The organism is Streptomyces sp. NPDC041968 (genome assembly GCF_055589025.1).
The window spans coordinates 285,620-511,592 of sequence record NZ_JBVJCB010000002.1 but is presented as its reverse complement, the minus strand read 5'-3'; the positions used below and the strand labels follow the sequence as shown (position 1 = coordinate 511,592).

Annotated in this window: 194 protein-coding genes and 21 pseudogenes (1 of these 215 only partly in view); 98 read left to right on the top strand and 117 right to left on the bottom strand. The window is 71.0% G+C overall.

The features are described 5' to 3' along the window. Positions 1–266, bottom strand: the beginning of a protein-coding gene (locus tag ACZ6EG_RS07385; RefSeq protein ID WP_469602664.1) for a tellurite resistance TerB family protein. It extends 319 nt beyond the left edge of the window; 266 of the gene's 585 nt are visible here — the first part of the coding sequence; it begins with the start codon at positions 264–266; its stop codon lies off the left edge, out of view. A 199-nt stretch (positions 267–465) separates the two neighbouring features. Here ACZ6EG_RS07385 and ACZ6EG_RS07380 point away from each other — a divergent pair, with 199 nt between their 5' ends. Continuing rightward, entirely contained in the window at positions 466–933 is a 468-nt protein-coding gene (locus ACZ6EG_RS07380) for a GtrA family protein (protein ID WP_391968991.1), read from the top strand. Between the two features lie 81 nt (positions 934–1,014). On the opposite strand, the gene ACZ6EG_RS07375 is transcribed toward ACZ6EG_RS07380, so the two are convergent. The 5 genes from ACZ6EG_RS07375 to ACZ6EG_RS07355 are packed head-to-tail and all read right to left on the bottom strand — an operon-like array spanning position 1,015 to position 6,526. Beyond that, on the bottom strand, positions 1,015–1,932 hold the full coding sequence (locus ACZ6EG_RS07375; RefSeq protein WP_469602445.1) for a Gfo/Idh/MocA family protein: 918 nt from the start codon (positions 1,930–1,932) through the stop codon (positions 1,015–1,017). A 41-nt stretch (positions 1,933–1,973) separates the two neighbouring features. Continuing rightward, positions 1,974–3,173, bottom strand: a complete 1,200-nt coding sequence (locus tag ACZ6EG_RS07370; protein WP_391969114.1) for an ROK family transcriptional regulator — start codon at positions 3,171–3,173, stop codon at positions 1,974–1,976. An 18-nt stretch (positions 3,174–3,191) separates the two neighbouring features. Then, positions 3,192–4,076, bottom strand: coding sequence for a carbohydrate ABC transporter permease (locus tag ACZ6EG_RS07365; RefSeq protein ID WP_361015285.1), 885 nt, complete (start codon positions 4,074–4,076; stop codon positions 3,192–3,194). Continuing rightward, entirely contained in the window at positions 4,073–5,092 is a 1,020-nt protein-coding gene (locus ACZ6EG_RS07360; RefSeq protein ID WP_391968989.1) for a carbohydrate ABC transporter permease, read from the bottom strand. The genes ACZ6EG_RS07365 and ACZ6EG_RS07360 overlap by 4 nt, the downstream gene beginning before the upstream one ends. A gap of 30 nt (positions 5,093–5,122) precedes the next feature. Beyond that, positions 5,123–6,526 (bottom strand): ABC transporter substrate-binding protein, encoded by a 1,404-nt coding sequence (locus tag ACZ6EG_RS07355; protein WP_469602441.1) that lies wholly within the window; start codon positions 6,524–6,526, stop codon positions 5,123–5,125. Positions 6,527–6,652: 126 nt separating this feature from the next. Between ACZ6EG_RS07355 and ACZ6EG_RS07350 the strand changes: the two genes are divergently transcribed. The 5 genes from ACZ6EG_RS07350 (at position 6,653) to ACZ6EG_RS07330 (ending at position 13,827) form a co-directional block, all read left to right on the top strand. Further along, positions 6,653–7,726 (top strand): zinc-dependent alcohol dehydrogenase, encoded by a 1,074-nt coding sequence (locus ACZ6EG_RS07350; RefSeq protein WP_391968987.1) that lies wholly within the window; start codon positions 6,653–6,655, stop codon positions 7,724–7,726. A 62-nt stretch (positions 7,727–7,788) separates the two neighbouring features. Continuing rightward, positions 7,789–8,589 (top strand): sugar phosphate isomerase/epimerase family protein, encoded by an 801-nt coding sequence (locus tag ACZ6EG_RS07345; protein ID WP_391968986.1) that lies wholly within the window; start codon positions 7,789–7,791, stop codon positions 8,587–8,589. Then, a complete protein-coding gene (locus tag ACZ6EG_RS07340; protein WP_469602437.1) occupies positions 8,586–9,941 on the top strand; it encodes an MGH1-like glycoside hydrolase domain-containing protein in 1,356 nt (451 codons plus the stop codon). Before ACZ6EG_RS07345 ends, ACZ6EG_RS07340 begins: the two co-directional genes overlap by 4 nt. After that, positions 9,938–11,908 carry an amylo-alpha-1,6-glucosidase gene (locus ACZ6EG_RS07335; protein ID WP_469602434.1) on the top strand — a complete coding sequence of 657 codons (1,971 nt, stop codon included), beginning with the start codon at positions 9,938–9,940 and terminating at the stop codon, positions 11,906–11,908. Before ACZ6EG_RS07340 ends, ACZ6EG_RS07335 begins: the two co-directional genes overlap by 4 nt. 95 nt (positions 11,909–12,003) lie before the next feature. Continuing rightward, complete coding sequence (locus tag ACZ6EG_RS07330; protein WP_469602432.1) at positions 12,004–13,827, top strand: beta-galactosidase; 1,824 nt, start codon at positions 12,004–12,006, stop codon at positions 13,825–13,827. A 21-nt stretch (positions 13,828–13,848) separates the two neighbouring features. Here the strand turns inward: ACZ6EG_RS07330 and ACZ6EG_RS07325 are convergent, their stop codons facing one another. The 4 genes from ACZ6EG_RS07325 to ACZ6EG_RS07310 all read right to left on the bottom strand — a co-directional run bounded on the left by ACZ6EG_RS07325 (position 13,849) and on the right by ACZ6EG_RS07310 (position 17,518). Next, entirely contained in the window at positions 13,849–14,289 is a 441-nt protein-coding gene (locus ACZ6EG_RS07325) for a hypothetical protein (RefSeq protein WP_391968982.1), read from the bottom strand. Positions 14,290–14,354: 65 nt separating this feature from the next. After that, positions 14,355–15,071 carry a GntR family transcriptional regulator gene (locus ACZ6EG_RS07320; protein WP_391968981.1) on the bottom strand — a complete coding sequence of 239 codons (717 nt, stop codon included), beginning with the start codon at positions 15,069–15,071 and terminating at the stop codon, positions 14,355–14,357. A 190-nt stretch (positions 15,072–15,261) separates the two neighbouring features. Further along, positions 15,262–15,987: an aspartate/glutamate racemase family protein gene (locus tag ACZ6EG_RS07315; protein WP_391968980.1), complete on the bottom strand. Its 726-nt coding sequence runs from the start codon at positions 15,985–15,987 to the stop codon at positions 15,262–15,264. Between the two features lie 43 nt (positions 15,988–16,030). After that, the gene (locus ACZ6EG_RS07310) at positions 16,031–17,518 is read right to left on the bottom strand and encodes an NCS1 family nucleobase:cation symporter-1 (RefSeq protein ID WP_469602429.1); all 1,488 of its coding nucleotides are present in this window, start codon (positions 17,516–17,518) and stop codon (positions 16,031–16,033) included. Positions 17,519–17,751: 233 nt separating this feature from the next. Here ACZ6EG_RS07310 and ACZ6EG_RS07305 point away from each other — a divergent pair, with 233 nt between their 5' ends. Then, a complete protein-coding gene (locus tag ACZ6EG_RS07305) occupies positions 17,752–19,269 on the top strand; it encodes a family 43 glycosylhydrolase (protein ID WP_391968978.1) in 1,518 nt (505 codons plus the stop codon). Between the two features lie 15 nt (positions 19,270–19,284). Here the strand turns inward: ACZ6EG_RS07305 and ACZ6EG_RS07300 are convergent, their stop codons facing one another. Beyond that, positions 19,285–20,337: a LacI family DNA-binding transcriptional regulator gene (locus ACZ6EG_RS07300; protein WP_391968977.1), complete on the bottom strand. Its 1,053-nt coding sequence runs from the start codon at positions 20,335–20,337 to the stop codon at positions 19,285–19,287. A gap of 189 nt (positions 20,338–20,526) precedes the next feature. Between ACZ6EG_RS07300 and ACZ6EG_RS07295 the strand changes: the two genes are divergently transcribed. The 4 genes from ACZ6EG_RS07295 (at position 20,527) to ACZ6EG_RS07280 (ending at position 25,660) form a co-directional block, all read left to right on the top strand. Next, positions 20,527–21,891 (top strand): extracellular solute-binding protein, encoded by a 1,365-nt coding sequence (locus ACZ6EG_RS07295; protein ID WP_469602427.1) that lies wholly within the window; start codon positions 20,527–20,529, stop codon positions 21,889–21,891. A 22-nt stretch (positions 21,892–21,913) separates the two neighbouring features. Continuing rightward, positions 21,914–22,864, top strand: a complete 951-nt coding sequence (locus ACZ6EG_RS07290) for a carbohydrate ABC transporter permease (protein ID WP_469602424.1) — start codon at positions 21,914–21,916, stop codon at positions 22,862–22,864. Positions 22,865–22,866: 2 nt separating this feature from the next. Then, entirely contained in the window at positions 22,867–23,766 is a 900-nt protein-coding gene (locus tag ACZ6EG_RS07285) for a carbohydrate ABC transporter permease (RefSeq protein ID WP_391968974.1), read from the top strand. A 70-nt stretch (positions 23,767–23,836) separates the two neighbouring features. After that, positions 23,837–25,660: a glycoside hydrolase family 2 protein gene (locus ACZ6EG_RS07280; RefSeq protein WP_469602420.1), complete on the top strand. Its 1,824-nt coding sequence runs from the start codon at positions 23,837–23,839 to the stop codon at positions 25,658–25,660. A gap of 62 nt (positions 25,661–25,722) precedes the next feature. Here ACZ6EG_RS07280 and ACZ6EG_RS07275 read toward each other — a convergent pair whose 3' ends face one another. The 7 genes from ACZ6EG_RS07275 to ACZ6EG_RS07245 all read right to left on the bottom strand — a co-directional run bounded on the left by ACZ6EG_RS07275 (position 25,723) and on the right by ACZ6EG_RS07245 (position 32,984). Further along, on the bottom strand, positions 25,723–26,661 hold the full coding sequence (locus ACZ6EG_RS07275) for a TauD/TfdA dioxygenase family protein (RefSeq protein ID WP_391968972.1): 939 nt from the start codon (positions 26,659–26,661) through the stop codon (positions 25,723–25,725). Positions 26,662–26,950: 289 nt separating this feature from the next. Then, a complete protein-coding gene (locus tag ACZ6EG_RS07270; protein ID WP_356609783.1) occupies positions 26,951–27,784 on the bottom strand; it encodes a class II glutamine amidotransferase in 834 nt (277 codons plus the stop codon). A 48-nt stretch (positions 27,785–27,832) separates the two neighbouring features. Then, on the bottom strand, positions 27,833–29,311 hold the full coding sequence (locus tag ACZ6EG_RS07265; RefSeq protein ID WP_391968971.1) for a glutamate-cysteine ligase family protein: 1,479 nt from the start codon (positions 29,309–29,311) through the stop codon (positions 27,833–27,835). A gap of 145 nt (positions 29,312–29,456) precedes the next feature. Continuing rightward, on the bottom strand, positions 29,457–29,954 hold the full coding sequence (locus ACZ6EG_RS07260) for a peptidylprolyl isomerase (protein ID WP_366769056.1): 498 nt from the start codon (positions 29,952–29,954) through the stop codon (positions 29,457–29,459). A 49-nt stretch (positions 29,955–30,003) separates the two neighbouring features. Next, complete coding sequence (gap, locus tag ACZ6EG_RS07255) at positions 30,004–31,002, bottom strand: type I glyceraldehyde-3-phosphate dehydrogenase (RefSeq protein WP_469602415.1); 999 nt, start codon at positions 31,000–31,002, stop codon at positions 30,004–30,006. A 119-nt stretch (positions 31,003–31,121) separates the two neighbouring features. Then, the gene (locus tag ACZ6EG_RS07250) at positions 31,122–32,078 is read right to left on the bottom strand and encodes a GlxA family transcriptional regulator (RefSeq protein WP_391968969.1); all 957 of its coding nucleotides are present in this window, start codon (positions 32,076–32,078) and stop codon (positions 31,122–31,124) included. Between the two features lie 27 nt (positions 32,079–32,105). After that, positions 32,106–32,984: an SGNH/GDSL hydrolase family protein gene (locus ACZ6EG_RS07245; RefSeq protein WP_391968968.1), complete on the bottom strand. Its 879-nt coding sequence runs from the start codon at positions 32,982–32,984 to the stop codon at positions 32,106–32,108. Between the two features lie 272 nt (positions 32,985–33,256). Between ACZ6EG_RS07245 and htpG the strand changes: the two genes are divergently transcribed. Together htpG and ACZ6EG_RS07235 are read left to right on the top strand one after the other, a co-directional pair. Then, positions 33,257–35,158, top strand: coding sequence for a molecular chaperone HtpG (gene htpG / locus ACZ6EG_RS07240; RefSeq protein WP_391968967.1), 1,902 nt, complete (start codon positions 33,257–33,259; stop codon positions 35,156–35,158). Between the two features lie 359 nt (positions 35,159–35,517). Then, on the top strand, positions 35,518–36,816 hold the full coding sequence (locus ACZ6EG_RS07235; RefSeq protein WP_469602410.1) for a YeeE/YedE family protein: 1,299 nt from the start codon (positions 35,518–35,520) through the stop codon (positions 36,814–36,816). A gap of 49 nt (positions 36,817–36,865) precedes the next feature. Here ACZ6EG_RS07235 and ACZ6EG_RS07230 read toward each other — a convergent pair whose 3' ends face one another. The 3 genes from ACZ6EG_RS07230 to ligA form a co-directional block, all read right to left on the bottom strand. After that, the gene (locus tag ACZ6EG_RS07230; protein WP_356609798.1) at positions 36,866–37,423 is read right to left on the bottom strand and encodes a TetR/AcrR family transcriptional regulator; all 558 of its coding nucleotides are present in this window, start codon (positions 37,421–37,423) and stop codon (positions 36,866–36,868) included. A 10-nt stretch (positions 37,424–37,433) separates the two neighbouring features. Continuing rightward, the gene (locus ACZ6EG_RS07225) at positions 37,434–38,015 is read right to left on the bottom strand and encodes a sugar O-acetyltransferase (protein ID WP_356609800.1); all 582 of its coding nucleotides are present in this window, start codon (positions 38,013–38,015) and stop codon (positions 37,434–37,436) included. A 117-nt stretch (positions 38,016–38,132) separates the two neighbouring features. Continuing rightward, positions 38,133–40,229, bottom strand: coding sequence for an NAD-dependent DNA ligase LigA (ligA, locus tag ACZ6EG_RS07220; protein WP_391968965.1), 2,097 nt, complete (start codon positions 40,227–40,229; stop codon positions 38,133–38,135). Between the two features lie 224 nt (positions 40,230–40,453). On the opposite strand from ligA, the gene ACZ6EG_RS07215 reads away from it, so the two are divergent. Beyond that, the gene (locus tag ACZ6EG_RS07215) at positions 40,454–41,662 is read left to right on the top strand and encodes a Cmx/CmrA family chloramphenicol efflux MFS transporter (protein WP_469602661.1); all 1,209 of its coding nucleotides are present in this window, start codon (positions 40,454–40,456) and stop codon (positions 41,660–41,662) included. 165 nt (positions 41,663–41,827) lie between these two features. Here the strand turns inward: ACZ6EG_RS07215 and ACZ6EG_RS07210 are convergent, their stop codons facing one another. Then, positions 41,828–42,862 carry a helix-turn-helix transcriptional regulator gene (locus ACZ6EG_RS07210; RefSeq protein ID WP_469602404.1) on the bottom strand — a complete coding sequence of 345 codons (1,035 nt, stop codon included), beginning with the start codon at positions 42,860–42,862 and terminating at the stop codon, positions 41,828–41,830. Between the two features lie 139 nt (positions 42,863–43,001). Between ACZ6EG_RS07210 and ACZ6EG_RS07205 the strand changes: the two genes are divergently transcribed. From ACZ6EG_RS07205 to ACZ6EG_RS07190, 4 genes are all read left to right on the top strand, one after another. Next, the gene (locus ACZ6EG_RS07205) at positions 43,002–43,427 is read left to right on the top strand and encodes a VOC family protein (protein WP_469602402.1); all 426 of its coding nucleotides are present in this window, start codon (positions 43,002–43,004) and stop codon (positions 43,425–43,427) included. A gap of 152 nt (positions 43,428–43,579) precedes the next feature. Then, on the top strand, positions 43,580–44,683 hold the full coding sequence (locus tag ACZ6EG_RS07200) for a winged helix DNA-binding domain-containing protein (protein ID WP_469602400.1): 1,104 nt from the start codon (positions 43,580–43,582) through the stop codon (positions 44,681–44,683). Positions 44,684–44,939: 256 nt separating this feature from the next. Then, positions 44,940–47,159: an MMPL family transporter gene (locus ACZ6EG_RS07195; protein ID WP_469602398.1), complete on the top strand. Its 2,220-nt coding sequence runs from the start codon at positions 44,940–44,942 to the stop codon at positions 47,157–47,159. Between the two features lie 111 nt (positions 47,160–47,270). Further along, positions 47,271–48,134, top strand: coding sequence for an SDR family oxidoreductase (locus ACZ6EG_RS07190; RefSeq protein WP_469602395.1), 864 nt, complete (start codon positions 47,271–47,273; stop codon positions 48,132–48,134). A gap of 109 nt (positions 48,135–48,243) precedes the next feature. Here the strand turns inward: ACZ6EG_RS07190 and ACZ6EG_RS07185 are convergent, their stop codons facing one another. The 5 genes from ACZ6EG_RS07185 to ACZ6EG_RS07165 all read right to left on the bottom strand — a co-directional run bounded on the left by ACZ6EG_RS07185 (position 48,244) and on the right by ACZ6EG_RS07165 (position 52,840). Continuing rightward, entirely contained in the window at positions 48,244–48,915 is a 672-nt protein-coding gene (locus ACZ6EG_RS07185; protein ID WP_391968959.1) for a CBS domain-containing protein, read from the bottom strand. 94 nt (positions 48,916–49,009) lie between these two features. After that, the gene (locus tag ACZ6EG_RS07180) at positions 49,010–51,109 is read right to left on the bottom strand and encodes a SpoIIE family protein phosphatase (RefSeq protein ID WP_391968958.1); all 2,100 of its coding nucleotides are present in this window, start codon (positions 51,107–51,109) and stop codon (positions 49,010–49,012) included. A gap of 141 nt (positions 51,110–51,250) precedes the next feature. Continuing rightward, positions 51,251–51,463: a hypothetical protein gene (locus ACZ6EG_RS07175; protein ID WP_361015240.1), complete on the bottom strand. Its 213-nt coding sequence runs from the start codon at positions 51,461–51,463 to the stop codon at positions 51,251–51,253. A gap of 58 nt (positions 51,464–51,521) precedes the next feature. After that, the gene (locus tag ACZ6EG_RS07170) at positions 51,522–52,409 is read right to left on the bottom strand and encodes a glycerophosphodiester phosphodiesterase (protein ID WP_469602390.1); all 888 of its coding nucleotides are present in this window, start codon (positions 52,407–52,409) and stop codon (positions 51,522–51,524) included. 227 nt (positions 52,410–52,636) lie between these two features. Continuing rightward, positions 52,637–52,840 carry a hypothetical protein gene (locus ACZ6EG_RS07165; protein ID WP_391968956.1) on the bottom strand — a complete coding sequence of 68 codons (204 nt, stop codon included), beginning with the start codon at positions 52,838–52,840 and terminating at the stop codon, positions 52,637–52,639. 300 nt (positions 52,841–53,140) lie between these two features. Between ACZ6EG_RS07165 and ACZ6EG_RS07160 the strand changes: the two genes are divergently transcribed. From ACZ6EG_RS07160 to ACZ6EG_RS07145, 4 genes are all read left to right on the top strand, one after another. Next, a complete protein-coding gene (locus tag ACZ6EG_RS07160) occupies positions 53,141–54,667 on the top strand; it encodes a Y4yA family PLP-dependent enzyme (RefSeq protein ID WP_469602387.1) in 1,527 nt (508 codons plus the stop codon). Then, positions 54,664–56,001 carry a pyridoxal-phosphate dependent enzyme gene (locus tag ACZ6EG_RS07155; protein ID WP_469602384.1) on the top strand — a complete coding sequence of 446 codons (1,338 nt, stop codon included), beginning with the start codon at positions 54,664–54,666 and terminating at the stop codon, positions 55,999–56,001. The genes ACZ6EG_RS07160 and ACZ6EG_RS07155 overlap by 4 nt, the downstream gene beginning before the upstream one ends. Then, a complete protein-coding gene (locus ACZ6EG_RS07150; protein WP_469602381.1) occupies positions 55,998–57,263 on the top strand; it encodes an aminotransferase class V-fold PLP-dependent enzyme in 1,266 nt (421 codons plus the stop codon). The genes ACZ6EG_RS07155 and ACZ6EG_RS07150 overlap by 4 nt, the downstream gene beginning before the upstream one ends. A gap of 92 nt (positions 57,264–57,355) precedes the next feature. After that, complete coding sequence (locus tag ACZ6EG_RS07145; protein ID WP_391968952.1) at positions 57,356–58,126, top strand: class I SAM-dependent methyltransferase; 771 nt, start codon at positions 57,356–57,358, stop codon at positions 58,124–58,126. Positions 58,127–58,150: 24 nt separating this feature from the next. On the opposite strand, the gene ACZ6EG_RS07140 is transcribed toward ACZ6EG_RS07145, so the two are convergent. Continuing rightward, a complete protein-coding gene (locus ACZ6EG_RS07140; protein WP_469602378.1) occupies positions 58,151–58,711 on the bottom strand; it encodes a GNAT family N-acetyltransferase in 561 nt (186 codons plus the stop codon). 316 nt (positions 58,712–59,027) lie between these two features. Continuing rightward, on the bottom strand, positions 59,028–60,041 hold the full coding sequence (locus tag ACZ6EG_RS07135) for a LacI family DNA-binding transcriptional regulator (protein ID WP_391968950.1): 1,014 nt from the start codon (positions 60,039–60,041) through the stop codon (positions 59,028–59,030). Between the two features lie 311 nt (positions 60,042–60,352). On the opposite strand from ACZ6EG_RS07135, the gene ACZ6EG_RS07130 reads away from it, so the two are divergent. The 4 genes from ACZ6EG_RS07130 to ACZ6EG_RS07115 all read left to right on the top strand — a co-directional run bounded on the left by ACZ6EG_RS07130 (position 60,353) and on the right by ACZ6EG_RS07115 (position 65,231). Next, entirely contained in the window at positions 60,353–61,663 is a 1,311-nt protein-coding gene (locus tag ACZ6EG_RS07130) for an ABC transporter substrate-binding protein (protein WP_391968949.1), read from the top strand. A gap of 95 nt (positions 61,664–61,758) precedes the next feature. Then, positions 61,759–62,754, top strand: a complete 996-nt coding sequence (locus ACZ6EG_RS07125) for a carbohydrate ABC transporter permease (RefSeq protein WP_391968948.1) — start codon at positions 61,759–61,761, stop codon at positions 62,752–62,754. 12 nt (positions 62,755–62,766) lie between these two features. Further along, positions 62,767–63,690: a carbohydrate ABC transporter permease gene (locus ACZ6EG_RS07120; protein ID WP_391968947.1), complete on the top strand. Its 924-nt coding sequence runs from the start codon at positions 62,767–62,769 to the stop codon at positions 63,688–63,690. Between the two features lie 101 nt (positions 63,691–63,791). Continuing rightward, a complete protein-coding gene (locus ACZ6EG_RS07115; RefSeq protein WP_469602372.1) occupies positions 63,792–65,231 on the top strand; it encodes a GH1 family beta-glucosidase in 1,440 nt (479 codons plus the stop codon). Positions 65,232–65,336: 105 nt separating this feature from the next. Here the strand turns inward: ACZ6EG_RS07115 and ACZ6EG_RS07110 are convergent, their stop codons facing one another. The 6 genes from ACZ6EG_RS07110 to ACZ6EG_RS07085 form a co-directional block, all read right to left on the bottom strand. Continuing rightward, on the bottom strand, positions 65,337–66,533 hold the full coding sequence (locus ACZ6EG_RS07110) for a glycoside hydrolase family 64 protein (RefSeq protein ID WP_469602369.1): 1,197 nt from the start codon (positions 66,531–66,533) through the stop codon (positions 65,337–65,339). A gap of 174 nt (positions 66,534–66,707) precedes the next feature. Then, entirely contained in the window at positions 66,708–67,214 is a 507-nt protein-coding gene (locus ACZ6EG_RS07105; RefSeq protein ID WP_391968944.1) for a nucleotide triphosphate diphosphatase NUDT15, read from the bottom strand. Between the two features lie 42 nt (positions 67,215–67,256). Further along, positions 67,257–69,302, bottom strand: coding sequence for a CocE/NonD family hydrolase (locus ACZ6EG_RS07100; RefSeq protein WP_391968943.1), 2,046 nt, complete (start codon positions 69,300–69,302; stop codon positions 67,257–67,259). Positions 69,303–69,321: 19 nt separating this feature from the next. Beyond that, positions 69,322–70,620, bottom strand: coding sequence for an ATP-grasp domain-containing protein (locus ACZ6EG_RS07095; RefSeq protein ID WP_391968942.1), 1,299 nt, complete (start codon positions 70,618–70,620; stop codon positions 69,322–69,324). 122 nt (positions 70,621–70,742) lie between these two features. Then, on the bottom strand, positions 70,743–71,621 hold the full coding sequence (locus ACZ6EG_RS07090; RefSeq protein WP_469602364.1) for a glycerophosphodiester phosphodiesterase: 879 nt from the start codon (positions 71,619–71,621) through the stop codon (positions 70,743–70,745). Positions 71,622–71,732: 111 nt separating this feature from the next. Continuing rightward, positions 71,733–73,952: an alpha-N-acetylglucosaminidase gene (locus ACZ6EG_RS07085; RefSeq protein WP_469602361.1), complete on the bottom strand. Its 2,220-nt coding sequence runs from the start codon at positions 73,950–73,952 to the stop codon at positions 71,733–71,735. 263 nt (positions 73,953–74,215) lie between these two features. Between ACZ6EG_RS07085 and ACZ6EG_RS07080 the strand changes: the two genes are divergently transcribed. After that, positions 74,216–75,286 carry a glycoside hydrolase family 43 protein gene (locus ACZ6EG_RS07080; RefSeq protein ID WP_469602358.1) on the top strand — a complete coding sequence of 357 codons (1,071 nt, stop codon included), beginning with the start codon at positions 74,216–74,218 and terminating at the stop codon, positions 75,284–75,286. A 190-nt stretch (positions 75,287–75,476) separates the two neighbouring features. Here ACZ6EG_RS07080 and ACZ6EG_RS07075 read toward each other — a convergent pair. Both ACZ6EG_RS07075 and ACZ6EG_RS07070 read right to left on the bottom strand, forming a co-directional pair. Then, positions 75,477–76,135: pseudogene (locus tag ACZ6EG_RS07075) on the bottom strand (chitinase). 147 nt (positions 76,136–76,282) lie between these two features. Continuing rightward, the gene (locus tag ACZ6EG_RS07070; protein ID WP_469602356.1) at positions 76,283–76,801 is read right to left on the bottom strand and encodes a lytic polysaccharide monooxygenase auxiliary activity family 9 protein; all 519 of its coding nucleotides are present in this window, start codon (positions 76,799–76,801) and stop codon (positions 76,283–76,285) included. Between the two features lie 366 nt (positions 76,802–77,167). On the opposite strand from ACZ6EG_RS07070, the gene ACZ6EG_RS07065 reads away from it, so the two are divergent. After that, positions 77,168–77,464, top strand: coding sequence for an ArsR/SmtB family transcription factor (locus tag ACZ6EG_RS07065; protein WP_391968936.1), 297 nt, complete (start codon positions 77,168–77,170; stop codon positions 77,462–77,464). Beyond that, positions 77,461–77,853 (top strand): VOC family protein, encoded by a 393-nt coding sequence (locus tag ACZ6EG_RS07060; protein ID WP_391968935.1) that lies wholly within the window; start codon positions 77,461–77,463, stop codon positions 77,851–77,853. Before ACZ6EG_RS07065 ends, ACZ6EG_RS07060 begins: the two co-directional genes overlap by 4 nt. Positions 77,854–77,980: 127 nt before the next feature. Here ACZ6EG_RS07060 and ACZ6EG_RS07055 read toward each other — a convergent pair whose 3' ends face one another. Continuing rightward, positions 77,981–78,799, bottom strand: coding sequence for a siderophore-interacting protein (locus ACZ6EG_RS07055; RefSeq protein WP_469602354.1), 819 nt, complete (start codon positions 78,797–78,799; stop codon positions 77,981–77,983). A 141-nt stretch (positions 78,800–78,940) separates the two neighbouring features. Between ACZ6EG_RS07055 and ACZ6EG_RS07050 the strand changes: the two genes are divergently transcribed. The 3 genes from ACZ6EG_RS07050 (at position 78,941) to ACZ6EG_RS07040 (ending at position 81,631) form a co-directional block, all read left to right on the top strand. Next, positions 78,941–79,486 (top strand): pyridoxamine 5'-phosphate oxidase family protein, encoded by a 546-nt coding sequence (locus ACZ6EG_RS07050; RefSeq protein WP_469602351.1) that lies wholly within the window; start codon positions 78,941–78,943, stop codon positions 79,484–79,486. 274 nt (positions 79,487–79,760) lie between these two features. Then, complete coding sequence (locus ACZ6EG_RS07045; RefSeq protein ID WP_356611674.1) at positions 79,761–80,591, top strand: PP2C family protein-serine/threonine phosphatase; 831 nt, start codon at positions 79,761–79,763, stop codon at positions 80,589–80,591. A 50-nt stretch (positions 80,592–80,641) separates the two neighbouring features. Next, positions 80,642–81,631: an MASE1 domain-containing protein gene (locus ACZ6EG_RS07040; protein WP_469602348.1), complete on the top strand. Its 990-nt coding sequence runs from the start codon at positions 80,642–80,644 to the stop codon at positions 81,629–81,631. A gap of 141 nt (positions 81,632–81,772) precedes the next feature. Here ACZ6EG_RS07040 and ACZ6EG_RS07035 read toward each other — a convergent pair whose 3' ends face one another. Continuing rightward, positions 81,773–81,988 (bottom strand): hypothetical protein, encoded by a 216-nt coding sequence (locus ACZ6EG_RS07035; RefSeq protein WP_469602345.1) that lies wholly within the window; start codon positions 81,986–81,988, stop codon positions 81,773–81,775. A 209-nt stretch (positions 81,989–82,197) separates the two neighbouring features. Between ACZ6EG_RS07035 and ACZ6EG_RS07030 the strand changes: the two genes are divergently transcribed. Next, the gene (locus ACZ6EG_RS07030) at positions 82,198–82,701 is read left to right on the top strand and encodes a ribosomal maturation YjgA family protein (RefSeq protein WP_391968930.1); all 504 of its coding nucleotides are present in this window, start codon (positions 82,198–82,200) and stop codon (positions 82,699–82,701) included. Here ACZ6EG_RS07030 and ACZ6EG_RS07025 read toward each other — a convergent pair. The 3 genes from ACZ6EG_RS07025 to ACZ6EG_RS07015 all read right to left on the bottom strand — a co-directional run bounded on the left by ACZ6EG_RS07025 (position 82,655) and on the right by ACZ6EG_RS07015 (position 86,559). After that, on the bottom strand, positions 82,655–83,098 hold the full coding sequence (locus tag ACZ6EG_RS07025; protein WP_391968929.1) for an ATP-binding protein: 444 nt from the start codon (positions 83,096–83,098) through the stop codon (positions 82,655–82,657). The genes ACZ6EG_RS07030 and ACZ6EG_RS07025 overlap by 47 nt on opposite strands. A 441-nt stretch (positions 83,099–83,539) precedes the next feature. Beyond that, positions 83,540–84,403 carry an alpha/beta hydrolase gene (locus ACZ6EG_RS07020; RefSeq protein WP_469602341.1) on the bottom strand — a complete coding sequence of 288 codons (864 nt, stop codon included), beginning with the start codon at positions 84,401–84,403 and terminating at the stop codon, positions 83,540–83,542. A 233-nt stretch (positions 84,404–84,636) separates the two neighbouring features. Next, positions 84,637–86,559, bottom strand: a complete 1,923-nt coding sequence (locus tag ACZ6EG_RS07015; protein WP_469602338.1) for an RICIN domain-containing protein — start codon at positions 86,557–86,559, stop codon at positions 84,637–84,639. Between the two features lie 285 nt (positions 86,560–86,844). Between ACZ6EG_RS07015 and ACZ6EG_RS07010 the strand changes: the two genes are divergently transcribed. Next, positions 86,845–87,498 (top strand): TetR/AcrR family transcriptional regulator, encoded by a 654-nt coding sequence (locus ACZ6EG_RS07010; protein WP_391968926.1) that lies wholly within the window; start codon positions 86,845–86,847, stop codon positions 87,496–87,498. 170 nt (positions 87,499–87,668) lie between these two features. Here ACZ6EG_RS07010 and meaB read toward each other — a convergent pair whose 3' ends face one another. The 3 genes from meaB to ACZ6EG_RS06995 are packed head-to-tail and all read right to left on the bottom strand — an operon-like array spanning position 87,669 to position 92,674. Further along, positions 87,669–88,673 (bottom strand): methylmalonyl Co-A mutase-associated GTPase MeaB, encoded by a 1,005-nt coding sequence (gene meaB / locus ACZ6EG_RS07005; RefSeq protein ID WP_391968925.1) that lies wholly within the window; start codon positions 88,671–88,673, stop codon positions 87,669–87,671. A 12-nt stretch (positions 88,674–88,685) separates the two neighbouring features. Next, entirely contained in the window at positions 88,686–90,863 is a 2,178-nt protein-coding gene (gene scpA, locus ACZ6EG_RS07000) for a methylmalonyl-CoA mutase (RefSeq protein WP_469602333.1), read from the bottom strand. Next, positions 90,863–92,674, bottom strand: a complete 1,812-nt coding sequence (locus ACZ6EG_RS06995) for a methylmalonyl-CoA mutase family protein (protein ID WP_469602330.1) — start codon at positions 92,672–92,674, stop codon at positions 90,863–90,865. The genes scpA and ACZ6EG_RS06995 overlap by 1 nt, the downstream gene beginning before the upstream one ends. Positions 92,675–92,952: 278 nt before the next feature. Between ACZ6EG_RS06995 and ACZ6EG_RS06990 the strand changes: the two genes are divergently transcribed. Further along, positions 92,953–93,528: a dihydrofolate reductase family protein gene (locus tag ACZ6EG_RS06990; protein WP_391968922.1), complete on the top strand. Its 576-nt coding sequence runs from the start codon at positions 92,953–92,955 to the stop codon at positions 93,526–93,528. A 159-nt stretch (positions 93,529–93,687) separates the two neighbouring features. Here the strand turns inward: ACZ6EG_RS06990 and ACZ6EG_RS06985 are convergent, their stop codons facing one another. Then, positions 93,688–93,852, bottom strand: a complete 165-nt coding sequence (locus ACZ6EG_RS06985; protein ID WP_361015193.1) for a hypothetical protein — start codon at positions 93,850–93,852, stop codon at positions 93,688–93,690. 255 nt (positions 93,853–94,107) lie between these two features. Between ACZ6EG_RS06985 and ACZ6EG_RS06980 the strand changes: the two genes are divergently transcribed. The 4 genes from ACZ6EG_RS06980 to ACZ6EG_RS06965 all read left to right on the top strand — a co-directional run bounded on the left by ACZ6EG_RS06980 (position 94,108) and on the right by ACZ6EG_RS06965 (position 97,777). Next, positions 94,108–95,076 carry a DUF3500 domain-containing protein gene (locus ACZ6EG_RS06980; protein ID WP_469602326.1) on the top strand — a complete coding sequence of 323 codons (969 nt, stop codon included), beginning with the start codon at positions 94,108–94,110 and terminating at the stop codon, positions 95,074–95,076. A gap of 159 nt (positions 95,077–95,235) precedes the next feature. Continuing rightward, positions 95,236–95,712: a spore-associated protein A gene (locus tag ACZ6EG_RS06975; protein ID WP_469602324.1), complete on the top strand. Its 477-nt coding sequence runs from the start codon at positions 95,236–95,238 to the stop codon at positions 95,710–95,712. A gap of 266 nt (positions 95,713–95,978) precedes the next feature. After that, a complete protein-coding gene (locus ACZ6EG_RS06970; RefSeq protein ID WP_391968918.1) occupies positions 95,979–97,043 on the top strand; it encodes an NAD(+)/NADH kinase in 1,065 nt (354 codons plus the stop codon). Beyond that, complete coding sequence (locus ACZ6EG_RS06965) at positions 97,040–97,777, top strand: DUF1275 family protein (protein ID WP_469602321.1); 738 nt, start codon at positions 97,040–97,042, stop codon at positions 97,775–97,777. The genes ACZ6EG_RS06970 and ACZ6EG_RS06965 overlap by 4 nt, the downstream gene beginning before the upstream one ends. An 18-nt stretch (positions 97,778–97,795) precedes the next feature. On the opposite strand, the gene ACZ6EG_RS06960 is transcribed toward ACZ6EG_RS06965, so the two are convergent. The 3 genes from ACZ6EG_RS06960 to ACZ6EG_RS06950 all read right to left on the bottom strand — a co-directional run bounded on the left by ACZ6EG_RS06960 (position 97,796) and on the right by ACZ6EG_RS06950 (position 102,035). Further along, complete coding sequence (locus ACZ6EG_RS06960) at positions 97,796–100,552, bottom strand: SpoIIE family protein phosphatase (RefSeq protein ID WP_469602318.1); 2,757 nt, start codon at positions 100,550–100,552, stop codon at positions 97,796–97,798. Positions 100,553–100,946: 394 nt separating this feature from the next. Beyond that, complete coding sequence (locus ACZ6EG_RS06955) at positions 100,947–101,600, bottom strand: YceI family protein (protein WP_391968915.1); 654 nt, start codon at positions 101,598–101,600, stop codon at positions 100,947–100,949. A 198-nt stretch (positions 101,601–101,798) separates the two neighbouring features. Continuing rightward, a complete protein-coding gene (locus ACZ6EG_RS06950) occupies positions 101,799–102,035 on the bottom strand; it encodes a hypothetical protein (protein WP_391968914.1) in 237 nt (78 codons plus the stop codon). Between the two features lie 227 nt (positions 102,036–102,262). On the opposite strand from ACZ6EG_RS06950, the gene ACZ6EG_RS06945 reads away from it, so the two are divergent. Further along, a complete protein-coding gene (locus ACZ6EG_RS06945) occupies positions 102,263–102,715 on the top strand; it encodes a VOC family protein (protein ID WP_391968913.1) in 453 nt (150 codons plus the stop codon). Positions 102,716–102,957: 242 nt separating this feature from the next. Here ACZ6EG_RS06945 and ACZ6EG_RS06940 read toward each other — a convergent pair whose 3' ends face one another. After that, positions 102,958–103,314: a helix-turn-helix transcriptional regulator gene (locus ACZ6EG_RS06940; RefSeq protein WP_391968912.1), complete on the bottom strand. Its 357-nt coding sequence runs from the start codon at positions 103,312–103,314 to the stop codon at positions 102,958–102,960. Between the two features lie 178 nt (positions 103,315–103,492). Here ACZ6EG_RS06940 and ACZ6EG_RS06935 point away from each other — a divergent pair, with 178 nt between their 5' ends. Continuing rightward, a complete protein-coding gene (locus ACZ6EG_RS06935) occupies positions 103,493–103,843 on the top strand; it encodes an STAS domain-containing protein (protein WP_469602313.1) in 351 nt (116 codons plus the stop codon). Between the two features lie 75 nt (positions 103,844–103,918). Beyond that, complete coding sequence (locus tag ACZ6EG_RS06930) at positions 103,919–104,263, top strand: hypothetical protein (protein WP_469602310.1); 345 nt, start codon at positions 103,919–103,921, stop codon at positions 104,261–104,263. 114 nt (positions 104,264–104,377) lie between these two features. On the opposite strand, the gene ACZ6EG_RS06925 is transcribed toward ACZ6EG_RS06930, so the two are convergent. The 5 genes from ACZ6EG_RS06925 to ACZ6EG_RS06905 form a co-directional block, all read right to left on the bottom strand. Further along, on the bottom strand, positions 104,378–105,679 hold the full coding sequence (locus ACZ6EG_RS06925; protein WP_391968909.1) for an amidohydrolase: 1,302 nt from the start codon (positions 105,677–105,679) through the stop codon (positions 104,378–104,380). Between the two features lie 73 nt (positions 105,680–105,752). Next, positions 105,753–107,024 carry an amidohydrolase family protein gene (locus tag ACZ6EG_RS06920; protein ID WP_469602307.1) on the bottom strand — a complete coding sequence of 424 codons (1,272 nt, stop codon included), beginning with the start codon at positions 107,022–107,024 and terminating at the stop codon, positions 105,753–105,755. Between the two features lie 199 nt (positions 107,025–107,223). Continuing rightward, a complete protein-coding gene (locus tag ACZ6EG_RS06915) occupies positions 107,224–107,916 on the bottom strand; it encodes a GntR family transcriptional regulator (protein ID WP_391968907.1) in 693 nt (230 codons plus the stop codon). 190 nt (positions 107,917–108,106) lie between these two features. Beyond that, on the bottom strand, positions 108,107–108,676 hold the full coding sequence (locus tag ACZ6EG_RS06910) for a snapalysin family zinc-dependent metalloprotease (RefSeq protein ID WP_391968906.1): 570 nt from the start codon (positions 108,674–108,676) through the stop codon (positions 108,107–108,109). 176 nt (positions 108,677–108,852) lie between these two features. Further along, positions 108,853–109,794, bottom strand: a complete 942-nt coding sequence (locus ACZ6EG_RS06905) for an SDR family oxidoreductase (protein ID WP_469602302.1) — start codon at positions 109,792–109,794, stop codon at positions 108,853–108,855. 242 nt (positions 109,795–110,036) lie between these two features. On the opposite strand from ACZ6EG_RS06905, the gene ACZ6EG_RS06900 reads away from it, so the two are divergent. The 6 genes from ACZ6EG_RS06900 to ACZ6EG_RS06875 all read left to right on the top strand — a co-directional run bounded on the left by ACZ6EG_RS06900 (position 110,037) and on the right by ACZ6EG_RS06875 (position 115,266). Next, positions 110,037–110,885 carry a helix-turn-helix transcriptional regulator gene (locus tag ACZ6EG_RS06900; RefSeq protein WP_391968904.1) on the top strand — a complete coding sequence of 283 codons (849 nt, stop codon included), beginning with the start codon at positions 110,037–110,039 and terminating at the stop codon, positions 110,883–110,885. 225 nt (positions 110,886–111,110) lie between these two features. Continuing rightward, entirely contained in the window at positions 111,111–111,749 is a 639-nt protein-coding gene (locus tag ACZ6EG_RS06895; protein WP_469602299.1) for a hypothetical protein, read from the top strand. Next, a complete protein-coding gene (locus tag ACZ6EG_RS06890) occupies positions 111,746–112,363 on the top strand; it encodes a toxin (protein WP_391968902.1) in 618 nt (205 codons plus the stop codon). The genes ACZ6EG_RS06895 and ACZ6EG_RS06890 overlap by 4 nt, the downstream gene beginning before the upstream one ends. Beyond that, complete coding sequence (locus ACZ6EG_RS06885) at positions 112,360–113,550, top strand: MAB_1171c family putative transporter (protein WP_469602297.1); 1,191 nt, start codon at positions 112,360–112,362, stop codon at positions 113,548–113,550. The genes ACZ6EG_RS06890 and ACZ6EG_RS06885 overlap by 4 nt, the downstream gene beginning before the upstream one ends. Further along, the gene (locus ACZ6EG_RS06880) at positions 113,540–114,934 is read left to right on the top strand and encodes an NAD(P)/FAD-dependent oxidoreductase (protein WP_469602295.1); all 1,395 of its coding nucleotides are present in this window, start codon (positions 113,540–113,542) and stop codon (positions 114,932–114,934) included. Before ACZ6EG_RS06885 ends, ACZ6EG_RS06880 begins: the two co-directional genes overlap by 11 nt. A gap of 125 nt (positions 114,935–115,059) precedes the next feature. Beyond that, positions 115,060–115,266: a hypothetical protein gene (locus tag ACZ6EG_RS06875; protein WP_391968899.1), complete on the top strand. Its 207-nt coding sequence runs from the start codon at positions 115,060–115,062 to the stop codon at positions 115,264–115,266. A gap of 46 nt (positions 115,267–115,312) precedes the next feature. Here ACZ6EG_RS06875 and ACZ6EG_RS06870 read toward each other — a convergent pair whose 3' ends face one another. The 4 genes and pseudogenes from ACZ6EG_RS06870 to ACZ6EG_RS06855 all read right to left on the bottom strand — a co-directional run. Continuing rightward, entirely contained in the window at positions 115,313–115,498 is a 186-nt protein-coding gene (locus tag ACZ6EG_RS06870) for a hypothetical protein (RefSeq protein WP_469602679.1), read from the bottom strand. A gap of 119 nt (positions 115,499–115,617) precedes the next feature. Then, positions 115,618–116,235, bottom strand: coding sequence for a hypothetical protein (locus ACZ6EG_RS06865; RefSeq protein ID WP_469602292.1), 618 nt, complete (start codon positions 116,233–116,235; stop codon positions 115,618–115,620). Between the two features lie 78 nt (positions 116,236–116,313). Then, the gene (locus tag ACZ6EG_RS06860) at positions 116,314–116,922 is read right to left on the bottom strand and encodes a 2-phosphosulfolactate phosphatase (protein WP_469602658.1); all 609 of its coding nucleotides are present in this window, start codon (positions 116,920–116,922) and stop codon (positions 116,314–116,316) included. Positions 116,923–116,945: 23 nt separating this feature from the next. Further along, a pseudogene (locus ACZ6EG_RS06855) lies at positions 116,946–117,446 on the bottom strand (amidase family protein); the annotation flags it as partial. A gap of 137 nt (positions 117,447–117,583) precedes the next feature. On the opposite strand from ACZ6EG_RS06855, the gene ACZ6EG_RS06850 reads away from it, so the two are divergent. Next, positions 117,584–118,555, top strand: coding sequence for a phage baseplate protein (locus ACZ6EG_RS06850; protein ID WP_469602289.1), 972 nt, complete (start codon positions 117,584–117,586; stop codon positions 118,553–118,555). 303 nt (positions 118,556–118,858) lie between these two features. On the opposite strand, the gene ACZ6EG_RS06845 is transcribed toward ACZ6EG_RS06850, so the two are convergent. Beyond that, positions 118,859–118,993, bottom strand: a complete 135-nt coding sequence (locus ACZ6EG_RS06845) for a hypothetical protein (protein WP_469602286.1) — start codon at positions 118,991–118,993, stop codon at positions 118,859–118,861. Positions 118,994–119,327: 334 nt separating this feature from the next. Between ACZ6EG_RS06845 and ACZ6EG_RS06840 the strand changes: the two genes are divergently transcribed. Beyond that, entirely contained in the window at positions 119,328–120,389 is a 1,062-nt protein-coding gene (locus ACZ6EG_RS06840) for a serine hydrolase (protein ID WP_469602283.1), read from the top strand. 831 nt (positions 120,390–121,220) lie between these two features. Here the strand turns inward: ACZ6EG_RS06840 and ACZ6EG_RS06835 are convergent. Continuing rightward, positions 121,221–121,682, bottom strand: a complete 462-nt coding sequence (locus tag ACZ6EG_RS06835; protein WP_469602279.1) for an ATP-binding protein — start codon at positions 121,680–121,682, stop codon at positions 121,221–121,223. A gap of 1,480 nt (positions 121,683–123,162) precedes the next feature. On the opposite strand from ACZ6EG_RS06835, the gene ACZ6EG_RS06830 reads away from it, so the two are divergent. From ACZ6EG_RS06830 to ACZ6EG_RS06820, 3 genes are all read left to right on the top strand, one after another. Then, the gene (locus tag ACZ6EG_RS06830) at positions 123,163–123,495 is read left to right on the top strand and encodes a helix-turn-helix domain-containing protein (protein ID WP_391972011.1); all 333 of its coding nucleotides are present in this window, start codon (positions 123,163–123,165) and stop codon (positions 123,493–123,495) included. A gap of 60 nt (positions 123,496–123,555) precedes the next feature. Then, the gene (gene trhA / locus ACZ6EG_RS06825) at positions 123,556–124,344 is read left to right on the top strand and encodes a PAQR family membrane homeostasis protein TrhA (RefSeq protein WP_469602275.1); all 789 of its coding nucleotides are present in this window, start codon (positions 123,556–123,558) and stop codon (positions 124,342–124,344) included. Between the two features lie 197 nt (positions 124,345–124,541). Continuing rightward, positions 124,542–125,780 (top strand): PP2C family protein-serine/threonine phosphatase, encoded by a 1,239-nt coding sequence (locus ACZ6EG_RS06820; protein ID WP_469602655.1) that lies wholly within the window; start codon positions 124,542–124,544, stop codon positions 125,778–125,780. 328 nt (positions 125,781–126,108) lie between these two features. Here the strand turns inward: ACZ6EG_RS06820 and ACZ6EG_RS06815 are convergent. Next, positions 126,109–126,336, bottom strand: a pseudogene (locus tag ACZ6EG_RS06815) (transposase family protein); the annotation flags it as partial. A gap of 2 nt (positions 126,337–126,338) precedes the next feature. On the opposite strand from ACZ6EG_RS06815, the pseudogene ACZ6EG_RS06810 reads away from it, so the two are divergent. Then, a pseudogene (locus ACZ6EG_RS06810) lies at positions 126,339–126,473 on the top strand (ATP-binding protein); the annotation flags it as partial. Positions 126,474–126,666: 193 nt separating this feature from the next. On the opposite strand, the gene ACZ6EG_RS06805 reads toward ACZ6EG_RS06810, so the two are convergent. After that, positions 126,667–126,918, bottom strand: coding sequence for a hypothetical protein (locus ACZ6EG_RS06805; protein ID WP_469602272.1), 252 nt, complete (start codon positions 126,916–126,918; stop codon positions 126,667–126,669). A 512-nt stretch (positions 126,919–127,430) separates the two neighbouring features. On the opposite strand from ACZ6EG_RS06805, the gene trhA (ACZ6EG_RS06800) reads away from it, so the two are divergent. Further along, positions 127,431–128,078, top strand: a complete 648-nt coding sequence (gene trhA / locus ACZ6EG_RS06800) for a PAQR family membrane homeostasis protein TrhA (RefSeq protein ID WP_469602652.1) — start codon at positions 127,431–127,433, stop codon at positions 128,076–128,078. 149 nt (positions 128,079–128,227) lie between these two features. Here trhA (ACZ6EG_RS06800) and ACZ6EG_RS06795 read toward each other — a convergent pair whose 3' ends face one another. The 4 genes from ACZ6EG_RS06795 to ACZ6EG_RS06780 form a co-directional block, all read right to left on the bottom strand. Continuing rightward, complete coding sequence (locus ACZ6EG_RS06795) at positions 128,228–128,536, bottom strand: SCO5918 family protein (protein ID WP_391972007.1); 309 nt, start codon at positions 128,534–128,536, stop codon at positions 128,228–128,230. Positions 128,537–128,582: 46 nt separating this feature from the next. Beyond that, positions 128,583–128,987: a CBS domain-containing protein gene (locus ACZ6EG_RS06790; protein ID WP_469602268.1), complete on the bottom strand. Its 405-nt coding sequence runs from the start codon at positions 128,985–128,987 to the stop codon at positions 128,583–128,585. A 47-nt stretch (positions 128,988–129,034) separates the two neighbouring features. Next, positions 129,035–130,531 (bottom strand): DEAD/DEAH box helicase, encoded by a 1,497-nt coding sequence (locus ACZ6EG_RS06785; protein WP_469602265.1) that lies wholly within the window; start codon positions 130,529–130,531, stop codon positions 129,035–129,037. A 348-nt stretch (positions 130,532–130,879) separates the two neighbouring features. Continuing rightward, positions 130,880–131,083, bottom strand: a complete 204-nt coding sequence (locus ACZ6EG_RS06780) for a cold-shock protein (RefSeq protein ID WP_023586105.1) — start codon at positions 131,081–131,083, stop codon at positions 130,880–130,882. Positions 131,084–131,572: 489 nt separating this feature from the next. On the opposite strand from ACZ6EG_RS06780, the gene ACZ6EG_RS06775 reads away from it, so the two are divergent. Then, the gene (locus ACZ6EG_RS06775) at positions 131,573–131,809 is read left to right on the top strand and encodes a hypothetical protein (RefSeq protein ID WP_469602261.1); all 237 of its coding nucleotides are present in this window, start codon (positions 131,573–131,575) and stop codon (positions 131,807–131,809) included. A gap of 83 nt (positions 131,810–131,892) precedes the next feature. Here the strand turns inward: ACZ6EG_RS06775 and ACZ6EG_RS06770 are convergent, their stop codons facing one another. Beyond that, on the bottom strand, positions 131,893–132,309 hold the full coding sequence (locus ACZ6EG_RS06770; RefSeq protein ID WP_469602258.1) for a hypothetical protein: 417 nt from the start codon (positions 132,307–132,309) through the stop codon (positions 131,893–131,895). A gap of 186 nt (positions 132,310–132,495) precedes the next feature. On the opposite strand from ACZ6EG_RS06770, the gene ACZ6EG_RS06765 reads away from it, so the two are divergent. Further along, the gene (locus ACZ6EG_RS06765) at positions 132,496–132,708 is read left to right on the top strand and encodes a cold-shock protein (RefSeq protein ID WP_469602255.1); all 213 of its coding nucleotides are present in this window, start codon (positions 132,496–132,498) and stop codon (positions 132,706–132,708) included. 924 nt (positions 132,709–133,632) lie between these two features. On the opposite strand, the gene ACZ6EG_RS06760 is transcribed toward ACZ6EG_RS06765, so the two are convergent. The 10 genes and pseudogenes from ACZ6EG_RS06760 to ACZ6EG_RS06715 form a co-directional block, all read right to left on the bottom strand. Next, positions 133,633–134,343, bottom strand: coding sequence for a hypothetical protein (locus ACZ6EG_RS06760; RefSeq protein ID WP_469602252.1), 711 nt, complete (start codon positions 134,341–134,343; stop codon positions 133,633–133,635). A 53-nt stretch (positions 134,344–134,396) separates the two neighbouring features. Then, positions 134,397–134,690 (bottom strand): lasso peptide biosynthesis B2 protein, encoded by a 294-nt coding sequence (locus ACZ6EG_RS06755; protein ID WP_469602249.1) that lies wholly within the window; start codon positions 134,688–134,690, stop codon positions 134,397–134,399. Between the two features lie 113 nt (positions 134,691–134,803). Further along, the gene (locus ACZ6EG_RS06750) at positions 134,804–134,989 is read right to left on the bottom strand and encodes a lasso peptide biosynthesis PqqD family chaperone (RefSeq protein ID WP_469602246.1); all 186 of its coding nucleotides are present in this window, start codon (positions 134,987–134,989) and stop codon (positions 134,804–134,806) included. Further along, on the bottom strand, positions 134,967–135,392 hold the full coding sequence (locus ACZ6EG_RS06745) for an asparagine synthase-related protein (protein ID WP_469602243.1): 426 nt from the start codon (positions 135,390–135,392) through the stop codon (positions 134,967–134,969). Before ACZ6EG_RS06745 ends, ACZ6EG_RS06750 begins: the two co-directional genes overlap by 23 nt. Before the next feature lie 48 nt (positions 135,393–135,440). Further along, the gene (locus ACZ6EG_RS06740; protein ID WP_469602240.1) at positions 135,441–135,749 is read right to left on the bottom strand and encodes a hypothetical protein; all 309 of its coding nucleotides are present in this window, start codon (positions 135,747–135,749) and stop codon (positions 135,441–135,443) included. 295 nt (positions 135,750–136,044) lie between these two features. Next, the gene (locus ACZ6EG_RS06735) at positions 136,045–136,188 is read right to left on the bottom strand and encodes an asparagine synthase-related protein (RefSeq protein ID WP_469602237.1); all 144 of its coding nucleotides are present in this window, start codon (positions 136,186–136,188) and stop codon (positions 136,045–136,047) included. A gap of 72 nt (positions 136,189–136,260) precedes the next feature. After that, positions 136,261–136,799, bottom strand: a pseudogene (locus ACZ6EG_RS06730) (HNH endonuclease family protein). A gap of 328 nt (positions 136,800–137,127) precedes the next feature. After that, positions 137,128–138,624: an alpha/beta hydrolase gene (locus ACZ6EG_RS06725; RefSeq protein WP_469602234.1), complete on the bottom strand. Its 1,497-nt coding sequence runs from the start codon at positions 138,622–138,624 to the stop codon at positions 137,128–137,130. Positions 138,625–138,953: 329 nt separating this feature from the next. Further along, a pseudogene (locus ACZ6EG_RS06720) lies at positions 138,954–139,135 on the bottom strand (helix-turn-helix domain-containing protein); the annotation flags it as partial. 15 nt (positions 139,136–139,150) lie between these two features. Further along, positions 139,151–139,712: pseudogene (locus tag ACZ6EG_RS06715) on the bottom strand (IS5 family transposase); the annotation flags it as partial. Positions 139,713–139,756: 44 nt separating this feature from the next. On the opposite strand from ACZ6EG_RS06715, the gene ACZ6EG_RS06710 reads away from it, so the two are divergent. Both ACZ6EG_RS06710 and ACZ6EG_RS06705 read left to right on the top strand, forming a co-directional pair. After that, the gene (locus ACZ6EG_RS06710; RefSeq protein WP_469602231.1) at positions 139,757–139,939 is read left to right on the top strand and encodes an ATP-binding protein; all 183 of its coding nucleotides are present in this window, start codon (positions 139,757–139,759) and stop codon (positions 139,937–139,939) included. A gap of 24 nt (positions 139,940–139,963) precedes the next feature. Continuing rightward, positions 139,964–140,077: pseudogene (locus tag ACZ6EG_RS06705) on the top strand (IS5/IS1182 family transposase); the annotation flags it as partial. A 181-nt stretch (positions 140,078–140,258) separates the two neighbouring features. Here the strand turns inward: ACZ6EG_RS06705 and ACZ6EG_RS06700 are convergent. Continuing rightward, on the bottom strand, positions 140,259–141,224 hold the full coding sequence (locus ACZ6EG_RS06700) for a helix-turn-helix transcriptional regulator (protein WP_469602228.1): 966 nt from the start codon (positions 141,222–141,224) through the stop codon (positions 140,259–140,261). A gap of 76 nt (positions 141,225–141,300) precedes the next feature. Between ACZ6EG_RS06700 and ACZ6EG_RS06695 the strand changes: the two genes are divergently transcribed. Then, on the top strand, positions 141,301–143,406 hold the full coding sequence (locus ACZ6EG_RS06695) for an FAD-binding oxidoreductase (protein WP_469602226.1): 2,106 nt from the start codon (positions 141,301–141,303) through the stop codon (positions 143,404–143,406). 145 nt (positions 143,407–143,551) lie between these two features. Next, positions 143,552–143,674: pseudogene (locus tag ACZ6EG_RS06690) on the top strand (RHS repeat-associated core domain-containing protein); the annotation flags it as partial. 590 nt (positions 143,675–144,264) lie between these two features. Here the strand turns inward: ACZ6EG_RS06690 and ACZ6EG_RS06685 are convergent. Both ACZ6EG_RS06685 and ACZ6EG_RS06680 read right to left on the bottom strand, forming a co-directional pair. Continuing rightward, on the bottom strand, positions 144,265–144,741 hold the full coding sequence (locus ACZ6EG_RS06685; protein ID WP_469602223.1) for a hypothetical protein: 477 nt from the start codon (positions 144,739–144,741) through the stop codon (positions 144,265–144,267). Between the two features lie 954 nt (positions 144,742–145,695). Next, on the bottom strand, positions 145,696–147,015 hold the full coding sequence (locus tag ACZ6EG_RS06680; protein WP_469602649.1) for an MFS transporter: 1,320 nt from the start codon (positions 147,013–147,015) through the stop codon (positions 145,696–145,698). Between the two features lie 165 nt (positions 147,016–147,180). On the opposite strand from ACZ6EG_RS06680, the gene ACZ6EG_RS06675 reads away from it, so the two are divergent. The 3 genes from ACZ6EG_RS06675 (at position 147,181) to ACZ6EG_RS06665 (ending at position 149,125) form a co-directional block, all read left to right on the top strand. Beyond that, a complete protein-coding gene (locus ACZ6EG_RS06675) occupies positions 147,181–147,795 on the top strand; it encodes a TetR/AcrR family transcriptional regulator (protein WP_469602220.1) in 615 nt (204 codons plus the stop codon). A gap of 175 nt (positions 147,796–147,970) precedes the next feature. Further along, complete coding sequence (locus ACZ6EG_RS06670) at positions 147,971–148,372, top strand: DUF6153 family protein (protein WP_469602217.1); 402 nt, start codon at positions 147,971–147,973, stop codon at positions 148,370–148,372. A 123-nt stretch (positions 148,373–148,495) separates the two neighbouring features. After that, positions 148,496–149,125, top strand: a complete 630-nt coding sequence (locus ACZ6EG_RS06665) for a DUF305 domain-containing protein (RefSeq protein WP_469602214.1) — start codon at positions 148,496–148,498, stop codon at positions 149,123–149,125. Between the two features lie 462 nt (positions 149,126–149,587). Here ACZ6EG_RS06665 and ACZ6EG_RS06660 read toward each other — a convergent pair whose 3' ends face one another. After that, a complete protein-coding gene (locus ACZ6EG_RS06660) occupies positions 149,588–150,049 on the bottom strand; it encodes a helicase associated domain-containing protein (RefSeq protein ID WP_469602211.1) in 462 nt (153 codons plus the stop codon). Positions 150,050–150,422: 373 nt separating this feature from the next. On the opposite strand from ACZ6EG_RS06660, the gene ACZ6EG_RS06655 reads away from it, so the two are divergent. The 3 genes and pseudogenes from ACZ6EG_RS06655 (at position 150,423) to ACZ6EG_RS06645 (ending at position 151,519) form a co-directional block, all read left to right on the top strand. Continuing rightward, on the top strand, positions 150,423–150,695 hold the full coding sequence (locus ACZ6EG_RS06655; protein ID WP_469602208.1) for a helix-turn-helix domain-containing protein: 273 nt from the start codon (positions 150,423–150,425) through the stop codon (positions 150,693–150,695). Continuing rightward, positions 150,613–150,792: pseudogene (locus ACZ6EG_RS06650) on the top strand (hypothetical protein); the annotation flags it as partial. The gene ACZ6EG_RS06655 and the pseudogene ACZ6EG_RS06650, both read left to right, overlap by 83 nt. Before the next feature lie 214 nt (positions 150,793–151,006). After that, positions 151,007–151,519, top strand: a complete 513-nt coding sequence (locus ACZ6EG_RS06645; RefSeq protein WP_469602205.1) for a transposase — start codon at positions 151,007–151,009, stop codon at positions 151,517–151,519. 11 nt (positions 151,520–151,530) lie between these two features. Here the strand turns inward: ACZ6EG_RS06645 and ACZ6EG_RS06640 are convergent, their stop codons facing one another. Together ACZ6EG_RS06640 and ACZ6EG_RS06635 are read right to left on the bottom strand one after the other, a co-directional pair. Further along, on the bottom strand, positions 151,531–152,139 hold the full coding sequence (locus tag ACZ6EG_RS06640; protein ID WP_469602202.1) for a GNAT family N-acetyltransferase: 609 nt from the start codon (positions 152,137–152,139) through the stop codon (positions 151,531–151,533). A 113-nt stretch (positions 152,140–152,252) separates the two neighbouring features. Continuing rightward, entirely contained in the window at positions 152,253–152,414 is a 162-nt protein-coding gene (locus ACZ6EG_RS06635) for a hypothetical protein (RefSeq protein WP_469602199.1), read from the bottom strand. Between the two features lie 153 nt (positions 152,415–152,567). Between ACZ6EG_RS06635 and ACZ6EG_RS06630 the strand changes: the two genes are divergently transcribed. Together ACZ6EG_RS06630 and ACZ6EG_RS06625 are read left to right on the top strand one after the other, a co-directional pair. Beyond that, a protein-coding gene (locus ACZ6EG_RS06630; RefSeq protein ID WP_469602197.1) for an IS5 family transposase occupies positions 152,568–153,385 on the top strand; the annotation gives its coding sequence in 2 pieces (ribosomal slippage) (positions 152,568–152,931 and positions 152,931–153,385; 819 coding nt in all). Between the two features lie 102 nt (positions 153,386–153,487). Continuing rightward, complete coding sequence (locus ACZ6EG_RS06625) at positions 153,488–155,245, top strand: hypothetical protein (RefSeq protein ID WP_469602194.1); 1,758 nt, start codon at positions 153,488–153,490, stop codon at positions 155,243–155,245. Between the two features lie 16 nt (positions 155,246–155,261). Here the strand turns inward: ACZ6EG_RS06625 and ACZ6EG_RS06620 are convergent, their stop codons facing one another. The 3 genes and pseudogenes from ACZ6EG_RS06620 to ACZ6EG_RS06610 form a co-directional block, all read right to left on the bottom strand. Next, entirely contained in the window at positions 155,262–155,615 is a 354-nt protein-coding gene (locus ACZ6EG_RS06620; RefSeq protein ID WP_469602191.1) for a DUF6300 family protein, read from the bottom strand. Then, a pseudogene (dnaE, locus tag ACZ6EG_RS06615) lies at positions 155,612–159,164 on the bottom strand (DNA polymerase III subunit alpha). Before dnaE ends, ACZ6EG_RS06620 begins: the two are co-directional and overlap by 4 nt. Before the next feature lie 516 nt (positions 159,165–159,680). After that, positions 159,681–159,818 carry a hypothetical protein gene (locus ACZ6EG_RS06610; protein WP_366769097.1) on the bottom strand — a complete coding sequence of 46 codons (138 nt, stop codon included), beginning with the start codon at positions 159,816–159,818 and terminating at the stop codon, positions 159,681–159,683. A gap of 769 nt (positions 159,819–160,587) precedes the next feature. Here ACZ6EG_RS06610 and ACZ6EG_RS06605 point away from each other — a divergent pair. After that, positions 160,588–161,341: pseudogene (locus tag ACZ6EG_RS06605) on the top strand (transposase family protein). Positions 161,342–161,543: 202 nt separating this feature from the next. Here the strand turns inward: ACZ6EG_RS06605 and ACZ6EG_RS06600 are convergent. Then, a complete protein-coding gene (locus ACZ6EG_RS06600; RefSeq protein ID WP_391971464.1) occupies positions 161,544–162,380 on the bottom strand; it encodes an alpha/beta fold hydrolase in 837 nt (278 codons plus the stop codon). 192 nt (positions 162,381–162,572) lie between these two features. On the opposite strand from ACZ6EG_RS06600, the pseudogene ACZ6EG_RS06595 reads away from it, so the two are divergent. Then, positions 162,573–162,937, top strand: a pseudogene (locus tag ACZ6EG_RS06595) (transposase family protein); the annotation flags it as partial. A gap of 57 nt (positions 162,938–162,994) precedes the next feature. Continuing rightward, complete coding sequence (locus ACZ6EG_RS06590; RefSeq protein WP_469602646.1) at positions 162,995–164,680, top strand: ribonuclease J; 1,686 nt, start codon at positions 162,995–162,997, stop codon at positions 164,678–164,680. Positions 164,681–164,965: 285 nt separating this feature from the next. On the opposite strand, the gene ACZ6EG_RS06585 is transcribed toward ACZ6EG_RS06590, so the two are convergent. Both ACZ6EG_RS06585 and ACZ6EG_RS06580 read right to left on the bottom strand, forming a co-directional pair. Next, positions 164,966–166,084 carry a fatty acid desaturase family protein gene (locus tag ACZ6EG_RS06585; protein ID WP_469602186.1) on the bottom strand — a complete coding sequence of 373 codons (1,119 nt, stop codon included), beginning with the start codon at positions 166,082–166,084 and terminating at the stop codon, positions 164,966–164,968. A gap of 7 nt (positions 166,085–166,091) precedes the next feature. After that, positions 166,092–167,147 (bottom strand): ferredoxin reductase, encoded by a 1,056-nt coding sequence (locus ACZ6EG_RS06580; RefSeq protein WP_469602183.1) that lies wholly within the window; start codon positions 167,145–167,147, stop codon positions 166,092–166,094. Between the two features lie 87 nt (positions 167,148–167,234). Here ACZ6EG_RS06580 and ACZ6EG_RS06575 point away from each other — a divergent pair, with 87 nt between their 5' ends. Continuing rightward, positions 167,235–168,374, top strand: coding sequence for a PucR family transcriptional regulator (locus tag ACZ6EG_RS06575; protein WP_469602180.1), 1,140 nt, complete (start codon positions 167,235–167,237; stop codon positions 168,372–168,374). A 642-nt stretch (positions 168,375–169,016) separates the two neighbouring features. Here ACZ6EG_RS06575 and ACZ6EG_RS06570 read toward each other — a convergent pair. Beyond that, a complete protein-coding gene (locus ACZ6EG_RS06570; RefSeq protein WP_469602177.1) occupies positions 169,017–169,340 on the bottom strand; it encodes a hypothetical protein in 324 nt (107 codons plus the stop codon). Positions 169,341–169,760: 420 nt separating this feature from the next. Between ACZ6EG_RS06570 and ACZ6EG_RS06565 the strand changes: the two genes are divergently transcribed. The 4 genes from ACZ6EG_RS06565 to ACZ6EG_RS06550 all read left to right on the top strand — a co-directional run bounded on the left by ACZ6EG_RS06565 (position 169,761) and on the right by ACZ6EG_RS06550 (position 174,613). Beyond that, complete coding sequence (locus ACZ6EG_RS06565; protein WP_469602174.1) at positions 169,761–170,090, top strand: transposase family protein; 330 nt, start codon at positions 169,761–169,763, stop codon at positions 170,088–170,090. A 237-nt stretch (positions 170,091–170,327) separates the two neighbouring features. Further along, positions 170,328–170,498: a hypothetical protein gene (locus ACZ6EG_RS06560; RefSeq protein ID WP_469602172.1), complete on the top strand. Its 171-nt coding sequence runs from the start codon at positions 170,328–170,330 to the stop codon at positions 170,496–170,498. A 966-nt stretch (positions 170,499–171,464) separates the two neighbouring features. Next, a complete protein-coding gene (locus ACZ6EG_RS06555; protein ID WP_469602171.1) occupies positions 171,465–172,901 on the top strand; it encodes a hypothetical protein in 1,437 nt (478 codons plus the stop codon). 332 nt (positions 172,902–173,233) lie between these two features. Continuing rightward, entirely contained in the window at positions 173,234–174,613 is a 1,380-nt protein-coding gene (locus tag ACZ6EG_RS06550) for a hypothetical protein (RefSeq protein ID WP_469602168.1), read from the top strand. A 477-nt stretch (positions 174,614–175,090) separates the two neighbouring features. Here ACZ6EG_RS06550 and ACZ6EG_RS06545 read toward each other — a convergent pair whose 3' ends face one another. The 3 genes from ACZ6EG_RS06545 to ACZ6EG_RS06535 all read right to left on the bottom strand — a co-directional run bounded on the left by ACZ6EG_RS06545 (position 175,091) and on the right by ACZ6EG_RS06535 (position 176,309). Beyond that, a complete protein-coding gene (locus ACZ6EG_RS06545; RefSeq protein ID WP_469602165.1) occupies positions 175,091–175,264 on the bottom strand; it encodes a hypothetical protein in 174 nt (57 codons plus the stop codon). A 415-nt stretch (positions 175,265–175,679) separates the two neighbouring features. After that, on the bottom strand, positions 175,680–176,066 hold the full coding sequence (locus ACZ6EG_RS06540; protein WP_469602162.1) for a toxin Doc: 387 nt from the start codon (positions 176,064–176,066) through the stop codon (positions 175,680–175,682). A gap of 3 nt (positions 176,067–176,069) precedes the next feature. Beyond that, positions 176,070–176,309 carry an antitoxin MazE7 gene (locus ACZ6EG_RS06535; protein WP_469602159.1) on the bottom strand — a complete coding sequence of 80 codons (240 nt, stop codon included), beginning with the start codon at positions 176,307–176,309 and terminating at the stop codon, positions 176,070–176,072. Positions 176,310–176,527: 218 nt separating this feature from the next. Between ACZ6EG_RS06535 and ACZ6EG_RS06530 the strand changes: the two are divergent. Together ACZ6EG_RS06530 and ACZ6EG_RS06525 are read left to right on the top strand one after the other, a co-directional pair. Further along, positions 176,528–176,803: pseudogene (locus ACZ6EG_RS06530) on the top strand (MOSC domain-containing protein); the annotation flags it as partial. 102 nt (positions 176,804–176,905) lie between these two features. Further along, complete coding sequence (locus ACZ6EG_RS06525) at positions 176,906–177,823, top strand: recombinase family protein (protein ID WP_469602156.1); 918 nt, start codon at positions 176,906–176,908, stop codon at positions 177,821–177,823. A 57-nt stretch (positions 177,824–177,880) separates the two neighbouring features. On the opposite strand, the gene ACZ6EG_RS06520 is transcribed toward ACZ6EG_RS06525, so the two are convergent. The 3 genes and pseudogenes from ACZ6EG_RS06520 to ACZ6EG_RS06510 all read right to left on the bottom strand — a co-directional run. Continuing rightward, a complete protein-coding gene (locus ACZ6EG_RS06520) occupies positions 177,881–178,798 on the bottom strand; it encodes an AraC family transcriptional regulator (protein ID WP_469602153.1) in 918 nt (305 codons plus the stop codon). 70 nt (positions 178,799–178,868) lie between these two features. Further along, positions 178,869–179,777, bottom strand: a complete 909-nt coding sequence (locus ACZ6EG_RS06515; RefSeq protein WP_469602150.1) for a zinc-binding dehydrogenase — start codon at positions 179,775–179,777, stop codon at positions 178,869–178,871. 590 nt (positions 179,778–180,367) lie between these two features. Then, positions 180,368–181,498: pseudogene (locus ACZ6EG_RS06510) on the bottom strand (IS110 family RNA-guided transposase); the annotation flags it as partial. 419 nt (positions 181,499–181,917) lie between these two features. Here ACZ6EG_RS06510 and ACZ6EG_RS06505 point away from each other — a divergent pair. Further along, positions 181,918–182,322: pseudogene (locus ACZ6EG_RS06505) on the top strand (IS5 family transposase); the annotation flags it as partial. A 36-nt stretch (positions 182,323–182,358) separates the two neighbouring features. On the opposite strand, the gene ACZ6EG_RS06500 reads toward ACZ6EG_RS06505, so the two are convergent. The 6 genes and pseudogenes from ACZ6EG_RS06500 to ACZ6EG_RS06475 form a co-directional block, all read right to left on the bottom strand. Beyond that, positions 182,359–182,928 carry a DUF3885 domain-containing protein gene (locus ACZ6EG_RS06500; protein ID WP_469602147.1) on the bottom strand — a complete coding sequence of 190 codons (570 nt, stop codon included), beginning with the start codon at positions 182,926–182,928 and terminating at the stop codon, positions 182,359–182,361. A gap of 120 nt (positions 182,929–183,048) precedes the next feature. Continuing rightward, positions 183,049–184,014, bottom strand: coding sequence for a hypothetical protein (locus tag ACZ6EG_RS06495; protein WP_469602144.1), 966 nt, complete (start codon positions 184,012–184,014; stop codon positions 183,049–183,051). Positions 184,015–184,381: 367 nt separating this feature from the next. Beyond that, entirely contained in the window at positions 184,382–186,688 is a 2,307-nt protein-coding gene (locus ACZ6EG_RS06490; protein WP_469602142.1) for a UvrD-helicase domain-containing protein, read from the bottom strand. Positions 186,689–186,808: 120 nt separating this feature from the next. Continuing rightward, the gene (locus ACZ6EG_RS06485) at positions 186,809–187,273 is read right to left on the bottom strand and encodes a hypothetical protein (RefSeq protein WP_469602139.1); all 465 of its coding nucleotides are present in this window, start codon (positions 187,271–187,273) and stop codon (positions 186,809–186,811) included. Between the two features lie 2,597 nt (positions 187,274–189,870). Further along, on the bottom strand, positions 189,871–190,683 hold the full coding sequence (locus tag ACZ6EG_RS06480; RefSeq protein WP_469602136.1) for a transposase family protein: 813 nt from the start codon (positions 190,681–190,683) through the stop codon (positions 189,871–189,873). Beyond that, positions 190,668–191,203, bottom strand: a pseudogene (locus ACZ6EG_RS06475) (IS5 family transposase); the annotation flags it as partial. The gene ACZ6EG_RS06480 and the pseudogene ACZ6EG_RS06475, both read right to left, overlap by 16 nt. 361 nt (positions 191,204–191,564) lie before the next feature. Here ACZ6EG_RS06475 and ACZ6EG_RS06470 point away from each other — a divergent pair. Continuing rightward, positions 191,565–191,895: pseudogene (locus ACZ6EG_RS06470) on the top strand (DUF6415 family natural product biosynthesis protein); the annotation flags it as partial. Positions 191,896–192,732: 837 nt separating this feature from the next. On the opposite strand, the pseudogene ACZ6EG_RS06465 reads toward ACZ6EG_RS06470, so the two are convergent. Both ACZ6EG_RS06465 and ACZ6EG_RS06460 read right to left on the bottom strand, forming a co-directional pair. Then, a pseudogene (locus ACZ6EG_RS06465) lies at positions 192,733–193,722 on the bottom strand (transposase); the annotation flags it as partial. 169 nt (positions 193,723–193,891) lie between these two features. Beyond that, positions 193,892–194,038, bottom strand: coding sequence for a hypothetical protein (locus ACZ6EG_RS06460; RefSeq protein ID WP_469602133.1), 147 nt, complete (start codon positions 194,036–194,038; stop codon positions 193,892–193,894). Positions 194,039–194,075: 37 nt separating this feature from the next. Between ACZ6EG_RS06460 and ACZ6EG_RS06455 the strand changes: the two genes are divergently transcribed. Beyond that, positions 194,076–194,822, top strand: a complete 747-nt coding sequence (locus ACZ6EG_RS06455) for a S1 RNA-binding domain-containing protein (RefSeq protein WP_469602131.1) — start codon at positions 194,076–194,078, stop codon at positions 194,820–194,822. Positions 194,823–194,913: 91 nt separating this feature from the next. On the opposite strand, the gene ACZ6EG_RS06450 is transcribed toward ACZ6EG_RS06455, so the two are convergent. Together ACZ6EG_RS06450 and ACZ6EG_RS06445 are read right to left on the bottom strand one after the other, a co-directional pair. Beyond that, positions 194,914–195,714 (bottom strand): GNAT family N-acetyltransferase, encoded by an 801-nt coding sequence (locus ACZ6EG_RS06450; RefSeq protein ID WP_469602128.1) that lies wholly within the window; start codon positions 195,712–195,714, stop codon positions 194,914–194,916. A 153-nt stretch (positions 195,715–195,867) separates the two neighbouring features. After that, positions 195,868–196,010, bottom strand: a pseudogene (locus ACZ6EG_RS06445) (IS5/IS1182 family transposase); the annotation flags it as partial. Between the two features lie 65 nt (positions 196,011–196,075). Between ACZ6EG_RS06445 and ACZ6EG_RS06440 the strand changes: the two are divergent. From ACZ6EG_RS06440 to ACZ6EG_RS06425, 4 genes and pseudogenes are all read left to right on the top strand, one after another. Then, the gene (locus ACZ6EG_RS06440) at positions 196,076–196,282 is read left to right on the top strand and encodes a hypothetical protein (protein ID WP_469602125.1); all 207 of its coding nucleotides are present in this window, start codon (positions 196,076–196,078) and stop codon (positions 196,280–196,282) included. Between the two features lie 9 nt (positions 196,283–196,291). Then, positions 196,292–196,720, top strand: a pseudogene (locus tag ACZ6EG_RS06435) (GNAT family N-acetyltransferase); the annotation flags it as partial. A gap of 160 nt (positions 196,721–196,880) precedes the next feature. Beyond that, positions 196,881–197,600, top strand: a complete 720-nt coding sequence (locus ACZ6EG_RS06430; RefSeq protein ID WP_469602122.1) for a hypothetical protein — start codon at positions 196,881–196,883, stop codon at positions 197,598–197,600. Positions 197,601–197,790: 190 nt separating this feature from the next. Next, on the top strand, positions 197,791–198,432 hold the full coding sequence (locus ACZ6EG_RS06425; protein WP_391968894.1) for a sigma-70 family RNA polymerase sigma factor: 642 nt from the start codon (positions 197,791–197,793) through the stop codon (positions 198,430–198,432). Between the two features lie 40 nt (positions 198,433–198,472). Here ACZ6EG_RS06425 and ACZ6EG_RS06420 read toward each other — a convergent pair whose 3' ends face one another. The 4 genes from ACZ6EG_RS06420 to ACZ6EG_RS06405 form a co-directional block, all read right to left on the bottom strand. Then, positions 198,473–200,857, bottom strand: coding sequence for a SpoIIE family protein phosphatase (locus ACZ6EG_RS06420; protein WP_391968893.1), 2,385 nt, complete (start codon positions 200,855–200,857; stop codon positions 198,473–198,475). Positions 200,858–201,040: 183 nt separating this feature from the next. Continuing rightward, complete coding sequence (gene betT, locus ACZ6EG_RS06415; RefSeq protein WP_391968892.1) at positions 201,041–203,131, bottom strand: choline BCCT transporter BetT; 2,091 nt, start codon at positions 203,129–203,131, stop codon at positions 201,041–201,043. Further along, positions 203,128–204,699, bottom strand: a complete 1,572-nt coding sequence (locus ACZ6EG_RS06410; RefSeq protein WP_391968891.1) for a GMC family oxidoreductase — start codon at positions 204,697–204,699, stop codon at positions 203,128–203,130. Before ACZ6EG_RS06410 ends, betT begins: the two co-directional genes overlap by 4 nt. A 104-nt stretch (positions 204,700–204,803) precedes the next feature. Then, a complete protein-coding gene (locus ACZ6EG_RS06405; protein WP_391968890.1) occupies positions 204,804–206,270 on the bottom strand; it encodes an aldehyde dehydrogenase family protein in 1,467 nt (488 codons plus the stop codon). 405 nt (positions 206,271–206,675) lie between these two features. On the opposite strand from ACZ6EG_RS06405, the gene ACZ6EG_RS06400 reads away from it, so the two are divergent. Further along, positions 206,676–208,460 carry an FAD-binding dehydrogenase gene (locus ACZ6EG_RS06400; RefSeq protein ID WP_469602116.1) on the top strand — a complete coding sequence of 595 codons (1,785 nt, stop codon included), beginning with the start codon at positions 206,676–206,678 and terminating at the stop codon, positions 208,458–208,460. Between the two features lie 12 nt (positions 208,461–208,472). Here ACZ6EG_RS06400 and ACZ6EG_RS06395 read toward each other — a convergent pair whose 3' ends face one another. Further along, positions 208,473–209,525, bottom strand: a complete 1,053-nt coding sequence (locus ACZ6EG_RS06395) for an ArsR/SmtB family transcription factor (RefSeq protein WP_469602113.1) — start codon at positions 209,523–209,525, stop codon at positions 208,473–208,475. A 148-nt stretch (positions 209,526–209,673) separates the two neighbouring features. Here ACZ6EG_RS06395 and ACZ6EG_RS06390 point away from each other — a divergent pair, with 148 nt between their 5' ends. Together ACZ6EG_RS06390 and ACZ6EG_RS06385 are read left to right on the top strand one after the other, a co-directional pair. After that, positions 209,674–210,081, top strand: coding sequence for a VOC family protein (locus ACZ6EG_RS06390; RefSeq protein ID WP_469602110.1), 408 nt, complete (start codon positions 209,674–209,676; stop codon positions 210,079–210,081). A 536-nt stretch (positions 210,082–210,617) separates the two neighbouring features. After that, complete coding sequence (locus ACZ6EG_RS06385; RefSeq protein WP_469602107.1) at positions 210,618–211,289, top strand: DUF4232 domain-containing protein; 672 nt, start codon at positions 210,618–210,620, stop codon at positions 211,287–211,289. Positions 211,290–211,351: 62 nt separating this feature from the next. Here the strand turns inward: ACZ6EG_RS06385 and ACZ6EG_RS06380 are convergent, their stop codons facing one another. The 3 genes from ACZ6EG_RS06380 to ACZ6EG_RS06370 all read right to left on the bottom strand — a co-directional run bounded on the left by ACZ6EG_RS06380 (position 211,352) and on the right by ACZ6EG_RS06370 (position 215,503). Beyond that, on the bottom strand, positions 211,352–212,824 hold the full coding sequence (locus tag ACZ6EG_RS06380; RefSeq protein WP_469602104.1) for an oxygenase MpaB family protein: 1,473 nt from the start codon (positions 212,822–212,824) through the stop codon (positions 211,352–211,354). Next, the gene (gene uppS, locus ACZ6EG_RS06375; RefSeq protein WP_391969112.1) at positions 212,821–213,543 is read right to left on the bottom strand and encodes a polyprenyl diphosphate synthase; all 723 of its coding nucleotides are present in this window, start codon (positions 213,541–213,543) and stop codon (positions 212,821–212,823) included. The genes ACZ6EG_RS06380 and uppS overlap by 4 nt, the downstream gene beginning before the upstream one ends. A 436-nt stretch (positions 213,544–213,979) precedes the next feature. Next, positions 213,980–215,503 carry a helix-turn-helix domain-containing protein gene (locus ACZ6EG_RS06370; RefSeq protein ID WP_469602101.1) on the bottom strand — a complete coding sequence of 508 codons (1,524 nt, stop codon included), beginning with the start codon at positions 215,501–215,503 and terminating at the stop codon, positions 213,980–213,982. Positions 215,504–215,739: 236 nt separating this feature from the next. Here ACZ6EG_RS06370 and ACZ6EG_RS06365 point away from each other — a divergent pair, with 236 nt between their 5' ends. The 4 genes from ACZ6EG_RS06365 (at position 215,740) to ACZ6EG_RS06350 (ending at position 217,707) form a co-directional block, all read left to right on the top strand. Continuing rightward, positions 215,740–216,378, top strand: a complete 639-nt coding sequence (locus ACZ6EG_RS06365) for a hypothetical protein (RefSeq protein WP_469602098.1) — start codon at positions 215,740–215,742, stop codon at positions 216,376–216,378. Positions 216,379–216,699: 321 nt separating this feature from the next. Next, positions 216,700–217,026, top strand: coding sequence for a PadR family transcriptional regulator (locus ACZ6EG_RS06360; RefSeq protein ID WP_356611814.1), 327 nt, complete (start codon positions 216,700–216,702; stop codon positions 217,024–217,026). Next, positions 217,023–217,379, top strand: a complete 357-nt coding sequence (locus ACZ6EG_RS06355; RefSeq protein ID WP_391968882.1) for a DUF1048 domain-containing protein — start codon at positions 217,023–217,025, stop codon at positions 217,377–217,379. Before ACZ6EG_RS06360 ends, ACZ6EG_RS06355 begins: the two co-directional genes overlap by 4 nt. A 1-nt stretch (position 217,380) precedes the next feature. Then, on the top strand, positions 217,381–217,707 hold the full coding sequence (locus ACZ6EG_RS06350) for a DUF1048 domain-containing protein (RefSeq protein ID WP_391968881.1): 327 nt from the start codon (positions 217,381–217,383) through the stop codon (positions 217,705–217,707). Positions 217,708–217,936: 229 nt separating this feature from the next. Here the strand turns inward: ACZ6EG_RS06350 and ACZ6EG_RS06345 are convergent, their stop codons facing one another. Next, the gene (locus ACZ6EG_RS06345; RefSeq protein ID WP_391968880.1) at positions 217,937–218,806 is read right to left on the bottom strand and encodes a GNAT family N-acetyltransferase; all 870 of its coding nucleotides are present in this window, start codon (positions 218,804–218,806) and stop codon (positions 217,937–217,939) included. Between the two features lie 568 nt (positions 218,807–219,374). Here ACZ6EG_RS06345 and ACZ6EG_RS06340 point away from each other — a divergent pair. The 4 genes from ACZ6EG_RS06340 (at position 219,375) to ACZ6EG_RS06325 (ending at position 223,471) form a co-directional block, all read left to right on the top strand. Then, positions 219,375–219,518, top strand: coding sequence for a hypothetical protein (locus ACZ6EG_RS06340; protein WP_391968879.1), 144 nt, complete (start codon positions 219,375–219,377; stop codon positions 219,516–219,518). Positions 219,519–219,616: 98 nt separating this feature from the next. Further along, positions 219,617–220,354: a dienelactone hydrolase family protein gene (locus ACZ6EG_RS06335; protein WP_391968878.1), complete on the top strand. Its 738-nt coding sequence runs from the start codon at positions 219,617–219,619 to the stop codon at positions 220,352–220,354. Between the two features lie 476 nt (positions 220,355–220,830). Then, positions 220,831–222,663, top strand: coding sequence for a cholesterol oxidase substrate-binding domain-containing protein (locus ACZ6EG_RS06330; RefSeq protein WP_469602091.1), 1,833 nt, complete (start codon positions 220,831–220,833; stop codon positions 222,661–222,663). Positions 222,664–222,976: 313 nt separating this feature from the next. After that, positions 222,977–223,471, top strand: coding sequence for a hypothetical protein (locus tag ACZ6EG_RS06325; protein ID WP_391968876.1), 495 nt, complete (start codon positions 222,977–222,979; stop codon positions 223,469–223,471). 191 nt (positions 223,472–223,662) lie between these two features. Here ACZ6EG_RS06325 and kdgD read toward each other — a convergent pair whose 3' ends face one another. Continuing rightward, positions 223,663–224,589, bottom strand: coding sequence for a 5-dehydro-4-deoxyglucarate dehydratase (gene kdgD, locus ACZ6EG_RS06320; RefSeq protein WP_391968875.1), 927 nt, complete (start codon positions 224,587–224,589; stop codon positions 223,663–223,665). A 484-nt stretch (positions 224,590–225,073) separates the two neighbouring features. Here kdgD and ACZ6EG_RS06315 point away from each other — a divergent pair, with 484 nt between their 5' ends. After that, positions 225,074–225,949 (top strand): LysR substrate-binding domain-containing protein, encoded by an 876-nt coding sequence (locus ACZ6EG_RS06315; RefSeq protein ID WP_391968874.1) that lies wholly within the window; start codon positions 225,074–225,076, stop codon positions 225,947–225,949. Positions 225,950–225,973: the final 24 nt, after the last annotated feature.

The following is a 225,973-nucleotide window of genomic DNA, read 5'->3' as shown; positions in this document are numbered from 1 at the left end:
CCGTCGGCCGCGGCGACCAGCGCGCACATGGCCATGCTGGCGTCCCGGTAGGCGCCGCTCTTGAGCTCGGTCTTGACCGAGGCCAGCTGGGTCTTGAACAGCCCGATCAACTGGGCCTTGGAGCCGCCGGAGGACGAGCCCGACCGGCCGGGCACCTGCTGCCCCTGGTGCCCCTGCGGTCCGTGCCCGGGCCCGCTCGCTCCCCGAGTGCCCTGGGACTGCTGGAAGGTCTTGGCCTGGTCCTTGATCTTGTCCCACATCGCCACTCGTGCCACCTCGGCTTCTGTTGCTGCTGCGTATCCGACTTGATCCCGGCCGCCGTGCTCTCGCGGCCACCAGTTTGAACGCCTCCGGAAGCCACAGGGTTCCCGGAAGGCAAAGGCGGGGCAAAGTGTCTCACGGTGGCGGCGTAGTAGGCTGCGGGACCAGGATGGACGGTCGGTGAGCTGGGCGGGGGCGGGACGTGTGGCTCGGCTGAAGGAGTCGTCGCCCGCCGAGTCGAACGGTGCTCCGGGCGTCCGGCGCGCCGGGGTGTGGTCCCGGGAGGTCGGTTGGTTCGTCGCGATCGGTGTCGCGTCGACGGCCGGGCAGGCGCTTCTGTACTGGGTGCTGCGTCTGTGGTGGCCCCCGGTCGCCGCCAACCTGGTCTCCCTGCTGGTCCTCACGGTGCTCAACACCGAGGCCAACCGGCGCCTGACGTTCCGGCACGCCGCCGCCGGCCCGGTCCGCGCCCACCTGGGAGCCGGCGGGCTGTTCCTGCTCGGCTGCATCGCCACGTCCGGCGCCGTCCTGTGGTTCACGCACGCCGAACCCGGTGCCTCACCCGCCGCCGAGACCGCGGTCCTCACGGCCGCCTCGGTCGCCGTCACGGTGGTGCGCTTCGTCGTCCTGCGGCTCGCCGTCTTCCGGACCCCGGCCCGAACGGAGCGCTGAGTCCCGGGGCGTGCCGGTGCACCGCCCGGCGACCTCGCCGCCGGGCGGACCCGCGCCGGCCCGACCACGCCCGGCCGTCCCTCAGCCGCGGGTCGCCCGGTCGATCAGGCCCTGCAGGTACAGGCCGCGCCGTGCGTCGACCGCCGTGGGCGTGCCGGTGCGGACGGCCATCGCGAAGTCGTGGCGCAGGACGGGCCAGCACTCCTCGTGGTCGATGCCGGCCGTGTCGTAGACCAGCGGGTGCTCCGGGCCGAAGAGTTCGACCCGGGTGAGCGCGCGCGGGACGGCCACGGAGCCCGACAGGGAGGCCTGGCTGACGGCTCCGTTCTCGTGCTCGCAGGTCAGCTCCACCCAACGGCGCGGGTCGCCGGTGGCGCGGATGCCGGTGATGGGGCCCACCGAGGCGTCCAGCAGGTCGAGCAGGTGTGGTCCGAGGTCCAGCAGGGCTCCGTGTTCGAGGCGCCAGCCGGTGGCGAAGTCCCCGCCCAGGAAGGCGCCGTGGAGGTAGCAGGAGCGGGCGCCGGCCGCATCGAAGGTGCGCGCCGCCGCCAGGAAGGCCCGGGTGGAGGGGTGGAAGCGCTTGGTCAGCACGAGTTGGGAGACCACACCGGCCTCGGTGACCGCGTCGGCCACCCGGCGGGCCGCGGACAGGTCGGGGCCGAGCGGCTTCTCCAGCAGCAGCGCCTTGCCCCGCTTCGCCGCCAGCGGCGCCAGCTCGGCCTGGACGGCGGGCGGCACGGCGAAGGCCACGGCCTCGCAGTGGTCCAGCAGTTCCTCGAACCCGGCGGCGACATGGGCGGCGTAGGGGGCGGCCGTCTCGCGGGCGGCCTCCGTGCGGCGGGCCCAGACCGCGGTGAGCCGGGTCTCGGGTCCGGCGGCCAGCACCCGGGCGTGCATGGCCCGGGCCCAGGGGCCGGCCCCCACGAGCCCGACCTCGACGGGCCGGTCGGTCCAAGGGGCGGGGGCAGCGGTCACGGTGTTCCTGTCCTGGTGCGTCATCGGGTGGGACTCGGTGCGTACTCGCGGGGACGTCGGCGTCGTCACGGCGCGAGGCGTTCGAGCCGGGCGTCGGCGCCCGCGGGGGAGTAGAGGTGTTCCACGACCATGGCGGCGGCCCCGATGAGCCCGGCGTGGTCGCCGAGTCGCGAGGTGACCACCTGGAGGTTGGCCGTGGCCCGGGGCATCGCGCGCTGGTAGACCAACTCGCGGACCCCGGTGAGGAAGGGCACGCCGGACAGCTCACCGGCGATCATGAGCACACCGGGGTTCAGCAGGGTCACGACGGTGACCAGGACCTCGCCCACCCGCCGTCCGGCCTCCCGGGCCAGTCGGACGGCGTCGGGGTGGCCCTCGTTGAGCAGGCGCCGGACGTCCCGTCCCGAGGCGGTGTCCAGGCCCAGCGCGGACAGCTCCTTGGCGATCGCCCGTCCACTGGCCACGGCCGCGAGGCAGCCGTGGGAACCGCACATGCACAGCGCGTCGGACCGGTCGTGCAGCCGGATGTGCCCGATGTCGCCGGCGCCGCCGTCGATGCCCCGGTAGAGGCTGTCGCCGATGACGACGCCCGCCCCGATGCCGGTGGAGACCTTCAGCAGGACGAAGGACGAGCAGTCGCGGTGGTTGGCCTGGTGCTCCGCCAGCGCCATGAGGTTCGCGTCGTTGTCCACGAGCACCGGGACGGCGTCGGTCTGCGGCCCCAGCCCCATCCGTGCCGCGTACGCCTTCTGGAGCCGCTCCCGGATGGGGTAGCGGTCCCAGCCCGGCATGATGGGCGGCTCGATCACCCGCCCCGACTCCCAGTCGACGGGGCCGGGCACGGACAGTCCGATGCCCGCCACGTGGGACGCCGGGACCCCGGCCGCCGCGATCAGGTCCGGGAACCACTCGGCCAGCCCGTCCAGTACGTGCTCGGGTCCCGCGCTGACGTCCATCGGGCCGGTGTGCTCGGCCAGGATGGCGCCCGACAGGTCGACGACGGCGGCGCGGGCGTGCCGGGTCTCCAGGTCGAAGGCGACGACCGAGGCGTGGGTCGGGTCGAAGGCGATCCGGTGGGACGGGCGCCCACCGGTGGACTCACCCGTGCTGTGCCGCAGCCACCCGGCGCGGTTGAGCAGGTCGAGACGCTGCCCGACCGTCGACCTGGAGAGTCCGGTGGCGTGCTGGAGGTCGGCGCGGGTGTTGGCGCGCCCGCTGCGGATCAGTTGCAGCAGCGCGCCCGCGCTGGCCTGACCTGACGTCATCATGGAGTCCCCCACGGCTCAACTCTTGTCGGCACCGCTGGTCAGACCCTCGGTGAGGAGCCGTTCGGCGGCGAAGAACAGAAGTACCACGGGGATCGTCAGCACCACGGAACCGGCCATCAGGACGGTCTTCGGCACCTCGATGCCATTGGAGAGCTGCGCGAGGCCCAGGGAGACCGTCCACTTGTCGGGGTCGGCGGCCAGGAAGAGCAGAGCGAAGAGGAACTCGTTCCAGGCGATCATGAACACGTACAGGCCGGTCGCCATCAGGGAGGGCAGCGCCAGCGGCAGGATCACCTTGCGCACGGTCTGCAGCCGGGAGGCTCCGTCGAGCGCCGCCGCCTCCTCGATGGAGGCCGGGATGGTGACCAGGTAGTTCTTCAGCATGTAGATCGACACCGGCACCGTCTGGGCCACGTAGACGATGGCCAGACCGACCAGGCTGGAGGAGAGACCGATCTTCGCGAAGATGACGAAGAGGGGCACGGCCAGCAGCGTCGCCGGGAACATGTACACGGCCAGGAAGAGCGCGCTGACCTGCCGGTGGCCGAAGAACTTCAGCCGGCTGACGGCGTACGCGCCGGGTACGGCGGCCACCAGGGTCAGCACCACCGTGCCGAGGGAGACCAGCGCGGAGTTGAGCAGGAACTTCAGGAAGCCCTGGCCGCCCGCGTCGGTCGAGCGGAGCACGTCCTGGTAGGTGGAGAAGGTGAAGTCCTTGGCCGAGATCCACAGGGAGCCCGGGTCGAGCAGGAGCGCGTCGATGGGCTTCAGCGACAGCAGCACCATGTAGTAGAAGGGGATCACGGTGATCACTGCGAGGAACGCGATGACGAACCAGCGCAGCACGCCGAAGAACCGCTCCTCGAACTGGGCCCGGCTCAGGGCCGCCTTGCGCGTCACGCTTCCTCCTGGACCTTGTTGCCGAAGAACTTGAAGTAGAGGCCGAGTAGGATCATCAGCACGACGGCCAGGGTGAGTGCCTGGGCGGCCGCGGCTCCCACGTCGTAGCGCGCGGTCAGGAAGTCGTAGACGCGCACGGCGGCGACGTCGGTGCCCGCGCCGCCCCCGGTGAGCAGGTACACGTCGTCGAACTTGTTGAAGGTCATGATGAACCGCAGCACGCACAGCAGCGCGATCACCGGCATCAACTGGGGCAGCAGGACGTGCCGGAACCGCTGGGTCAGGGTCGCGCCGTCGACCAGCGCGGCCTCCTCCAGGGTGTCCGGGACCGCCTGGAGCCGCGCCAGGATGAAGAGGAAGGCGAAGGGGAAGTACCGCCAGCACTCGAAGACGATGACCGTCAGCAGGGCCAGCGGGATGTCGAAGTGCAGGCCCAGCAGGTGGACCTCGTACTCACGCGTCGACAGGAAGGCGACGGGGTCGTCCCAGCCGAACAGGCGCCGGCCCCAGTCGTTGACCACGCCGTACTGCGGACTGAGCGCGACCTCCCACACGAAGGCCACGGCCACGACGGGCGCGACGTACGGCAGCAGCATCGCCGCGCGCAGCAGGCCGCGCCCCTTGAAGGGCCTGCGCAGCGCCAGCGCCGCGACCAGGCCGAGGGCGACGGAGCCGAGCGTGGAGCCCGCCGTGTACAGCAGCGTGGTCCACAGGCTGGACCAGAAGCCGGCCGAGTCGAAGACCTGCGCGAAGTTGTCCAGGGACCAGTTGCCGAACAGGCCCATGTCCTGGATGTCGACGAGCTTGGCCTTCTGGAAGGCGAGCAGCACGGTCCACGCGATGGGCAGGACGACCACCACGAGGACCACGACGAAGGTGGGGGAGACGAACGCGAGGCCCGCGCGGTTGGCGCGCCGGCTGGCGGTCAGCGGACGGCGGCCCGGGGAGGCGGACCGGTCCGTGGACCGGGGGTCGGTGTCCCGGCGCTGCGGCGCGCCGGCTGGGGCTGTTGTCATGAGGGACCTTAGTGACGTGCAGGCGGGCGGCTACTGCAGGGACTTCTTCAGGGCGGCGACCTCTTCGTCGGCCTCGCGTGCCGCCTCGGACGGCGAGCTCTGGCCGCTGGTCATGGCGCCGACGGCCTTCGGCACGGGCAGCTCGCCGTTGGTGGCGCCGACCAGGGCGCCCTCGCCCTGGGTGATGCCCCAGCGGCGCATGTTGCTGACGCCGTCGGCGAGCTGGTCGAGGAGGCTCTCGGGGAAGACCTCGTCGAGGGGCTTGCGGGTGTCGACCCCGATGTCGCTGGAGCGCCAGGCGTCGAGGTAGCGGTCGGGATCGGCGGCGGTGCCCTTGCGGACCGGGATCTTGCCCTCGGGTGCCATGCCGAACCAGGACTCGTAGCCGGTGCCCATCATGTACTCGATGAACTCGCGGGAGGCGGCGGTCTCGGCCGTCTTGGTGGTGACCCAGGACGTGATCTCGCCGAACTGCGCCGCGTCCTTCGCGTCGGGGCCCCGCATCGCGGTGACGATGCCGCTGTGGTCCGACAGGTACTGCGGGTCCTTCGCGCACTGGGGGCAGCTGGGCAGGGCGTCCTTGCGCAGGCCGGCGAGTTCGTCCAGCAGGAAGGAGGACCAGATGACCATGGAGGACTGCCCGGCGAAGTAGGTGGCGCGGGTGGAGTCCACGGTCTGGGTGCCCGGCGCGCCGTACTCCCGGGCCAGGCGGTCGTACGTGCGGAAGGCGGTCTCGCACCGCGGTGAGTCGAGGGCCACCTCGTGCCCCTCGTCCACGAGTTGGCAGTCGTTGGCGAGGGCGACGCTCTCGAAGCTCTGCGAGGTGAAGACGTCGCTCGGGTCGGTGGCCGCCGAGATGCCGTCGTGGCCCTTGGTGGTCAGCGCCTCGGCGGCGGCCAGCGTCTTCGCGTACGTGTCGGGAGCGGCCAGCGCCTTCTTCCCGAACTCGTCCTTGCGGTAGACCAGCAGCTGGAGCCACGCGTCGGAGGGCACCCCCAGGCTGGTGGAGCCGTCGGAGGTCAGCTCCAGCGCGTTGGCGTTGAAGGTGTCCCGGCCCAGCTCGCCGACGATCTGCCGGGGAATGTCGGTGTTCAGCAGCCCGTTGCTGTACATCTGCCACACCTGGCCCATGGGGGCCGCGCCGATGACGTCGGGCAGCGTGCCCGAGGCCGCGGCCGACATGATCAGCTGGGGCATCTGCCCCTCGTCGACCCCGACGAGATGGACCTCGATCCCGGTCTTCTTCTCGAACGCGTCCACGACCTTCTGCGTCGCGGCGACGCGGTCGGGGAGGTTCTCCTGGGTCCAGACCGTGATCTCACGGTCCGGCTTGCCGGGCCCGGTGCTGCCCGCGCAGCCCGAGAGCAGCCCGACCCCCAGGGCTGCCGTGACGCCGACCGCGGTCGTCCTCGACCGCAGGGTCCTGATGCGCATTGAGTGTCCTCGTTCCGGCTTACGTCTGCTCGTCACGCATCACAGCATCACTTTTGCTTGTTGACAAGACATAAGTTGCGGATATTGTCGACGCAACCGCACTCAGCAACCCTTCCGGAGCCACCCGTGTCATCCGTGTCGCCCGCGTCCTCCCCGGAGCGCGTCGTCCAGTTCACCGGCCCCCGACAGGTGGAGGTGGCCGAGCACGTCCGGGCCGACCTGCCGCCCGGCCACCTGCGGGTGCGCACCCGCTACTCGGGCATCTCGGCCGGAACCGAACTCACCGCCTACCGCGGCACCAACCCGTACCTGACCCGTACCTGGGACCCCGAGGCACGGCTCTTCCGCGACGGCGCGCCCGGCATCGAGTACCCGGTGGCCGGCTGGGGCTACTCCGAGGTCGGCGAGGTCGTCGAGGTCTCCCCGGAGCTGGTCGGCACCGCGGGGATGCCGGTCGCCGGCGACCTGGTCTGGGGCATCTGGGGGCACCGCAGCGAGGGCATCGTCCCCGCCGAGCGGATGATCGGCCACACCCTGCCGTCCGGGCTGGAGCCGCTGGCCGGGGCCTTCGCCCGGGTCGGCGCCATCGCGTACAACGCCGTGCTGGCCGGGGACATCCACCTCGGCGAGGACGTCGCCGTCTTCGGCCAGGGCGTCATCGGCCTGCTCACGACCCGGCTGGCACAGCTCAGCGGCGCCCGCGTCACCGCGGTGGACGCCCTCGACGGCCGGCTGGAGACCGCACGGCACTTCGGCGCCCACGACACGCTCAACGCCCGCACCGACGCGGTCGCCGAACGCGTCCGCGAGGCCACCGGCGGGCTCGGCGCCGACCTCGCCATCGAGATCAGCGGCGCCTACCCGGCCCTGCACGAGGCGCTGCGCTCGGTCGCCGCCGGCGGGCGGGTGGTGGCCTCCGGCTTCTACCAGGGCGACGGCATCGGCCTGCGCCTCGGCGACGAGTTCCACCACAACCGGGTCCAGCTGATCTGCTCCCAGATCGGCGGCGTACCCCCGCAGCTGTCGAACCGCTGGACGGTCGAGCGGCTCCAGCGGACCTTCCTGCGCCTGGTCGCCGAGGGCCAGGTGGACGTCGACGCGCTGGTGAGCCACGTGGTCCCCGTCGCCGACGCCGCCGACGCCTACGTACTGCTGGACGAGCGGCCCGCCGAGGCGCTTCAGGTCGTCCTGGAGTTCTGAGCCCGACCCCGGGGACCGGGTCCCCGGGACCGGCCGTCACCGACACTTCCGAAAGGCCCCTCATGCTCAAGACCGCCGTCCAGGAACAGCTCCTGCCCGGAGACACCCTGCAGGCCAAATGGGACTTCGCCCAGCAGGCCGGTTACGACGCGATCGAACTGCGCGGCAAGGGCGACCTCCAGTTCGCCGCCCGCCGCGACGAACTCCGGCAGGCCCGCAAGGACGGCGTGGTCATGCCCACCGTCTGCGTCGACATGCTGCACTTCCTCGGCGCCTTCGACGAGGACCTGCGCCGCGACGCCGTCACCCAGATGAAGTCCCAGCTCACCGTCATCGCCGAGATCGGCGGCGTCGGCGCCCAGACCCCCGCCTCGTACGGCATGTTCTCCCGCCGGCTGCCCCCCTTCGAGCCGCCGCGCACCGAGATGGAGGACCGCGAGGTGCTCCTGGACGGGCTGGCCGAACTCGGCGAGCACGCCCGCAAGGAGGGCGTCACGCTCTTCCTGGAGCCGCTCAACCGCTACGAGGACCACATGGTCAACCGGCTCGACCAAGCCGCCGACCTGATCCGCGCCGTCGGCCTGGACTCGGTCCGGATCGGCATCGACAGCTACCACATGAACATCGAGGAGACCGACCCCGCGGCCGCGATCCTCGCCCACGCCGACGTCATCGGCCACGCCCAGGTCTCCGACTCCAACCGCTTCCAGCCCGGCGCCGGACACCTCGACTGGCCCGCCTGGCTCGGCGCCCTGCACACCATCGGCTACGACGGACACCTCGCCCTGGAATGCCGGCTGACCGGCGACCCCGCCGAGGCCGTGCGCTCCGTCCCCGCCTTCCTCAAGAGGTCCGGCGCGTGAGGACCGCCCCGAACCTCCTGGACCGGCCCGCGCCCGCCGCGCCCGCAGACCTGACCCTGCGGCGCGGTGCGGCGCGGGTCCTCATCGACAACTGGACCGGCGCCTCCACCGTCCCCTCCCGCACGCTCTACCCGCACCAGTGGAGCTGGGACAGCGCCTTCATCGCGATCGGACTGCGCCACCTCTCGGTGCGCCGCGCCCAGCGCGAGCTGGAGTCCCTGCTGGCCGCGCAGTGGGCCGACGGACGCGTCCCGCACATCGTCTTCAACCCCGCGGTGGCCGCCGACGCCTACTTCCCGAGCCCCGACTTCTGGCAGTCCGGCCGGACCGCCGGCGCCCCTACGGCGGTCGAGACCTCCGGCATCGTCCAGCCGCCCGTGCACGCCCTGGCGGCCTGGCTCGTGCACCGGGCCGACCCGGCGGAGTCACGGCGCCGCGGCTTCCTCGCCCGCGTCCGGCCCCGGCTCGCCGCCTGGCACGACTACCTCCTCACCCGCCGCGACCTCGGCGGCGGGGGGCTGGCGGCCGTAGTGCACCCCTGGGAACCCGGCATGGACAACAGCCCCTGCTGGGACCGGGCCCTCCAGCGGATCGAACCCAGCCCGCCCGACAGCTTCCGGCGTGCCGACCTCGACCACGGCCACCCCGCCGACCGGCCCACCGACCTCGACTACGGCCGGTACGTCAGGCTGGCCACCGAGTACCGCGAGGCCGGCTACGACGACCGCGTCGTACGGCACCGGTTCGCGGTGGAGGACCCGTGCTTCAACGCGCTGCTGGTCGTGAGCGAACTGGCCCTGGCCGCCATGGCCCGCGAACTGGACCTGCCCGCCCGGCGCCACACCGAGCGGGCCGCGCAGCTGACCGGGGCGCTCGTGGACCGCCTCTGGGACGAGGAGGCCGGGCTGTTCCGGGTGCGCGACCTGCACACCGGCACCCCGGTCGACGAAGGGAGCGTCAGCGGCCTGATCCCGCTCCTCATCCCGCACCTGCCCGCGGACGTCGTCCGGCGCCTGCACGCCACGCTCACCGGCCCGCGCTTCAGCGCCCCGGCCACCCGGCTGGTCCCCAGCTACGACCTGACCGGCCACGCCTTCGACCCCACCCGGTACTGGCGCGGCCCGGCCTGGTTCAACACCGCCTGGCTGATCGAGCGGGGACTGCGTACCCACGGCCTCCAGCAGGACGCCGAACGGCTGCGCGCCGACTTCCTGGCCCGGGCCGGAGAGTCCGGCTTCGCCGAGTACGTCGACCCCTCCACCGGAGCGGCCCGCGGCACCCGGCGCTTCTCCTGGACCGCCGCCCTCACCCTCGACCTGCTGAGCGCCGACCCGAAGGAATGCACGCCATGACCGCGGCCGACCCCCGTGTCCAACTGGTGCGCGACGCCACGTTCGTCCGGCTCGGCGCCGGCGGTGAGATCAGCGGCACCCGCGGGTCGACTCCTGACGGGCTGTTCTTCCAGGACGCCCGTCACCTCAGCAGTTGGCGGCTGACCGTCGACGGCACCACCCCCGTCGCCCTGGTACCGGCCACGGCGGAGGCCGACGACACCGCCGCCTGCGTGCTGACCCCCGAAGGCACCCGGGACCACCCGCCCGCGTACACCGTCTTCCGGCGGCAGAGCGTCACCGCCGGCACGCTCACCGAGCACCTGAGCCTGGTCAGCAACCGGCCCGACCCGGTGACCGCCCACCTGGCCCTCACGGTCGACACCGACTTCGCCGACCTCTTCGAACTCCGCGTCGACGACCGCCACTACGCCAAGCCGGGCGCGGCGTACGAGACCCGCGACACCGCCGACGGGCTGCTCTTCGGCTACCGGCGCGACGACTGGCACGCCCGGACGGAACTGACCTGCCGTCCCACACCGGACACCACCGGACCCCCGCGTCCGCAGACGTCCGCCACCGCCCGGACGCTGACCTGGCACCTGCCGCTCGACGGACACGGCCGGGCGGATCTGCACCTGACCGTCCGCGCACGTCCGCACGGACGTCCCCGGCCCGCCTCCGCCGCCTCCACCACCTCCGCCTCAGCCGCCGGGCGTCCGTCCCGGCACGCACGCCCGGCGGCGGCCGCCCCGGACGACCTGGCACGCACCGTCGAGCGCGGCCTCGCCGACATCGACCTGCTGACCGTGCCGGTCACCGGCGTCGACGGCGACGAGGTCCACGTCCCCGCCGCCGGCATTCCGTGGTTCCTCACCCTCTTCGGCCGGGACTCCCTCCTGACCTCGTACTTCCTGCTGCCGTACCGGCCCGCGACGGCGGCGGCCGTCCTGAGCGCGCTGGCCGCCACCCAGGGGCAGCGCCACGACACGTTCAGCGGCGAGCAGCCCGGCCGGATCGTCCACGAGACCCGGCACGGCGAACTCGCCCACTTCCGGCAGGTGCCCTACGGCCGGTACTACGGCGCCGTGGACGCCACCCCGCTCTTCCTCGTCCTGCTCCGCGCCCACCACGAGGCGACCGGCGACCCCGCACTGGCCGTACGCCTGGAACGACACGCCCGGCGGGCCGTCGACTGGATGTTCACCGACGGCGGCCTGGAGAAGCACGGCTACCTCGTGTACACCCCCGACCCGGGCGGACTGGTCAACCAGAACTGGAAGGACTCCGAGGGCGCCGTCTGCTTCCGCGACGGCACCCAGGCCGAAGGCCCCATCGCCGTCTGCGAGGCGCAGGGCTACGCCTACGACGCACTCCTGCGCACGGCCGAACTCGCCCTGCACGTCTGGGGGGACGAGCCGTACGCGCACCGGCTCCGCGAGGAGGCGGCCCGGCTGCGGGACCGCTTCGCGAGGGACTTCTGGATGCCCGGGGCGGACTTCCCGGCCCTCGCCCTGGACGGCGACGGCCGTCAGGTGGACGCGCTGGCCTCGGACGCCGGGCACCTGCTGTGGTCCGGCATCCTCGACGCGGACCGCTCCCGCCGGGTGGGGCGGCGGCTGCTGGAGCCGGACTTCTTCTCCGGCTGGGCGATCCGCACCCTCGCCGCCGGGCAGCGGCCCTACCACCCGCTGTCCTACCACCGGGGCAGCGCGTGGCCGCACGACAACGCGGTCATCGCCCTGGGACTGGCCCGCCAGGGCATGACGGCCGAGGTGCGCACCGTCGCCGAGGGCCTCGTCGCGGCGGCGGCCCACCACGGGCACCGGCTGCCCGAGGTCCTCGCCGGCTACGACCGCTCCGCGACCGCCGCACCGGTCCCGTACCCGCACTCCTGCTCGCCCCAGGCGTGGGCGGCCGCCACCCCGCTGGCCCTGTGGACGGCGCTGGGCCGCGAGCCTGCCGACCCGGAGGATTGGCATCGATAACATTCTCTGCCATAGTCGGTCGGGTCAGCACCGGCTCCCCATGGGAGATCGATAACAGCGGTAGCCGGGTCGGGCACGACCACCGGAGCCCTTGAGTGACCCTCCCCAGCACCCCGCACCCCGGCCGTGCCGCACGCCCGGCGGCCACCCTGACGTACGCCCGCGGCCGGCTGCTGCGCCGGGGCCGGCCGCACCGCGTCCTGTCCGGCTCGCTGCACTACTTCCGGGTCCACCCCGAGCAGTGGGCGGACCGCCTGGAACGGCTGGCGGCCCTCGGGCTGAACACCGTGGACACCTACGTCCCGTGGAACTTCCACGAGCGCCGCCCCGGGGAAGCGCGCTTCGACGGCTGGCGCGACCTGGCGCGCTTCGCCCGGCTGGCGCAGGAGGCCGGTCTCGACGTGATGGTGCGGCCGGGCCCGTACATCTGCGCCGAGTGGGACAACGGCGGACTGCCGGCCTGGCTCACCGGGACCCCGGGCATGCGGCTGCGCACAGGCCACCCGCCGTACCTCGACGCGGTCGGCCGCTGGTTCGACGAACTCGTCCCGCGGGTCGCCGCACTGCAGGCCGTGCACGGTGGCCCGGTGGTGGCCGTACAGATCGAGAACGAGTACGGCAGCTACGGCGACGACCACGCCTACGTCCGCTGGGTGCGCGACGCCCTCGTCGACCGGGGCGTCACCGAACTGCTGTACACGGCCGACGGGCCCACCGAGCTGATGCTCGACGGCGGCACCGTGCCCGGCGAGCTGGCCGCCGCGACCTTCGGCTCCAAAGCCGCCGAGGCGGCGGCACTGCTGCGCTCGCGCCGGCCCGAGGAGCCCTTCCTCTGCGCGGAGTTCTGGAACGGCTGGTTCGACCACTGGGGCGAGAAGCACCACGTCCGCTCGCCGGAGGGCGCCGCCCGGGAGGTGGGGGAGATCCTCGACGCCGGCGGCTCGGTCAGCCTCTACATGGCCCACGGCGGCACGAACTTCGGGCTGTGGGCCGGTGCCAACCACGACGGGGGCGTCCTGCGCCCGACCGTCACCAGTTACGACTCGGACGCCCCGGTCGCCGAACACGGCGCGCTCACCCCGAAGTTCCACGCCCTGCGCGAGAGGTTCGCCGCGCTCACCGGCCGGACGGCGCCCCGCGCGCCCGCCGATCCGCCCCTGCTCCCGCCGCGGACGCTTCCGGTGACCCGGCGGGCGGCCCTGCTGGACGCGCTGCGGGCCGTCACCGAGCCGGTGCGCGCTCCCGCACCGCTCAGCTTCGAGGAACTCGGGCAGTCCGCCGGTCTGGTGCTCTACACCGCCCTGCCGCTCCTGCCCCGGGGCCGGCAGGAGGTGACCGTGACCGGACTGCACGACCGCGCGCAGGTGTTCGTGGACGGTGTTCCGCTGGCCGTGCTCGACCGCGAGACCTCCTCGTTCACCGTGACCGGCACCGGGGCCCCGATCCGGCTGGAGCTGCTGGTGGAGAACCAGGGGCGGATCAACTACGGGCCGCTGCTGGGCCAGGGCAAGGGCATCCTCGGCGGGGTACGGGTGGAGCGCCGCCTGGTGCACGGCTGGACCATGCACCGGCTCCCGCTGGACGAGTGGACCCCGCACGACACCGCCCGCGCCGCCTCGGCGGCGGAGCCCGGCGGCACGGCCGGCTTCGCGCACGCGCGCCTGGACGTCACCGAACCGGCCGACACCTTCCTCGCCCTGCCGGGCTTCGCCAAGGGCTTCGTCTGGGTCAACGACGTGCTCCTCGGACGCTACTGGGAGGTCGGCCCCCAGACCACGCTGTACCTGCCCCGGCCCCTCCTGCGCGCCGGAGCCAACACCCTCACCGTCCTGGAGCTGGAGCGCTTCGGAGACCGTTTCGCCCTCCTGGACCGGCCCGAGCTGGGGCCGGTCGAGGAGTACGTGGAGACGTTCGACTGAGGACGCCGAGCCCGTACGGCGCTACTGCGGCGTCGAGCGGGTCCGGTCGGGTCCGCCCGTGCGGGCGTGCCGGCGGCACCCGGCGTCGTGCTCCGCGCCCAACGAGGTCCACCACCGCTCGCAGCAGCCGGCGCCCGCGGGGACGAGGGCGGCGGCGGGGCGGGTGCACTCCGGACCGTGCACCATGCCGTCGGAGTGCCGCCAGAACGCGCAGCACGGCTGGAGCACGGCACCGAGCGGCTGCGGCGAGCGGGGGCGTGCCAGCCGCTCGGCCCGCTGCGCCCGTACGAGGCGGCGCCGGTGCTCCGTCCGGGCGCGGGCGGCGCACCAGGCGAACACGGCGGCGGCGTACAGGCCGGGCAGGGCGAGCCAGGGGTGGTGGGTGGCCGCGTACCCGGCGGCGACGAGGAGCAGGACGGTGGCGGCACGGCAGGCACGGGCGGTGCGCAGGCTCGGGGTCACGGGTGCTCCCGCTGGTCGGCGACGGACAGGGCCTCGGGACATCCGTATGCCCGCTGTTCGCCGTCCTACGTGCGCGGCTGCCGGGACGGGTCCGGTTCCGGGTCCTGCGCCAGGGCCTGCCCGTCGTGGTCCCGGTGCTGTTCCCGCGCCTGGTGCCCCAGGGCCGCGCTGCGGCTCGTCGACAGATGGTGGAGCACGAGTTCCTGGACGCGCTCGACGTCGCGTTCCGCGATCGCCCGGTACAGGGCCTCGTGTTCCTGCGCCACACCCAGCAGGTCGTCGTGCTGGCCCATGAGCCACCTCAGCCGGCTGCGCAGGACGCGCTCGAGTTCGTTGAGCAGTTCGTTGGCGGCCAGGGAGATCACCGTCTGGTGGAAGTCGGCGGCCGCCCGGCGGGCCCGCACCGCGTCACCCGCGCGGGCCGCCTCCAGTTCGGCGTCCACCGTGGCGCGCAGCCGCTCCAGCCCGGCCCGGGTGTGCCGTTGGGCGGCGAGCCGGAAGCCGAGGGTCTCCAGGCCCGAGCGCACCTCGTCGAGATCGGCGATGTCGCTCGCGGTGAACTCCCGTACCACCGCCCAGCTCCGTGGTCGCGGCGTCACCAGCCCTTCGGACACCAGGGTCTTGAGTGCCTCCCGCACGGGCAGCCGGCTCACGCCGAGGGACTCGGCCAGTTCCCGCTCCACCAGGCGGCTGCCCGGCCGGCGCGCACCGTCGACGATCTCGTCGCGCAACCGCCGGGTGACCCGCTCGGACTCGGGCACGAAGCCCTCTGACGCAGCCATCGCCGTCCTTCGTCCGTCGTCCTGTTCCGAGGCCCCCGACGGCGCTGGTGCGAGCCAAGTCGGCGGCCCGTCAGGATACCCGGCGACCGGCGACGACCGGGGACGGCCGGCGGCGACCGGCGGCGACCGGCGACGACCGGGGACGGCTGCCTGCCGGGAGCGGGGCGACACGGGCGACGGCGCGCGCGGGTCAGCCGGCCCGCGGGGGCCAGTTGACGATCTGCTTGGCGCGCGGGCGTGCGTAGGTGCGCACCTTGGACGTCGACAGGCCGAGGCGGACCAGCGACTCGGCGATCGTCACGGCGGCGGCGACACCGTCGACCACGGGGACGCCGGTGCGCTCCACCACCCGCTCGGCGAGACCGGCCATGCCTCCGCAGCCCAGGCAGACGACCTCGGCCCGGTCCTCCTCGACCGCACGGGCGGCCTGTTCCGTGATGGCCTCGACGGCGGCCCGCTCGTCCCGTTCCAGTTCCAGTACGGCGAGCCCGCTGGCGCGCACGGAGGCGCACCGGGCGCTCAGGCCCGCGGCCGTCAGACGTTCCTCGATCAGCGGGACCGTGCGGTCCAGGGTGGTGACGACGGAGTACCGGCGGCCCAGGAACTGGGCGGTGCTGGCGGCGGCCTCGGTGATGTCGACGACGGGGACGTCCAGCAGTTCCTGCAGCCCCTCCCTGCCGTGCTCGCCGTATCCCGCCTGGATCACCGCGTCGTACGGCCCCGGGTGGGCGCGGACGGCCTCCATCACGGCGACCGCGGCGAGGTAGCTCTCGTAGTTGCCCTCGACGGACTCCGCGCCGAAGGCGGGCGTGAGGGGGACGATCTCGGTGCCCGGGGAGGCCGCGCCGGCCGCCTGCTTGCCGATCGCGTCGGTGATGGACTGCGTGGTGTTGACGTTGACCACGAGGATGCGCATGGGGTGGGCCTTCTGCTCGGACGGAGGGGGCGCGGGGGCGGGGCTATTCCGCCGCGACGGCGATGGCCTCGCCGTCCACGTCGCGGATCGGGGAGGCGCGGTCGGCGATGGCCGCGTACAGGACGGCGGCGATGATCGCGCCGACGAACCAGGAGAACCCGGCCGCGGCGTGGAAGAAGGGCACCAGGGCGACGACGACGGCGATCACCGCGGCGGGGACGAAGGCGGCGACGGCCCGCGGGTTGTAGCCGCGGCGGTAGTGGTACTCGGCGCCCGCGTCCTCCGTGTAGAGGGCGGGCACGTTCACCCGGGACTTCCGCAGCAGCCAGTAGTCGGCCATGATCACACCGAACAGGGGCCCGAGCAGGGCACCGAGTCCGCCGAGGAAGTAGTTCACGACGACCGGGCTGTTGTAGAGGTTCCAGGGCGTGATGACCAGGCCGAGGACCGCGCTGACCAGTCCCGCCCGGCGGAAGTCGAGCCGGTGCGGGAAGAGGTCGACCAGGGCGTAGATCGGCGCGACGAAGTTGGCCAGCAGGTTCACCGCCACCGTCAGGGCGATGAGGGCGAGCGAGGCGACGGCCAGCAGGAACATGTTGGGGACGGTCCGGACGATGTCCGTCGGACTGGTGATGACGTGCCCGTCGAGGGAGAACTGGGCGCCGCTGAGCACCGCCACGATGCCGGCGAAGAAGAGCATGTTGACCGGGATGCCGATCACGTTCCCCCGCACGATGGAGCTCCGGCTCCTCGCGGACCGGGTGAAGTCGCAGAAGTTCAGCACGAACGTCCCGTAGATCACGACCCAGAGGGCGGCGGCCTGGAGCACCTGGAGCCACATGGCGCCGCCGGTGAGCGGGTCACCGTCGGACAGGGAGATCGAGCCGTCCGCCCGGACGAACATCCACACCGCGAGGGCGCACATGGTGAGCAGTGTGGTGGGCGCCGCGACGGCCATGTAGCGGCGGATCATCTGCATCCCGTAGCTGACGATGAGTACCTGGAGCGCCCACAGGACCAGGAAGGTGATCCAGCCCAGCGTCGACTGCCCGAGCAGGGAGTTCGTGTCGAGGCGGGCCAGACCCGGGAACAGGGCGATCAGCAGGGTGCTCAGCACCGCCGAGGCGAGGTAGGTCTGGATACCAAACCAGGCAATGGCCACGGCACCCCGCACGGCGGCCGGGAGTTTCGCCCCTTTGATGCCGAAGGCGATGCGGCTCATCACCGGGAACGGCACGCCGGTCTTGTGGCCCATGAAGCCGGACAGCGTCAGCAGCAGGAAGAGCAGGACCGACGCGAGCGCGAAGGCGGCGAGGATGCCCCACACGTTCAGCCCGAGGGCGAACAGGCCGATGGCGAAGGCGTAATTGCCCAGGCTGTGGACGTCGTTGGCCCAGAGGGTGAAGACGTTGTAGGCGCCCCACCGGCGTCCTTCCCTCTTCGTGGGGGCCAGGTCGTACGTGTAGAGGCCGGAGCTGGTGACGGTGTCGCTGGTCCCCGTGGACGAGCGGCGGTCTTCCAGGGCAGTCATACGGGACTCCTGGGATCAGGTGCGGGGGAGGTGGAGATTTCCACAAAACGGAAGTGGCGTTCCGATGAACTGAACGTAGTTTTCGCCGAACGGCATCGTCAAGAGGTGCGCCCCAAAATGGAATACCATTTTCCCGTCCATTGACAGAGGGGCGACCCGTCCCTAGCCTGACGCCCCGTCATTACATCGATGTAATGCGTCATCGGTGTGAAGCGCCGCGGAAAGGACTTCCCGTGCTTCCCAGCCCCCCGCACCTTCCCCGGACCCGTGTCGGCCCGCTCCTCGCCGCCCTCCTCGGGCTCGTCCTGGGCCTGCTGCCCGCGCTCCCCTCACCGGCCGGCGCGGCGGCGCCCCCACCCGCGTCGCGTACCGCCGACGCGGCGGCACCTCCACCCGCACCACGGGCCGCCGACGCGGCCGCCGGCACCTTCCGCAACCCGCTCAACACCGGGCCCGACCCCTTCCTGACGCACTGGAAGGGGAACTACCACCTCACGACGACGCAGGGCGACAGCATCCGGATGTGGCGCTCCCCGTCGCTCGGCACCCTGGCGACCGCCGACCCGATCACGGTCTGGACGGACTCCGACCCGTCCCGCAACCGGAACATCTGGGCCCCGGAGTTCTACCGCTTCGGTGACCGCTGGTACCTGTATTACACGGCCGACGACGGCGTCGACGAGCACCACCGGCTGTACGTCCTGGAGTCGGAGCGCGACGACCCGGCCGGCCCCTACCACTTCAAGGCCAGGCTCGCCCCGCCCAACCACGCGAACGACTTCGCCATCGACGCGGGCATCCTCCAGCTCGGCGGCCGGCTCTACCTGGCGTACAGCGGCATCAACCAGTACCAGCACAACGGGCTCAACATCGCCCCGATGTCCAACCCGTACACCGTCGCCGGGAACGCGGTCGCCCTCGACGCGGCCGGCGGCTGCCCCGAGGTGCGGGAGGGCCCGGAGTTCCTGTACCGGGGCGGCAGGGTCTGGATGACGTACTCGGCCTGCGACACCGGGAAGCCGGACTACCAGGTCTGGATGATGTCGATGCCGCTGGGCGCCGACCCGCTCGTGCCGGGCAACTGGCGGCAGCATCAGGGCGCGGTGTTCTCGCGGGCCGACGACCGGGGCGTGTTCGGGCCGGGGCACCACGCCTTCTTCACCTCTCCGGACGGTACCGAGGACTGGATCGTCCACCACGCCAAGACCACGTCGGTGAACACCTACAGCAACCGCACGACCCGGGCGCAGAAGTTCACCTGGCGGGCCGACGGCAGCCCCGACCTCGGCCGCCCGCTCGCCCTCGGAGCCACCCAGGACCTGCCCTCCGGCGACCCCGGCTCCGGCACCTACTGGATCAACGACGACGGCCGGTCGAGCGGCCCCGGCGGCGTCGCCCACACCGGCGCCTGGAACTCCGGCACGGGCTGCGCCACCCAGTGCTTCTGGGGCGACGACCACTGGAGCGACCGGGCCGGTGCCACGGCGGTCTTCTCCTTCACGGGCACCCGCATCGCCCTGCTCTCCGTCAAGGACACCGGCAACGGCTACGCGGCCGTCAGCGTCGACGGCGGTCCCGAGCAACGGGTGGACTTCCACGGCCCGATCCGTGTCGGGGAGGCGGTGCAGTACGTCAGCCCGCGGCTCCCGTACGGCAACCACACCCTGCGGGTGCGCGTGACCGGGGAGCGCAACCCGCAGTCCGGGGCCTCGTTCGTGAGCGTCGACCGCGCCGAGGTCTACGTGAACTGACCACCGCCCCGCACGTCAGCGCCGCCGGCCCTCCGTGCTCTCCCTCAGGACGAGCCGGTGGGCCACGACGCGGTCCTGGGGCGAGAGCACCCCGGACCCGGAGCCGTCCGGCACGCCGTCCGGGTCCGACGCCTCCTCGATGCGGTGCTGGAGCAACTGCACGGCGACCTTGGCCACCGCCGCCTTGTCGGGTGCCACCGTGCTCAGCGTCGGCACGGAGTACCGCCCGCCCTCCACGTCGTCGAAGCCGATGACGGCGACGTCCTCGGGCACCCTGACCCCGTGCTCGTGCAGGGCGCGCAGGGCACCGAGCGCCAGCTGGTCGTTGAGGCAGAGCAGCGCGTCGGGCCGGGCACCGCTCGCCAGCGCCCGCGCCACGGCCTCGGCGCCGTCGGGCATCCTGAACGAGCCGACCGGCAGCAGGGCGGCCGGATCGTAGGCCAGGCCCGCTTCTCCGAGGGCGGCGCGATAGCCGCGCGTACGGGCCTGGGCCGTCCCGAGGCCCGGGTCGTCCCGCCCGCCGACGGCGAGGACGGTGCGGCGGCCGAGGCCGATCAGGTGCGCGGTCGCCTCGCGAGCGGCCCGCTCGTTGTCGATGGCCACGTGGTCGGCGCCCTCCTCCAGCAGCTCACCGAGGAGCACGGTGGGCGGGGCGCCCGCGCGGTCACGCAGGTCGTCGGCCGTCAGCGCGAGCGGGCTCAGGATGATCCCGTCCACGAAGGTGGAGCCGAACCCGGCGAGCGCCGCCAGTTCATGGGCGCGGTCCGCCCCCGACTGGTGGATGAGCACGGTCAGGGAGCGCTGCTCCGCCTCGCGGATCACGTGCCGGGCCAGCTCGGCGAAGTACGGGACGTCCAGTTCGGGAACGACGAGGGCGATGATGCCGGTGCGGCCCTTGCGCAGATGACGGCCGGCCAGGTTCACCCGGTAACCGAGCTGTTCGATGGACTCCCGCACGACCCGTCTGGTCCGGTCGGAGACATGGGCGTAGTCGTTGATGACGTTGGACACCGTCTTCTCCGACACCCCCGCGTGACGTGCGACGTCCTTGATCCTGGGCCGTGCCACCGAGACCTCCCTGCCTCATCCGCGCCGCCCGAGTCTATGTCCCGTCCTTTTGCGGGCCCGAGCGGAGGTCGACGGGGCGCCGGTCCCACCGGCCGCCGCGGCACTTCCCCGGCCCAGCTCTTTACAGCCAATGTACATCGATGTAAAAACTAGCCACCGCATCAGCGTCCGGCCGTCGAAAGGTCCGCGATGAGTTCCCGTCTGCCTGCCCGCGAGGTGGGGGCGGCGTCCGATCCCGTACGCCGTCTCAGCCGCCGTCGGCTTCTGCGACACACCATGGCCACAGCGGGAGCCCTGCTCGCCGCGGCGCCCCTGTCCGCCTGCTCCTCGCCGGCCTCCGCCTCCGGGGCGTCCTCACTGAGCGTCTGGGACCTGTTCCAGGGCGGCGACGGCATGCTCATGGACGACATGATCGAGGCCGTGTCCCGGGGGGCCGAGGGGTTCGACGTGGACCGCACGATCCTGGACTGGGGCCCGTCCTACTACACGAAACTCGCCATGTCCGCCGCGGGCGGCCGCGCCTCCGACGTCGCCGCCATGCACCTGTCCCGGCTGGCGGGTTACGCGCCCGGCGGCCTGGTGGACCCCTTCGACCTGGACCTGCTCGCCGAGTTCGGCGTCACGCCGAAGGACTTCGCGCCGGCGGTCTGGGGACGGACGCAGCACGAGGGCACGGTCTACGCCGTCCCGCTCGACGTCCACCCGTTCATCGTGTTCTACGACAAGGAGGCCGCGGACACCGCCGGCCTGCTGGACCCGTCGGGCGAACTGGCCCCGATGGGATCGCCCGAAGCCTTCCTGGATGCCGGCAGGGCCCTCGCCGAGGCGACCGGGCAGGCGGGCGTCCTGTTCGGTCACGTCACCGACACGGCACAGAACTGGCGCCTGTTCGCCGCCCTCTACGCGCAGACCGGAGCGGCGTTCACCCTGCCCGAGGGCGGCCCCCCGGAGATCGACGTGGACGCCGCCGTACGCGTCGTGACGTTCATGAAGCAGCTCTTCGACGGCCGTACCAACCCCAACAACCTTGACTACAACGGTGCGCTGGCCGCCTTCACCAGCCGCCGCGGCGGCATGGCCATGCTGGGGGAGTGGGAGCTGCCGACACTGAAGAAGGCCGGTATCCCGCTGGGCGCCGCCGCCTTCCCCCAGGTCTTCGACGAACCGGCGGTCTACACCGACAGCCACAGCTTCGTCCTGCCGCACCAGAAGGACCCCGACCCGGCACGGCGCCGCGAGGCCCACCGGTACGTGGCGGAGATGCTCAAGCAGAGCCTCACCTGGGCGAGCGCCGGCCACATCCCCGCCTACCAGCCCGTACTCGCCGAGCCCGAGTACGCCGCCCTCGACCCGCAGGCCTCCTACGCGGACGCCGCGAAGGTGGCGGTCCTCGACCCGCCCAACTGGTTCGTCGGCGCCGGGTCGAACTTCCAGAACCGCATGTGCCAGCCGCTCCAGTCGGCGCTGCTCGGAAACACGTCCGCCGAGAAGGCGGTGCGCCAGATGGTCCGCGAGGCGGACGCGCTGCTGCGGCAGCCCAACCCGGTTGCCTGACACGGCCGAAGGAGTGACCGACGTGACCACCACCGCACCCCCCGGCGCCGAGGCACCGTCCGACCCGCCCGCCGCCTCCGCCGGCGGCCGCGACCGAGCCGTCCCGCGCCGGATGCGCACCACCCCGAACACCGGGTTCCTCTTCGTCCTGCCCTTCCTGCTCGTCTTCGGCCTCTTCATGGTGTGGCCCGTCGTGCAGGGGCTCTGGATGAGCTTCACCGACACCTCGCTCGCCCTGCGCGACACCGCCTTCGTCGGCTTCGACAACTACACCGAGGCCCTCGGCGACCCGGACGTGTGGAGCAGCCTCGGCAACACGGTCTTCTTCACCGCCGTCTCCAGCGTGCCGCTGGTGCTGGTCGCGCTGGCGATGGCCCTGCTCGTGCACAGCGGGCTCGCCGGACAGTGGGCGTGGCGACTGGCCTTCTTCGCCCCCTACCTGCTGCCGGTGACCGTGGTGACCCTCATCTGGACCTGGCTGTACCAGCCCGACCTCGGCCTCGGCAACCAACTCCTCACCACGCTCGGCCTCGAGTCCGTCGGCTGGCTCTCCGACGAGTCCGTCGCCATGTGGTCGATCGCCGCCCTCACCGTGTGGTGGACGGTCGGCTTCAACTTCCTGCTCTACCTCGCGGCGCTCCAGTCCCTCCCGTCGACCTTCGACGAGGCGGCGGCGCTCGACGGGGCCGGCGCGTGGCGGCGCCTGTGGTCCATCACGCTGCCGCAGCTGCGCAGGACGACAGGACTGGTGGCCATGTTGCAGATCCTCGCGTCGCTCAAGGTGTTCGACCAGATCTACATCCTCACCAAGGGCGGGCCCAACGGCTCCACCCGTCCGGTCCTGGAGTACGTCTACGACGTCGGCTTCACCGGATACCGGCTCGGGTACGCCTCCGCGATCTCCTACCTCTTCTTCGCGCTCGTGATCGTCGTCTCGCTCGTGCAGCTCCGCCTCTTCCGCCAGGAGGACTGACCGTGTCCGCAACCGCACCCACCGTCCGCGCACGGCGCCGTCCACCGCGGGAAGCGGCCGGCTCCCCCCTGCTCCTCGGCCACGGCCGACTGCCCCGCGTCCTGGCCGGCACGGCACTGGCCGTCCTGGCGACCCTGTGGCTGGTGCCCTTCGTCTGGGCGATCGCCACCTCGGTGCAGAGCGAGCAGGACGTCTCCGCGCCCGGCCTGTCCCCGCTCAAGGGCGCCTTCACCCTGGACGCGTACCAGCAGATCCTGGAACGCGGGAACGTGGCCGTCTGGGCCTTCAACAGCTTCCTGGTCGCCGGCCTGGTCACCCTGCTCACCGTGGTGGTCTCCACCCTCGCGGCGTACGGCTTCTCGCGCGGCACCTTCCGCGGTCGCCGCGCCCTGCTCGCCGTCACGGTCGCCGCCATCATGATCCCGCCACAGCTCCTGGTGGTGCCGCTCTTCGAGCAGATGCTCCTCTTCGACCTGGTCGACACCTACGCGGCGGTCATCCTGCCCCAGGTCGTCGCGCCGATGATGGTGTTCATCCTGAAGCGGTTCTTCGACGGCGTCCCCCGGGAGCTGGAGGAGGCGGCCCGCATCGACGGCGCCTCCGAGTTCCGGGTCTTCCGGTCGGTCGTGCTGCCGCTCTCCCGGCCCATCGTGGCCGCGGTCGCGATCTTCGTCTTCATCGGGGCGTGGAACAACTTCATGTGGCCCTTCATCGTCACCAACGACCCCGGCCTGATGACCCTCCCGGTGGGCCTGGCCACCGTCAAGGACGCCTACGGCGTCCAGTACGCGCAGTCCATGGCCTCCGCGCTGCTGGCCGCGCTGCCGCTGATCGCGGTCTTCCTCCTCTTCCAGCGCCGCATCGTCAACTCCGTGGCCACCACCGGCCTCGGCGGTTCCTGACCCTCGCCCGACCCGCAGTACACCCGGGACCGGCCATCCCGCGCCGGCCCACCGATCGACTGGAGCATGTGTGCCCACTCACTCCGTACCGCGCCCGGAGTACCCGCGCCCGCAGTTCGTGCGCCGCGACTGGCTCAACCTGAACGGCGCCTGGCAGTTCGAGACCGACCGAGGCGACAGCGGACTCGAACGCGGCCTCCTCGACCGTGAACTGCGGGACGAGATCCTCGTCCCCTTCCCGCCCGAGTCCGAGCTGTCCGGTATCGGGGACACCGACTTCCTGGAGGCCGTCTGGTACCGGCGGACCCTCCTGCTGCCGACGGCCTGGGCCGGACGCCGGGTCCTGCTGCACTTCGGCGCCGTCGACCACGACGCCACCGTGTGGGCCGACGGCAAGGAGGTCGCCCGGCATCGCGGCGGCTTCACGCCCTTCACCGCCGACCTCGGAGACATCGCGGGGGCGGGGGAGGAGGTCGTGATCACCGTCCGGGCCCGCGACCCCAAGTCCGGCCCGCAGGCCCGCGGCAAGCAGGCCGTCCAGTACGCCAACCACGACTGCAACTACACCCGGGTGACCGGCATCTGGCAGACCGTCTGGCTGGAGCCCGTCCCCGACCTGCACCTGCGCCGCCCCCGGATCACCCCCGACCTGGCCGGTTCCGCCTTCCACGTGGAACTGCCCCTGTCCGGCAACCGGCCCGGCCACCGGGTACGCGCCGTCCTGAGCGACGCCGACGGCGAGGTGAGCCGCGCCGAGGCACGCGCCGACCTGGACCTCGCCCCGCGCCTCCACCTGCCCGTACCGGACGACCGACGGCGCGAGTGGGGACCGGACGACCCGCACCTGTACGACCTGCGCCTGGAACTCCTCGACGCCACCGGGCAGGTCGTCGACAGCGCCGAGAGCTACGCCGGCCTGCGCGCCGTGGGCCTGCGGGGCAAGGCCGTCACGATCAACGGCCGCCCGCTGTTCCAGCGTCTCGTGCTCGACCAGGGCTGGTACCCGGACGGGCTCATGACGGCCCCCACCGACGCGGCCCTGATCCGGGACATCGAGCTGGGCATGGCAGCCGGTTTCAACGGAGCCCGACTGCACCAGAAGGTGTTCGAGGAGCGCTTCCTGTACCACGCCGACCGCCTCGGCTACCTGGTCTGGGGCGAGTTCGGCGACTGGGGCTGCGAGACGGGCGGCTCCTCCGGCGACAACCAGCAACCCGACGCCTCCTACGTCGCCCAGTGGCTGGAGGCCCTCGAACGCGACTACTCGCACCCCTCGATCATCGGCTGGTGCCCGCTCAACGAGACCTACCAGAAGCTGCACGACCGCATCACCGGGCTCGACGACGTCACCCGGGCCATGTTCCTGGCCACCAAGGCCATGGACACCACCCGCCCGGTCGTCGACGCGTCCGGCTACGCCCACCGGGTCGCCGAGACCGACATCTACGACTCCCACAGCTACGAGCAGGACCCGGCCGCCTTCCGGCAGCTGATGTCCGGCCTCGCCAAGGACGCCCCCTTCGTCAACGCCTACGAGAACGGCGCCCCGTACTCCCTGCCCTACCGGGGCCAGCCGTACTTCGTCAGCGAGTTCGGCGGCATCTGGTGGGACCCCGAGGCGGCCGCCGACCGGTCCGGTGAGGACCGCACCGAGTCCTGGGGCTACGGGGAACGGGTCCGCGACGAGGACGAGTTCCACGAGCGGTTCGCGGGCCTGACCGGAGTGCTGCTGGGCGACCGCCGCATGTTCGGCTACTGCTACACCCAGTTGACCGACGTCTTCCAGGAGCAGAACGGCATCTACCGCTTCGACCGCGGGGACAAACTCGACGTCGCACGCGTCCGCGCCGCACAGCTGCGGCCGGCGGCGATCGAGGAGCAGGACCCGGCCTAGCGAGCGTGGGCGGGGGCCGGAGGCGGAGCACCGCCACCGGCCCCTCGCGCACGGGCCGGAGGTCAGAAGGGACGGTCGCCCTCGATGGCGACGCGTTCGGCGACGCGGCGGTCGGAGCCGTAGTCGCCCACGGCGTAGTGCTGCGTGGCGCGGTTGTCCCAGAAGGCGACATCGCCGGGCCGCCAGCTGAACCGCACCTGGTACTCGGGGACGTGCGCCTGCTGGAACAGGAAGCGCAGCAGGCGGTCGCTCTCGTCGCGGTCCAGGCCGGTGATGCGGGTGGTGAAGGAGGCGTTGACGAACAGCATCCGCCGCCCCGTCTCGGGATGGGTGCGCACGACGGGGTGCTCCACGGGCGGGAACGCGTCCTGATGGGGGATCAGGCGCTCGGGCCCGTAGAACCTGGCGAAGCCGGGGACGAAGTCGTGCACGGCGCGGGCGCCGTCGACGCGGTCCTTCACCTCCTGGGGGAGGTTGTCGTAGGCGGCCGCCATGTCCGCCCACAGGGTGTCCCCGCCGAACGGCGGCACCTCGCGCAACTGGAGGACGGCGCCGAGCGCGGGCCGCTCGCGGAAGGTGACGTCGGTGTGCCAGACGTTCTCGTAGGTCGGGGTGGCGGCGTCGGCCTTGTCGAAGCGGACCACGTCCTCGCGGGAACCGGCCGCGAGCAGGGGGTTGGTCTCCAACTCGCCCCAGTGGCCGGCGAAGGCGCGCTGCTGGTCGGAGCTGAGGTGCTGGGCGCGGAAGAAGAGCACCTTCCACTCCAGCAGAGCGCGGTTCAACTCCTCGCGCAGGCCGGCACCGAGCGGACGGGAGAGGTCGACCCCCCTGATCTCGGCCCCGATCGTGCGGGCCAGCGGGACGACGCCGAAGTGCTCGTAGGGCCGTTCCACCCACCCTTCGGGCAACCGGCGCAGGACGCGCCGTCCCTCGTACATCCCGTCTCCCGGGATGCGTGCTGCACGCAGGCCGGCGGTCGGGCCGGCAGCCGTGACGGTCATGGGAGTCCTCCCCTAGGTACGGCGGTACGGGTGGCGCCCGGCCACGGCGCGACGACGTCAGCGCAGGATGGCCGGGGAGAGAGAAAGTGCTCCGGGCTGTACACCGGAAGGGACACCGAGGGACCCCCGACGCACGGGGCGTCGAGCCCTCGGTCCGTGTGCGGCCGCTATCGGCCGGAACGCTCACAACCGGTTCGCTCGGGCACGCGGGGACACTCCGCCGTGGTGCCGAACCGGTATGTGGTCATGGCACCGATTGTGTGATCTTCCGCCGCCGATGTCAACGGGGTCAGACGGGCTGCGGAACGAAGGGGAGCATGGCGTCGCCCTCCGGCTGGACGACGCCGTAACTGCTCTCGGGCACCTTGTTCCAGACTCCCGGCAGGTCACCGAGGGGTTCCGACACGATCAGCCGGGTGTCGTCGGACGCCTCCCGGAGGAAGGGCAGGTCGGGATGGAGCGCGCGCAGGCTCTCCACGGCCGAGCTGTAGTAGAGCGACCGCGAGTCCTGCTGGCTGGAGTAGCGGAAGGCCCACAGCCGTCGCCCCTCGGTCACGGCGACCGTCATCTGCAGCGGGTACTCCACGTGGTGCTCGTGCCCGATCTCCTCCACCAGCCCGGCCATCCGCGCCACGGCCCCCGGCGGATCGTCCTCCAGACCGAAGGTGAGGGCCAGGTAGAACATCATCTCCGAGTCCGTCGACCCCTCGATGTCCAGGAAGAGCCGCGGATCGACGGCCAGGGCGAGATCCCGGCGCAGCCGGTGGAACTCCGCGATCGCGCCGTTGTGCATCCACATCCAGCGGCCGTGCCGGAAGGGATGGCAGTTGGTCTGCTGCACCGGGCTCCCGGTGGAGGCCCGGATGTGCGCGAAGAACAGCGACGACCGGACATGGCCCGCGATCTCCCGCAGGTTGCGGTTGCTCCACGCCGGACCGATCTCCCGCACGATCGCGGGCGTCTCCATCTCCGGACCGAACCACCCGACGCCGAACCCGTCCCCGTTGGTCGTCTCGACGCCCATCCGGGCGTGCAGGCTCTGGTCGATCAGCGAGTGCTCGGGCTTGTAGAGGATCGTCTCGAGCAGCACCGGCGTTCCCGAGTAGGCGAGCCATCGGCACATCGTCTGCAGCCTCCCTGGTCCCCGGCGTCCAGCGCGGGGCGTCGCACCTCAGTCGACCGGCCAGGTGTGCACCGGGGCGTTGAGATGCATGTAGTCCATGTACTGCTGGGTCATCCGCCGCAGTGCCTCGTGCCGCCCCGGGCGGGCGGTCGCGTCGATGTGATGGAACATCTCCTTCTGCCACACCGCGCCGTTGCGGCCGGTGACGCACCGCTGTTCGATGATCCCGAGCAGCGGCTCCCGCCAGGCCGAGTCCATCCCGGACAGCTCCAGCCCCCGGTGCGCCAGCGGCAGCAGCCGCCGCAGAACGAGTTCGGGCACGGTCACCTCGCCCGTGCCGGGCCAGTACAGCCGCGCCTCGATGCCGTGCCGGGCCGCGGTGTGCAGGTTCTCCTCGGCGACGGAGAAGGACATCCGCGACCACACCGGCCGCTCCTCCTCCACCAGCGCACGGGTGAGCCCGTAGTAGAAGGCGCCGTTGGCGAGGGTGTCGGCGACGGTCGGGCCGGCGGGCAGCACACGGTTCTCCACCCGCACGTGCGGCACGTCGTCCGCCACCGCGTACACGGGCCGGTTCCACCGGTAGATGGTGCCGTTGTGCAGCGTCAGCTCACCCAGCTCGGGGATGTCGCCGCGGTCCAGGGTCTCCACGGGATCCTGGTCGTCGCAGAGCGGCAGGAGCGCCGGGAAGTAGCGCAGGTTCTCCTCGAAGAGGTCGAAGACGCTGTTGATCCACCGCTCCCCGAACCACACCCGGGGCCGTACGCCCTGCGCCTTGATCTCCTGCGGCCGCGTGTCGGTCGCCTGCTCGAACAGCGGGATACGGCTCTCGTGCCAGAGTTCCTTGCCGAGCAGGAAGGGGGAGTTGGCGGCGAGCGCGACCTGGACACCGGCGATGGCCTGGGCCGCGTTCCAGTAGTCGGCGAACTCCTCGGGGGACACCTGGAGGTGGAACTGCGTGCTGGTGCAGGCGGCCTCGGGCGTGATCGTGTCCGCGTACGTCCGCAGCCGGTCGACGCCGTCCACCTCGATGTGCAGGTCCTCGCCCCGCGCCGCGAAGACCTGGTCGTTGAGCAGCCGGTAGCGCGGGTTCTCCGAGAGGGCGGCCTCGCCCACGTCCGACTGGCGCAGCGTCGGAAGGGTTCCCACCATGATCAGGTGCGCTCCGACCGAGTTGGCGCCCTTCTCCGCGTGGTTCAGGGCGGTACGGATCTCGGTCTCCCACGCGTCGGGGCCTCCGGCCGTCAGCTGCCTGGGCGGAATGTTGATCTCCAGGTTGAACCGGCCCAGCTCGGTGGACCATGCGGGGTCCGCGATCGCTTCGAGGGCGTCGCTGTTGCGCATGGCGGGCTCGGCCCGGTCGTCGACCAGGTTCAGCTCGATCTCCAGGCCGACCTGGGGCCGCTCGGTCTCGAACCGCGACTCGCGCAGCATCTGCGCGAAGGCGTCGAGGCACTCCTGCATCTTGATCCGGTACCGGCGGCGGTCCTCGCGGGTGAAGACCAGCGCCGGGACGTCCCGTCCCATCGGTCCTCCCGGGGTCGCCTGCCGCGGACACGTCTCCACCCCAGCGTCGCACCACCTGGCGCCCCTCACCAGACGGGACGGCGAGGGGCCCGCCGCACGGTGTGCGGCGGGCCCCCGGGTCAGGTCCTCCTACGGCCGATCGGCGTCAGAGCTTGCCGGACTCCCGCACGGTGATCTTCGCGGAGGTCTTGCCGGACGGGGAGGAGCCGTAGCCCTCGATCCGGTCGACCAGCTCCGTGCCCTCGACGACCTTGCCGAAGACGACGTGCTTGCCGTCCAGCCAGGGGGTGGGCACGGTGGTGATGAAGAACTGCGAGCCGTTGCTGTTCGGTCCCGCGTTCGCCATGGAGAGCAGGTACGGGCCGGTGTGCTTCAGCTGGAAGTTCTCGTCCGCGAACTTCTCGCCGTAGATGCTCTTGCCGCCCGTGCCGTCACCGCGGGTGAAGTCACCGCCCTGGAGCATGAACTGCGGGATCACGCGGTGGAACGGGGAACCCGCGTAACCGAAGCCGTGCTCGCCGGTGGCCAGCTCGATGAAGTTCTTGGCGGTCTTGGGGGTGACGTCCTCGAAGAGTTCGAAGACGATGCGGCCCGCATCCTGGCCGTTGATGTCGATGTCGAAGTAAACCTTGGAATTGCTCATCCCACCATTGTGACGTGCGTGCTCCCGTGATGCGTCACCGGCCGCCGTTTCAGGGCGTGGCGAGCAGTTCCAGCGTGTCGATCACGCGGTTCGAGAAGCCCCACTCGTTGTCGTACCAGGCGACCACCTTGACGTGCCGTCCGTCGACGCGGGTCAGGGCCGAGTCGAAGATCGACGAGGCCGGGTTGCCCGTGATGTCCGAGGAGACCAGCGCGTCCTCCGAGTACTCCAGCACGCCGGCGAGCGGTCCCTCGGCCGCGGCGCGGTAGGCCTCCAGCACGTCCTCGCGCGTCACGTCGCGGGCGACGGTCGTGTTCAGTTCGACGATCGAACCGACCGGTACCGGGACACGGATCGAGTCGCCCGACAGCTTGCCGTCGAGGTTCGGCAGCACGAGGCCGATCGCCTTCGCGGCGCCCGTCGTGGTCGGCACGATGTTGACCCCGGCGGCGCGGGCGCGGCGGGGGTCGCGGTGCGGCCCGTCCTGGAGGTTCTGCTCCTGCGTGTAGGCGTGCACCGTCGTCATGAAGCCGTGCTCGATGCCGGCCAGCTCGTCCAGCACCGCGGCCAGCGGCGCGAGCGCGTTGGTGGTGCAGGACGCGTTGGAGACGATGGTGTGCGCGGCCGGGTCGTACGCGCCGGTGTTGACGCCGTAGGCCAGGGTGACGTCGGCGCCGTCGGAGGGCGCGCTGACCAGGACCTTCCTGGCGCCCGCGGTGAGGTGGGCCCCGGCGGCGGTGGCCGAGGTGAAGCGCCCGGTCGCCTCCAGCACGAGGTCGACGCCCAGCTCGGCCCACGGCAGCCGCGCCGGCTCCCGCTCGGCCAGCACCTTGATGCGGCGCCCGTCCACGACGAGGGTGTCCCCGTCGACGGTCACCGGGCGGCCCAGCCGGCCGGCCGTCGAGTCGAAGGCGAGCAGCCGCGCGAGGGCGGCGGGCTCGGTGAGGTCGTTGACGGCGACGACCTCGAGCTTGCTGTCGCGCTCCAGCAGCGCGCGCAGCACGTTGCGTCCGATGCGTCCGAAGCCGTTGATGCCGATGCGGGTCATGAGCGGTGCCTTTCCGGTTCGCCGTGCGGTGCCTCCAGGTTCGCTCGCGGGGGCGGCCCGCGGCAGCGGCGTGACAGCCACGGTTCGCAAGGATCACGCCAGGCGGCCCACGCTCACGGCTACTCCCCCCGGGTGAAGGTGCGCCGGTACTCGCTCGGGGTGGTGCCGAGGATGCGCTGGAAGTGCAGCCGCAGATTCGCGCCGGTGCCCAGACCCACGTCGGCGGCGATCTGCTCGACGCTGCGCTCGGAGCGTTCGAGCAGCTCACGGGCCATGTCGACGCGGGCGCGCATGACCCATTGCATCGGTGTGTACCCCGTGTCCTCGGCGAACCGGCGCGAGAAGGTGCGCGCCGACACCGCCGCGTGCCGGGCGAGGGCCTCCAGGGTGAGCGGTTCGCCGAGCCGGCGCAGGGCCCATTCGCGGGTGGCGGCGAAGCGCTCGCCCAGTGGTTCGGGCACGCTGCGGGGTACGTACTGCGCCTGTCCGCCGCTGCGGTAGGGAGCCGCGACGAGGCGCCGGGCCGCGTGGTTGGACGCGGCGACCCCGAGGTCGCCGCGCAGGATGTGCAGGCACAGGTCGATGCCGGAGGCGGCACCCGCCGAGGTCAGCACGCTGCCCTCGTCCACGAAGAGCACGTTCTCGTCGACCCGCACACGGGGGTGCTTCGCCGCCAGCGCCCGCGTGTAGTGCCAGTGCGTCGTGGCGCGCCGCCCGTCGAGCAGGCCCGTGGCGGCGAGCGCGAACGCGCCGGTGGAGATGGCGGCGAGCCGCGCACCCCGGTCGTGGGCCGCCGTCAGCGCGTCCAGGACGGGCCGCGGCGGGTCGTCCAGGTCGGGGGAGCGGTACCCGGGCAGGAAGACCACGTCGGCCCACGCCAGCGCGTCGAGGCCGTGGGCCACGTGGTACGACAGGCCGTCACCGCCGGTCACCAGGCCGGGTGCCGCACCGCACACCCGCACCTCGTACGGCATGCTGGCGCGTGTGGTGAACACCTGCGCCGGGATGCCGACGTCGAGCGGCTTGGCGCCCTCCAGCACGAGGACGGCGACACGGCGCAGGCGGGACGACGGCACGGTGGACAGCGTACGCGGGGGCGCGGCTCAGCTCAGGCCGAGGACGTCCATGGTCCGCTCGGCCATGCGCCGCTCCCCGAGGGCGTTGGGGTGGACGGGTACGAGGCTGTGGCCGAAGAGCAGCGGTTCGATCCACCGGGTGCCGGAGGCCTTGCAGGCGTCGTGGCCCTCCGACACCGACGCGAAGTCCACGTAGGTGGCGCCGGTCTCCTCCGCCGCACGCCGCACGGCGTCGTTGAGGTGCGCCTGGATCCCCCTGAGGTAGGGCACGTCGCCGGCGGCGAGGGGCAGCTTGGCGAAGCAGGACGGGTCGGCGGTGGCGGGCGTGATCCAGGGGTAGCCGAGGGCCGCCACCCGGGCGCCCGGCGCCTTGGCGCGGACGCTCAGCAGCGCGGCCTTGAGCGCGGGATAGGTGTTGGCCTCGATCTGGTCGTCGAAGGAGGTGCCGTGCCGGTCCTTGCAGGGGCTGCCCTTGCCCCCGCTGAGGAGGCCCGCGGAGCCGCAGGCCGTGATGGCGTTGATGAACGTGCTGTTGTCGTTGCCGCCGATGGTGAGCGTGACGAGGTCCGTGTCGGCGGAGAGCGCGTTGACCTGGGGGGCGACACCCGGGTACTGGGACTGCGTGAAGTGGGCGGTCCGGGCGGCGCCGCAGGTGACGTCCTTGAGCCGGGCGCCGGTGGCGGCGGCGATGACGTGGGGGTAGTTCGCCGTGGAACGCAGGCAGAGCAGGTTGGTGGGGTCCACGGGCAGGACACCCGAGCCGGCGCTGTAACTGTCCCCGAGAGCCACGTAGTCGAGGGGAGGGGCGGGAGCGGCGTGCGCGGTGGCGTCGGTGAGACCGAGGGCCAGCGTGCCGACTGCGGCTGCTGTCGCGGTCATGACACGGCGAAGGGCATGCTTCGGCATGTGCTCTCTCTTCTCGGGAGGAGTGCGGCCGCAGGTTACTGATCGGTTTTACTTTTAAGTAATGTGCAGGGCCGCTGACTTGAAGTCAACGATGTCGACCGAACTTCTCGCGGTGGTGCGCTCGGCTCCCGAGGCCGGTCGGTCCTCGACACCGCCATCGGCTGCTCGGCCGGGGCCGTGCTGCCGCCGATCGGGGCCGCCGGCCGCCCGTGCTGTTTTAGAGTGATCCCGTCAGTGCAGACGACTGCGGACCTGTGAGGTACTCACCAGCCATGCCGACCGAAACGTTTGAGTTCCAGGTAGAGGCGCGTCAGCTTCTTCAGCTGATGATTCACTCCGTCTACTCGAACAAGGATGTCTTCCTGCGCGAGCTCGTCTCCAACGCCTCCGACGCGTTGGACAAGCTGCGCCTCGCGGCCCTGCGGGACGACGTCGCCGACGTCGACGTGACCGACCTGCACATCGAGCTCGACGTGGACAAGGAGGCCCGCACCCTCACCGTGCGGGACAACGGCATCGGGATGTCGTACGAGGAGGTCACCCACCTCATCGGCACCATCGCCAACTCGGGCACGGCCAAGTTCCTCCAGGAACTGCGCGAGGCCGAGGACGCCGCCGGGGCCGACGGGCTCATCGGGCAGTTCGGCGTCGGTTTCTACTCGGGCTTCATGGTGGCCGACGAGGTCACCCTGGTGACCCGGCGCGCCGGCGAGACCCAGGGCACCCGCTGGACGTCGCGCGGCGAGGGCACGTACACCCTGGAGACGGTCGACGAGGCGCCGCAGGGTACCTCGGTCACCCTCCACCTCAAGCCCGCGGACTCCGAGAACCAGCTCCACGACTACACCTCCACCTGGAAGATCAAGGAGATCGTCAAGCGCTACTCGGACTTCATCACCTGGCCGATCCGCCTGCTGCCGGAGCCGGCCGAGGACGGCGCCGAGGCCCGCGAGGCCGAGACGCTCAACTCGATGAAGGCGCTGTGGGCGCGTCCGCGTGACGAGGTGTCCGAGGACGAGTACCACGAGCTGTACAAGCACATCTCCCACGACTGGCGCGAGCCGCTGGAGACGATCCGGCTCCAGGCGGAGGGCACCTTCGAGTACCAGGCCCTGCTGTTCGTGCCCTCGCACGCCCCGCACGACCTGTTCACCCAGGGGTACCAGCGCGGCGTACAGCTCTATGTGAAGCGCGTCTTCATCATGGACGACTGTGAGGAGCTGCTGCCGCCGTATCTCCGCTTCGTCAAGGGCGTCGTCGACGCCCAGGACCTCTCGCTCAACGTCTCCCGCGAGATCCTCCAGCAGGACCGCCACATCCGCATGATCCAGCGCCGCCTGACGAAGAAGGTGCTGGCCACGGTCAAGGACCTGAGGTCGTCCGCGCCGGACCGGTACGCCACGTTCTGGCGGGAGTTCGGCGCCGTCCTCAAGGAAGGGCTGGTGACCGACTCCGAGAACCGGGACGCGATCCTCGCCGCCTCCTCGTTCGCGACCACCCACGACGCCGACGAGCCGACCACGCTCCAGGGGTACGTGGAGCGGATGAAGGACGGTCAGAGCGACATCTACTTCATGACGGGCGAGTCCCGGCAGGCCATCGAGGACTCCCCGCACATGGAGGCGTTCCGGGCCAAGGGCGTCGAGGTGCTCCTGCTCACCGACGCGGTGGACGAGGTCTGGGTCGACGCGGTGGCGGAGTTCGAGGGCAAGCGGCTGCGCTCGGTGGCCAAGGGCGAGGTCGACCTCGGTGGTGCCGAGGACGAGAAGAGCGACGCCGAGAAGAACCAGCAGAGCGAGGAGTACGCCGGGCTGCTCGGCTGGATGTCGGAACACCTGGGCGAGGACGTCAAGGAGGTCCGCCTCTCCTCCCGCCTCACCGTCTCGCCGGCCTGTGTGGTCTCCGACGCGAACGAGCTGACGCCGGCGCTGGAGAACATGTACCGCGCGATGGGCCAGGAGGTTCCGCACGCCAAGCGGATCCTCGAACTCAACCCGGAGCACCAGCTGGTGAAGTCCCTGAACCGGGCCTACACCGAGCAGGAGGACCGGACGGAGCTGACCGAGACCGCGGATCTCCTCCACGCCCTGGCGGTCCTCGCCGAGGGCGGCCGGCCCAAGGAGCCGGCCCGGTTCGTGAAGCTGGTGGCGGACCGTCTGGAGCGCACGCTGTAACCCACGGGGTCCGTATGCGAGGGACGTCCGGCGCCGCCGGGCGTCCCTCGGCGTTTCTCCGTGCGTCCGGGGCGTGTGCGTCCGGGAAACGGAACCCGAGAACCCGAGGGGCCAGTGCCTCTGTCCACGGTGCCATCCGCATGGCGAGACGGTCTGGCATCCGGAGCGCCGCACTCCGTATATTCGCACGCATGTATGCATCGGCTCCGCTGCTGTGCCTCGCGCTCTTCGCGAACTCGGCGTGGTGCGTCGACGACGGCCTCTGTCGCCGCTGACTCCCGCACCGGCCGCGTGATCCGCGCCGCCGGTCGCCCAGCGCCCCCGCCCGCCGCCCCCGTGCACCCCACCGGAGATCTTCCGTGACCACCGCACCCCCCGCCGGGTCGGCCCCGGCCGCGCCGCCGCGCGCGCCCGCCGTCCTCTTCGCCCCGTCCCCCACCTCCTCCGCCCGGCCCGAGGCGCCGCCCCTGCCCCCGGTGCGGCGGACGCCCCTGGTGGTGTCCGGGCTGCTCGCCGCCGCGCTGACCGCGTACGTCTGGTCCGCGCACGGTGCCAAGCCGGGCGTACTGCTCCTGCTCGGCCTCGGGCTGGGTGTCGCCCTCTTCCACTCCCGGTTCGGCTTCACCTCCGCCTGGCGGCAACTGGTCGCGGTCGGCAACGGCGCCGGGCTGCGGGCCCACGCCCTGCTGCTCGGCACCACCGCCACCCTGTTCGCGCTGCTCATCGGCACCGGCACCGGGCTGTTCGGCTCGCAGCCGGCGCCGTCCGCCGGGCCCGTCGGCGTCGGCCTGCTCGCCGGGTCGGTGCTCTTCGCGATCGGCATGCAGCTCGGCGGCGCGTGCGCCTCGGGCACCCTGTTCGCCGTCGGCTCGGGACAGACGTCGATCGTCCTCACCCTGGGCGGCTTCATCGCGGGGGCCACGCTCGCTGCCTGGCAGTTCGACCTGTGGAAGGACCTCCCGGCCTGGGAGCCCGTCGTCCTGTCCGACCATGTCGGCTGGTTCGGCTCGTGGGCGGTGACGATCGCCGCGCTGCTGCTGGTGGTGTTCGTCACGCGGCGCGTGCAGGCCCGCCGCAACCCGCCGCCGCTCGGTGTCGTGCCCTCGGCGCGCGGCGCGGCCGTCCGGGCCCTGCGCGGCTCGTGGCCGCTGGCCGCCGGGGCGCTCGTGCTGGCCGTACTGGGCGCCGGCGTCCTGTGGGTCTCGGGCGGCGCCTGGGGCGTCACCAGCGCCTTCAGCCTCTGGGGCTCCGAACTGGTGGGTGTCCTCGGCGGCCACCCGGAGAACTGGACGTGGTGGCAGCGGCCCGGCAACGCCGAGATGCTGGCGGGCCCGGTGCTCGCCGACAAGACCAGCCTCACCGACATCGGCATCATGATCGGTGCCGCCGTCGCCGCGGCGGTCGGCGGCACCTGGGCCCTGCACCGGGGCATCGCCTGGCGCACGGCGCTCGCGGCCTTGCTCGGCGGTGTGCTGATGGGCATCGGCGCCCGCCTGGCCGGCGGGTGCAACATCGGCGCCTATCTGGCGGGAATCGCCTCGGGCAGCCTCAGCGGCTGGCTGTGGGGGGCCTTCGCCCTGGCCGGTACCTGGGTGGGCCTCAAGCTGCGCCCCCTCTTCGGTCTCGGCAACCCCAAGCCGGGCGACGGGGTCTGCTGAGCCGGGGCACCCGCGCGGCACGGGGGTCAGGCCCGTGCCGCGCGGGCGGCTAGGGGGTGCGCCGGTCCGTGGTGGTGACGCGGGCGACGGCCTCCAGGGTGAGGGCCCGCCCGTGGGGCTCCCGGGCCAGGGCGCGGTGCAGCGTCAGCCCTTCGATGAGGGCGTCGAGCTGGCGGGCCGTGTCCGGGTCGAAGTGCTTCTCCAGGTGGACCCGGCTGCGGCGCATCCACTCGTGGGTGAGTTCCCGGTAGGCCGGCTGCCGCGCTGCCAGCGTGTACAGCTCCTGGGTGAGCACCAGGTCCCGCTGGCTCCCCTCGGACAGGAGGTGTACGAGGTCGGCCACCGCCTCGCGGGCCTCCTCGCGGTCGGCCGCGGCACCGAGGTGGTCGTCGAAGACCGCGACGATGTGGCCGGTGAAGTGGCCGAAAGCCTCCCGCAGCAGCTGGTCGATCCCGCTGAAGTGGTAGGTCATCGAGCCCAGGGGGACGCCGGCCCGGGTGGCGATCTTTCGGTGGGAGACGCGTGCGATGCCCTCCTCGGCGATCAGGTCGAGGGTGGCGTCGATGATCCGCTCGCGCCGCTGCGGGTCGGTGTGTCCGGTTGCCATGGGAGCAGGCTTACACGTTCCGCACCGGCCGGGCCGGGTTGCCCACGGCGACGACACCCGCGGGCACGTCCTTGGTGACGACCGCCCCGGCGCCGATGACGGAGTTGTCGCCGATGGTCACGCCGGGCAGGACGATGGCGCCGCCGCCCAGCCAGACGTTGTCGCCGATGGTGATGGGCCGGGCTGCCTCCAGCTTGTCGCGCCGGGGCTCGGCCTCGAGCGGGTGCGTGGGGGTGAGCAACTGGACGTTCGGTCCGATCTGGCAGTCCTCGCCGATGGTGATCGCCGCGACGTCCAGCGCGGTGAGGTTGTAGTTCACGAAGGTGCGCGCGCCGATGGTGATGTTGCTGCCGTAGTCGACGTACAGCGGTGGCCGTACGTGTGCCTCGGTGCCGAGGGAGCCGAGCAGTTCGGCGAGGATCGGCTGCGCCGCTGCCGCGTCCTCCGTGTAGGCGGCCTGGTAGCGGGCGGCCAGCTGTACGGCCCGCTGCTGTCTGCGGGCGATCTCCGGATCGTCGGCGATGTAGAGGTCGCCCGCCAGCATGCGTTCGAGGTTCGTTCTGGGATCCTGCGCGAAGTGGTCCGTCGGCATGCGCCCGATCGTAGCGCCTAGGGCGTACGAACGTACACTCCCCGGCGGTGGCGCGCCCGTACGCCGGTACTCCGCCGGTGCGCCACCGCCTCGGGGAGGAGCGCCCCCGGGCCCGGATCAGTCGAGGAGGCCGGCGACCAGGGAGCCGAACTCGTCCGGGGTCGCCAGGCGGATGCCGAGCTGCTCGGCCTTGGCCCGCTTGGAGCCGGCGCCCTCACCTGCGACGACGAGTGTCGTCTTCCGGGAGACGCTGGAGGAGGAGTGACCGCCGGCCCGCTCGATGAGTTCGTTCATCTCGTTGCGCGAGAGCTTCTCCAGGCGTCCCGTCATCGCACCGGTGACCACCACCCTCATCCCGGCCAGCGGACCGGCCTCCCCCGGCGCCGCGACGGGGCCCCCGCCTTCCTCCTCGGCGGCGGCACCGGTGGCCGGGGGAGGGGTGGCCCCGGGCTCGGTCATACCGACCCCCGCGGCGGCGAGCCTGTCGATGAGCGGGCCGAGTTCGGCGATCTCCGCGACGATGGACGGGGCCTTCTCCGGCCCGATGCCCTCGACCCGCTGCATGGCCTCGGCGTCCGCGGCACGGATGTGGTCCATGGTCGCGAAGTACCGGGCGATGCGCCGCGACATGGAACGGCCGGTGCCCCGGACGCCCAGGGCGCACAGCACCCGGGACAACGGCTGCTCCTTCGCCCTGGCGAGCGCGGCGAGCAGGTTGTCGGTGCTGGTCTCCCCCATCCGCTCCAGGGCGAGCAACCGCTCGCGCCGAAGGGTGAACAGGTCGGCGAGGTCGGCGACGAGCCCGGCGTCCACGAGCTGGACGACACGGGTGGCGCCCAGGCCCTCGATGTCCAGCTGGTCGCGGCCGGCGGCGTAGGCGAGCGAGGCGACCAGGTGACAGGTGCGGCCCTGGGCGCAGCGCCAGCGTTCCTGGCTCGTGTCGATGTCCGACCCGCAGCGCGGGCACACCGAGGGGAACGCTATGGGCCGCTCGTCACCCGTGCGCAGGTGGGCCACCGGGGCCTCGATGCGGGGGATGACGTCACCGGCGCGGTGGACCATGACGTGGTCGCCCAGGCGCAGGTCGCGGCGGGTGATGTCGGCCGGATTGTGCAGGGTGGCGTAGGTGATCGTGGACCCGTCGATCACCACCGGCTCCAGGACGCCGCGCGGGGCGATGACGCCGGTGCGGCCCACGTTCCACTCCACGTCCAGCAGCCGCGTGATCCGCTCCACGGCCGGCAGCTTGTACGCGACCGCCCACCGGGGCGCCCGGGAGCCGGCTCCGGCGGCCCGCCGGTCGGCGGCCAGGTCGGCCGCGACGACGATCCCGTCGATGCCGAAGGGGAGTTCGGCGCGCAGGGCCGCGATCTCCCGGACCCGGGCCACGACCTGCTCCGGCGTTTCGACGACGACGTCCGGGACTGCGGTGCCGGCGCTGGTGTGCACGCCGAGACCGGCGGCCATGGACATGAGGTCGCTGTGGGCGAGCCCGTCCAGCCGCCCGGCGAGAGCGGCATCGGTCTCCGGCAGCGGCAGCATGCCGTAGCCGAAGAACGTCATCGGGACCGTGTACGCACGCTCCCTCGCCCTCAGTGTGCCCGCGGCCGCGTTGCGCGGGTTGGCGAACGGCTGACCGCCGTGCGCTGTGCGGACCTCGTTCGCATGCTCGAACTGGGCCGTCGTCATGAGTATCTCCCCGCGCACCTCCACGGTGACCGGCTCCGCCAGCGTCTCGGGCAGACCTTCCACGGTGCCGATGGCGTGCGAGACGTCCTCCCCGGCCGTCCCGTCACCGCGGGTGATCAGCCGGGTGAGACGGCCCGCGCGGTAGCGTGCGGCGACGGCGAGGCCGTCCAGCTTGGGACCCACACCGAAGCGGTCGACCTCACGGCCCGTCCGCCGGGCCAGCGACGCCGTCCAGGCGAGGAACTCCTCCGGCGAGAAGACGTTGTCGAGGCTGAGCATCGGCACCGTGTGGGGCACGTCGCCCTCGGCCGCACCGCCGGCGACCTTGCCGGTCGGGGAGTCGGGCAGCACCTCGTCCGGATGCCCAACCTCCCAGGCGGCGATCCCTCTCGCCAACCGGTCGTAGGTGTCGTCGTCCAGTGGCGAGGAACCGCCCGCGTAGTAGGCGGCGGCCGCGCGTGCGGCGTCCTCGACCGCCTGGGCGTAGGCGGCGGAGTCCACGATCACTGCTGCTGGTGTGGTCATGGTGCGGATTCTGCCGCCCACCACTGACAACGGGCCCGGTCACCGGGGAGCCGCCGCATCGCGGGACGGGCCCGGTCACCGGCCGGACGCCGCGTCATGAGACGGACCCGTCACCGGGGGTGCCGCCGCATCGTGAGACGGACCCGCCCGCGGGAATGGCGGGGAGGAACGTGTCGTTGACAGCTGTCATGCCCGCACCTTCCGCACGGCCCACGGCTGCCCCCATGCCGCTCGCCGTCTACATCCTCGGCTTGTCCGTCTTCGCGCTCGGTACCAGTGAGTTCATGCTCTCCGGCCTGCTGCCGCCCATCGCCGAGGACATGGACGTGTCCATCCCGCAAGCCGGGCTGCTGATATCCGCCTTCGCGATCGGCATGGTGGTCGGTGCTCCGCTGCTCGCTGCCGCGACCCTGCGGCTCCCGCGGAAGACCACGCTGGTCACGCTGATCACGGTGTTCGGCCTCGGCCAGATCGCGGGCGCGCTGGCGACGACGTACGAGATCCTGTTCGTCTCCCGGGTCGTCAGTGCCCTGGCGTGCGCCGGGTTCTGGGCGGTGGGTGCCGCCGTCGCCATCGCGATGGTGCCGAAGACCGCCCGGGCCCGCGCGATGGCGGTGATGATCGGCGGACTCTCCATCGCCAACGTGCTCGGTGTGCCGGCCGGCGCCTTCCTCGGGGAGCACCTGGGATGGCGGTCGGCGTTCTGGGCCGTGGGCGCGGCGTCCGCCGTCGCGCTCGTCGGTGTGGTGACCCTGATCCCGCGCATCCCGCTGCCCGAGCGGCGGCCCCGGCTCAGGGGCGAGCTGTCGATCTACCGCGACCGGCAGGTCTGGCTGTCCATCGTCGTGACGGCGCTCGCGGCCGGCGGCGTGTTCTGCGCCTTCTCCTACCTCGCGCCGCTGCTCACGGATGTGGCCGGGCTGGCGGACGGCTGGGTGCCCGCCGTGCTGGCGTTGTTCGGTGTCGGCGCGCTGGTCGGGACGACCATCGGCGGCCGGATCGCCGACGCGCACCTCTTCGGCGTGCTGCTCTCCGGCATCACCGCCTCCACCGTGCTGCTGGCCGCGCTGGCGCTGTTCGCGTCGAGTCCCGTCGTCGTGATCGCCCTCTCCCTGCTCCTCGGCGTCTCGGCCTTCTATACGGCACCCGCGCTCAACGCCCGCATGTTCAACGTCGCCGGCGCCGCGCCCACGCTCGCCGGGGCGACGACGACCGCCGCGTTCAACCTGGGCAACACCGGCGGTCCCTGGCTCGGCGGGACGGTGATCGACGCGGGCCTCGGCTACGCGGCCACCGCCTGGGCGGGCGCGGCCATGACCCTCGTCGCGCTCGCGTTCGTCGGCGTGTCCCTGCGGCTGCACAGCCGCTCGCGCGTCGTCATGGGCGCCCTGGCGGCCGAGCCCGCGAGCGCGGACCTCGCCCGGCGGGTGTGACACCTGACGGAGCGTGCGAACGGCACCCGCGGTCACCGGCGGGACGACGCACCGTGGGGCAGGGCGGGGGCGGGAGGCGGTCCACGGTGCCGGCCGAGGAGCGCCCGACGGTGGGGCGCCCGGTGTCCGGGTGACGACATCGCGCCTCCTCGCGCCCCGGAAGGCTCACCCCTCGGCCGCCGGGCCCGCCGCCGGCGTCGCGGGTGCCGTGGGTGCGGACCGCGCCGCGGCGGCGCAGCGGCGGGCGAGCAGGGCGAAGGCCTCCCCGAGTTCGGGCGGGCCGACCACTTCGACGTCCGTGTCGAAGGCTCCGACGGCGGCGGCGAGGGCGGGCCAGGACCAGGAGCCGAGGGTGAGCCGGCAGCGGTCCGGGCCGAGGGCCTCGACGGTCCCCGCGGGGGTGTGGGGCGACACCGCGGCCGCGGGCAGGTGGAGGACGACCGCTCCGCGGCAGGGCCAGTCGGGCGATCGGTCGGAGCCGCGGAACCGTCCGGTCACGAAGGCGGCCACATCCCCGCCGGGCAGCTCCCGCCGCGTGAAGCGGGGCCCGGTGGGGGAGCGCGGAGTGATCCGGTCCGCGCGGAAGACACGCCAGTCCGCGCGTTCCAGGTCCCAGGCGACCAGGTACCAGCGCCCGTCCCTGGCGACGAGATGGTGGGGTTCGACCCGGCGGGGCGGTGCGTCCCCCTCGCGGTCGGAGTCCGGCGGGCACGGCCCGGCGTGGTCGAAGCGCAGGACCTCGCGCGCCTGCACGGCGGCGCTGAGCGCCATGAGGACACCGCTGTCGGCCTGCGGCTGCGGCCGGGGCGCGGCCCGCTCGACCGTGGTGACGTGGAGGGCGTCGACGCGGTGGCGCAGTCGGGCGGGCATGACCTGCCGGAGGGTGGTCAGCGCGCGCGCCGCTCCGTCCTCGATACCGGCGCCCGTCACGGTGGCGGTCCGCAGGGCGACGGCCAGGGCGACGGCCTGTTCGTCGTCGAAGAGCAGCGGGGGAAGACGGGTTCCGGCGTCGAGCCGGTACCCCCCGTCCGGTCCCTTGACGGCCACGACGGGATAGCCGAGCCCCCGGAGCCGGTCGATGTCGCGGCGCAGGGTGCGCGGACTGACCTCCAGCCGCTCGGCGAGCACCGCCCCGGGCCAGTCCCGGCGCGCCTGGAGCAGGGAGAGCAACGACAGCAGCCGCGCTGAGGTCTTCTGCATGCCTCCCATGCTGCCGGAAGAAGAGGACACGACCTGACCGCTACCTTCGGCAACGTGGGAAGCGCGGGGCCGGTCCGGCCCCGCGGACGGTCCCGCCGGCGCGGGCTGTCCGACCGTGCACCGAGGCGAGGAGCCCGTCGTGTCCGTCAAAGCCGTGACCCACCTGAACTTCCGCGGTGACGCCCGGGAGGCGCTCACCTTCTACCAGTCCGTGTTCGGCGGCGACGTCGCCCTGGTGACCTACCGGGACGCCGGGAACGTCCAGGACCCCTCCGCGGCCGAACAGGTCATGTGGGGCCAGGTGTCCGCCGACAGCGGCCTGTGCGTGATGGCCTACGACGTGCCCGCCCACCTGCCGTGGAACCAGGGGGAGAACGCCTTCTTCGTCTCGGTCCGCGGCGAGACGGCCGAGGAGATCACCGCCTACTGGAAGAAGCTGTCCGACGACGCGACCGTCCTGCAGCCACTGGAGGCCGCCCGATGGGCACCGCTCTACGGCATGCTGCGCGACAGGTTCGGCGTCACCTGGGTCCTGGACGTGGTGAGCGGGTACGACGCGCCCTGACCGGCCGGGGCCGGGTGGCGGGCCTCCGCCACCCGGCCGGGCCACGACGCCCGCCCGCCCCCCGAGACGACAGGACGCCACCTTGAGCAGTCATCCCCGCCCCACCGGGGCCACCACCCCGCCCCGCGCACCGGCCGGGAGGCCCTGATCCCATGACCGTGCTCGACACCCGGGCGCTCAACCGCGCCACCCTCGCCCGCCAGTCACTGCTCGCACGGGCCGACCTCCCGGTCCTCGACGCCGTCGCCCACCTCGGCGGCATGCAGGCGCAGGAGCCGCAGGAACCGTTCGTCGGGCTCTGGTCACGGCTGCGGGCCTTCGCCCCGTCGGCGCTGTCGGACCTGCTCACGGAGCGACGTGTGGTGCGCACCCACCTCATGCGCCGTACCGTCCACCTCGTCACCGCCGACGACGTCCTCGCCTGGCGCACCCGCCACGACGCCATGCTGCGCGGACGGGTCCTCGGTACCTACCGCCGCGAACTCGAAGGCGTCGACCTCGACGAACTGGCCGCGGCGGGCCGCGCGGTCATGTCGGACGGTGAGCCCCGCTCGATGAGCGAGCTCGCCCGGACGGTCGCCGGGCGCTGGCCGGAGACGGCCCCCCGGGCCCTGGGGGAGATGCTGGTCGCCGCGCTGATCCCGATGGTCCAACTGCCACCGCGGGGGCTCTGGCGCACGAGAGCGGGCGTGCGCAACCTGCCGCTGTCCGCCTGGCTCGGCCGCGACGTCGACCCGCCGCCCCCGCCCGGCTCCGACCCGGTCGGCCAGGCGATGGTACGGCGCTACCTGGCCGCCTACGGCCCCGCCGCCTCGGCGGACCTGCGCGCCTGGTGCGGCCTCGCCGGACTGCCCGCGGCGGTCGCCGCGGTCCGCGACGAACTGATCACCTTCCGGGACGAACGGGGCCGGGAACTGCTGGACCTCCCCGACGCGCCACGCCCCGACCCCGAGACCCCCGCTCCCGTCCGGTTCCTGCCGGCCTTCGACAACGCCGTCCTCGGCTACCAGGACCGCGGCAGGATCATCGACGACGTCCACCGAGGACTGTCGGTCGCCGGCGCCCGCGTGACGCTGGTCGACGGCCGGGTCGCCGCGACCTGGACCGTCGAGGCGGGGACGGTGACCGTCACCCCGCTGCGCCGCTGCTCGGCGGCCGAACGCGCGGCCCTCGCCGAGGAGGGGCGGGCCCTGGCGTCCTTCCTCTCCGACGGCGACAGCGACCGCGTCCGGATCACCGAGTCCGCGGCGGGGTGACGGGCCCCGCCCCGGCGGGCCGCGCGTCACCCGGCAGGCCGGACAACGGGTGCGGCGTACATCCATTGCCGTGGCCTACACCCGGGGGAGAGGAGCACGGTCACCCACTACACCCGACGCAGTACACCAGTCCAGCCCCAGGGACGGATCAAATGACAAAAAGCCCGGGTGAGCATAAAGGGGTACCCCGGTCAGCACCTCTGCGTCCCCACATGCCGGGTTTCGTCCTGCCCGCATCCCGACGGATTGGTCTCAGGTGGCTACGTTCCTCTATCGACTCGGCCGACGCGCGTTCCGGCGCCGCGGCCTCGTCGCCCTGTTGTGGGTGGCCATACTCGTGGGCGCCGGCGTCGCCGCGTCCACGGCGCCCGCCCCGCCCGAAGACTCCTTCTCCATGCCCGGAACCGAGTCCCAGAAGGCGTTCGACCTGCTCGACGAGCGCTTCCCGGCCGCGAGCGCCGAGGGCGCCACCGCCCGTGTCGTGATCCGCGCCCCCGAGGGCGCGAAGATATCGGACCCGGTGGGCAGGGAACGGGTCGAGGATCTCGTCACGGCACTCGGCGACGGGCCGCAGGTCGCCTCGGTGGCCGACCCGTTCGAGGCCGACGCCGTCAGCAAGGACGGCACCACCGCCTACGCCTCGGTGACCTACAAGGTCAACTCCATGGAGCTGACCGACCAGGCCCGTGACTCGCTCACCGCCGCCACCGACGGCGCGCGCGGCGACGGATTCACCGTCGAGACCGGCGGCGACGCGGTCATGGCCGAGCAGGAGATGGGGGGCACGGCCGAGCTGATCGGTATCGGTGTCGCCGCGATCGTGCTGCTGCTGACCTTCGGCTCGCTCGTCGCGGCCGGCATGCCGCTGCTGTCGGCCATCATCGGCGTAGGCATCGGCATCTCCGCCATCGGAGCGCTCGGCAGCACGCTGGAACTCTCGGCCACCACCTCCACGCTCGCCATGATGATCGGCCTCGCGGTCGCCATCGACTACGCCCTGTTCATCGTCTCGCGCTACCGGGCCGAGATCGCCGAGGGCCGCAGCGCCGAGGACGCCGCGGGACGCGCGGTCGGCACCGCCGGCTCCGCCGTCGTGTTCGCAGGACTCACCGTCATCGTGGCGCTCGCCGGGCTCGCGGTGGTCAACATCCCGATCCTCACCAAGATGGGCCTCGCCGCCGCGGGCACCGTCGGCATCGCCGTGCTGATCGCGCTCACCCTCACCCCGGCACTGCTCGGCTTCGCCGGCAGGAAGGCGCTCAGCCGCAAGGACCGCAAGGCCCCCGCCGGACCGTCGCAGGCCCCGGCGAAGCCCAAGCTCGGCACCCGCTGGGCCCGGTTCGTGCTGCGGCGTCCGGTGACGGTCCTGCTCACCGCGGTGCTCGGTCTCGGCGCCGTCGCCGTGCCGGCCGCGAGCATGGAACTGGGCCTGCCCGACGAGGGCAGCTCCGCGCCCGACACCACGCAGCGCAAGGCCTACGACATGCTGTCCGAGTCCTTCGGCGCCGGGTTCAACGGCCCGCTGATGGTCACCGTCGACACCCGGGACGCGGACGACGCGAAGGCCGCCGCCGACACCGTCGGCAAGGAGATCACCGGCCTGGGCGAGGCCGCGGCGGTCACCCCGGCCAACTTCAACGAGGCGGGCGACACCGCCGTCCTCACGGTCGTGCCCAAGACCGGGCCGAGCGAGGCGGCCACCGAGTCGCTGGTCAAGGACATCCGCGCGCTGTCCGGTGGCATCGAGACCGAGACCGGCGCGACGATGCTGGTCACCGGCGCGACCGCGATGACCATCGACTTCTCCCAGACCCTGGACGACGCGCTCGTCCCGTACCTGGCCCTGGTCGTCGGTCTCGCCTTCCTCCTCCTGATGCTCGTCTTCCGCTCGATCCTCGTCCCGCTCAAGGCGGCGCTCGGCTTCCTGCTCTCGGTGGCCGCGGCGCTCGGCGCGGTGGTCGCGGTGTTCCAGTGGGGCTGGCTCGCGGACGTCTTCGGCGTGGACCAGCCGGGTCCGATCATGTCGATGATGCCCATCTTCATGATCGGTGTGGTCTTCGGTCTGGCCATGGACTACGAGGTCTTCCTCGTGACCCGCATGCGTGAGGCCTACGTCCACGGCTCCTCCGCCTCCGAGTCCGTCACCACGGGATTCACCCACGGCGGCCGGGTCGTCGCGGCGGCCGCGATCATCATGATCAGCGTCTTCTCCGGCTTCATCATGGAGAACGACGACATGATCAAGATGATGGGCTTCGGCCTCGCCATCGCGGTCCTCTTCGACGCCTTCGTGGTCCGCATGGCCATCGTGCCCGCCGTGCTCGCCCTGCTCGGCACCAAGGCGTGGTGGCTGCCCAAGTGGCTGGACCGCCTGCTGCCGAACGTCGACGTCGAGGGCGAGAAGCTCCACAAGGAACTCGGTGACAGCGGCTCGCCCGCGCAGCCCGCGCGCGAGCCCGAGACAGCCGGAGTCTGACCACCGCGCGTACGGCCCCGCCGCCCCGGACGACCGGGCCGGCGGGGCCGCACCCGTACCGGCGCGGGCACGCGGACGGTGGCTGACCGCAATGTTTCGTACGGTCCCGGTATGACGCAGACACAGTCCCAGACGATCCTCGTCACCGGCGCCACCGGTACCGTCGGCCGTCAGGTCGTCGCCGAACTGCTCGCGCGCGGCCACGCGGTCCGCGCCCTCACCCGCGACCCGGCCCGGGCCGCCCTGCCGGAGGGTGCCGAGGTGGTCCGGGGCGACCTGACCGAACCCGACAGCCTCGTCCCCGCCCTGGCCGGAGTCACCGGCCTGCACCTGATCACCTTCGACGGGTCCGGTTTCGCCCCGCTGGAGACCGGCCCGAGGATCCTGGAGCTGGCCCGGGAGGCCGGCGTGCGCCGGATCACCGTGCTGCACGGCGGAGGACCGACGCCGCTGGAGGACGCCGTACGTGCCGGCGGGGGGACCGCCTGGACCGTCCTCATGCCGGTCGAGTTCATGGCCAACGCCCTGGAGTGGGCCGACGGGATCGCGGACCGCGACGAGGTGCGTGAGCCGTTCGTCTCCCGGCTCAGCGCCATGGTCCACGAGGGCGACATCGGCGCGGTCGCGGCGATGGCGCTGACCGAGGACGGCCACGGGGGCCAGGAGTACCTGATCACCGGCCCGGAGGTGCTGACCGTCGGCGACAAGGTGGCGGCGATCGCGGCGGCCCGTGGCAGGGAGATCGCCCTCGTCGAGCTCACCGCGGAACAGGCGGTCGCGCAGTGGCGGGCGGCCGGCCAACCGGAGGAGGTCGTCGGCTTCCTGCTGGACGTGTACGGCAACACCCCCGAGGCGGGGCGCACGGTGGTGGACACCGTCGAGCAGGTGACCGGCCGCCCGGCCCGGACCTTCGCCCGGTGGGCCGCCGACCACGCGGACGCCTTCGCGGCGCCGGCACCCGCGGCAGCGTCGTAGCGCCCACGGCCGCTCGAGCCCGGGACCGATGCAGCGTCGGGAGCCCCCGCCTCCCGCACCGGAAGGCGGGCCACGGTCACGCGCCCTCACGCCCCCCAAGGGCCGACGATCAGCGCCCGGCGGTCGCCGCGTCCTCCGCCTCGGCCTCGCCCGCCGGCCTGAACTCCACGGCGACGACCCCGTCGACGCGCCGGCACAGCTCCTCCAGCTCGGAGACCGCCACCTCGCCCGGGAGCCGTCCGCTCACCACGACATGGCCGTGCTCCACGTCCACCTGCAAGGACGAGGGGGCCAGGCCGAGGGACCGCACCAGCGCCTCCTCGATGATCTCGGTGCGGATCGCCCGGTCCTTGCGCAGGAAGACCCGCAGCAGGTCGCTCCTGCTCACGACCCCGATCAGCCGTCCCGACCCGTCGACCACCAGGAGCCGTTTGATCCCGTGCCGGGCCATCACGCGGGCGGCGTCGACGACGCTCCAGTCCTCGCGCGCGCAGAGGGCGGGCGACGTCATCAGACCGGCCGCGTCCGTCGCCAACGCCTTGGCACCGGCCGACGGGGGCCCGTCGCCGTCCCCGGGGGGACCCTCCAGGTCCTGGCCCCACATCTTCTGCAGGAGGTCCGCCTCCGACACCACGCCCACGGGCCGTGTCTCCTCGTCGACGACCGGTACCGCGGTGATGTCGTACTCCAGCAGCAGGTGGGCGATCTCCTTGAACGGTGTTCCGCGCTGGACGCGGACCACGGCGTCGCTCATCAGATCGCACACCTTCTGGTGCTTCATCGAGGGTCTCTCCTCCGCTGCCGGCCGGTGTCGGCCGGCGTCCGTCCTTCTTGTCAGGTGAAACGATCTGTCGGCCGTTCGAGTGCCCGGGGGTTCACGGGCCGGGACTGATGAGGAGCAGGGCGATGTCGTCACCGGGGGTGGGCGAGTGCCGGATGAGTGTGTCGGCCATCGCGTCGAGGTCGGTGGGATCCGCGTGTTCGAGGAGCCCGGCAAGGGCCGCTGTGGCGTCGTCCAGGTCGACCCCGGGGGCCTCCACGAGCCCGTCGGTGTAGAGGGCGAGCACGCTGCCGAGGGGCAGGTCGAACTCCAGCGCCGGGTACAGGGTGTCCGGTTCGATGCCGAGCAGGAGTCCGGGCGGCACGGGGAGGAGCTGGATGCTTCCGTCGGCGTGGCGCAGGAGCGGCGGGGGGTGTCCGGCGGTGGCCAGGCAGGCGCGGCGCGTGGCGAGGTCCAGGTGGACGTAGACGCAGCTGGTGAACAGGCCCGGGTCCAGGTCGGTGAGCAGGCGGTTGGTGCGGGCCAGGACGTCGTCGGGGGAGGCGCCGACGGTGGCGTGGGCGTGGACGGCGGTGCGGACCTGCCCCATGAGGGCCGCGGCGTCCACGTTGTGACCCTGTACGTCGCCGATGGTGGCGCCGGCCGTGTGCTCGTCCAGACGGATGAGGTCGTAGAAGTCACCGCCCACGCCCAGGCCCCGGGCGGCCGGGAGGTAGCGGGCGGCGACCCTGAGGCCGGGTACGCGGGGCAGGGTGTGCGGCAGCAGGGCGGACTGCAGGCGATGGGCGAGGTGGTGCTTGGCGTCGTACAGCCGGGCGCGGTCCAGAGCCTGCCCGATCAGCCCCGCCAACGAGGTGAGGGCGGCGCGCTCGCCGGGCGGGAAGACGTGGGGGCGTTCGAAGGCCAGCAGGAGCGAACCGATGGGGCGGCCGGACGCGATCAACGGCAGGAAGGCCCACGCGGCCATGCCGTCCTCGTGCACCGTGGCCGGATAGGCGTGCCGCAGTTCGTCGAAGGTGGCGAAGAAGCCCGGGACGCCGGTGGTCAGGACGTCGGCGCCCGGGACGTCCGAACTCAGGGGGAGGGCGTCGAAGCGGGCCACGATCTCGGGGCGGTAGCCCGGGTGACCGAGGATCCTGAGCCTGCCGTCCTCACCGGTCATCAGCACCATGGCCTGCGCGCCCAGCGCGGGCAGCAGCTGGTCCGCGGTCTGTTCGATCACGTCCTGCACACCGACCGCCTCGGTCAGGGTGGAGGCCAGGTGCATCAGGTGGTACAACACGGTGGCCCGGCCGGGGCCCGCGCTCGGAAGGGACGGAGGCGGGGCCCCGCCTTCGGACGGGCCACCCCGCGTGATGCGCACGCTGATGCCGGTGGGATCGGGGTACAGCTCGAAGGCCAGCCATGTCTCGGGCGGGCGCAGGACGGTGAAGGCCTGGGGCAGGCGGCTCACCAGCGCGGCCCGGTAGCGGTCCTCGACCTGGGGGACGTCCATCCAGGGCAGCGCCTCCCAGGGCAGGGCACCCACCAGGTCGCCCGGAGCGGCGCCGAGCAGGTCGGCCGCGACCGGGGTGACGAAGGTGATGCGGCCGTTCACGTCCAGGGCGCAGGAGCCGCCCGGCAGCCGGTCGACGAAGCCCGAGAGCGCGGCCGCCTCGCCGGGGGAGGGCGGACGTCCCGCCGGAGGCCGCAGGGCGCGGGGCCGATCCCCGGGCAGCACGGGGGCGTCCCGGTCCGCGGCCTGCCGGAGCAGCTCGCCCAGGCGGTGGCAGCCGGCCTCGACGGCGTCCCGTTCCTCGGCACTCAGGCGCGTCGAACGCAGGCCGGACCACAGCAGCACCAGCCCGCCCCGCACGCTGCCGCCCGCGGTGATCGGGGCGGCCGCCAGCGCGAAGTCGTACGGCAGGACGAGTGCCTGCCGCGGATACTGGAGCGCCATCTCCTCCCTGCCGCCGACCCACACCAGGCGGTGCTCGCGCACGGCGTCCGCCACGGGCGTCGGATCGTTCGGCGCGACACGCCGCCACGGGACGGCAATCTCCTGGGGCACCCCGGCGATCGTGACCAGCCACAACGCGTCGTCGTCGGGAGGCAGCACGTAGAGCATCCCTCCGAACGCGCCGCTGTCGCGCGCCACGGCATCCATCGCGGCATCCAGCGCGGTGTCCCTCGCGGTCTCCCTCGCGGTGCCCATCAGACGTCCGCCGGCCGTCGGGCGCGTCTCACCGGATCCGGCAGGGCGGCACACCGCCGACCGCACCGAACAGCAACCATATGAGGACACTACGCCCGTCTCGGTACGACGGCATGCGAGGGCGGGCCCGCCGCTGCTCCGTCAGTGGTCCCACGCGTCCGGGCCGCCCCCGCGCCACTCGATGAACCGCGACCGGACCACGTCCATCTCGTCCCAGTCCTGCAGGCCGGCTTCCTGCAGGAAGCGCGCGACGTCCTGCACACCGTAGGCCCGGCCGAGGATCTCCCCGTCCACGCGGACCCGCCGCCCGCCCTCCTCGTCGGGCGGGTACACGATCACCGGCGCACTCGTCATGGCACCAGCGTGCGGCCCGCGCCCCCGGTGCGCATGCCGGGACGGCGTGCCGTGGGGGTCAGCGCTGGGTGAGGGTCTGGGGGTAGTCGGTGATGATGCCGTCGACGCCGAGTGCGGTCATGGTGCGGATGGCGCCGGGTTCGTTGACGGTCCAGACGTTGATGTCCATGCCGAGTTGGTGGATGCGGTCGACGAGGGTCTGGTCGGTGACGGTGTGCTGGGGGTTGATCTGGTCGGCCCATTGGCTGAGCTGGAGGAGTTCGGTGTCGGTGGGGCGTTGGGCGTTGAGGATGCCGATGGGGATGTCGGGGAGGTGGGTGTGGAATTCCCTGGCGTCGTCGGTCTGGAAGGACTGGACGGCGAGTTGGTTGCGGGTGAGGGCGTGGCGGATGTAGCGGGGTTTGGTTTTGAGGTGGTGGGCGAGGTCGGTGGCGATGGTGGTGTGGTGGGTGCAGGGGCTGATTTCGGCGAGGAGTCCGGTGCGGGTGTGGTGGATGCGGTTGATGACGTCGTCGAGGGTGATGAGGGGTTCGCCGGTGTATTTGGGGTGGAACCAGGAGCCGGCGTCGAGGGTGCGTAGTTCGTTCCAGGTGAAGTCGGAGACGCGGTAGCGGGGGCGGTTGGGGTAGATGTCTTCGATGTTGGTGGTGCGTTCCATGGTGCAGTCGTGGAAGTTGATGAGTTTGCCGTCTTTGGTGCGTTGGACGTCGATTTCGACGTGGTCGGCGCGTTGTCGCAGGGCGAGGTTGATGGCGGCGGCGGTGTTCTCGGGGGCCATGCCGGAGGATCCGCGGTGGGCGATGGCGTCGGGTGGGGTGCCTGGGGTTTTGGTTGTGGTGCCGGTGGCGTGTTCGTCGGCGTGCGCGGTCGTCGAGGTCAGTGCCAGGGCCAGACCGCCCAGCACCGCCACCACGACACCGGAACGCCTCTTGCTCGCAAGCTTCACTGCAACCTCCCGCGGGTGAATGACTTCCTGGAGGCTGACGGACGGTGGTTACGGGAAGCCTGCCGCGGGTCGGCGGTGGCGGGATCAGCCAGTGGACCCCGACGCTGAACCGGCCGATCCGAGGCCGAAGGGGTGGATAACGCACATCGGCGCCCTTCACCCCGTCCGCAGCGGACGGGGTGAAGGGCGCCGTCGGAGGCAGCGGCGAGCGGACGCCACCGCGTGTGTCACCTGCCGAGGAGGCCCTCGGGGAGCAGCGACTGCGGGGACGTGGCCGGGTTGCCCACCTCGAGGGTCCCGAGCAGTCCGTCCAGGAGCGGTCCACCGGGGATGTCGGAGGACGGGCCGGACGTGGGGGCTGCCACGGCGGCGGGCGCGGACGCGAGGAGAGCGGTGGCCATGACGGAGACACAGGCGAGCTTCTTGATCATGCCCGCCCTAACGAACGGCGGCCCGGGGAGGAAACGCTGCGCGGGTCCCGACTGGCCCACTCGGGTGACCGCCACCGCGGCGGGCGCGGAACGCGAGGCGCCGTGGTGGCAGCCGCTCCCGGCGAGCGGGTGCCGCACGTGCGCGCCGAGGGGACGGCGTCCGCGGGGCGACCCGGCCCCTCCCGGCGATCAGTGGCCACCGTTCGGCGGCCGTTCGGGCGGCCCCGGCCCCTGACCCGGCCCCGAGGCTTAGCGGCGTGTGTACCTGGAAACGACTACTCCCGAACGGTTGTCGCACCGATGCTCGGCCGACACGGGGAGGGGTCTTTCGTGGATGTGCCCTTATATCTGAGGCCGCGGGTGGATCCACCGCTCGCCTCACTGCTGGGCGCCGCACCGTTCCTGCACTCGCTCGTCGACGCGCTCGGTTCTCCTCTCAACGTACTGCTCCCGGAGACCGTCGCGGAGAACGCCGAACGCTTCCGAGCCGTCTACCGGCGCCACCACCTCACCGGGCGGGTGTACTTTGCGCACAAGGCCAACCGCTCCAGTGCCCTGCTGCGGAGACTGGCCGCCGAGGACCCGGCCGGGGTCGGGGTCGACGTCGCCTCGCTGGCGGAACTGCGGCACGCCCTGGGCTGCGGCTTCACCGGGGACCGCGTCATGGCCACCGGACCCAAGGACCCGGAGTTCCTGTGGCTCGCCGCCCGCGTGGGAGCGACCGTGAACCTGGACTCGCCGCGCGAACTCGACCAACTGGCCGAGCTGGTACGCGCGTACGGGCTCGGCCGGGTCGACGTCCTGGCGCGCCTGTCCGGATTCGAGTCCGACGCGGGCCACGGGGGAGCGGGCACCAGGATGCTCTCCCGCCGCAGCCGGTTCGGCACCCCGGTGCGAGAGGTGGAAGCGCTCCTGTCCGCGCTGGAACGACACGCCGACGCCGTCACGCTCACCGGCCTCGCCTACCACCTGGACACCACCGGCCTGGAGGAGAAGGGCCGGGCCCTGGAGCGGTGCGTGCTGCTCATGGACCAGTGCCGGGCCCGGGGCCTCGCGCCGCGCGCCGTGGACATCGGAGGCGGCTTCGGCGTCGGCTACGTCGCCGACGCCGAGGAGTGGGAGCGCTGGACGACCGCGCTCAGCGAGGCGGTCCTCGGGGGCCGTCCGCCCCTGACCTGGCGCGGGCACGGCTACGGGCTGCGCAACGAGGGCGGCACGGTGCGCGGCTCGGTCGCGCTGTACCCCGGCCACCGCCCGGGCGCCGGCCCCGGCTACCTCGACCAGCTCCTCTCGCTTCCCACCCCGGTGCTGGGCCGGGCACCGGGCACGCTCCTCCTGGAGCACCTGCACGACCTCCACATCGAGCCCGGCCGCGCCCTGGCCGACCAGTGCGGGCTGTCGCTGGCACGGGTCCTGGACGTGCGGCGCATGGCGGAGGAACCGGCCTCGTACCTGGTGCGCCTCGGCATGAACGCCGGGGACATGAGCCTGGAGGAGCACGGCGTCCTCGTGGATCCCGTGCTGCTGCCCCGCGGCGGGCCCGAGGACGGCGAACGGGGGCCGGTCGCGGTGCACCTCGTCGGCAACCTGTGCCTGGAGGCCGACCTGATCACCCGACGCCTGGTCTTCCTCCCCGAACTGCCCCGCGCCGGCGACCTGCTGGCCTTCGTCAACACCGCCGGATACGCGATGGACTTCCACGCCCACCAGGCCCAACGGCAGCCGCTCGCACGGACGGTGGCCGTGGAGCGGGAGGGGGACTCCTGGCGCTGGTGCATGGACGAGGACTACTGGCCGATCACACACCCGGGGGGAAAGCCCGTATGAGGTACGACAGCATCACGGAGGCCATCGGCAACACACCGCTGGTGCGCATCGACCCCGCCGTGCACGGGCTGCGCAACATCGACCTGTACGCGAAGCTGGAGATGCTCAACCCCTTCGGCTCCGTCAAGGACCGGCCCGCCTGGCACATGGCGCGACCCCATCTCGAGGGCGCGGCCGCGGGGGAGGGGACGGTCGTGGAACTCTCCAGCGGCAACACCGCCAAGGCCCTCGCCCTGCTGGCCGGCCTGCACGGGCTGCGGTTCAAGAGCGTCACCAACCGGATGCGCGTACCGGAGATCAAGGAACTGCTCCTGCTCCTCGGCGCCGAGATCGAGGAGCTCCCGGGGCGCAGCGAATGCCTCGACCCGACGGACACCGACGATCCGCTGACCCACTTCCACCAGGCACTCTCGGACCCGGGGAGCACCTACCTGCACACCGACCAGTACTTCAACCCGCGCAACGTGGAGGCGCACGCGGCGGGCACCGGACCCGAGATCGTCAAGGACCTGGACGGGCGGGCGCCGGACTGGTTCGTCGCCTGCGTGGGTACGGCCGGTTCGTCGACCGGGGTCGCCCGGGTGCTGCGCGAGCACGATCCGGACGTGCGGGTCCTCGGCCTGGTCGCCCACAAGTCGGACTTCATCCCCGGCATCCGCACCATCGACGAGGTGCACCAGGTCGGGCTCTTCGACCCGGCGACGTACGACACCATCGAGTCCGTCACCTCCGACGAGGCCCTCGACGGGATGCTCACGCTCGTCCGGCGCTGCGGCCTCCTGTCCGGGCCGACCGGGGGCGCCGCCTACCAGGGCGCGGTACGGCACCTGCGCGACGCCGACCTGGCGTTGGAGGGGTCGGGGCGCCGCGAGACCGCGGTGTTCATCGTGTGCGACCGGGCGGAGAGCTACCTGAGCTACGTGCGCGCCCGCCGTCCCGAGCTGCTGGGCAGGGCGGCGCGCGGGCACACCCTCGCGTCGCTCACCGAGGACGACGTGCGGGCCGAGGCCCTGTCGGTCGGCGTGGAGGACGCCCGCCGCCGGATCGCGGAGGGGGACCCCCGACCGCTCGTCGTCGACCTGCGCAGCCCGCACGCGTACGCGGCCCTGCACATCGAGGGTTCGGTCAACATGGTCGATGAACTGTTCGAGGAGCTGGTCCGTGGCGGACTGCCCTTCAGCAAGCGGACACCGGTGCTGCTCGCCTGCCCCGTCGGCGAGAAGTCCCTCCGGTACGCCGCCCTGCTGACGCGCATGGGGCACCCCGAGGTGCGGAGCCTGGCCGGCGGGATCGTCGCCTGGCGGGACGCGGGCGCCCCGCTGGTGCGCGAATGAGCCGGGCCCGCCCGCTCACCGGAACCGCGCACGAGGAGGCGGAGCGGGAAGCGGCCCGGCAGCGGGAGCAGCAGCGGGAAGCCGCCTGGCAGCGGGGACTGCGGGAACAGTTCCCCATCGTCACCGCCCACCCGGAGTCGGCGTACCTCGACAGCGCGGCGACCTCCCAGAAGCCGCGAGCCGTACTGGACGCCGTCCAGACCTACCTCACGACCTCGAACGCCAACGCGGGGCGCGGCACCTACCCCTGGGCGAACCGGACGACGGAGCTGGTGGAAGGGGCGCGGGAGCGGGTCAAGGAGTTCCTCCGCGACCCGGAACCGGAGCGTTCCACCGTCCACTTCACCAGCGGCACCACCGAGGGCCTGCGCACCGTCGCCCGCGACTGGCTGGTGCCGTACCTCTCGGACGGCGACGAGATCCTCGTGCCGTTCGCCGACCACCGGGCCAACCTGGACCCCTGGCTGGAGGCCGGGCGGCTGCTGGCCGAACGCGGCGTCGACGTCCGGGTGCGCGCCCTGCCCTACCAGGCGGTCTCGGGCGACTACGACCATCGCGCCCTCGGCGACCTGGTCGGCCCCCGCACCCGGTTCGTGGCCGCCACGCACGTGCACCACGTCTACGGCGGAGACATGAACGTGCACCGCATCCGCGCGGCGGTCGGCCCGGACGTACCGATCTGTGTGGACGCCGCCCAGAGCGTCGGCCACCTGCCCCTGGACCTGGCCGGGGCCGGGCTCGACGTCGACTTCGTGGTCTTCTCGGGACACAAGGCGATGGCCCTGCCGGGCACGGGAGCCCTCTGGGCGCGCAACGCGCGAGGACCCGCGTTCCGGCCCGCGGGCTGGCAGGGCACGCCCAACACGGCGGGTGTCGTGTCGCTGCGGGCGGCACTCGACTGGCTCGACGCGGCCGGTGCGGACCGGATCGCCCGCTGGACGGCGGGGCTCACGACCCGCCTGACCGACGGGCTGAGCCGTCTCGGCCCGTACGAGATCCTCGGCTGCCCGGCCAGCCTGACCGCCGACTCCGCGCTGCCCGCCGCACAGCGCCGCCACGGCATCGTCACCTTCCGGCATCAGGACATCCCCTCCGACGACCTGGGGTTCATCCTCTACAGCCACGGGTTCATGGTGCGGGCGGACAGCCTCTGCCAGGCGGGCGCCGCCGCCGAGGACGGGTCGGTGCGCGTCAGTCTGCACGTGTACAACACGGAGGAGGAGATCGACCGGCTGCTCGCCGCACTCACCTCCTTGGCGTGAACCACGAGCCGTACGGCAAGTGATAACCGTTTCCACCTGTAGATTCGGTCGCATCCACGACGGGTGAGACACGGAAGAGGTGGCACGACCAGATGGGCATCAGCATGGCGGTGGCCAAGGCGTGGGTGGAACGCTGGGAGCGGCAGCAGCAGCGCTACGCCGTGGACCGCGAGGAGCGGTTCACGGTGATCACGGACGTCGTCGAGTACGTCACTGCCGGCCGACCGCGGCCGCTGCTGCTCGACCTCGGCTGCGGCCCCGGGTCCCTGGCCGCCAGGCTCGCCGACCGCCTGCCGGACGCGGAGATCGTCGCCGCCGACATGGACCCCCTGCTGCTGGAACTCGGCCGGACCCACCACGCGAACGCCGCCCGGTACGTCGACACGGTGATCGGCGCCGCCGGCTGGACCGACGCCCTGGGGCTGCGGCGACCCCTGGACGCCGCCGTCTCCACCACGGCGCTGCACTACCTTCCCGAACCGGTCCTCCTGGACACCTACCGCCGTCTCGCCGCGCTGCTGCGCCCCGGTGGTGTGCTCGTCAACGGGGACCACTTCCCGCCCGCCGAACGGTCCTGTGCGGGTGTCACCGCGCACGTGGGCCGCCGCCGCGCCGAGCGGACCGGCGGCCACGCCCACGAGGACTGGCAGGAGTGGTGGACCGCCGCGGCCCGCGACCCCGAACTGGCCGACCTGGTCGCCGAGCGTGCGCAGCGCCACGCCACCCACCCGGGCGGTGGGGCCGGAGCGGACCTGGCGGCCGACCGCCACGCGGAACTGCTCCGCGAGGCGGGCTTCCGTGAGGTCGTACCCGTCTGGCGGTTCGGCGACAGTGCCGTGCTCGTGGCGCTCAAGGACGACTGATCCCGGGCGCTGCCGGGGACCGGATCAGAGAGCGAGACTCATCAGGACCTCGTCGCGGTCGTCACCGGGGGCCACCCGCAGCGCGCCCGGCCACCGGCCGACCTCGCTCCAGCCGACCCCGCCGTAGAACTCCTCCAGCCCCAGGCCGGCCCGTGCGGTGAGCCGCAGCCGCTCCAGGCCCATCTCGTCGCGGGCGATGTCCGGCAGACGGCGCATCAGGGCGGCTCCCACCCCCGTCCCGCGGAAACGGACATGTGTCTGCAGGTGGTTGACCGTCCCGCAGTGCGCCTCCAGAGGGTGCGGCTCTCGGCTCAGCAGCACCCAGCCCGCCAGCGCGCCCCCGACAGTGGCCAGGAGGAGCCGGCTGCGCCGAGGGGCGAGCCTCTCGATGATCGCGTCCAGCGCCGGGGCGACCGCGCCCGGGGACACCGGGGGCAGGGGGCAGCCCAGGGGGATGACCGCACCCCCGGCGTTGATCACCGTCGTCCAGCACTCCCCGAGCTCCCGCCGGACCGCCTCGGTCGCGTCGTCGGGCTGGGTGAGCTGCGCGAACGCGGGCGCGTGCGGTGTCTCGTGCGCTGTCACGCCGCCAGTGTGCCAGCCGTCACGGGTTCTCGGCGCCGCCGTGGTCGGCGCTCCGCGGCAGGGAGTACGAGTCGCTCCACCACCGGGTGACGGAGCAGCTCGGCCTCCGGCGCGCGACGGCCTCCGAGGTCCCGCCCCGTCGGTCCGCCCGGCCTCCGGCCGTCCCTCGCCGGGTGGCGTTCGCACGGGCAACGCGGACGGGCCGCGGGGAGCCGTCCCGTCGGCCGAGGACGGGGGAGCGCGCGTACCGAGTGCCGAGGAGCCGTGTGCAGGCCCGAGCGCGTCGGGCTCCGCCGCCCGTCGGTCCCCCCCCGGATCAGGACGAGTCCCGCACCACCAGCTCCGTCGGCAGCGTCAACTGCTGCCGCGGTGCGCCGTGTCGCGTGATGTCGGTCAGGATCCGGGCCATGGTCCGGCCCAGCTCCTCCACCGGCTGACGGACCGTGGTGAGGGGCGGGTCGGTGTGCCGGGCGAGCACGGAGTCCTCGAAGCCGACGACGGCGACGTCCCCGGGCACCTGTCGTTTCCACCGGCGAAGTTCGGCCAGGGCGCCGACCGCGGTCAGGTCGGAGGCGGCGAACACGGCGTCCAGATCCGGCGCCCGTTCAAGAAGCGAACGCATGGCCCTCGCGCCCCCCTCCTCGGTGAAGTCGCCCGCCTCGACCAGGATCTCCCGGGCGGGCACCCCCGCCTCCTCGTGCGCGGTGCGCCAGCCGGCGAGCCGGCTGCGGCCGACGTCCATGTCGAGCGGGCCGGTGATCGTGGCGATCCGCCCGCGGCCGCTGTCCAGCAGGTGCCGGACCGCCGCTTCGGCCCCTCCGGCGTTGTCGGCGTTGACGTAGCTCAGCCGCTCGCCCGCGTCGCGACGGCCGGCCAGCACGGTGGGCAGGCCCATCTCCTCCAGCATGCCCGGCAGCCGGTCCTCGGAGTGCACCGAGACCAGCAGGACGCCGTCCACCCGGCGGGCCGCCACCGAGTCGGTCAACTGGTCCCGCTCGGCCTGGTCGCGGACGAGCATCAGCTGCAACTGGGTGCGGCTCTCGGCGAGGGCGCCGCTGACCCCGCGGATCAGCGCCGCGAAGAACGGCTCCGAACCGAGCCGGCTCTCCGACTCGGGGATCACCAGGGCCACGGCATCGGTGCGGTTGGTCACCAGGCCCCGGGCGACCGAGTTGGGAACGTAGTTGAGTTCCTTGATGGCCGCAAGGACCCGGGCGCGTGCGTCGGCACTGACCAGGTCAGAGCCGTTGACGACACGGGAGACCGTGGTGCGGCCCACGCCGGCGCGGGCGGCGACCGTTTTGATCGTGGGACGGCGGTTGCCGGTCATGCAATCCCCCCTCGGCGGCCGCGGCGATGAACGTACCGCGGAGGTGACCTGCGGCAATTCTTGCAGACACTGCCGTCGGCAGAGCACCCCCGAGGCCTCTGGAACCCCTGCCGGGACCGAAGTTCACCGGCAACTCGTGTTCAAGTCATTGACAGATGGGCGCGCTCCCACGAGTCTTCGATGCGCCGGTGGGAACGTGCCCACCACATGTGGGCACGTTCCCACCTTGTTCAGAGCCGCTGTAGTCATCGCTGTAGTCGTCGCAGAACTCGTCACTCCGATGTGTCAGCGCCGTCGCTAGGAGGAGATCCATGGGCACTCTCGGTTCGTTGCGCAGGAAGGCGGTGGCCACGGCCGCGGCCGTCGGCGCGCTGACACTGGTCGTCGGTTGCAGCAGCGGCGACGACTCGGCCACCGGCGGTGGCAAGAAGGACGGCAAGACCACCATCACCATGGGCCTGTACGGCGTGATGGGCATCAAGGAGACAGGCCTTCTCGAGCAGTACGAGAAGGAGAATCCCGATGTCGACATCAAGGCCGAGATCGCCGGTGACGAGCAGACGTACTACACCGCGCTGCAGACCAGGCTCGCCGCGGGCAAGGGCCTGAAGGACATCCAGGGCATAGAGATCGGCCGGGCCAAGGAGATCACGGAGACCCAGGCGGACAAGTTCGCGGACTTCTCCGAGACGGCGGGCACCGACCACTTCCTGCCGTGGAAGGAGTCCCAGATCAGCACCGAGGACGGCAAGGTGCTGGGCCTGGGCACCGACATCGGCCCGATGGCCGTCTGCTACCGCAAGGACTACTTCGAGAAGGCCGGTCTGCCCACCGACCGCGAGGAGGTCGCCAAGCTCTGGGCGGGCGACTGGAAGAAGTACGTCGAGGTGGGCCGCACCTTCAAGAAGGGCTTCAAGGGCGGCGACGTGGCCTACATGGACGCGGCCAGCGGTCTGTTCAACGCCATGGTCTACGGCTACCCCGAGCAGTACTACAACGACAAGGGTGAGCTGATCTACGACAGGAACCCGGCCGTCAAGGAGGCCTGGAACCTCGCCGCCGACGCGGCGGAGGACGGCCTGAGCGCCAAGCTCCGCCAGTTCCAGCCGGGTTGGGACCCGGGTCTGGCCAACGGCACGTTCGCCACCGCCGTGTGCCCCGCGTGGATGCTCAGCCACATCAGTGAGAAGGCCGGCGAGCCGAACAAGGGCAAGTGGGACGTCGCCAGGGCCCCGAAGGGTGCCAACTGGGGCGGCTCCTTCCTCGGTGTGGTGGAGAAGAGCCCGGTGAAGGCGGAGGCCCAGAAGCTCGTCGCCTGGCTGACCGCGCCGGAGCAGCAGGCGCACATCTTCAAGGAGATCGGCAACATCCCGTCCTCGCGCACGGCGCTGGACAACGCCGACGTGAAGAACGCCAAGTCGGAGTACTTCAGCAACGCCCCGATCGGCCAGATCTTCGGCGCCGCGGCCCAGGAGATCCCGGACAAGCAGGTCCTCGGCCGCAAGGACGGCACGATCAAGGACACCTTCTCGCAGGGGCTGACCCTGATCGAGCAGCAGGGCACGGCGCGTGACGAGGCGTGGCAGACCACCGCGGAGCGCATCGAGAAGGCCGTCGGCTGACCTTCCGCCCACCCGCGGCCGCCCCGGGCCCGTCGGCAGTCCCGCCGACGGGCCCGGGGCCCCGCCCAGACACCCGCTCTCAGGAAGGAACTCCGGTGGCCACCTCCACCACCAAGGCCCCGGCCGGCAAGGAGCCGCCCGGCGGGTCCGGCAGGACAGGCGGCGAGGGCACGGCCCGGCCGCGTGGCGCGCTGCTGCACCGGCTGGACGTCAAGGGCGCCCCGTACGCCTTCGTCGCGCCGTTCTTCGTCGTCTTCGCCGCGTTCAGTTTCTACCCCCTCGTCTACACGTCCTGGATCTCCCTCCATGACGTGGAGCTGGCCACCCTCGACGTGATGGAGTGGGTGGCGTTCGACAACTACGTCGAACTGTGGGGCGACTCGCGCTTCTGGAACGCGCTGCAGAACACCCTCACCATCGGCGTCATCTCCACGGTGCCGCAGCTGATGATGGCGCTCGGACTGGCGCACCTGCTCAACTACCGGATGCGCGCCTCGCTGTTCTTCCGCGTCGCGTCGCTGGTCCCGTACGCCACATCGGTGGCCGCGGCCGCCCTCGTGTTCACCATGATCTTCGAACGCGACTTCGGCATGATCAACTGGGCGCTCGGCACGGTCGGCATCGACCCGGTGAACTGGGAGGCCGACAAGTGGCCCGCCCAGGTCGCGATCTCCACCATCGTCATCTGGCGCTGGACCGGCTACAACGCCCTGCTCTACCTGGCCGCCATGCAGGCCATCCCCGCCGACCGGTACGAGGCGGCCTCCCTCGACGGTGCCTCCCGGTGGCAGCAGTTCACCCATGTGACCATCCCCGGGATCCGCTCCACGATCGTCTTCACCATCGTGCTCTCCACGATCGGCGCCACCCAGCTCTTCGGCGAGCCGCTGATCTTCGGACAGGGGCCCAACGGCGTCACGGGCGGCGCGGACAACCAGTACCAGACGCTGGGCCTGCTGCTGTACGAGGAGGGGTGGAAGAACTACCAGATGGGCCGCTCGGCGACCGTCGCCTGGGCGATGTTCATGCTGCTCGTCCTCGTCTTCGTCGTGCAGCGCCTGATCAAGCGCCTGCGTTCCCGTACGTCCTGACCTGGAGTCGCCATGACCACCCACAGCCTCCCGGTCCGGACGGACGCCCCGGACCGGACCCCCGTCGAGAAGCCGGCCGGCCGCGGTGGCCGCCGTCTGCTGCGCCAGCGTGCCGGCCGCCAGCACCACGCCGGCCCGCTCGCCTACGTCCTGCTCGCCGTCATGGCGCTGCTGTCGATCTTCCCGCTGTACTGGACGATGGTGGCCGCCTCCACCGACAACACCCGGGTGAGCCAGACGCCGCCGCCCTTCCTGCCCGGCCCGAACCTGTTCAGCAACCTCGCCCGGGCCTGGGACGAGGCGGCGATGGGCAAGGCCATGGTCAACAGCCTGATCGTGGCCGGGGTGATCGCCCTGTCCACGGTGATGTTCGCGACCCTGGCCGGGTTCGCCTTCGCCAAGCTGCGGTTCAAGGGCCGCAACGCCCTGCTGATGCTGGTGATCGGCACCATGATGGTGCCGCCGCAGCTCGGTGTCGTCCCGCTGTTCATGATGATGTCCGAGCTGGGCTGGTCGCAGCAGCTGCCCGCCGTCATCTTCCCCACGCTGGTGAGCGCCGTCGGTGTCTTCTTCATGCGGCAGTACCTGTCGGAGGCGCTGCCGGACGAACTCGTCGAGGCCGGCCGCGTGGACGGGGCGCACTCGCTGCGGATCTTCTGGAGCATCGTGCTGCCCGTGGCACGGCCCGCGATGGCGGTGCTGTTCATGATCACGTTCGTGCACGCGTGGAACGACTTCTTCTGGCCGTTCGTGGTGCTCGACATGACCAACCCGACGGTCCCCGTCGCCCTCACCCAGCTCAGCGCGGGCTACGTCCGGGACCAGTCGCTCATCATGGCGGGCGCGCTGCTCGGCACGCTGCCCCTGCTGCTGATGTTCATCGTCTTCGGCCGCCAGATCGTCAGCGGCATCATGGCGGGCGCCGTCAAGGGCTGACCGCCGGCCGCCGGGCCCGGTGCCGAGCCGCCGGGCCCGCGTCGCCCCCCTGCCTCCTGCTTTCGCGCGCTCGCGAACACCCCCACCTCGAAAGGACTTACGTGGTCACCGCAGCACAGCAGACCCCGTCCGCCCCGGACGCCGCCCGTACCTTCCCCAAGGGCTTCCTCTGGGGTTCCGCGACCGCCTCGTACCAGATCGAGGGCGCCGCCACCGAGGACGGCCGTACGCCGTCCATCTGGGACACCTACGCCCGTACCCCCGGCCGGGTCCGCAACGGCGACACCGGTGACATCGCCACCGACCACTACCACCGCTGGCGCGAGGACGTCGCGCTCATGGCCGAACTCGGCCTGGACGCCTACCGGTTCTCCCTCGCCTGGCCCCGGATCCAGCCCACCGGCCGCGGCCCCGCCGTACAGAAGGGGCTGGACTTCTACCGGCGCCTGGTCGACGACCTCCTGGACAAGGGCATCCAGCCCGTCGCCACCCTCTACCACTGGGACCTGCCGCAGGAGCTGGAGGACGCGGGGGGCTGGCCCGAACGCGCCACCGCCGAGCGGTTCGCCGAGTACGCCGCCCTCGCCGCGGACGCCCTCGGTGACCGGGTCAAGACCTGGACCACCCTCAACGAGCCCTGGTGCAGCGCCTTCCTCGGCTACGGCTCCGGTGTGCACGCCCCCGGCCGCACCGACCCGGTCGCCGCCCTGCGCGCCGCCCACCACCTCAACCTGGCGCACGGACTGGCCGTCCAGGCGCTGCGCGACCGGGTCCGTGCCGGCGTCCAGTGCTCCGTCACCCTCAACATCCACCAGGTCCGCCCGCTCACCGGGAGCGAGGCCGACGTCGACGCGGTCCGCCGGATCGACGCGCTGGCCAACCGGGTCTTCACCGGCCCGATGCTGGAGGGCGCCTACCCGGAGGACCTGTTCAAGGACACCGCGGCGCTGACCGACTGGTCCTTCGTCCAGGACGCCGACCTGCGGCAGATCAACCAGCCGCTGGACTTCCTCGGTGTCAACTACTACACGCCGACCGTGGTCTCCGAGGCCGACGGCAGCGGCACCCACACCTCCGACGGACACGGCAGGAGCGCCCACAGCCCCTGGCCGGCCGCCGACCGGGTCGCCTTCCACCAGCCGCCCGGCGACACCACCGCCATGGGCTGGGCCGTCGACGCCACCGGCCTGTACGACCTGCTGCGCCGGCTGTCGTCCGACTTCCCCCGGCTGCCGCTGGTCATCACGGAGAACGGCGCGGCGTTCGACGACTACGCCGACCCGGCGGGCCAGGTCAACGACCCGGCCAGGATCGCCTACGTCCGGGACCACCTGGCGGCCGTCCACCGGGCCATCGTGGACGGCTCGGACGTGCGCGGCTACTTCCTGTGGTCGCTGCTGGACAACTTCGAGTGGGCTCACGGCTACAGCAAGCGCTTCGGCACCGTCTACGTGGACTACCCGACCGGCACCCGCATCCCCAAGGCCAGCGCGCGCTGGTACTCCGAGGTCGCCCGCACCGGCGTCCTGCCGGGAGCCTGACCGGACCGGTGCGGTACGGCCCGGCCGCCCCGCCGCGTGCCGCACCACGAGCCCGCCCCCGGCCCCGCGTCAGCGGTGGCCGGGGGCGGACTCCTGTGTGCCGGGTCAGCCGAGCGGGTCGAGCGTGAGCCGGGCCTCGGCCGGGTTGCCGTCGTGCACCAGCGACTCGTGGTGCCCGACGTCGTCGAACGCGAAGGCGTAGGCCTTGCCGTCGGCCATCCGGTCATGGATGACGCGGGCGTAGTGGTTGGTCGTGGGGTCTTGGTAGAAGTTCGCCGCCGAGGTGTCGGGCTGGTTCGGGTTGCTCAGCAGCGTGGAGCGGTTGAAGCCGGCGCACAGCGTGCGCGAGATCGGGCCGCGAACCTGGTCGTTGGGTGCGTCCAGGAGCCGGTGGCAGCCGAAGACGCTGGAGGCGTCCGGCTTCTGGAAGCTCGTGACCACCGCTCCCGCGCCGTTGGTGAAGTTCATGACGCCGCCGGAGACCCGACCGAAGTACCTGGTGCCCGGCTGGTCGGCGAACGGGGTGACGGTGAGCGTGGCGGACGCGTACTTCTGCCAGACGCGGTCGATGTAGCCGTCCATGACCGACGCGGGCAGCGCGCCGGTCTCCAGCCCGTACAGCGGCGACAGGGCCCGCAGCACGGTGCCGTCGGAGCGGGTCTGGATCAGCCCGCCCCAGCCGCTCTGCGCCCGCAGGGCGTCGAAGACCGCCTTGTAGCCGCCCGCCTTGAGCCGCCCGGCGCTGCTCACGCCACCGTCGGCCCGCTGCACGCCGACGGTGTACGGCGCGGAGAACATGTCGACCTGGGTGCTGTTCAGCCACAGGCCGGAGTCGTTGAGGGTGTACTCGGACCAGTTGAACAGGGTGTTGCGGTTCGGGTCGCTCGGGTTCTGCACGGCCGGTTGCACCAGGCCGCCCGTGGTCAGCCGGAAGTCGAGCTTCTGGCCGTAGGAGAAGTAGATCCGTCCCGACAGTTTCGGTATCCGGATCGTCTTGGTCTGCCCGGCGGCCGGCCCGGGGATGGACGCGTCCGGTGCGGGGGTGGGGGGATTGCCGCCGGCGGGCCAGGCGTGGAAGGTGCCGTTCGCGTCGGCCCAGCCCTGCTGTCCCGTCGTCAGGGAGGTGCCCAGCGTGTAGATGTGGACCGCCTCGCCGCGGCTGGAGTTGTTGGTGATCTTCAGGGGGATGGTCGCGGGCACCGCCGCGTCCGCGGGCGGTGAGGCGCCGAACGTGAGCAGGGCGCCGGCCAGGCCCGCGGCCGTGGCGGCGGCGAGCAGACGGTGTTTGAGGCTCGAGAGCACTCTCCACCTCCGTGCGGTGTGGGGGGAGGAAATTGGTCCGTACCGATTCTGAGAGCGCTCTCAGCGTTGCGCCGCGACGCGTTCATGTCAATGCCGCGGACAGGGGAACACCGAGCCAGGCAGCCGCGCCCGGCGAGCATGGGCGCCCGGTGTGCGGCCCGCGAGCCGGGCCGGTCAGCCGGAGCGGTCGGCCGGGGCGCCGAGCACCCTGTACCGGCGTACCGCGGCGGATCCTCGCGGTACCGCTTCCGGCCACAGGCAGTCCAGCACCGAGGCGGACGGAAGGAAGAGCGCCGCGGGAACCGCGTGGCGGGCGAACCAGTCCCACCGCGCGATCTTGTCCGGTTCGGTGACCCGGGGCGTGCCCGTCGCCCGCCCGGTGACGGCGGCGGCCGTCACACGGGTCAGTCCGTTCAGGCCGTCGACGAGGACCGCCAGGATGCGCACCTCGCCCGCGGGCACCGTGAGACCGGTCTCCTCCCACAGCTCACGGGCGGCGGCCGACTCGAAGTCCTCCCCGGCGTCGACCTTGCCGCCCGGGAGTTCCCAACGGCCGTCGTGGCCGAGGCCGAGCAGGACCCGGCCGGCGGGATCGAGGACGGCGAGGCCCACACCGGTGAGACTGTGGGAGGCGGGACGGGCACGTCCGGGCCGCTCGGGGCCGGGGGCAGCGGAGTTCACCCGGCCATTCCACACCACCGCGGCGCACCGCGTCCCGGCGCCCTACAGGAGATCGCGAGGTACCGACTCGTTCCACGTGCGGGAGAACACCCGGCGGCCGCCCTCGTAGCCGTCCAGCGTGGCGTCGACGAAGAAGCTGTCCTCGTCGCAGGTGAGGCGGGTGTGCGTGACCACGCGCACGTCCCACTCGTCGCGCCGGAAGCCCATGGTCCACGTGGACTCGCCGCTGACGGACGTGAAGTCGTCGGCTACGGAGGCATAGCGCTCATAGGCGCGGCGTCCGACGTCCAGACCGATCTCCTCGAAGCGGACCGTGCCCCGGTCCTTCACCGTCTCCAGTTGGGCGTGGTAGCCGACCAGGTCGCGCTTGACGTCCCAGCGTTCCTCCGGGGGCGTCAGCGTGGTGGTGGTGAGGGGGGAGGTGCCCTCCGGCTCGCCGAACGGCACGGCCGGCGTGTCGTCGTCCCGCTCCGGGGGGCGCACCGGCAGGGTCAGCGTGCTGGAGCCGTCGTGCACGCTGAGCATCGCCGGCTTCGGCGGCGGCCAGGCCAGCGGCCAGTACGACGTGGACAGCGAGAGCCGGATGCGGTGACCGGGCGGGAAGCTCTGCGCCACCCCGTTGAGGTGCACGGTGGCGCGGTAGCGACGGCCGGGCTCCAGCGGCTCGGGCTGCTCGGTGCTGTCGCGCCGCGTCAGGTTCAGCAGACCGTAGGTGACCCGGGTGGCCGCCCCGTCGGGGCTGACGTCCGAGAGGCGCGCGGCCACCATGGCGACCGGTTCGTCGGCCGACAGGTCGAGGTCGACGGTCGGCGAACCCAGGATCTCCACCCGCTCGGTGAGCGGTTCGGTCTCGTAGACGAGTGAACCGCCGTCCTCCTCTCGCTGGTCGTAGGGCAGGTCGGGCGGTGCGTTGTACGAGGCCCACTTGCCGGCGAACTGCCCGACGGACAAGGGGGACCGCACGGTCGACGCCTGGCCCTCCCCGCTCCTCGCCGGCTGGTCGCCCGCCTCCTCGGGAGGCCCGATCCGGTGCCGGGTGAGCGGGTGCGTGACCGGGCGGACGTGCGGAGAGGGCCAGCACGGTTCCGCCACCCAGCGGCCCGGCCGCTCCTCGTACGACGTCGACGGCGGGACGCTGTCCTGCATCCACGTCTGCAGCATCGGGCCGTCCATGACGCCGTTGTCCACGCCCTTGAGCCAGTGGTCCCACCAGCGGACCACCTCCTGGAGGTATCCGATGGCGGGGCCGGGCTCGCCGAGGTGCGGGAACTTGTGCGACCACGGACCGATGAGGCCCTTGCGGGGTACGTCCAGGTGGGCGAGGAGACGGGTGACGGCGTTGGAGTAGCCGTCCGCCCAGCCGCTGGACGCGAGCACCGGGCAGCGTACGTCCTGGTAGTTCTCGGCGACCGAGGCGTGCCGCCAGTAGTCGTCGCGGCGCTGGTGGCGCAGCCACTGGAGGACCCAGGGCTCGGTGTTCTCCAGCCGTTCGTGCCACATGTCCCGCCAGCGGTCGCCGACCACGGCCGGATCGGGCGGACAGGTGGCGTAGGCGAACATGGTGCCCGCCTCGGCCAGGTTGTCCGAGAGCATGGCTCCGCCCATGTAGTGCATGTCGTCGGCGTGCCGGTCGTCGGTGAAGGAGGCGATGACGACGGCCTTGAGGCTCGGAGGGCGCCGCGCCGCCACCTGGAGGGCCGCGAAAGCACCCCAGGAGAGGCCCATCATCCCGGTGGCGCCGTCGCACCAGGGTTGTTCGGCGATCCAGGCCAGCACCTCCTCGGCGTCGCGCTGCTCCAGTTCGAGGTACTCGTCCCGCAGCACCCCCTCCGACTCGCCGGTGCCGCGCAGGTCGACGCGGACACAGGCGTAGCCGTGCCCGGCGATGTAGGGGTGGTGGACGGAGTCCCGCACGGCGGTGAGGTCCCGCTTGCGATAGGGGATGTACTCCAGCACCGCGGGCACCGGCTCCTGGTCCGAGGACGTCGGACGCCAGATGCGCGCGGACAGGCGCACACCGTCGGACATGGGGATGACGACGTGTTCCTCTTCCTTCGTCGTGAAGGGAAGGCTGGTCACATGACGCATGGTCGGCCGCTCCTTGCTCTCAGGCCGCCCCGGGGGCCTCGTCGAAGGTGAGACCCAGGGCGGCGACGCACCGGTCGTACTTCCTGCGCAGGTCCTCCTCGTCGTCGCCGCCGGTGAAGATGTGCGCGAGTTCGTAGCTGTAACTGTCCTGCTGGGACAGGTCGGAGAGCCGCTGTCCCGGCTCGGGCAGGACCTCTATCCGCACGCCCGGTATCTCCCGCTCGATCCGGGACACCTCCTCCGGGGTCGGCACATGACGCACGACACCGTCCGTGAACCACCGGTGGTACCACTTCGCCGCCATCGCGTAGGGGCCCTGGCGGTGCGGCATCCGCGGGTCCTCGCCGAGGGCGAGGGCGAGCATGCAGTGGTGGTTGGGCACGCCGTCCACGTACTGGAACAGCTCGGCGTGCGACTGGGAGTGCCGCGGGTTGATCTCCAGCAGACTGATGTCCTGGCTTCCCGGATCGTAGAAGTACTCCACGCTGAACGTCGCGGAGTCGAAGCCGATCCGGCGCATCACCCGCTCGGTGACGTCGTGGAGCCGGGCGATGACCTGCGGGGGCAGCATGGACGGGTACTGGTGGCGCAGGAAGCAGGGCGAGTTCGGGTAGTCGATGGAGTCCAGCGTGCCGTAGACGGTCACCTCGCCCTGGTGGACGTACCCCTCGACGGCGACCTGGACGCCCTTCAGCGACTCCTCGGCGAGACACACCTGGCCGCCGACCCCGTCCATCTCCGCCGGCAGGTCGACCTGGTCGAGGATGTGCTCGAAGGGACGGCCGATGCGGGAGACACCCTCGCGTATCTCGGCGACGGCCGTGCCGAACTCCTCCTGGTCGTCGACCCCGAAGGCCAGCTCCGAGGAGTAGGACAGGGCGGGCTTGAGCCACATCGGGAACCGCATGCCGTCCGGCACGCGCGGTGGGTCCGCCTCCAGGTCGACCCGGCCGAAGCGCGGGTGGCGATCGGTGACCTTCTGCTGTTCGAGCCGGCTCCAGTACTTGTGCTCGCACTTGACCACGGACTCCAGGCTCGTGGTGCGGGTGCCGTAGCGCTCTCCGAGGATCGGCACCAACGTGCTGACCGGGAAGTCCCAGTAGCCGACGATCGCGTCGATGCTCCCGTCGAAGGCGTCCAGCACCTTCTGTGCCTTCTCGATGACCGTCGGCAGCGAGACCTCGCCGCCCTGTAGCTCCTCGACCGTCAGAAGGCCGTGGAAGCGCAGGGAATCGGCACCCGGCACGGACCTCAGCGTCGGAAGGTTGGCCTCGTCGAGACCGACCACGAAGACGTTCCTCACGTGTTCGTCGGACATGGCTCTCCTCTCTCGCGAAGATCGGCGGGGTACCCGTGCGCGGCGCGGGCAACCCCCGTGCATTGGACCCGGTTCCGCGGCGAGGCGGCGAACGAGGGCGGCGGAGAGAGGAGAACGGGAGGTCAGCGCTGGGTGAGGGTCTGGGGGTAGTCGGTGATGATGCCGTCGACGCCGAGTGCGGTCATGGTGCGGATGGCGCCGGGTTCGTTGACGGTCCAGACGTTGATGTCCATGCCGAGTTGGTGGATGCGGTCGACGAGGGTCTGGTCGGTGACGGTGTGCTGGGGGTTGATCTGGTCGGCCCATTGGCTGAGCTGGAGGAGTTCGGTGTCGGTGGGGCGTTGGGCGTTGAGGATGCCGATGGGGATGTCGGGGAGGTGGGTGTGGAATTCCCTGGCGTCGTCGGTCTGGAAGGACTGGACGGCGAGTTGGTTGCGGGTGAGGGCGTGGCGGATGTAGCGGGGTTTGGTTTTGAGGTGGTGGGCGAGGTCGGTGGCGATGGTGGTGTGGTGGGTGCAGGGGCTGATTTCGGCGAGGAGTCCGGTGCGGGTGTGGTGGATGCGGTTGATGACGTCGTCGAGGGTGATGAGGGGTTCGCCGGTGTATTTGGGGTGGAACCAGGAGCCGGCGTCGAGGGTGCGTAGTTCGTTCCAGGTGAAGTCGGAGACGCGGTAGCGGGGGCGGTTGGGGTAGATGTCTTCGATGTTGGTGGTGCGTTCCATGGTGCAGTCGTGGAAGTTGATGAGTTTGCCGTCTTTGGTGCGTTGGACGTCGATTTCGACGTGGTCGGCGCGTTGTCGCAGGGCGAGGTTGATGGCGGCGGCGGTGTTCTCGGGGGCCATGCCGGAGGATCCGCGGTGGGCGATGGCGTCGGGTGGGGTGCCTGGGGTTTTGGTTGTGGTGCCGGTGGCGTGTTCGTCGGCGTGCGCGGTCGTCGAGGTCAGTGCCAGGGCCAGACCGCCCAGCACCGCCACCACGAAGCCCGTGCGTCTGTTGCCCACCTGTCTCACTGCAGCCTCCCGTGTCATGTGACCAACCGGTGGAGCGGAGCGGGGAACGGTCGTCGCGGACCGGTGGCGTCCCGGATGGGGCCGCCACCGGTCCCTGTCCGGTCAGGAGGAGGGCGTGGAAACGGCCCGGAGTACCGCGGTGGCCAGGGCCACGGGAGCGCCGGACGCCTTCACGGGGTATCGGTCACGCCGCTGGTTCCAGTCGTTCTCCAGGGTGAACCAGTCGATGGCGACCGGCGGTCGGCCGGTGACCAGAGCCGTGTCGAGCGAGTCGAGGTACTTGGTCCAGCGCATCGCGTAGAAGTCGGAGACCAGTCCGGACCGTTCCCGGTTGGCGTAGTCCCGCAGGCCGCCCGAGTCGCTGCCGGAGCGGTGCCCCCAGGTGGTGAGGATCGAGCGTGCGTCGAACTCGGCAGCGGCCTTCTGCGCCCCCGTACGGCCCCAGGACTTCGCGTCCTCCAGCCACGGGCCGAGGAGGAAGCGGGTGTCCGTGGCGAGCAGCCGGTCCAGCAGCGTGAGGCTCCTCTTCCAGTCGGCGGCACGCTCCCGGAAGCGGGGCAGGTCCTCGGCGTCGTAGGCGGCCTTGATCTGCGGGAGCAGGGTCCGGCTGTGGTTGGCCAGGGCCTGGCGGGCGACGTCGACCAGGTCGAAACGGTAGGCGTCGGTGCTGCGCAGGGCCGGTGCGACCCGCAGCAGTTCGGCCAGCGCCCGGCGTACCGTGTCCGGGTCGTACCTCATCGCGCCCGGACTCCAGCTCGCCGCGTTGGTGGCCGTGAGCCGGGGCCGCGCGGTGAACAGGCTGTCCTGCGACTCGCTCCACGTCCCGGAGGGGGTGCTGTACGGGCCGGCGCGCAGCAGCTCCCACGCGGCACTCGCATGCGGGTCGGGGCCGCCGTAGCGGCGTTCCGCGTACCCGGCGAACCACTTCCGCTGATCCACGGGTTCCGTACGCCAGGCCAGTTCGGTGAACAGCTCGTAGGCGACGGGGTTGCCGCCGGTGCCCTCCGGCATGTAGGCGATGCCCTCGAGCGTGCTCCCTGCCTTGGTGCGCCACCGCTCGAACCGCTCGGCCCAGACGGCGGTGTTGGCACCCATGGTGGTGTGTCCGCCGAAGTTCGGGATGGTGCCGAAGGCGTAGGGCGCGCCGTGCCAGGCGGCTTCGCGGTCGAGGCCGTCGTAGCGGTCGGACAGCCCGTCGACGATGAGCAGCCTGCGTTTGTCGACGGCGTCGATGATCTGCGTCGACGGGTTGTTCTGCCAGCCGATCAGAGTCCATACGGCGCCGGGGCGGGCGGTCTGGAGAGCCTTCATCACGGCTTGCGCGGCGTCCCGCACGGGTACGTTCCCGGGCCGTCCGCCCTCGTGCAGCAGATCCATCTTGTACATCGTCGAGGCACCGAACAGCTTCCGCTGGTGGCGGTAGAACGAGGCGGCCACCTTCGGGAACACCGCGCTGCGCGGGTCGAGCCAGTCGGGCCGCTCGAATCCGACCCAGTCACCCTGCGGGACGACCGGGCCGGTGGGATTGCGCTCGGTGAAACCCGGCGGCACGGTGCCGTAGTAGCCGGGCAGTACGGGAGTCATGCCGAGTTCGCGCAGCCGGTCCGCGATCCGGCGGCCGAGGTCCGCGCGGTCCCGGAGCAGGCGTTCGGAGACGGGGCCGCCGAAGCCGGACATGTTCTGCATCAGCCACCAGGGCTGGTGTGCCGGTCCGGGGATCCAGGACCTCAGCTCGTCCTCGGAGTATCCGAACTCCTGGAGGGTCTCGTAGTAGACGGCGTCGGCCCCCATCTGCACGAAGACCTCGTTGACGCCGTGCAGGGCGAGGAGGTCGATCTGCTTCTCGTAGTCGGCCCAGTCGCGGTAGGCGCCGGAGTAGCCGTCGTCGGTGTCGTTGAGCGCGAAGCGGTGCGGGACCGAGGCCTGTCTGCGGACGGGGTCGTCGGGGGCGGGCAGGGTGCGGGGCAGTCGGGCCGTGCTCCGGCCGGGCCAGCCGAGGTCCACGTGGGCCGTGTGCTTGAGGTACCAGTTGACGCCGCTGAGGAGCACGGCGGGACTGGTGCCCTGCACGCGTACCCGTCCGGCGCCGCCGGAGACGCCGAACCAGTCGCCGGACTCCGGGCGGTCCACGGCGACGAGGGTGAACTGCGCGGCGTGGCGTGGGAGCAGCCGGGCGAGGGCTGCCCTGGCGGGTTGGGTGGCGAAGGCCGGCTCGCCCGTGGAAGCGGCCGCCGCGGGGGAGGGGACGGGCCGCAGGGCCGTGGTGAGGAGGACGAGAGCGACGGCCGCGTACAGGGCAGCCCAGGGTCTGAGGCTTCTCACCGGTCACCTCTGTCCGTGTCGTCGACGGTGTGTTCGTGAATATGGAGGGCGGAGGGTCACCGGTCAAGACCGACTCTCGGCCCCTTTGCTCCGTGCGGCGCACCTCCGGTCACGCCCACCGCATTGACATGTCCAGTGCGAATCGGGATGCTGAGCGAGTCTTCTTCCATCGATGTAAAAGCGGCCCGGGGAAGAGGCGGTGGAACACGGAGTGGAGCGGCCGCGGACACGCAGACCCTGTGGAGCCCACCGAGGTAGGGAACATGAAGCCTTTCCGGCACCTCTTCCGCGCCGTCGCCGCCGCCTCGTCCGGCGTCCTCGCCGTCCTGCTGCTCCTGTCCTCCGGCGGTCCCGCCCAGGCGGACCAGACCGGCCTGCGGGCCGCCGACCCCAGTGTGATCCGGGTCGGCGGCACCTACGTCTCGGTGCAGTCCGCCGGTGGCGGCATCGTGGTACGGCAGGCCGCGTCGACGGCGGCCCTGGCGTCGGCTCCCGCTCGGCAGGTCTGGTGGGACACCCGTGACCGCGGCGAGGTGTGGGCGCCCGAGATCGTGCGGGACGGCGGCCGCTACCACATCTACTTCTCGGCCGGGCGCGGAGCGGCCCACCGGATGTACGTGATCAGCTCGGCCACCGCGGACAGCGGGTACACCGCCGAGACGCGTCTGGCCCTCCCCGACGACAAGTGGGCCATCGACGGGACCCTGTTCACCTTCTCCGGGCAGCGCTGGTTCGTCTGGTCGGGCTGGGCCGGCGACACCAACGTCGAGCAGAACCTCTACATCGCGCGGATGAGCAGCCCGACCACGCCGACCGGAGCGCGGTACGTCATCTCGCAGCCGCGGGAGAGCTGGGAGCGCGTGGTGGGCAACCCGTTCATCAACGAGGGGCCCGAGCCCGTCCTGGACCCGAACGGGCAACTGCACATCGCGTACTCGGCCAACGGGAGCTGGAGCGACCAGTACTGCCTCGCCGACCTGAGGCTGCGGGCCGGCGGTGACCCGACCTACGTGTGGGACTGGTACAAGTCCAACGGCTGCCTGTTCGGCTCCCACCGCTCCACCATGATGCCGGGCTGGGACCCCACGCTCCACGTCGACGGCCCCGGCCACCACAGCTTCGTCCTGCTGGACGGCGACATCGCCACGAGCCCGCCCGCCGGTCCCCGGTTCCCCCTGATGTTCCACGCGGTCGCGAAAGGAACGCCGTACGCCTGGGAGAACCGCCACTGGTACACCGGCACCTTCTGCTGGTGGGGCGGGACGACCTACAGCCGCTCCGGCGTCCCCGGCCCCCGCAGCGACACCGGCTGGAGCCTCAAGTTCTTCGAGTAGGACCGGGGCCGGCGCCGGCTCGGACACGTGAAGGCCCAGCACTGTCCCGCGGCGGTCCCCGCCTCGGCCCTGCGTACGACGCGGTGGGCGGGCCCGGAGGTCCGGTCACCGGGTGACCCGGCGGCGGGGGCGCCGTGCCGCGTAGAGGCTTCCGCGGGGCACGACGCCCGTGTCCGTCGAGCGGTACTCCCTAGCAACCGAGGTTGTCCCCGGGGGCGACGCCGAGCAGACGGGTGAAGCGCTGGTAGTTGTCGATCCGGCTCTGGACCTGGGCGGGGTTCCCGCCGTCGCACTCCAGGCTGCCGTTGATGGCCCGTATCGTCTCCCCGAAGCCCGCGCCGTCGACCATGGCGTCGTGCGGTGTCATGGTGCCGGGCCCGCTCTGCGTGTTCCAGTACCACAGGCCGGTCTTCCAGGCCACGGCCGCGTCTTCCAGCTGAGTTGCACGGGGCCGCGCCCGTAGTACTTGTCGTTGCCGGCCGGGCAGCCGTACGGCTGGGTCGTGTCGCAGTAGTGCGGATAGTTGGCGGTGTTCTGCTCGACGACGTGGACGAGCCCGCCGGTCTCGTGACTGACATTGGCCAGGAAGGCGGCGGCCTCCTGCTTCTTCACCGTGTCGTCGCCGGTGTTCGAAAAGCCGGGGTAGGCGCTGAGCGCGGCGGTGAGACCGCTGTAGGTGTAGAAGGAGTTCCTGTTCGGGAACATCTCGTCGAACTGCGCCTCGGTGACCACGAATCCGGCGGCGCGTGCGTCGGACTTCTCGGCGGCGGCGGTCGGTGCGAGGGTCAGGGTGCAGAGGGCGGCGGCCGCGCCGGTGGCGGCCAGCAGGGCGAAGGTACGACGGTGCACGGTGGTCGACTCCTGATCGGGTGGGGGTACGGCATGCCGAGGAAGAGGGGGCGGCGGTGTGCTCCCGTACGCTCCCGCCCCCGGCCGGGACGGTTCCGGCACCCGGGGGCGGGGCTCCTGCCCCCGGGGCCTCCTTCACCGGATCCGTCAGCCACCGACCTTGACGTCGATGCACGCGTAGAACGCGTTGTCGGTGTCGGCCACGTTCCACACGGCGAGCACCTTCTGCCGGCCGCTCAGGCCGCCGAAGTCCACCTGGTGGTCGACCACCGCGCCGGGCTTGGCGCCGCCGTCGTCGAACAGGGCGATCCGCTGACCGCCGACGTAGTACTCCCAGGTGCTGGTGGAGTGCTGGGCGGTGAGCTTCCACGAGAACGTCGCGTTCCTGGGTACCGGTGTGACGGCCCAGCCCTTGTTGTCGTCGTCCAGCTCCGCGAAGCGGCTGTTGCCGCCGCTGCAGCTGGTCAGGCCCTTGGAGCCTTCGACGCTCTGGGGTTCGTAGGTGATGTCCCCGCAGGACACGGTGCCCGCCGCGCACTGGGCCTGGCGGCTGGGCGGGTTCGAGATGTAGCCGTGGGCGCTCGCCGAGGCGGCGGGGAGGCTGACGGCGATGACGGGGGCGAGGGCCGCGCCGATCAGTACGGCGGTCTTCCTGCCTGCGTGCATGTGGAACTCCTTCAGCTCAGGCCGACCCCGGAGCACGCGCGGTCATGTGTGGGGGGTGACGCGCACGTCGGGTCCGGCCTCTCGTGAGTGGGGGATCGAGAGACGCGAAGGTGGGCATACTCGTCGCTCCGGTCAGGAGCGCTGCTCGGACAGGGGTCAACTCTCCAAGCGGAACGGCGAGTTCTGTTGGACTGGACCATACAAGCGGCCGACATGACCGTGTCAAGGGTGTGGCGTGCGGGGGTCGGTGAGGTGTCCAGGTGTCGCGGGGGCGGACGGTGTGCCCCTCGGTGATCCGGGTGCCGGTTCGCCGCCTGACGTGTCTCGACTTGATAGGCAAGTCAGAGCTTGCCTATCATGGGCCGTGTGGCCGACGACCTCTTCAAAGCCCTGGCCGACCCGACGCGCCGGATCATCATGGACGAGCTCGCGGAGCGGTCCGGGCAGACACTGTTCGAGATCTGCTCGCGACTGAGCATGAAGCACCAGCTGGGCATCTCGCGGCAGGCCGTCTCCCAGCACCTCGCGGTGCTGGAGGCGGCCGGGCTCGTGGAGACCAGCCGCGAGGGCCGCTACAAGTACCACGACCTGAACACGGCCCCGCTGCGGCAGATCGCCGAGCGATGGCCCCCACCCGAAGGACCGGAAGAGAGCTCCCCATGAGAATCCGCCTGACCAGCATCTTCGTCGACGACCAGGCTGAGGCCCTGCGCTTCTACACGGAGATCCTCGGCTTCGTGAAGAAGCACGACGTCCCGGTGGGGGAGAAGGACCGGTGGCTGACCGTCGTCTCCCCCGAGGAGCCGGACGGCACCGAACTCCTGCTGGAGCCCGCGGGCCACCCGGCCGCGCGGACCTACCGCGACGCACTCGTCAAGGACGGCATCCCGCTCGCCCAGTTCACGGTCGGCGACGTGAAGGCGGAGTACGAGCGCCTGCGCGGCCACGGTGTCCACTTCACCCAGGAACCGCTGGAGATGGGCCCGGTCACCACCGCGGTCTTCGACGACACCTGCGGAAACCTGATCCAGATCGCCGCACAGGAGCAGTAGGCGCCCCGCGCGGTTCCCGGCACCCCCCCGGCGCGAGGGACCGTGGACGGGGAGCCGGGTCACCGGGGATGCCGGCGGGCGTGTCGCCGCTGTGGGGGCGAGGTGCGGGCCCGTTCCCGGCGGTCGGTCAGGCTGCCTGTGCCTTCTCGTGCTTCCAGAAACCCGAGAAGGTGATGCGGTCCTTCGGCAGCCCCGCACGGTGCAGGTGCCTGCGTCCCTCGGTGGCCAGCATCGACTCGCCGACGACGAAGGCGTACCCGGTCGCGGCGGCGGAGGTGAGCCGTCGCAGTTCGCGGAGCGCGCCCGCGCCGGGGACCGCGGTGCGGTCCTCACGTACCACCCAGGAGACGGACACGCCGGCCGGGGCGTCGAGTGCGCGCCGGTCGTCCGGGGTCGGGACCTCCTGGATGAGCCGTCCGACGGTGCCGGCGGGCAGGGACCGGAGAATGCTCGCCGTAGCGGGCAGTCCGGTCTCGTCGGCCACGATGGTGACCTCGGAGGCGTCGCGCGGGCAGTCGAACAGGATGCCCTGGTCGAGCAGGGCGAGGGTGTCTCCCGGAGCGGCTTGGCAGGCCCAGATCGCGGCCCTGCCCTCGATCTCGCCTCCCGGACCGCGGTGGACGACGAAGTCGATGTCCAGCTCGGCCGACCGCGCTCGGAAGTCCGCCACCGAGTAGTTGGCGCAGTGCGGCCGCTCGTGCTCGGGAATCGCCAGATAGGGCTGCCACCACTGCGAACCGGTGAACTCCGGCAGCCGGAGCCCTTGTTGGCGGGGCAGCGGGAAGAACAGCCGGAACCAGTGGTCGTAGCCCGCCCACGGGAACTCGGCGAGGCTGTCTCCGGTGACCGTCACGCGCTGCATGGACGGGGAGACCCGTTCCGCGCGTACGACCCGGGCGCGGAACATCCGGGGGTGCTGTGGCGTGAGCCGACGAACCTTGGCCATGAAGGTAAGGCTATCCTAACTTTCCCGTCGTTCGGTGGACGCCCGGACGGATGCCCGCCTCCCGTCGCTCCACCGACTCCCGGCCGAGCGATGATTTACGCGCCGCCGGCGGGTCGACATGGGGAGGGAAAGGAGTCCGTCATGCCCGAACAGCGACCCACGGCCGAGCTAGACGCCCGCTACAGTTCCGCGCTCAACCCGCGTCCAGGGTCCGAGGCCGTCACCGCCACGCCATGGACCGAGGCCCTGCGACACCTGGACGAGGCCGAGATCTTCTGGGCGTCCACCGTGCGGCCCGACGGCCGGCTGCACGTCACCCCCGTGATCGCCGCCTGGAGCGACGGGGTGCTGTACTTCTCGACCGGTCCCGAGGAACAGAAGGCGCGCAACCTCGCTCACGACGGGCACTGTGCGCTGACCGCCGGACGGAACTCGCTCACCGAAGGACTCGACCTCGTCGTCGAGGGCACGGCGGTGCGGGTGACCGACCCGGCGGTACTGGAACGGGTGATCGAGGCGCACGAGACCAAGTACGGCCCGCACATCACCGCGCCCGAGGGCACCTTCCACGGGATGGGGGACCACGTCCGCAAGGGGGACGTGGTGGTCTTCGCCCTCGCCCCGGCCACGGCGTACGGATTCGGCCGGGACGACGGGGTGTACACCCACACGCGCTGGTCGTTCTGACGCGCGAGTGGCTCCGCCAGGAGTGACGAGGGTCCGCGAGAGCCGAGCCTCCACGGTGTCGCCCCCCACGCGGCCGCACCGCCGGCCTCGGCATGCCCCTTCCGGGGGTGAATGAGAGACTTGCACTGTTCGGGGCGCTTACGAGAAACCCCCGGGTGATGTGCGACCAGAAGTGTTCGGGCCTCCGCGACGAGCGTGCCGGGAGCCGGTCTCCGGGCCGCCCCGAACCGCACGGTGACGCCCGGACGGAGGCGGCCCGGCTCGGGAGTGGCGGATGTTCCGAAGGCGTCCCGCACCTGACGGTGAAGAGCTGCTGGCCAGGCTGGCGTCGCTCACCACCCGGACGCGCGAGCTGGCCGAGCTGCGCCGGTCCCAGATGGAACTGGCGATCGCCCTGCAGCGCGACATGCTTCCCGCCGACCTGCCCGTCGTCCCCGGCATCCACCTCGCCGCCCGCTACTCACCCGCCTACGCCGGACTCAACGTGGGCGGCGACTGGTACGACGCCTTCGTACTCCCCGACGGCCGGATCGGCCTCTCCGTCGGAGACGTCCAGGGCCACGCCATCGACGCGGCGGCCTTCATGGGCCAGATCCGCGTCGGCCTGCGGGCGCTCGCCTCCGTCACCAGTGAGCCGGGCGACCTGCTCGCCCGCACGAACGACCTCCTCCTGACCCTGGACAAGGACCTCTTCGCCACCTGCACGTTCATGCGCTTCGACCCGGCGACCGGCGAGCTGGAGAGTGCGCGGGCCGGGCACATTCCCTGTGTCTGGGCCACGGCGGACGGCAAGGCCGAGGTCTCCGAGGACGAGGGGGGACCGCCGCTGGGCATCCTGCGGGGGTCCGAATACCCCGTGACCCGGTACCAGCTCGACACGGGCGGCGTCTTCGTCCTGCTCACGGACGGCGTGGTGGAGGGGCCGTCCCTGAGCGTCGACGAAGGACTCGCGAGGGTCGTACGGCTCGCGGGCATCGCCGCCGTCGCGGGCATGGAGGCACACTCGCTCGCGGCGGCCGTCCTGAAGAACGCGGAACTGGTGGGACACGAGGACGACGCCGCCGTGCTCGTCGTGGGCCACGACGGTCGCGGTGTTACGCCGTAGGGCGGGCCGGGGCACGTCTGGGATCGCTGACTCGGGCGCCTCGGTGTCTGATGGCTGCTGTGGTGGGTATCCGTGCATGGCCGCGACCGGTCGTCCTCGCCTGCGAGACGCTGCTCGTCGCCGTCTGCTACTACGCGGCGGGGCGACTGGGGCTCTCGCAGCGGCTGGTCGCGGACGGAGCGGTCGTCACCCCGATCTGGCCCCCCACCGGCGTCGCCCTGACCTGTCTGCTGCTGTTCGGGTTCCGGTGCGTGCCGGGCATCGCGATCGGCGCCCTGCTGGTCGTCGCGTCGCTCACGGTTCCCGGGCTGTCGGCCGTCGGGATCGTGCTGGGCAACACCGTCGCACCCGTGTGTGCCTGCCTGATGCTGCGCGCGGTCGGGTTCCGGGTGAGCCTGAGCCGTCTGCGCGACGGCCTCGCCCTCGTGTTCCTGGGAGCGCTGGCGGCCATGCTGATCAGTTCGGGAACCGGCGTCGGCGTACTCGTCCTGACGGACAAACTCGCTCCCGACGACTTCTGGCTCGTCTGGCTGGCGTGGTGGGTGGGAGACGCCATGGGCGTCGTCCTCGTCACCCCCCTGCTGCTCCTGCTGCACCGGGCGCGCCGGCCGCCCCCGTCGGGCCGGTGGATCGAGGCCGCGGGCCTCGCCCTCGTCGTGTGCGTCCTGGTCCCGATGGTCACGTACAGCTCGGTCAGCGCCCTGTTCCTCGTGTACCCGCTGCTCGTCTGGGCCGCACTGCGGTTCCAGCTGGCGGGAGGGATGCCGTGCGCCCTCTTCGCCTCCGTGGTCGCCACCGTCGCGGCCAGGCAGGAGACCGGCTCCTTCGGCGGGCTCACCGACGTCGAGACCATGATGAAACTGCAGGCGTTCAACGGGACCCTGGGGCTTACCGCGCTCCTGCTCTCCGCCGTCATCAGCGAACAGCTCAACACCAGACGGTCGGTCGAGCGGGCCTGTCACGAACTGGTCGAGGCGTTGCAGCACCTCAACGCCGGAGGCTCCGGAAACGCGGGGACACCCGGCCGGGACGCCCGGTGAGCGCGGGGACGCGGTCGTGCGGGCCCCCTGCCGTGGACGGCGCGGCCGTGTCCGCGCCGCATACGGGTCCCGGCGGTGACGCCGGTTCCGCGCGTGGGGTGGCTCCTGGTCGCGGGGGCGTCCGGCTCCGGCGTCCGGCTCTCAGTCGCGCTCCGTCCCCATGACCCGTCGGGCCGCCTCACCCTCCGCCGCCGACGGGGACAACTCGTCGAGGGTGTCGAGGTCCGTGTCCGCCTGGAGCTCCCGCTCCCACTCCTCCGCCAGGCGTTCCTGCTCCTCGCGGGACCGGGCACGGACGGCTTCCCGGTGGTCCGGGTCCAGCGCCGCCAGGAAGCGTCCGGCAGAGTCCGTGGGCATGGCCGTGCTCCTAGGGTGGGGGATGGGCGCCGGTACCGGCCCAGGATGGCCAACCGGTCCCACGGCGGCCGTTCGACACGGCCTCCGGCCACCCTTTTGGGCGCAGCGCACCCGACGCGGACACCCGGCGGACCACGAGGGGCGCCCGGCGGACGCCCGCCGGCGGACCGCCGGGCGGCCCTGACGAGGGCGTCCAGCACAATGACCGCATGGTCTACCCTTCCAGCCCACGCGCCGACGCCGACGGCGTCCTGCTCCGTACGCGTGCGGTGGCCGCGGTGGCCGCCGTGTCGACCGTCGCCGCCGGGCTGGGACTCAGGGCCGCGGCGGAGGGGGAGGTGGCCAAGTACGGCGGGGACGCCCTGTACACCCTGCTGCTGTTCACCCTCGTCGTCCTGGTCGCTCCCCGCGTCACGGCACCGCGGGCCGCCGCCGTCGCCCTGGCCGTGAGCTGGGGTGTCGAGTTCCTGCAGCTGAGCGACCTCCCGGCGGAGCTGTCCCGGCGGAGCACGGCGGCCCGCCTGGTCCTGGGCTCCACCTTCAACGCGCCCGACCTGTTCTGGTACGCGGTCGGCGCGGCGGCCGGCTGGTCGGCCGGACACCTGGCGCGCCGCGTCGCCCGCCCGGACCGACCGGGTGCGCGCCGCCGGCTCCGCGGGACGGAGGTCAGTGGGCGTCCGCCGACACCGACGGAGGACGGAAGCAGGCGATGACCGTCTTGCCGTCCGGGCAGCGATGCGCCTCCCAGCTGTCGGCCAGGGCGTCGACGAGGAACATCCCCCGCCCGCCGAGGCGTTCCTCGCTCGGCGGCCGAGCGCGCGGCAGCGTGCTGGAGGCGTCGTGGACGGCCACATGGAGGCAGCGGCCGTCCCAGGTCATCACCAACTGAGCGTGCGAACGGGCGTGTACGTGCGCGTTCGTGACCAGTTCGGACACCGTGAGCAGCACGGCGTCCACCGTCTCGGGGGCACCGGCCGTCCAGTCGAGGGTCTCCAGGTGCTTGTGCGCCCAGTCACGTGCCGTCTTCGGGCCGGTCTGCATCGGCAGCGAACGCGCCCACCCCACTGCCCGTAGCGACGAATCATCCACTGCGGTCCCCATCCCGGTCATCCACTGCGGTCCCCATCCCGACTCGACTTCACTGCGTCGCGACTACCCCCGGGGCGCGGATTGAAGCGGCGATGTCCACGAAGCGGGGCGGCACTCTCCCGGCCCGGTCGGCCTTGACGCCTCGGCGGGCACCTCACATACTCGCGGCCACATCGATCTGGCCACATCGATCTGGCCACATCGATGTGGCTCTCCGTCCAGGGCCGGATCGCGGCTTCAGTCCGAGCGTGCTGCCTGCGCGTGGGACACGGTCGTGCGCGACACCCCCGCGACGCGAGCGACCATGGTCGGCTGTCTCGGGCCGGGGGCGGAAGCAGGCATCCGCGCGGACTCTCCTCGCTGGCGGGACAGGGTGGGCGCCACCATCTTCCCCGACCCGGCGGGCACCCGCGCGCACCGGTGCCGTCGCCAGGCCGTCCGGCCTCCCGGTTCCTCGCGCGGTCAGGCGGCCCCGGCCGTGAGCGCGGCGAGTTCCCCCAGTACGCGGGCCGACGGTGCCGGGTCGACCAGCCACTTCAGATGGCTGCCTTCGAGGGTCCGCACGTCGTACGGGTTCTCCGGTGTGAGTTCGTCGCCCTCGCGGATCAGCCGGTCCTGCATCACGGGGGGCATGCTCGCGTCGTCCGCCAGACGCACGAAGGTCTTCGGGACACGGCCCCAGGTCGCCGCCTGCGCCCGGTCGTCGGCACCGCCGACGTCGAGGTTCTCGTCGGGCTGGAAGGTGTTCAGGAAGGTCAGGAACTCCTCCTCGGTGCCGTCGGCGAGGAAGGCGGCCTTGAGCGCCGCGAGGGCGTCACGGTCCGCGGTGCGGAAGTTGACGCGCAGCAGCCCGAGTTCCGCCGGGTTCCCGGCCATCGCCAGGCCGACCGAGGCGGCGTCGACCGTGGCCATCTCCGGCTCGGCGTAGTAGTCGTTCACGTCCAGACGGACCGGGCACCAGGCGGCGACGTAGACGATGCGGTCGATGAGGTCCGGGCGCGCGTTGGCCACGGCGGTGGCCGTGATGCCGCCCCGGCTGTGCGCGACCAGGATCACCGGCCCGTGCTCCTTGGCCCGCTCCAGGACGCCGATCACGTGCGCCGCGTTGTCGGCGAGCGTGACCCCCTTCAGGGAGCCCGGCGCGGTCGCGAGACCTTCGGCGTCCTGCGGTGCCTGGTACGCGTGCGAGTAGCTCGCGGCGAAGCCGTGGCCGGGGAGGTCCACGGCGACGGAACGGTGCCCCAGCAGACCGAGCTCGGCCTGAAGGGGTGCGAAGGAGAAGGAGTTCGCGAAGGCGCCGTGTACGAGTACGAACGTCGGCTGCATGGTCTACCCACTCTCAGGCCGGGGCAGCGAACGCTTGCCCGATGGATCACCGGACCCTACGCAGCGAAAGATCAGCGGCGCAACCGGTCCGAATCCCTCCGCTTTCTCGCCCCGACGGCCCGGATCCGACGGAGGTCGCGCCGGCGGCCGGGTGCGGGGCGGGAGGCAGCGGGGCTCGGCCGACGCGCCGGGCCCCGCAGGGTGTGGATGCGGACCGTTCGGGGGCGGAAGGGTCAGCGGCTGAGTGTGAACGCCTGCGCCGCGGACCCGGAACAGGGCTGCTGGGACAGGCGCGCCCCGTCGGCCGTGGAGGCGTTGTCCACGCTCAGACACTTGCCGCTGTGCCGGGCGACGAAGCGGTACCGGTCCGACGCGAGGGGCTCCGGCCGCCACTGCTGGTTGGTGCCGCCGACGTACGACCAGAGGTGGACGCGGGTACCGTCGGCATGCGCGCCGGACCCGCCGTCGACGTCCCACGCCTTGCCGTTGTGGCGGTTGACGACCTGGTAGTGGCCGTCGCCGGTGGGACGCAGCTGCCAGGACTGGTTGGCGCCGGTGCCGCACGCCCACTGCTGCAGGGCCGTCCCGTCGGCGGTGCCCCAGTCGGCGGCGTCCAGGCACGCGCCGCTGCCCGCGTTGACGACGCGGTACCAGGCGTTCGGATCGATCGGCCCGGTGGGCCCGCCACCGGTGCCGTTCCACACGAAGGTGGCGACCGCCCCGGCCGGCAGGGTGTAGGTGAGCGACCTGCCGCCGTCGGTGAGGGAGAACCGTTGGGCGCTCGCGGCGGTGTTGACCACGTAGGCGACGCGGGAGCCGTCGGGGTTCTGGAAGGCGACGTTCTGCACGCCTCCGGCGCCCTGGCTCGCGGAGCCGATGCGGGTGGCGCCGACCTCGACGAACTTGCTCACGTGACCGAGCACGTAGTACTCGGCGTTACGGGTCACACCCCCGTCCGCGATCTCCACCACACCGTTGCACCGGTTCGTGCAGTGGCCCTGGTGGGGGCCGCCGTTCCGGTCCAGTGCGAGGTTCCACGTGAGGACCGTCTCGCCGCCGCTGCGGAAGTTCTGCACGACGAGGTTCTCGGCGTGCCAGCGCAGGGTGTCGCCGAACGTCGCGGAGGCGTCGGCGCTGTCGGTGCCGGAACACTCGGTGAAGAAGACGCGCTTATCGGCGTCGCGCACCTGCTGCTGGGCGGAGACCTGCCCGCCGTAGCAGTGGAAGGCGGCACCGATCACGCGGCTGATGCCCGCCGTGCGGGAGAACACGTCGAGCGGATAGTTCGGGTGGTCCCAGTTGTGGTCGAAGGCGAGGATGTTCGTCGGCAGCCCGGCCGCCGTCAGTTTCGGGTCGAGGACCCTCAGGAACTCGGCCTGCTGCGCCGACGTCATCGACATCGACGGGTAACTGGTCGCGAACTCCGGTTCGTTCTGCACCGTGAGATCGGTGAGGGTGATGCCCTCCTGCTGGTAGGCCCTGATCGCCTCGACCAGGTAGTCGGCGTACGCCGGGTAGTGCTCGGGCCGGAGGCTGCCGCCGTTGAGGGAGCCGCCGCTCTTCATCCACGCCGGCGGGGACCAGGGCGACCCCATGAAGCGGATCGACGGGTTGACGGCGGTGGCCTGTTCGAGGACGGGGATGATCTCGGCCCGGTCCCGGTCGATGGAGAACCGGCCGGGAGTGTCCTCGTAGGAGTACGGGTCGTGCGTCGCGTCGAAGTCGGTGCTGCCCAGCGGTTGGCGCAGGTAGTTGAGGCCGATGCCGTCGCCCGCCGTGGAGAACAGGGCTCGCATCAGCTCGGTGCGCCTGTCCTGGGGGAGGCTCTGGACGAGGCGGGCCGACGCGCCCGTCACCGAGGCTCCCGCGCCGGTGAACCGCTGGCCCCTGGTACCGGCGTCGACGCGTATGTCGACGGGCTGCGGGGTGCCGGTGAAGGGGACGTCGCCTTCGGCCGTGAGCCGCTTGGCACCGTCCGGTGTGGTGACCCACACCTGTGCCACGGGGTCGGCGGCCTGGGCCGTCGTGGTGCCGGTGGGGCCGATGCCGAGGCCCAGCCCGGCGAGGGCCAGGGCGACGGCGGTGGTCCGTACTCGCGGGGAACGGGCGCGCCGGAGAAGCGCTCTCGGTGAACGGGCTCTCGTACGGGTCGGCATGTGCGGCTCTCCTTCGTTTCGGTGGTACGCGGGGGGTACCGGCCGGGACGGAACGGCGTGGCGGGAGCGGCGCGAACTCGCTGTGCGGAGGAGCGGCCCCGGCCCAGGCGTGACTCCTCGGGCAGGGCATGCGGTCGTTCCGGCCGGAAGGCGGACCTCCGACGGAAGGACGGCGCCATGAAAGCACACCTACTAAACACTTAGTAAGTGATGTGGGTCACATGCTGTGCGGTGGTCGAGGATCTTCGTCTCCCGACGACGGGGGTGGATCGTAGGCTGTCGCACGTGAGCGACCGATCAGTGGGCAGACCCGCGCGCGGCCCCGTAGCGAAGCCCCGTACACCGCGCAGCCCCGCAGCACGCCGGCGGCAGCAGGACATCCTGAACATCGCCACGGACACCTTCGCCGCCCGGGGCTACCACAACGCCTCCCTCGCGGAGATCGCCGACCGCGCGGGCCTGACCCAGGCCGGCGTCCTCCACTACTTCCGCTCCAAGGCGCTGTTGCTCACCAGCGTCCTCGAACGGCGCGACCAGGGGGACATCGAGCAACTGGGCACCGAGCGCCCCCAGGGGCTCGACTTCCTGCGCCACCTCGTCGACACCGCCCTGCGCAACGCCGAACGGGAGGGCATCGTCCGGCTCTACGCCGTCCTGTCGGCCGAGTCCGTCACCGACGACCACCCCGCACAGCCCTACTTCCGCGACCGGTACACCGGTCTGCGGACCTTCGTCACCGACGCGCTGACCGCGGCCTGTGACCTCGGAGAGGCCGACGCGGCCCGTGCGCACGACGCGGCGAACGCGATCATCGCCGTCATGGACGGTCTCCAGGTCCAGTGGCTGCTGGACCCCGACTCGGTCGCCATGGCCGCTTCGACGGACCTGGTGATCACCTCGCTCCTGGCCACGCTGGCGCCCGGCCGCTTCTCGTCCTGAGCGACCGTCCGGCCCGGAGCGGGGCTCGGCGCCACCCCTGGGGCCGGACGGCGAGTGACTCCGAGGGCCGGACGGCGAGTGACTCCGCGATGGCGCGGGGGAGGAGGATGCCGCGCACGCGCGTCACGACCGGCGGCGTGCGAGGGGGCGGCCCCGGTCCGCCGGCGACGTCATGCGGGAGCCGAGGGGGCGGCCGCGTCGCCCGTGAAGGCGTCCAGGATGCGTTCCGCGGCCAGCGTCGCCGTCAGCTCACCCTCCCTGACGCGCTGTTCGAGCCGCGGGGCAAGAGCGCGCACGTCCGGGTCGGCGTGCAGGCGGCCCAGCAACTCGTCGCGGACCATGGCCCAGACCCAGTCGACCTGCTGGGTGCGGCGCTTGGCGGCGAGGCGGCCGGTGGTGTCGAGCAGCGTGCGGTGCTGCTCCAAGCGGTCCCAGACGGCGTCGAGCCCGGCCGACTCGCGCGCGCTGCAACTGAGCACCGGGGGAGTCCAGAAGGCGTCCTGGCCGTGCATGAGCCGCAGGGCACCGGCCAGTTCGCGGGCCGCCACGCGGGCGTCGCGTTCGTGCGGGCCGTCGGCCTTGTTCACGGCGATCACGTCGGCCAGTTCCAGCACGCCCTTCTTGATGCCCTGCAACTGGTCGCCGGTGCGGGCCAGGGTGAGCAGCAGGAAGGAGTCGACCATGTCCGCGACGGCCGTCTCGGACTGGCCGACCCCGACCGTCTCCACCAGCACCACGTCGTAGCCGGCGGCCTCCATCACCACGATCGACTCGCGGGTCGCCTTCGCGACCCCGCCGAGCGTCCCCGCGGTGGGGGAGGGGCGGACGAACGCCGCCGGGTCGACGGCCAGGCGTTCCATCCTGGTCTTGTCACCGAGGATCGAGCCGCCGGTGCGGCTCGAGGACGGGTCGACGGCGAGGACGGCGACCCGGTGCCCGAGACCGGTCAGCATCGTGCCGAAGGCGTCGATGAACGTCGACTTGCCCACGCCCGGCACGCCACTGATCCCGATCCGCCGGGCCCTGCCGCCGTGTGGCATCAGCTCGGTCAGCAGCCGCTGGGCGAGCGCCCGGTGCTGGGGGCGGGTGGACTCGACGAGGGTGATCGCCCGTGCGACGACCGCGCGCCTGCCGCCGAGGACGCCCTCGACGTACGCGTCGAGATCGAGAGCCATCAGGTCACCGGCTCACAGCTCGCCGAGTCCGAGGTCGGACGCCAGCCGCCGGACCAGGTCACGAGCCGCGTCCGGGATCACCGTGCCCGGCGGGAAGACCGCGGCCGCGCCCATCTCCAGCAGGACCGGCACGTCCTGCGGCGGGATCACCCCGCCGACCACGACCATGATGTCCTCCCGTCCCTCCTCGGCGAGCGCCTCGCGCAGCGCCGGGACGAGCGTGAGGTGCCCGGCCGCCAGGGACGACACCCCGACGATGTGCACGTCCGCCTCGACCGCCTGACGGGCGACCTCGACCGGGGTCTGGAACAGCGGGCCGACGTCCACGTCGAAACCGAGGTCGGCGAAGGCGGTGGCGATCACCTTCTGCCCCCGGTCGTGACCGTCCTGACCCATCTTGGCGACCAGGATGCGCGGCCTGCGGCCCTCCTCCTCGGCGAAGGCCTCCACCACCGCCCGGGTGCGCTCCACGGCCGGTGACTCGCCCGTCTCGTTGCGGTACACACCGGAGATCGTACGGATCTGGCCCGCGTGGCGTCCGTACACCTTCTCCAGGGCGTCGCTGATCTCTCCGACCGTCGCCTTCGCGCGAGCCGCCCGTACCGCCAGTTCCAGCAGGTTGCCGTCACCGCCGGCGGCCCGTGTGAGTGCGTCGAGCGCGTCCCGGCAGGCGGTCTCGTCCCGTTCCTCCCGCAGCCGTCGCAGCTTGGCGATCTGCTGGGCGCGTACCGAGGAGTTGTCGACCTTGAGCACCTCGATCTGCTCGTCGGACTCCACCCGGTACTTGTTCACGCCGATCACCGGCTGCCGCCCGGAGTCGATCCGCGCCTGGGTGCGGGCGGCGGCCTCCTCCACCCGCAGCTTGGGGATGCCGGCGTCGATGGCCCGCGCCATGCCGCCCGCCCGCTCCACCTCCTGGATGTGCTGCCAGGCCCGGCGGGCCAGGTCGTACGTCAGCCGCTCGACGTAGGCGCTGCCGCCCCAGGGGTCGATCACCCGCGTCGTGCCGGACTCCTGCTGGAGCAGCAACTGGGTGTTGCGGGCGATGCGGGCGGAGAAGTCGGTGGGCAGGGCGAGCGCCTCGTCGAGGGCGTTGGTGTGCAGCGACTGGGTGTGTCCCTGGGTGGCGGCCATCGCCTCCACGCAGGTGCGGGTGACGTTGTTGAAGACGTCCTGCGCGGTCAGTGACCAGCCGGAGGTCTGCGAATGGGTGCGCAGGGAGAGGGACTTGGCGTTCTTCGGATCGAACTGCTTCACCAGCTTCGCCCACAGCAGCCGCGCCGCGCGCAGCTTGGCGATCTCCATGAAGAAGTTCATGCCGATCGCCCAGAAGAACGACAGCCGGGGCGCGAACGCGTCCACGTCCAGCCCCGCCTCCCGCCCGGCCCGGATGTACTCGACGCCGTCGGCGAGGGTGTAGGCCAGCTCCAGGTCGGCCGTCGCCCCGGCCTCCTGGATGTGGTAGCCGGAGATGGAGATCGAGTTGTAGCGGGGCATCCGCTTCGAGGTGTACGCGAAGATGTCGGAGATGATCCGCATCGACGGCTTCGGTGGGTAGATGTAGGTGTTGCGGACCATGAACTCCTTGAGGATGTCGTTCTGGATGGTCCCGGCCAGCTTCTCCGGCGGCACACCCTGTTCCTCCGCCGCGACGATGTACAGGGCCAGCACCGGCAGCACGGCACCGTTCATCGTCATCGACACGCTCATCCGGTCCAGCGGGATGCCGTCGAAGAGCTGCCGCATGTCGTAGATCGAGTCGATGGCGACCCCCGCCATGCCGACGTCGCCCGTCACCCGCGGATGGTCGCTGTCGTAACCCCGGTGCGTGGGCAGGTCGAAGGCGACCGACAGGCCCTTCTGCCCGGCCGCGAGGTTGCGCCGGTAGAAGGCGTTGGACTCCTCGGCCGTGGAGAAACCGGCGTACTGGCGGACGGTCCAGGGCTGGTTGACGTACATCGTCGGGTACGGGCCCCGCAGGTACGGCGCGATGCCCGGGTAGGTGTCCAGGAAGTCCAGGCCCTCCAGGTCGTCCCCGGTGTAGAGCGGCTTGACCGAGATCCCCTCCGGCGTCCGCCACACGAGGTCGTCACCGTCGGCGGCCTTCTTCACTGCGGCACGCCACTCGTCGGGGCCGGCGGCGGAGGGCGGAGTCCCCAGCTCGATCGCCGAGAAGTCGGGGATGGACATCAGCGCACTCCCATGCGGTCGAGGGTCGCCGACAGTACGGCGACCGCGTCACAGCCGGCGAACACGAAGGTGTCCACGCCCGCGTACGGTCCGGGGCGGCCGGCGAGGAACACGTGCTCGGCGCCCGCCTCCCGCAATGCGGCGGCCGCGTCCTCGGCCTGCTCCGCGTACAGCGCGTCGCTCGAACACAGGCACACCTCTTGCGCGCCGCTGCCCTCGAAGCCGCCCTCGGCGACGGCCTCGATGCCGCCCGCCCGGAAGAGGTTGGCGGCGAAGGCGAGCCGGGAGCTGTGCGCGGCGGCCGGGCCGAGCGCGGCCAGGTGGACGCGCGGGCGGGAGCCCGTCGCGGCCAGGTGGGCGTCGGAGCGGGCGCGCAGCACCTCGAACGCCTCGTCCCGCCGCACCCGGGGCAGACCCCCGGTGGGCGGCTCGGGCGCGGGCGCGCGCACCACCGGCTTCTCGTCCAGGTGCGGGAACTCGCTGACCCCGGTGACCGGCTCCCGGCGCTTCGCCAGCTGCTTGCTGCGCACCGCCCACGTCTGTGCCAGCCGTTCGCCCACCGTCCCGGAGCGCAGCGCGGCCGCCTGCCCGCCGGCCCGCTCGATCTCCTGGAGGAACGTCCAGGCGGCGTGCGCCAGTTCGTCGGTCAGCCGCTCCACGTACCACGAGCCGCCCGCCGGATCGATCACCCGGGACAGGTGCGACTCCTCGATCAGGATGGTGGACGTGTTGCGGGCGACACGCCGGGCGAAGGCGTCCGGCAGGCCGAGCGCGTCGTCGAAGGGCAGCACGGTCACGGCCTCGGCGCCCCCGACCCCGGCGGCCAGAGCGGCGACCGTGGTGCGCAGCATGTTCACCCACGGGTCGCGGCGCGTCATCATCACCGGCGAGGTCACCGCATGCTGGAGCTGCGCACCAGCCCTCGGCGCCCCGCAGACCTCGGCCACCCGAGCCCACAGGCGCCGCGCCGCGCGCAGCTTGGCGATGGTCAGGAACTGGTCGGCGGTCGCGGCGTACCGGAACTCCAGCTGCGCCAGGGCCTGAGCCGTGTCCAGTCCGGCCGCGGTCAGCTCCCGCAGGTAGGCCAGGCCCGTCGCCACGGAACAGCCCAGCTCCTGCGCCGCGGAGGCGCCGGCCTCGTGGTACGGCAGCGCGTCCACGGTCAGCGCTCGCAGCCCCGGATGGCGCGCGGCGCACAGCCGGGCCGCCTCGGTCACGGCCCCGCTGTCGTACGGCCTTCCGGAGCGGGCCTCGTGCCCCAGCGGGTCGCCCCCCAGGTTGCCGCGCGCGGCGTCCGCGGCGACGCCCCGTTCCTCGTGGATCCGCAGCAACTCCCGCGCGGCCGGCTGGAACGCGTCGCCCGCCTCCAGGACCACGGGGGCCAGATCGAGGTGGACGCCGTCGAGGGCGCGGTCGAGCGCGGTGACGGGGATGCCGGCGGACCCGCCGACGGTCAGCCACAGGGAGGTGACGCCGTTCTCCAGGTCGGTCAGGACCGCCGCCGGGTCGGCCGACGCGTGCCGCTGACGCACGTCCCAGCCGCCTACGGCGCAGCCCTCGGGGCGGCTGCCGCGCACGAAGGGCGGGAAGCCCGGCAGGCCGGGTCCCGGCGCCTCGTCGCGCGCGGAGTAGAGCGGACGGGCCCGCAGGTCGTCCTCCAGCGCGGTGGACAGGGCGTCCTCCGCCTCGTCGTCCGGAACCTCCCGGCCCGACCTGCGCAGTACACCGGACACCAGGTGCTGCCACTGCTCGTGTGTCGGGTCGGGGAACTCGGCCGCCAGGGCGAGTCCGTCGTCAGGCAGGAGCGTCATGCTCGGATGTTAGGGCAGGCCGGCAGACGAGCAGCAGGTCGGGCCGGTGTGAGGTTGTTCTCTCCGCCGGTGTGACGTGCGTCGTCGGCGCCCGCCCCGCCCTGCGCGCACTCGGCCATGGCGCATGTGCCGTTCGAGTGGCCGGGGCCGCGCGCGGGTCGGCGGAGCGATGAGTTCCGGCGGCCCGCCGGGTCTCATGGGTGGGACGGTCGCCGGACCGCACGCGGAGGGATCGCCGCACCGCCCCCGCACCGATGAACCCCGACCGAGGAGACGACGTGACCACCACCTACACCTTCGACGTCTTTTCCAGTCTCGACGGCTACGGCGCCGCCGGGGGCGACTGGTCCGGCTACTGGGGCAAGCAGGGCCCCGAGCTGCTCGACCACCGCCTCGCCCTCTACGGCCCGGAGCAGCGGATGGTCTTCGGGGCCGGTACGTACCGGGCCTTCGCGCAGATGCTGGCCGCGAGCACCGAGGAGTCCGATGTGCGCGACCCCTGGGTCACCCGGATGCGGAACCTGCCGGCCACCGTGGTCTCGACGACGCTGGAGGGACCCCTGGACTGGCCGGACGCGACCGTCGTGAAGGGCGACGCCGTGGACGTCGTCGCCCGGCTCAAGGAGGAGTCCCCGGTGCCGTTGCGCTCGCACGGCAGCCTGTCGATGAACCGGGCGCTGATGGCCGCCGGGCTGGTCGACCGGGTCCAGGTCACGCTGTTCCCCGTCATCACCGGTCGGACCGGGCTGGACCCGGTCTTCGGGGGAGCGGCCGACTTCGACCTGGAGCTGGTCGAGCACCGGACGCTGGACGGTCATATCCAGGAGCTCGTCTACCGGCCGACCCTCCACTGAACCGGGGCCGGCACCTCGGGCTCGTCGTGCAGCCAGTCTCCTGGTCGGCGTGGAGCATGAGATGCCGTACGGGAACGGGGGGGACCGCACGTGCGTCCCGAGTGCGTCGGCCGGCCGCACCGGGTCGAGCGCGGACCGGCCGTGCCGACGCCCTGGGGGTCAGCCGAGGGTGCGCCGGACGAAGGCCAGGATGGCGTACAGGGCGGGCAGGGCCTGACCGGCTCCGCCGCCCGGCAACGGTGAGGCGTGGGCGGAGGCGGCGGTTGCGGCCAGGGTGGCGGCGGTGGTCGTCAGGATCAGGGTCACGTGCTTGATCTGTCGCATGCTCCGCCGAACGACGCCCTCCCCGGCAGGGATTCGCGGCCGGACACGGTCCTCACCGGAACGGAGGGGTCGGTTCACCGGTTCGGCGCAGGACGAGCGGAGAGGGGGCGCAGGACCCGTACCGACGCCGGGGCGGGCGGGGGCGCGCCCAGGTGATCCGGTGTCCCCTCACCTCCGGATGACGCACCATGGGGCACCAGGGGCGCCACGCGCCCCGCGGGAGCGCCCCAGCGGGCGCCGACGGGGAGGAGAGACGTGGACGTGCGGGAATCGCGGGCGACGGCCGCCGAGATGAGGGAGGCGGTACGCGCGCTGCTGCGCGTACTCGAGCCCGAGCAGGTGCGCGAGCTGCGGGAGTGGCCCGCCCGGCTGGACGCGCCAGCGCTGCGGGAGTGGACCTATCTGCCCGGCCCGCGTCCCGGCCTGTCCACCGAGGGGCTCGACACCCGGCAACGCGCGGCCGTCGACGCGCTGCTGACCACGGCGCACAGCGCACCGGGCGCGGAGCTGGCGCGCGGGGCGATCGAGGTGGAACGCCACCGCCGCGCCACCGTCGGCGCCGCGGGGGCCGACCGCTACTGGGTGCGCCTGCTCGGGGACCCGGACGGTGACGCCCCCTGGGGCTGGCGGATGAACGGCCATCACCTCGCCGTCCACGTACTGGTCACGGGGGAGGGGCTGCGGGTGACGCCGCACTTCGTCGGTGCGGAGCCCGCTCGTGTCGCGCACGGCCCTCAGGCCGGGCGGCGGCTGCTGGGGCCGGAGGAGGACCTGGCGCGGGAGCTGGTCACGAACCTGGACGCCGGCCGACGGTCGAGGGCCGTCTTCGCCGCCGCACCCCCGGACGACATCCTGACCCGCGACGACCCGTTCGCCGATCCGGACCTGCTGCCGGCCGGCCTGGCGCACGGTGACATGTCGCCCGGTCAGCAGCGGCTGGTGGAGCGCCTGGTGCGCCGCTACCTGGACCGGGCGCCCGAGGGGTACGCGCGGGAGTGCTGGTCCGAGGTCGTGGCACACGGGCTGGACACCCTCTCGTTCGCCTGGGCGGGCGGCCGCGAACCGGGGGACCGGCACTACTACTGCGTCCGGGGCCCGGACCTGCTCATCGAGTACGACAACACCCAGGACGACGGCAACCACGCCCACTCCGTCTGGCGGCACGTCCGCCACGACTGGGGCGCCGACCTGCTCCGCGCGCACTACACGGAGCAGCACGGGTGAGGCGGCCCGCGCGCACCCCGGCCTGCGGAGCCGACGATTCGGTGCCCGGATGCTGGAAAAGTGGCGAACGGCGTACAACCACCGAACGGGTGCAAAGGTCTCAACAGGTGGCTTCAGCAACACCATGGGGAGGCCAGTCGATTCACGGATCGAGGTGCCATGAAGCGTTCGACACAAGCCGTCGGGGCGACACTGATCGCCGTCGGGGCCATCGGGGCGGGGCTGTTGGCGACGGCTCCCGTCGCCGGCGCGGCGACCGCCGGCGCGACCGCGGCGTACAACGGGGTCTGCGGCTCCGGCTACAAGGTCGTGAACTCCATGCCGGTCGGCAGCACCGGCACCGTGTACCTCACCTACAACTCGTCCACGGGCAGGAACTGCACCGTGACGATCCGCAGCACCGCCGGCACACCGACGTACATGGTGGCCTACGCACGCAACGTCGACACCGGCGAGGAACAGTACGACGCCGGTGAGTACCGCTCGTACGCGGGACCCGTGTACGTGTTCGCGCGCGGTGCCTGCGTCGAGTGGGGCGGGGTCATCGACAACCTGCAGGCCTGGAACTACGGCTCCAACTGCGGTGCGCTCGCCGCCAAGGCCCCGCAGAAGGACTGGTTCGCCGGCGAACGGTGAGACCGCGCCTGCCGGGACCGACCGAGGGCTCCGCCGTCCGGCGGAGCCCTCGCATGCGACGGCCCCCGTGCCCGGCACCGACGCCGTCCGCGGCCCGCCGACCGGCCGTGCCGGCCCCGGCATGTCGCGGCCCGCCGAGCCGCGACGGTCGGCGAAGATGCCGGGGCCGGTGGATGCGGCCCGGGCGGCCGGCACCGACGGTCGCGGCGAACAGAGCACACCAGCACGCCCCGGGCATCTTTTCGCGAGCGCGCAGGGAGACGGTTGTGGCGATCGGACGGGTCGGACTCGTGGTGCACGGGGGGCGCGAGGGCGCCGCCGAGGCGGCGCGGGACGTCCGGGACTGGTGCGGCGAGAACGGCGTCGGGTGCACCGACATCGACGTGTGGAGCGACGACGGCCGACGCAGCGCGCGGGAGGAGCTGGAGGCGGCGGGGGACCCGGACCTCGTCGTGACCCTGGGCGGTGACGGCACCTTCCTGCGCGGCGCCCGGCTGGCGGCCGAGAACGGCGCCCTGATCCTCGGCGTCGACCTGGGACGGGTCGGGTTCCTGACCGAGATCCCGGCACCGGCGGTGCGCTCCGCCCTCGATGCCGTCCGGGACGGCGACGTCGACCCGGAGAGCCGCATGCTGCTCACCCTGCGGGCGTCCCGCCGTCTGGAGGTGCCCGAGGCCATGGAGGCACTGCTGCGCTACGGGCGGGGACCGCTGCTGCCGCCACCCCAAGTCCGCACCGACTGCGAGAGCGGCGACGAGTGGGGCATCCCCCTCAACGTGTCCGCCCTCAACGACGTGGTGCTCGAGAAGCTGGCGCGGGACCGGCAGGTCTCCGTCGGCGTCTACGTCTCCGGCCGCCTGCTGGCCTCGTACTCCGCCGACGCCCTGGTGGTCGCCACCCCCACGGGTTCCACCGCCTACAGCTTCGCCGCCGGCGGGCCCGTCGTCTCGCCCCGGGCGGAAGCGCTCGTCTTCACACCGGTCGCCCCGCACATGACGTTCGACCGCTCGGTGGTCGCCGCACCGGACGAGCCGGTCGGACTGCGGATCCTGGAACGGTCCGGGCAGGCCGCCGTCAGCATCGACGGGCAGCTGCGCGGCGTCCTCGACCCGGGGGACTGGCTCGGCGTCTACGCGGCACCCCGCCGCCTGCGGGCGGTGCGGCTCGGGCCCGTGGACTTCTACGGCCGGCTACGGGAACGCATGCGCCTGACCGACGCCCCGGCCGCGGTCGCCGACGGCACCCCGGCTCCGCTGTGGCCGGTGAGCACACCGCCGCCCGGCGACCTCGCCCACCTCGCCCTGCCCCTGCCCACGGCTCCGGGGGCGTGACGCCCCGGCCCCGGCGGGACCAGGAGCGGACCGGCGCGGGGCCGGGACGGGAGGTGTGGGCCGCGCGGCTCCTCACCTTCAGCGCCGGTGCGGTCAACGCGCTGGGTTTCCTGGCGCTCGGCGGAGTCTTCACCAGTGTGGTGACGGCGAACTCCGCGCTGGTCGGGATCGGCGTCGGGCACGCGGACGCGGCGCCGGCGGGCCTGGCGGGCCTGGCGGTGCTCGGTTACGTACTGGGCGCGGCCTCCGGCGGCTGGGCTGCCGCCCGTGCCCAGCGGGCCCGGCGAGCCGCGGTGGCGGACTTCCTGCTCCTGGAACTGCTCCTGCTCTGGGCAGTCGCCGTCTGGTGGCTCCGGCTGGACGGCCACCCCGGCAACTGGGTCCGCACCACCCTGCTGGTCCTGCTGTCCGCGGCGATGGGATGCCAGAACGCCGGGGTCCTGGTGGCTCTGGGCGCCAGGGCGCCGACGGCCTATCTGACGGGTCTGCTCACCCACGCCGTGACGGACGCGGTGACCGAGGGGCGCCTGCGGTGGCGGGCCCCGGCCACCGTGGGACTCCTGGTCGCGGGCGCCGCCGGGCTCGCCCTGCTGGAGCGGTGGCTGCACGGCGTCGCCGCCGTGGCCCCGGCCGTCCTGGTGACCGGCGCCTGGCTCCTCTGGCGCACCGACGGGGCCGCCCCGCACGCTCCGGCCGCCGGGCGCGCGGGCCGGGAGCGGGGCACGGCCGGCTGACGGAAGGGGGGGGCGCCGTCACAGCTCGGACACGTCGTCCAGTCCGGCGAGCAGCGCCAGGTCGGGGACCTGCTGATCGGCCAGGCACTGCTCGGTCCAGACCACCTTCCCGGTGGGCGTGTACCGGGTGCCCCAGCGCCGTGCGAGCTGGGCCACGAGGAACAGGCCCCGTCCGCCCTCGTCCGTGATGGCGGCCTGGCGCAGGTGCGGGGAGGTGCTGCTGCCGTCGGACACCTCGCAGATCAGGGTGCGTTCGTGCAGCAGCCGCACGTGAACCGGGTCCGATCCGTACCGGATGGCGTTGGTGAGCAGCTCACTGAGGACCAGTTCGGTGGCGAACGCCATCTCGTCCAGGCCCCAGGCGGACAGCTGGCGGCTGCACGCGTTGCGTACGGTGCCCACGGCGGCCGGGTCGAGGGGGACGTCCCAGTCGGCGACGCGGGAGCGGTCCAGGAGCCGGGTACGGGCCACGAGCAGCGCGATGTCGTCGCGCCGGTGCTCGGGGAGCATCCGGTCGAACACCGCCTCGCAGGTCTCCTCCGGAGTGGCGCCGGCCGAATCGGCGAGGACACCGCGCAGCAGGTCGAGCCCCGCGTCGATGTCCCGGTCGCGCTGTTCGACCAGGCCGTCGGTGTAGAGGACGATGCTCGTGCCCTCGGCCAGGTGCAGCTCCGTGGCCTCGAACGGAAGACCGCCCAGGCCCAGGGGCGGCGCGACGGGCACGTCGGGGAACTCCACGGTGCCCTGCGGGTGGACCAGCGCGGGGGCGAGGTGACCCGCGCGGGAGACGCTGCACACGCCCGAGACGGGGTCGTAGACCGCGATCAGGCAGGTGGCGCCGGTGATCCCCTCGCCGTCCGGGTTGTCGGGATCCTCCTGGTCCAGGCCGCTGACCAGCTCGTCGAGGTGGGTGAGGAGTTCGTCCGGGGGCAGGTCCAGGGTGGAGAAGTTGTGCACGGCGGTGCGCAGCCGTCCCATCGTCGCCGCGGCGTGCATCCCGTGCCCGACCACGTCCCCCACGACGAGGGCGACCCGGGCGCCGGGCAGCGGGATGACGTCGAACCAGTCACCGCCGACCCGGGCCTGCGCGGACAGGTAGCGGTGGGCGATGTCGACGGCGTCCTGGTGGGGCAGGACGTGCGGCAGCAGGCTGCGCTGGAGGACCTCCGCCATCATGTGCTCGCGGGTGAAGCGGCGGGCGTTGTCGATGGCGACGGCGGCGCGGGCGGTCAGCTCCTCGGCGAAGGTGACGTCCTCCGCGTCGAACGGAGGCGAGCCCTCCGTCCGCCAGAAGCGGGCCAGGCCCAGCGGGACGCCGCGGGCCTGGAGCGGTACGGAGACGAGGGAGCGGATGCCGGCGGCGAGGACCCGGTCCACGCCCGCCGGGTTCCGATGCCGGGCGTCGGTCAGGTCGGCCTCCAGTACGGCGCGTCCCTCGGCCGGGCCGGTGGCGGTGGGCAGGTCGGGGGCGGCGACCGGGTCGACGGCGCTCCCCACGGGGCGGAACGGATGCTCCTCGTCGACCCCGCGCAGGGCCGTCCGCCGCAGCTCCGTGGCGGCGCCGCTGGGTTCGTCACCGCGCGTCACGGCGTCCAGGAGGTCCACGGTGGCGAAGTCCGCGAACCGCGGTACGGCGACATCCGCCAGCTCCTCGGCCGTACGGGTGACGTCGAGGGTCGTGCCGACGCGCATCCCCGCCTCGTGCAGGAGCTTCAGCCGCTCGCGTGCCACTTCGGCCGTACCGGCCAGCGCACGCAGCTCCGTGGTGTCCCGGAGGGTCGCAACCCTGCCCGAGGGCCCGTCGTACGGGGCCGTGCGCCGGGTGTTGACGGCCACCAGCCGGTCCCCGGCCGGGTGCACCTCGTCCGTGACGGAGCGCTCGGCGGAGAGGAGGTCGACGATGGCGGCGTCCAGGCCCAGCTCCGCGATGGGGCGCCCGTCGCAGTCCTCGGGCAGTTCCAGCAGGCGCCGCGCCTCGTCGTTGGCCAGTACCAGGCGGCCGTCGCCGCTCACGATGAGCACGCCCTCGCGGACGGCGTGCAGCACCGCGTCGTGGTGTTCGTACATCCGGGTCATCTCGGTCGGCCCGATCCCTCGGGTCTGCCGGCGCAGCCGCCGGCTCACCAGCGCGGCGCTGCCGACGGCCAGGACCAGCGCGGCGGCTCCCGCCACGAGGATCATCGGGACCTGCCCCTCCAATGAGTCACCGACGGTCTCCAGGGTCACGCCCGCCGCGACGAGCCCCACGACGGCACCCCGGCCGTCCGTGACCGGGACGACCGCCCGGGCCGCATCCGACGGGTCGCCCTCGTAGATCTCGGAGAACGCCCCCTCGCTGGCCGCCCGCCGCACGTCGTCCGCGCGCTCGCCGATCAGCCGCGGATCGGTGTCCGCGAAGCGGGTGCCGTCCGTGTCCATCACGGCGACGAAGTCCACCCCGGTGTCCTCGTCGGCCGCGGCCACGTACGGCTGCAGCGCGGCGGTGGGGTCCCGCGACTCCAGCGCGGTGACGAACCCGGGGGACCGCGCGAGAGCCGTGGCGACGGCCCGTGACCGCTCCTGCGCGTCCAGCTCGGTGTCGTTGCGCGTCTGTACGGTGACCCCGACGGCGGCCGCCACGATCAGCAGAACGGCGAGCACGACCTGGAGGAAGAGAACCTGCCCGGCGACGCTGCGTCCGCGCCACCGCCACCAGCGGTGCGGGCCCTCGCCTTCCCCGGCCAGCTCGACGGGCGGCCGACCTGCGCGCAGGGATCGAGCGGAACGCCCAGACATATACCCTTTCTAACACTGTCCGACGGTACGCCGCCCGGGGACTCAGTCGAAGAGGGCGTGGGTGCGGCGCGCGGATCGCCGCGCCCAGCCCGGCCGCGCTGGACGCCTCGGCGCGGCGGGCCGGGACGCCGTGCACGTCGGCGTGGATCCGCGTCATCAGGTCGGGCGGGAACCGCCACCGGAGACGATGACCTCGCGGTAGGAGGTGCCCAGCTCGCTCGCCATGCGCGCCGTGCTGTCGTGGATCGTCATCGCAGGGCTTCGAGGATCGACCGGTAGACGTGGGAGCGGCCGTGGCGGCCGTCGAAGCCCAGGATCGTCCCCTTGCGGAAGGGCGCCTCACCGGGGGGCGTGGCCGAGGGTTCGGCGCACGGCGGGAGCGGGCCCGGGAAACCTATCCGGTGGCGCGGATCGCGGAGATGTCGAACTGGAGCCGGACCTTCTCGCTGACCATGCTGCCGCCTGCCTCGAGCCGCTGGTTGTAGACGAGACCCCACTCCCTGCGGTCGATGGTCGTGGTGCCGTCGAAGCCCGCGCGCTCGTAACCGAACGGGTCCATGACGGAGCCGAGGTAGTCCAACTGGATCTCCACGGACCGGGTCCGGTCGCGGATCGTGAGGTCCCCCGTCATGCGGAAGCTCTCACCCGCCTCGTGGACCGTGGAGGTGCTGCGGAAGGTCATCTCCGGATAGCGGCGCGCGTCGAAGAAGTCCCGGCCCACGAGGTGACCGTCCCGTTGCTCCACACCCGTGTCGACACTGGCGACGCGGATGACCAGTTCCGCCCGGGACTCGGAAGGCCGGGCCCCGTCGAAGTAGAGCGTGCTGTCGTAGTCGGCGAAGGCCCCGCGGACGGTCGTGACCATGGCGTGCCGCACGGAGAAGCCGATCCGGCTGTGCGGGCGGTCGATGGTCCAGTGTCCGGTCAGTGCCCGCAGTGCCGGGTCGAGCGTGGCGTCGGTCGCCGCGGTCCGCCCGAGGGGGCGGTCGGAGTCGACAGCCGGCGGCGAGTCGATGACGGCGGTCTGACGGCGGCTGAAGATACCCATGGAGTCGTGGCCTTTCCGAGTCGGTCACCTGGTGTTATCACGGAGCCGACCGGTAGGACGCGGCAAGATGTCTGACCTCGTCTGGGTTCCATGATGCCGACCGCGGAACTGCACAAGATCGACATGAGTCCGGTGCTGCCCGGCGCCGCCTCGGGGGGCCTTCGCGCCGAGGCGGGGTGAGGGCCGTGTCCCGCCGGGCTATCCGGCGGGATCCTCCTCCGCCTGCCGGACGGCGCGCTTGACCGCCCTCTCGACTCCTTCCGCCGACTGGCCGCTGACCGTGGCGTGGTCGGCGATCGCGGCCTGCGCGGCTTGGGTCGCCGCACGCCAGGCCCGGTGCTGCGCGTCGAACTCCTCGCCGTCGAGTCCGGCGAGCCGGGCACGCTGCTCTTCCGCCGCCCGCTCAAGAACGATCAGGTCCTCGGGAATGTCCACGCCGCCGATTCTAGGCCCGGACCCGGCGACGCCCCGTCCCCGACCCGCGGGCGTCACGAGGCGGCCGGGAGGCCCGGGGCACTCGGGGGGAGTGGGTGGCGCCGAGGGTGGCCGCCGCGCACCCGCGGCCGCGCCCTCCCCGGACGCCCGACGGTCCGGCCGTGTGGGTAACGCCTCCGACGGGGAACCGGCAGGGGGGCGGAACACACAGGCGACGCGGAGGATCCATGGACGAGTGCCCCCGGCTGCTGCAGACCGTGCTGGACACCACCGATGCCAGGCAACTGGCCGAGTTCTACCGGAAGCTGCTCGGTCTGACGTACCGGCCGGGGGACGAGCCCCCGGCCGACGGCGCGCCGGACACACCCGACTGGCTCGTACTGCGCACGCCCGACGGAACGAACCGCCTCGCCTTCCAGCGGGTGGACCGGCTCCCCCGCACGACGTGGCCGCTGCACGACGTTCCGATGCAGGCGCACCTCGATCTCACCGTGCCGGACTCCGCGGCGCTGGCGCGCCAGCGTCTGAGGGCCGAGTCGCTGGGTGCGGAACTCCTGCTCGACCGCTCCGACGATCCGGAGGAGCCGCTGTACGTCCTCGCGGATCCCTCGGGTCATCCGTTCTGCCTCTTCGTCTCCTCGGCGCACCCGAAGCCGGCGGGGGAGCGGGACCGTGGCTGATGTCCGGGTTCGCCACCGAGATGCCCGACGGCCCCGGCCCGGCACCGCTGGCCGCGATGCCCGCGGTGGTCTTCTCCCCCGCCCTGACGGCGCCGCCGGCAGCCTGGTCGACCGCTTCTGGGTGGTCGCCGCCCGGTGGTCACGGGGGCGGGGACGTACTCCCGCAGCTGGAGCCGCCTGTCGACGGTCCGCCCGGAACCGGGGGTGAGGGCCGGTCCGGCGGGGGCCCTGCCGGACGGTCGTCAGCGGGCGCTGCTGGCGTCCATCAGGGACTGCGGGCCCGTCTGACCGATGCGGTCGGTCTCGTCCTGGACCAGCAGGGAGAGCAGTGAGGCCACGGTGAGGCCCGCCTCGGCCGGATGACGCAGGACCTTGTCCGGGTCTATGCGGTAGGTGTTGGTGCGCCCGTCGCGGGTGTGGGACAGGTAACCGTTCTGCTCCAGATCGGAGATGATCCGCTGGACGGCGCGCTCCGTGAGCCGGCAGTGGGCGGCGATGTCGCGGATCCGGATGTTCGGGTTGTCGGCGATGGCCGCCAGTACGCGCGCGTGGTTGGTGATGAACGTCCATCCGCTGTGCGACTCAGATACTCCAACCATGCACAGCATTGTAGGACCATCTTTGCCTGATGCAGAATACGTGACATACTTTTCGCGTAATGGATGGCGCGATCCCCCACGGGAGAATCACAGGAGGGACCCGAGGGTGTCTATCGACGAGGCCGGAACAGAGGCCGCGACACACGGACGAGCGGTCGATGCCGACGGTGAGCGGGGGATGCCGGCCGTACCGACCGGCGTGCGCGTTGCGGGCGGGGCGGCGGTGGTGCAGTACGAGTGGCACGGCGCGTGGGTCGTCGTAGCGAACGGCTCCTACGACATGCACTCCATCACGCCGCTGGCGGAGGCGATGGAGGTGGCGGCGGCCAAGCACGAGAAGGTGGTCGTGGACGCTTCCGGGATCGCGTTCGCGGACTCGACACTTCTCAACCTCCTGATCCACAGCCACCTGGCCACCGATCTGCGCGTGGCCGCGCCGACGGCCCAACTGCAACGGATCCTGGAACTCACCGGCGTCGACACCATCCTGAAGGTGCGCGAGACGGTGGAGGACGCCGCTGTCGGCTAGGTTCCCTCAAGACCCTGTCGAGCACCGGGCCGGCGGGCACGTCGGTGCCGGTGGTGTCGAGAAGCGCGGGGCAGGATGGCCCGTGTGGAAGCGAAGAAGCCGCCGGACAAGACCCCCGACGGCCGGTTCGTCGTCGTGCGGGGACGCAAGTGGCGGGCGACCGACCCATCGGTACCCGAGGAGACGGCGGCCCGGCTGCGGCGTCACCTCATGTCGGCCCGTCGCGCGGTGCGTTCGGCCACGACCGCCGGCGACCCGGAGGCCGAGCGCAATGCGCGGGCGAGGGTGCACCGGTCGAAGATCGCGTTGGGGGAGCGGGGCACCCCCTGGTGGGAACAGAGCGAGGACGAGCGCCGCCGGCGTTGGGAGGAGGGACTCGCGTCCCTCGACGCGGAGGAGGCCCACCGGCTTCCGCCCTGATGTCCCGACGCCCCGACACCCTGGAACACACCGCACCGCACCGCACCATCGCGGCCGGTGCGAGCCGGTGCCGTCCGTCGTCCGTGGGGCGGGGCGTGGGTTCCGGGGGCCCGTTCAGAGCAGCTCGCCGTTGCGGGCGACCACCCGGCCTCCGTGGACGACCATGTCGCGCTGGGGCATGTCGACCACGACCTGCGGCAGGCACTCGCCACGCAGCAGCACGAAGTCGGCCGGCGAACCCGGTTCCAGGTCGGCCCGGGAGAGGCCCATCACGTCGGAGCCCCCGTGCGCCCCGGTGGTGTAGCAGGAGGACAGCTCCTCGTCGAGGCGTACGTCGGTGACCCGGCCCAGCAGATGGGCGCGGTGGAGCATGTCCGCGTTCCCGAAGGGGCTCCAGGAGTCGCGCACGCCGTCCGAGCCGAGCCCGACCCGTACCCCGTGCTCGCGCAGCGTGGTCACGGGCAGTACCAGGGACTCGTTCGGCGCGACCGTCGTCAGGGCGATGTCCAGCTCGGCCAGGTCCTCGGCCGTCGACCGCAGCTCGCTTTCGGCGAGGAACGGCAGGCAGAAGACGTGGCTGACCGTCACCCGGCCCCGCAGGGACAGGGCCCGGGTGCGTTCGATGATGCCGCGCAGCACCCGGGTGCCCTTCTCGTCGCGGTCGTGCAGGTGGATGTCCACCCCGACGCCGTGCCGGTCCGCGAGATCGAAGACCAGGTCGAGCTGCTCCTCCGGTGCCTGGTCGAAGCTGATCGGGTCGATGCCGCCGATCAGGTCGACCAGACCCTCGCGCGCCGCGGTCGCCAGCAGCTGAGCCGTGCCGGGGGTACGGACCACGCCGTGTTGGGGGAACGCCACGATCTGCACGTCCAGCGCGTCCGCGAGGCGCTCCCGGGCCTCGGCCACGCCTTCCACACCGGCCAGACCGTAGGCGGGCGCCACGTCCGCGTGGGCCCGCATCGCGCGGGTCCCGCGGGTCACGGCGTGCGCCATCAGGGCGTGGGCCCGTTCCCCGACGGGGCGCCGCTGGGAGCGGTACAGGTCGACGTCCTGGGCGCAGTAGTCGGCGATGGAGGCCGCGGGCCGGCGCGACACCCACGTGCCGCCCCAACTCGTCTTGTCGGGATGGATGTGCGCGTCGACGAGCGCCGGCAGGGCCATCCGTCCGGCACCGTCCACCACCTTCGCGCCCCGGGGCGCGGGCCGGTCGGAGATCCGACCGTCGATGACCGTCAGGTCGACCGCGTCCCGCCTGCCGAAGGGCCGCACGTCGCGGAAGACGACGGCCTTCCGCGCGGAGCGGGCGGGGTCCGGTGCCGTCTGTCCGGCCTGTGCCGTGGTGGAGGCGAGGGCGGCGGTGCCGCCGAGCGAGGCCGCGCCCGCGATGACGTGGCGTCGGGTCAAGGGCGGAGTCATGCCGTTCTCCAGGAGGGTGAGAGGGGCGGGGGTCGGTGCAGTCGTCTTCCACGCCGTTCGACGCGGGACGCGGTCAGTGGGGGATGCCCGAACGCACCACGCGGGTCGGGGCGGAGAGCACGCCCAGGTCGGCCAGTGGGTCGCGGGCGACCAGGATCAGGTCGCCCGCGTGACCGCGGGTCAGCCGGCCCGCCGTACCCTCCAGGCCGAGCAGTTTCGCCGCCTGGGTCGTGGCCGTGCGGATCGCGTCGAGCGGTGACAGGCCGGCCGCGTGCATCAGCTCCACCTCGCGGCCGACGGGGTCGACCGAGCCGCCGGAGGAGTCGGTGCCGGCCACCAGGGGCACACCGGTCTCGTGCGCGGCGAGCACCGCCCGCTTCAGGACCGGCAGGTAGGTGCGGCCCCGTTCGGCGAGCACCGGATCCGCCGACATCGCGAGGCCCGCGATGGCCGTGAGGGTGGGGGTGAACCACGTACCCCTGCGGCGCATCTCGTGCAGCGTGCGCTCCGTGACGAACACACCGTGCTCCAGGGAGCGGATGCCCGCCGTCACCGCGTCGTGGCAGCCGCGCTCGCTGTAGCTGTGGCACAGGACGCCGCTGCCACCGGCACGGGCGGCCGCGACCACCTCGCTGAGCTGCGCGTGCGAGTACACCTGCGTGAGCGGGTCCTGGTCGGGCAGTCCGGCCCGTTCGTTCACCCGCGTCTTGATGACGTCCGCGCCGCGAGCCAGGTTGGTCCGTACGACATGGCGCAGGGCCTCGGGGGTGCGCACGCCGTCCTTCGAACCGGCCAGCCCGGTGAGTGCCGGGTCGGCGAGGACGGTGTCGCCGAGGTCCGGTGTGACGAACACTCCCGCGGCCCGAAGCCGGGGCGCCAGGGTGGGCGCCCGACGGGCCAGTTCCCGCACGGCGATGTCCTGGAAGAAGTTCGTGGACCCGCTGCGCGCACTGGTGGCGCCCTTGCCGACCGCCTCTCGCGCCTCCGCCGCGGTGTTGAGGTGGATGTGCGCGTCGATCAGACCGGGCAGGACCCACTGGCCGTGGGCGTCCAGCCGCGGGACCCCGGCCGGGACGTTGGTCCGGCCGCGGGCGCCGGCCGCACGCACCACGCCGTCGCGGACGACCACGACGGCGTCCTCGGTGACCTCGCCCGTCGCCGGGTCGAGCAGGGTGCCGCCCTCGACGACCAGGTCGCCGGTGCGCGGCGGACGCCGATGCGCCGCCGCGGTCGCCGGGGCTGCGGCTCCGAGGGCGGCCGCGGTGCCGGCGAGGGCCGCCGACGCGGCGAGCACGCCCCGCCGGGTCAGCCTGCTGGACGGGGGCTCGGAGGGTTCGACGCACATGCGGGCTCCTGGAGGCGATCGACAGCCACCCGGACAGGGGGAGTCACGGGAGATACTGGCGTCATTTTGTATACCAAGGAGCACGGGTCGGCAAGGGTGAGGTGCCGCAGGGCCGGAGACCGTGGCGTAAAGGTCGACAGTGCGGAGACTTTGTGGGGGTTCGGACGCGTGGCGGAGGGGGATGGTCGGACGCCGCGACTTACTTGGTATACAAAGAGGTGTCCCCGAACAGGGAGCGCAGTGCCACGGCCCGGCTGTCCCGGACGTGCAGCAAGGTGCTCGCCGCGGCCGCTTCGTCGTCGCCCGCGGCGATGTGCCGGAAGATCTCCGCGTGCTGGGCCCGCATGTGGGCGGGCTCGGCGCGCATCCCGAAGAGCAACTGCAGCTGCCAGCCGAGCTGCTCCATGGTGCGGGTCAGGAGCGGGTTCCCCGACAGGGCCACGATCCGCTCGTGGAACTCCGTGTGCGCCGCCACCTCGCGGGCGCCCTCGTCCTGGTCGGCGGCCTCCTCGGCTCGCGACAGCGACGCGTGCAGCGCCGTCAGCTCCGGCGGCGGACCGTCCGCGGCGGCGACCTGTCGCGCTGCCAGCCTCGACGCCTGGACGGCCAGCGGTTCCCACACCTCGTACAGGTACCGGACGTCGGCCCGCTCGAGCCGGCGTACGCGCACGCCGCTGTGCGGGAGCAGTTCGAGGAGCCCCTCGGCGACCAGCGCCCGCAGCGCCTCGCGGACCGGCACCCGGGACATCCTCAGCTCCTCGGCCACCTCCCGCTCGACCAGACGTGCGCCCATCGGGTACCGCCGGTCCACGATGCGCCGGCGCACGGCCTCCCGGGCCTGCGCGCTCAGCGACGTCCGGGTCTGCTCCGCTTGCGGTGTGCTGGCTGCCACGTGGACCGTCCCTCGCTGTCGTGGTCAGCACGAGAATACGTTTCCGCCCGGGGCGGTTCGGTGTGAGGACCGGCCATGGGCCACTCACCGACGACGACGACACCTGCCGGCGCGTCGCGGAACGGCGCGCCCCACCCCGTGGTCACGAGGTGAGGCGCGCGTCGTGCACGGCTGCTCCCGCAGTCTTCGGTCAGTCTCCGACCAGGACGGGCCTCGGGGCCGGTTCCGAGGCCCGGGAGGTCGCGGAGAAGTTGCCCTCGACCTCGGCCTTCTCGGCCGTGTTGGGGTACGGGTTGGTGCAGGGGACGCCCGCGCTGGAACCCGACATCAGGCTGGAGCAGGGGCCGGGCTTGCGGTCCGGCAGGCCCAGGATGTGGCCGAGTTCATGGGACGAGATGCGCACCGTGTTGTACCCCTGGTTCACGGCCTGGCGCCCGATGTAGACGGTGCCGTTGCCGAGGGAGCCGGGCAGGGCGCGCGGCCAGCCGTTGTCCGCCAGGACGCGGATGTTGGCGCGCTGCCCGGATGCGGCCGGGCGGAGTTCCACGTTGTCGACGCTCTCGTTCCAGATCGCCGCGCCGCGATCGACCGCGGACCTGAACTCCGCGGCGCCGCTCGCGTCATAGGTGAGGACCCGGGCGGCGGCAGCGGGGGGCGCGGAGCCTTCGGACGGGACGGCGGCCAAGGCCTGGCCACCGAGCAGGGACAGGGACGTCAGCAGTGTCGCGGCCAGGCCGCCGGTCAAGGTGCGGACGTGCATGGTCGACCTCCTTGTGGGGGAAGGTAGTCGCGTTCATGACACCATCTGCCTCCCTGCCCACGTCACCCCGCCGCCAATCCGTCAATCCGGTCCGTCGCCGCCGATCCGGCCTGCCGCCCCGTCAATCCGGTTGCCGGGGACCGGACCGCCGCGGACCTCATCGGTCCCGCCACGCCCTATCCCCGGAAGTGAACGCCCGCCAGCTCCTCGGAGATCCGCCAGACGCGCCGTGCCTCCCCGGCATCGCGCAGACGGCCGTACAGCTTCTGCGGTGCCGGCGGGCCACCCATGTGCCCCGGTCCCCTCGGCCCGTAGAAGCCCCCGCCGACGGCCTCGGGGGACGTGGCGGCGAGCAGGGCGGGCAGCTGCGCCGTGTGCACCGTGCCGACGACGATGCCGCAGGCGGACAGGGCACGGATCAGGCGTACGCCCAGCGTGTCCTCGGCGCGGCCGACCTCGGGGCGGGCGGCGAGCAGACTCGTCGGCGCGATACCGGGGTGGGAGAGGTTGCTCGTGATGCCCCAGCCCGCCGCTCGGGAGCGCCGGTCGAGTTCGAGTCCGAAGAGACCGAGGGCGATCTTCGACTGGCTGTAGGCGCGCATGCCGTTGTAGGAACGCTCCCAGCCCAGGTCGTCCCAGTTGATGGCGTTGCGGTTCGCGGCGACGCTGATCTGGGACGTCACGCGGGCCCGGCCGGCACGGAGCAGCGGCAGCAGGTGGCCGACCAGGGCGAAGTGGCCCAGGTGGTTGGTGCCGAACTGCAACTCGAAGCCGTCGGCGGTCGTCTGCCGGTGGGGCGGGGTCATGACGCCGGCGTTGTTGACGAGGAGGTGGACGGGGCTGCCCTCGTCCAGCAGGGCCTTGCCGCATTCCGCGACGGAGGCGAGCGAGGAGAGGTCGAGGGCGCGCAGTGACACGGTCGCGTGGGGCGACCGCTCCCGGATCCTGGCGACCGCTTCCTCACCCTTGCGCGGATTGCGGACCGGCATCACGACCTCCGCGCCGGCGGCGGCCAGGCGCGTGGCGATGCCGAGCCCGATCCCGTCACTCGCTCCGGTGACGACGGCACGCCTCCCGGTCAGATCGGGAACGCTGATGTCGGTGTCTCGGTGTGGCATGGGCGCACTCCCTCACGATGTCGTCGCCCCCAAGGTGTCCCCGGCCACCGGGCCTGTCCAGGACCTCTCGATCCACTGATGAACGGGTCCGGGCTGCGGTCAGCCGAGGGGCGGGGGACGGGGCGTACGCGGGCCGGCCGCCCGGCGCCGGCGACCGGCGGCGCCGGAGAGGGGGATCGACGATCCGTGGATGAGCGCTCGGTCACGCGTTACAAAAGGATCGGTACGAGAGGGAGAGACGCATGGACATCGACCGGGCCGGGCTCGCGGCGTTCCTGAGGCGCCGACGGGAGCTGCTGCAACCCGAGGACGTCGGTCTCCCGCGCGGACGGCGGCGCAGAACCAGCGGCCTGCGTCGGGAGGAGGTCGCCGAGCTGTGCCACATGTCGACCGACTACTACGCCCGCATCGAGCGCGGGCGCGGTCCGCAGCCGTCCGAGTCCATGATCGCCTCGATGGCGCAGGGGCTGCACCTCTCCCTCGACGAACGGGACCACCTGTTCCGTCTCGCCGGTCACGCCCCGCCCGTCCGGGGCACGGGTGCCGTCAGTGAGCACATCAGCCCCGGCCTGCTGCGCGTCCTCGACCGGCTGGGCGACACACCCGCGGAGGTCGTCACCGAGCTGGGGGAGACGTTGCGGCAGACCCCGCTCGGCATCGCCCTCACCGGGGACACGACCCGCTACACCGGCCCGGCGCGCAGCATCGGCTACCGCTGGTTCACCGACCCGGTGACCCGCGAGCTCTACGCACCGGCGGAACACGCCTTCCTCTCCCGGATGTTCGCGTCCGGCCTCCGGGAAGTGGCCACCTTGCGGGGCCCGGGCTCCCGAGCCGCGGAATACGCCGAACTGCTCCTAGCCCGCAGCGACGAGTTCCGCGTCCTGTGGGAGCAGCACGAGGTCGGTGTCCGTCCGCACCACGTCAAGCGCTTCGTCCATCCGGAGGTCGGCGCCCTCGAACTGAACTGCCAGACACTCCTCGACCCGGAGCAGTCGCACCGCCTCGTCGTCTACACCGCGGTACCGGGCGGCGAGAGCCACGAGCGACTGCGCCTCCTCGCGGTCATCGGCCCGCAGGCGCTGCGCTGACCCCCTGCGGCGACGAGCCCCACCGCGGGAAAGCCTCAGGGCGGGACGGACCCGGTCGCGGGCGCCACCATTTCGGAGCGGAACGGCGCCGCAACGGCCGTAACGCGCACGGTGGGTGAGGCGGTCAACGATCGCTGATGGCCGATAAACGATCGTTGTCACCGTGCGGAGTTGTGCGTACGCTGCCACGCAGTTCCGGCGCCTCGGCCATCAGGGAGCACATCGTTGGAGTCGCAGACCTCGCTGGCCCGGACCGTGCGGCGCCTGGACCGAGCCATCGAAGAGCGGGGCCTGACGCGTGCCCAGTTCCTCGATCCCCCGGTGCTGGCGGCCACGACGGCCCTGCCCGAGAGCGTCATCCGAGAGCTGCTTGCAGGCGGGAGGCCGCCCGACGACACGGTCAACGAACGGGTCCGCGCACGTATCAAGGCGCTCAGCGACGCCCACCTGCGCCGCCACGGCACGATCATGAGGGATCTGGCCGCCGAGGTCTCCGCACGCACCGGCATCTCCGACGTATGGGCCCGCGCGGTCTGCGACGGCAGGAAGACGCCGAACGTGGAACTCCTGCACCACCTGGTGGGATTCTTCGGCGTGGAGGGCGGGGAGTCGTTCTTCACCGCGCCGGCCGACGAGGCGCTCGCACGCGTACTGCGCTCACTGGCACGCAAGTTGGAGCATCCGCACCTGGGCCCGGAGGCGGCCCTGCAGGAGGTGGACCCGGTCGCGGCACTGCTGGACCGGTACGGCGTGGTCAGCTCGGACCTGCGGATGCACGGGTCGGTTCCACGGGCGCAACTGGAGCGCCTCCTGGAAGGAGTTCTGAGGTCGGTGCTGCCTCAGGGGGGAGACGGCGGGCGATGAGCGGCAAAGCCATGAGGTCACTGCTGAGCGCCCTGGGTGCGGAGGCGTCGAGGACACTCAGCCGGCCGGCCGACCCACGCGACGTCATGCGGGAGTTCTGCCGGGCCATGAGCGTCCGCAAGGGACGGCCGATCGACCTCAGATTCAGCAGGTTCCCCAAGGACATGGCCGACGTGGACGTGTCGGGTGCCCGACTGGACCTCGGGGACCGCTCCATCATCGTGGTCGAGGAGGACACCGCCCCCCTGGCCCAACTGGTCATCCTCGGCCACGAACTCTGGCACGAGGAGGAAGAGCACCGAGGCCACCACATAGCCGGGCTGCACGGCGCCGCCCGCAGCCTCACCGCCCGGCAGCACCCCGAGGCCGTCCGCCGGGCCGTCGAGCAGATCCTCGCGCCGAGCGAAGTACCGCGCGAGGCGGTCCTCACCGTGGCGGCACGAGCGGAGACGGTCTCGCGCCACGAGGTGGAGGCGGAGACCTTCGGCCTGCTCTTCGGCCGGGAAGTGCGCTCCTGGATGAAGGGCCGCTACGCGGAGGGGCCGGTCAGCGCCGCGACCGTCGAGGGACGCATCAACCTCTCGCTGCTCAACCGCGGCGGCCGCATCCTGTGAACACCCCTTTCCACATCCCCTACGCCGTCCCCACCGCGCTGCTCCTGCTCGCTCTGGTGCTCAAGTTCCCCACCCTGGTCCGGGCCTGGCGCGACCCCGATGTCCGCGCCACCACGCTGCTGCTGAGCTTCGCCACCGTCGTCCTCGTGGTCATCACGCCGGCCAACATCGACCGTCTCAACGAGCTGACCGGAGTACCGAACATCGCGTCCCCCTGGGCGTACAGCTTCCTGACCGCCTTCTGCGCCACCGGACTGACGATGATCATGCGGTGGAGGGAGGAGCCGTCCCCGCGGCGCCGGCAGCGGATGCGCAACGTCTACTGGATCTACGCCGGGGTCGTCGTGGGCCTGTGGACGACGTTCCTGCTCGCCGACGTGCCGGAACCACGGATCTACGACCTCGACACCTACTACGCGGGCACGCCCTGGATGCGTGAGCACATCCTGCTGTACCTGCTCGCGCACATGGTGTCGTCCCTGGTCGCCACCTACATGCTGTGGAAGTGGTGGCCGAGGATCGAGAACCGCTGGCTGAAGTCGGGTGTCGTCTGCCTGCAGATGGGCTTCGCCTCGGGCGTCCTCTTCGACGCGGCGAAGGCGCTCGCGCTCGGTGCGCGCTGGTCGGGCCAGGACTGGGACGGCCTCAGCACCCGGGTCGCACCGCCGTTCGCCCTCCTGGAAGCGATCCTCGTCGCCGTCGGGTTCATCGTGCCCCAGGTCGGGCCCTCCGTGCAGAACCGGCTGCGCGAGCGGCGCGAGTACCGGCAGCTGCGCCCGCTGTGGTCGGCCCTGCGCGACGTGGTGCCGTCGCCCGTCACCGCCCGGGGGCGCCGGATGCCCCTGGGCCTGCGCCTGGTACAGCGCCAGCAGAGGATCCACGACGCCCTGCGCATCCTGGCCCCCTACCTGGACCGGGACCTCCATCGGCGGGCGCGGGACGCCGCGCCGCCCGGCCTCGACGAAGCCGGGGCACGCGGTCTCGCCGGGGCCGTGACCGTCCGGGCGGCCCTCCAAGCCCACCGCGACGAGTCGCCGGCCCGGGTGACCTTCGAGAAGCAGCAGTTGGGCGCCGATGTCAGCGACCACATCGACGAGATCTCCCAGAGCCTGCGGCACCCCCGCCTCATCGACGGCATCCTTCGACGGGTGACCAGAACAGAAAGCGCCAACACAGATGCCTCCTAGCACGAGCCGCCCCACAGCCGTTGTCATCGGGGCCAGCGCGACCGGCCTGTTCGCCGCCGCCGCCCTCGCGGAGTTCGCCGACGTCGTCCTCGTCGAGCGTGACGTCCTGCCCGACGGACCGACAGCCCGCCGGGGCGTTCCGCAGGCCAGGCACGCGCACCTCGTGTGGAGCGGGGGAGTGCGGGCCCTCGGCGAACTGCTGCCGGGCAGTGTCGACGAGGTCGTCGCCCGCGGCGGACGCCTGGCGCACATCATGGGCGACATGGTCTCCCGGGCGCCCAACGAGGTCTGGTTCAGGCGGTTCCTGGCGACTCACCACCGCAACCTCGTGTGCTCCCGCGATCTGCTGGACGCCGTGCTGCGCGCACATGTCCTCGCCGACCAGCGCATCACCCTGCGGCAGGACACCACGGCACTCGGACTGGCGGGCGACGACACCCGCGTCACCGCGGTCCGCGTCCGTGACGGCGACGGGGAGTCGACGCTGCCGGCCGACCTGGTCGTCGACGCCTCGGGGCGCGGCTCCCGCACCCCGCGTTGGCTGGCGGAACTGGGCCTGCCGCAGCCCGCCGAACGGACGGTGGACGCCGGGGTCACCTACGCCACCCGCGTTTTCCGCGCCCCTCACACCACCGCCGACCTGGCCTTTCCGATCGTGAACGTCCAGGCCAACCCCGCGAAGGCGCCGGGCCGGGGCGGCATCATCCTGCCCGTGGAGGACGGCCGGTGGATCGTCACCCTCTCCGGCACGCGGGGCGGTGAGCCCAGCGGCGACCCCGAGGCCTTCGTCGACTTCGCACGAGGCCTCGGCGACCCGGTCATCGGCGAACTCCTCGAGGAGGCCGAACCAATGGGTGACGTGGCCACCTCCCGGTCCACCGCCAACACCCGCCGCTACTACGAGAAGGCCAGGCAGTGGCCCGCCGGGTTCGTGGTCCTGGGAGACGCCGTCGCCGGCTACAACCCCGTGTACGGCCACGGCCTCACGGTCGGCGCGCAGTGTGCCCTAGCGGTACGCGCCGTCCTCAGGACCACGAGCATCACCGCCCCCGGCACCGCGAGGCGCCTCCAGCGCGCCGTGGCCCGTCCGGTCGGCGCGGCCTGGGACCTGGCGGTGGGACAGGACGCCCTCTACCCCGGTGCGACGGACACTCCGCTCACCGGAGCCGAGCGGCTGCTGGCCCGCTACGTCGACCGTGCCGTCGAGACCGGCGCCGCCCATCCGCGTGCACTGGGCGCCCTGCTGGATGTGATGAGCCTGGAGAAGCGACCCACTCGCCTGTTCTCGCCCGACATGCTCCTACCGATGCTGTTCGGCCCGAAGAAGCCGCGACTGCAGGGCCCGCCCCTGAGCGACGGCGAGCGGAAGAGCGCCATGTCCTGAATCCGGCGGGAGCGGGCGCGGCGCACGGAGAGCCGCCGTACTCTCGTCCCCCGCCCTCGACCAGCCGGCCGGGGAGACGTCCGGCCGCCGTACGTCGTCGGCCGATCACCGATCGAGGAGTCCTGATGCGTCCGTGCCAGCGCGTGGTGGCAGCCGTCCTCATGACCACCGCGGCCTTCTCCGCCCTCGTCCCCCAGGCCGTGGCGGCCTCCCTGCCCCGGGAGGCCGGCGGGATCCCCGCGGTCACCATCAGCCACATCGTCCCCTCAGCGGCCGGTGACGGCGTCGGCGGGACGGTCGCTGTGCTCTGCGCCGGCGGCTGCCCGCAGTGACCGGGTGCCGCCCACGCCCAGCGCCGTACGGCAGGAGGGGCGCCGCTCAGTGCCTCTGCCGGGCGAGGAACTCCTCGAACGCCGCTTTCTGCTTCGGGTCCATGAACCCCTGGCGGACCTCGCGGGCCTTCTCCTGGAGCCAGTGGGCCCCTGCCGGAGGGAGCAACTCGGCGACCACCGCACCCTGGCGTGCGACCGCCGTCCGCCCTCCCACCCGCCGCCTCAGCGGCACGGCCAGGCGGTACGGGCGCCGCGTCCGGCCTGTCGGAGGTGGCCACTAGCCTTGCGCACCATGGGCATTGGGATCGAGCTGAGGGAAGGCGGTGGACGGCACGGGTGCCGGACCACGCGTTACCCGCTCACGCCCACGACCCCCCAGCCCCGCCGGGCGCCTTCGGACAGCACGTCACCCCAGTCGGTCAGCAGGCCGGTGAACCCGTCGAAGTCGCCGACCCACCCGCCGGGAGCGGCGGCGTGCTCGTCGAAGGCGGCACGCAGCCCGCCGAGCCGGCGCCGGGCCCCGTCCCACCGGGCGGCCAGTTCCCGCACACCGTCGGGCGGATGGGCCAGCAGCAGACCGCGGGTGGCGGCGGGGTCGGTACCGAAGAACCCCGGTCGCGCGTGTCCGCTCGTGTCGTCCACCCCTTCGCGGACCAGCCCGAGCAGCAGCGGGTCCACCGCGGTCCGCACCGGCGGGTCGGCACGGTGACGCACGGACTCCCAGCGCTCCACGGCCCAGAAGTGCGGCTTGAACGAGCCGAGGGTGCCCCGGAACTCGTAGACGGCGAAGGAGGCGCTGTGGCGCCCCCGTGGCCACACCCAGTCCCCTTCGGGGGCCGGCGCGCCGTCGTCCCACAGTCCCGTCTCGTCGGCGTACCAGGCCTCCCGCAGCCGTGACAGCCGCTCCCTCGGCGGGACGCCGCCCAGCCATGCCCAGTCGGCGATCAGCACGGTGATGTCCAACCCCATGCACGCGAGCGTACCGAGAGCGTGAGCGGTGGCACGGACGGTGGGCCGTCCCCCGGACCAGCCGCTCGGTCGGAGTCGTCACCGCACGGTGCGCGGGCGGAGGACCATGAGCGGCCCTTCCGCGACCGCCACCATGGCGAAAGGGAAGCGGTCGATCTCGAGGCAGAGGGCCACGTCATCGGCGTGTGCTCCCCGGCGCACGCCCGCGGTCAGCTCGGCGGCGGCACGCGAAGCGGCGGCGCGGCGGAGGAACTCCGCGGCATCCGCCGCCGCCCCGGTGGCCCGGCGAGCGACGTACTGCGCGCACGCCAGGTCCTCGTCGGCTCGCCCGTCCTCGCCCGTGACCACGAACGTGACGCTGCCCGACCCGGACGACCGCAGAAGCGACGCCGTCGCCTCGGCCACCACGAACGCGGTGCACAGCACCAGCGGCGCGTCCTTGACCGCGAGGGCACCGACCGTCCCGGCCGTGGTCTTCTGTACGACGGTCCGCCCAGCGAGGTCGAAGGAGCGCAGCAAGCCCGGCGAGTTGACGGCGTCGAACCCGGGCGCGGGCGGACCGTCCTTGATCGCCACCCAGTCCGGATGCCGGCCCTTGAGCGCCCGGACCTCGTCCGGCGACCCGGCGAGCACGATCTTCTCCGCACCCAGGCCGAAAGCCCAGGCGGCCACCGTGAACGCACGCATGACGTCGACCACGACCGCCACCTGCGGGGTCTCGACCACCTCGTGGATGGCTGGTCGAGCAGTTCGGCCAGGCGCAGCGGGGTACGGTCCTCGAACATCGGGCCAATGGTCTGCACTCCTACCGGCAGTCCCTCAGGGGGAGCGGCCCGCAGGGACCGCGGTGGCGGGCAGACCGGGCATCGTGGGCAGCCCGGCCCGGACGAGCTGGTCGAAGTACGAATACGCGACGCCGTCGACGTCGATCCGGCGCTCTCGTGGATCGGGGTGGTGGTCGTGCGGGAACGCGGGGGTCGGGGTGACGGGACACACCACGGCGTCGGACTCCGCGAAGAGCCGCCGCCGGCCGTGCCGGTGGATCTCACGGCCTCGGTCCACCTCGACCCACTCGCGGTGGCTGAGCACCATGGCGCGCGGCCGCGTCGCGTCGAGGCTCCGGTCGTGGGAGTCCACGCGGGTCGCCCGGGCCCGCAACTCTCGTACGACTCGACGCGGAAGTGCGCGGTGGCGCCCGAGAACAGCAACTGACCGAGCGGCGTGGGGTGCCGGCCGTGGGGACCGGAGGCCCGGCCCCCAACTCCCTCCGCCGGTCCGGCCCGTCGCGTCACCGGGGCGACGGACAACATCTCGTGTCCCTTGCACCGCTCATGCCCTGGACTCACCCGTGAACCGCTCTCCCGGCTCCCCCCTCTCGCGCCGCGCCCTCATACGTACCGGCGCCGGCGCCCCGCTCCCCGCGCTCGGACTCGGCGCGCAGAGCGCCTCCGCCGCCGTGCCCGCCACCCAGCGGTTCGATCTCACCCAGCCGTCGTACGACCTGTTCCGCTCGAAGAACACGCACGGCGCCCGGGTCCAGCAGAGCTTCGCCTTCGACTGGGTGAACAAGTTCCTCTTCGTGGCGACCAAGCACAGCGGAAGCCCCGACTCGGCCGGTGACCTGTGCATCAACAAGATGGACTTCGACGGGAACCACCTCTCGTACATGCACCTCGACGGCTTCGGCCACGGCGTCGCCTTCGCGGCGCTGCCGAGCGGCTCCGGCACGGAACTGTGGATCGAGTGCGCCGCCAACACCGGGGGTTACGGCACCGCCCTGGCCCCCATCGACTACGTCGGCGGCGCCACCCTCGGCTCGCCGGCCGCCTCGGTCGCCCACCGGCCGATCCCGGGCGCCACCGAGTACACCTGCTCCGTCGACCCGGTCCACCAGCGCATGATCGTGCGGTACCACACCAGCGCCGGCAGGCGCATCGCCGTGTACCCGCTCTCCGCCTTCAGGACGCGCGACTTCGGTGCGCCGCTGGTCGACTTCAAGCAGCCGACGATCCCCGGCACGCCGCAGGGCTACACCCTGTACGGCTCGTACATGTACTACCTGACGGGCGACGCGTACCCGGGCGACGGCACCCCCACAGGTGACGGCAACTCCTATGTCACCAGCGTCGACATCAACACGGGCACCGTGCAGCAGGGTCCCGCCCTCACCAAGGCCGGCTCCACCCTCTACCACCGCGAGCCCGAGGGCCTGGCGATCTACCGCACCGACGCCGGTGAGGCGCGCCTCTTCATCGGCTTCGCCACCGGTGTGGAGGGCGACCGGCGTTCCAGCATCTTCTACAAGAAGGCGCTGGTCTGAGCAGTGCCTGACCGGCGGCCGCTCGTCGGCCGCCGGAGCCTCGCCGACCGTACGCCCTCGCAAGCTGGCCGGCCGGCGGGCTGTACCGAACCCTCGGCCGTGGTGGCTGCGGAACTGGTGGGAGAGCCCGGAGCGTGCATGGTTCGAAGACCCGTTTCGCCATCCGTCGTTGCGACTGTCCGAGTACGTCCGGCGACAGAACGCGCTTCTGGACGGCGCCAATCTGCCCGGCTGCCCGGCTTCGGCTTTGCGTTCCCGAGGAAGCGAGTTCTCCTCGCGTCCCGAACCTGAGCCGGTTGACAGCTACTCCACGAGACCGAAGCCGTCCGGGAACGCTTCCAGGAATTCACGGCGGCCGGGATCGGTCTCGGCCGCCGTCGTTGCCTCGATCACCCGCCGGAAGTCTCCACGCTGGATGTCCGACAGTCGATCCACCACGCGGCGACACCCTCCGGTGCCTTCACCGCATCGTCCTGATCCATGTGATCATCATCTGCACTCTCGACGAATGTCGTCGGCCCACCGCGCGAACCCGTACAGCGCGTGCCCCAGGCGAGGTCCACAAGCGTCTCCGCCAGGGCGCTGGTCAGGGAGGGTACTGCGACATGGACGATCGATCCTCCGAAGGCGATGGCCGCAGAACTCTCCGCGCACCCAATCCCATACGGCTGACGACACCCACTGTCATCTCGCCACGGAAAGTCGGGCCAGAACCGCACGGCTGCAGCGGGACGCGGACACGGTACGGGACACGGGAGCCACCGGGCTGACGGTGCTCGCCCGGGACGCGGCCGGGCGCGAGACGCAGGCCCGGTCCGGCACCGCGAGCCTGAAGGACGGGGGCCGGGTGCCCTTCGACGCCTACTACCGCATCGGCAGCGACACCAAGACCTTCACGGCCGTGGCCGCGCTCCAGCTCGTCGGTGAGGGCACGCTGAGCCTGGACGACACCATGGAGCAGTGGCTGCCCGGAGTAGTCGCCGGCAACGGCAACGACGGCAGCCGACTGCGCCGCACGCTGATACCGGACACCTCGCCGTACGTGCCGATGCCGACTGGGACGGTGCGAAAGACTCACCCCCTGGGTGACCCGTCGTGGGGGGTGCGCGCGCCCTCCATACGAGGGGTGCTGCCACCCCCTTGTCGGGCCATGTCTGTGCAGTGGGGAGCGGCGCAGACTGAGGGTCGCCCCCAGGCCGCATTCACCTCGGCCTCACCCCTCACACCCGCAGAGGCGGAGAAGCACAGAAGACCGGTAGCGCTGGCGGCCAGGGGGCACGAAAACGAGAGGGAAATCATGAAACGCCAGCTCAGCAGAGTGGCCATCGCCGCCCTCGCAGCCCTGCTCTCGTGCCCCTTGTGGGCCGGAACGGTATCGGCCGCCCCACCGATCACGTGTGTAGGCCAACAGCTCACCACATACAGCCCCGGACTCAAGCAGCTCGTCCCGCAGACCGTCACCTACGCGTCGAACGGATCGTACGGCTCCTGCCCGGTGAACGACGGCGTCACCTCGGTGACCTACAGCGAAGGCAGCACCATCCCCAACGCCACGTGCCTTGCGTTCCCGAGTACCGCGACCGCCAAGCTGGTCTGGCGCCTCGTCGACGGCAGCACCCAGCAGTCCACCGTGCAAGTCACAGGCGTCGACATCAGCGCCGCCGGCCTGACCCAGGTCTACACGTCGGTAGGCACGGTGCAAAGCGGCCGCTACGCCGGCCATCTGGTCAACGTCACCGTCGCCATCGTCCCAGACCTGACCAACCTCACCCCCTGCCTCACCCCGGCTGGGCTGACCCAACTGGACGGCGCGAGCACACTCACCATCATCTGACCGGTCCGCGCGCCTCGAAGGCGCTGCGGCCCGCTGCGGCCCGGGGACCTCCACGCAGAGGGCCCCCGGGCCGAGTGCGTGGAGGGGCGGCCAGCTCGGACACAGCGCACGCACTGAACGGACCCCCTGCGTGGCAGGAGGAGCGTCCGCCAGTGGGAGGGCAAGCTGGTCGCCTTCCTGGTCGTGATGGCGGGCTCTGTGACTGGCTTGTCGGGCGAAGCAAGAGAGGCCACTGCTGGCCGCCAGCAGGCCGAGAGGACGGGCTTTTGGGGACGTAGGGGTAGTGGTGAGGGTCGGGTGTGGAGCGCTTGGGAAGCAGGTGCTGCCCGCCAAGGACGTCGCTGGGGCCGTTGGCGGAGATGGGGGCGCCCGGGGCGACGCCCTTGGCGGTGGAGGCCAGGCCGGTGGCGACGCGGCCCTTGAAGCTGCCCTTGACCTTGTAGACGGACCCGGCACCTGGCCGGCCAGCTCCCTGTACGCGACCGCCGCCGTCGACCTTGGACAGAGTGCCCGGCTGCGGCGGGCCGGCCAGCGCGCCGGATCCGGATGCACCACCATGGGAGGGACTCCAGCACTGGCAGCCCTCCCTTGGGGGCTGGCCGACAGTTCGGCGTGCACGGCGGCGGGCAGCCAGTGCGGCAGGACGCCCTGGGCGGCCAGGTGCTCGGCGCGTTTGGGCAGGGGGGAGGGCGGTCTGGGCGGCGCGGACGCAGCCGGGATCGGGGCGCGCTCAGGGTGTTGCGCGTCGGCGGGGCCGCCGCGCCCGTGCCGCGGCATCAGGGCACTGAGGTGCAGCACCGGCGGTTGGGAAGCGGCTGGTAACCGGGCCGGTCACATCAGCCGGCCTGCCGGGTGTCCGCCGGGATCGTCGGCCAGCACGATGGTGGCTTTGACGCGCTTACCCACCGGCTCGCGGCGGATCTCGAAGCTGCGGCACACGGCCATCACGATCTCCAGGCCGTGCTTGCCGACCCTGTGCGGATCGGCTTCCTGGGGCACCGGCAGGGCCGGATCGCTGTCCCAGACGCTGATTTCCACAGCGCCGTCGCTGACCTCCAGATCCAGCAGGCACGGGCCGGGCGCGTACTTGTGCGCGTTGGTCACCAGCTCGCTGACCACCAGCTCCGCCAGGCCCATCGCACGCTCCGACACCGGGATCCCGTGAACGGCCTGCACCCCGATCATGAAACGCCGGGCCGCATCCCGGGCCTCACCGATCCGCTCCCCGCCCTCCAGGGCGACCGCGGACAGTAGGGGACGGCCGGCCAGCGACTGATCCTCGTCTTCGCGCACCACTGGCTCCATACCGCCACCCTCGTCCTGAGCAACCCGGCTAAGGGCGTTCAACTACCCCCGAAACCCGACCACACGCAAACCTTCGCATCACAGTTGCACAAGTCACTCAGTGCGGCGGCGGCGTCAGGCGGGGCCGACGGGGGAGAGGCCGGAGCTGGCGTGGCACCAGCGTGCGGAATGGCCCCACCGGCCGGAGGCATCGCGGGCGACGCGACGCCGACTTGCACCACCAGCTCGGGTTCCACCAGAAGTGACGTTCAGCGTCTTCCGCCTGCCCGGCCTGGTCCTGCTGGGACTGCGCATCCACGCCCGCGCCGTGGACGTTGTCGTGCGGGGCAGCGACCACATCGTGCACGCTGTCCGGGCCGCCGATTGCGACCGGATCGGCCAGCACGGCTGGAGATCGTCAAGGCGGTCGCCGAACCCTGTCCACCGAGCGGGAGCCGGTCGGCAAGCACGTCACGGTCCGCATCGTCCTGTCCGGCGGCCCCGGTGGGCACGCCACCAGTCGCCGCCCCTAGTAGCAGGCAGCGCGCTCCCCCTGGTCCGTCGCTTTGCCGTGACGGCCTGCCCTCGGGGCTCAGGGGGCGGGCAGCCATGACATCGCTTGGCCCGCGCGGCCGGGGCCGCGCGGGCCAACGAGACCGCGACGCCTCGCGTGTGCGCCGTCCGGTCTCCCGATGGCGCTCTTGGCCTTCCTCGGTCTGGGCGGCGACTCCATCTGGCGCCCTTATTGCTGCTCGAGGTCGATACCTCCTCGTCGAACACGCAGAAAACCTGTGCTGGCTGGAGTAGACATTGGGCAGTGGTGTGGTTATGGTTTCTCTCGTAGCCAGAGAGACAGCAGGGCCTGGCAGACACGAACTGCCGGGCAGCAGTAAGTAGTTGCAGTGTGCAGGACGGTGCGGTGGTGGAGTTCCGGAGCCAGGGTTGCAGGACGGTGACGGGGCTGACGACCGGACCGGGTGGCCCGCAGTGATCAGGGGCCGCCGTGAGCAGTACCCGCAAGTGAAGTTCGCAGTACCCAGCAGTGCAGTCAGTAAGCAGTACCTCGGTGAAGGCGTCGGCTGCGGACGCGCGCACCGGGAGGTTCGGCAGTGGGGTTCTAAGCCAGAGCAGACGCAGGACGGGCGACGGGGCTGGCTGCCGAAGAGTGGCGCTGTGACAGGCCACGGAGCAGGTCGCATCACCAGCAGTACGCAGTAGAGCAGTACCAGCATTGAGGGAATGAACGGAGGAATTGAGCGCCATCAGGATCGCCCGGGCGGCTTGTTGAGTCCGGGTACCGCAGGACATCGATAGTGAGGTGGTCTCCGGTCGAGCAACCGCGATCCCAGCATTCCCGACAGCATTCCGGTCGGGCGTGCGCAGACAGAAGGCCGGCGCAGAAGTAGGGCCGGCAGATGGTGTAGCAGTTCCTTCGGGCCCTGGCGCCGCACGGCGCCAGGGCCCTCCACGCGTGCCACAGAGAGGTCAGATGACAGCAGACGACTCGTACGGCCGTCTCGACGACGACGACTACCCCGCCTACACCATGGGCCGGGCCGCCGAGATGCTGGGCACCACGCCGGGCTTCCTGCGCGCCATCGGCGAACACCGGCTCATCACCCCGCTGCGCTCCGCAGGCGGACACCGCCGCTACTCCCGCTACCAGCTGCGCATCGCCGCCCGCGCCCGGGAACTCGTCGACCAGGGAACCCCGATCGAGGCCGCGTGCCGCATCATCGCCCTCGAGGACCAGCTCGAGGAAGCCCAGCGCATCAACGCCGAACACCGCCGCAACGCACCCCTGCACACAGCCGCCTCCTGATACGCGGTCAGCGATGCCGCGCCCGACCGCACACTTCCGCCCTTCCAAGAATATGAGCGCATGATCGCCGAAGGCACTGAGCCGCCGTCCCACGGACGGGAGCCCCAGCCCGGCCCGGGCGACCCGCCCGGCACCCTGCGTATCCCCGCGAGGGACGCGTCTCCCGTCGCAACAGGCCGGCCGGCTGTTGCCCCAGAGGGCGGGGTGGAGCGGGCGGCGGCTGCGCTGAAGCCGAGGATGCGCGGCTGGCTGCACGCCGGCGTCTTCCCTCTGGCGCTGGTCGGCGGCGTCGTTTTGATCGCCGTTTCGCGTACGGGCGCGGCGGTGGCGGCCTGCGCGGTGTACGCGGTGTCGGCCTGCCTGCTGTTCGGTACCAGCGCGGTCTACCACCGTGGAACGTGGGGCCCGCGCGGGGAGGCGGTCCTGCGGCGGCTGGACCACGCGAACATCTTCCTCATCATTGCCGGCACCTACACACCGCTGGCGGTACTGCTGCTGCCCGAAGGCCCGCAGAGGGTGCTGCTGACGGTGGTGTGGGCGGGTGCGCTGGCCGGGATCGCCTTCCGCGTCCTGTGGATCGGGGCTCCCCGCTGGCTGTACACCCCGTGCTACATCGCGCTGGGCTGGGTGGCCGTCTTCAACCTGCCCGACTTCGCGCGCACCGGCGGTGCCGGCGTCGTCGTGCTCGTCATCGCCGGCGGTCTGCTCTACACCGCGGGCGCCGTCGTCTACGGACTCAAGCGCCCCGACCCCTCACCGGCCTGGTTCGGCTTCCACGAGGTATTCCACGCCCTGACCATCGCCGCCTTCACCGCGCACTACACCGCCATCCTCCTCGCAGCCACCTGACGGGGAAAGTGGGCAGAAGTCGGGCCCGGTGGTGCAATGTGACCTGTCCGGGTACCGGGATCGGTACTGGTCTTCCGCGTTTCCGGGCGAAGCCCTGAGCGTCATCGAGCAATGGAGGAGCCGCTGTGACCGTAGGAAGGCCGGACGGCGGGCGGACCGCTCGTCTTCACCGGGGCGAAAGTGGCCGGGGCAGGGTGATGACGTTGGCGGGGACGTTGGAGGCGGCGGAGGCCGCGGCGCCGGTGGAGTCGCTCGATGTGGTCGCGCGCATGCTCCAGGAGCGCCTCGGGGCGGTGTCGGTGTCGTTCCTGATCACCGACTTCACCGGCAGTTCGGTCGTACGGCTGGGGGCGGCGGGCAGCGTTGACACCGATGAACCCGCCCGGCGCATCACGCTGCGGGGCACCCTGTACGACGATGTGATCCGTACCCAGCGGCCGGGTGCGGAGGACAAGGGTGAGGGCGCGCTGGTGCGGATCGTGGCCCCGGTGACCAACCGCGGGGACGCCATCGGACTCCTCGAACTGTTCCTGCCCGTGGCGCCGGACGCGGAGGTGATGCGGGAGATCGGCGAGACCGCGCACGCCCTGGCGTACATCGTCATCGCGAACCGGTCCTACACCGACGTGTACCAGTGGGGACGCCGGACCAAGCCCCTGAGTCTGGCCGCGGAGATCCAGCACCGGCTGCTCCCGGCGTCGCTGGCGTGCGAGGCGGCACAGTTCGCGGTGGCCGGGGCGCTGGAGCCGGCCGACCACGTCGGGGGTGACACCTTCGACTACGCGATCGACCGGGACACCGTCCAGCTGTCCGTCACCGATGCCATGGGCCACGATGTCGAGGCCGCGCTGCTGGCCACCCTTGCGGTGGGCGCCCTGCGCCGGGCCCGGCGGGCCGGTGCCGATCTCGCCGAACAGGCCCGCCAGGCCGACCAGGCCATGCGCGAGCACGGCCACAAGGGCTACGTCACCGGACAGCTCCTGCGTATCAGCCTGATCGACGGCGCGACCGAGTTCGTCAACGCCGGGCACCCCTGGCCGCTGCGGATGCGGGACGGGACGGTGCGGGAGATCACTCCGATGGTCGACATGCCGTTCGGCTTCGACGCCCCTCATACCTACCGGGTCCAGTCACTGGACCTGCGGCCGGGCGACCGGCTGGTGATGCTGACCGACGGCATGCTGGAACACAACGCAGGCAGCCTCAACCTGTCCGACCTGATCGTGCGCACCCGCCCGCTGCATCCCCGCGAGGCCGCCCGCACCCTCATCGCGGCGATTGTCGACGCCAACGAGGGCCACCTGCAGGACGACGCGACCGTCATGTGCCTGGACTGGCACGGCACCACCCACTTCCAGCGGGACGCCGCCACCGGCGCCGACCTCACCGACGCCTCACACGCGTCAGGGACGGGACGGACCACTCCCGGGCAGTGACCCTGGGCGTCTGGTGGCGACCCGGCCAAGCAGCGGGAGGCCTTTGTTGCGCAACGTCGCCGTCAGAAGGTCGGGATGTCGGCGGGGGAGGATACTGAAGGCGGCCTTTGTCGTCGTACCTGCCGAGCAGCAGCGTGCGGGAACGGCCGGAGAGCCGGTGATCGCGCCGACGGTCGCCTCGCTCGTCTCGCGGACCTTGTATTTCTGCCAGCCCCTCGCCGACGGGTGGTAGGCGTCGTTGAGCCTCTTGAAGATCACTCCCTCGGAAAGCGCAAAGTGGTTCCTCGGTACCTTCGGCAGGTAGAGGTTGTCCCGTATGGGGTGTGAGTTATCCGGTGAGGGCCAGGTTGTGCAGCCGGGCGATGCCGAGCATGGCCTGGTGAACTCCATCGCCTTTGAGTCGGCAGTCCCGCAGGATCTTCCGATTCTTCAGCCGCGACAGGGCGTGCTCCACGCACGCTCGTGCCCGGCGATGGACGGCGTTCTCTGCCTCCTGTGAGGGGCTGAGGTGGCTCTGGCCTCGTCGTTTGCGGTGCGGGATGAGGAGACCAGTGCCTCGCGGACACGGGCCGGGTCGGGCAGCACGGCCCGGAGATCGTCCTGGCCGTCGCTCAGGGCTTCGAGGCGCAGCGGGAACCAGTCGGCAAACGCATCACCGCGCGCCTCGCCCTCATGGACTTGCCCGACCGTGCTATTGCCGACCAGTTGGACGGCGTCGCCCTGACCACCGAACAGCCGCAGTGGCACAGCGGCCATGCTCTGACGGACCCCCGCTCCGACGCACCCCGCGCCCTGGGCCCGGGGGCGAGCAGCCGCTGCTTGTGACCACTCCTCGCACCCGGAGTGGCCACGAACCCGGGTGCGGAGGGCTGCGCCTGCAGCAGGATTACGCGGGTGCCGGTTCCGGGCGCTGTGACGCGGGCGGGGAGCGCCGGCCTTTCTCCACGGTGCGCAGCTGCTCCCAGCCGACCTCGGGGTGGGCGGGGACGATCGCGTCGACCGAGGCCGTGGTGTAGAGCGCGACGTCCTTGCCGGAACCGTGCTGCTGGGTGTCCGTCAGATGGCAGGTGATCCCGTGCTGTCTGCGACCCAGAGCTGTCCTCCGTCTGGGCGAGGGTCCTCGTCTTCTGGTCAGCATTCCTTTAACGTGGGCGGCAGCCGCCGAAGGGAGGCGTCATGTCGGAGGATTCGACGGGCCCGTTGGGTACGGCAATGCGGGAGGTCACGTTCCCGGACCAGTCTCGCGGGATCATCTTGGTGCGGGCGGGGACACCGCAGGACGAGGCCGAGGCAATGGCCGCCCGTGTGTGGGCCGAGATGCCGGAAGTTTGACCTGCGGGAAATGAGCCGTCGGCCATGGACCGGAACCAGCCGTACGGAGTCTGCGCCCGGTGCGTGGCGCCGTCTGTACGCGTCGATCGCCTGGGGGCGCGGTAGCGGTCTCTGCGACGAGGTCGAGGACACAGGAACGAGAGACGCACGCCGCGCGGTGTCCCGCAGCCTGGTGGCTCCACGAGAACCACGACGCCGTCCACATCTTGCCCGGCGCGCGTTGCCGGGTGGAGTGCAGGTGGTGAGGGACTGGCTGCCGAAGGCGGCCGGGGAGACCTCGTGGGTCAGCCGACCTGCACGGCTTTCAGTGACCCAGCGGTGGCAGGCGGCCGGAGGCGGCGCGGGGCGAACTCTCGTCCTGTTGCCGACCTGGCCGGGCGGGCGGCGGACCTGGTCGAGCCGGTCAAGCCGAAGCTGCGGGGCTGGCTCCACGCCGCGATGGTCCCTGCCTCGCTGAGTGCCGGCATCGTCCTGCTCTGCCTGGCCTTCGGAACGAGCGTCATCTACCATCTGGGCACTTGGGGGTCACTGGGCGAGGCCGTTCTGCGGCGTCTTGACCACGCCGACATCTTCCTGATCATCGCGGCAACCTGCACACCTTTGGCCGTGCTCCGGTCCCCTGACCGGCAGGCTTTGCTGCTGTGGATCGTGTGGACGGGCGCGCTGGCCGGCATCGCCTTTCGTGTCTTGTGGGTCAGTGCTCCCCGCTGGCTGTACACCCCCTGCTACGTGGCCCTGGGATGGGCACCGGTGCGTTACCTGCCCGACTTCCTGCACACCGGCGGAGCGGCCGTAGTCACCCTGATAGTGACCGGTGGTCTCCTCTACAGCGCGGGAGCGGTGGTGTACGCCGTCCAGCGCCCCGACCCCTCGCCCCGCTGGTTCGGCTTTCACGAGGTGTTCCACGCTCTGACCGTGGCAGCCTTCACCGTGCACCACATAGCCATCTCCCTCGCTGTTTACTGACCCCGGTAACAGGAACCGCCCCTGCGTCACGGGCCCGGCGCCCCCACTCGCGCACCGGCCGGAGAGTGCGGCATGCAGTGGGGGCCCGACCGGCGCGCCGGTCGGGCCCCCACTGTTGTTCTGGTGTCAGCGCGCGCCTGTCGCGGCGGTCAGATGGACAGGGGGGCGCCGAGCATCGCGGAAGCCCGCTGCAACGGGCTTTCGATGCGCGCGGCGGCGGCCTTGGGCAGGGTGCGGCAGGTGAAGCCGAGCAGGGCCATGGCCCTCAGGACCTCGCCGGCGCTGAAATCGCGGCGGTCCTGACGGGTGATGACCTGGCCGACCTGCTTGACGGGGTAGTGACGCCGTCCGATGATCACGGACTCGCCGGTGACCGGTTCGGGTTTGACGCCCTTCATCGATTCCAGCACCCCGCTCTTGGTCAGGTCGAACGGGAAGCGGGCAATGACACAGCGCATGATGCCTCACAGGCAGGAGAGGAGGGGCTGACCGCCGTCCAGCGGTTCAGCGGGAGAGATCGAGGATGCCCAGGGCGCTACCGTGGTCGTCGACCACGGGCACCAGCCCGAGCCGCCCGAAAGGCACCGCTTCCTCGGCTTCTTCCCTCGTGACCAACGGTGAGACGAAGGGCTCGCTGCCGTCGGTGATGTCACCCAGGCGGATCCGGTCGGTGAATCCGGAGCTGTCCCGGACGGCGGTGAGTCGGGCATGGGTGACCAGGCCGACGCACCGGCCGTCTTCGTCACAGACGACCAGATGCCCCGCACGGGCGGCGGCCATCACGGACAGCGCCACCTCGACGGTCATGTCGTACCAGACCTGCGGCCCGGCCGCGTCCATGACGTCGATCACCGTGTCGTGCAATGGGCGAGCGCTTACGGAGCGATCTTGCAACTGTCCCAGCGTCAAAGGGTGCCTCCTGCACAGACGGGCGCGGTTCCGGACCAACGGCGGTTCTAGGCGGCCGCACCGGCCGTGGACTGGAGTGCGGGCGCACGCCGGGGCGCCGAGGCGGGGCGGCGTCGGCCGCGAGAGGTGACACCACGCTTCCTGGGGCGTTCGGCCACCGGGGCGGTGATGACGACCGGGATGCCGGTCGGTGCCTGGGCTCCGGTGATCCGGCTGAGGGCCTCGTCGCCCGAGCTGACCTGGGTGGTCTGCGGCCGGATCCCGGCGTCCGACATGAGGCGGACCATGCCGCGACGCTGGCTCGGTGTGACGAGCGTGACGACGCTGCCGGACTCACCGGCGCGGGCCGTGCGGCCGCCGCGGTGGAGGTAGTCCTTGTGGTCGGTCGGAGGGTCGACGTTGACGACGAGGTCGAGGTTGTCGACGTGGATGCCGCGCGCCGCGACGTTGGTCGCCACCAGTACGGTGACGTGTCCGGCCTTGAACTGCGCCAGGGTGCGGGTGCGCTGCGGCTGGGACTTGCCGCCGTGCAGGGCCGCGGCCCGTACCCCGCTGTTGAGCAGGTCCTGCGTCAGCCTGTCGACAGCGTGCTTGGTGTCCAGGAACATGATCACGCGGCCGTCGCGAGCGGCGATCTCGGTGGTGGCTGCGTGCTTATCGGCACCGTGGACGTGCAGCACGTGGTGCTCCATGGTCGTGACAGCACCGGCCGAGGGGTCGACGGAGTGCACGACGGGGTCGCTGAGGTAACGGCGCACGAGCAGGTCGACGTTGCGGTCCAGGGTCGCGGAGAACAGCATGCGCTGGCCTTCGGGGCGGACCTGGTCGAGAAGAGCGGTGACCTGCGGCATGAAGCCCATGTCGGCCATCTGGTCGGCCTCGTCGAGGACAGTGATGCACACCTTGTCCAGCCGGCAGTCGCCGCGGTCGATGAGGTCCTTGAGCCGTCCCGGCGTGGCGACGACGACCTCGGCGCCACCGCGCAGTGCGCTCGCCTGCCTGCCGATCGACACCCCGCCCACCACCGTGGCCAGCCGCAGCCTCACGGAGCGGGCGTACGGGGCAAGTGCGTCGGTGACCTGCTGCGCCAGCTCACGCGTCGGTACGAGGATCAGCCCCAGCGGCTGCCGGGGCTCGGCCCGCCGTCCGGTCGTGCGGGCCAGCAGGGCCAGGCCGAAGGCGAGGGTCTTGCCGGAGCCGGTGCGGCCACGGCCGAGGACGTCGCGGCCGGCTAGGGAGTTCGGCAGGGTCGCGGCCTGGATCGGGAACGGCACGGTCACACCCTGTTTGCCGAGCGCGGCCAGCAGTTCCCCAGGCATGTCCAGATCGGCGAAGCCCTCCACGGCGGGAAGCGCGGGAGTGATCGTCCGGGGCAGCGCGAACTCCCCCTGGACTGCGGCGGGCCGGCGGCCGTAACCGCCGGAACGGCTCGGGCCGGCCGACCGGCGCGGCGCCGGCGAACCGAAGCGGCTGCCGCCCTTTCCGGAGTCGGCACTGCCACTACGGGCGCGGGCGGAGCGGTCGTTCGTGCGTGTGCGGTTCATGCGGAACCTTCCTCGATGCGGCACATATCGAGGAATTCCCGCAGCGATGAGCATCACATGAGAATTGCAAGAATGGACCGGTGCGTCTTGAAAGCGAAACTGGCCAACAGGAAATCTGTGGGGGCGCAGGCGCTGGAATGATTGGGTGCGCTGTGGGCTCGATTTCAGAGCGTTCACTGCGCGGTAGCTATGAAAGGATGCGTCTGCGCCCCAGGAAGGGCGATCCGTAGGCGGTGAGCCACCGATGTCCGGGGTCGTCTCCGGAAAAATCACTGCGGGAAACGCATGTAGCTGGGGCCCGCACCCCGAAGGATGCGGGCCCCAGCTACAAGTATGTGACAGTCAGCGTCAGGCGGGAACGATGTTCTCGGCCGTCGGGCCCTTCTGGCCCTGCGCGATGTCGAAGCTGACCTTCTGGCCCTCCAGCAGCTCGCGGAAGCCCTGGGCGGCGATGTTCGAGTAGTGGGCGAACACGTCAGCGCCGCCACCGTCCTGCTCGATGAAGCCGAAGCCCTTTTCCGCGTTGAACCACTTCACGGTACCAGCAGCCATGTCATATCTCCTTTGGGGCAGTGCATACGGGATCCGCACCGTGCGGACCTCGTGTCGCCGCGATGATCACCCCGCCCGGAAATAACCGGAGATACAAAAGCGCTTCCAGGGGCACAGAACCGGCCGGAGCGCTTGAAGTTTCGGGAACCACAACTGCAACTGACAGCGACGGTAGCACGTCGCAGCAGCCACTGTGCGGTGAAGAACACCACCCTGATTATTGCGGCAGATAATCTATCCGCAGACTCCGGTGAAATCTCGCCCCGCGGGCACAGATATTGCCCCACCCGTGCGACGCCATACTTTGCGTGCCACCCGTGAGTGATCCGCCCCCCACCACGCTCTCCGCTACTGCACGGGTCCCACCGCCGTGGGGGCAGACAGGCCCGGCCATGACGCCGACCATGCCGGTCGTGACCTCCGACCACGGCTCCGGTCAGGGCGTGTCTGAAGTGAGCACCGAATCCGAACAAGCAATCTGATGCCGATATGGACGTGACCGACCTCCCCGACGACCCGGTGCACACGCAAGCCGCCTGGAACGCCACCTACAACGTGCTCGCCGCACCCCACCCCCGCGACGCCACCGCCCTGCGCCGCCACCTGCTGCACCTGTCCGTACAGCTGTGGTGGCACCCCTACTGGGAGACCGCCCCCTCGGTACCGGCGGCACGCTCCGAGCTGCGCCACCTCGCCCGCATCCACGGAGCTGTCCGAGCCGCGTGACCGGTCCCGGTCGACCGGGAGTACGAGGTTGCGCCAAGGGTTGCGCCTACTGGTGCGCACCCAGCAGGAGCGCCCCCGCGTCCTTACAGGTCACCACGCGTTTTCCGCGTGGTGGGCCCGCTGACATCCCCATTGCGGCCGCTTGGCCCATGTCCCTTGGCTGGAGTGAACGAGGAAAGGACGGGCGGGATGGGCGGCGCGGCCGGGGACGTGGGGCGGGAGTGGGCTTGTTTCAGCACGGAGACGGCCGTGGCGGGGTGGTCGAGCCAGGTGGCGAAGTGGGCGAAGTCCGTCAGGATGCCGGCGCCGAGGCCACGGTTGTGCGGCGTGTGGGCGGCGTGGAGCGCTGCGGTCCAGTGCCGTTGCGCGGTGACGTACTCGTCCTGGTCGAAGTGGAGCCATCCCGCGCACTGGGCTGCCGATGCGGCGACCTGATGCAGCCAGCGCTCGGTGGTGTGGTCGTAGATGGCGTGGTCGATGAGTCCGATCGTCGTACGCAACCTTGATCGAGGGCGTCTCACCGAGCGGTGATCCAAGGAACGTATGGAGACGTCGGCACGCTCAGCAGCCCGACTTTTACCAGCCAGACGCCTCGAACACCGCAACCATCGTCCTGCCATCAGGAATGATCAGCTCATCGGGCGTCCTGCACGTCCGACCTGATCACGTGACTTAAGGGAGTGGATATGACGGAGCGGCAGTCCGGCACCGTGAAGTGGTTCAACGATGAGAAGGGGTTCGGCTTCATCACCCCCGAAAGCGGCCCGGACCTCTTTGTGCACTTCCGGGCGATCCAAGGGAACGGCTTCAAGAGCCTCAAGGAAGGCCAGAAGGTGACCTTCGTCGCGGTGCAGGGCCAGAAGGGCATGCAGGCGGACGAGGTTATTCCCGAGGGCTGAGCCCTAGAGCGGGTCAGTGCCGAACCTGCTGTCCCGGGCAACCGTCCGCCTGCGGCCCGGCCCACCAGGCCGTCCCGGGAGCCTCACCGTCCCGTGCCGGCGCCACCGCGCGAACCCCGCCCGTGCCACGGTCCTGGCGCCGGGCCGCGCGCCGCCGTGGTCCTCCCGGTGCCTTCGCCGGCCTGGCCGCCGCGCCCGCCCCGGTCCCGTCCCATCGGGCATCGGACAGGTCGCTGGGATACGGGCGCTGTCGCGTCATGTTTCGGTAGTACCGTCGGGCAGGCCGCCTCCACAGGGCGCAAACAGCGTCAACCGAGGGCGCTTTGGGATCAGACAGGAGCGACTCGACTCAAACGGGCAGAGCTATGGAGACTCCTGCCGCACAGGTCGCATTGACCGCTCTTACCTCAGCAGTGACAGCCCCACTCGCCCTCCAAAGCACTACCAAATGCTTCTACCGGGATAAAACACTCTTCTACTTGCCTGCAACGTCGATCACGCTTTTGAACAGGCAGGCGGCCCCTGACGCGACTCACCACTGCTCACCGGCCACGAGGGCTGAAGATGATCTAGCGTGCAAGCAGCGGCTGGCATGTCCTTCTCCCGGCCTGAGCCAGCCGCGGCGTACCGACTGGGACCAGTCCTCCGTCCCGGCCGGTACCGCTCCACCAGCTCGCCGCCCCTCCAACACCCATCGCACAGCGCATTCCTGGCGTGGTGGTGGCCCAGGGTGCCACACGGCGGGCCGGGGACCGTCCGGTGCGCCCTACGGGCTCTCCCGGACGCGGCGCAAGGGTTCGCTGCGCTCCCTCGCGCTGCGGTCCTACGCTGCGCGCCGGGCGGACCGCCGGGGCCGGCGCCCTGCGGACGCACCCACCGGCCCCGGTCGACGTCCGCTGCGCGGCCGGAACGGGGAGCGGCTCGTTACTTGATCTCTTGGAAAACGGGGCCGCCGGTGTCGAGCAGGACCCTTTCTCTCACCCAGCGGGGCGCATCACCGTTCGCGTCCAGGTACTGGCACTCATATCCGGTGTCGTCACCGAGCTTGGCCTTCTTGAAGGCGGGGATCCGGTCGCAACGCATTTCCTTCGCGGTCTTATGGTGCTGTTCCCAAAACCGGCCGTAGACCGCCTTGGCCAGCAGCAAGCCAGTGTCCGGAGGATAGACGTCGTACCAGATGAACTGCGAAGGCCCGGAGTCAGAGATGTCTGAGACCCACACGTCCCACGTCAGTTTCGCGCCCCGGTAGGTGACAGTGCACAGCGTTTTGTGCCCAGCCTTGGGGGTGACTTGACCACCCTCACATCCAGCACTGACCTTGGAGCGGATACGCGTCATGACGAGGGTCTTCTCCTGTATCTCGCCCAGCACCCTCTCGGTGAGCGAGGCGTCACCGGACGCTGGCGGCAGACCCATCCCCGAGCGTTCGGAGCCGATGTCAATGAGCTCCGGCTCTTCCGCATCGACCACGACCGGCAGTTTCCTGATCATCGGCATGGCGCTGGGGCCCGTCTCGCCGTTCCCTTTGGAATCCGACCAGACCGCTACCCCAATGCCCACTACCGCCAGGCACACAACGACCATCACGGACACCGCTTGAAGGCGGCCAAGGCGCGTACGGCGACGTCGAATCACCGGGCCAGCGTAGAGGGGTGACTCGGTCCCGGGCCAGACGGCAATCGTCAGCACTACCCGCACTGGCGGACAGGGCTGCCACCGGCCCTCATGCGTTCTCCTTCGGCTCCGACCCACGCGTGGGCTGCAAAAGGTGGGATGCGTACGCCGCTGCGCCAGGTGGGCCAGACTCCGCGTATACGGCAGAGCAGGGTGGTGGCCAGGGAACGTTGTAGACAGTACGTGCCCGCACACAGTGCGGCGAGAGCTTGTTGGCGACTGGCGGGGGCGGCGCGGCGACGCAGGAGGCGGAGTACTGCGACGACGCGGCGGGGTGGGAGGCGGGCGAGGAGCCGTGCGAGGGCCACGGCGAGGTGCGCGGGAATACGCCGGCCGGGGCGGGCGTGCTCCTGGGGTGTCGAGCACCTGGCTCACCTCGTCGCTCCCTGCTGGAGCAGGTGGGCCCGGGTGAGCTGGTCGATCAGGGTGGCGATGTCTGGGAGAGTTGTCGGGCGATGTTCTGTGGGGTCGCACCGTCCAGCAGGGCGCGGAGGACGGTGGCGCCGGTCGTGTTCAGCTGCCAGTAGCGGCCCCGGCGTCCATCGAGGAGGACCAGCCCGTCCTCGGTGTCGCAGTAGGTCACGTCAGCGCGCAGGTGATGGCTCACGTGGGTGCTTTTTGAGGTAGTGGGGAACGGGGCGCTGTGCGACTTCACGCAGCCACGTCTCGACCGCCAGCGTGGATTCCACGAGGGGGCCGTCGGGTGCGGACAGGATCCCGGGACTGAGCCAGGCACTGCGCAGCGCGTGGGGGTCCGCCAGGCCGGCGGAGACGAGACGGGAGTCCTCGTACCAGGAGGCGAGTTGCCGCTGCTGGGAGGTCAAGCCCGAGTACCACTCGGCGGTGGCACCGCTCTTGGTGGTGTGGTCCAGCAGTGGTTGGGGGACGAGGCCACGCATGGCAGTGGCCAGCAGCGGTTTGTACGTCCATGGTGTGGCTGCCTCATGGGCACGCAGGCGCAGGGATGCTTCCAGCACCGCGTCGTCGCAGAACGGCATCTCCAGGCCCATGCCGTACTGGTCGTAGACGAGAGCGACCCTGCCGGCCTGCCGGGCTTGCTAGATCCACCCGTGCTGGCCGCGCGTGACGGGCAGGGGCGGGGTGTGGGCGGCTCCACGCAACAGGTCCGCGAGCAGCTCCCGGGTCTGCGGCGCGGCCCACGGCGGCATCCTTACCGGCAGGCCCCAGTTCAGTAGGGAGGCGGGCAGGGTGCCGGTGTCCCGGAACAGCGGCCCGGCCTGGGCGGCGAGCCAGGCCCCGTAGGGGCGGCGGTCGGCCAGTGCCCGCGCCGTCTGGGTACGGGACCAGCGGTGCTTCGCCGCGTACCCGGTCGCGTGTCTCCCCGCCAGGCGCGGTTGATGGCGCACCAGGTCGTGCAGGTGGTGCAGGGGTGGCTGGACAACGTGGTCCCCCCCCCTTGGCCGACCAGCCTTCGCCGTGCACCATGGGCGCGATGGCCCCGGGCGAGGTGTTCCTGCTGGGCCGCATCCCGTTTCTTGAGCGAGGGTTCGTCCTCCGGCTCCCCGCCATCATCGAAGCCGGTCAAGTGCGGGGGCAGTTGGTCTGAGGAGAAGGTCAGGTGGATGGTGGACGCAGGCAGTGCGGCTGCCGCCCTGCGTGCGTAGGCGAAGTCCCCGCATTCCGGGCCGCTCCGGTCCAGCGTCAGGGCGAGATCAGCTCGGCTCCGGCTTCGGCGGCCAGGAAACACAGCGACGTGGAGTCCATGCCACCGGAGAGGTCCGCGGCCCACACCTGGCCAGGTCCCACGCGTGCGCAGACTGCGTTGCGCAGCGCAGCACGCAGCACGGCCGCGCCCTCGGGCCGGTCCCGTTCCCACCCCACCAACCGCGGCGGGGGCGGGACGCTACGCGGCGGGCTCTAGGTCACGCTCTGGTCCGGGCAGCTGCTCGCCGCCTCCCGCAGCGCCGCCACCTCCGTCTCGTCCACCGTCAGGCTCCAGCGCAGCTTCGTGCCCACCCATTCGGCGATGTACCGGCAGTGCACGTCGGCTGCCGGCGGCGTCCACTGCGCCGGGTCCTGGTCGGCCTTGGACCGGTTCGAGCGGGCCGTGACCGCCACCAACGACGCCTGTGCGCCCTGGTCGTTGGCGTAGACCTCGCGCCGCTCGGCCGTCCACGCGAAGGCGCCGCTGTCCCAGCTCTCGGCCAGGGGCACCATGTGGTCGATGTCCAGGCCGGAGGCCGAGGAGACCCACACCTGGTCGTAGTAGGACCACCAGAGCCCGCCCGACAGCCGGCACCGGGGCCCGACCACGGGTGGCTCGACCGCCTCGTCGATCAGGACCTCGTTGCGGGTGGAGCAGCCGTCGGCCGGGTCGGCGCCGCTGTTCCAGTGGCGGAAGGATCACGGTCGTAGCCGTCGCGGGACTCAGCGCCGACCTGGAGGCAGCTGGCGATGGCGGCGTCGGCACAACAGCACCCATGCCAAGATCCGCTGCGTCGGTGAGCAGGCATGGCCGCCCTCAAGGACTGACGGCTTCTGCGGAAACTCCGGTGCAGCACCAACCACATCACCGCGATCGTGAAGGCTGTCCTTGTCCTTCAACGCACGTCACCGTGAGGTTGGAAAGACTCACCGAATCAACCGGCAGCGTCCGATCCGGTCCAGGGCCCTCTTGCTGTGAGTCCGGCGTGTCAGGTCTGGTTGGGAAGCCGCTCGGAACGGGTCCGTGAGCATCCTGGAGCGAGACCGCGGCGCGTGTCCAGGCCGAGGGCTATCGCATGCTCAGGTGACGATGCCGGCCATCCCGCCCCCGCCGGTGGTGACTCCGCCGCTCGGCTTGGGTGCGGAGAAGGGGGGCGTGTCCTGCCGGCATGTTGTTCCGACTGGCGGGAGGGTGCCGTCGATCAAGTAGCGGCTCTCGTGGCCCTGGATGCACCTGCTGGGGTTGAGCAGTGCGGTGTGCCCGTGCCCGTCGAGGGTGAGGAGGCGGGCGTTGGCCAGTTCCTTGGCCATGGCCTGCGAAGCCGAGTAGGGGGTGGAGGGGTCGTAGCGGGTGCCGACCACCAGGACGGGGTGTGCCGTCGGTTTGTTCCACGGGCCGCGGTACCCGTTGGCGGCAGCCGCCGGCCAGGAGGCGCACCCCTCGGTGGCCCAGGTCCAGAAGCGTCCGGCGTCGCCCGCACGTGTGGCGCTGGCGTCCTCCAGGGCGTGGTAGACACCGGGGTCACGCGGATTGGGGCTGTCGCCACAGAGCACTGCGGCACCCTGTTCCTCGCCCACGTACGGATTCGGGACCGCCGGTGCGGGCGGGAAGGCGGGCGGCTCCGGAATGCGGCCCTGCCACAGGTCCTGCAGCCTGCCGGCGAGCTCGGTCCACCCGGGGTGGACGACGTAGAGGCTGTTCACCACGTCGGCGACCGTGCCGGCATAGGACCATGCGCCCACGGGATGCTTACGGAGCCGCTGCATCAGCTGGTCGAACTTCTCCCTGGTCGCCTCCGGGCCGTCGGCGGAAAAGGCGCAGTGCCCGGTGGTGGTGGACCCACACAGCGTGAGGAACTGGTCCACGGTAGCTGCCGCGGAGCGGTCCGAGCCCATACGTAGGAAACTCGTGAGTCGGGGCTCGTCGTCGGAGGCGTGGTTCGTCCATGCCTGCGGGTCCCAGTTGCTGTCGAGGACCATGGCGCGGACCTTGTCGGGGAACATGTTGGCGTACGTGGCGCCCAGGATCGTGCCGTAGGAGATCCCCTGATAGGTGAGCTGCTGGTCGCCCACCGCCCGGCGGAGCTGGTCGAGGTCGCGGGCGGTGTCGGCGGTCGACACATGGCGCAGGAGTTCGGGGGCACGCTCCTCACAGCGCCGGGACAGATCCTTGTACGCGGCGATGAAGGCCGCTCGCTCCTTCTCGCCGACTGGGAAGCCCGCCGCGTGGTTGGCACTCCAGTCGGCGGCTTCCTCGGGATTCGCGAAGCAGTTCACCGCAGTGCTGCTGCCGACCCCGCGGGGGTCCCAGCTGACGATGTCGAACCGCTCCCGCACCTCGCGCGGGAAGGTTTCGTAGTTCTGCGGCATCTGCACCGTTCCCGGGCCGCCGGGGCCGCCGGGGTTGAAGAACAGGGTGCCGATGCGCCGACCGGGGTCGGTTGCCTTCCGTTTGACGACGGCCAGCTCGATGGTGCGACCACCGGGATCGTTGTAGTCCAGCGGCACCTTCGCGGTCGCGCAGTCGAACTCACTGCCTGGGACGCAGCGACTCCAGTCCAGGTGTGGGGCGGGCACAGAAGGCGTAGGTGCACCGCCGGCCGAGGCGATGTTGGGCCCGGTCAATATCGTCGGGCAGGTCACCAACGCTGCGATGACCGCGGTATGACGTCGGCGGCCCGCTATGAGTCCGCGTATGGGGGGCATGGGCATACTCCGTCCCTCTTGCTCCGTAGCTGAGCGCCTGAGGCCACCACTGCCCGGCTCTTCGGCACGCATCCGTGTCAACAAAACCGCGTGGCGGCGAGGCGTGCGAGGCAACCGCAGCCGAATGGTCGAGCCACTTCGGCCCGGAAACGCTCACGGTGTGACCGTCACCACCGACCGATCTGTGCCCAGGTAGCCCTGTCCATGCCGTGGCGCTTGTGCTTGCCGGAGTGGTACGGGGCGTCGGCGGCAACTCGGTCGAGGGACGGCAGCGTCCCGTCGAGGACCACGGACGCCAAGCGGATCGCGGCCAGAACTCGACCGCCTCTCGGACGTACCGGTACACGGTCGCGATTCCGATGCCGAACCCGGCGGCCAGGCGGTGGTCGGCGGCGACCTGGTCCAGGAGGCGTGTGCTGGCGATGGGGTCCTGCACGCTCGCCGCGGTGACCAGCACCGCGAGGAGGAGCCCGAGCGTGTCGGTGACGATGCTCCGCTTCCTGCCGACGATCTTCTTTCCGGCGTCGATGCCCTGGCCAGTGGCCGGGACGCTGGGGGAGGTTTTGACGCTCAGGGCGTCGATCACGCAGGCCAAGCCAGCCAGTGATCGCCTCCGATCCTCCACCTATCCCCGCGGCTCGGTGTCAAGCCCTTCCTTCTCGCGTAACAGTTGCCTGAGCAGTCCGTTGAGCTGGGTGAACACGCCCTCATCGGCCCATGGCGAAGTAGCCGTAGACCGTGTTCCAGTGCGGAAAGTCGTGCGGGAGGTAGCGCCACTGAACCCCGGTCCGGTCCACGTACAAGATCGCGTCCATGATGTCGCGCAGGTCACGCTACGGCGGCCGGCCGAAGTCCAGGGCCCTGCCCCGGCGCTCGAAGCGCCAGGCAGACAGCACCGGCTCGATCAACTCCCAGCGCGCATCGGACAGATCACTCGAGTACGGGCGTCGCGTCGGCATGCTTCGGGCGTACCACCGCGGACTGAGTGCGCCCAGACGCTCGCTTGCGCATCACCGTTCGCGACACCTCGTGGGCAGCACCGCGGCTGCGCATGCCCGACCCCCACCGCATCGGCGGACACGGCCTCCGCCTCATCACCTGCCCGTGCAACCACTTCCCCACCAGCCGCCGCGACGACGGCAAACAGGTCACCGCTGTGATGCTCTTGCCCTACCCCGTCCTGTGATATGACGGCCACCACGACCAGCACTTCTCCCGCATGAAGAACTACAAGATCCTCCGCGACTGCCGACAACGCGGAGACGGTCTCCACCACGCTGTCCAAGCCGTCGCGCGCCTGCACAACCTTGCCCTCGCCGCGTGAACTCAGCAGGTCAGCCGCCCGCTTCAGCCTGCGTGATCATGGCCTTCTGCAACATCCTGCAGCACGTGTGAGGACGGCATGGTGTCGCGGCACAGGGAGCCCTTGCACTCCGGGGCTAGCCGCAGCGCCCGGCCGATGACGGCGGGGATGCGGACCGCGGGGGCGTGTGCGAAGTCGTCACTCAGGAACGGCCGTAGAGCCCGGTCAACTCGGTGATGACACGGGCCATCTCTGTACGGGCCTCGGCGGGTTCGACGATCTGGATGTCGGTGCCGAACTGCAGCAGGTGGCGGACTGCTTCGACCACGGGGTAGACGACCTCCACCCGCAGCCACTCGTCCGTGCCCGCTTCGGCGACGGGTGCTCCAGTGAAGTAGCTGCCGGCGATTCGGGTCACCATGTCCAGCCGCTCTCGGCGCAGCCGCACGGTGACCCGGACGCCGGTCGTGCGGTCCTCCACCTCGCGGCGAAGGCTGTGCCAGACCTGGGCCAGCTCCACACCGGGGCGGCGGTGCGCCGCTGTTTCGATGACGCGGACCCGTGCCAGCCGGTCGGTGCGGTAGAGCTGGGGCCTGCTCCGATGGTCGGCGACCAAGTACCAGGTACCGGCTTTCGCCACCAAGCCGTACGGGTCGACGGTGTAGCCGCGCAGCGCGCTCCGGCCGCTGTGGCGGTAGCGGATGTGCAGTCGGCGGTCACTGAGGATCGCGGCGTACAGCGCCTCCAGGTCCATGTCGGAGCGGGGCGCGGCATGCCAGCGTTCCGGGTCGACCAGGATGCGGCGGCTGGTCAGCTCGGCCGCCGGGCGGTGTGGTGCGGGCAGCGCGGCCATCACCTTGCGCAGCGCGGAGCCGAGGGCGTGGTCCAGGCCGAGCGCCGCGTGTGCGCTTTGGGACGCCAGCACGAACAGTGCGCGCGCCTCGTCGGTCGTCAGGCCGGTGACGTCGGTACGGAAGCCGGGCAGCAGCGCGATGCCCCCGTCCTTGCCGCGCTCGGCGTACACCGGAACACCGGCCGACGACAGCGCTCCGACATCGCGGTAGATGGTGCGCTGCGACACCTCCAGGCGTTCGGCCAGCTCCTTCGCCGGGACCAGGCGACGGTGCTGGAGCAGCAGCAGGATCGAGAGCAGGCGGTCGAACTTCACGCCACAGAATATGACGGCTGATGTCATATATGCGTCTCAGGATTGCTCCCGCTGATACCGACGAAGGAGCATGACTGTGGAGCGCACCGACTTCGATTTCCTGGCCGCCCGTTGTGAGGGGCCTGTGCTGTGGCCCGGTCAGGAGGGTTACGACGAGGAACGCACGGGATTCAACCTGGCCGCGCGGCACCGCCCGGAGGTGATCGTGGGGGCCGCACGGGCCGACGACGTGACGGCGGCCGTCGCCTTCGCCGTCGCGCATGGCCTGCCGGTCGCCGTGCAGAACACCGGGCACGGCTTCTCGGTGCCCGCCGAGAGCGGTCTGCTCATCACCACCCGGCGCATGACCACGGTCCGCGTCGACCCGGCCGCACGAAGCGCGTACGTCGAAGCCGGCGCACGCTTCGAGCAGCTCGTTCCCGAGGCGGCACGGCACGGACTGGCTCCGCTGAACGGCTCCGCCCCGCACGTGGGCGTCGTCTCCTACACCTTGGGCGGCGGTCTTCCTCTGCTCGGACGCAGCCACGGCTGGGCGGCGGACCGGGTGCTGGCCATGGACGTGGTGACCGCCGACGGCGAGCGGCGCCACGTGACCCCGCAGGCCGAGCCGGACCTGTACTGGGCGCTGCTGGGCGGACGGGACAATTTCGGCATCGTCACGGGCATGGAGTTCGGCCTGGTCCCGGTGGTCCGGCTCTACGGCGGCGGCCTCGTCTACGACGCCGAGCAGGTCCCCGGCCTCCTGGAGGCGTACGCGGGGTGGGCCACCACGGTGCCGGACGAGATGAACTCGTCGGTGGCGCTGATCCCTTTCCCGGACGTTCCGCAGGTTCCGCAGCCGATGCGAGGACGCCGCGTCTGGCACGTGCGGATCGCCTTCACCGGCTCCGCCGAGACCGGCACCCGCCTGGTCGAACCGCTCCGCCAGCTCGGCTCCCGGCTGTTGGAGAACCTGCGCGACATGCCCTACGAGCAGAACGCCGACATCCACGACGACCCTCCGGTCCCGATGCCGTGGGCCGCCGACAACGTCTTCCTGGCCGACCCCGACGGGGGAACGGTCCGTAGGCTCCTCAAGCACATCAGCGACGAGGCGGCGCCGCCCGCGATCGTGGAAGTGCGCCACCTGGGCGGCGCGCTCTCCCGTCGGCCCGCGCACCCGAACGCCGTCGGTCGGCGCGACGCGCCCTTCATGCTGGCGGTCCTGGTGCCCCTGACGAACGACCCGGCGGCCGATGCACACGCGTTTGCGTTCCTCCGGCATCTGTTCGAGGAGCTGCAGCCCTGGGCCGCCGGCCGGTTCCTCAACTTCATGGGCCACGGCGCCGCAGACAAACTCAACCGCGAGAAGCGCCGCACCCTCCAGAACGGCGCCCAGACCGTCCTGGCCTACACCCCGGGCGGCGACGTCGACTTCTACACCGACCCGACCGGGAAGACGGACTACACCTGGGACAAGGCCGGCCGCCTCGACCACCTCACCGCGCCGGACGGCAAGAAGACCGACTTCGACTACAACAACAACGACAAGCGCACCAAGACCGTCTACCCCGGAGGCACCACCCAGACCGTCACCATCGACAAGAACGGCCGCCCGGAGAAGATCAAGACCACCTCCGGCACCCAGACCTTCATCGACCTCACCTACAGCTACACCGCTGCGGGCAAGGACACCACCAAGATCCGCACCCGCACCGACAACCTCACCCAGTACAAGACCACCTACACCTACGACTCCCAGGACCGCCTCACCTACGCCCTGGAAGCCGACGCCGCAGCCGCGCGGAAGGCGTCGTGGCTGTACTGCTGGGACGACGCCGGAAACCTCACCAGCCGGGACGGCAGCAAGAGCACCTGCCCCGGCGGCACCACGTACACGCACAACGACGCCTCACAGCTGACCGGTAAGAACGGCTCCACCACGGGCTGGTCCTACGACAAGCTCGGCAACGAAACCGCCGCCGCCGACAGCACCCCCCGCACCGGCGAGACCTGGACCGACTACAGCCAACTCTCCGGCATCACCGCGGGCGGTAAGACCTATGACCTGGTCCACGCCGGCACCACCAACGCCGAACGCACCAAGCTCGGCGACACGTGGTTCCACCACACCGCCCTCGGCCTCGCCTCCACCACCAACGGCGTCGACACCGGATCATCCGCGAACCGGCGGGCACGCTGAACTCCATGACGACTGGGGGGAAGTCCTCCTACTACCTCACCGACGCCACCGGCAACGTCCTCGGCCTCGCCGACGACACCGGTAGCGCACCCACACCTACGCCTACGGCCCCACCGGCCTGCCCCGCACCACGCCGACCGAGGCCGTGTCCCAGCCGTACCGCTACGCCGGCGCCTACACCGACCCGACCGGCCTGTACAAGATGGGGCACCGCTACTACGACCCCACCTTCGGCCGCTTCACCCAACCCGACCCCTCCGGTCAGGAAGAGAATCCCTACCTCTACGCCAGCGGTGACCCCGTCAACCGCATCGATCCTTCGGGACTCATTGACTGGGGCGGCATTGCCTCCGTCGCTTTCGGTACGGCTGTTGGAATCACCGACACGGTCGTGTTGACACCTGTCGCAGGCCCCGCTGCCGAAGCCCTCCAGGCCGCCCGGAGCTCCAGACCCCGCCGGCAACTGTTTCCACCCTGGCTGTACCCACAACTTAAAGACGCAGGTCACTACGCACGTAGCCGCGTGGTCGGGAGCCCGACATCCCCCTCTGCACCCGTGCGCTGGCCCCGGACCGGAAGAAGAAGGAAGGGAAAACTCGTCCCGTCGCACCCACTGACCGTCGCCGTCCGCGGGCGCTGTGGCGAGAGGCCGGCCGCCGCGCCGTTCTCGGCCTCGCCGGCTCCACTGGGGCCGTCCTCGTCGCCACCCTCGAATGGTGGCTGCGCACTCACTGACCCACCAGGCCCACGGCCTATAGCGTGGTCGACTGAGAGGGGTGTCCTCCCGCAAGGAGGCGGACCCCCCTCGTTGTGGCTGCTAGTTGTCCGTGTCCGAGGAGGCCTGCTCGTCCTTCGCGGTCAGGTGGTACGGCGGTCGATCTCGGCCTGTACCGTCGCGATGGCCGCAAGGGCTGCTGTGATCTTGGCGCCTTGCTGGCGTGACAGGTCGAGCAGGGTATCCGTTGAGAGTTTCGTGGTGGTGAGCTTGCGAGTGAAGTCGTCCGAGAGCGTGGTCTTCTTGTAGGCGACGGCGGTGCCGAAGGGGAGGCTGGGGAAGCGGCGTTCGGCCTGCTTGATGCGGCTGAGGAGCTCGTAGAGCCTGGTCGCGTCCGTTTTGCGGGCGGCGATGCCGAATAGCTTCTCGAGTTCGACGACGGTTTCGTCGAGTAGGGCGTAGTCGGGCTGGTAGCGCTGGGCTTCCTTGGCGCGGTTCCTCTTGCGCATCTGCTCGATGGAGAAGTAGGTGGAAATGCCCAAGGCGACCAGGGCGATGAGGGCCGGCCATGTCCAGGTGCTGCTGAAGGTGCGCTGGGTGGCGTCGCTGCCCAGCATCATGAGGAAGCGCGGGTGAGAGGGGCTAGCCGTCAGCACTAGCGCTGAGCAGTACATGTCGGGTTCCTTGTGGGAATGAGGAGGTGCCCGCGGAAGCCGTCCTCGGGGCGCACGAGGGCGACGTGCCGGACGGCGGGTGGTGAGCGCTGGGAGCGGACTGCCGGCAGAGCTGATGCCTGGGCTGGGAGTCCAGGCGTGCTGCGCCGTGGCGGCGTGCCCGGTCAGGCGATGCTGACGGGCTGCTGGTGGACGCCGATGTGTCAGGGGCCGCTGTTGCTGGTGGCCTGCCGCGCGTACGAGGAACGGGCAGTCCTCTGCCGTAGTACGGGGGCGGGAGCTGGATCCGTCTCGTGTGCGGTCCATTCGGGCCCGTACCTGGTGGCGCGCTCCGCCAGTTCTGGGCGATCAGCAAGAGCGCGACCCATGTGCCACGCGCCTCAGCGATCGGCTGCCCGGAGAAAACCGCGTCCAGCACCTGCCTGGCAAGACCGTCGACAACCTCATACAGGGCATCGGAGACCTTGCTCACGTCATCCAGAGGCGAGCCCGCAGCATGAGACGGTGCACCGTCGAGCCGGATGGTGACTGAGGCAGCCGAGTACGTCCTTCCATGGAGGAAGTCACGAAGGCTGCCAACTTGATGACGAGACGGCAGAAGCGGCTGATCAGGACTCTGAGACACCCCGTCACCCTATTTGAAGCGGACCGTGGCTAACGTCCCTCACACAGCAGCGAAGCCCTGAGCTGCAACGACGTCACATAACCCGAGATAACCATGGCGATTGTCGCGTACATCGAGGTCTGAACAGTCAGGCCGTGTCGCTTCTTTGGTGGGCCGTCCACGGCGCGGCCCGCGCCTGCTCTGCGGGCGCGGGCCGACTCGGAGGAACTCGTACGAGCGTGCTGTTGCCGGTGAGGCCTGGGCGGGTGTGGTCCGAAAGGCCGTGCCCGGCGGCTTCACTTCTGGGGCGGGATCAGGCAGGGGGCGACGGCGGCGGAGAGTGCGGCTACGGCGAGGGCGACGAGGAAGGCGTGGTCGAAGCCGGATGTGGTGTGGGTGGTGAGGCTGGCGGCTGCGGCGCTGGAGACGGCTGCGGCGCCGGCTGAGGCGCCGAACTCGTGGAAGGTGCTGACGATGCCGGAGGTCACTCCGGCTTCGTGAGGGGCGACGCTGGAGAGCGCGGTGGCGGAGGCGACGACGAACAGTGCGCCGAGGCCGGCGGCTGCGATGCTCACGCCGCTCACCATGGCGGTGGTGCCGGACCAGAGCACGGGGATGAGGAAGCCGGCGGCCGCGACGGCCAGGGCCGTCGCGGCCAGGGTCCGGGCTCCGAGGCGGCCGATCACGCGGCCGGCGGCGGTGGCGGCGGCCATGGTCATCAGTGCCACCGGCAGGAACAGGGCTCCGGTGGCCAGAGCACCGTGGCCCTGGTGGTTTTGCAGGTAGAAGGAGCCGAGGAAGAACACGGCGACCATCAGGGCGGTGGCCACCGCGATGACGAAGGTTCCTGCTACCACCGGCCGCCGGCCCAGCAGACGCAGGTCTATCAGGGGGGCGGTGGCCCGGCGCTGCCAGGCGGCGAAGGCCAGGTAGGCGGCTGCCGCAGCGGCGAACATGATGAGGGAGACGGCGCTCGACCAACCGTGGTCTCCGGCACGGATCAGCGCGTAGATGAAGGCGGCGGTGGCCGCTGCGACCAGCGCGGCGCCCGGAAGGTCCAGGGAGCCGGAGGCCGCCCGGGGAAGAGCGGGCAGCATCCGGGCGAGCGCGACGAGGACGACCAGGCCGACGGGGACGTTGACGAAGAACACCCAGGCCCAGCCCGGCCCGGCCGTGATCAGCCCGCCCAGCAGCACGCCGAGGGCGGCGCCCCCGCCGCCGAGGGCTGACCAGATGCCCAGGGCCCGGTTGCGTTCTTCACCGTCGAAGAGCCGGACGACCACGGACAGGGCGGCGGGTGAGAGCAGGGCGGCGCCCGCTCCCTGGGCGATGCGGGCGCTCAGGAGCAGGGGCGCGCCGCCGGCCAGTCCGGCGGCCAGTGAAGCGGCGGTGAACAGGGCCAGTCCGGTCAGGACGGTTCTCCTGGCGCCGAAGAGATCCGCGGCCCGGCCGCCGAGCAGCATGAGGCTGCCGAAGGTGAGGGCGTAGCCGCTGACCACCCAGGTCAGTGCGGCGCGGTCCAGGTTCAGTTCGGCGCCCATGTGGGGCAGGGCGATGGCGACCACGGTGATGTCGAGGATCAGCATCAGCTGGGCCAGTCCCAGCAGGCCGAGGATGGGCCAGCGCTGCGGGTGGTGTGTGCTCGTTGCGTGCCGGTGGTCTCCGTGCCGCTCATGCCGCTCACCTCTCCGAACCTAAACCGTACAGTCCTGTTCAAGTTAGTCCCGTCGGGAAGTTAAAGCAAACAGTCATGTTCGACTTACTGCGGTATGGTGCGGGGCATGGGCAGCAGCAGTAGAAGCACCGTCAAGCGCGCCGACGCCCTGCGGAGCATCGATGCGATCGTCAGGGCCGCGGCCGAGTGCCTGGGGGAGAACCCGGAGGCGAGTCTCAGTGAGATCGCGCGTGCCGCGGGCGTGGGCCGGGTGACGCTGTACGCGCACTTCGCCTCCCGGGCGGAGGTGGTCGATGCGGCGATGAGCCGAGCAGTCGACCTGGGCAACCAGGCGCTGGACGCAGTCGATCTCGGCGGTGATCCGCTCCTTGCGCTGGCGCGCTATGTGGAAGCCAGCTGGCATCTGGTGGACCAGGCGCGTGCGCTGCTGGTCGCCGCCCAGAGGGAACTGCCCCCCGGGCGTATTCGTGATCTGCACAGCGGGCCCGCCGCGCGGGTGGAGACGCTGGTCGCCCGCGGCCGTGCTGCGGGCGTCTTCCGCACTGACCTGCCGATCGCGTGGCTGGTCAATGTCCTGCACGCGGTCATGCACAGTGCGGCGGACGAGATCCGTGCGGGGCGTCTCACCTCCGAGGTGGCTGCCGGCTTCATCACGGCCACGGTGCTGGCCGCCTTCACCCCGCCGGGAAGTCCGGTGCCGGATCTCGCCGCCGACGTCTGACACCTGCGGGAAGTGCGTGCCGGGCGGCGATGCGTGGGGGGCGTGTGAGCAGATGAGGAAGGCCGGACTGCTAGGCCGCCCGCCCGGGGCGTGCAGGGAGGCGGGCCGGGGGAGGCGGCGGGCCAACTGGCCGGTGGGCCGGGCACGGGGCCTGCTGCCCCGTACGATGAGTTCCGTGACCATGAGCACCCGTTCAGACAGCCGCCTCGCCGGGCGGCTGTTCGTGCTGCTGGTGCTGGCTGTGCTGGCTGGTGTGCTGGGCATGCACGGTCTTGCTCCGGGCACGGCTGCGGTGACGCAGGCGGGTGCCGGGCACGCGATGGCGATGGCCGCGGCGGACGGTGTGCCGCACGCGAACGGGGGATGCTCGCACACCGATGGCGGATCGGGTCATCTCGATCACGCCGACGCCACCTGCGCGGCCGCCGGCACGGGTTCGGCATACACGCCTCCGGCGCTGTCCAGCGCGGTGCTGGACATGCACGCGGCCCCTGCCGCGCTCACTGCGGCCCCCGGCTCCGTAGCCGACGGGCGCGCACCTCCCGACCTGTCCGAACTGCAGCTCCTGCGGATATAGAGCGGCCCGCTCGGCACCCCCTGCGCCCGGACGACCGGTGGCGCGGTGCCGAGCACGCGCACGCCCTCATTTCCGTGACGCCACGCGCCGTTGAACCTGCGCGTGTGAAGGAGTTGCACCACCATGATCCAAAAGCGTTCCCTCGTCCGCCGTACCGCCGCCGTTGCTGCCGCAGGCGCGGCAGCAATCGTCCTGGCCGCCTGCGGAAGCAACGGTGACGGCGACAGCACGGCCGGACACAACGGCCACAACGCCTCCGCCTCCGCCCCGGCGTCAGCGTCGCAGGGCCGGCACAACGCGGCCGACGTCGCCTTCGCCAAGGGGATGATTCCCCACCACCGCCAGGCGGTGGAGATGGCCGACCTGGCGCCCGACCGTGCGCAGTCGCCCGAGGTCAAGAAGCTCGCCGCCGACATCAAGAAGGCCCAGGACCCGGAGACCAAGACGCTGTCGGGCTGGCTGACCAGCTGGGGCGAGGAAGTGCCTGCCGAGGGCGCCATGGACCACTCCATGCACGGCTCGGGCGGGATGATGACCCAGCAGGACATGTCCGATCTCGAGAACGCCTCGGGCAAGGCGTTCGACACCGCCTTCCTGGACATGATGATCAAGCATCACGAAGGCGCGGTCGAGATGGCCAAGACCGAGCAGGCCGACGGCGCCTACGTCCCGGCCAAGAAGATGGCCGGGCAGATCATCACCTCGCAGAGCGCGGAGATCGAGCAGATGAACAAGCTGCTCGGCACCAGCTGACACCGCCTCCCGCGCGGGGCGGGCGTCAAACAGCGCCCGCCCCGCCCCCGGCATGCCCGCCGCCCTCTTCCCGCCTCTTCTCCGTCTGGACCTCACCTCATGATGACTCGCATACTGCCGCGCCATGCGCGGGCTCTTGCCGGCTCGCCGCCGGTGTTCCTACGCTCACTGCCTGCTCCACCACGGCGGCTTCCGCGCAGGCCTGCGCCACCGCATGGCCCGCTGTCAGGGCTCGTTCGCCGCCGACCGCAGGGTGGTTGGGGCAGTCGGCGAGCAGGGCGGTGCCGTCGGTACGACGGGCGAGGAGCTGCGGCACCCAGGAACGCGTCTGCCCGCGCCGGTCGTGCCACAGCAGTCACACCGGCCCCCGGCCAGCTTTACCACGTGCGGGTCGCGGTCCAGGGCCGTCAGCTGCAGGCGCATCGTGTGCGAGCCCGCGGCGTGCCGACCGGTGGTCGCCGACTACCACAGGCCCGGCCCCCGGCCCCCGGCTCCGTCCCGGCACCGCCGGGAAAGCGGAGAGCGGCGCCAGCATGCGTTGCCAGGTGGAGGCCAGCGCGGGGCCCACCAGGGGTCCAGGGTAGTCAGGTGCCGGCACAGGCGGGTGGGGTGGCCGGTGGTGCGCTGACGCTGGCGTGCGTTGCTGAGCCAGGTGCCCAGCGGGTAACCGTCGAAGGTGGTGGGCCGAGGCATGGTCAGGTGTCCGTGGCGGGCGGTGTAGGCGCGGGCGACGGCCTGGCCCGCGCTCTTCGGGCGCCGCCGCCGGGGCCAAGCCCGAAAGCGCGCAACTTCCTGCGCGGTGAGGCCGCCTTCGGCCAGCAGGGTCTGTTGCTGGTGGTGCAGCGTCTCGTAGTGGGTGATCTGGTGGCGCAGCCACCGCTCGCACCAGCGGGGGAGTGAGGCGAGGTTGTGGCGGTCGTGCATCGTGCCCGCTGGTGGAGAACGGCCCCGACTTGGTGTCCCGCACCTACTGCCCCATCTTCGCCACCGCCGGTCCTGGCAACATGGTCGCCTCGAAGCGCTAGTTGGTGACTTCACCGACGACAAGGTGGAGGGAGCCCTCGTTACCGCCACTCAGTGCGTCGTGTCTCCACGGCGGCATTTCCGACGTCTTCCTTACCAGGCCGGAGCAACAGGATTGACGCGCGATATGAGCCGACTGGCTTTCCAGCCAAGCGTGTCACGGGTCAAAGTAACCGCCCAGGCTAGTGGCTCGTCACGCAGCCTTGGCCGGGTATTTCGACCTGCTGCTTGTCGGCCAGCAGACTGTCTCCAAGACCTGATCTTGGAGGTGGTTGTGGGACGCCGACCGAGTGTGTTCGTCCGGCCGGTGAACATGGAAGAGGGCCGCCAGCTGCAGCGGATCAGCCGGACCGCGCAGGACCCGGTGAAACTCCGCCGGGCGATCGTGGTGCTGATGTCCGCCCAGGGCCAGACAGTCAAGGACATCACCACGCTGATGCAGGTCGGCGAGGACTACGTCCGCGATGTCATCCACGCCTTCAACGAGCGGGGGTTCGACGCGCTGGACCCAAAAATGGAGCGGGGGACGCCCCAGGACGGTCAGTGACGGGGCGCGCGAGCACATCTGCCTGATCGCCCGGACGTCCCCCGCCGACTGGAAGATCACCGCGTCCTCCACCTGGAGCCTGAGCAAGCCCGCCGAGCACTTGGTCAAGCAGAAGGTGACCGCCACCATCAGCCGGGAGACCCTCCGCCGGATCCTCGCCGACGGCAAGGTCTCCTGGAAGACCACCACCACATGGAAGGCGCCCACCGACCCGGAATTCAGCGCCAAGATGCATCGCATCCTGGCGCTGTACGACACCCCGCCGGCGGACGGACGGGTGGTATGCGTGGACGAGTTCGCCGCTGAACCTGATGCCCCGCAAAGGCAAGGAGTGGGGACCAGCGAGGCGTCCGCGCAGGTTGCGGGCCACCTACAACCGCACAGGCGGCGTGCGGCACATGCTCGCCGCCCTCGATCTGGCCACCGGCAAGCTGTACTACCGCATCCGCCCGCGTAAGCGCTGGCGGGAGTTCCTCGACCTCCTCAAGGCCCTGCGCACCCGCTGGCCTGGGGAGAAGCTGTATGTAGTGCTGGACAACTTCTCCCCGCACAAGCACGCCAAGGTCCGCGCCTGGGCGGCCGAGCACCAGGTCGAGCTGGTCTTCCTGCCGACCTGCGGCTCCTGGCTGAACTGGATCGAGGCCGAGTTCGCGGCCCTGCGCTATTTCGCACTCAACGGCACCGACCACCGCAGCCACGACGAGCAGAACGCGGCCATCGCCGCCTACGTCCGCTGGCACGATTCCCGCGCCGAACCGAAGACGACCTTCGCGCCCGACTCATCGATCCGGTCATGGACCGATTACCCGGCCAAGGCGGCGTGACCAACCACTAGCTATGCGCTGGCCGGGCGGCGTGGTTCGCGCCACATCGCCCACAGCACCGGCCCGTCCCCCGGCAGCCGCAGCTCCTCACGCACGGTGAAGCCGAAGTGCTCGTAGAGTGGGAGGTTAGACGGCTTGGAGGACTCCAGATAGGCGGGCAGACCCGCCGCGTCAGCCTTGGCCAGCCCCGAGCGCAGCAGGGCAGACCCGTGCCCTTGGCCCTGGGCGGCCGGGTCGACGCCGATCACCGCCAGGTACCAGTGCGGTTCCTGGGGTGTGTGCTTGGCGGCCGTCTCGATGGTGTCCCTGAAAAGCGGAGCCCGGTCGCCGAGGATGTTCTGGAGCTGCTGGATGGTCTCTGCGTCGGGAACGGCCTTGGCCTGCGCCTCCGGCGGTACCCAGAAGGCGGCCGCCGCCTTCGTGCGCTCGCACACGCCGTGGTGAACGTACTGCCGGGTGAAGACTGTCGTGAAGTAGCGGCCCAGCTCTGCCTCGCGCGAGGCGTCGTCGGGGAAGAACCCGCGCATCATCGGGTCGTCGTCGAAGGCGCGGGCCAAGGTGCGGCTGACCAGTGGAGCGTCGTAGGTCATCGCCGTCTTCGGGGTGTGCGTTATCGGCATACGGTTCATTCTGCACCCCTGTCATGTTCGGCGGCGGGCTGGGGTCTCGTCCGCTCACGAGGACCAACGCAGCTGCTTGGTAACGGAGTCGGGAAGGGCGATGACGAAAGAGATCAGCGGCTGACCGGCGGGATGCCCACAGCGAACCGCACCGCCGCATCGAACAGCTCCTGAGCGAAGACGTCCGCGACAGGGTCTACCCCGGCACCGTACGGGCCCTCGGCGACGCCTCCGGCCTCCGTGCCCACGGCGGCACCGGGGTCCTCGACCCGCACAACCACCTTCAAGATCAGGTCTTGGCGAGAGTCTGCTGGCCGACGAGCAGCAGGTCGATTACCCGGCCAAGGCTGCGTGACGAGCCACTAACTGGCTCTAACAAAAGCGATTTGATCATGTGACTGTCGGCTTGGCCTCTCGTTGATGGGGACATGGGGAAGCGTCAGTCGCGGCCGTGGATCGTGTCGGACGAACTGTGGTCGCTCATCGAACCGTTGCTGCCCGAGCCACCGCCGAAGCAGGTCGAGGGCCGACTGCGGGTGCCTGACCGGCAGGCTTTGTGCGGGATCCTGTTCGTGCTGCATACCGGGATCCAGTGGGAGTACCTGCCCCAGGAGCTCGGCTTCGGCTCGGGCATGACCTGCTGGCGCCGCCTGGCCGCCTGGAACGAAGCCGGCGTCTGGGACCAGCTGCACCAGCTGCTGCTGAACAAGCTCCGGTCGAAGAACCAGCTGGACTGGTCTCGGGCGGTGATCGACTCATCCCACGTCCGGGCCGCTCGCAGGGGCCCAAGAGCGGCCCCAGCCCGGTCGACCGAGCACGTCCGGGCAGCAAGCACCACGTCATCACCGACGGCCAGGGGATCCCGCTCGCGGTGTCGCTGACCGGCGGAAACCGCAATGACGTCACCCAGTTGCTGCCGTTGCTGGACAAGATCCCGCCAGTGGCCGGGGTGGTCGGCCGACCGCGCAGGCGGCCCGACCTGCTCTTCGCGGACCGCGGCTACGACCACGACAAGTACCGTCGGCTCCTGCGGCAGCGCGGCATCCGGCCCGCAATCGCGGAGAGGGGACAACCGCACGGCACTGGTCTGGGCACCTTCCGCTGGGTCGTCGAGCGGACGATTTCCTGGTTGCACGGCTTCCGCCGCCTGCGGATCCGGTGGGAACGACGCGACGACATCCATGAGGCCTTCCTCGGGCTCGCCGTCTGTCTGATCACCCATAGGCACGTCCAGAGGCTTTGTTAGGGCCAGTAACAGCCGCAGCCCGAACAGCCCGCGAGCCCCGGAAAAGTGGGCCGGGGCTCGCTCGCTTATCCAGAGGAGGGTTACGGCGCCTGCGCGGAAGCGGTGAATTCGGTCGCCTTCACCCCGGACGGCAAGACCCTCGTGAGCGGTGGAGATGACGGCACGGCGCGACTGTGGGACGTGGCGGGGCGCCGGCAGTCGGCTTCACTCGACGGCCTCAGCGGTCAGGTGAAGACGGCAGTGTTCAGCCCCGACGGCAACACTCTCGTCACCAGCCCGGAGGTACCGCTGTGGGACGCCCACACGCGAAAGCAGACCGGCGCCCTGTCCGGCGCCGGGAGCCCGGCGGTCTTCAGCCCGGACGGAGACATGATCGCCACCAGCGGCCGGCGGGGCACGGTTCTGCTCTGGGACGCCCGTACTCATCAGAGGGTCGCCGCACTTCAGGTCGCCGACAGCGATGACACCGCCGTACCCTCTCGCCTCGCGTTCAGCCCGGACGGCAGCACCCTTGCCGTCGCCCTCTCCAACTTCCTCTCCAGCGACCGGGAGAAGGCCGCGGTGCAGCTGTGGGACGTACGGGAGAAGCGCCGCACCGCCGGGCTGCAGGGCCATACGGGGCAGGTGACCTCGCTGGCGTTCAGCCCGGACGGCGCGACGCTGGCCAGCGGGTCCGCGGATGCCACGGTCCGGCTGTGGGGCATGCGGGCCGGGCGGCCGCGCGCCACCATCGCCACGTCGGACGGTTCGGTACCCCAGATCGTGGTGCCGAGCCCGCAAGCCGTATACAGCCCGGACGGGAAGGTGCTGGCGGTCGGCGACAACAGCGGATCCGTGGGACTGTACGACGCCCGTACGCGGCACACGCTGGGCCGACTGACCGGGCAGAGCAGCAAGGTGAGCTCGGTACAGTTCAGCCCGGACGGCAAGTATGTCGCCGCGAGCAGCCATGACAGTTCGCTGGTCATGCTGTGGGACGCGCGCACCCACCGTCGCCTCGCCACCCTCGACGGCCACGACAGGCCTGTGCATTCCGTCATCTTCAGCCCGGACGCCCAAACCCTGGCGACCAGCAGTTTCATCGACGGAACGACCCGTCTGTGGAGCGTACGGAGCCATAGGCAGCTGGCGTCCGTCGCCGCCGGGGCCGGCTGGACGGTCTTCAGCCCGGACGGCAGGACCCTCGTGACCGGCGGCTTCCAGTCTTCGTCGGTACACCTGGTGGACGTCCGGACCCACCGTCGCCTCGACACTCTCGACGCGGTCAGCAAGAGCATCCACTCCGTCACCTTCAGCCCGGACGGCAGCACTCTGGCCATGGCGAGCGGGGACGGGAAGCTGAGGCTGTGGGACATCGGTCGGCGCCGCCTCACTGTGACACTCGCGGGGCACACCGACATGGCTCAGTCGGTCTCCTTCACCCCGGACGGGAAGACCCTCGTCAGCAGTGGCCGGGACGGGGCGGTTATGCTGTGGGACGCGCACACCCACCGTCGCCTCGCCACCCTCACGGGCCACACCGGAGCGGTCTGGTCGGCCGTCGTCAGCCCGGACGGCAAGACCCTGGCAACGGTCGGCGACGACCGCGCGATACGCCTCTGGGACATCGAGACCCACCGGCAGTTGACCCTCTACACCGGCCATACCGGTGTCGTGAACTGGGCCTTCTTCTCCCCGGACGGGGACACCCTCGTCACCAGCAGCTCCGATCTGACCGTAAGGCTGTGGGACACCCGCGCCTTCCGCGACCTCGCCACCCTCACAGGCCGGGCCTGCACCCTCGCGGGCCGGTCCCTGACCGAACAGGAATGGCACCGTTACATCCCTGACGGGGCCGCGTTCCGCCGGACATGCCCATGACGGCGGACGCTCGGTGTCAGGGCGGCTCGCCGGTGTGCCGGTGAGCGCGTTCCTCACTTCGCAGACGGACCATGTCGACGCTTAGCCGTCGAACCGACTCGACCCAGGCGGCCACATGGCAGCCGAATTCGGCGATGTGTGTGAGGGGGATCTTCTCGGCGACGGCCAAGGGGGCCAATAGCGCGTCCGCCGGCGTCTCGCCGCTGTCGCATGCCGGGCACAGGTCCGCTTCCCGAAACCCCTCGACGGAGTGCCCGGCGATGTTCGGCCACGCATGACCGAACCGGACACGGAGCAGTGCCGCGCCTCCGCAACGGGAACATGGCGGTAGCGGGCTGACTTGGACGGCGATCTCGTCACCGTCGGTCATGCCACACCGTGCCAGGTGTCCTGGCCGAAGGAGCCCTTGATGTCGGAGGCGATTGTGGCCGCGTACGAAGAGGTGGACGGGGTTCTCCCCGGGGTGGGCGCCGATGATCCGCTTGAGTTCGCTGACCATCCGCTCGTTGACGCGGTGGTAGGGGAACTCCAGCTGGACCGGTGCTGCTCCGCTGCGCTCGGCGGCTGTCACGTCGAGGACCTGGAGTTCCTGCCCGAAGATGCTGATGGCGCCGTCCCGGTCGTTGATGCGCCCTTGGACGGAGATCACGCTGTCCTCCACCAGGGCGCCCAGGACCAGCTGGTAGACGGCGGGGAAGAAGAGGACCTCGATCGTGCCGTCACGGTCGGCGAGGTTCACGATCGCCCAGGCGTTGCCTTGCTTGGTCACCTTGTTCTGGACGCTGGTGATGAGCCCGGCCAGCCGCACCGTCCCCTCGGTCCGGCCGGAGGCCAGCAGGTCGGGGATGGTGGTGTCCCGGTGGGCGGCGAGGATGTGCTCGGTGCCGTCCAGGGGGTGGGCGGATACGTACATGCCGAGCATCTCGCGCTCGGTGGAGAGGAGTTGCTTGCGCGGCCATTCGCTGTCGTCGATCCTCACGTCGAGGCCGAAGCCGGACTCGCCGTCGTCGCTGCCGGCGCCCAGTCCGGCGAAGAGATCGTCCTGACCGTAGGCCGCGGCCTTCTTCAGCGGTACGACTGCGTCGATGGCCGTCTCGTGCACGGCGCACAGTCCCCTGCGGGTGTGACCGAGCGAGTCGAAGGCGCCGGCCTTGATGAGTGATTCGACGGCCCGCTTGTTGAGGGCTGGCAGGTCGGCCTTGTTGAGGAAGTCGGCAAAGCTGGTGAACTTACCCTTGGACTTCCGGGCCGTGATGACCGTGTCGATGACGTTGTCGCCGACGTTGCGGACGGAGCGAAGACCGAAGCGCACGTCGTCGCCGACGGCGGTGAACTCGGCGACGGACTCGTTGACGTCCGGCGCGAGGACGGTGACGCCGAGCTTGCGGGCGTCGGCGAGGTAGATGCCGGCCTTGTCCTTGTCGTCGCCGACCGACGTGAGCAGCGCCGCCATGTACTCGGCCGGATAGTTGGCCTTCAGGTACGCGGTCCAGTAGGAGACGAGGCCGTAGCCAGCGGTGTGGGACTTGTTGAAGGCGTAACCAGAGAAGGGGAGCATCACGTCCCAGATGGCCTTGATGGCCTCCTCCGAGTAGTCGTTGGCCTTCATCCCGTCGTGGAACTTCTGCCACTCGGCGGCCAGGACCTCGGGCTTCTTCTTGCCCATCGCGCGGCGCAGCATGTCGGCGCCGCCGAGCGTGTAGCCGGCCAGGGTCCGGGCGATGGCCATGATCTGCTCCTGGAAGATGAGCAGGTGGTGGGTCGATCCCAGGATCGGGTCGAGGACTTCCCTCAGCTCCGGGTGGATCGGGTCGGGCTCCTGCTTGCCGTTCTGCCGCAGCGCGTAGTTCGTGTGGGCGTTGGCGGCCATCGGACCCGGTCGGTACAGGGCGAGGGCGGCGGCGATGTCCTCGAAGCGGGTCGGTTCCATCAGCTTGAGCAGCGCGCGCATGCCGCCGCCGTCGAGCTGGAACACGCCGAAGGTGTCGCCGCGGCCGAGGAGCTCGTAGGTCTTCCTGTCGTCCAGTGGGATGACGACGGTGCCGGTGCCGCCGTCCATCGGGTCGACGGTGGCGAGCTTGACGCCGCGGTTCTCGCGGATGTTCTCGATGGCGTGGTCGATGACGCCCAGGTTCCGCAGGCCCAGGAAGTCCATCTTGACCAGCCCCATGTTCTCGCAGCTGGGGTAGTCGAAGCCGGTGATCTTCACGCCGTCGGAGGCGCGCATGTGCAGCGGGATGCGGTCGGTGAGCCGGGTCTTGGACAGGATGACGGCTGCCGCGTGCACCCCGGTGCCGCGGGTCAGACCCTCGACGCCCTTGGCGGTGTCGATGACCGTCCTGACGTCCGGCTCGTTCTCGTACATCGTCCGGATCTCGCCGGCCTCGCCGTAGCGCGGGTGGGCGGGGTCGAAGATCCCGTCGAGCGGGATCGACTTGCCCATGATGTCCGGCGGCAGCGCCTTGGTGATGCGTTCACCGTGGCTGAAGGGGTAGCCGAGGATCCGTGAGGAGTCCTTGATCGCGTTCTTGGCCTTGATCTTGCCGAACGTGTTGACCATGGCGGTGTACTCGTCGCCATACTTCTCCGTGACGTACCGGACCATCTTGTCGCGCTGACGGTCGTCGAAGTCGAGGTCGACGTCGGGCGGGTTGATCCGCTCGGGGTTGAGGAACCGCTCGAAGAGCAGGCCGTGCTCCAGGGGACACAGCTCGGTGATGCGGGTCGCGTAGGCGACGATCGAGCCGGTGGCCGACCCGCGGCCGGGTCCGACCGGCACGCCGTTGTCACGGGCGTACTTGCAGATGTCGGCGACCACGAGGAAGTAGGAGCTGAAGCCCATGGGACCGATGACCGACATCTCGGTCTCGAAGCGCTCCATGACCTCGGCCGGGACCGGATCGCCGTAACGCATGGCCAGGCCGCCGAGGACCTCCCTGCGCAGCCAGGACTCCTGGGCCTCCCCGTCGGGCACGTCGGGGAACTGCGGCATCTCGTCGACATGGTCGAAGACCTCGTCGTACGACCCGACCCGCTCGGCGATCAGGAGCGTGTTGTCGCAGGCCTCGGGCAGCTCCGCGAACAGGGCCCGCATCTCGGCTGCGGTCTTCAGATAGTAGCCACTGCCGCTGAACCGGAACCGCTTCTCGTCGGCCTTGTTCTTGCCCACGCCGATGCACAGCAGGTTGTCGTGCGCCTCGGCCTGGCTCTCGTGGACGTAATGCGCGTCGTTGGTGGCCAGAAGCGGGATCTTCAGCTCCTTGGCCAGGCGGAGCAGGCCCTCCCGCACATCCCGCTCGATGGACAGGCCGTGGTCCATCAGCTCCAGGAAGTAGTTCTCCTTGCCGAAGACGTCCTGGTAGGCGGAGGCGACCTGCCTGGCCTCGTCGTACTGGTTCAGGCGCAGCCGCGTCTGGACGGCGCCGGACGGACATCCGGTCGTCGCGATGACGCCCTCGGCACGCTCGGCGATCAGTTCCATGTCCATGCGGGGCTTGCCCGCCGGGAACTGCCCCGAGTACGACGCCTCGGTGGACAGGTGGAAGAGGTTCCGCAGGCCCTGTGCCCCCGTCGCCCACATGGTCATGTGCGTGAAACGGCCACCACCGCTGACGTCCTTCGAACCCTCGCCGTCGTCCGACACGGCGCGCTGGCCGCCGGGCCCCCAGAACTCCTGCCGCCGGTTCCGGCGCGAGGAGGGGGCCACGTACGCCTCGATCCCGATGATCGGCTTGACCGAGCCGAAGCCCTTGGCCACCTGCTGGAACTCGTAGGCCCCGAACATGTTGCCGTGGTCGCTCATGGCCACCGCCGGCATGCCCTGCCGGTCCACTTCGGCGAACATCGGTTTCAGCTTCTGAGCGCCGTCGAGCATCGAGTATTCGGTGTGATTGTGCAGGTGAACAAAGCTGTCGGCCACCAGGCGCGCACCTCCGAGGGCAGTCTCGTGAAGCCGCACCTTATCCCCGAGCCCAAGATCAAGTCGGGCTCTCCGACGCTGGGCGGGGCGCGTCAAATGGGTGCGGTGCGGGTGACCTTGGCCTATCGGGCGGGAGGGGAATTCGGCTCGGCGTGTCGGGTGGGACCGTGCCGGTGAGGTTCTTGAGGAGGCGCGATTGCTGATCGGTCATGGGTCGCTGGAGGTGCGCGGGGGCGGGCGGGGTCGACGAAACCGAAGCCGGGGTTGCTTACGCGGGTGCCGGGGACGGGGGAGAGGCTTCACTCTGCCCAGACCGTGCGGGGGACCGTTCCCGCGGGTGGGGGAGTAGGGAAGGCTGGTACACCTTCAGAAGAGCCGGGTGGGGCCGTAGCTCCTAGTTCTCCCTGGCCGCACCGGACGCCGGGGCATGAACGCCACACGGCGAAAGCGCGTCGCCCCACTCGGGGCGACGCGCTTTCGCCGTCACCTGGGCTGCGTCGTGCCGTCCGAGAGTCTCTACCTCTCACCCTTCTTCTTTGCTTCACGCCGTTGGCGGAACATGGCTCCCACTGCGATTCCGACCACTGCGACGACTCCCAGGATGATGGTCGCCGGCATAGAATCGTTGATCGGTGTGAAGGCCAGGCTGTCCATTCGAACTCCTCTTTAGGGAAACTGCACGAGATCCCGACCCCGCCCCCTACCTCGAGCGCGGTGTACCCAACGGTAAGACCGATTCCGGTCCTACCTACGATGGACGCCGAGGCCCACCGAGGCGGCCGCCAAGCCGATGCCGAGCGGACCGTCCGGGAACGTCCCTGCGACCGAGACGCCGACCCTGCGGTGCTGGCCCACTGGCCGCCGTCCCAGCCCAGGGCGTCCAGACCGCTCGGGTCGACGCAGTGGAATGGGTCACCGCCCGCGTAGAGGTAGAGGTAGAGGTTCTCTTCCTGTCCCGACGGGTCGGGGCAGGGTGAAGCGGCCGAGGACGGGGTCGTAGTGGCCGTTGCCCATCTCCTACAGGCCTGTCGCGTCGGCGTACGCGCCCACTCTTGCGCCCCCCATTCGCCGGCAGCCCATGTCGGTACCACTCCTCGTGACGTAGGCAGCAAAGACGCCCGCCCAACGTTCGAATTGAACTCAGGCGGGCACTTTGGGCTGCTATTTCTTCTCTCTCTTGTAACTCCAGTAGGCCAGGAGGATGGCAGTCACTAGTACGAAACCTCCTAGGGCCCAAGTAGCTACTGGATTGTCGAATCCGATTCCGGACGTCGCAGTGTTCATTTTCCTCCTAGAGCCATGAGCCAGTGAGCCTTTTCCAACCTGGTCGTACCAGTCACGAGTTGGACGTGCCTGCGCAATGGCGAAGCTCCTGGTAGACGGTGTCACGACCAAGATCCACCGTGCTGCCCAGGAGCTTCGCGTGCTTGTCTATCCGTCGTCGATCGACCTGTCCAGTCGCACCCTGCGGTATCTGGCTGGACAACTCACCTTCCGGCGGCAGGAGATCGGAACGCGGTGGCGACGACTGACACCAGGGCGCCAGGCCCTGCTCGCCCTGGCCCACCTGCGGTGCGGCGACACCTACGCCCAGCTCGCCGCCGGATTCGGTACCGGGATCGCGACCGCCTTCCGCTACATACGCGAGGCCGTCGACGTACTGGCCGCCCTCGCCCCGTCCCTGGCCAAGGCGATGACGACGTTCCGGATGAAGGCATTCGTGATCCTGGACGGCACCCCTGCTGATCGACCGGATCGCCGCCGACACCCCGTACTACTCCGGGAAACACAAACGCCACGGCATGAACGTCCAGGTCCTCACCGACCCGTCCGGGCGGCTGCTCTGGGCGTCGCCGGCTCTGCCCGGATCAACGCACGACCTGACCGCCGCACGCCACCACGGGCTCATCGAAGCCCTCGCCGATGCGGACCTCAAATGCTGGGCGGACAAGACGTACCAAGGAGCCGGTGGACCTGTCCGGGTGCCCTTTCGCGGCCGTCGCCTCAAGCGATGGAAGCGTCGCCACAACAGCACTCACGCCAAGATCCGCTGCCTCGGCGAACGCGCCAGGGCCACCCTCAAGGGCTGGCGCCTCCTCCGGAAGCTCCGCTGCAGCACAACCCAGATCACGGACGTGGTGAAGGCCGTCGTCGTCCTTCACCACGCCTCAACCTGAGGTTGGAAAAGGCTCAATGATCCGTGACAGAACGTGTTACAGCCCTTCACTCCCCGTCGCAGCAGCGGCTTGACATCAGCATTGGGAAGTCCCGTACGTTGTGGTCGTTCGGGGTTCGGCGGTCAGTTGGGGATGGGGCGTGCTCCGCTCCGAGTGCCAGAAGAGAGGTGCCAAGCGCCGCCGAACCGCTCGAACGACAAACTCATCCCTTGATGAACTCGATGATCTGCGGGGCGATTTTTCGCGGGGCCATGACGACGGCGCCATGGTTGAGTCCGGGCAGAGTGCGGTGGTCGGCCTGCGGCAGGATCTGGGTGACGGCGAGGGCGGCGCGCTGGAACGCGGCCGCACTCTTGCCACCGGTCAACACTCGGGTGGGTACGGCCACCCCTTTCCACTCCTCGGCATCGAGCGGCTTGCCTTGCTGGGTATCGCCCATGACCGCGATGTCATAGGGCAGAGTGCCGGCCAGCTTGGTGAGGTTTGCCCACATCTTAGGCATGAGCTTCATGAAGAACACGGCGATGCCGGGCATGCCCTGCACCCTCGTCATGAAGTACTTGACCGCGTCACTGTGCCGGCCTTCCGCAAGCATCACGGTGATCTGCTGCGCGAGATCCTTGGGCGGTCCGTCGTCTCCTTCGGCGACCACGAACGGCGGCTCATACAGAGCCAGGCGGTCGACGTTGACTCCGGCCGCGGCCGCGCGCAGGGCGAGGACCGCTCCGGAGGACGAGCCGAACAGCGACGCCGAACCGCCGACGTGTTCGACCAACGCGGCGATGTCTTCAACCTCACGGTCGGGGGCGTAAGCATGGGCGTCACCGCTGGCACCCCGCCCGCGCCGGTCGTAGTTGAGCACAGTGAAGTGCTGGGCGAGGAGAGCCGCAAGTTTGGTCGTGTCCGAGCGGTCTGCCAGTGCCGAGGCAACCAGGACGACGGCCGGACCGCGGCCCGACTGCTCGAATGCGATCTCGGTGCCGTCGGCGGAGACGACACGGGCCTCGGCTCCGGCCGACTGCCCTCGCGCTGTTGCCATGTTTATCTCTCCGCTTCACGTAGGGGCCGTACCACTGTGGTGTGCGTTGCTGCCGATAAGACCCACGCAGTGCAGGAAACTCATCGGTGCGCCAGGCGTTCGGTGCCGAAGCCTTCACATCTCGGAGAGGACCAACCCCCTCACGCAGAATCGAGGGCATGGGGCGGCAGCGGCAACCGGGGTGATCCAGTTGTGACTGGTGTGATTACGGCATCGCTGCCGTCCTGGATAGCCCCGTTCACCGGGCTGAGCCTGCGTTCCTTCGGGAAGCTGGTGACGGTTCTGCGGCGCGAGGGTGCGGACGCCGTCGGTAGAGGGCGGCCGTGGAGCCTGGCTCTGGAGGACCGGACGCTGCTGGTCGCGGCCTATTGGCGAACGAACTTGACGATGCGGCAGCTCGCCCTGCTCCTCGGTGTGTCGAAGTCAGCCGTGGACCGGATCATCGGCAATCCGGGCCGGTGATCGCGCTCTGGCCCCGCAGGTCTTTCGACAAGGGCACCGTACTGATCGTGGACGGGACGCTCGTGCCCACCCGAGACCACACCATCGCGCCCCGACCCTGTCAGGAGGAGGTAATGGATCATCCTGTCCCGCTCTCCGGGTACCGTCAGGGTATGAGTCATCCACACCCCGAACTGAAAGCCGCCCCTCCCCTTTCCGAAGGAGGGCTGCGGGTTATCGCCCTGGGCGGCCTGGGTGAGATCGGCCGCAACATGACCGTGTTCGAGCACGCGGGCAAGCTGCTCATCGTCGACTGCGGGGTGCTGTTCCCCGAGGAGACCCAGCCCGGCGTGGACGTGATCCTGCCGGACTTCACCTCGTTCCGGGACCGGCTGGACGACATCGTGGCGGTGGTCCTCACCCACGGTCATGAGGACCACATCGGCGGCGTGCCGTACCTGCTGCGCGAGCGGAGGGACATCCCGGTCGTCGGCTCCAAGCTGACGCTGGCGTTCCTGGAGGCCAAGCTCAAGGAGCACGGCATCCGGCCGCGCTCGGTGCGGGTGCGGGAGGGGGACCGGCGTGGCTTCGGGCCCTTCGACTGCGAGTTCGTGGCGGTCAACCACTCCATCCCGGACAGCCTCGCGGTCGCGATCCGGACCCGGGCCGGGATGGTGCTGCACACCGGTGACTTCAAGATGGACCAGTTCCCTCTCGACGACCGCATCACCGATCTACGTGCCTTCGCCCGCCTCGGAGAGGAGGGTGTGGACCTGTTCCTCACCGACTCCACCAACGCCGAAGTACCCGGCTTCACCACCTCCGAGCGGGAGTTGAACCCGGCGATCGAGCAGGTGATGCGCACCGCGCCGCGCCGGGTCATCGTCTCCAGTTTCGCCAGCCATGTGCACCGCATCCAGCAGGTCCTGGACGCCGCCCACCAGCACGGCCGCAAGGTCGCCTTCGTCGGCCGGTCGATGGTCCGCAACATGGGCATCGCCCGGGACCTGGGCTATCTGAAGGTCCCCTCCGGTCTGGTCGTGAGCACGAAGGAGCTGGAGAAGCTCCCGGATCACAAGATCGCTCTGGTGTGCACCGGCTCCCAGGGTGAACCGATGGCCGCGCTGTCACGGATGGCCAACCGGGACCACATGATCCGCATCGGCAAGGACGACACCGTCCTGCTCGCCAGCTCCCTCATCCCCGGCAACGAGAACGCCATCTACCGGGTGATCAACGGACTCACCCGGTGGGGTGCCCACGTGGTCCACAAGGGCAACGCCAAGGTGCACGTCTCCGGGCATGCCAGCGCCGGCGAACTCGTCTACTGCTACAACATCGTCAAGCCCCGCAATGTCATGCCCGTGCATGGCGAATGGCGCCACCTGCGGGCCAACGGCGACCTCGCCATCCGCACCGGTGTCGACCCCGACCGGGTCGTCATCGCCGAGGACGGCGTCGTCGTCGACCTGGTCGACGGGCGCGCGTCCATCACCGGCAAGGTCCCCGCCGGCAACGTCTACGTGGACGGCATGGAAGTCGGCGGCGCCACCGAAGCGTCCCTCAAGGACCGCCTCACCCTCGCCGCCGAAGGCGTCGTCACGGTGGTGGCGATCGTCGACGCGGACACCGGCGCCCTCGCCGAGGCCCCCGACTTCCTCGCCCGGGGCTTCGTCCACGACGACACCACCTTCGAGCCGGTCATCCCCGTCATCGAGAAGACCCTGGCCACCGCGGCCGAGGAAGGCGTCGGGGACGCGCGCCAACTCGAACAACTCGTCGCCCGCGCCGTGGCGAACTGGGCGTTCCGCACCCACCGCCGCAAGCCCCTCATCATCCCCATCATCATCGACGCCTGAGCAACACCCGGGCAGGTGTCCGGGGCGGACGCTGAAGTGCACGAGGTGAAACCCGGCGACGAGTCGGTCCGGATGTCCAGCCTCATCACCGGCCCACCGGGTTGGCCCGGGCGGCCCGGTGACGAGCGCTGCGCCGGGCATCCCGCAGCTGACCTGCCGCAGATCCTCCTCCCGTCCGCACACCTTGTGACGTCCGATGACGTATCACGTGGAGTGCGTGGCGATTCTGGAGCCTGCGGACAAGGGCGCCTGGCCTCGGGTTCGTGAGCCAGGCGCTTGTAACAATCAGGCGGCGACGAGCTCCTGCTCGCGGTCCGGCGTTCCGACCTCGGGCTTCTTGTTCGGCAGCGAGAGCCGGAAGACTTTGCGCCACGCGGAGAGCACCTGCTTGGGCAGTGGCCCTGTGACGTACTCCAGCTCGTACTTCTCGAACAGGGCGCGCACCTTCACCGCGACCTCGGCGTACCGGTTGCTCGGCAGGTCGGGGAACAGGTGGTGCTCGATCTGGTGCGACAGGTTGCCGGTCATGAAGTGCGTGGCCTTGCTGCCGCTGATGTTCGCCGAGCCCATCATCTGGCGCAGGTACCACTGGCCGCGCGTCTCGTCCTTGATCGACCGGCGCTCGAAGACCTGTACGCCCTCCGGGAAGTGTCCGCACATGATTACCGAGTGGGACCAGATGTTGCGGACCAGGTTCGCGGTGAACGTGGCGGCGAGCGTGGGGAGGAACGACGGGCCCGACAGCAGCGGGTGGATCAGGTAGTCCTTGAGCACCTGCTTGCGGATCTTGCGGCCCACGGCCTTGGCCCGCGCGCGGAACTCCGGGTCCTTGCGGCGGCGCTTGTTCAGGTTCTTGCCGAGCTCCAGGTCGTACGCTGCGATGCCGTACTCGAAGAAGCAGGCGTTGAGGAAGTTCCACAGCGGCTGGCCTAGGTGGAACGGGTGCCACGTCTGGTCCTCGTCGACGCGCATGATGCCGTAGCCGAGGTCGTTGTCCTTGCCGATCACGTTGGTGTACGTGTGGTGTAGCTCGTTGTGCGAGTGCTTCCACTGGTCGGCTGGCGAGACGTGGTCCCACTCCCAGGTGGAGGAGTGGATCTTCGGGTCCCGCATCCAGTCCCACTGGCCGTGCAGGATGTTGTGGCCGATCTCCATGTTGTCCATGATCTTCGCCACGGACAGACCGGCGGTGCCGAGCAGCCACGCGGGCGGGAATATCGAGAACAGCAGCACGCCCCTGCTGACCAGCTCCAGCTTGCGCTGGGCGGCGATGACCTTACGGATGTAGGCGGCGTCCTTTTCGCCTCGGCTGGCAATCACCTCGTCGCGGATCGCGTCCAGCTCGCGGCCCAGCTCCTCGATCTGCTGCGCAGTCAGGTGGGCGGTGGGGTCGATAGCGGTCAAGGTTCTCCTACCGTTCGATGTCGCAGGGGCCCGCGGCGGCGGACACGCAGGTCTGGATGAGGACGCCTGGCTCGGCCTCGGTGATCTCGCCGGTGCGTAGGTCGCGGACGGCGCCCGCCTTGAGCGGCGTGACGCAGCCAAAGCAGATGCCCATGCGGCACCCGGAGGGCATGAGCACGCCCGCCCCTTCGCCGATGTCGAGCAACGGCGTGGCGCCGTCCGCGTCGACGGTCTTGCCGGTGGCGCTGAACGTGACCTCGCCGCCATCACCGGCGACGACGATGCTGGGGCGGAACCGCTCGGTGTGTAGACGGTCCTGGAGGCCGTGTGTGCTCCAGTGCTCTTCGGCGGCGTCGAGCAGGCCCGCGGGCCCACAGGCCCAGGTCTCGCGCTCGGCCCAGTCGGGCACGAGTTCGTCGAGACGGGCGATGTCGAGCATGCCGTCCCTGGCGGTGTGCACCTCGGTGAGCCGCAGCTTCTTGTCCGCGACCAGGTTGTGCAGTTCGTTGCGGAAGATCACGTCTTGCGGCTGTGGCGCGCAGTGGACCATGACGACGTCGTCGGGCTCGGTGTCGCGCAGCATACCCATCACGGGTGTGATGCCGCTGCCGGCCGTCAGGTAGAGCACCTTGGCGGGCTTGGCCTGCGGCAGCACGAAGTCACCGGTCGCCTGGTCGAGCTCGATCAGCGTGCCCGGTTTCGCCCTGCGGACCAGGTGGTTGCTGACCTTGCCGTCCGGGATAGCCTTCACGGTGATCGTGACGCGGCCGTCCTGGCGGTTCGTCGGCGAGGTGATGGAGTAGGCACGCCACAGGCGCACCCCGTCGACATCGACCCCGATCCGCACGTACTGACCGGCTGTGTGGCCGCGCCAGCCCCGTCCCGGCCTGATCACGATGGTCGCGGCGTCACCCGTCTCGGGGTGCACGGCCTCGATGCGCCCACGCAGGTCTGCGCCCGCACGCAGTGGGCTGACCAGGTCGAGGTAGTCCGACGGCAGCAGCGGCGTTGTGACCATCTCCAGCAATTTCCACGCCCTGCTGCGGAGGGCTGCACTCGTCATGGCTCCAGCTTGCTGCGCCTCAGGGCGTAAAGTCCTGACCGCAGGACGTGAATCTGGTGGGTGGAATTGTTCGCAGGGAACAAAGACGTGAGCCATGCAATCCGGAGGGCCAGCGAACTGGCCCTGAATGAGACGACGGTCACCGCACTGCGGGCCGCGCTGAAGACCACCGCCGACGAGGTCGTTCAGGCGATCATCGACGAAGTCCCCTCCTACGCCAACGCCCTGTCGGGCCATATGGGCGCCACCATCCGCCGGGCCGTCCGCACCGCCCTGGGGCACTACCTGGACCTCGCGAGCGGGAACGCCACAGGTGGCGACGCCGGCGATGCAGCCTACGAGCTGGGCCGCGGCGAGGTGCGCGACGGCCGTTCGATGGACGCCCTGCTCAGCGCCTACCGCGTCGGCGCCCGCGTGGCCTGGCGATGCCTGGCCGCAGGCGCCGTGTCCGCAGGTCTGCCCGCCGCCGAGGTCGCCAAGTTCGCCGAGCTGACCTTCGCCTACATCGACGAGCTCTCCGCCGCGAGCGCTGCGGGCCACGCCGACGAACTGGCGGCCCGGGGCAGGGCCCACGAGCGCCACCTGGAACACCTGGCCCGCGATCTCCTCACCGGCGCGAGTCCGGACGTGCTGCTGGCCTCTGCTCAACGGGCCGGATGGCAGCCTCCGGATTCGCTGACGGCGGTCTTGCTGCCCGCCGCCCAGGCCCGGCCTGCCTACCGCGCGCTCGACCCGAGCACCCTCGTCCTCGACGATCTGCCGGACGCCACCGGTGTGCTGCTCGTGCCCGATGCCGACCGATCACATCTCTTGCGGCAGCTGACCGACCACACGGCCGTGGTCGGCCCGGCCCGCCCATGGACCCGTGCGTCCGCTTCGTACGGACGAGCCGTACGCGCCCGCTCCCTCTCCTCTGGTATCCGCGACACCGAGGATCACCTGCCCGAGCTGGTGCTGACCGCCGATGTGGACGCGTTCGCAGACCTGCGTGCCCGAGCCCTCGCCCCGCTCAGGACCTTGCCCGTGGCGACCGCACGGCGGCTGGAGGAGACGTTGCGGGCGTGGCTGCTGCACCAGGGCAGGCGGGACGAGGTGGCGGCGGCGTTGTTCGTCCATCCCCAGACCGTCCGGTACCGGATGTCGCAGCTGCGGGAGCTGTTTCCGGATCTCGCATCGCCACACCGGGTCCTTGAACTGACGCTGGCGGTCGGTCTTCGGGCCAGTTGACACGTACTTCGACCGTCCACGAACTCCTGGCGGGTCCCGGCATCGTACTCGTGGCCACCGCTGATGCTGCACGCGTGACGGACCCGGACTTGGTCGTACGCCGGACGTCTGCGGTGAGAGGGCACAATAGTCCGCACGCGGTGGCTGGGGGAGCGGCTCTGGGGATGGGCATACGTCGGGCGCCGGTGCAGGCGAGGGGGCGCTGCGTATCAGCTGAGAGCGGTTCGTACGCACCGCCAGCCCGCTCACGGGCGACCGAGGGGGAGCGGTCGGGGCAGAATGCGGGTGGAGGCCCCTGCCCAGCGGGGGCGTCACAGTAGCACTGCTAGCCAGGTCGAGAAACAAACGGCCGACGCGCCGTAGAGGATCGGCTCCTGCTCGTGCGCCCAGGGCAGCTGTGTGCATCGCTGCGCCGCGGGCGTGCCGTAACGGCTCGACCAATTGGTGCACTTGGAACGACCTCACCCGGCCTGGCGCGGTCGGAGCAGTCGGGAGAACCATTTGACTGCAAAGCCGGGCCAGGTCGGATGCTCACGCACTTCGTGTGTTCCCTTTACGCGACCGGAGTATCCACGCGCAGCGGCTTCGCCTTTCGGCGGGAAGGGAGATTCGCTGTTCGGATTCGGTCCGCGCGGCGCTACTTCAGAAGTCGATGCAGACCGGGCCTTGGTTGACGTTGATCACGCCGTACTGGTTCACGAAGGAGTTGCAGTAGGCGGTGGTGTTGTTGTCGTAGCTGTCCCCGCCGAGCGCCTCCTGAGTGCCGGCGTTGTCGTCGTCGAAGTCGACACAGACAGGACCCTGGTTGACGTTGACCACACCTACCTGGGTCGTGAAGTCATTGCACTGTGCATCCAGTACCTGCTGGACGCTGTCACCGTCGGAGCCGTCTCCCGCCGCGGCCACGCCGGATCCGGCCAGCACAGCAGCAGCAGCCAGGGCGGTGGCCGCGGCAGTCCTACGCATACCCATCATGATCTTTCTCCAGATGCTGGAGGACAGGGACAGGCATCACTTCACCTGTTCCCGCCGGTAGCCGCACGTCAGGCTGAGCCGTTCGAGACGTCCCTGTTGGGGCGGCTTGAGGAGTGATGAGGGCATCGCGTGAAGGGAGGTTGGCCGTCCGTCCGGTGAGGGGCACTGAGCGGTGCGTCGCGCCGCTGTTCTATGTCCATGGCATCGTCGATTGAGAGCCCCAAACACCGCAGGTCCCGTGTCCGAAGAGCGATACCGACTCCTACGGCATGGGACGCGGTGCGCATGAGGTCGCGTTCCGAGCGGCAGGATGCCCTCCCGTGGGGTGCTGAGTTCGGTGAACGCGGAGTGGCCCGCGGCTGGCTCCATGCCCGGGACACGCCGCACAGGAAATGCTGGGCCGTCGAGCGAGTGAGCGTTGATCTGCGCCGTGCCGTCATTCTTGACGTGCTGGCCTGCTGGTTCGGTGTGGACCGCTCCACCATCACGCGTGCCCTCGGCGAGGTGCGGCCACTGCTCGCCGAGCGAGGGTGCACCATCAGTCCGGGTGCGCGGCTGCGGGCACTGGCCGAGGTCGTCGACCACCTCGGAACCAGCGGGAAGAGCGGCATCATCGACGCAACCGAGGTCCGCGTCAGGCGCCCGGCCGCCGGGCGCAAGGACCGGGACACGTTCATCTCCGGCAAGAATACGCAGAACACGGTCAAGACCATGGTTGTCACGGACGGCGACGGCCGCTAGCGCTCGGGCAGGGCGGGTCGGCCAGCGAGGATGCTCGGACGCAGGTTTGGTGCACCGGTCTCTCATCCCCGTCCTCGCCGTGGCCGACCGCCCTCCTCGCTCACGAACAGCCGCTGCGGGCGGTGATCCGATCCCTCAACCGGGCTTACGTAAGCGGCCTGCACACCGATTTCCAGACAGACGGTTCCCATGACACCGGTGCCATCCTCAACCTCGGGACGTCACCCTACGGCCGGCTTGCTGCGCAGTATCCTCGGCAGCGCGTTCGGTCAGATCAACCACCATCTGACCGCAGCTGCCTCCCCCATGGCGACAGCGTCATTCGTCTGGACGGCCCGCTCAGTCATCCGCGCCCGGAACAAGGCCGCTACCCGCTACCTCCTGGACGTGCACGACCGGCCCGACTGATCACGAACGCGGTCGACGCCGTCTGCGTGACCCGCGCAGTCCCACGCATCGAGGCCATGCAAACCGACTGGGGACCGCCTCCGGTGCCACCGAAGCAGTACGGCGTCGACAGACGACGTAAGTCCAGGCCACGCGGTCACTCGGCGTCGAAGTCCGATTGCTCCAGAGCGGGGGGCTCCTGCCAGGTCAAGGTGTCCAGCGGCCGCGGCAGCGCTTCAACCGCGCCAGAGGTGGCACTCGTGACCACGGATGCCGCGTCGCTGAAAAGGACGCCAGGGGCGCCCAGGGGCTGGCTGGGCACGTGTGCTGCCGAGCTTGAGGTCTTTGTGGTGGTCCTCTCGTCCCCCTGAACAGTCACGGGCCGGGCCTCCAGCTGAATGCTGGCGCACGCCGGCCGCGACCAGCTTATCCAATTTTCGAACTGCTGTCCGAGGTGACCTCGCCGGTCACTTCGCCGGCTAGGCCTCCTCGCTTCTGATCGACGCCCGCCGCTCCTGGCACGGTCGCGCGTGCGCAAGGAGGCTGGGTGATCGAGAGCGGACTCTTGAACGTTCGAACGTCGGACTGCAACTTTGCCGTTCATTACGCCCGTCCGTGGCGGCGTTCCGCCCGCCGGATCTTACGATGAGCGGCTCCAAGCCGACGACCCCGGCAGCGACGCCCGCACAGCGTTCCGAGAAAGCCCTTCTGTCGGGTGCAGGGAACTGCCCCTACGGTGTGGGGTCCGGACATGGCGAAGGGCCCGGACGGGGTCCGGGCCCTTCGGTCAGTAGCGGGGACAGGATTTGGAACGGGTCTGGTCACAGAGGTCATAGCTGCGCAGGTCTCGGGTGGATCCGCTGACGTACCGCGCCATCCCGCAGCCTGAACTCCCAATCTGAGGCGTCCGGTTCATTGATACGGTCGGTGCGTTGATAACCTCCGGCGGTGTCCGCGCCGCCGGTTCGGACGGTGAGAGGAAGAGCGATGCACGGGGGTAAGGCCGCGGCCGGGACGATGCTGGTGGCCGCCCTGGTCACGGGATGTGGTGGTGGCGGTAACAGCGGCAAGGACGATGACGGCGCGGACAGTGGGAACAAGGGTGGTGGCCCGAGGTTCCGTGCCGAGAAGGCGGTCAGTCTGAGCGTGCCGCCGGCGTACCGGGGCGACAAGGGCTGGGACGAGATGTTGAACTGGGTCACGGGCTCGGTCCATACCCTGCCCGTGGCCGCGGCCCGGGACACCGGCGTGGTGGCTCTGCTGCACGCCGCGTCCGGCGGCTACACCCTCAAGGTCCACGCCGCCGACAGCGGCGAGGTCCGCTGGACGTCCGGAACCTGGCAGCCGCCAATCCCGGTGGAGGGGGCGGAGGGGTCCGAGTACGGCGAGGCGGCCGAGATCCCCGACGTAACAACGGTCATCCAGGAAGGCGAGGAGTACGTCGTCGCGTACGCGCACGGCATGAAGGGCGCAGATGAACTACACAACGGCACTGAAGTCGTCCAGATGGCGGTCTACAAGGCGGAAACATCCGGTGACTCGGTGAAGCCGCTGCGCGTGATCGACGTACCGGTGTCCGCCGGGCCGGGCGAAGTGCAGGTGAGCGACGACGGCGGCCGGCTGATGGTCGGTACGGGTGACGAGCCCGCCTACCCGGACCAGGCGGTGAGTGTCGACGTACTCACCGGCAAAGTAGCCGAGTACGAAGACGTCGATTCTCTTCTCCCGCAGTGCACGCAACAGCAGTTCTGCGACAACAGCCGGATCATCGCCCTCTCTCCCCAGGGGCCGCTCGTCGATATGGACGAGAGCGGTTTCGGCGTGCCGGGCGGCTGGTTTAGCGATGCGGTACGCCCCGGCGGGGCTCCCGCGAAGGCGGGCGTGCTAGAGGAGTGGAACGGCACGGTGTACGGCGTGCGTGACGGCCTTGTCCTCGCGGGCTGGACGATGCCGGGAAAGGACGGCCGCAGCGAGGGCGATCCGATGTGGTCTGTGCACGACATCACGACGGGAACCCTGCGCGCGAGCATGACCTGTGACCTCCCCCTTCCCACCAAGCTGTTCGCCAAGCGGGAGTATCTCGCGGTCACTTCCGCCAGCGGCCGTTACCTCGCCGCCGGACCCGTCGCCTTCGACCTCAAGGAGGAACGCGGCGTCTGCCTTGCCACCGACGGCGACCGCAAGACCATTGCCCTCTCTGCGATCCGCGACGACGGCACGGCGTACGGCGTGGTGGACTCCGAAGAGGGTACCGACGGTTCTCCCCTCATCGCCCAGGTCGATCTCACGACGTCCGCAGGCCGGGCAGAGGTCCTCGACGTCGGCGTCGAGGCGCCCCTCTACGCAGACCTCAAGGGACAGGGCCTGTTCCTGGGCCGCGACGAGAACGAGAACGTCCGGGTCTCCCTCCGCCAGGAGAGCTGAGGTCGATGTGAGCGCGAGGCCGTCGAACTGAGCGTCGACCACTGGTACGTGCACCGCATCCGGTTCGAGAGCGACGGCACCGCCCTCCGGGTCAACATCGGCACCGAGGCCTTCGCGCGCGCTACCGAATGGTTGGGTCTGGAGGACCGCTTCGCTGGCTGCTGCACGCACGCCGCGTAGACTCGGTAGCCATCGCGAGGCAGGTCCAGCAGGGAAACCCGGTGCCCACACGGGTGTCCGCCGCCTATACATAGAGGGACGAGAACTCCGCGGCCCGGCCGGCCGCCGGGCCAGCCCGCACCGCGCGGGCCCGACGGAACGGCGAGCACCTGGTGCTGAACCTGGAAGACCGCATCACCCGAGTCTGGCACCAGGAGGTCCGGCCGCTGGTCGCGGACGCTTACCGCTGCCACAGCACTGGTACCCCCCGGGCCGCCATCGTGGCCACCTGGACCGCGGTCTGCGCCGACATCATCCACAAGCTCTACCAGCTCGCCGAGGACGGCGATGGCACGGCCGCTGAGGTCGTCAAGAAGATCGAGGCAGCCCGCAGCAAGGCGGACGCCGAAGCGGTCAAGACGATGCAGCAGGTCGAGAGCAAGCTCCTGCAGAACGCGCTCGACCTGGAACTCATCGACTTCATCGAGCACCGGCAGCTGGAACGCCTGCAGCAGGACCGCCACCTGTGCGCGCACCCTTCCCTGCGCCCGCTCGGGGACGTGTTCGCCCCAAGCGGCGAGTACGCGCGGGCCCACCTCGTGGCCGCGCTGGACGCCCTGCTGGTGCACCCACCTACTCAGGGTCGCAAGGCGTTCGACCGGTACAAAGCTCACGTGGGCGACCCCTCCTTCGTCGGCCACGCCGACTACCTGGTGCAAATGTTCGCCCAGCGGGTGAAGTCCAGCGCTTGGAAGCAGATCCTGGCCATCGCAGCCAAGCACGCCATGCTCGAACTGGAGGTGCCCGAGGACATCGGCATCACCGCGAGCGTGGCTGCCGACCGGCACGCGCTCTGCCTGATCGCCTTTACCCAGCACGACCGAGGTGCTGTGCGGGAGGCCGTCACCAAGGCGATGAGCACGTTCAACGGACTGCCCATCGAACAGCAGCTGAAAGCGATCACGCGCCTGGGCGAGTTCGACGTGTTCGTGGACGCCCTGGACGAGACGGTGTGCCAACAGATCGGCACCTACGTCGAGCGCAGGCTCATGTTCCCCACCGACACCTTCGGGTTGGACTCCGCGATGGCGTCTGTGTTTGCCCTGGCTGGGGTTGACGCCGTTCGAGCACGCATCCCTGCCTTGGGTGACACGTTCGCACAGCTGTACCCGACCCAGCAGGCCGCCGTTATCGAGCGGCGGCCCCGCGCTTACTTCACCGACTTCCTGGCGCCCCTGCTGGCCTCGGCCGGCGGCTGGCGCATCGCCGAGCGCCTCACCTCAATGGCGGTGATCCCGTGCGCACGCCTGATCCAACCCGGCCAGCTGGACGGCATCCTGACTGCATGGGCTGAGAACGCGCAGTGCCGGGAGGCGTCAGGGATGACTGAGCTCGCGGTTACCCTTTGGACGCACGCCACTCAGCTCCAGTCGCATCCGGCATGGGCGATGTTCGTCAAGCGGGTGCGAGAACTCGCGTCGGATCGGCAGTGGTTCCAGTACGGCGAGCTGGCTGCCGTCATCGACTACGAGGACGGCAGCGACGACTTGTAGAAGGTGCGCGGCCTTGGGAGCCTTGGTACAGCCCGCTGGGCGTAACGATCCCCCGGGAACGTGATCGGCGCTGCACCCTGTGAAGGGTGCAGCGCCGATCACGTCCCCGTGCGAGGAGGCTCGGCCTGGTCTGGCGGTCGCGGCCTTCTCGGCGGTGCCCGCGGCTGCCCGCTCTTTGCCCTGCTCCGCGAGCTGGTCCTGATAGGCGGCGACAGCCCAGAGGAACAAGGATTTGGCAGACAGCAGCGATGGCCGGGTGCGCAGTCTTGCTCACGGTCGTGGCCGTGATCGCTGGAAGGTGATCGCGCTGGGTATCGCGCCGAGCCGGGCCAGGGGGACGGGCTGACCCGAGCTCATCCGTGCGCGGAAGGATCGCCTCGACAGGCGCCGGTGATATCAGGGCCCCACACGCCGGGCTCGCCGGCCCCACCCAGCGTGAGCGGGCCGCCTGCCTCACGCGGGGCGGGCAGCCGTCGTTCACTGATCAGCCGACTCGCTCTCCACGGTGGCGAGTTCAATGCCGCGTACACGGCGCAGCCACCGCGACAGGCCATACAGACCTGCGCCTGCGATGCCGCACGGTTCCCAGATCTCCGTGGCCAGTGCCCCGAGTCCGCCGTCGCCGACGATGTACACCGCCTGCGTGCTCACGGCCGCCCTGATGAAGGCGTGCGTGCGGAAGGGAACGCACAACCCGGCTGGGCCTCCTTCGGTCACGACCCATCTCCGCTCGCCGAACGTGACGGCGAAGTTGCGCTGAGACCCTGTTCCCCGAACCCACGTGGATGGCCCCTTGTCCGGGCCCGGGAACTGTGGCTTCGGCTGCTGCTCCCCGAGCCCGCGGGGATGGTCCCGCCATGTGCGCGAGAACCGCGGCGCCGAGCAGCTGCTCCCCGCACCCGCGGGGATGGTCCCGTCGCAGCGATGCGCACGTTGGTGTCATTCTCCTGCTCCCCGCACCCCGCGCCCCGCGGGGATGGTCACCCAAAACGACGCCCCGCCCCTCACCCGCCCGGCCCGGGACTGCCTGCGCAACCCTCGGATGTGGCCGGGGTAGACAGCGAGGTCAGGCCGACGGCAGGCGCAGCGAGCGCAGCCGTTCGGCGACGGTGAACGCGTCGAGACGCAGGGCGGTGATGTCGGTAATGAGATCCCGCCAGGCTTCGAACTTGGTGTTCACCCGCTCCCCGTGCATCCCGAGGTACGCCACCGCCACGCCGAATCCGTACAGCTCGTTGCGTGCGGGCAGCGGCCGGAGCACGACGCACTCCTCCAGCAGGACGGCCGCACGCCAGAAGGCGTCCGGGTGGTGCTGGTCGTGGCGGGGCGGGTCGACCTTGTGCCGGGCGGCGAGGCCGACGAACACGGAGTAGTCGTTGACCGCGAGGTCGTCCAGCAGCTCAGCCTGGCGTTCCAGGAACCACCGGTAGTCGACGTAGTACTCGGCAGGCACCGATCAGGCCGCCCGCGGGGCGGTCTGCGCCGGCGTGGGGCCCCCGTACTCAGCGTCGAACGCAGCGGCCGTCTCCGGATCGCGGGTGACCTGCCGGAAGATCTCCGCGCCCTCGGCCAGCGCGCGCTCGCGCCGCTTCTCCTCGGCGACCTGCGCGAGGTAGGCGTCCAGCGGCAGCCCCGCCGCGTCGGCCAGGGCCCGCAGCGCGTCCGCGGTGGTGTCGTCGATCTCGATGCCAGCCATGCCAAGAGTATGCCGTGCGAGACCACACCCAGGCCAGCTACCGGTGACTTGAGCCCTGACCTGCGGGTTTCCGATCGCTTCCGTCAGTTCGATCAGACAGGAGCCTCTCGGCGCCCGAGGAGAGGGCGAATGATTGGCCGACCACTCGGAGGCTCCCGTGCCGCGGCCAGGGCTAGGCTCGTGGCTGTTCACGGGCGTCGACGAGGGGGCTTCGAGGCATGAGCGGGCGGGTGACGGCAGTCAGCAGCAACGGGGAGTACTCGTTCACCAAGCCGAACAGGGACAGCGTCAGGCTGCTCGCCGGGCTCGGTGTGGAGGGGGACGTGCACGCCGGTGTGACGGTCAAGCATCGCTCGCGCATCGCGCAGGACCCCACCCAGCCGAACCTGCGCCAGGTCCACCTCATTCATGAAGAGCTCTTCGACGAGGTCGGCGACGACGGGTTCGAAGTGGCGCCCGGCGCACTCGGCGAGAACATCACCACGCGTGCAATCCGGGGGTTCACGGCGGCACGAATCCAATCAGATCCGATGGTGATTGCTGACAGGGTTTGACGACAGATAGGGTCCATTCCTCCGCACGGAAGGGGCCCCCGAGTGGCGAACCTGGTCTACAAGCGGGTCTCGACCGACCAGCAGTCGACCGCCCGGCAGAACCTCGTCCTGGACGAGGCCGGGATCGAGGACCCGGTCGTCTTCGAGGAGGACCCGGGGACCTCCAGCCGCCTCCACCCGCTCCAGCGACCGAAGTTCCGCGAGTTGCTGCAGTACGCGCGGCCGGGCGACACGGTGCACATCTCCGAGATGTTCCGCCTCGTGCGCGGCACCGGGCACATCCTCGACGTGCTCGACGTCCTCCACCGCGACCGCCTCGCCCTGCCCATCCACGACGGCGCGTTCTCCGCCATGGACCTCACCGCCCGCCACCCCCGCACCGGCGAGCTGCTGTCCACCGTGAAGTTCATGGTGCAGACCCTCGCCGCCGCCGGCGAACTCCAACGCGACCTCCAGCGCGAGCTGACCTACGACGGACTGCGCGCCGCCGAGGCCAAAGGCAGCAAGGGCGGACGCCGCCCCGCCGTCCCCGCCGACACAACCGACGCCGTGCGCACCGCGTACCTGGAAGGTCGGTCCATCGCCGGCCTCGCCCGCGACCACGGCGTCAGCCGCGGCGCCATCCGCACGGCCGTCGCCGACCTCATGCCCGACCACATCACCATCGAGGAGGACGCCCTCGCCCCGGAACGGCCGGTCACCCTCGACATGCCGGGCAAGGTCGCCGACGATCTCCGCACCGCCGAGCTGGAGCCCGCCGAGCAGGCGGCGCTCGACCAGGGCGTCACCGTACGGCGCGGCCAGGGCTACACCCTGCGCGTCAGCGCCGTCCCCGCCGTGCACCGCCAGCTTCTCGCCCGCTGCCAGCCGCTCGACGGCGGCCAGGGTCTTCCCGCAGTGCCAGCCCAGCGCAAGGCCCGCCGGGAGTACGAGAACAGGGTCAGCGCACTCGCGCCCTGACCATGATCGTTCTCACCGATAACCGCTGTACCGATGTTCCTACCAGTCGAGGCCAGATCACCTGCGAAGTCGAGAACGATATTCGCCCGGGGCCGTGCCTCGGGCACGTCTGAAGGCACGGCTGAAAGCGTGCGGAGAGCCGTATCCGACCGCGCCGGAGATCGACTCGACGGGCTCATCGGTATCGCGGAGCCGGACGGACGCCAGGTCGATACGCCACTGCGTCACGTACGCGCCCGGCGTCTGTCCGAGGGCGGACCGGAAACGCCTGGACAGCGTCGCCCGGGAGACGTTCGTCGCGGCGGCCAGGGTCTCCGTGGTCCAGGGGCGCTCCGGTTGGGCGTGGACACACGCCAGAGCGTCGCGCACGACCGGATCACGCATCGCTCCCAGCCATGATCCGGACCGCTCCTGCGGGTGGCGGGCCAGCCAGGCGCGTACGAACTGGACGAGCAGCAGGTCGACGATGCTGTTGACGGCGGCGGTGGTGCCGATCTGCGGCTGTGCGAGCTCAGCAGCGAGAAGTCCGACGGTCCTTGCGAGCTGCGCGTTCTCCCGGGCTGCGACATGCATCGGCCGGGCGAGGGAGGTGAGCACCGGTGTGCGCACCTCCGGGTCCTGCTCGTAGTGCAGGACGATCACTTCCGTCTGCACCGGCGCCGAGCCCAACCGCAGTGCCCGGCCATCGGCAAAGGACCGGGCCGCTGCCTCACGGTCGCAGGAACCCATCGTCACACTGGCTCCGCCGGCTATCCCGTGTGCGGTGCCCGGCGACACCAGGACGGCGTCTCCGGCCCGCACCTCAAGAGGTTTCTCGCCCGTGACGTGGAGCCACATGGTGCCGCGGGACACCACGTGCAGCGCCGCCCCTGGATAGGAGTCCAGCCACAGGCCCCAGGTTCCGCCGGCCTTCAGCACGACCCCGAGCCCTCCACGCGCACCCGAAACACGCAAGACCTCCGCCAGCACATCCATGGGTCCATTCTCGTCCACCGCCGCGAACCGCCCGCCGACAGGCGAGGCGTATGTGTCCTCGCCTGCAGCGTCAGACCACTTCAAGAACGACCTTTCCGTGCACCTTCCGCGCGAACAGCGCCCGGACGGCGTCGTCCACGCCCTGCCAGTCGCCTCGCAGTCCGACCGGCGCCGAGAGCCTCCCGGCGGCCATGAGGCCCAGCAGGTCCGTCAGCTCCCCGCCGGTCGGCGTCATGTCCCCGTAGGTGGCGATGCTGCGGGGTTCGCCGAAGCCGAACAAGACCCCTGCCGGGAAGGTGGTTTCCTGCCCCGAGGAGTAGCCGACCAGGTGGATGGTGCCGCCCTCGGCGAGGGAACTCCACGCCCGGGCCACCAGTGGTCCGCCGACCGTGTCCAGGACGAGGTCGAACCGGTCCCCGGTCTCGGCCAGGTCGGTCAGGACCTTGTCGGCGCCGAGTTCGCGGAGTCCGGCGGCCCGCTCCGGCGAACCGACGAGTGCCGTCACCCGGGCGCCCGCCAGCGCCGCCAGCTGGACGGCGAAGTGCCCCACGCCCCCGCTGGCGCCGGTGACCAGAACGTTGCGCGCCAGCAGGGAACGCTTGCGCAGCACTCGCAGAGGGGTGACTCCGGCGATCCCCAGGGCCGCGGCGTGGGCCAGATCGACACCCTCGGGGACGGTGCCGAGCGAGGCGGGGCTGACTGCCACCCGCTCCGCCCACGCGTGGGGGGCCATTCCCACTGCGACGCGCGTACCTGCGGGCGGTCCCGAGCCGTCGGACGCGGCGCGCACCACGATGCCGGCCGCGTCGTGACCGTGCACAGCGCCGGCCGGCCACTGGTGCACGTAATTCAGCTCTCCGAAGTTGAGACCGATGTGCCGTATCTCCACCAACGCCTGACCGGTGGACGGTACGGGCTCATCGACATCGGCGAACCGGACGGGTCCGGCCTCACTGTGATTGACCACAAGGGCGCGCATCAGGGGTGTGTTTCCTTCTCTCGTGGGTACGCCTGAACACTCGGCGCGGCAGCAGATCGAGTGCGCAGATGCCGCACTGCCGCCTTCTTGGAACCCTTTCGCAGGACCGGGACAGCGACCAGACCCGTGAGAATCAATCAGTTGTCAATCAGTGTCATCGCGACTCGCGGTGCGTCGAGCCCTGTCCCGTCCGGTGGATGACGCAGTGCCGGGCACAGACACGCCCGGCAATGTAATGATCTTGAGGCGCCAGCGCTTGCGTCGAGCTGCGGAGTCGCGCTGGGTGAAGTGCCTGGGCGACCGCGTCGGCGCCGGAGCGGGCGTTCAGCCAGGGAGGGGACGGAGGAGTGGCAGGAGCGGGCCAGGAGCGTCCCGCCGCAGCGCGGCAGACCCCTCTGCGATCTGCCAACTCGTACTTCCAGGCACCGCCCTCGGTTACCACGGCAAGACAGACACCCGCCTGGTCACTGAAGCCGGAGGATCCTGGAACCGGTACGCCTTCGGCGACCACACACAGTGACGCCAGGCACAGCCTCAACGAGGAATACGCGACACCTCAACATGCGAGCCCACCAGTCCCGAGGCCGGCTTCTTAGGGCGACGGTGTGGCGTTCGCCTCCGGCTCGACGCCGGTCGTAGTGGGCCCGTGGGGCGTCGAATCGGAGAGAGGCGAAGGCCCACATGTAACCAGCGGCGGCGAGTCGCTGGTTCTTGACGGTCCTGGCCACGACGACGTGGCTGCGGCCCGATGCCCGCGTCACAGGGGCGGCGCCTGCGTAAGCCTTGATCGCTCTGGCATCCGCGTAGCGCTCTCGGTCGTCTCCGACCTCGGCGAGGACTCGAGCTCCGGAAACAGCGGACAGTCCCGGGAAGCTGGTAATGATGTCAGGGTCTGGGTGAGCGAGGAACTCCTCCTCTGTCGTTGCGGCGAGGTCGGCAACGGAAGGGCATGCGGCGTTGACCTGCTGGATGAGAGCCATGGCTTGGCGTCCCATGGCCTCTTCGACCTGGGGTACCTGGTGCAGGTAGTCCGCGCGGAAGATCTCCCTCAGCCGTTCGACTTCCGCCTCGATGCCGCACCGCGGTCGCCCGACCCGCTTGAGCAAGGCACGCAACTGGCTGTGGGTGAGTTTGGCCGCGGCGGCCGGGGTGGGCGCGGCAGCGAGCACAACGCGAGCGCGTGCGGAGTCGAGCCCTGGCTTGCCGGGGCCGTGGAAAGCCATCAGGGCCGCCGGGTAGTACTCGCGCAGGTGAGAGCGGAGCCGGTTGACCATTTGCTGCCGATCCCAGATCGCGTCCTGATGGGCACGGGCCAGGACCGCGACAGCCTGGCCGGCTTCGCTGTCTTGGGGCAGCGGCCGGTGAGCATGCAGGTCGGTCCGCAGGATGTTGGCAAGCACCCGGGCGTCGGCGGCGTCGGATTTGGCCCGCGAGACGCTGCCGCGATCGCGGTATCGAGCGGCGGCCAGCGGGTTGATCGAGTAGATCTTTCGGCCGGTGGCTCGTAGGTTGGCGACCAGCAGACCGCGCGGGGTCTCGATGGCGACCGGAACCGGGTTCTCGGCGGAGTCTCCGTGGCGGGCCAGCAGTTCCATCAGCGCGTGAAATCCAGCGCTGTCGTCGCTGATCCGCAGCTTGGCCAGCTGACTGCCGTCCTGGTCGACCAGGGCTATGTCGTGATGCCCTTCCGCCCAGTCGATGCCGCAGAAGATCGTGCTCAAGCTCTTCCTCCATCACCTCGTAGTGCAGCAAAGCTGCAGGTCAGCTCCATGCGGAGCACGCGGCGCTCTAATAGAAGTGCTCAAGGCACGCCATCTCATGAGCCGTTCGTGTCTCCAGCGACCGGCAGGGACCTCGGTCTGCTGGAGAGCTCTGGGCTCGCGAACTACTGAGAGGTTGGCCCCTGCCAGCGGGCTGGCGACATGAAACCTGACACGGACGCTCCTGCCGGGCGGGACCAGTCTTCGATGAGGGCTTTCAGTCCCGGATCCACCTGAGATCTCCGCCCGGCAGGACGGGTGGCGAGCCGGAGCCGGTCTGAACACGGGGATCTCATCCCGGAACGGGGGCAGGCTTCCGGCTTGCCGTTCGACGAGCCCTTGCACTTCCGTGCTCGGGCCTACCGATGAGCTATTGGATCCACCTGATCACCGATCGCAACGGACTGCCGCTGTCCCTGGGTATCTCCGGTGCGAACATGCACGACAGCCTCGGCCTGAAGCCGCTCGTGCGCGGGATCCCGCCCATCCGGTCCCGCCGCGGCCCGCGCCGTCGGCGCCCGGCGCAGCTGCACGCCGACAAGGGTTACGACTACGACCATCTGCGTCGGTGGCTTCGCAGCTGTGGCATCCGCCACCGCATCGCCCGCAAGGGCGTCGAGTCCTCACAGCGGCTCGGCCGTCATCGGTGGGTGGTAGAGCGGACTGTTGCCTGGCTGGCCGGATGCCGACGGCTCCACCGGCGCTACGAGCGCAAGGCCGAACACTTCCTCGCCTTCGTCTGCATAGCGGTCCTCCGTGTCTGCCTCCGTCAGCTGACTACCTGAATCCCAAGACACGGACGGGGTGGTGAGCCAGTACCGTCAGAGACCCGACGGGTGAGTGGAAAGCCAGTCGGCATGCCGATCGCGCGTCTGATCCCGCTCCTCGGACGTGGCGAGGAAGACATCGGCGCCGCCGTCGTAGGGGTGGTAGATGCGTCCCATCTGGGTGTCGGTGATGAGGACTCCCGCCACCTTGTCGTCCGCGATGTCACGCAGCAGCTCGTCGAGGCAGCCGTATCGCCAGGGCCGGCGGACGGCGAAAAGATGGCAGTAGGTACGGAACTCCGGAACCGGATCGTCCTCCACCAGCAGGGTCTGCCAGTAGCCAGCATCTGGCTGGTATGGCGGAACCTCGGCTTCGTTCGTCCAAACTGGGGTGATCACGTAGACCTCCCTACCAGCGAACAACTCATCGAGGACGGTGTTGTACCGCTCCAGGACGACGGTGTACTCGCTCTCGTCCTCCGCGTATCGCTTCGACTCCGGCAGGCTGTGGAAGCGCACCCAGACATTCCGATACGGGTCGCGGAGCTTGTACCCGACCGGAGGACAGTCGGGCCAGTGCTGCTGCCACAGCTCGGTCAAAGCCGCCGTTACGCGTCCAGGCATCTGCCGTACTCGTCTCCTCACACAGTGACCTCTACGGGTGGTCATGATGCCCGGCGCCCGCTCACCAAGAGAAACGACTTCGTACTGCGACCCGGAAGTGGGCGGCCGCTCATGCCTGAGTCAGGGGCTATTCGGCCGGAGCATGTCGTGGATGCAGCGGCGTAGCCCGTCGCTGGTGTCGACCGGCGAGATCCAGGGCACCTGCTGGAACAGGTCGCTGTGCTGGCGGGTGCCAGGGTCGGTGAGTAGGGCGTGGAGCTCGTCGGGGGCGGGGCCGTCGACCAGGCACAGCCAGGCGAGGCCGGCGCCGATGCGGACATGCGGTGGTCGGCCGGGGTCCGACCACAGGTCCCGCACCCAGTCACGCGTAGGTCCGTCCTGGTGTTCGCGGGCAAGTTGCGCGATCGCCAGCAGGAGACTGACCTGGACCGCCGGCTCGTCCTCCATGACCAGCCGCTCGTGCAGGGCGGAGGAGATGCGGGGCGTCTCACCGGCCGTCAGCGCCAGGACGAAGGCGGCCGCGGAGCGGACCTTCGGATCGGGGTCAGGGAGTAGCGAGAGCGGCAAGTGGAGGTCACTCGTGATTGCATCGCGGGCGGCTTGGATCGTCCAGTCCACTGGGAACTCCACAGGGCCGATCATCAGCGGGTCCTCGGCGACTTGGAGGAAGCCTTCACGGCTACCGTCGCCAAGGTGCTGGCAGCGTCCGCTCGCTGCGACCAAGGTCAGCGTGTCCGCCCGGAGCTCAGGGTGCCCCGTCGCGGCGATCCGGAGTAGGAACGGCACTGCCAGGGCTGCCACCTCGATCGTGCTGCCTTGGTGGTGCACAGTTGTCCACAGCCGCCACAGAGCCTGTCCAGCGGCCTCGGCGTCGTCGGAGGCAAGCACCTTGAGGAGACCAGGCACTTCATCGCCCGTGCCGTAGAAATGCGGGAACCGCTCCCAGGGGATCTCGTCGTACCGGAACTCATCCTTGGCCTCCCGCGGGATCGCGCCCAGGACCACGCGCACGTCACAGGCCGTGCCCACCCACGCCTCTGGCCACTTGCTCCAACGGTCATCGTCCGCAGTCTGATCTTCCGGCACCACAACGCCTCCCCTTCGCCGACCATGCGATCCGCAAAGGCCTCCTTCGGCTCGCGAGCCGACACCGCATGCGGAAACTGGAGGACTGTTCGGTCGATCGACGACACCTACTTCCGTCACCATCCCGGACGGAATCCAAGATCCTAACGGCCGAAGATGTCGTACGCCGTAGCCAAGGGCCCCATCGTGGCCACCCACATCAAGGGGCCCGGCCGACAAGCCCCTCAAAGGTGGCGAGATCGTGAACGTGGGGACCACCAACCAGAGCTACCTTGCACCGGGGGCCAGAGATAGGAGGCCGGGGCCATGTCGTCTTCCAGCGGTTTCCCGGTCCTGCCGCGCCCTCGTACTCCTCATCCCGCGCCCCTCAGACCGGCAAGTACGGGCTCGGCCTGTCGTACCAGCTGATGCGGAGCGCGTCGCGGGCGCGGGTCGCGGCGACGAAGAGGAGGGAGCGGGCCCTGAGTTCCTCGCGGGCGTAGCGGCGGGGGTCGGTGGTTCGGTAGCGCTCGAGGATGTCCGTGCGGGGGATGATGCCGTCGCGGACGCCGACGATGGCGAGCTTCTGGTACTCGAGGCCCTTGAAGCGGTGCATCGTGCCGACGTGCACCTCGCCGTCTCCCTTGGGGCCGTCCTTGGTGAGCTCGGCGACGGTGATGCCCGCCTTGGTGGCCAGGTGGAACATCACCTGGCTGACCATGTCCCGTTCCGCGACACACACGGCGATACTGCCGCGCGGGTCGCGGCGCGGGCCGGCACCGCCGTTGCCGGTGGCGATCTCCTCGCGCCAGGCGGTCAGCGTGGTGGCGAGCCGGTCGAGTTCGTCTTCCCAGGAGTCGCAGCGGACCAGGTCGGGCGCGGGGCCGCGCAGGACGGAGCGGTAGCCGTCGAGGGTGTCCGTGCTGTCGTCGAGGTCGTCGTACGCGAGGTCCTTGCCGGTGAGGTCCACCACCCGCAGGGCCCGGGAGAGGATCTCCCTGGTGGTGCGGTAGCTGAGGGTGAGCCGGGAGGAGCGGCCCCGGATGTTGATGCCTACGGTGGAGAGGGTGACCTGCTGGTCGTAGATGCGCTGGTAGGTGTCGCCGGCGATGAACAGGTCGTCGGGGCCGGAGGCGACCATGGCGCGCAGCATCTTCCAGTGGGCGGCGCGCAGGTCCTGGGCCTCGTCGACGACGATGTGCCGGTAGCGGTGGTGAAGGAAGCGCATGCCGGAGCCGTCGTCGCGGTGGATGAGGTCCTTGCCGCCGACGGCTTCCTTGTGTTCCTGCCGGGCCCTGATCTTCGCGTCGCGTTCCGTCTCGAGGCGGGCGGCGCGCTCGGCGGCCTGACCCCAGGTCTCCAGGCCCTCCTTGTCCAAGCGGGCCGTGAACTGCTCCAGGATCTTCCAGATCTGCGCGCGTTCGGGGCGGGTGACGGAACGGCCGCGGCCGGCGCGACGGGCGTCGAAGTACGCCTTGCGGGTGCCGATGGACTGGCCGAGGACCACCTGGTCCCACTCCTCGTAGAGGAACTCGGCGTCCCAGCGGCGCTCGTCGAGCTCCAGCAGGAGCTGGCGCAGCACGGTGAGCGCGGTGCTGTCGTACACGCGCTGCCTGGCGGTGCCCTTGACGGAGTTCTCGCTGAGGACTCGCGCGGCGAGCTGGTCGATGTGGGCGATCTCCACGCGGGCGAGCAGCTCGGGTTCCATCAGCGAGGCGAGGCGGGCGCGCAGGTCGGTGGTGAGGTTCTTGGTGAACGTCGTCAGCAGGATGGGCTTGCCGTGTCCGGGCGGCAGCTGCTGCGCCAGGTGCTTGACCCGGTGCAGGGCGACGATCGTCTTGCCGGTGCCGGGGCCGCCCGAGACGCGGGCCGGACCGTTGTAGGTGCGGTGGACGAGCTTGGCCTGGGTGGGGTGCAGGAAGACCTTCCAGGCGCGGAAGTCGCCCTCCTCCAGGGCGGCCTGGATGTCGGCGTCGATGGTGGTGACGGTGGTGCGGGCGAGCGCGGCGCCGAGGTCCTGCGCGTAGTCCTGGCCGAGGTCGACCTTGACCGGGGCGGTGATCTCCTTGCGGACCTCGTCCAGGGGCATGCCGGCGGTGAGCCCGTACAGGATGTCCTTGGACAGCAGGGGCGCGCCCTCGACCAGCTGGTCGAGTTCGTCGCTGCCGGTTACGGCGAGCGCGAGGTCGATGAGCTGGTCGGCGACGCCGAGGTCCCGCAGGTCCTCCGCGGTGACGCCGGTGAGCAGGGGCTCAGCGGCGGGCGGGGCGGCCTCTGGTGCGGGCTGCGGGGCGGGCTCGGGCTCGGGTTCGGTGGGGGTGAGGGTGACGCCCGCGCGCCGCAGCACGCTCTCGCCCACCACCGAGAGGTCCACGAACTCGATCTCGCCGGTGATCCGGTTGATCGCGACCGAGAGTTCCTCGTAGACGTGCTTGCGGTGGCGCACTGCGATGACGAGCCAGTTCTCCCGGCCCTTGTCGTCGACGCCGGCCCTGGCCAGCAGGGCGCGGTACGACTGGTCGATCTTGGCGCGGAAGACGCGGCCGTCGCCCTTGAGGGGCTTGAGGTCCAGGCCGGGGTGGTCCGGGTCCTCGCGGAAGCGGTGGCAGAAGTCGTAGAACCTGCCCTTGACCGAGCGGTCGAGCTTGTACAGCTCCTGTTCGGCCTTCTGGTACAGGCTGAGCCGGGCGGTCATGGGATCTGTGCTGCCTTCCGTCGCCGGGGAGTCGCAGGAGTGGTAGAGGCCGTGGGAGTCGCCAAGGTCGTAGGGCTGGCGGAGGTTGTCACGGCCGGGGGAGTCGTTCGTGCCGTGTGCTCACGAGGCATCGGGGAGTCTCTCGGCGAGTGAGTCGAGGTCGTCGAGCCAGTCGGCCGCCGTACGGGCCGTCCACCCGGCGTCGGCGTAGGCCTTGTCGCGGCGGAGGGCTTCCTCGTCGTCCTCGCCGTGCGGTACGGCGACGACGGCCACCCGTACGCCGGAGTCCTTCCAGGCGAAGTCGGCCGGCCAGCCGCGTTCGCCGAGTTCGAAGCCGAAGACGGGGGCCTGCTTGCCGTGTTCGGCGAGCGCGCGGGCGAGCCGGGTGAGCGCCGAGTCCGGCTCGTCCTCCTCGAGGAGGGGCAGGATCTCCTCGTCCCAAGCGGCATCGCGCAGCAGCTGGGCGATGGCCCGCTCGGCCGCCGAACCATCGGCCTCCGCCTCGGCGACCGCGCTCGCGCCGGTGGGCGTCGCCTCCCGCGCCACCGCCGCCTCGGCCAGTGGTGTCTCCCGCGGCCGGTGCACGGCGACGAGAGAGAGTCGAGTTCGCCGATGCCGCCGGTGACGGCCAGTACGTCGACCGGGAAGGCGGCCGCGCGGCTGCCGGCCAGTTGGACACCGTCCCCGCCGGCGAACGCGAGGAACTGCAGCAGGTTCGACCAGTAGAGCCAGGCCCGCCAGCGCTGCTTGTGCGCGTCGGTACCCAGGGCCTCGTCACGGTCGTCCAGCACGGCCAGCGCGCTCCACCGCACCGCGTGCGGTTCCTCGCCGTCGCTCATGTCGACGGTGAAGAGGAGCGGGAGTCCGTACGCGTCGCTCGCCCGGAGCACCAGAACGGGCCCGTCGCCCGTGACCGGTTCCCCGGACGGCTCGAGGCCCGCGCCGTACGCGTCGAGCGCCGACCGCAGCGCCTGCCGCGCCTGGGCACGGTCCGCCTGCATGGCCAGGGGTGCGGGCTCGCAGTCCTCGTCGCCGTGGCCGGAGTTGCCCGCCCCCGCCCCGGCTCGCGCCCTCTCCCCGGCCCAGACGCAGACCCCGGCCGTTTCGTCGGTCCTGCTCGCCGCGTTGTACGGAGACGCTCGCCGACCAACCACTACGCGCTCAACGGCAAGACCGACATGAACGGAACCGCCTACCACCGAGGCGGATACCTCAAGCGCATCGACTACGGCCAGCGCGACGGCCAGGTCTTCGCCGAGAAGGCCCCGGCCCGTATCGCGTTCACGGTCGCCGAGCGCTGCCTGACAACCTCCGACTTCGACTGCGCCGCCGCCAAACGGACCAAGGCCAATGCCGCGCACTGGCCCGACGTCCCCGTCGACCAGGAGTGCGCTGCCGACACCAAGTGCACGGTGGGCCCGACCTTCTTCACCACCAAGCGGCTGACCGGCATCACCACCCAGATACGCAAGGACGCGACCGCCTACCAGGACGTCGACCACTGGACTTTGACGCACCGCTTCAACGACAACGGCGACGACTCCAAGACGCTGTGGTTGGAGAAGATCGGCCACGAGGGCCGGGCCGGCACGAACATCACGTTGCCCAGCGTCGAGCTGTTCGGTGAGCAGCTGGTCAACCGAGTGGACGCGACCGGAGACAACATCGCGCCCTTCCACCGCGACCGCCTCGCCAGCGTCGTCAGCGAGACCGGCGCACAGCTCGACATCAACTACGCCCCCACCGAATGCGTGAAGAGCTCCCTGCCCACTGCCGGGACGTCGACCAAACGCTGCTACCCGGTGAAGTGGGCACCTCCCGGACACATAGAACCGATCACTGACTGGTTCCACAAATACGCCGTCGCCGAGATCATTGAGACCGACGCGACCGGCGGCAGCGAGCAGCAGGTCACCCGCTACGACTACTCCGGCGGCAAGGGGGCCTGGCGCAAGGCCGAACCGGACGGCATCACCGAAGCCAAGTACCTGACCTGGGGCTCCTGGCAGGGCTACGACAAGGTCAAGGTCACCAGCGGTACAGCGGACCGGCAGACCACGCGCGTCGACCACACGTTCCTCCAAGGGATGAACGGCGACAAGGACGCTGCCGGCGCCACCCGCTCGGTCAAGGTGAAGGACTCCACCGGCATCGAGTACACCGACCACAAGGAATTCGCCGGCCACGAACTCGAGACCGTCACCTATGACGGAACCAAGGTCGTCGCCCGGACGATCAACGAACCGTGGAAGCACACCACCGCCACGGAAACCCACAGCTGGAACACCACCACGGCCAGCATCGTCAAACCCCTGACGACCCGAGGGTACGAGCCCCTCTCAGGGGGCGGCTGGCGCGAGACGAAGACCAAGATCTACGTCGACACCGCCACCGGCACCGGCCGCACCACAGCTGTCCACGAGTACGGCGACCTCGCGGACAACACCGACGACAAATGCGCCCGCACCTGGTACGCCGACAACACGGCCAAGAACCTCCTGAGCCTGCCCCGCCGCAGCCAGTCCCTCTCCGTCGGCTGCAGTGCCACCCCCGACTACAAGACACAGATCCTGGCCGACGAACGCACCTCCTACGACGGCGGCTCCTACGGCACGCAGCCGACCAAGGGCGACGCCACCAAGACCGAACGCGTCACCGCCCACGACGGCACCACGGCCACCATGCAGGTCACGGGCACCACCACCTACGACGCCTACGGCCGCCCGCTCACCCAGAAGGACGCCGAGGGCAACGAGACGAAAACCCAGTACACCCAGACCAACGGCCTGCTCACACAGGCCAAGGTCACCAACGCCCTCGGACACGTCACCACCACCGACTACGCCCCCGCATGGGGCCTGTTCCACCGGCCAGACCGACCCCAACGGCAAGCGCACCGACCTGGCCCACGACGCGCTGGGCCGGCTGACCTCGGTCTGGCTGCCCGACCGGCAAAAAGCGCAGACACCGAGCATCAAGTACAGCTACACCCTCCGCAAGGACAAGCCGACCGTAATCCTGGCCGAGAAAATCGAGCAGAGCGGCTCCTACGGAACCGAGTACCAGCTCCTCGACAGCCTGCTACGCCCCCGCCAGATGCAGACCGAAGGCCCCGACGGCACCCGCATGGTCGCCGACACCTGGTACAACGGCACAGGCAAGATCCACAAGGCCAACGCCACCTACAACGCGGCCGGAGCACCCTCCACAGAACTGCTCCTGGTCCGAGAAGGCGAAACCGGCGCCCAGATGCGGGCGACGGCCTGGACGGCGTGGTGGAGGCCGTCGCCGCGTTGCCGGCAGTCACGGAGGATCTTGTAGTTCTTCATACGGGAGAAGGTGTGCTCGACACGGGCACGGACCTTGCGATGCTGCGCGTTGTCCTCCTCCTCGCCCTTCAGCAGGGGTCGCCCCGGGCGTTTGCGGTGCGGGACGATCAGGCCGGTGTTGATGTAGGCGCCGTCACCGAGGACCGTCACTCCCTCGCAGTGTGCGGCCAGGCCGGAGTCCCGCCAGGCTTTCGCGTCCGCGGTATTGCCGGGAACCGGACGGGCGGTTGCCACCACCAGACGCGTCTCGGCGTCCACGATGACCTGCACGTTCGCCGAGAACCGATAGTTGCGCGAGGACGCTCCGACCGTGCGGTCGCGGACCGGGACGAGGGTGCCGTCCACGATCCACAACCGCTCGGCTGCATCCTGAGAGGCGCGGACCGGTTCGATCGCGAGCAACGGGCCGAGCCGCTGGATCACCCGGCACACGGTCGCCGGCGAGACGCCGAACAGCGGTGCGAGCTGCCGCATGGTGAGGTTCGTGCGGTAGTACACGGCCACCAGCAGCACCCGCTCGGCCAGCGGCAGCCGCCACGGACGACCCCAGCCACAGCCCTCGCCACCACGCTCCCGGACCGCTTTCAGCAACCGGCCGAACTGATCGACCCGCAACCCCGTAAACGTCCGCACCCACACCCGCTCGGCCCTCAACACCCCAGCCATACAATGGAGATGCCCAGTTCACGGCCTTCTGCAACACCCTTTAGGGTCCGTCTTGAAACGGATCTTGCCCACAGCAGGAATGACGCGAGACTGACCGCTGCTTCGTGGGAGGTGGCGGTCTTGTCATATCTGGTGGCGATGCCTCGGAAGCCCTTGAGGCGGTTGAAGCAGCGCTCGACCACGTTGCGTCGGCGGTAGATCTGCCGGTCGAATGCTGGCGGCCTTCCGCCGAGGCGGCCGCGGTTGTGTCGGTGGCGCCGCTGGTCGCTCTTCTCCGGGATGGTGCACGTGATACCGCGTTTGCGCAGGTAGGCGCGGAAAGCCCGGGAGCTGTAAGCCTTGTCGGCGATGACCTGGTCAGGTCTGGACCGGGGCCGGCCGGGGCCGTTGCGGGGGACGCGTATGCGTTCAGGAGGGGGCGTGCGCAGATGCTGTCGTGGCGTTGGCCGGGTGTCAGCAAGATCGCGAGCGGGCGTCCTTTGCCGTCGCAGGCGAGATGGATCTTGGTGGTCTTGTGTCCTGAACATGAAAGGGAGTTGGTAGTAGGACAGCTTCTGGAAATGGTGCTCTGCGAGAGATGAAGGTCGGCCCTTCGGAGTCGCCCTGCGGGGGGAGGCTCCAAACCGCCTCATGCTGCGTTGGCTGAAGACCGTCGTGGTGAGCGATGAGGAAAAGGCGCCGTAAGAGGCGTCAGGTGGGGACTGGAAAGGCGAACGCAAGTGAATCGCCGCTGACGTGTCGAAAAAGATGAAGACGGCATCGAAACCGGGATGTGACCACTATCCCGGGATGAGCCTGGCGGGCGCCCGTTTATTGGCCAGGTGGTTTCCGGCATGTAGGCGACGCGAGTCCAGTCTGCTGCTTTCGCATGGAACAGGAACGAGTGCCTCGTCAAGGTCGTCCTCGCGTGGACCGGCGAGGACACCCTCACCGCCCGCGACTTGGAGCAGATCACCCTCCAGCTCACCGGCCACGCTCGCGCCGTCGCCTCCGATGTCCGCCGCCGTGCCGACCGGCTGCTGAAGGACAGCGGACCCAAGGCGCTCGCCGACGTCGTCCTGCGCGAGGCGGAAGGCCGGCTGTCCGTGCCGATCGAGGGCACCGTGCGCTGCGTCCAGAAACCGCGCCCGCCTCGTGCGCGCCCTCTACGAACGCCTGCACCGCCTGGAGGCCGCGCTCGCCCCGGAGAGGGTTGTACCGAGCGAGGGCTGAACCGTGGGCTGGACGGTTGCTCCAGCTACTTCGTCAGCGTGTCGAGTGCCTTCTTCGCCTCACCCAACAAGTCGCTGACCTGGCGCACAGTATCTTCCTGTGCGTCGGCGGGCTTGCTGACCGTTCCAGCGCAGGAGGTCCGGCCCGGCTCCCGCCTCGGATACCGTGTTCCTCTACGGGGTGCCATAACGGATGTGACGCCCCCCACCGGAGGTCGTCAGCGTATGAGTTCAAAGCGCAGCAAGAATCCAGCCCTGCCCACGCTTGACGACGCATTCCGACTCGCGTCGGTCAAGGACGCCGAGGAGTCCACCCGTGACTTGGCCGCGCGGCTGGCCACCGCCGAGCTGCGCCGCGTTTCCCACCCGGGCCGGGTCACCTGGGAGCCCACCGATCAGGTCGAGCCCGTGCCGGTCCCGCCGACTGTGGTCGACGGTGACGGGGACCTGTGGCTGCGGGATCGGGGCACTGGCACCTGGACCATGCCCGAGTTCAACCCGAAGGAGTTCCCGGCCCGCTGTGGCGAGGTTCTGACGTGGAACGAGCTTGCCCGCGAGTTCGGCCCGCTGACCGCACTGGCCGACGACCGCCGCATCGGCGGCGGCAGGCGTCGCTGACCGGGCAGCTCTGGGCCCTGAAGCGCCCGTTACGGGTAGCTGGGAGCTCCAGCTCACCGCCGAGCTCGAAGATGACGGCGAGCAGGTGAGCGTGGTGGTGGCGTGCGACGGCCTCGGTGGACCAGCCGGGTAGCGGTCGGTCTTCAGTTGCCGTGGTGAGCGCGCGGCCCAGCTCGCCGATCGACTGCTGCCAGTCGGCCAACTGCCCGACCAGGCCGCACACCAGCTCATCGACGGCGGCCGCCGGGGCCAGGGATCGAAGGCCCGCGCCTTCGTCCAGGTCCTCGTCATAGCGAGTGGCCAGACCGCGCCACTCCTTGATCTTGTTTATGCAGCGTTCGACGGTGTTGCGGTCCTTGAAGAGGTCGGCGTCATGCGTGACGGGACGGCCGCCGCGCGAGCCCTTCTTCCTGCGGTTGGCGGTCTGGTCGGCTTTCTCCGGGATGACGCCCCGGATCCGGCGTCGGCGCAGGTAGGCGCGGTTGGCGCGGGAGGAGTACGCCTTGTCGCCGGCGATCGCGTCCGGGCGGGCGCGGCGCCGGCCCGCCAGACCGCGGACCCTGATCCGCTCGACGACCGGGATGAAGCGGGGACTGTCGGCGGCCTGCCCGGGCGTGAGGATGAAGGACAACGGCCGACAGCGGCGTTCGGCCGCAAGGTGGGCCTTGGTGGTCAGCCCACCGCCCGAACCCCCCCAGCTCGGCCGCGCGAAGCCGGGCCCTGTGGCGGCGGCGCACGCGGCGGCGTTCCTCGTGAGTCGCGTCGTCCGTCTCGTCGACCGGGTTGGGCACCGCCAATAACGGTTCGTTTTGCCCCTTTGGTCAAGCCCCTCTTGCTCCGCGACGGCCTTCTCCAGGTTCCGCAGCAGCTCCGGGTCGACGATCATCCCGGCCGCGTGGCGGTGCGCGTGGGCTACCGTGGAGTCCACGCTGGCCAGGCTGAGGTCGACCTGCCCCCGCGTTGCGGCCTCGGCGATCATCCCGTCCATCGATGGCTGAAAAGGTTCCAGCCACCCACAGCTGGAACCGACCGTAGACGGTCGACCAGGATCCGTAGCGCTCAGGGACGTCCCGCCACGGACTCCCAGTCCGGTTCCGCCACATCACGCATCGAAGTGTCGGCGCAGGTCAGGGATTGGCCCGCGCTCACCCAGCGGCAAGAACGGCTCCACCAACTCCCATTCGGCATCGCTCAGATCACCACGCGTCACACCGCAGTTCTACCGGGCCGCGATCGCCCGGCGCCGGCGACCTGAACTCGGAACAGTCCCAGTGGCCACCCGTGGCAATCGCTCGTGGTCTCTGGCCAAGCGACCTGCTCCTATGGTGAATCCTGTGTCTGTTGCGTAAGGTTCATTACGTACTATTATCTATTACCATTCAGGCGGGGCGGGCGGTGATGCCGGACACCAGGATCAGTGAACTCGTGCAGATGTGGATCAACGGCTGGGTCGTCTCCCGCGGCAGCTCGGACCACCGGTCGACGAGTCGTGGGGGTGGACGATCGACGTCGGGCAGCCCAAGCATGTTGCCCGACACGTGCTGCCAGAGCCCTCCGAGCCTCGTGGAGATCGTCTGGGAGGACGAGGACGGTCAGATCACGAGCACGGTCGTGGATGAGACCCAGTTCGAGGCGGTGACCTCCCAGCTCCCCAGCGCGCGTGCTGCCGGCGTCGTTTCCATGTGTGCCGGCGAGGATCTCCCGCTGTTCACCGCTGTGCTGCCGGACAGCGACGGCGTTCTGCGCGCTCGCTGGCAGACCGAGCCGACGCCCAGTGGCCGGGACTGGGCGTTCCTGAAGACCTTGCGGCGCGGCCAGGTCGTCACTGGGACAGTGACGACCATCGCAAGCTTCGGCGTCACCTTCGTGGACATTGGCGGCTTCACCGCGATGATCAACATTCCGGAGTTGTCCTGGCGTCCCTTCGACTACCCGTCGGACGTCGTCAGCGTCGGCCAGGAGGTCACAGCTGAGGTACTCGATGTCGACATGGTCCGGGAACGGGTGCCGCTGTCGCTCCGAGCAGTGCAGCAAGACCCGTGGCCGCAGGTAGCGCAGAGGGTCGGCCAGGTGGTTATGGGGCCGGTCACCAAGATCGTGCCGTTCGGAGTCTTCGTCCGCATCGAGGACCGAGAGGACGGCTTCCAGGGGCTCGTGCCCACCAGCGAGCTGAATGAATCGTCCGGGGGCCTTGTCGAGGTCGGCGACGTCCTCACGGTGAAGATCATCGACGTCGATCTCGCGCACCGCCGTATTGTTCTGTCACATGTCCAGGCTGCCTCTGCCTCAGAAGGTCAGCTGTGTGACTGACGACGCGCTGCTTTGCGCCTGCTGTTCGGCGAGGTGCTCGACGATGCGGGCGTCGTGCGCACGGAGCGCGCGGTGGGCTCGGGCCGGTCCGCTACCCCTTGAGCCCGTAGAAGCGGATGGGCGAGTTCGGCTCGAAGCCGATCCTCGGGTACACGGGTGCGCCCGCCGCCGTCGCGTGCAGTGTCGCGCGGGTCAGGCCGGTGGCCCTGGCGCCTTCGTAGAGGGCCTTACGGGTCACCGCCTCCCCATAGCCGCGGCGTTCGCAGTCCGGGTCGGTGGCGACTAGGACGACGAAGAGGCGTCCGTCGGCTTCCAGCGTGGCGGCGCAGGTGACGGGGATGCCGTCGCGCAGGCCCAGGTAGGCGTGGATGTCGCTCTTCCACAGCGTGGAGCCGGCCAGGCCGTCGCGGCCGTCCTCCAGATGGAAGCCGTAGGCCCGTGAGTTGAGGTCGGCGTAGGCCCGCAGCAGCTCGTCGTCGGTGACGCGCTTGAACGTCAGCTCGTCGTGGGCCGGTTCGGGCAGGGACGGCAGGTCGGCCGCCATGCCGGTGCCGGGGAAGGCGTACGCGAGCCCTGCCGCGTCGGCGGCCTCGTCGAGCCCGGCACGGGCCTGCTCGTCGAGGAGGTCCTCGAAGATCCACAGAAACCCGGGCCGCCGCTTGGCGCGCATCACCTCCACCGCCTCGCCGAGCCGCTGCCTCACCAGTCCGGCGTCCGCGCCGACATCGGTCAGCGTGAGGCAGTTCCAGAACGCGAACCGGCAGTCGGCCCAGCGCACCGCGATCCCCGGGAGGTCGCGGACGTCGGCCCCCGGGTCACGGTCGAGAACCATGGTCCGCCAGACCACGGTGAGTTGTTCCATCGATTCGACCGAGTCCGCGTGACGGTGCATGGAACCCCCGAGGTTGTTGAAAGCGCGTCGCACGGACAGTACATGCCGTTCACCGCCCGGCGGGCCGCGCGGGGACGCGTACCGGCCAGGGCGTCAACCGGGGGCGGCGGCGCGGCCTCGGATCACGCTCGACGCGGACTCCGTGTCCCCGCCGTCGCAGGCCAGGTGGCTTTTGCTGGTCAGGCCGCCTCTAGACCGGCCGAGTCCCGGGGTGCGGAGCCCCCTTTTCGCGCTCCGGCCGCGTGCTGGTGGGCCCGGACGATCGTGGAGTCGACCGACACCAGCCACTCGATGTCCCCGGCCGCGTCGGCCCTGGCCTGGGCGGCCCGGAACATCCGCTCGAAGGTGCCGTCCTTGGCCCATGGGCGAACGACTCCGCAAACTCGGCATCCGGCTCGCGGAAGCCCGCTCAACCGCGCTGTTCCAGCTCGCCACCGAGCTGCCCGCCGCCGTCCTCGCCCACACCCTCGGCATCGACATCACCGTCGCCGTCAAATGGCAGCGAGCCGTCGCCGGAGACTGGGCCGCCTACGCAGCCGAGGTCAGCCGTCGGAACTCGAAAACCTGACCCATACCGATGTCAGATCGCGCTGACGTGCTGCTTTTTATGACACACGCAAGTAAGCCGGAGCTCGTCCAGATTACCGACGCCCGCGAGATCGCTCCCGACCTTCGACGCCAGCTGATCGACTGCTGGATCGCGGTCACCAACTCGGGCGGCGCCGCCGGAACCCCCTTCCCGCCGGTCCAAGACGACGACGTCCCACCCGTAGCGGACAAGCTCCTCGGCCGTCTCCATCCGCAGCACAGCCGACTCATCACCGCCAGATTCGGTGACGGTCTTGCCGGGTGGGTCGTCCTCAACCGTGATCCCTACCGGCTCGTCGAGCACTGGGGCACGGTTCACCACCTTCAGACCCACCCCGAATTCCGCGGCCGTGGTGTCGGATCCGCTCTCATGTGTGAGCTGCGGAAGATCGCTCGTGACGAACTGGGACTCGAACAGCTTCATCTCGCGGCCCGAGGAGAAGAAGGGCTGGAGAGCTTCTACAGCCGGCTCGGACTTTACTGTGACGTCCCCCACCGGGACAGTGCTGAGTGTCGGCGGGGGTATCGCTCCGTATCCCCCCACGACGGCGGAGCCAGGGATGCGAGGATGAGCCGCCATGAATGCTGGGTGGTGTTCGCGCACGACGAGGGCCGCGGTGTTCGCGGCCGTCTGCGTGCTGCTCGCCACCCTGGGGCACGTCCTGATGTCGGGCGCCTCGGTGCCCTGGTGGGCGTTGGCCCCCGCGACGGCGGTGACCGGGACGGCGGCGTGGTCCCTGGCCGGCCGCGAGCGCGGGCCGGTGCTCGTCTCCTCGGTCGCCGTGGCCGCCCAGACCGCCCTGCACGCATGGTTCTCGTACGCGCAGGAGCGGTCGGTGCCGGTCGCCGTCCCGACGCCGTCCGCCTCCGTGGGAGGCATGGCCGACGGCACCCCACCCACGGACCACACGGCGTCCATGGCGCACATGGGGCATGCCCTGCACTCCATGACACAGGGCGCCTCCACCACGGGCGCGACGGATGCCGCGGACTCCCTGGCAGGCATGGGCCACACCATGGGCGGGATGTCGTCCACGGGCATGACGGCGGCCCACCTGCTGGCCGCGCTGCTGAGCGGCCTGTGGCTCGCGCACGGTGAACGCGCGGCCTTCCGCGTCCTGCGGGCCGTCGCCGGATGGCTGGCCGCCCCCCTGCGGCCGGGCCTCGCCCTTGCCGCGCTCCCGCACCGGCCCCGCCTCCTCGTCCGGCGTGGCCGCCCGGCACGGAGGCCGCGCCGGCTCTTCCTCGCGCACGCGATCACCTCTCGGGGCCCTCCTGCGGGGACCGCTGTCGCCTGAGACAGCCGGCTCCCCGACACCGCCACGGCGCAGCGCGCCCGGGCGGCTCGGGCGACGGGCGTACGCCGCCGTGCGCGGACCCGCCCGCCACTCCCACACCGACACCGGATCCGCCCCGCGTCTTACGCGGCCGGATCCGGGTGCCGGACACCCGCGTGCCGGGCGTCCGGACTCCCGAGAAGGACACCAGGTGATCAGTCCTGCCCTGCCCGAGACGAGCGACATGACGGCGCAGATCCCGCGCGGCCGCGACGCGAGGACGTCCGCGGACGCGTCGACCACATCCTGGGCGCTCGCCGCCCGCGACGGTGACACCGAGGCCGTCGAGCACTTCGTACGCGCCCTCCACCGCGACGTACGCCACTTCGTCACCTACCTCGGTGCCGATCCCCAGAGCGCCGACGACCTGGCCCAGGACACGTTCCTGCGGGCCCTCGGCAGCCTGCACCGCTTCGAGGGCCGCTCCTCCGCCCGGACCTGGCTGTTGTCCATCGCCCGGCGCGCGGTCGTCGACAGCTACCGGCACGCCTCCGCCCGGCCGCGCCTCGCCGACACCGACGACTGGCAGACCCTCGCCGAAAGCGCGCAGGAGCGCGGTCTGCCGGGCTTCGACGACGGCATCGCGCTCGGGGAACTGCTGGCGGCGCTGCCCGACGAGCGCCGTGAGGCGTTCGTCCTCACCCAACTCGTCGGACTGCCCTACGCGGAGGCGGCCGCGCTCAGCGACTGCCCGGTCGGCACCGTCCGGTCCCGCGTCGCCCGGGCCCGCGCCACCCTGCTGCGGGCCTTGAACGACGCGGAGCGGACCGAACCGCCTGGCGCCACCGCCTGACCGGGTGCGGTCCGAGAAACGACGCCGACGCCCCGCAGTCCTACTGCGGGGCGGGAAAGGCCTGTTCGGTCCAGATCGTCTTGCCGGTGCCGGAGTAGCGCGTCCCCCACCGCTGGACGAGCTGGGCGACGATGAACAGGCCCCGCCCGCCCTCGTCGTCCGCGCTGCTGTGGCGCAGGTGCGGTGACGTGTGGCCGGTGTCGGCGACCTCGCACAGCAGGGTGCGGTCCCGGATGAGGCGCACCCGTACCGGCCCGGCGGCATACCTGACCGCGTTGGTCACCAGCTCACTGACGACCAGCTCGGTCGTGAACGACAGCTCCTCCAGTCCCCACCGGTCCAGTTGCCCGGTGGCCAGGTCCCTGAAGCGGCCCGCGGCGACCGGTTCGGCGGGAAGCTCCCACTCGACGACCTGCGACGTGTCCAGTTCGCGGGTGCGGACGAGCAGCAGTGCGGTGTCGTCCGCCGTCGAGCCGCCGGGGAGGAGTTCCGCCACGGCCCGGTCGCACAGCTCCTCCAGGGACGCGTGCCGGTCACTGAGCACCCGCCCCAACGTGGTCAGGCCGTGGTCGATGTCGTGGTCGCGCGCTTCGACCAGGCCGTCCGTGAAGAGGGCCAGCAGGCTGCCCACGGGCAGTTCGATCTCCGCCGACTCGAACGGCAGGCCGCCGAGACCGAGGGGCGGACCGGCCGGCAGCTCCGGGAAGGACGGCCGGCCGTCCGGAGCGACGACCGCCGGTGGCAGGTGGCCGGCCCGGGCCATGACACACCGTCGCGACACCGGATCGTAGACCGAGTAGAGACAGGTCGCCCCCGTGGTCACGTCCGGGTGCCCGCCGTCCGGCGTGCCCGTCCCGCCCCACTGCTCCTCCGCCGACTGGGCGACCAGGTCGTCGAGCCGTGACAGCAGCTCCACGGGATCCATGTCCAGCTGCGCGAACGCGCGTACGGTCGTACGCAGCCGGCCCATGGTGGCGGCGGCCGGCAGCCCGTGTCCGACCACGTCCCCGACCACGAGCCCCACCCGGCTCCCGGACAGGGGGATCACGTCGAACCAGTCCCCGCCGACCCCGGTCACGTCGTCCGTGGGCAGATACCGGTAGGCCAGCTCCACCGCCGAGCCCTCGCTCAGCTGCTGCGGCAGCAACTGGCGCTGGAGCGTCAGGGCGGCGTTGCGCTCGCGGGTGAAGCGGCGGGCGTTGTCGATGGACACGGCGGTACGGGCGACCAGCTCCTCGGCCAGCGCCACCTCACCGCCGTCGAAGGTGGCCGAACCGGCGCCGCGGACGAAGGTGACGAGGCCCAGCATGCCGCCACCGGCCCGGAGCGGTACGACGAGGGTCGTGTCGTCGAGCACGAGGCCGCCCGAGGAGAGGCAGCGGTCCTGCGGCGAACCGGACGGGTACTCCACGTGCGACGACGGGGATGTCACGTCGGGCTTCCGGGCATGGTGGTCCACGGTCGGGCAGCGGGCGGCCCGCACCAGGGGCAGGGGAGCCGAGGCCTCGGTGGCCGGCACCTCCCCCTCCAGCACCTCGCTCGCCAGGTCGACCGTGACGAGAGTGGCGAACTCCGGCACCGCCACCTCGGCGATCTTCCGTGCGGTGACCATCACGTCGAGCGTGCTGCCGATCCCGCGGCCGGCCTCGACGAGCAGGGCCAGCCGCTGTTGCGCCCTCTGGCGGTCGGAGATGTCGAAGGCGTCCTCGCACACTCCGAGGACGTGGCCGTCGGCGTCCTGGAGCCGGTAGTAGGCGCAGGACCAGAGGTGGTCCGTCTCCGGGTCGCTGGGCGGCCGGCCCTGGAAGTGCAGGTCCAGGAAGGGCTCCCCGGTGGCGAGCACACGACGCATGACCGCGTCCAGGGTGGGCGGGTGCCCCTTGGTCACGAACCGTCCCTCCGCGTACAGCTCGTCGGCCCGCAGGCCGCGGAACTCGGCGAAGGGCCGGCCGATCTCCCGCTCGTAGGCCGCGTTGCACCAGGTGAGACGGAGTTCGGTGTCGTAGATGGCCAGCCCCACGGGTGACTGGGTGGCCAGCCCGTGCAGCAGCGCCAGCCGGGCGTCCCACACCCTGAGCCGTTTCAGCTCCGTGGCGACCAGGACTCGTACCGCCGTGCCGGCGCCGGGCAGGGGGCACGCCGCGGTGGCGACGACCACCTCGCGCCCCTCCCGGCTCCGGGCGGCGCGGACCTCGTTCCCCCGCAGATGCAGGGGGAGCGGGGGGACGGAGGGGGTGGGGCCGCTGGACAGGAAGGCGGACAGGGGCCGGCCGACGATCTCCTGCGGCGCGTAGCCCAGCAGCCGCTCCGCAGCCGGGCTCCACCCGATGACCGTGTCCTGGGCGTCGACGACCATCGTGGCCGCCCTGGAGATGTCGAGGGGGCCCCGGAAGTCAGCACCTTCGTCCGCGGTCCATCCAGTCATAGGCCCGTACCAGCCCCGTTCGTCCCCTACAGAATCCGCCGTCCCACCGGCGGGCACAACCGCAGGGCGCCGGGCCGGCCGGGGAGGGGGTCCGTCACCACTCAGCGGTGGGCCGCGGCACGGTCCCGTTCACGGGCCTGACGCACGCCCGCGGCCGCGCTCTCCGTGAGGACCGGTCGCCCGCTACTCGGGCAGATGTGCCTCCGGGTCGTCAGGACGGTGGTCGGGCAGGGCCGACCGGGCCGCCGCCTCGTGATGCAGCCGCAGGAACTCCAGGTGGCGCTCGTAGTGGTCGAGGACGTCCGCGATCAGCTGCTCCCTGGTGTAGCCCATCACGTCGTAGCCCTGGTTCCCCTCGGCCAGCTGCACCTCGCAACGCACATAGCTGTCGTGGGTGCTGACCGAGCGGGTCGCGAAACCGGGGGTGGGCATCTCCACCGGCCAGACCCGGTAGACGAAGACGTCGCTCGGGCCGATCGGCACCTGGAGGCCCACGTGCGGCAGACCGTTCTCCTCGCTCTCGTCTTCCAGGAACTCGGCCGGCGCGCCCTGCCCCCGCAGTTCCCCGACGACGTCCTGGAAGGCGGGCCGGCACACCTCGTCGACGAACCGCAGGGCCGCCCGGCGGCCGGGGAAGGTCGTCGCCCGGGCGAGCCGTCGCCGCCAGTTCCGGGTCCCCGGCGGGCCCTGCTGCGTGGTGCGCCCGGACAGCGAGGCCGGGAGCGAGGTGGCCAGCGCCTCCTCCCGCATACGCTCGGTACGCAACGCCAGGTAGAGGCCGATCATGATCAGGAACATGACGGCGGAGAAGGGCAAACCCATGATGATCGTGGCGTCGGTCAGGGCCTGTACACCGCCCACGAGGAGCATGGCGAGCGTGAGCAGCCCCGTCGCCACCGCCCAGAAGATGCGCAGCCACGGTGCCGCGTCGGTCACCGGCGTCGGCAGCTCGGAACTGAGGTTGCCCATCACCAGCGCGCCGGAGTCCGCGGAGGTCACGTACAGCAGCAGCCCGACGAACGTGGCGAGGCCGGCGCTGAACGTCGCGCCCGGGTACTGCTCCAGCAACCCGTAGAACGCCTGCTCCGGCGATTCCATCGCGGTCCGGCCGAACTCGGTGTTGCCGTCCCGCACGACGAACAGCGCGCTGTTGCCCAGGATCGAGAGGAAGAGCCCGGTGAACAGGAACGGGACGACCAGCGTCGCGGCCACGAACTGGCGCAGGGTGCGGCCGCGGGAGATCCGGGCCAGGAACAGGCCCACGAACGGGGCCCAGGCGATCCACCAGGCCCAGAAGAACAGCGTCCACGCGTTCAGCCACTCGGTGGGCTGGTCGTAGGCGAACGTGTTCAGGGTCATCGAGGGGAAGCCGCTGATGTAGTCGCCGATGTTCTGCACCAGCGCGTTGAGCAGTCTGAAGGGTTCGCCCACGGCCAGGACGAAGAGCATCAGCAGGACGGCGAGCAGGACGTTGAGCTGCGACAGGCGACGGATGCCCTTGTCCACACCGGAGACGGCGGACACGGTGGCCATCACCACCGCCACCACGATCAGCCCGATCTGCGCGGGCAGCCCCTCGGGTACGCCGAACAGGACCTTCAGCCCGTAGTTCAGCTGGACCACGCCGATGCCGAGCGACACGGAGATGCCGAACACGGTGCCGATGATGGCCGCCAGGTCGACCGTGTCACCGATCCTCCCGTGGATGCGGCGGCCGATGACCGGGTACAGCGCGGAGCGGATCGCGAGCGGGAGCCGGTACCGGAAGGCGAAGTAGCCGAGCACCATGCCCATGAGGGCGTACATGGCCCAGCCGGTGATGCCGTAGTGGAACAACGTCCACACCACCGCCTGACGCGCCGCCGCGACCGTCTCCGGGGAGCCCTCGGGTGGCGCGAGGTAGTGGCTCACCGGACCGGCGACGGAGAAGAACATCAGGTCGATGCCGATGCCCGCCGCGAAGAGCATCGCCGCCCACGCGAAGAGTCCGTAGTCCGGCTTGTAGTGCTTCGGTCCCAGCTTGACCGTGCCGTACTTGGACACACCGATGAAGACGACGAAGACCAGGTAGAGCGTCGCGGCGAGGAAGTAGTACCACCCGAACCAGGACGAGATCCGGTCGACGGCCACCCCGATGGCCTTCTCGGCCCCGGAGGGCGAGATGATCGCCCACATCGAGAGCGCCAGGATCAGCGCCGCCGAGCCGAAGAAGACCACCGGCTTGAGCGTGCCCGAGTCCGCCGGGCGGACGTCCGGGGCGTCCTGCTCCGTCACCGGCCCGCCTCCCGGCCCGCCGCACCGGACCCTCCGCCGAGCAGGTCCACGGCCCGCTCGGCGACGAGCAGCACGGTCACCATGGGGTTGATGGTGGGCATGGACGGGAACACCGACGCGTCCACGATGCGTACGCCGTCCACGCCCCGCAGCCGCAGCTGCGGGTCGCACACGGCCATCGGGTCCTCGGGGGCGCCCATCCGGCAGGTGCCCGCCGGGTGGTAGACGGTGTGCGCGGCCCGCCGCCCGTACTCCGACAGGGCGGCGTCGGAGGTCACGTCGGGGCCGGGCGCCACCTCCCGTACGAGCCAGTCGCGCAACGGGTCGGTGGCGCCGATCTCGCGGGCGATCCGCAGACCGTCGACGATGGTGCGCTCGTCGTAGCCCTCGGGGTCGGTGAAGTACCGGAAGTCGAGCGCGGGATGTTCGGCGGGGTTGCTGCTGCGCAGCCACAGGCGCCCGGTGGACCGGGCCCGCGGTACGTTCGGCGTCATGCACACCCCGTGCTCCGGAACCGGGTAGCCGAGGCGTTCGGTGTTGACCGTGAACGGCACCTGGTAGAAGTGGAACATCAGGTCCGGTCGGGGCTGGTCCGGCTCCCGCCGAAGGAACAGCCCGGCGTCGGAGTCCATCGCGGAGTTCGGCGGCAGCGGGCCGGCCGTCTCCCAGACGATCACCGACTCCGGGTGGTCCAGCAGGTTCTCTCCGACGCCGGGCAGGTCGGCCCGCACCTCGATGCCCAGGGCGCGCAACTGGTCGGCGGGCCCGTAGCCGGAGAGCATCAGCAGTCGCGGGGTGTCGATGGCTCCCGCGCACAGCAGCAGTTCGCGTTCCGCGCGGACGGCGGCGGGCAGGCCGTCGGGGCCCCGGACGGCGACACGGGTCAGCCGTCCGGCCTCGTCGGTGAGCAGGCGGTGGGCCCATGTCTCCAGACGGAGCGTGAGGTTGGGGCGGTCCAGGACCGGGTGCAGGTAGGCGACGGAGGCGGAGGAGCGCAGGTTGCCCTCCGGCTGGTAGGCCAGGGAGAAGAAGCCGGCGCCGTCGGCGAAGGGTTCGGCGTTGAAGTCCTCGACGACGGGAACACCCGTGGCGCGCGCGGCGGCGGTGACGAAGTCCCTGGCGATCGGGTTGCGGTCCGCCTCGGCCACCGGCACGATCCGCGTGCGCAGCCGGTCGCGGTAGGGGAGGACCGTCCCCGGGTCCCAGCCGGCGCAGCCCCGGGCCACCCAGTCGTCGAGGTCCTGCGGCAGGGGCATGAAGCTGATCAGCGTGTTGTGCGAGGAGCACCCGCCGAGCACGCGGGCCCGCGAGTGCAGGATGTGAGAGTTGCCGCGCGGCTGCTCGACGGTCGTGTAGCCGTAGTCGAACTCCGAGCCGAGCAGGTTGATCCAGTTGCGCAGCCGCAGGATCCGGTCGTCGCCGACGTCGCTGGGCCCGCCCTCGATGACGCAGACGCGGCAGTCCGGGTCCTCGCTCAGGCGTGCCGCCAGCACGCAGCCGGCGGTGCCGCCGCCGACGATGACGTAGTCGTAGGAGGTCTCCGGGCCGTGCGGGGTGGTGGCGGCCATGGGGTGCCTTTCTTCCGGGAGCCGGTCTGCGGCGGTCTTGCGGCGGTCTTGCGGCGGGGCGGGGGGGACCCGTCCCGTTCGGCGGGGCGGGGACCGTGTCCCGTTCAGCCCTTGAACCAGCCGGAGGGGGCGGGGGAGAGGTTCTGGTAGATGTGCTTGGCCTCCTGGTACTCCCGCAGCCCGGCGGGTCCCAGCTCCCGTCCCACCCCGGAGTGTCCGAAGCCGCCCCACTCCGCCTGGGGCACGTACGGGTGGAAGTCGTTGATCCACACGGTGCCGTGCCGCAGCCGCTGGGCGACGCGCTGGGCGCGGCTCGCGTCGGAGGTCCACACACCGCCGGCCAGGCCGTAGCGGGTGTCGTTGGCCAGTTCCACCGCCTCGTCCTCGGTGCGGAAGCGCTCGACGGTGACGACCGGGCCGAACACCTCCTCCTGGACGATGCGCATGGACCTGTCGCAGTCGGCGAACACGGTCGGCAGGACGAAGAAGCCGCGGCCCAGCGCGGGATCGTCCGGGCGCCCGCCGCCGGTGACGAGCCGGGCGCCCTCCTCCAGTGCGGCGGCGATGTGCGCCTCGACCTTGGCACGGTGCTCGGCGGAGCTGAGCGGGCCGCTCTCGGTGCCCTCCTCCAGGCCACTGCCCAGCCGGATCGCCGCGGCCCGGCGGGCGAGGGCCTCGACGAACGCGTCGTGAACGGTGTCCTGCACCAGCAGCCGGGAACCGGCGGAGCAGACCTGTCCGGAGTGCAGGAACGCGGCGTTGAGCGCGTGGTCCACGGCCGTGGCGAAGTCCGCGTCCTCGAAGACGACGTTGGGATTCTTGCCGCCCAGTTCGAGGGCCACCTTCTTCGGGCCCTCGGCGGCCGCGGCCATGATGGCGCGTCCGGTGGCGAGGCCGCCGGTGAAGGACACCAGGTCCACCTCGGGGTGGCCGGTGAGGGCGGCGCCGACCGTCGCGCCGGCCCCCAGGAGCAGGTTGACGACGCCCCGCGGCGCCCCGGCCTCCTCGATCAGCCGGACCATGGCGATCGTGGTGAGCGGAGTGACCTCGCTCGGTTTGAGGACGAGGGTGTTCCCCGCGGCCAGCGCCGGTGCCACCTTCCACGAGGCCTGGAGCAGCGGATAGTTCCAGGGGGCGATGAGCGCGCACACCCCGACCGGCTGGTGGACGACACGGCTGAGGACGTCCGGGCCGACGTCCACGACGCGACCGCCGTCCTTGTCGGCCAGTTCGCCGTAGTAGCGGAAGGCGTTCGCCACGTCCTCCACGTCGACGCGGGACTCGGTGAGCGTCTTGCCGGTGTCGAGGGTCTCGGTACGGGCGATCTCCTCCTTGTCGCGCAGCAGCAGGCGGTGGACGCGCAGCAGGAGGTCGGCCCGTCGGCGGGTGGGCGCGTCCGCCCACTCCTCCTCGGCGAACGCACGGCGGGCGGCCCGTACCGCGCGGTCCGCGTCGGTGGCGTCCGCCTCGTCGACGGTGCCGACGACGGTGGCGTCGTACGGGTTGAGCACCTCCCGCCGTGCGCCGGCCGCGGCCCGCGTCCACTCACCGTCGATGTACAGATCGCTCACGGGGGTACCTCCTGTGGGACCGGGCGTCGTCAGGGCCGCTGCGGCGACAGTGACCGCGCTCCCCACGAACGGGAACAGGGCACACCTGGCAAATCGTGACATTACCCCTCACCGTGGCCGTGCGGGCTCCGTCGCGGTCCCCCGGGGGGTGACGTGCGCGGGCTCTTCGCCCGGACGGGCCCCCGCGTGGGAGGGGGGGGTGTGGTGAGCGCCGGTGTGCCGCGGCCCTCTCCCCGGCGGGGCCGCCGCCTCACGCAGCGCTCTGGTCGTGGCGGGCCGACTGGGCTACCGTCGGTAACACCCGCGTCACCTCGCCCTCCTCATCACTTCGTCATCCTCGTCGGCCTCCCGCCGTCGCAGTCGTGGCGCGCGCTCCTCCCCCCGTACGCCGTCGGAAGGCAGCCCATGCAGAATTCGTCCGCACCTGCCGGGATCACTCGCCGCCACGCCCTCACCGCCACGGGAGGCGCGCTCGCCGCGGCCGCTCTGGCGCAGACCGCGCCCGCCGTCGCCGCCGAGGCGCAGGAGGCGGATGCGATCGTCGTCGGCCACGGCCTCGCCGGCCTGGTGGCCACGGCCGAACTCGCCGCGGCCGGACGGAAGGTGCTGCTCCTCGACCAGGAACCGGAGGCCTCGCTGGGCGGTCAGGCCTTCTGGTCCTTCGGCGGCCTGTTCTTCGTCGACTCGGTGGAACAGCGCCTGATGGGCATCAAGGACACCCGAGAACTGGCCTGGCAGGACTGGCTCGGCACGGCCGGCTTCGACCGGGGCGTCGGTGACCCCACCGGCCAGGATTACTGGGGCTACAAGTGGGCCGAGGCCTACGTGGATTTCGCCGCGGGCGAGAAGCGTTCCTGGCTCGCGGGCCTCGGCGTCCAGTGGTTCCCCCTCGTCGGTTGGGCCGAGCGCGGCGGCGGGCTGGCGGACGGGCACGGCAACTCCGTGCCCCGGTTCCACGTCACCTGGGGCACGGGGCCCGCCGTCGTCGAACCGTTCGAGAAGAAGGTCAGGGCGGCGCGGGCCGCCGGCAGGGTCGTCTTCCGGTTCCGGCACCGCGTCGACAGCCTCGTGACCACCAACGGCACGGTCACCGGCGTGCGGGGCGCCGTCCTGGAACCGAGCACGGTGTCCCGAGGGAAACCGAGTTCCCGCACCGTCGTGGGCGAGTTCGAACTGCGTGCCCCCGTGGTCGTCGTGACGTCCGGCGGCATCGGCGCCGACCACGACCTCGTCCGGCGGAACTGGCCGGACCGCCTCGGGACACCGCCCAAGACCATGATCACCGGCGTTCCGGCGCACGTGGACGGGCGCATGCTGGCGATCACCGAGTCCGCGGGCGGACGCATCGTCAACCCGGACCGGATGTGGCACTACACGGAGGGCCTCAGGAACTACGACCCGATCTGGCCCGGCCACGGCATCCGCATCCTGCCCGGCCCGTCGTCCCTGTGGTTCGACGCCACCGGCAGACGCTTCGACACCCCCGACATACCGGGCTACGACACCCTGCACACCCTGAAGTCCATCACGGACACCGGATACGACTACTCGTGGTTCGTCACCACCCAGAAGATCATCGCCAAGGAGTTCGCACTCTCGGGCTCCGAGCAGAACCCGGACCTCACCGAGAAGAACGTCTGGAAGCTCCTCTCCCGGATCTGGCAGACACCGGAACCGATCGAGAGGTTCAAGAAGAACGGTGTGGACTTCGTCGTGGCCACGAGCCTGCCGGAGCTCGTCAGGGGCATGAACAAGCTCACCGGCGACGGTCTCATCCGGCACGACGACCTGGAACGCCAGATCCAGGCCCGCGACCGGGAGATCGACAACCCGTACACCAAGGACGTGCAGGTCATGGGCATCCGCAACGCCCTCGCCTATCCCGGGGACGCGCTGAGCCGGACGGCGTCCGCCCACCGGATCCTGGACCCGGACGCCGGGCCCCTCATCGCGGTGCGCCTCAACATCCTCACCCGCAAGACCCTCGGGGGCCTCCAGACCGACCTCAGTGGCCGCGTCCTGAACGCGTCGGGCGAACCCGTCCCGGGACTGTACGCGGCCGGCGAGGTGGCGGGGTTCGGGGGAGGCGGCCTCCACGGGTACCGGTCACTGGAGGGAACCTTCCTCGGCGGTTGTCTCTTCTCCGGCCGCCTGACCGGGCGGGCGGCGGCCGCGGCGACGGCGACCTGACGCCGGCGGGGCTCAACGGGGCCGCTGCGCCGAGCCGGCCTCGGGGCGGCCGGGCGCGGTCGCGGGGCCGGCCGGCGGGGCGGGGCCCAGCAGGGCCCTGGCCCTCGCGGTGCGGCGGTAGTACACGTACCGCCCCTCGCGCTCGCGGCGGACCAGGTCGGCGGCCAGGAGGCGCGAGAGGTGGAAGGAGACCGTGGCGGCGGTGAGGTGGTGACGGGCGGCCAACGCCGTGGTCGTGCGCGGTTCGGCGAGGCTGCGCAGGATCACCAGACGGGTGGCCCCGAGGACCGGGGCCATGACCGGTTTCGTGTCCGGTGACGCGTTCACGGGCACCACGAGCTGGGCTCCGCCGCGGTGCAGGGGCGCGTGCAGGCCGATGCGCGGCAGGAAGAGGCTCGGTACGAGCGTGAAGGGGTGATGCCCGCTCACCTCGCCGTCGAGGGGTGAGTCGATCCGCAGAGACCCCTCGTCCCAGCACATCGAGGAGTGCAGGCCCGCGAGCGCGCCGCCGAGTCCCTCCCGTGCGGCGACGGTGCCCTGCCGCTCGACGAAACCCTCGAAGCCCGCGGTGACCGCGTCCCAGCGGGCCGCCATCGTCCGCTTCCACAACCAGTGCAGTTCGCCCGCCAGCCGCTCACGCAGGTCGTGTTCGTTCATCTCGATGCGGCCGCGCACCCGTGCGTCGGCCTGCTGCAACTCGTGCTCGCCGAGCCACGGACAGCGGTCCCTGCGCGCCGTGCCCCCGGAGAGGAATGCCGTGAACTGTGCGTTCACGGTGCTCGTAGGTGTCGAGGCGACGGCGTGCAGTTGCTCCTCCACCGGCGGCAGGAAGGTGCGGGGCGGCGGTGTGAGCAGCTCCGGGAGGTAGGCCGTGTAGCCGCGGGTGACGGCGGCCAGCGTGGGCAGGTGGCCCGAGTCCAGCAGGGCCCGCAGACGACGGAGGACCGGGTGGGCCGCCGTCCTGGCCTCCGACACCGTGACCAGCGCGGCGGCCAGCTCGCCCACCGGGGACACCGCCCAGCGCAGGCCGGCCAGTCGCTCGGCGGACATGTGCAGCCGGATCAAGCGGGGCCTCCTGGAGGTGCCGGGACGTTTTCGAACCTGATCGAATGGACGTCCGAAGGCCGCGATGGGTTCCTAGGCTCCGATCACAGGCCGGCCCGCGATGCGACGGCACCTGGCCTGCGAGCCACTCATGAGAGGGACCCAACCCGTGTACCAGCAGATGTTCTTCGTCAACCTGGCCGCCGACGACCTGGAGGCGTCGAAGAAGTTCTTCACCGGACTGGGGTACGCCCTGGACGACCGGTTCAGCGATGACACGACGGCCTCGATCCCCCTGAGCGACACCGTGACCCTGATGCTGCACACCCACCGCAAGTACGGCGAGTTCACCAAGAAGAAGATCGTGGACTCGACGACGTCCAGTGAGGTGCTGCTCGCGCTGAGCGCGTCCAGCCGGGAGGCGGTCGACGAACTGGTCGACAGGGCCGTCGCCGCCGGCGGCTCGGTCACCGGTGAGACCCAGGACCACGGGGTCATGTACGGCCGTGCCTTCGACGACGTGGACGGGCACACCTGGGAAGTCATGTGGATGGACCCCGCCGCGGCCCAGAGCTGACCGGGGCCCGAGCGTCCGGGAGCCGGCGGTCGCCGTCGGCCTCCGGTACGCGTGGCGTGCTCCGGGCCGGACGCGTGGCGTGCTCCGGGTCGGCGCTCGGTCCGGTCGGGCACCTCCCGACGGGCACCGGGACCCCGCGGCACGGCACGTCGGCCTCGTGGACCGCGTCGTGGTCAAGATCCGCCGGGTCACGGGTCTGTCCCGGCGCACGGTACGCGTGTCTCATGGGCCGCGATGGCCGTAACCAGCGCCCCGGCCGGTGGCCCGACGCTCCTGCGCGCGGTGAGGGCACTGTGTCACCACCCCGTTCCCCACCCCGTACTCCCGTACCGACGGCGTCGGTCGAGGACCGGGTAGGGGGCCTGATCCGACGGGGTGGGCCGTGCTGTGCCGGGCCCGGCGTGTAACAGGGATGTCTTAGGGAGGAGGCGGGCGGAACGGGCTGGCGGGCCGGGCGGCTCTTGGCGGTCACAAGCGCTCACCCGGACCGAACCGTGCCGAGCGGGCGCACCTCCCACGAGACTGAGGAAGAACCGATGCGCGTTCGCAAGCTCACCTTCACCGCCCTGCTCGTCGCCGCGGGTCTCTCGCTCACGGCGTGCAACGGCGATGACGGCACGCCGCAGGGCGACGGACCGGCCGCGTCCTCCGCGTCCTCCGGGTCCTCCGCGTCCTCCGGGTCTTCGTCGGGCGGCGGCGCCGGCTCGGGCTCCTCGGACCGGGGAGCCGGCGAGGGCTCGGGCGGGCAGGAGACGGCCGCGGGGAGCGGCTCTGACGCCGGCGTGGGCAGGTGCCGCACCGGCGAGCTGGAGGTCACCGCCACGGACGCCACCATCGACGGCGACCCCGAGGGGTCGGTCGCGGTCACGTTCAAGAACGGCGGCGGCCGGGACTGCGCCCTGGCCGGCTACGCGGGCGTCGACCTGAAGACCGACGAAGGGGAGCTGTCCGCCGAGCGCAGTGGTCAGAAGGCCGACTCCATCGTCCTCAAGGACGGCGAGTCGGTGTCCTTCGGCATCACCTACCCGCTCAACGACACGGGCGGCTCCGGAGTCGGCATCACCGGGCTCGTCGTGACACCGCCCGACGAGACGAAGTCCGTCACCCTCGCCTGGCCCGGCGCCGCCACCCTGCCCGTCACCGACGGCACCGGCACGCCCGTGCGGGTCGGCCCGATGGGCAGCGCGGGCCAGGGCGGGGCGAGCTGACCCGTCGCGTCGGCGGCGACGCCGCGTGCCGCACCGAGGGCTGCCGCCGACGTGCACCCGTATCAGGCGTCGGCGAGGAGGGGATCGTAGGGGGTGCTCGTGCGGCGCCCCGACATGAAGGACAGGAAGTCGCCCACGAACGCGCTCCGGCTGCAGGTGCCGTCAACGGTGGCCAGGTCGCGGTGGAAGGCGGTGCGGAAGAGGGCCCGGTACTCGTCGGCGTCGATGGTTCCGCTGCCGTCCTTGTCGGTGACGTCGAAAAGGACCTCGGCGGCGCGGATGAGTGCCGGCCCGGCCAGCGAGGGGACGGCGGCGGAGTACTCGCCCGCGCTGACGCGGCCGTCGCCGTCCGTGTCGAGGGCGGCCTGCAGCTCGCGCCACCAGGCGGCGAAGGCGTCGTAGAGGCGGGTCTCCTCGGGTTCGTCCAGGTCGAGGCGGGTGGCCAGTTCGCGGGCCATGGCCGCGAGGTCGGGCCAGTCCACGTGGCCGTCGCCCGTCTGGTCCAGCACCTCCCGGAAGAAGTCCTCCGCCGCACGCCGGCCCTCTCCCGGGCCGCCCGGGGCGGAGGCTGCCCGGTCCGGCTCGGGAGAGGGATCGCCGCCCAGCGGCGACAGGAGACGGAGCAGGGCTGCCGCGCGCCTCATCCGGGAGCCCAGCGCGGCCACGGTCCGGGCCCGGGGGTCGTCGCTGCCGGGGGAGAGGGAGAGGACCTCGATGATGCTTTCGGCGTTGATCCAGCCCTGCGGCAGAAAGCGGGCGAGTCCAGCGGCCAGGTAGGCCCCCTGCATGAGGGCCGGCGCTCCGGGCATCTCCGGCAGACCGGCCCGGCGCCGGTACGGCTCGGGAAGCGAGGCGACGGTGATCGCGCCCAGCAGCGGACCGGCGACGCTGCGACCGGCCGCCCACAGGGCCGGCGCACCGTCCAGCAGCGCCGGGGCGGGCAGGTGGTCGAAGAGCCGGTAGAGGATGACGCGGGCCGCCTCGGTGTTCTCCAGCTCGTTCTCGACGACCCCGTCGAAGTACCGCCAGAAGCCGCCCAGGTCCTCGGGAAGCGCGGTGGCGTCGCCGTCCAGCGCGGCGAGGAAGGCGCGGTACTCGGCGTACATCCGCTCCATGGTGTCCTGGTCGAGCGGCTGGCCGCTCAGCCGGCACATGGTGACCGCACTCTCGAAGAGCGTGGCGACCACCCAGGCCCGGGCGGCCCGGTCCGTCGCGTCGTAGGGGCGGTCGCGGGAATCGGAGCCGCTCATCCGGGCGTGCAGCCGGTTGAGCCGGGCGGCCTCCCGTTCCCGTTCCGAAGCGTCCGAGCCGAACATGCGCCGCATGCTCAGGAAGGTGTTGCGCAGCCGGCGCCAGGGATGCGCGAGGAACGTGGAGTGGTCGACGAGGGCGGCGCCGATCTGCGGGTGCGCGGCCTCCAGCACGGTGGCGCGGATCATGGCCAGTGCCCAGCGCGGGTCGTCGAAGAAGGAACCGAACGTGGATTCCGGCCCGAACAGGGGCGCCTCGCCGGTCGTTGTCGTGGTGTCGCTCATCGGAAACGGTCTCCGTCCGTCGCGGCCGGTACGCCACCGAAGCGGCGGTCACGGCACCGGTAGGTGTGCAGGCAGTCGAGGAAGTCAGCGGCCCGGAAGTCCGGCCAGAGCACCTCGGGGAAGACCCACTCGGCGTAGGCGACCTGCCAGAGCATGAAGTTGGAGATGCGCTGCTCGCCGGAGGTGCGGATGACCAGATCCACGTCAGGGGTGTCGGGGAAGGGCAGGTGGCCCGCGAAAAGCCGCTCGGTCACCTCCTCGGCGGGCGTCCCGCTGCGGATCAGCGACCGCGCGGCCTCCACGATGTCCCGGCGCCCCCCGTGGTCGAAGGCGACGGTCAGCGTCATCCCCCGGTTGTCGGCCGTCAGGGTCGTCAGGTCGTCGAAGTCCCGGCTCAGTTCGCGGGGGATGCGCGGGTCGGCGACCCCCAGGAACCGGCAGCGGATGCCACGGGCCAGCAGCAACGGCGCGTGCTTGCGCACGACCCTGCGCACCAGACGCATCAGGAACGAGATCTCGGGTCCGGGGCGGTTCCAGTTCTCGGTGGAGAAGGCATACAGGCTGAGCCACTCGACACCGGCGGCCCGGGCCGCCTCGATGGTGTCGATGACCGTGGTCTCGGCGGCCCGGTGCCCGGCGGTGCGGGGAAGCGAACGCCGCTGCGCCCACCGTCCGTTGCCGTCCATCACGCAGGCCACGTGCCGCGGCACCCCGCGCACCGGGCGACCCTCCCGCCGCTGCCCGTCGAGCCCGTCACCGCTCTCCCGTTCACCCGGCCGCTCCTCCGCGGCCGCGCGTGCCCGCGGAACACCGTGGTCCTCCCCCTGCGGACCCGTCTCGTCCGCAGCACCATGATCGATGGCACCGTGCTTGGTCACGCCCACCCCGTCCTGCCCGAACCCACACCCCGGCCAGAGCCTTCGCCAGTGGCAGTCTGACAGTGTGAAAGGGGCCCTGACCGGCCGAAGACAGGGCCGTCACCCTTGGCTCGTACGTTCGGGTCCGGCAGGGGCCGGCGCCATCGACCGCCGCCCGGCCCGGCCCCGCCCGGCTCCCGGGTGCCACGGCGGCAGGACCCGCCGTACGGCTCCTGGACGGTGGGACCGGCAAGGAGCACGCACGTCCACGACGCCCCCGGCAACGCGCGCCCCGCCCTCACTCCGACGCGAGGCCCCACCGGCGTGCCAGGGTGTCGTACGCGTACTGGGGGAGGCCCTCGACGGCGCTGGTGCGGAACGGGCGGCCGTCGTCGTCGATGCGCACCGTGCCGGTACGGCCCTGCGAGGACCAGTCCAGCTCCAGGTACCAGCGGCAGTCGCACGTACTGGTCCCGGCGGTGACCAGCAGCACCTCGGGGTCCCGCGCCGAGACGCGGTAGGGCATGCGCACGGCCGGGATCGGCGTGCCGGAGTCGTTTCCGGCGACCGCGCGGGCCAGAGGGCGGTCCTTGTCCAGGTCCACGGCGAAGTACCGCGGAGTGACCGCGCCGCCGCAACCCTGGTCCATGGCGTAGGCGTTGCCCTCGGCCGGCGCCGTACGGCCCACCACGCGCACCCGCAGCGCCTCCAGTACGACGGCCGTGTCGCTGCGCCCCTGCACCGACAACTGCACGAGCGTCTCGCCGCCGTGCACGGCGCTCTGCGTCGCCGCCCAGGGCGCCGCGTCCTGCGGGGCAGGGGGAGGGGGGACCTGGCCCGGCGGTTTGGCGATGACGTAGTCGTGACCGCAACCGAGCTTCCAGGCCTGGGAGTCGACGGACCAGGTGAGCGGTAGTCCGGCGGGCTGTTCGCCGCTGGGCGGGGCGGATGCCGCACCGGGCGGGCGGGAGGTGTCCTGCTGCTCCTTCGGGGTGGCGAAGGCCGGGGGCCGCTCGGAGGCGGGGGTGCCGCTCGGGCCGGGCGAGGCGCCCCGTCGCTCAGGCGCTCTGGCCTCCGGCGCAGCGGACGCCGCCGTACCGGACGCCCTACCGGACGCCGTGGCGGCGACCTGCGCGGGCCCGTCGCCGGACGCCGGCCGCCCCTCCGGCAGCGCGGACAGCGCCCCGAGCGTCGCGAGCACGGCCGAGACGGAGGCCAGCCCGGCCACGAGACGCCTACGGCGATACCAGGGGCGGCGCGAGGACGCGGGCGCGGTCTGCGGCCCGCCGGGTCCGCCGGGTCCGACCGGTGCGGACGGCTCGGGCGGTGCGGGTGCCCCGTGCGGTCCGGGCGCAGGGGCCGTCTCGGCGGCCGGCCCGCCACCCGCTCCCGGCGCCGCGTCCGCTCCGGCGCTCTCCTCAACCGCTGTCTCCGCCGTGTCGACCGCTGTGTCCGCCGTGCCCGCTCCGCCCGCCGGGTCGCCGACCACCTCCGCCGCCACGGCATCGGGCGCGCTCGGCGCCGCCCCGGCGGCACGGGGCCGGCGGCGGGCCGCCACCGCCAGGAGCCAACGGCGGTGCAGTTCCAGACGCTGCTGCGAACTCGCCCCGCACAGGGCCGCGAAGCGTTCCACCGGGGCGAAGTCGAGCGGCACCGCGTCGCCCGCGCAATAGCGGTGCAGCGTCGAGGTGTTCATCCCCAGGCGGCGGGCCAGCGAGCCGTAACTGCGGTCCGTCCGCTCCTTCAGCGCCCGCAGCAGCGCCGCGAACTCCGCCACCGCGTCGATACCGTCGTAGCCGTCGCCGCCGTCCTGTGCCGACACAAGCCCTCCCTGTCCCCCCACGACCCCGCCCGGGCCCGGGACACCGTCCCAGGCACCCCATAGACCTGCACGTCAGATGGGCTGGGATGGTTCCACCGTGTCCGATCGGCCGCCGGCTGTTGCGCCCGCCCGCTGTGACCGCTGATGCTTCAGGTACCGCACCGGCCAGGCCCGGGCCGACCAGCCGGCCTCGCCGCGGCATCCACGTCCACGCACCCATTCACGGGGGAACACCCATGTCCCTGCGCATCCGAACGAGCGCTCTCACCGCACTCGCCGTCGCCGCCCTCGCGGCGGGCACGGTCCTGACGGCACCGGCCGCCGGCGCCGCGCCGACGACCGTCAAGCCGAAGACCGCCGCGCCCAAGTTCCTGTCGGCCTCCCAGCTGCCGCCGCACCCGACGTCGTCCTGGAGTGCCGGGCCGGTCACCGAAGGATTCCCGGAGGCACTCGGCGGCTGCGTGAGCACGGAGGGCGTGCCCTCCTACGACTACCGGCACCGGCAGTTCTGGACCGAACTGGACACCAGCGCGGTGCAGTTGACCGTCGTGACAGGTACGGCCGCCCAGGCCAAGGCCCTGGCGAAGCACTACGACGACCTGATCCGCACCTGCGCCGACCGCATGGAGGAGGCTTCGCCCGACGTCGAGGCCGAAAGCCGGGACTACGGCAAGCTGCCGGTCGAGGAGGGCGCCCGCGTCCGCGGCCTGCACACCGAGACGTCCTGGGGCTCCAACGACGTCTCCCTGCTGTCGGTCGGGCGGGACGGCAGGACCGTCACCGTCGTGGGCTGGGGCCAGATGGGCGACTTCCGGAGCGCACCGGTGACCGCCTTCAAGAAGACCACGACCACGGCCGTCGACAAGCTGTACTGACCGGTCCATCACCGCACAGCCAGGGGCCGTCCTTTCGCCACGGGGATCGGAAGGACGGCCCCGCCGCACCCACGCCCCCACGGAACGGGGCCGCCGCACCCCGGGCTGAGACTCACTGGATCAGGTCGGTGTGCGGATGCGCGGTGGAGACCGGGCAGACGTAGATCCATACCGAAGATCCTGTCACCAGCCACCGACAGTCCCCGCTGGATGCCAACTCCCAGACAGACGGCACCGGAAACGGTGCCGCCTGCTACTCAGTGATACCGTGTAGCGGTATTCGGTATCACGTAGTACCGGCAGGGCTGAGGAGCACCCGCGATGGACGACCTGACGGAGATGTTGAAGGGCACGCTCGAGGGCTGCGTGCTCGAGATCATCGGCAGCGAGGAAACCTACGGGTACGCCATCACCCGCCGGCTGAACGAGCTCGGCTTCGCCGACGTCGTCGAGGGCACGGTGTACACGATCCTGCTGCGGCTGGAGAGGAACGGGCTCGTCCAGGTGACGAAGCGGCCGTCCGGGGTCGGCCCGCCGCGCAAGTTCTACGCGCTCAACGACGCCGGACGCGAGGAACGCGCACGGTTCTGGACGAAATGGCAGTACCTCTCATCACGCATCGACAGGCTCAAGGAGGGCGGGAGATGAACTTCTGGGAGAAGGCGACTGGCAGCGATCTCACCAGGGACTGGAAGGCGTTCGGAGCCCGGGTGGCAGAGCTGCCGGACGACTACCGGGCGGCGTGGGACCAGATCGTCGCTCACCTCTTCCCCTACGGGGACTTCACCGGCCGCAACCTGACACCGCTCCTCGACGCAGCCCTGGGGCTGCTCGAAGTGTCGGCAGCGGACGGGCAGAGCGTCCACGAGGTGCTCGGCGACGACATCCAGGGCTTCTGCACGGCGCTGGCCGGCGGAGCAGGGGCCCGGACCCATCGCGATCGGTGGCGCGAGCAGCTGAACCGGAACGTCGCACGGAAACTGAGCCGGCTGGGAGGCTGACGTGAGCATCCAGGACATCGTCGAAGGCAAGAAGCAGTGGCGGGCGCACGTCGCCCGGGTCAAGGCACTCCCGCCGGACTACCGGATCGTCTACAGGGAGATGCAGAAGTACCTGTTCAAGGTCGGACCGGTCAGCCTGTCCGACGGGCCCCTGCTCCCTCAGATCGTCGACTTCTTCGAGGAGGGAGCCGCCGCCGGCCAGGGAGTCCTGGAACTCATCGGCACCGACGTCGCCGCATTCTGCGACGACCTGATCAAGGACTCTCCCACCTACGCGGACGTCTACCAGGAATCTCTCGGCGGAAAACCCGGCGCGGCCAGGAAGTGACAGCCACCGGACCGGTTCACGACGCTGCCCGGCCCCACCGCCTTTTGCGGCTGCGCACGACGCGTTGACGGCCAGTCAGTCCGACGTCCGTCATGGACAGCGGCCCCGGCGAACCGGGCCGCCAGCGCCCCCCCCCGCACCGAGAACCACGACAAGCCCGAGCACATCGGCCCGGCTTGGGAGAGGTGTGCACCCCGCCGGACGCCTGGGGACACCCCAACGGCATGGATCAGCCGATCTCGTACCCGGCCGAGCGCAGGACAGCCAGCGCCTGGTCACGACGCTGTTCGGGGACAAGTACCAGGTCGGCGTGGTAGGTCGAGGAGGTGAACACCGGAATCGCGGCGCGGGCCAACGGCGCGAGGACGGCGGCCAGCAGGCCCGGCTCGTCGAGTCCGTGGTTCGGATCGGCGTCGTACAGCGCGACCCAGCGATCGGCCGGGGACACCGGACTGTCCGCAGGACGGATCACCGTCAGCCCTTCCGGCGCTCGTACCAGGGCGAGCCAGTCGCCGCCGCCCGGCTCGCCGCTCTCGGGGCGGTGTTCCACGGTCAGGACCGCGTCCAGCACCCGGAGCCGGCGCGCCGGGCGGGCCGCCGGGTCCCGGACCACGTCGACGACGAAGGCCACGCGGTCGAGTCCAGGACCGTCGTAGTCCCGCTGGGCGGGCGCGGCGATGAACCCGAGGCGGGCGTGGAAGGCCTGCGAGGCGGTGTTCTGAGGGCTGGTGATGCAGTGCACATACCGGCGACCGTGGGCCCGTACCAGGGCGAAGAAGGTTCGGTAGAGGGCGCGTCCGATCCCCAGTCCGCGCTGCGCCGGGTCGACACCGACGAAGTGCACATAGGCGACGTCCGGTTCGGTCTGCGAGAAGAAGCCGACGAGGAACGCGGCGAGTTCTCCGTCGGAGCGCTCGATGAGAAAACTGGTGGTGGTGAAGTGCTGGAAGTACAGGCGCGGAAGCAGCAGCGCGCGTTCGACTGCCCCTGCCTCGCCCTTGAGCCCGCCCCACCACCTGTCCAGCACGGCCAGCACCCGCAGGTGATCCTCGGCCCTGGGGTGCCGGGCGGTAAGTCCCGCAGGAAGGTCGTTGATCACCCGCGCAGTGTAGAGGCGCTGGAAAGGGACCGTGCCAGGACCCGGCAACTGGACACGTTTCATGGCCTGCTCACCCGCTGCCCACCCCGAACGCCCGCGGTCCTCGCCTGCTCTTCCGGCGCTCCGGCTCGGGCGGAGGCGGACCCTGTGCGTAACCACCCCTGTGGGTGATGCGCCGACCGAGCCCGTCGGCGAGGGCGGGCCGCGCGTAGCGGTGGCGACGCGGGGACGCTCCCCCGGATCGGACGGAGCGCACACTGAGCGACATCCGACAGGGCTTCAGACGGTGGGACTCCGACCGCACGGTGCCGCAGTCGGCCGCCACGAGAGGCGGTGACCTGACGGTGTGACCGAGGCGGCTCGCCAGGAGCCGTGATTGGCGAGCCGCTTCAAGACACCTACCTCACCCACCGCCGCCCCCCCCGAACACCACCACCCGCTCGTTCGAACGGGTAGACCGCCCGCACCACGCCGACCGAAGCTGCGGTCCAGCCGACGCGGGCTGCAGGCGAACGAGTCGGCACAAGGGGTATCTCACTGACCGGCAACGTGCTCAGGAGGAGTTCGAATGGAGAACCTGGCATTTGCGCCGATCAACGATTCCATGCCGGCGACGATCATCCTGGGAGTCGTCACCGTGGTCGGAGTTGCCGTGGGGGCTATGGTCCGCCAGCGGCGTGAAGAGAAGAAGAAGGGTGGGAGGTTGGTGTAACCCTGAGCGCTCGCCCGTATCCCACGGGGACACGCGCGCTGTCTGCCAAGGGCAGAACTTCGGCCGACCGGGCTCGGCGATCACTACAGTCCAGTCTCGTGACGACGATTACGACGCGTAAGGTCGAGTACCCGGCCGACGGCTTGACGATGTTTGGCCACCTCGCACTCCCGGCCGGTATCGACCGCCGACCCGCAGTGCTGCTCGGACCAGAGGGCACGGGGCTCAGCGACGTCGAGCGTCGCCGGGCCGATGCTCTCGCCGAGTTGGGATACGTAGCGCTGGCCTTCGACCTTCACGGTGGGCGCTATCTGGGCGACCCCGAGGAGATGTTGGCCCGTTGTCTGCCACTGCTCGATGATCCCGACCGGATGCGGGGCATCGGCCATGCGGCGCTCGACGTGTTGCGCACCCAATCGCGGGCCGACCCCGACCGGATCGCCGCCATCGGCTACGGCACCGGCGGAGCCGTCGCGCTGGAACTCGGGCGCGACGGCGTCGACCTGCGCGCGATCGGGACCGTCAACGCCACCACCACGGGCCGACCGGGCGAGGCAGCGCGTATTCGCTGCCCGGTGTGGGCCGGCGTCGGGTCCGAAGACGCGATCATGCCGCCCGCACAACGGGACGCGTTCACCGCCGAGATGCAGGCCGCGGGCGTCGACTGGCGTCTCACGGTCTACGGCGGCGCCCTGCACGCCTTCCACCACCCGCCGGTCGACCACCCCACGGTCCCCGGCGTCGGCTACCACCCACAGCACGCGCAGCGAGCCTGGCGTGACGTCGTCGACCTGCTCGCCGAGTGCCTGCCCCTGAGGGAGGATCCGCGGGCATGACCAGGGCCAAGAGCCTGGTGCCAGGCCTGGTCCGCGTTGGACACTCACGGTTCCCTGGCATCAAGTCCGCGCAGCTGAACCACATGTGACGGTTGTTCGGTGGCGAGAAGCGTCCGTAACTGCCGCGGTGGATACCGGGTCCACTGCCACGGCAGGGGTGCCGTGGCAGTGCCGGATCCTGATGAGGGCGCGGCCCTACTGCTGGACGACGCGGTGGGCCTGGCCCGTATCCCCGACGGAGGCGCAGGCGGAGGCGGGGGAGGAAGCGGCGGACCGCGCGATGCGGCCTGATAAGGCCGTCGGAGGCCGCATCCGTTCTGGAGTCCCCAGAAGGTATGTTCGCCCGATTGTCACTCGATCGTGTAGATCAAACGACCATATGACTACAAGACTCTTCGTCGGCCGGTTAGCGTCCATGCTCGATCGACCCGCCAGGGCCGGTCCGAAGTGAGGCGGGACCAGGGGAGGTTGTCGGGATGACGGACGATTCTTCGCTCCAGGACGGCGGACTGTCGCGGCGCAGGCTGCTCGCCTCGTCCATCGCCGCGGGCGGCGGGGCCTGGCTGTGGCGCGGGGTGGTCCGGCCGGACAGCGCCTACGCCGATGCCCCCTCACCGACCGGCTTCCCGCCCGGGCTCGACGTCTTCCGGCGGGTCTACGAGAACTGGGCCGGTGAGATCCGTGCCGACCAGTTGTGGACCTGCGCGCCACGTACCCCACAGGACCTGCTCGACGTCGTGAACTGGGCGCACGGTGCCGGTTGGACGGTACGCGCCCAGGGCAAGCGGCATGGCTGGGCTCCGCTCACGGTTGCCGACGGCACACCCGCCGCGGCCCGGGTCATCCTGGTGGACACCACCGCACACCTCACCGGCATGTCGCTGGAGCGACAGGACGCCGACGGTTCGGCCCTGATCCGGGTCCAAACCGGCGCCCTGCTGGAAAGGCTCCTCGCGTTCGCCGGCGCGCGCGGCTACGGGGTCGTCGCCGCCCCTGCTCCCGGGGAACTGTCCGTCGGCGGGGCGCTGGCCATCGGCGCGCACGGAACGGCCGTCGCCGCCCACGGTGAGAACCCGTCACCCGGGCACGGCTACGGCTCGATGAGCAACCTGGTCACCGAACTGACCGCGGTCGTCTGGGACGACGGCGCCGGACGCTACATCCTGCGGACGGTCCACCGGGCCGATCCCGACTGCGACGCGCTCCTCACCCACCTCGGCCGTTCCCTCGTCACCGAGGCAGTGCTGCGGATGGGCACCGATCACAACCTGCGCTGCCAGTCCTTCCTGGACATCCCCGCCACCGAACTCTTCGCCGCCCCCGGGGCCCCGCCCGGCACCAGAACCCTGGCCTCCTTCGTGGACAGGACCGGCCGGGCGGAGGCGATCTGGTTCGCGTTCACGGACAGGCCCTGGCTGAAGGTCTGGAGCGTCGCCCCCGACCGGCCGTTCGCCTCCCGGGCGGTCGACGGGCCGTACAACTACCCCTTCTCCGACTCCCTTCCCGAGCCGGTGGCCCGGCTCGCCGGAACACTCGTCTCCGGAGCCTGGGCGAGCGCCCCGCTCTTCGGACAGGTCCAGTACCTGCTGGCCAAGGTCGCACTGACCGGTGACATCACCGACGTCCTGCTGTCGAAGACCCTCGTGCGGGACGTGCTGACCGGCGACGTGCTCACCCACCTGCTGGTGGGCGGGCTCCGCTCCGACCTGTGGGGAGCCTCCCGCAACCTGCTGGAGTACGTGCGGCCCACCACCCTGCGCGAGACGGCCAACGGCTACGCCGTCCTCACCCGCCGCGCCGACCTGCAGTGGGTGGTCAGCCAGTTCGCCGACTTCTACGGCACGCTCCTCGCCCAGTACGCCGCACGAGGGGAGTACCCGGTCAACGGCCAGGTGGAGATCCGGGTGACCGGCCTGGAGGACCCCGCCGTGTGCGGCGTCCCCGGAGCCCGGCCACCGCTGCTCTCCGCCCTGCGACCGCGCCCGGACCGGCCGGACGCCGACACCGCCGTGTGGATCGACATCCTCTCCTTGCCGACCACACCCACCCTGCACCGCTTCTACCGGGACATCGAGCAGTTCCTCCTGGCCTTGGACGGAGACCGGGCGACCGTACGGGTGGAATGGTCGAAGGGCTGGGCCTACACCGACACCGCTGCATGGTCCGACCCGGACGTCCTCACCCGGACCGTCCCCGCAGCCCTGCGCGCCGGAGGCGGCCCGGGCTGGGACGAGGCGGTCGCGACCCTGAACCGCCTCGACCCCCACCACGTGATCTCCAGCCCCTTCCTCGACGCGCTGCTGCGCTGAAACACCCCACGCTCTCCGACGCAGAGCACGACGGGATCCGCTCGGAGCGAGACGCCGAGACCTCGGCGACCGGGCCCTGCCACGGACCGTCCGGCATCCGAGCACGGGCGCATCACGCCGAAGAAGCCCGTAGGCGGCCGTGCCTGTGCACGGCACGAGGGCAGCCTGGAGCAGGCCCTCGACCGGTGCCCGACCGAAGGCCGCGAAGTTCATCTGGTAGAACCGGGCCGTGACTTCTTTCGGAGCCGGCTCCATCACCTGCAGGCCCGTCCCCGGCTCCTCCGCCGCCGCGCCTCCCGCCTTGGACCCTGCTGTGTCCTCACGAACTCCGCGCATCCGGCAGAGGTCCCTTCTCCTGGCGACCGCGCTGGCGGCCTCGATGCTCAGCGGCTGCTCGCTGATGGATCTCGCCCGGGACTGCGAGGGGACGGACGCCCGGATCACCGAGCTGGCGACGCTCGACATTCTCCACTCGAGGCCCCACGAGGCCACTGCTGCGCGGGGGTTCGAGACCGTCGACACCGGCTGCTGGGCGGACAGCGGCGATGTCGTGGTGTCCGCCGAGCGGATCTACGCCTTCCCCGGCACACGGGCTGAGGTGGCGGCGCACTACCGGGCAGCGGCCCCCCGGGACGGCTGGAGTCCGGACCCCGACGCCGTGCCCGGCGAGCTGCGGTTCGTCAAAGAAGCCATGAGCCTGCGGATCGTCTTCCTCACCGCCGAGTCCCTCGCGGAAGAGGGCCATGAGAGCCGCTCCGACCTCACCTCTGGTGCCGGGTACTCGATCGGCGTCGACTCCTACGAATAGCAGGCGTGGTCCTTCAGCGGCCCGGTTCGGCCGACGGCTCGCATCGGGGGCCGCCTCGTGCCCCGCGTCGCCGGGGCCCCCTCCTGGGCGCCGTCGTCGAGCACGCGCTCGCACCGACCCGTTGTACCAGGTCAAGGGCGGCCTCCCTCGGGTCGGCAAAGTGGTCGACCCCGCCGTGGCCCGTGCCCGGGTCAGGCCGCCGTGCCGGGCAGGGTCGCGATCAGGGTCCGGAGCTCGTCCAGTTCGAGCGGGGTCAGGTCGGTGAGCGGGGGGCGCACCGGGCCCGCGCCGTGACCGGTGGCGGTCATACCCGCCTTGACGATGCTGACCGCGTACCCGGCCCGGCGGTTGCGGATCTCCGTGTAGGGCAGTACGAAGTCCGACAGCATGCGCGTGACGTCCGGCTGTCGGCGCTCGCGGACGGCGGCGTAGAAGTCGAGGGCGAACTCGGGTGCGAAGTTGAAGATCGCCGAGGAGTAGGTGGTCACGCCCAGTTGCAGGTAGGGCAGGGCGAACGTCTCGGCGGTGGGCAGACCGCCGACGTAGGTGAGGCGTTCGCCGAGCCGGGCGTGGATGCGGGTCATGGTGTCGATGTCGCCCACGCCGTCCTTGTAGCCCACCAGGTTGGGGCAGGTGTCGGCGAGACGGGCGAGGGTGTCCGCCGAGTAGACGGCGTTGGCGCGGCTGTAGACGACGACACCGAGCGAGGTGGACCGGCAGACGGCTTCGACGTGCCGGGCCAGTCCTTCCTGGCCCGCCTCGGTGAGGTAGGGCGGGAAGAGCAGGACGCCGTCGGCGCCGGCGCGTTCGGCTGCCGCGGTGAACTCGACCGCGGTGGCGGTCCCGTATCCGGCCGGGGCCAGGATCGGCGTGTTGCCGGGAGCGGTGTCGGCGGCGGCGGCCACGACCCGTTCGACCTCGGTGGGAGTGAGGGAGAAGAACTCGCCTGTCCCGCCGGCGGCGAAGAGGCCGCCTACGTCGTACTTGGACAGCCGCCCGATGTTCTCCCGGTAGGCGTCCTCGTCGAAGGACAGGTCGTCGTGGAAGTGGGTGACGGGGAAGGAGAGCAGGCCGGAGCCGATCCGGTGGCCGAGTTCTTCCGGGGAGTAGGACGTCATGGGGTGCTCCTGATGGTCGTGGCGGTGGGGTGGCGGTGGGCGGGAGCGGGGGTGTCGCGGGCGGGCCTCACCCCCGGTGGTCCCCCGCGCGGTGACGCGTGGTGCCGGCGCGGGCAGCGCGGCTGTCCGTTCTCGACGCCGCCCGCGCCGGGGCCCTGCGGCCGTCGTCCGGCCGGGGCCCGGCAGCGGCGTGACGGGCACCGGCCCGTCGCCGGCGGAGACATGACGGTGGGTGGCGCCGAGGAGGTGCGGCGGCGCGGTCGGGCCCTACCTCCGGGCGAGGGTGGGTGGGCCGGGGGAGGCACCCCGGTGACGGTGCCGGGTTCGAACCATGGTTGCGTGCTCCGAAGTGCGACGCCCCCGCCGGTCGCGGGCCGCGACCGAGGCATGGGCAGGGTCGCCGTCTGTCCACGTCTGACGCTACGGTCGCGAATGATTCACGTCCAACACAGTTTTTGGATCTCGCGATACCTGGAGAGCATCAGTGTTCACTCTCGCTCAGCTGACGAGCTTCGTGGCCGTCGCCGAAGAACTGCACTTCACGCGCGCCGCGGAACGGCTCAACATGACGCAGCCGCCGTTGAGCCGGCAGATCCAGCTGCTGGAGGGCGAGCTGCGCGTGCAGTTGCTGGACCGCACGAACCGGAGCGTGCGCCTCACCCCGGCCGGCCGCGCCTTCCTGGGGGAGGCCCGCCGCATCCTGCGGCAGTCGGAGCAGGCTGCCCTCGCCGTCCGCCGGGTGTCCACCGGTGAGGCGGGGGCCCTCGCCGTCGGGTTCACGGCGGCCAGTGCCCACTCCGCGCTCGGCTCCCTGCTGAAGACCGCCAGGGCGGCGCTGCCCGGAGTGGAGATCCTGCTTCAGGAGCTGGTGACCCGGGACCAGTTGAAGGCCCTCGGTGAGGGCTCGCTCGATCTGGGGCTGATCCGGCCCACGAGTACGGGGGCCGGCCTGTCCGCCCGCACGGCGCTGCGTGAGGGGCTGCTGGCCGCCCTCCCCGCCGCTCATCCGCTGGCCGCGGGGGAAGGGCCGATGCGGGTCGAGGACTTCGACGGTGAGGACTTCCTGATGTACTCGCCCATCGAGGCCCGTTACTTCCACGAACTGCTGATCAGCATCTTCCGGTCCGCGCGGGCTCGTCCGGTGTTCACCCAGTACCTGACGCAGGTGCACAGCATCCTGGCGTTGGTCGACGGCGGCTGGGGCACCGCCCTCGTGCCCGAGGCCGCGGCCCGGATGCGCTACGGCGGGGTCGTCTTCCGGACGGTGGACCTGCCGGATCCGCAGCCGGTGGAGCTGAGCCTCGTATGGCGGCCCGACAACGACAATCCGGCACTCGACGCCTTGCTCCGGCACCTGTGACCTCGGCCTGACGCGTCGCCTTCA

What these genes read in the sequence shown, in the direction of transcription:
- ACZ6EG_RS07375 (WP_469602445.1), bottom strand. Translation starts at nt 1,932, where the DNA reads ATGACGCACCAGGACAGGAACACCGTGACCGCTGCCCCCGCCCCTTGG.
- ACZ6EG_RS07370 (WP_391969114.1), bottom strand. Translation starts at nt 3,173, where the DNA reads ATGACGTCAGGTCAGGCCAGCGCGGGCGCGCTGCTGCAACTGATCCGC.
- ACZ6EG_RS07360 (WP_391968989.1), bottom strand. Translation starts at nt 5,092, where the DNA reads ATGACAACAGCCCCAGCCGGCGCGCCGCAGCGCCGGGACACCGACCCC.
- ACZ6EG_RS07355 (WP_469602441.1), bottom strand. Translation starts at nt 6,526, where the DNA reads ATGCGCATCAGGACCCTGCGGTCGAGGACGACCGCGGTCGGCGTCACG.
- ACZ6EG_RS07345 (WP_391968986.1), top strand. Translation starts at nt 7,789, where the DNA reads ATGCTCAAGACCGCCGTCCAGGAACAGCTCCTGCCCGGAGACACCCTG.
- ACZ6EG_RS07335 (WP_469602434.1), top strand. Translation starts at nt 9,938, where the DNA reads ATGACCGCGGCCGACCCCCGTGTCCAACTGGTGCGCGACGCCACGTTC.
- ACZ6EG_RS07320 (WP_391968981.1), bottom strand. Translation starts at nt 15,071, where the DNA reads ATGGCTGCGTCAGAGGGCTTCGTGCCCGAGTCCGAGCGGGTCACCCGG.
- ACZ6EG_RS07315 (WP_391968980.1), bottom strand. Translation starts at nt 15,987, where the DNA reads ATGCGCATCCTCGTGGTCAACGTCAACACCACGCAGTCCATCACCGAC.
- ACZ6EG_RS07310 (WP_469602429.1), bottom strand. Translation starts at nt 17,518, where the DNA reads ATGACTGCCCTGGAAGACCGCCGCTCGTCCACGGGGACCAGCGACACC.
- ACZ6EG_RS07295 (WP_469602427.1), top strand. Translation starts at nt 20,527, where the DNA reads ATGAGTTCCCGTCTGCCTGCCCGCGAGGTGGGGGCGGCGTCCGATCCC.
- ACZ6EG_RS07275 (WP_391968972.1), bottom strand. Translation starts at nt 26,661, where the DNA reads ATGACCGTCACGGCTGCCGGCCCGACCGCCGGCCTGCGTGCAGCACGC.
- ACZ6EG_RS07270 (WP_356609783.1), bottom strand. Translation starts at nt 27,784, where the DNA reads ATGTGCCGATGGCTCGCCTACTCGGGAACGCCGGTGCTGCTCGAGACG.
- ACZ6EG_RS07265 (WP_391968971.1), bottom strand. Translation starts at nt 29,311, where the DNA reads ATGGGACGGGACGTCCCGGCGCTGGTCTTCACCCGCGAGGACCGCCGC.
- ACZ6EG_RS07260 (WP_366769056.1), bottom strand. Translation starts at nt 29,954, where the DNA reads ATGAGCAATTCCAAGGTTTACTTCGACATCGACATCAACGGCCAGGAT.
- gap (WP_469602415.1), bottom strand. Translation starts at nt 31,002, where the DNA reads ATGACCCGCATCGGCATCAACGGCTTCGGACGCATCGGACGCAACGTG.
- ACZ6EG_RS07245 (WP_391968968.1), bottom strand. Translation starts at nt 32,984, where the DNA reads ATGCCGAAGCATGCCCTTCGCCGTGTCATGACCGCGACAGCAGCCGCA.
- htpG (WP_391968967.1), top strand. Translation starts at nt 33,257, where the DNA reads ATGCCGACCGAAACGTTTGAGTTCCAGGTAGAGGCGCGTCAGCTTCTT.
- ACZ6EG_RS07230 (WP_356609798.1), bottom strand. Translation starts at nt 37,423, where the DNA reads ATGGCAACCGGACACACCGACCCGCAGCGGCGCGAGCGGATCATCGAC.
- ACZ6EG_RS07225 (WP_356609800.1), bottom strand. Translation starts at nt 38,015, where the DNA reads ATGCCGACGGACCACTTCGCGCAGGATCCCAGAACGAACCTCGAACGC.
- ligA (WP_391968965.1), bottom strand. Translation starts at nt 40,229, where the DNA reads ATGACCACACCAGCAGCAGTGATCGTGGACTCCGCCGCCTACGCCCAG.
- ACZ6EG_RS07215 (WP_469602661.1), top strand. Translation starts at nt 40,454, where the DNA reads ATGCCGCTCGCCGTCTACATCCTCGGCTTGTCCGTCTTCGCGCTCGGT.
- ACZ6EG_RS07210 (WP_469602404.1), bottom strand. Translation starts at nt 42,862, where the DNA reads ATGCAGAAGACCTCAGCGCGGCTGCTGTCGTTGCTCTCCCTGCTCCAG.
- ACZ6EG_RS07200 (WP_469602400.1), top strand. Translation starts at nt 43,580, where the DNA reads ATGACCGTGCTCGACACCCGGGCGCTCAACCGCGCCACCCTCGCCCGC.
- ACZ6EG_RS07190 (WP_469602395.1), top strand. Translation starts at nt 47,271, where the DNA reads ATGACGCAGACACAGTCCCAGACGATCCTCGTCACCGGCGCCACCGGT.
- ACZ6EG_RS07185 (WP_391968959.1), bottom strand. Translation starts at nt 48,915, where the DNA reads ATGAAGCACCAGAAGGTGTGCGATCTGATGAGCGACGCCGTGGTCCGC.
- ACZ6EG_RS07180 (WP_391968958.1), bottom strand. Translation starts at nt 51,109, where the DNA reads ATGGGCACCGCGAGGGAGACCGCGAGGGACACCGCGCTGGATGCCGCG.
- ACZ6EG_RS07175 (WP_361015240.1), bottom strand. Translation starts at nt 51,463, where the DNA reads ATGACGAGTGCGCCGGTGATCGTGTACCCGCCCGACGAGGAGGGCGGG.
- ACZ6EG_RS07165 (WP_391968956.1), bottom strand. Translation starts at nt 52,840, where the DNA reads ATGATCAAGAAGCTCGCCTGTGTCTCCGTCATGGCCACCGCTCTCCTC.
- ACZ6EG_RS07160 (WP_469602387.1), top strand. Translation starts at nt 53,141, where the DNA reads ATGCTCGGCCGACACGGGGAGGGGTCTTTCGTGGATGTGCCCTTATAT.
- ACZ6EG_RS07155 (WP_469602384.1), top strand. Translation starts at nt 54,664, where the DNA reads ATGAGGTACGACAGCATCACGGAGGCCATCGGCAACACACCGCTGGTG.
- ACZ6EG_RS07150 (WP_469602381.1), top strand. Translation starts at nt 55,998, where the DNA reads ATGAGCCGGGCCCGCCCGCTCACCGGAACCGCGCACGAGGAGGCGGAG.
- ACZ6EG_RS07145 (WP_391968952.1), top strand. Translation starts at nt 57,356, where the DNA reads ATGGGCATCAGCATGGCGGTGGCCAAGGCGTGGGTGGAACGCTGGGAG.
- ACZ6EG_RS07135 (WP_391968950.1), bottom strand. Translation starts at nt 60,041, where the DNA reads ATGACCGGCAACCGCCGTCCCACGATCAAAACGGTCGCCGCCCGCGCC.
- ACZ6EG_RS07130 (WP_391968949.1), top strand. Translation starts at nt 60,353, where the DNA reads ATGGGCACTCTCGGTTCGTTGCGCAGGAAGGCGGTGGCCACGGCCGCG.
- ACZ6EG_RS07120 (WP_391968947.1), top strand. Translation starts at nt 62,767, where the DNA reads ATGACCACCCACAGCCTCCCGGTCCGGACGGACGCCCCGGACCGGACC.
- ACZ6EG_RS07100 (WP_391968943.1), bottom strand. Translation starts at nt 69,302, where the DNA reads ATGCGTCATGTGACCAGCCTTCCCTTCACGACGAAGGAAGAGGAACAC.
- ACZ6EG_RS07095 (WP_391968942.1), bottom strand. Translation starts at nt 70,620, where the DNA reads ATGTCCGACGAACACGTGAGGAACGTCTTCGTGGTCGGTCTCGACGAG.
- ACZ6EG_RS07080 (WP_469602358.1), top strand. Translation starts at nt 74,216, where the DNA reads ATGAAGCCTTTCCGGCACCTCTTCCGCGCCGTCGCCGCCGCCTCGTCC.
- ACZ6EG_RS07070 (WP_469602356.1), bottom strand. Translation starts at nt 76,801, where the DNA reads ATGCACGCAGGCAGGAAGACCGCCGTACTGATCGGCGCGGCCCTCGCC.
- ACZ6EG_RS07060 (WP_391968935.1), top strand. Translation starts at nt 77,461, where the DNA reads ATGAGAATCCGCCTGACCAGCATCTTCGTCGACGACCAGGCTGAGGCC.
- ACZ6EG_RS07055 (WP_469602354.1), bottom strand. Translation starts at nt 78,799, where the DNA reads ATGGCCAAGGTTCGTCGGCTCACGCCACAGCACCCCCGGATGTTCCGC.
- ACZ6EG_RS07050 (WP_469602351.1), top strand. Translation starts at nt 78,941, where the DNA reads ATGCCCGAACAGCGACCCACGGCCGAGCTAGACGCCCGCTACAGTTCC.
- ACZ6EG_RS07045 (WP_356611674.1), top strand. Translation starts at nt 79,761, where the DNA reads ATGTTCCGAAGGCGTCCCGCACCTGACGGTGAAGAGCTGCTGGCCAGG.
- ACZ6EG_RS07040 (WP_469602348.1), top strand. Translation starts at nt 80,642, where the DNA reads ATGGCTGCTGTGGTGGGTATCCGTGCATGGCCGCGACCGGTCGTCCTC.
- ACZ6EG_RS07035 (WP_469602345.1), bottom strand. Translation starts at nt 81,988, where the DNA reads ATGCCCACGGACTCTGCCGGACGCTTCCTGGCGGCGCTGGACCCGGAC.
- ACZ6EG_RS07030 (WP_391968930.1), top strand. Translation starts at nt 82,198, where the DNA reads ATGGTCTACCCTTCCAGCCCACGCGCCGACGCCGACGGCGTCCTGCTC.
- ACZ6EG_RS07025 (WP_391968929.1), bottom strand. Translation starts at nt 83,098, where the DNA reads ATGACCGGGATGGGGACCGCAGTGGATGATTCGTCGCTACGGGCAGTG.
- ACZ6EG_RS07020 (WP_469602341.1), bottom strand. Translation starts at nt 84,403, where the DNA reads ATGCAGCCGACGTTCGTACTCGTACACGGCGCCTTCGCGAACTCCTTC.
- ACZ6EG_RS07015 (WP_469602338.1), bottom strand. Translation starts at nt 86,559, where the DNA reads ATGCCGACCCGTACGAGAGCCCGTTCACCGAGAGCGCTTCTCCGGCGC.
- meaB (WP_391968925.1), bottom strand. Translation starts at nt 88,673, where the DNA reads ATGGCTCTCGATCTCGACGCGTACGTCGAGGGCGTCCTCGGCGGCAGG.
- scpA (WP_469602333.1), bottom strand. Translation starts at nt 90,863, where the DNA reads ATGTCCATCCCCGACTTCTCGGCGATCGAGCTGGGGACTCCGCCCTCC.
- ACZ6EG_RS06995 (WP_469602330.1), bottom strand. Translation starts at nt 92,674, where the DNA reads ATGACGCTCCTGCCTGACGACGGACTCGCCCTGGCGGCCGAGTTCCCC.
- ACZ6EG_RS06985 (WP_361015193.1), bottom strand. Translation starts at nt 93,852, where the DNA reads ATGCGACAGATCAAGCACGTGACCCTGATCCTGACGACCACCGCCGCC.
- ACZ6EG_RS06975 (WP_469602324.1), top strand. Translation starts at nt 95,236, where the DNA reads ATGAAGCGTTCGACACAAGCCGTCGGGGCGACACTGATCGCCGTCGGG.
- ACZ6EG_RS06960 (WP_469602318.1), bottom strand. Translation starts at nt 100,552, where the DNA reads ATGTCTGGGCGTTCCGCTCGATCCCTGCGCGCAGGTCGGCCGCCCGTC.
- ACZ6EG_RS06955 (WP_391968915.1), bottom strand. Translation starts at nt 101,600, where the DNA reads ATGGGTATCTTCAGCCGCCGTCAGACCGCCGTCATCGACTCGCCGCCG.
- ACZ6EG_RS06945 (WP_391968913.1), top strand. Translation starts at nt 102,263, where the DNA reads ATGGACGAGTGCCCCCGGCTGCTGCAGACCGTGCTGGACACCACCGAT.
- ACZ6EG_RS06940 (WP_391968912.1), bottom strand. Translation starts at nt 103,314, where the DNA reads ATGGTTGGAGTATCTGAGTCGCACAGCGGATGGACGTTCATCACCAAC.
- ACZ6EG_RS06935 (WP_469602313.1), top strand. Translation starts at nt 103,493, where the DNA reads ATGCCGGCCGTACCGACCGGCGTGCGCGTTGCGGGCGGGGCGGCGGTG.
- ACZ6EG_RS06930 (WP_469602310.1), top strand. Translation starts at nt 103,919, where the DNA reads ATGGCCCGTGTGGAAGCGAAGAAGCCGCCGGACAAGACCCCCGACGGC.
- ACZ6EG_RS06925 (WP_391968909.1), bottom strand. Translation starts at nt 105,679, where the DNA reads ATGACTCCGCCCTTGACCCGACGCCACGTCATCGCGGGCGCGGCCTCG.
- ACZ6EG_RS06920 (WP_469602307.1), bottom strand. Translation starts at nt 107,024, where the DNA reads ATGTGCGTCGAACCCTCCGAGCCCCCGTCCAGCAGGCTGACCCGGCGG.
- ACZ6EG_RS06910 (WP_391968906.1), bottom strand. Translation starts at nt 108,676, where the DNA reads ATGCACGTCCGCACCTTGACCGGCGGCCTGGCCGCGACACTGCTGACG.
- ACZ6EG_RS06905 (WP_469602302.1), bottom strand. Translation starts at nt 109,794, where the DNA reads ATGCCACACCGAGACACCGACATCAGCGTTCCCGATCTGACCGGGAGG.
- ACZ6EG_RS06900 (WP_391968904.1), top strand. Translation starts at nt 110,037, where the DNA reads ATGGACATCGACCGGGCCGGGCTCGCGGCGTTCCTGAGGCGCCGACGG.
- ACZ6EG_RS06890 (WP_391968902.1), top strand. Translation starts at nt 111,746, where the DNA reads ATGAGCGGCAAAGCCATGAGGTCACTGCTGAGCGCCCTGGGTGCGGAG.
- ACZ6EG_RS06880 (WP_469602295.1), top strand. Translation starts at nt 113,540, where the DNA reads ATGCCTCCTAGCACGAGCCGCCCCACAGCCGTTGTCATCGGGGCCAGC.
- ACZ6EG_RS06875 (WP_391968899.1), top strand. Translation starts at nt 115,060, where the DNA reads ATGCGTCCGTGCCAGCGCGTGGTGGCAGCCGTCCTCATGACCACCGCG.
- ACZ6EG_RS06865 (WP_469602292.1), bottom strand. Translation starts at nt 116,235, where the DNA reads ATGGGGTTGGACATCACCGTGCTGATCGCCGACTGGGCATGGCTGGGC.
- ACZ6EG_RS06860 (WP_469602658.1), bottom strand. Translation starts at nt 116,922, where the DNA reads ATGCGTGCGTTCACGGTGGCCGCCTGGGCTTTCGGCCTGGGTGCGGAG.
- ACZ6EG_RS06830 (WP_391972011.1), top strand. Translation starts at nt 123,163, where the DNA reads ATGACAGCAGACGACTCGTACGGCCGTCTCGACGACGACGACTACCCC.
- trhA (WP_469602275.1), top strand. Translation starts at nt 123,556, where the DNA reads ATGATCGCCGAAGGCACTGAGCCGCCGTCCCACGGACGGGAGCCCCAG.
- ACZ6EG_RS06820 (WP_469602655.1), top strand. Translation starts at nt 124,542, where the DNA reads ATGACGTTGGCGGGGACGTTGGAGGCGGCGGAGGCCGCGGCGCCGGTG.
- ACZ6EG_RS06805 (WP_469602272.1), bottom strand. Translation starts at nt 126,918, where the DNA reads ATGCTGACCAGAAGACGAGGACCCTCGCCCAGACGGAGGACAGCTCTG.
- ACZ6EG_RS06795 (WP_391972007.1), bottom strand. Translation starts at nt 128,536, where the DNA reads ATGCGCTGTGTCATTGCCCGCTTCCCGTTCGACCTGACCAAGAGCGGG.
- ACZ6EG_RS06785 (WP_469602265.1), bottom strand. Translation starts at nt 130,531, where the DNA reads ATGAACCGCACACGCACGAACGACCGCTCCGCCCGCGCCCGTAGTGGC.
- ACZ6EG_RS06780 (WP_023586105.1), bottom strand. Translation starts at nt 131,083, where the DNA reads ATGGCTGCTGGTACCGTGAAGTGGTTCAACGCGGAAAAGGGCTTCGGC.
- ACZ6EG_RS06775 (WP_469602261.1), top strand. Translation starts at nt 131,573, where the DNA reads ATGGACGTGACCGACCTCCCCGACGACCCGGTGCACACGCAAGCCGCC.
- ACZ6EG_RS06765 (WP_469602255.1), top strand. Translation starts at nt 132,496, where the DNA reads ATGACGGAGCGGCAGTCCGGCACCGTGAAGTGGTTCAACGATGAGAAG.
- ACZ6EG_RS06745 (WP_469602243.1), bottom strand. Translation starts at nt 135,392, where the DNA reads ATGGGCCTGGAGATGCCGTTCTGCGACGACGCGGTGCTGGAAGCATCC.
- ACZ6EG_RS06685 (WP_469602223.1), bottom strand. Translation starts at nt 144,741, where the DNA reads ATGATGCTGGGCAGCGACGCCACCCAGCGCACCTTCAGCAGCACCTGG.
- ACZ6EG_RS06675 (WP_469602220.1), top strand. Translation starts at nt 147,181, where the DNA reads ATGGGCAGCAGCAGTAGAAGCACCGTCAAGCGCGCCGACGCCCTGCGG.
- ACZ6EG_RS06665 (WP_469602214.1), top strand. Translation starts at nt 148,496, where the DNA reads ATGATCCAAAAGCGTTCCCTCGTCCGCCGTACCGCCGCCGTTGCTGCC.
- ACZ6EG_RS06660 (WP_469602211.1), bottom strand. Translation starts at nt 150,049, where the DNA reads ATGCACGACCGCCACAACCTCGCCTCACTCCCCCGCTGGTGCGAGCGG.
- ACZ6EG_RS06645 (WP_469602205.1), top strand. Translation starts at nt 151,007, where the DNA reads ATGCCCCGCAAAGGCAAGGAGTGGGGACCAGCGAGGCGTCCGCGCAGG.
- ACZ6EG_RS06640 (WP_469602202.1), bottom strand. Translation starts at nt 152,139, where the DNA reads ATGCCGATAACGCACACCCCGAAGACGGCGATGACCTACGACGCTCCA.
- ACZ6EG_RS06620 (WP_469602191.1), bottom strand. Translation starts at nt 155,615, where the DNA reads ATGACCGACGGTGACGAGATCGCCGTCCAAGTCAGCCCGCTACCGCCA.
- ACZ6EG_RS06610 (WP_366769097.1), bottom strand. Translation starts at nt 159,818, where the DNA reads ATGGACAGCCTGGCCTTCACACCGATCAACGATTCTATGCCGGCGACC.
- ACZ6EG_RS06600 (WP_391971464.1), bottom strand. Translation starts at nt 162,380, where the DNA reads ATGGCAACAGCGCGAGGGCAGTCGGCCGGAGCCGAGGCCCGTGTCGTC.
- ACZ6EG_RS06590 (WP_469602646.1), top strand. Translation starts at nt 162,995, where the DNA reads ATGAGTCATCCACACCCCGAACTGAAAGCCGCCCCTCCCCTTTCCGAA.
- ACZ6EG_RS06580 (WP_469602183.1), bottom strand. Translation starts at nt 167,147, where the DNA reads ATGACGAGTGCAGCCCTCCGCAGCAGGGCGTGGAAATTGCTGGAGATG.
- ACZ6EG_RS06570 (WP_469602177.1), bottom strand. Translation starts at nt 169,340, where the DNA reads ATGCGTAGGACTGCCGCGGCCACCGCCCTGGCTGCTGCTGCTGTGCTG.
- ACZ6EG_RS06555 (WP_469602171.1), top strand. Translation starts at nt 171,465, where the DNA reads ATGCACGGGGGTAAGGCCGCGGCCGGGACGATGCTGGTGGCCGCCCTG.
- ACZ6EG_RS06535 (WP_469602159.1), bottom strand. Translation starts at nt 176,309, where the DNA reads ATGGCTGGCATCGAGATCGACGACACCACCGCGGACGCGCTGCGGGCC.
- ACZ6EG_RS06520 (WP_469602153.1), bottom strand. Translation starts at nt 178,798, where the DNA reads ATGGATGTGCTGGCGGAGGTCTTGCGTGTTTCGGGTGCGCGTGGAGGG.
- ACZ6EG_RS06515 (WP_469602150.1), bottom strand. Translation starts at nt 179,777, where the DNA reads ATGCGCGCCCTTGTGGTCAATCACAGTGAGGCCGGACCCGTCCGGTTC.
- ACZ6EG_RS06500 (WP_469602147.1), bottom strand. Translation starts at nt 182,928, where the DNA reads ATGCCTGGACGCGTAACGGCGGCTTTGACCGAGCTGTGGCAGCAGCAC.
- ACZ6EG_RS06490 (WP_469602142.1), bottom strand. Translation starts at nt 186,688, where the DNA reads ATGACCGCCCGGCTCAGCCTGTACCAGAAGGCCGAACAGGAGCTGTAC.
- ACZ6EG_RS06480 (WP_469602136.1), bottom strand. Translation starts at nt 190,683, where the DNA reads ATGGCTGGGGTGTTGAGGGCCGAGCGGGTGTGGGTGCGGACGTTTACG.
- ACZ6EG_RS06460 (WP_469602133.1), bottom strand. Translation starts at nt 194,038, where the DNA reads ATGCTTGGGCTGCCCGACGTCGATCGTCCACCCCCACGACTCGTCGAC.
- ACZ6EG_RS06450 (WP_469602128.1), bottom strand. Translation starts at nt 195,714, where the DNA reads ATGCACCGTCACGCGGACTCGGTCGAATCGATGGAACAACTCACCGTG.
- ACZ6EG_RS06440 (WP_469602125.1), top strand. Translation starts at nt 196,076, where the DNA reads ATGGGCGAACGACTCCGCAAACTCGGCATCCGGCTCGCGGAAGCCCGC.
- ACZ6EG_RS06430 (WP_469602122.1), top strand. Translation starts at nt 196,881, where the DNA reads ATGAATGCTGGGTGGTGTTCGCGCACGACGAGGGCCGCGGTGTTCGCG.
- ACZ6EG_RS06420 (WP_391968893.1), bottom strand. Translation starts at nt 200,857, where the DNA reads ATGACTGGATGGACCGCGGACGAAGGTGCTGACTTCCGGGGCCCCCTC.
- ACZ6EG_RS06410 (WP_391968891.1), bottom strand. Translation starts at nt 204,699, where the DNA reads ATGGCCGCCACCACCCCGCACGGCCCGGAGACCTCCTACGACTACGTC.
- ACZ6EG_RS06400 (WP_469602116.1), top strand. Translation starts at nt 206,676, where the DNA reads ATGCAGAATTCGTCCGCACCTGCCGGGATCACTCGCCGCCACGCCCTC.
- ACZ6EG_RS06385 (WP_469602107.1), top strand. Translation starts at nt 210,618, where the DNA reads ATGCGCGTTCGCAAGCTCACCTTCACCGCCCTGCTCGTCGCCGCGGGT.
- ACZ6EG_RS06380 (WP_469602104.1), bottom strand. Translation starts at nt 212,824, where the DNA reads ATGAGCGACACCACGACAACGACCGGCGAGGCGCCCCTGTTCGGGCCG.
- ACZ6EG_RS06365 (WP_469602098.1), top strand. Translation starts at nt 215,740, where the DNA reads ATGTCCCTGCGCATCCGAACGAGCGCTCTCACCGCACTCGCCGTCGCC.
- ACZ6EG_RS06360 (WP_356611814.1), top strand. Translation starts at nt 216,700, where the DNA reads ATGGACGACCTGACGGAGATGTTGAAGGGCACGCTCGAGGGCTGCGTG.
- ACZ6EG_RS06355 (WP_391968882.1), top strand. Translation starts at nt 217,023, where the DNA reads ATGAACTTCTGGGAGAAGGCGACTGGCAGCGATCTCACCAGGGACTGG.
- ACZ6EG_RS06340 (WP_391968879.1), top strand. Translation starts at nt 219,375, where the DNA reads ATGGAGAACCTGGCATTTGCGCCGATCAACGATTCCATGCCGGCGACG.
- ACZ6EG_RS06330 (WP_469602091.1), top strand. Translation starts at nt 220,831, where the DNA reads ATGACGGACGATTCTTCGCTCCAGGACGGCGGACTGTCGCGGCGCAGG.
- kdgD (WP_391968875.1), bottom strand. Translation starts at nt 224,589, where the DNA reads ATGACGTCCTACTCCCCGGAAGAACTCGGCCACCGGATCGGCTCCGGC.